The organism is Arthrobacter sp. BG3, assembly GCF_056680185.1.
The window spans coordinates 516,196-743,855 of record NZ_CM155270.1; the positions used below are offsets into that span (position 1 = coordinate 516,196).

General features: G+C 67.7%; 206 protein-coding genes, 3 tRNA genes, 3 rRNA genes and 1 pseudogene (2 of these 213 only partly in view). 58 read left to right on the plus strand and 155 right to left on the minus strand.

Features of this window, described 5'->3' with window-relative positions; genetic code table 11:
- The 3 genes from AC1MFL_RS02340 to AC1MFL_RS02350 form a co-directional block, all read right to left on the minus strand.
- A protein-coding gene (locus AC1MFL_RS02340) for a hypothetical protein (RefSeq protein ID WP_479813158.1) crosses the window boundary here: on the minus strand, positions 1-774 show its 5' portion. 708 nt of this gene lie to the left of the window's left edge; only the first 774 of its 1,482 coding nucleotides appear in the window; it begins with the start codon at positions 772-774; its stop codon lies off the left edge, out of view.
- Position 775: 1 nt separating this feature from the next.
- Positions 776-1,300 (minus strand): RNA polymerase sigma factor, encoded by a 525-nt coding sequence (locus AC1MFL_RS02345; RefSeq protein ID WP_479813160.1) that lies wholly within the window; start codon positions 1,298-1,300, stop codon positions 776-778.
- Between the two features lie 69 nt (positions 1,301-1,369).
- Positions 1,370-1,858, minus strand: coding sequence for an 8-oxo-dGTP diphosphatase (locus tag AC1MFL_RS02350; RefSeq protein WP_479813161.1), 489 nt, complete (start codon positions 1,856-1,858; stop codon positions 1,370-1,372).
- 117 nt (positions 1,859-1,975) lie between these two features.
- Between AC1MFL_RS02350 and AC1MFL_RS02355 the strand changes: the two genes are divergently transcribed.
- Positions 1,976-2,350, plus strand: coding sequence for an N-acetyltransferase (locus AC1MFL_RS02355; RefSeq protein ID WP_479813163.1), 375 nt, complete (start codon positions 1,976-1,978; stop codon positions 2,348-2,350).
- A 150-nt stretch (positions 2,351-2,500) separates the two neighbouring features.
- Here AC1MFL_RS02355 and xerD read toward each other — a convergent pair whose 3' ends face one another.
- The 9 genes from xerD to AC1MFL_RS02400 form a co-directional block, all read right to left on the minus strand.
- Positions 2,501-3,550 carry a site-specific tyrosine recombinase XerD gene (gene xerD, locus AC1MFL_RS02360; protein ID WP_479813165.1) on the minus strand — a complete coding sequence of 350 codons (1,050 nt, stop codon included), beginning with the start codon at positions 3,548-3,550 and terminating at the stop codon, positions 2,501-2,503.
- Complete coding sequence (locus AC1MFL_RS02365; RefSeq protein WP_479813167.1) at positions 3,550-4,212, minus strand: NUDIX domain-containing protein; 663 nt, start codon at positions 4,210-4,212, stop codon at positions 3,550-3,552. The genes xerD and AC1MFL_RS02365 overlap by 1 nt, the downstream gene beginning before the upstream one ends.
- Before the next feature lie 27 nt (positions 4,213-4,239).
- Positions 4,240-6,051 carry a CTP synthase gene (locus tag AC1MFL_RS02370; RefSeq protein ID WP_479813169.1) on the minus strand — a complete coding sequence of 604 codons (1,812 nt, stop codon included), beginning with the start codon at positions 6,049-6,051 and terminating at the stop codon, positions 4,240-4,242.
- A gap of 78 nt (positions 6,052-6,129) precedes the next feature.
- Positions 6,130-7,869 (minus strand): DNA repair protein RecN, encoded by a 1,740-nt coding sequence (gene recN / locus AC1MFL_RS02375; RefSeq protein ID WP_479813171.1) that lies wholly within the window; start codon positions 7,867-7,869, stop codon positions 6,130-6,132.
- 3 nt (positions 7,870-7,872) lie between these two features.
- Positions 7,873-8,913, minus strand: coding sequence for an NAD kinase (locus tag AC1MFL_RS02380; RefSeq protein WP_479813173.1), 1,041 nt, complete (start codon positions 8,911-8,913; stop codon positions 7,873-7,875).
- A gap of 22 nt (positions 8,914-8,935) precedes the next feature.
- Positions 8,936-9,748, minus strand: a complete 813-nt coding sequence (locus AC1MFL_RS02385) for a TlyA family RNA methyltransferase (RefSeq protein WP_479813175.1) — start codon at positions 9,746-9,748, stop codon at positions 8,936-8,938.
- Positions 9,735-10,055: a hypothetical protein gene (locus tag AC1MFL_RS02390; RefSeq protein WP_479813177.1), complete on the minus strand. Its 321-nt coding sequence runs from the start codon at positions 10,053-10,055 to the stop codon at positions 9,735-9,737. Before AC1MFL_RS02390 ends, AC1MFL_RS02385 begins: the two co-directional genes overlap by 14 nt.
- Positions 10,056-10,065: 10 nt before the next feature.
- Positions 10,066-11,055 (minus strand): HAD-IIA family hydrolase, encoded by a 990-nt coding sequence (locus tag AC1MFL_RS02395; RefSeq protein WP_479813178.1) that lies wholly within the window; start codon positions 11,053-11,055, stop codon positions 10,066-10,068.
- Between the two features lie 6 nt (positions 11,056-11,061).
- Positions 11,062-12,003 carry a hypothetical protein gene (locus AC1MFL_RS02400; protein ID WP_479813180.1) on the minus strand — a complete coding sequence of 314 codons (942 nt, stop codon included), beginning with the start codon at positions 12,001-12,003 and terminating at the stop codon, positions 11,062-11,064.
- Here AC1MFL_RS02400 and AC1MFL_RS02405 point away from each other — a divergent pair.
- Complete coding sequence (locus AC1MFL_RS02405; protein ID WP_479813182.1) at positions 11,992-13,215, plus strand: hypothetical protein; 1,224 nt, start codon at positions 11,992-11,994, stop codon at positions 13,213-13,215. The two genes, AC1MFL_RS02400 and AC1MFL_RS02405, sit on opposite strands and share 12 nt — an antisense overlap.
- A 46-nt stretch (positions 13,216-13,261) precedes the next feature.
- Here AC1MFL_RS02405 and AC1MFL_RS02410 read toward each other — a convergent pair whose 3' ends face one another.
- A complete protein-coding gene (locus AC1MFL_RS02410) occupies positions 13,262-13,678 on the minus strand; it encodes a hypothetical protein (RefSeq protein ID WP_479813184.1) in 417 nt (138 codons plus the stop codon).
- 205 nt (positions 13,679-13,883) lie between these two features.
- On the minus strand, positions 13,884-15,443 hold the full coding sequence (locus AC1MFL_RS02415; RefSeq protein WP_479813186.1) for a hypothetical protein: 1,560 nt from the start codon (positions 15,441-15,443) through the stop codon (positions 13,884-13,886).
- Between the two features lie 495 nt (positions 15,444-15,938).
- Here AC1MFL_RS02415 and AC1MFL_RS02420 point away from each other — a divergent pair.
- A protein-coding gene (locus tag AC1MFL_RS02420; RefSeq protein ID WP_479813188.1) for an IS3 family transposase occupies positions 15,939-17,323 on the plus strand; the annotation gives its coding sequence in 2 pieces (ribosomal slippage) (positions 15,939-16,257 and positions 16,257-17,323; 1,386 coding nt in all).
- A gap of 132 nt (positions 17,324-17,455) precedes the next feature.
- Here AC1MFL_RS02420 and rrf read toward each other — a convergent pair.
- From rrf to AC1MFL_RS02460, 8 genes are all read right to left on the minus strand, one after another.
- Positions 17,456-17,572: ribosomal RNA gene (rrf, locus tag AC1MFL_RS02425) — 5S ribosomal RNA — on the minus strand.
- A 207-nt stretch (positions 17,573-17,779) separates the two neighbouring features.
- Positions 17,780-20,914, minus strand: a 23S ribosomal RNA gene (locus tag AC1MFL_RS02430).
- A 500-nt stretch (positions 20,915-21,414) separates the two neighbouring features.
- Positions 21,415-22,938, minus strand: a 16S ribosomal RNA gene (locus AC1MFL_RS02435).
- Together the 16S, 23S and 5S rRNA genes form the textbook arrangement of a ribosomal RNA operon.
- Positions 22,939-23,464: 526 nt before the next feature.
- Positions 23,465-24,778 (minus strand): tyrosine--tRNA ligase, encoded by a 1,314-nt coding sequence (gene tyrS, locus AC1MFL_RS02440; RefSeq protein ID WP_479813190.1) that lies wholly within the window; start codon positions 24,776-24,778, stop codon positions 23,465-23,467.
- 181 nt (positions 24,779-24,959) lie between these two features.
- Positions 24,960-27,188 (minus strand): HelD family protein, encoded by a 2,229-nt coding sequence (locus AC1MFL_RS02445; protein ID WP_479813192.1) that lies wholly within the window; start codon positions 27,186-27,188, stop codon positions 24,960-24,962.
- 200 nt (positions 27,189-27,388) lie between these two features.
- Positions 27,389-27,961 (minus strand): adenine phosphoribosyltransferase, encoded by a 573-nt coding sequence (locus AC1MFL_RS02450; RefSeq protein ID WP_479813193.1) that lies wholly within the window; start codon positions 27,959-27,961, stop codon positions 27,389-27,391.
- Positions 27,958-28,575 carry a hypothetical protein gene (locus tag AC1MFL_RS02455; RefSeq protein WP_479813195.1) on the minus strand — a complete coding sequence of 206 codons (618 nt, stop codon included), beginning with the start codon at positions 28,573-28,575 and terminating at the stop codon, positions 27,958-27,960. The genes AC1MFL_RS02450 and AC1MFL_RS02455 overlap by 4 nt, the downstream gene beginning before the upstream one ends.
- A 90-nt stretch (positions 28,576-28,665) precedes the next feature.
- Positions 28,666-29,334, minus strand: coding sequence for a DNA-3-methyladenine glycosylase (locus AC1MFL_RS02460; RefSeq protein ID WP_479813197.1), 669 nt, complete (start codon positions 29,332-29,334; stop codon positions 28,666-28,668).
- Positions 29,335-29,425: 91 nt separating this feature from the next.
- Between AC1MFL_RS02460 and AC1MFL_RS02465 the strand changes: the two genes are divergently transcribed.
- Entirely contained in the window at positions 29,426-31,000 is a 1,575-nt protein-coding gene (locus AC1MFL_RS02465) for an AlkA N-terminal domain-containing protein (RefSeq protein WP_479813199.1), read from the plus strand.
- Positions 30,997-31,518, plus strand: a complete 522-nt coding sequence (locus AC1MFL_RS02470; RefSeq protein ID WP_479813201.1) for a methylated-DNA--[protein]-cysteine S-methyltransferase — start codon at positions 30,997-30,999, stop codon at positions 31,516-31,518. Before AC1MFL_RS02465 ends, AC1MFL_RS02470 begins: the two co-directional genes overlap by 4 nt.
- A 57-nt stretch (positions 31,519-31,575) precedes the next feature.
- Here the strand turns inward: AC1MFL_RS02470 and AC1MFL_RS02475 are convergent, their stop codons facing one another.
- From AC1MFL_RS02475 to argC, 10 genes are all read right to left on the minus strand, one after another.
- Entirely contained in the window at positions 31,576-32,316 is a 741-nt protein-coding gene (locus AC1MFL_RS02475) for a maleylpyruvate isomerase family mycothiol-dependent enzyme (protein ID WP_479813203.1), read from the minus strand.
- Positions 32,317-32,353: 37 nt separating this feature from the next.
- Positions 32,354-32,884 (minus strand): pyridoxine/pyridoxamine 5'-phosphate oxidase, encoded by a 531-nt coding sequence (locus tag AC1MFL_RS02480; RefSeq protein ID WP_479813205.1) that lies wholly within the window; start codon positions 32,882-32,884, stop codon positions 32,354-32,356.
- Positions 32,885-32,964: 80 nt separating this feature from the next.
- Positions 32,965-34,410 (minus strand): argininosuccinate lyase, encoded by a 1,446-nt coding sequence (argH, locus tag AC1MFL_RS02485; protein ID WP_479813207.1) that lies wholly within the window; start codon positions 34,408-34,410, stop codon positions 32,965-32,967.
- A 5-nt stretch (positions 34,411-34,415) separates the two neighbouring features.
- Positions 34,416-35,621 (minus strand): argininosuccinate synthase, encoded by a 1,206-nt coding sequence (locus AC1MFL_RS02490; protein WP_479813209.1) that lies wholly within the window; start codon positions 35,619-35,621, stop codon positions 34,416-34,418.
- 135 nt (positions 35,622-35,756) lie between these two features.
- Complete coding sequence (locus AC1MFL_RS02495) at positions 35,757-36,290, minus strand: arginine repressor (RefSeq protein WP_226762153.1); 534 nt, start codon at positions 36,288-36,290, stop codon at positions 35,757-35,759.
- A complete protein-coding gene (argF, locus tag AC1MFL_RS02500) occupies positions 36,290-37,303 on the minus strand; it encodes an ornithine carbamoyltransferase (protein ID WP_479813210.1) in 1,014 nt (337 codons plus the stop codon). The genes AC1MFL_RS02495 and argF overlap by 1 nt, the downstream gene beginning before the upstream one ends.
- A 20-nt stretch (positions 37,304-37,323) precedes the next feature.
- Positions 37,324-38,610: an acetylornithine transaminase gene (locus tag AC1MFL_RS02505; protein ID WP_479813212.1), complete on the minus strand. Its 1,287-nt coding sequence runs from the start codon at positions 38,608-38,610 to the stop codon at positions 37,324-37,326.
- Positions 38,607-39,563 (minus strand): acetylglutamate kinase, encoded by a 957-nt coding sequence (argB, locus tag AC1MFL_RS02510; protein WP_226762151.1) that lies wholly within the window; start codon positions 39,561-39,563, stop codon positions 38,607-38,609. Before argB ends, AC1MFL_RS02505 begins: the two co-directional genes overlap by 4 nt.
- Before the next feature lie 24 nt (positions 39,564-39,587).
- The gene (gene argJ / locus AC1MFL_RS02515) at positions 39,588-40,754 is read right to left on the minus strand and encodes a bifunctional glutamate N-acetyltransferase/amino-acid acetyltransferase ArgJ (protein ID WP_479813214.1); all 1,167 of its coding nucleotides are present in this window, start codon (positions 40,752-40,754) and stop codon (positions 39,588-39,590) included.
- Positions 40,751-41,782, minus strand: coding sequence for an N-acetyl-gamma-glutamyl-phosphate reductase (gene argC / locus AC1MFL_RS02520; protein WP_479813216.1), 1,032 nt, complete (start codon positions 41,780-41,782; stop codon positions 40,751-40,753). Before argC ends, argJ begins: the two co-directional genes overlap by 4 nt.
- A gap of 157 nt (positions 41,783-41,939) precedes the next feature.
- On the opposite strand from argC, the gene AC1MFL_RS02525 reads away from it, so the two are divergent.
- The 4 genes from AC1MFL_RS02525 to AC1MFL_RS02540 all read left to right on the plus strand — a co-directional run bounded on the left by AC1MFL_RS02525 (position 41,940) and on the right by AC1MFL_RS02540 (position 49,779).
- Positions 41,940-43,031, plus strand: a complete 1,092-nt coding sequence (locus tag AC1MFL_RS02525) for a fatty acid desaturase family protein (protein ID WP_479813218.1) — start codon at positions 41,940-41,942, stop codon at positions 43,029-43,031.
- Positions 43,032-43,270: 239 nt separating this feature from the next.
- Positions 43,271-44,236: a quinone oxidoreductase family protein gene (locus AC1MFL_RS02530; RefSeq protein ID WP_479813220.1), complete on the plus strand. Its 966-nt coding sequence runs from the start codon at positions 43,271-43,273 to the stop codon at positions 44,234-44,236.
- Positions 44,237-44,483: 247 nt separating this feature from the next.
- The gene (locus AC1MFL_RS02535) at positions 44,484-48,335 is read left to right on the plus strand and encodes a Pls/PosA family non-ribosomal peptide synthetase (protein WP_479815271.1); all 3,852 of its coding nucleotides are present in this window, start codon (positions 44,484-44,486) and stop codon (positions 48,333-48,335) included.
- A 49-nt stretch (positions 48,336-48,384) separates the two neighbouring features.
- The gene (locus AC1MFL_RS02540; protein WP_479813222.1) at positions 48,385-49,779 is read left to right on the plus strand and encodes a M1 family metallopeptidase; all 1,395 of its coding nucleotides are present in this window, start codon (positions 48,385-48,387) and stop codon (positions 49,777-49,779) included.
- Positions 49,780-49,820: 41 nt separating this feature from the next.
- Here the strand turns inward: AC1MFL_RS02540 and AC1MFL_RS02545 are convergent, their stop codons facing one another.
- The 4 genes from AC1MFL_RS02545 to pheS all read right to left on the minus strand — a co-directional run bounded on the left by AC1MFL_RS02545 (position 49,821) and on the right by pheS (position 55,936).
- Positions 49,821-51,452, minus strand: coding sequence for an HNH endonuclease signature motif containing protein (locus AC1MFL_RS02545; RefSeq protein ID WP_479813224.1), 1,632 nt, complete (start codon positions 51,450-51,452; stop codon positions 49,821-49,823).
- A gap of 169 nt (positions 51,453-51,621) precedes the next feature.
- A complete protein-coding gene (locus AC1MFL_RS02550; RefSeq protein ID WP_479813226.1) occupies positions 51,622-52,125 on the minus strand; it encodes a 4'-phosphopantetheinyl transferase family protein in 504 nt (167 codons plus the stop codon).
- Between the two features lie 203 nt (positions 52,126-52,328).
- A complete protein-coding gene (gene pheT / locus AC1MFL_RS02555; RefSeq protein WP_479813228.1) occupies positions 52,329-54,872 on the minus strand; it encodes a phenylalanine--tRNA ligase subunit beta in 2,544 nt (847 codons plus the stop codon).
- A gap of 2 nt (positions 54,873-54,874) precedes the next feature.
- Positions 54,875-55,936 carry a phenylalanine--tRNA ligase subunit alpha gene (gene pheS, locus AC1MFL_RS02560; protein WP_301230220.1) on the minus strand — a complete coding sequence of 354 codons (1,062 nt, stop codon included), beginning with the start codon at positions 55,934-55,936 and terminating at the stop codon, positions 54,875-54,877.
- 236 nt (positions 55,937-56,172) lie between these two features.
- On the opposite strand from pheS, the gene AC1MFL_RS02565 reads away from it, so the two are divergent.
- Positions 56,173-56,697 carry a hypothetical protein gene (locus AC1MFL_RS02565; protein WP_479813230.1) on the plus strand — a complete coding sequence of 175 codons (525 nt, stop codon included), beginning with the start codon at positions 56,173-56,175 and terminating at the stop codon, positions 56,695-56,697.
- 1 nt (position 56,698) lies between these two features.
- Positions 56,699-57,337: an SIMPL domain-containing protein gene (locus tag AC1MFL_RS02570; protein WP_479813232.1), complete on the plus strand. Its 639-nt coding sequence runs from the start codon at positions 56,699-56,701 to the stop codon at positions 57,335-57,337.
- Between the two features lie 33 nt (positions 57,338-57,370).
- On the opposite strand, the gene pcp is transcribed toward AC1MFL_RS02570, so the two are convergent.
- Entirely contained in the window at positions 57,371-58,012 is a 642-nt protein-coding gene (gene pcp / locus AC1MFL_RS02575; RefSeq protein ID WP_479813233.1) for a pyroglutamyl-peptidase I, read from the minus strand.
- 99 nt (positions 58,013-58,111) lie between these two features.
- On the opposite strand from pcp, the gene AC1MFL_RS02580 reads away from it, so the two are divergent.
- Entirely contained in the window at positions 58,112-59,296 is a 1,185-nt protein-coding gene (locus tag AC1MFL_RS02580; RefSeq protein WP_479813235.1) for an Rv2578c family radical SAM protein, read from the plus strand.
- A 15-nt stretch (positions 59,297-59,311) separates the two neighbouring features.
- On the opposite strand, the gene AC1MFL_RS02585 is transcribed toward AC1MFL_RS02580, so the two are convergent.
- The 4 genes from AC1MFL_RS02585 to AC1MFL_RS02600 all read right to left on the minus strand — a co-directional run bounded on the left by AC1MFL_RS02585 (position 59,312) and on the right by AC1MFL_RS02600 (position 62,698).
- Positions 59,312-60,685, minus strand: a complete 1,374-nt coding sequence (locus tag AC1MFL_RS02585; RefSeq protein ID WP_479813237.1) for an NAD(P)(+) transhydrogenase (Re/Si-specific) subunit beta — start codon at positions 60,683-60,685, stop codon at positions 59,312-59,314.
- A complete protein-coding gene (locus AC1MFL_RS02590) occupies positions 60,682-60,999 on the minus strand; it encodes an NAD(P) transhydrogenase subunit alpha part 2 (RefSeq protein ID WP_479815273.1) in 318 nt (105 codons plus the stop codon). Before AC1MFL_RS02590 ends, AC1MFL_RS02585 begins: the two co-directional genes overlap by 4 nt.
- A complete protein-coding gene (locus AC1MFL_RS02595) occupies positions 60,999-62,156 on the minus strand; it encodes a Re/Si-specific NAD(P)(+) transhydrogenase subunit alpha (RefSeq protein ID WP_479813238.1) in 1,158 nt (385 codons plus the stop codon). The genes AC1MFL_RS02590 and AC1MFL_RS02595 overlap by 1 nt, the downstream gene beginning before the upstream one ends.
- Positions 62,157-62,242: 86 nt before the next feature.
- A complete protein-coding gene (locus AC1MFL_RS02600) occupies positions 62,243-62,698 on the minus strand; it encodes a (deoxy)nucleoside triphosphate pyrophosphohydrolase (RefSeq protein ID WP_479813240.1) in 456 nt (151 codons plus the stop codon).
- 385 nt (positions 62,699-63,083) lie between these two features.
- On the opposite strand from AC1MFL_RS02600, the gene AC1MFL_RS02605 reads away from it, so the two are divergent.
- Positions 63,084-64,292 (plus strand): MFS transporter, encoded by a 1,209-nt coding sequence (locus AC1MFL_RS02605; RefSeq protein ID WP_479813242.1) that lies wholly within the window; start codon positions 63,084-63,086, stop codon positions 64,290-64,292.
- A gap of 79 nt (positions 64,293-64,371) precedes the next feature.
- On the opposite strand, the gene AC1MFL_RS02610 is transcribed toward AC1MFL_RS02605, so the two are convergent.
- Positions 64,372-65,292: a cation diffusion facilitator family transporter gene (locus AC1MFL_RS02610; RefSeq protein WP_479813244.1), complete on the minus strand. Its 921-nt coding sequence runs from the start codon at positions 65,290-65,292 to the stop codon at positions 64,372-64,374.
- A 315-nt stretch (positions 65,293-65,607) separates the two neighbouring features.
- Between AC1MFL_RS02610 and AC1MFL_RS02615 the strand changes: the two genes are divergently transcribed.
- Positions 65,608-65,874, plus strand: a complete 267-nt coding sequence (locus AC1MFL_RS02615) for a GlsB/YeaQ/YmgE family stress response membrane protein (protein WP_479813245.1) — start codon at positions 65,608-65,610, stop codon at positions 65,872-65,874.
- 175 nt (positions 65,875-66,049) lie between these two features.
- Here AC1MFL_RS02615 and AC1MFL_RS02620 read toward each other — a convergent pair whose 3' ends face one another.
- From AC1MFL_RS02620 to infC, 4 genes are all read right to left on the minus strand, one after another.
- Complete coding sequence (locus AC1MFL_RS02620) at positions 66,050-66,961, minus strand: TrmH family RNA methyltransferase (RefSeq protein ID WP_479813246.1); 912 nt, start codon at positions 66,959-66,961, stop codon at positions 66,050-66,052.
- Positions 66,962-67,026: 65 nt separating this feature from the next.
- Positions 67,027-67,506 carry a 50S ribosomal protein L20 gene (gene rplT, locus AC1MFL_RS02625; protein WP_479813247.1) on the minus strand — a complete coding sequence of 160 codons (480 nt, stop codon included), beginning with the start codon at positions 67,504-67,506 and terminating at the stop codon, positions 67,027-67,029.
- Positions 67,507-67,624: 118 nt separating this feature from the next.
- Positions 67,625-67,819, minus strand: a complete 195-nt coding sequence (gene rpmI, locus AC1MFL_RS02630) for a 50S ribosomal protein L35 (protein WP_009358635.1) — start codon at positions 67,817-67,819, stop codon at positions 67,625-67,627.
- 115 nt (positions 67,820-67,934) lie between these two features.
- Positions 67,935-69,032: a translation initiation factor IF-3 gene (gene infC, locus AC1MFL_RS02635; RefSeq protein WP_479815275.1), complete on the minus strand. Its 1,098-nt coding sequence runs from the start codon at positions 69,030-69,032 to the stop codon at positions 67,935-67,937.
- A gap of 450 nt (positions 69,033-69,482) precedes the next feature.
- Here infC and AC1MFL_RS02640 point away from each other — a divergent pair, with 450 nt between their 5' ends.
- Positions 69,483-69,869: a DUF1844 domain-containing protein gene (locus AC1MFL_RS02640; RefSeq protein WP_479813249.1), complete on the plus strand. Its 387-nt coding sequence runs from the start codon at positions 69,483-69,485 to the stop codon at positions 69,867-69,869.
- 101 nt (positions 69,870-69,970) lie between these two features.
- Here AC1MFL_RS02640 and AC1MFL_RS02645 read toward each other — a convergent pair whose 3' ends face one another.
- The 8 genes from AC1MFL_RS02645 to AC1MFL_RS02680 all read right to left on the minus strand — a co-directional run bounded on the left by AC1MFL_RS02645 (position 69,971) and on the right by AC1MFL_RS02680 (position 76,337).
- The gene (locus tag AC1MFL_RS02645) at positions 69,971-71,290 is read right to left on the minus strand and encodes an MFS transporter (RefSeq protein ID WP_479813251.1); all 1,320 of its coding nucleotides are present in this window, start codon (positions 71,288-71,290) and stop codon (positions 69,971-69,973) included.
- 61 nt (positions 71,291-71,351) lie between these two features.
- Complete coding sequence (locus AC1MFL_RS02650; protein WP_479813252.1) at positions 71,352-72,251, minus strand: SseB family protein; 900 nt, start codon at positions 72,249-72,251, stop codon at positions 71,352-71,354.
- A 12-nt stretch (positions 72,252-72,263) separates the two neighbouring features.
- Positions 72,264-73,010 carry a bifunctional 1-(5-phosphoribosyl)-5-((5-phosphoribosylamino)methylideneamino)imidazole-4-carboxamide isomerase/phosphoribosylanthranilate isomerase PriA gene (gene priA / locus AC1MFL_RS02655; RefSeq protein ID WP_479813254.1) on the minus strand — a complete coding sequence of 249 codons (747 nt, stop codon included), beginning with the start codon at positions 73,008-73,010 and terminating at the stop codon, positions 72,264-72,266.
- A 53-nt stretch (positions 73,011-73,063) separates the two neighbouring features.
- Positions 73,064-73,225 (minus strand): hypothetical protein, encoded by a 162-nt coding sequence (locus AC1MFL_RS02660; protein ID WP_226761165.1) that lies wholly within the window; start codon positions 73,223-73,225, stop codon positions 73,064-73,066.
- On the minus strand, positions 73,226-74,026 hold the full coding sequence (hisH, locus tag AC1MFL_RS02665) for an imidazole glycerol phosphate synthase subunit HisH (RefSeq protein ID WP_479813256.1): 801 nt from the start codon (positions 74,024-74,026) through the stop codon (positions 73,226-73,228).
- Positions 74,023-74,649 carry an imidazoleglycerol-phosphate dehydratase HisB gene (hisB, locus tag AC1MFL_RS02670; RefSeq protein ID WP_479813258.1) on the minus strand — a complete coding sequence of 209 codons (627 nt, stop codon included), beginning with the start codon at positions 74,647-74,649 and terminating at the stop codon, positions 74,023-74,025. The genes hisH and hisB overlap by 4 nt, the downstream gene beginning before the upstream one ends.
- A gap of 66 nt (positions 74,650-74,715) precedes the next feature.
- Complete coding sequence (locus AC1MFL_RS02675; protein WP_479813260.1) at positions 74,716-75,834, minus strand: histidinol-phosphate transaminase; 1,119 nt, start codon at positions 75,832-75,834, stop codon at positions 74,716-74,718.
- Between the two features lie 56 nt (positions 75,835-75,890).
- A complete protein-coding gene (locus AC1MFL_RS02680) occupies positions 75,891-76,337 on the minus strand; it encodes a LysM peptidoglycan-binding domain-containing protein (RefSeq protein ID WP_479813262.1) in 447 nt (148 codons plus the stop codon).
- 341 nt (positions 76,338-76,678) lie between these two features.
- Here AC1MFL_RS02680 and lexA point away from each other — a divergent pair, with 341 nt between their 5' ends.
- From lexA to AC1MFL_RS02695, 3 genes and pseudogenes are all read left to right on the plus strand, one after another.
- Positions 76,679-77,428, plus strand: a complete 750-nt coding sequence (gene lexA, locus AC1MFL_RS02685; RefSeq protein WP_479813264.1) for a transcriptional repressor LexA — start codon at positions 76,679-76,681, stop codon at positions 77,426-77,428.
- Positions 77,429-77,701: 273 nt separating this feature from the next.
- A pseudogene (locus AC1MFL_RS02690) lies at positions 77,702-78,214 on the plus strand (IS110 family transposase); the annotation flags it as partial.
- Positions 78,215-78,395: 181 nt separating this feature from the next.
- Positions 78,396-78,923, plus strand: coding sequence for a transposase (locus tag AC1MFL_RS02695; protein WP_479813266.1), 528 nt, complete (start codon positions 78,396-78,398; stop codon positions 78,921-78,923).
- A 505-nt stretch (positions 78,924-79,428) separates the two neighbouring features.
- Here AC1MFL_RS02695 and AC1MFL_RS02700 read toward each other — a convergent pair.
- On the minus strand, positions 79,429-81,555 hold the full coding sequence (locus AC1MFL_RS02700; RefSeq protein ID WP_479813268.1) for an ATP-dependent DNA helicase: 2,127 nt from the start codon (positions 81,553-81,555) through the stop codon (positions 79,429-79,431).
- Positions 81,548-83,116, minus strand: coding sequence for a GTPase HflX (gene hflX, locus AC1MFL_RS02705; RefSeq protein WP_479813270.1), 1,569 nt, complete (start codon positions 83,114-83,116; stop codon positions 81,548-81,550). The genes AC1MFL_RS02700 and hflX overlap by 8 nt, the downstream gene beginning before the upstream one ends.
- 456 nt (positions 83,117-83,572) lie before the next feature.
- On the opposite strand from hflX, the gene AC1MFL_RS02710 reads away from it, so the two are divergent.
- On the plus strand, positions 83,573-84,187 hold the full coding sequence (locus tag AC1MFL_RS02710) for a class I SAM-dependent methyltransferase (RefSeq protein ID WP_479813272.1): 615 nt from the start codon (positions 83,573-83,575) through the stop codon (positions 84,185-84,187).
- Here AC1MFL_RS02710 and dapF read toward each other — a convergent pair.
- From dapF to AC1MFL_RS02740, 6 genes are all read right to left on the minus strand, one after another.
- Positions 84,168-85,124, minus strand: coding sequence for a diaminopimelate epimerase (dapF, locus tag AC1MFL_RS02715; protein ID WP_479813273.1), 957 nt, complete (start codon positions 85,122-85,124; stop codon positions 84,168-84,170). The genes AC1MFL_RS02710 and dapF overlap by 20 nt on opposite strands.
- Before the next feature lie 31 nt (positions 85,125-85,155).
- Entirely contained in the window at positions 85,156-86,094 is a 939-nt protein-coding gene (gene miaA, locus AC1MFL_RS02720) for a tRNA (adenosine(37)-N6)-dimethylallyltransferase MiaA (RefSeq protein ID WP_479815277.1), read from the minus strand.
- A gap of 63 nt (positions 86,095-86,157) precedes the next feature.
- Positions 86,158-87,732, minus strand: coding sequence for a tRNA (N6-isopentenyl adenosine(37)-C2)-methylthiotransferase MiaB (miaB, locus tag AC1MFL_RS02725; RefSeq protein ID WP_479813274.1), 1,575 nt, complete (start codon positions 87,730-87,732; stop codon positions 86,158-86,160).
- A gap of 38 nt (positions 87,733-87,770) precedes the next feature.
- Positions 87,771-88,418: a regulatory protein RecX gene (locus AC1MFL_RS02730; RefSeq protein WP_479813276.1), complete on the minus strand. Its 648-nt coding sequence runs from the start codon at positions 88,416-88,418 to the stop codon at positions 87,771-87,773.
- The gene (gene recA / locus AC1MFL_RS02735; protein WP_069951200.1) at positions 88,405-89,457 is read right to left on the minus strand and encodes a recombinase RecA; all 1,053 of its coding nucleotides are present in this window, start codon (positions 89,455-89,457) and stop codon (positions 88,405-88,407) included. Before recA ends, AC1MFL_RS02730 begins: the two co-directional genes overlap by 14 nt.
- A 290-nt stretch (positions 89,458-89,747) precedes the next feature.
- Positions 89,748-89,966, minus strand: coding sequence for a DUF3046 domain-containing protein (locus AC1MFL_RS02740; RefSeq protein ID WP_136323389.1), 219 nt, complete (start codon positions 89,964-89,966; stop codon positions 89,748-89,750).
- A 44-nt stretch (positions 89,967-90,010) separates the two neighbouring features.
- On the opposite strand from AC1MFL_RS02740, the gene AC1MFL_RS02745 reads away from it, so the two are divergent.
- Positions 90,011-90,535, plus strand: a complete 525-nt coding sequence (locus tag AC1MFL_RS02745) for a MarR family winged helix-turn-helix transcriptional regulator (protein ID WP_479813277.1) — start codon at positions 90,011-90,013, stop codon at positions 90,533-90,535.
- Positions 90,536-90,574: 39 nt separating this feature from the next.
- Here AC1MFL_RS02745 and AC1MFL_RS02750 read toward each other — a convergent pair.
- From AC1MFL_RS02750 to AC1MFL_RS02790, 9 genes are all read right to left on the minus strand, one after another.
- Positions 90,575-91,457 (minus strand): IS5 family transposase gene (locus tag AC1MFL_RS02750; RefSeq protein ID WP_479809945.1). Its coding sequence is split into 2 segments (ribosomal slippage): positions 90,575-91,094 and positions 91,093-91,457, totalling 885 coding nucleotides; the frame shifts between segments, so codons are not numbered across the junction.
- A 182-nt stretch (positions 91,458-91,639) separates the two neighbouring features.
- Positions 91,640-92,092 (minus strand): helix-turn-helix domain-containing protein, encoded by a 453-nt coding sequence (locus tag AC1MFL_RS02755; protein ID WP_479813278.1) that lies wholly within the window; start codon positions 92,090-92,092, stop codon positions 91,640-91,642.
- A gap of 140 nt (positions 92,093-92,232) precedes the next feature.
- Positions 92,233-92,745 (minus strand): CinA family protein, encoded by a 513-nt coding sequence (locus AC1MFL_RS02760; RefSeq protein ID WP_479813280.1) that lies wholly within the window; start codon positions 92,743-92,745, stop codon positions 92,233-92,235.
- Entirely contained in the window at positions 92,742-93,383 is a 642-nt protein-coding gene (pgsA, locus tag AC1MFL_RS02765; RefSeq protein ID WP_301230264.1) for a CDP-diacylglycerol--glycerol-3-phosphate 3-phosphatidyltransferase, read from the minus strand. Before pgsA ends, AC1MFL_RS02760 begins: the two co-directional genes overlap by 4 nt.
- 9 nt (positions 93,384-93,392) lie before the next feature.
- Positions 93,393-96,374 carry an FtsK/SpoIIIE family DNA translocase gene (locus AC1MFL_RS02770; protein ID WP_479813281.1) on the minus strand — a complete coding sequence of 994 codons (2,982 nt, stop codon included), beginning with the start codon at positions 96,372-96,374 and terminating at the stop codon, positions 93,393-93,395.
- A gap of 172 nt (positions 96,375-96,546) precedes the next feature.
- Positions 96,547-98,238, minus strand: a complete 1,692-nt coding sequence (locus tag AC1MFL_RS02775; protein ID WP_024366762.1) for a ribonuclease J — start codon at positions 98,236-98,238, stop codon at positions 96,547-96,549.
- 60 nt (positions 98,239-98,298) lie between these two features.
- On the minus strand, positions 98,299-99,207 hold the full coding sequence (gene dapA, locus AC1MFL_RS02780) for a 4-hydroxy-tetrahydrodipicolinate synthase (RefSeq protein ID WP_479813282.1): 909 nt from the start codon (positions 99,205-99,207) through the stop codon (positions 98,299-98,301).
- A 141-nt stretch (positions 99,208-99,348) separates the two neighbouring features.
- Entirely contained in the window at positions 99,349-100,089 is a 741-nt protein-coding gene (locus tag AC1MFL_RS02785; RefSeq protein ID WP_479813284.1) for a carbon-nitrogen hydrolase family protein, read from the minus strand.
- 20 nt (positions 100,090-100,109) lie between these two features.
- A complete protein-coding gene (locus AC1MFL_RS02790; protein ID WP_479813285.1) occupies positions 100,110-100,451 on the minus strand; it encodes a hypothetical protein in 342 nt (113 codons plus the stop codon).
- Between the two features lie 116 nt (positions 100,452-100,567).
- Between AC1MFL_RS02790 and AC1MFL_RS02795 the strand changes: the two genes are divergently transcribed.
- Positions 100,568-101,803 carry a heparan-alpha-glucosaminide N-acetyltransferase domain-containing protein gene (locus tag AC1MFL_RS02795; protein WP_479813286.1) on the plus strand — a complete coding sequence of 412 codons (1,236 nt, stop codon included), beginning with the start codon at positions 100,568-100,570 and terminating at the stop codon, positions 101,801-101,803.
- A gap of 67 nt (positions 101,804-101,870) precedes the next feature.
- Here AC1MFL_RS02795 and AC1MFL_RS02800 read toward each other — a convergent pair whose 3' ends face one another.
- The 7 genes from AC1MFL_RS02800 to AC1MFL_RS02830 form a co-directional block, all read right to left on the minus strand.
- Complete coding sequence (locus tag AC1MFL_RS02800) at positions 101,871-102,353, minus strand: hypothetical protein (RefSeq protein ID WP_479813287.1); 483 nt, start codon at positions 102,351-102,353, stop codon at positions 101,871-101,873.
- Between the two features lie 5 nt (positions 102,354-102,358).
- Complete coding sequence (dapB, locus tag AC1MFL_RS02805) at positions 102,359-103,117, minus strand: 4-hydroxy-tetrahydrodipicolinate reductase (RefSeq protein WP_479813288.1); 759 nt, start codon at positions 103,115-103,117, stop codon at positions 102,359-102,361.
- Positions 103,118-103,213: 96 nt separating this feature from the next.
- The gene (locus AC1MFL_RS02810) at positions 103,214-103,732 is read right to left on the minus strand and encodes a molybdenum cofactor biosynthesis protein MoaE (protein WP_479813290.1); all 519 of its coding nucleotides are present in this window, start codon (positions 103,730-103,732) and stop codon (positions 103,214-103,216) included.
- A complete protein-coding gene (locus AC1MFL_RS02815) occupies positions 103,722-104,234 on the minus strand; it encodes a MogA/MoaB family molybdenum cofactor biosynthesis protein (protein WP_226761118.1) in 513 nt (170 codons plus the stop codon). Before AC1MFL_RS02815 ends, AC1MFL_RS02810 begins: the two co-directional genes overlap by 11 nt.
- Entirely contained in the window at positions 104,231-104,734 is a 504-nt protein-coding gene (gene moaC / locus AC1MFL_RS02820) for a cyclic pyranopterin monophosphate synthase MoaC (RefSeq protein ID WP_479813291.1), read from the minus strand. Before moaC ends, AC1MFL_RS02815 begins: the two co-directional genes overlap by 4 nt.
- Entirely contained in the window at positions 104,722-105,951 is a 1,230-nt protein-coding gene (locus AC1MFL_RS02825; RefSeq protein ID WP_479813293.1) for a molybdopterin molybdotransferase MoeA, read from the minus strand. Before AC1MFL_RS02825 ends, moaC begins: the two co-directional genes overlap by 13 nt.
- 79 nt (positions 105,952-106,030) lie before the next feature.
- Complete coding sequence (locus tag AC1MFL_RS02830; RefSeq protein ID WP_479815279.1) at positions 106,031-107,623, minus strand: molybdopterin-dependent oxidoreductase; 1,593 nt, start codon at positions 107,621-107,623, stop codon at positions 106,031-106,033.
- Between the two features lie 235 nt (positions 107,624-107,858).
- Here AC1MFL_RS02830 and moaA point away from each other — a divergent pair, with 235 nt between their 5' ends.
- Complete coding sequence (moaA, locus tag AC1MFL_RS02835; RefSeq protein ID WP_479813295.1) at positions 107,859-108,995, plus strand: GTP 3',8-cyclase MoaA; 1,137 nt, start codon at positions 107,859-107,861, stop codon at positions 108,993-108,995.
- A gap of 7 nt (positions 108,996-109,002) precedes the next feature.
- Positions 109,003-109,269: a MoaD/ThiS family protein gene (locus AC1MFL_RS02840; RefSeq protein ID WP_226761114.1), complete on the plus strand. Its 267-nt coding sequence runs from the start codon at positions 109,003-109,005 to the stop codon at positions 109,267-109,269.
- On the opposite strand, the gene AC1MFL_RS02845 is transcribed toward AC1MFL_RS02840, so the two are convergent.
- Positions 109,266-110,375 (minus strand): helix-turn-helix transcriptional regulator, encoded by a 1,110-nt coding sequence (locus AC1MFL_RS02845; RefSeq protein WP_479813297.1) that lies wholly within the window; start codon positions 110,373-110,375, stop codon positions 109,266-109,268. The two genes, AC1MFL_RS02840 and AC1MFL_RS02845, sit on opposite strands and share 4 nt — an antisense overlap.
- 175 nt (positions 110,376-110,550) lie before the next feature.
- On the opposite strand from AC1MFL_RS02845, the gene AC1MFL_RS02850 reads away from it, so the two are divergent.
- A complete protein-coding gene (locus tag AC1MFL_RS02850) occupies positions 110,551-110,832 on the plus strand; it encodes a hypothetical protein (protein ID WP_479813299.1) in 282 nt (93 codons plus the stop codon).
- Positions 110,833-110,915: 83 nt separating this feature from the next.
- Here the strand turns inward: AC1MFL_RS02850 and AC1MFL_RS02855 are convergent, their stop codons facing one another.
- From AC1MFL_RS02855 to AC1MFL_RS02925, 15 genes are all read right to left on the minus strand, one after another.
- Positions 110,916-111,821 carry an alpha/beta hydrolase gene (locus AC1MFL_RS02855; protein WP_479813300.1) on the minus strand — a complete coding sequence of 302 codons (906 nt, stop codon included), beginning with the start codon at positions 111,819-111,821 and terminating at the stop codon, positions 110,916-110,918.
- Complete coding sequence (locus AC1MFL_RS02860; RefSeq protein WP_479813302.1) at positions 111,818-112,510, minus strand: TetR/AcrR family transcriptional regulator; 693 nt, start codon at positions 112,508-112,510, stop codon at positions 111,818-111,820. The genes AC1MFL_RS02855 and AC1MFL_RS02860 overlap by 4 nt, the downstream gene beginning before the upstream one ends.
- Positions 112,507-114,201 (minus strand): class I adenylate-forming enzyme family protein, encoded by a 1,695-nt coding sequence (locus tag AC1MFL_RS02865; RefSeq protein WP_479813304.1) that lies wholly within the window; start codon positions 114,199-114,201, stop codon positions 112,507-112,509. The genes AC1MFL_RS02860 and AC1MFL_RS02865 overlap by 4 nt, the downstream gene beginning before the upstream one ends.
- The gene (locus AC1MFL_RS02870; RefSeq protein ID WP_479813306.1) at positions 114,198-115,469 is read right to left on the minus strand and encodes a branched-chain amino acid ABC transporter permease; all 1,272 of its coding nucleotides are present in this window, start codon (positions 115,467-115,469) and stop codon (positions 114,198-114,200) included. Before AC1MFL_RS02870 ends, AC1MFL_RS02865 begins: the two co-directional genes overlap by 4 nt.
- Complete coding sequence (locus tag AC1MFL_RS02875) at positions 115,466-116,341, minus strand: branched-chain amino acid ABC transporter permease (RefSeq protein WP_479813308.1); 876 nt, start codon at positions 116,339-116,341, stop codon at positions 115,466-115,468. The genes AC1MFL_RS02870 and AC1MFL_RS02875 overlap by 4 nt, the downstream gene beginning before the upstream one ends.
- Entirely contained in the window at positions 116,338-117,093 is a 756-nt protein-coding gene (locus AC1MFL_RS02880) for an ABC transporter ATP-binding protein (protein ID WP_479813310.1), read from the minus strand. The genes AC1MFL_RS02875 and AC1MFL_RS02880 overlap by 4 nt, the downstream gene beginning before the upstream one ends.
- On the minus strand, positions 117,090-117,854 hold the full coding sequence (locus AC1MFL_RS02885; RefSeq protein WP_479813312.1) for an ABC transporter ATP-binding protein: 765 nt from the start codon (positions 117,852-117,854) through the stop codon (positions 117,090-117,092). The genes AC1MFL_RS02880 and AC1MFL_RS02885 overlap by 4 nt, the downstream gene beginning before the upstream one ends.
- 161 nt (positions 117,855-118,015) lie before the next feature.
- Complete coding sequence (locus AC1MFL_RS02890) at positions 118,016-119,212, minus strand: substrate-binding domain-containing protein (protein WP_479813314.1); 1,197 nt, start codon at positions 119,210-119,212, stop codon at positions 118,016-118,018.
- A gap of 263 nt (positions 119,213-119,475) precedes the next feature.
- Positions 119,476-119,961: a DUF1579 domain-containing protein gene (locus tag AC1MFL_RS02895; protein ID WP_479813316.1), complete on the minus strand. Its 486-nt coding sequence runs from the start codon at positions 119,959-119,961 to the stop codon at positions 119,476-119,478.
- 180 nt (positions 119,962-120,141) lie between these two features.
- Entirely contained in the window at positions 120,142-121,485 is a 1,344-nt protein-coding gene (locus AC1MFL_RS02900; protein ID WP_479813318.1) for a M16 family metallopeptidase, read from the minus strand.
- A 109-nt stretch (positions 121,486-121,594) separates the two neighbouring features.
- Complete coding sequence (locus AC1MFL_RS02905; RefSeq protein ID WP_479813320.1) at positions 121,595-123,853, minus strand: polyribonucleotide nucleotidyltransferase; 2,259 nt, start codon at positions 123,851-123,853, stop codon at positions 121,595-121,597.
- A gap of 248 nt (positions 123,854-124,101) precedes the next feature.
- Positions 124,102-124,371: a 30S ribosomal protein S15 gene (gene rpsO, locus AC1MFL_RS02910; protein WP_226760651.1), complete on the minus strand. Its 270-nt coding sequence runs from the start codon at positions 124,369-124,371 to the stop codon at positions 124,102-124,104.
- A gap of 159 nt (positions 124,372-124,530) precedes the next feature.
- Positions 124,531-125,784 carry a kynureninase gene (locus AC1MFL_RS02915; RefSeq protein ID WP_479815281.1) on the minus strand — a complete coding sequence of 418 codons (1,254 nt, stop codon included), beginning with the start codon at positions 125,782-125,784 and terminating at the stop codon, positions 124,531-124,533.
- Between the two features lie 62 nt (positions 125,785-125,846).
- A complete protein-coding gene (gene kynA / locus AC1MFL_RS02920) occupies positions 125,847-126,701 on the minus strand; it encodes a tryptophan 2,3-dioxygenase (protein ID WP_479813322.1) in 855 nt (284 codons plus the stop codon).
- Positions 126,702-126,736: 35 nt separating this feature from the next.
- Positions 126,737-127,771, minus strand: coding sequence for a bifunctional riboflavin kinase/FAD synthetase (locus tag AC1MFL_RS02925; RefSeq protein WP_479813324.1), 1,035 nt, complete (start codon positions 127,769-127,771; stop codon positions 126,737-126,739).
- A gap of 234 nt (positions 127,772-128,005) precedes the next feature.
- Between AC1MFL_RS02925 and AC1MFL_RS02930 the strand changes: the two genes are divergently transcribed.
- Positions 128,006-128,815: a DUF937 domain-containing protein gene (locus AC1MFL_RS02930; protein WP_479813326.1), complete on the plus strand. Its 810-nt coding sequence runs from the start codon at positions 128,006-128,008 to the stop codon at positions 128,813-128,815.
- A 149-nt stretch (positions 128,816-128,964) separates the two neighbouring features.
- Here AC1MFL_RS02930 and AC1MFL_RS02935 read toward each other — a convergent pair whose 3' ends face one another.
- Positions 128,965-129,360 carry a hypothetical protein gene (locus AC1MFL_RS02935; RefSeq protein WP_479813328.1) on the minus strand — a complete coding sequence of 132 codons (396 nt, stop codon included), beginning with the start codon at positions 129,358-129,360 and terminating at the stop codon, positions 128,965-128,967.
- Between the two features lie 403 nt (positions 129,361-129,763).
- Positions 129,764-131,263: an HNH endonuclease signature motif containing protein gene (locus tag AC1MFL_RS02940; RefSeq protein ID WP_479813330.1), complete on the minus strand. Its 1,500-nt coding sequence runs from the start codon at positions 131,261-131,263 to the stop codon at positions 129,764-129,766.
- A gap of 304 nt (positions 131,264-131,567) precedes the next feature.
- Here AC1MFL_RS02940 and AC1MFL_RS02945 point away from each other — a divergent pair, with 304 nt between their 5' ends.
- Entirely contained in the window at positions 131,568-132,173 is a 606-nt protein-coding gene (locus AC1MFL_RS02945) for an NUDIX domain-containing protein (RefSeq protein ID WP_479813332.1), read from the plus strand.
- 5 nt (positions 132,174-132,178) lie between these two features.
- Here the strand turns inward: AC1MFL_RS02945 and AC1MFL_RS02950 are convergent, their stop codons facing one another.
- Genes AC1MFL_RS02950 through truB form a run of 3 tightly spaced genes read right to left on the minus strand, consistent with a single transcriptional unit; the run spans position 132,179 to position 133,969 of the window.
- Positions 132,179-132,643 (minus strand): hypothetical protein, encoded by a 465-nt coding sequence (locus AC1MFL_RS02950; protein WP_479813334.1) that lies wholly within the window; start codon positions 132,641-132,643, stop codon positions 132,179-132,181.
- A 19-nt stretch (positions 132,644-132,662) separates the two neighbouring features.
- A complete protein-coding gene (locus tag AC1MFL_RS02955) occupies positions 132,663-133,016 on the minus strand; it encodes a hypothetical protein (protein WP_479813335.1) in 354 nt (117 codons plus the stop codon).
- Positions 133,016-133,969 (minus strand): tRNA pseudouridine(55) synthase TruB, encoded by a 954-nt coding sequence (gene truB / locus AC1MFL_RS02960; RefSeq protein ID WP_479813337.1) that lies wholly within the window; start codon positions 133,967-133,969, stop codon positions 133,016-133,018. The genes AC1MFL_RS02955 and truB overlap by 1 nt, the downstream gene beginning before the upstream one ends.
- 93 nt (positions 133,970-134,062) lie before the next feature.
- Here truB and AC1MFL_RS02965 point away from each other — a divergent pair, with 93 nt between their 5' ends.
- A complete protein-coding gene (locus tag AC1MFL_RS02965) occupies positions 134,063-135,226 on the plus strand; it encodes a pyridoxal phosphate-dependent aminotransferase (protein ID WP_479813339.1) in 1,164 nt (387 codons plus the stop codon).
- Between the two features lie 134 nt (positions 135,227-135,360).
- Positions 135,361-135,570, plus strand: coding sequence for a hypothetical protein (locus AC1MFL_RS02970; protein ID WP_226762315.1), 210 nt, complete (start codon positions 135,361-135,363; stop codon positions 135,568-135,570).
- Between the two features lie 37 nt (positions 135,571-135,607).
- Here the strand turns inward: AC1MFL_RS02970 and AC1MFL_RS02975 are convergent, their stop codons facing one another.
- From AC1MFL_RS02975 to AC1MFL_RS02985, 3 genes are all read right to left on the minus strand, one after another.
- Positions 135,608-135,955, minus strand: a complete 348-nt coding sequence (locus AC1MFL_RS02975; protein ID WP_479813341.1) for a CU044_2847 family protein — start codon at positions 135,953-135,955, stop codon at positions 135,608-135,610.
- 27 nt (positions 135,956-135,982) lie between these two features.
- Complete coding sequence (trxA, locus tag AC1MFL_RS02980) at positions 135,983-136,420, minus strand: thioredoxin (protein ID WP_479813343.1); 438 nt, start codon at positions 136,418-136,420, stop codon at positions 135,983-135,985.
- 105 nt (positions 136,421-136,525) lie between these two features.
- A complete protein-coding gene (locus AC1MFL_RS02985; RefSeq protein WP_479813345.1) occupies positions 136,526-137,011 on the minus strand; it encodes a nucleoside deaminase in 486 nt (161 codons plus the stop codon).
- 188 nt (positions 137,012-137,199) lie between these two features.
- On the opposite strand from AC1MFL_RS02985, the gene AC1MFL_RS02990 reads away from it, so the two are divergent.
- Positions 137,200-138,351: a ScyD/ScyE family protein gene (locus AC1MFL_RS02990; RefSeq protein WP_479813347.1), complete on the plus strand. Its 1,152-nt coding sequence runs from the start codon at positions 137,200-137,202 to the stop codon at positions 138,349-138,351.
- A 95-nt stretch (positions 138,352-138,446) separates the two neighbouring features.
- Here the strand turns inward: AC1MFL_RS02990 and rbfA are convergent, their stop codons facing one another.
- From rbfA to AC1MFL_RS03015, 5 genes are all read right to left on the minus strand, one after another.
- Positions 138,447-138,956, minus strand: a complete 510-nt coding sequence (gene rbfA / locus AC1MFL_RS02995; protein ID WP_479813349.1) for a 30S ribosome-binding factor RbfA — start codon at positions 138,954-138,956, stop codon at positions 138,447-138,449.
- Positions 138,957-139,249: 293 nt separating this feature from the next.
- Positions 139,250-142,165 carry a translation initiation factor IF-2 gene (infB, locus tag AC1MFL_RS03000; protein WP_479813351.1) on the minus strand — a complete coding sequence of 972 codons (2,916 nt, stop codon included), beginning with the start codon at positions 142,163-142,165 and terminating at the stop codon, positions 139,250-139,252.
- A 152-nt stretch (positions 142,166-142,317) separates the two neighbouring features.
- Positions 142,318-142,659, minus strand: a complete 342-nt coding sequence (locus AC1MFL_RS03005) for a YlxR family protein (protein ID WP_479813353.1) — start codon at positions 142,657-142,659, stop codon at positions 142,318-142,320.
- Between the two features lie 301 nt (positions 142,660-142,960).
- Positions 142,961-143,941 carry a transcription termination factor NusA gene (gene nusA, locus AC1MFL_RS03010; RefSeq protein ID WP_479813355.1) on the minus strand — a complete coding sequence of 327 codons (981 nt, stop codon included), beginning with the start codon at positions 143,939-143,941 and terminating at the stop codon, positions 142,961-142,963.
- Positions 143,941-144,558 (minus strand): ribosome maturation factor RimP, encoded by a 618-nt coding sequence (locus tag AC1MFL_RS03015; protein WP_479813357.1) that lies wholly within the window; start codon positions 144,556-144,558, stop codon positions 143,941-143,943. Before AC1MFL_RS03015 ends, nusA begins: the two co-directional genes overlap by 1 nt.
- 106 nt (positions 144,559-144,664) lie before the next feature.
- On the opposite strand from AC1MFL_RS03015, the gene AC1MFL_RS03020 reads away from it, so the two are divergent.
- From AC1MFL_RS03020 to fdhF, 5 genes are all read left to right on the plus strand, one after another.
- On the plus strand, positions 144,665-145,798 hold the full coding sequence (locus AC1MFL_RS03020; protein WP_479813359.1) for a ferritin-like domain-containing protein: 1,134 nt from the start codon (positions 144,665-144,667) through the stop codon (positions 145,796-145,798).
- A 298-nt stretch (positions 145,799-146,096) separates the two neighbouring features.
- On the plus strand, positions 146,097-146,828 hold the full coding sequence (locus tag AC1MFL_RS03025; protein WP_479813361.1) for a VIT1/CCC1 transporter family protein: 732 nt from the start codon (positions 146,097-146,099) through the stop codon (positions 146,826-146,828).
- A 23-nt stretch (positions 146,829-146,851) separates the two neighbouring features.
- Positions 146,852-147,904 carry an aminoglycoside phosphotransferase family protein gene (locus AC1MFL_RS03030; protein ID WP_479813363.1) on the plus strand — a complete coding sequence of 351 codons (1,053 nt, stop codon included), beginning with the start codon at positions 146,852-146,854 and terminating at the stop codon, positions 147,902-147,904.
- 116 nt (positions 147,905-148,020) lie between these two features.
- Positions 148,021-149,721, plus strand: coding sequence for an NAD(P)H-dependent oxidoreductase subunit E (locus tag AC1MFL_RS03035; RefSeq protein ID WP_479813365.1), 1,701 nt, complete (start codon positions 148,021-148,023; stop codon positions 149,719-149,721).
- Entirely contained in the window at positions 149,709-152,384 is a 2,676-nt protein-coding gene (gene fdhF / locus AC1MFL_RS03040) for a formate dehydrogenase subunit alpha (protein ID WP_479813367.1), read from the plus strand. The genes AC1MFL_RS03035 and fdhF overlap by 13 nt, the downstream gene beginning before the upstream one ends.
- 34 nt (positions 152,385-152,418) lie before the next feature.
- Here fdhF and AC1MFL_RS03045 read toward each other — a convergent pair whose 3' ends face one another.
- From AC1MFL_RS03045 to AC1MFL_RS03080, 8 genes are all read right to left on the minus strand, one after another.
- The gene (locus AC1MFL_RS03045) at positions 152,419-153,867 is read right to left on the minus strand and encodes a pyridoxal phosphate-dependent decarboxylase family protein (RefSeq protein WP_479813369.1); all 1,449 of its coding nucleotides are present in this window, start codon (positions 153,865-153,867) and stop codon (positions 152,419-152,421) included.
- 78 nt (positions 153,868-153,945) lie between these two features.
- Complete coding sequence (locus AC1MFL_RS03050; protein WP_479813371.1) at positions 153,946-154,740, minus strand: sulfite exporter TauE/SafE family protein; 795 nt, start codon at positions 154,738-154,740, stop codon at positions 153,946-153,948.
- An 18-nt stretch (positions 154,741-154,758) separates the two neighbouring features.
- Positions 154,759-156,570 carry a proline--tRNA ligase gene (locus AC1MFL_RS03055; RefSeq protein ID WP_479813373.1) on the minus strand — a complete coding sequence of 604 codons (1,812 nt, stop codon included), beginning with the start codon at positions 156,568-156,570 and terminating at the stop codon, positions 154,759-154,761.
- A gap of 378 nt (positions 156,571-156,948) precedes the next feature.
- Positions 156,949-157,836 (minus strand): GNAT family N-acetyltransferase, encoded by an 888-nt coding sequence (locus AC1MFL_RS03060; RefSeq protein WP_479815283.1) that lies wholly within the window; start codon positions 157,834-157,836, stop codon positions 156,949-156,951.
- A complete protein-coding gene (gene ispG, locus AC1MFL_RS03065) occupies positions 157,799-158,965 on the minus strand; it encodes a flavodoxin-dependent (E)-4-hydroxy-3-methylbut-2-enyl-diphosphate synthase (protein WP_301229025.1) in 1,167 nt (388 codons plus the stop codon). The genes AC1MFL_RS03060 and ispG overlap by 38 nt, the downstream gene beginning before the upstream one ends.
- A 39-nt stretch (positions 158,966-159,004) precedes the next feature.
- Positions 159,005-159,298 (minus strand): YciI family protein, encoded by a 294-nt coding sequence (locus tag AC1MFL_RS03070; protein WP_479813375.1) that lies wholly within the window; start codon positions 159,296-159,298, stop codon positions 159,005-159,007.
- 58 nt (positions 159,299-159,356) lie between these two features.
- The gene (locus AC1MFL_RS03075; RefSeq protein WP_479813377.1) at positions 159,357-159,863 is read right to left on the minus strand and encodes a hypothetical protein; all 507 of its coding nucleotides are present in this window, start codon (positions 159,861-159,863) and stop codon (positions 159,357-159,359) included.
- The gene (locus AC1MFL_RS03080) at positions 159,860-160,642 is read right to left on the minus strand and encodes a MarR family transcriptional regulator (RefSeq protein WP_479813379.1); all 783 of its coding nucleotides are present in this window, start codon (positions 160,640-160,642) and stop codon (positions 159,860-159,862) included. Before AC1MFL_RS03080 ends, AC1MFL_RS03075 begins: the two co-directional genes overlap by 4 nt.
- A gap of 476 nt (positions 160,643-161,118) precedes the next feature.
- Here AC1MFL_RS03080 and AC1MFL_RS03085 point away from each other — a divergent pair, with 476 nt between their 5' ends.
- The gene (locus AC1MFL_RS03085; RefSeq protein ID WP_479813381.1) at positions 161,119-161,628 is read left to right on the plus strand and encodes a hypothetical protein; all 510 of its coding nucleotides are present in this window, start codon (positions 161,119-161,121) and stop codon (positions 161,626-161,628) included.
- On the opposite strand, the gene AC1MFL_RS03090 is transcribed toward AC1MFL_RS03085, so the two are convergent.
- Both AC1MFL_RS03090 and dxr read right to left on the minus strand, forming a co-directional pair.
- Positions 161,612-162,943 carry a M50 family metallopeptidase gene (locus AC1MFL_RS03090; protein WP_479813383.1) on the minus strand — a complete coding sequence of 444 codons (1,332 nt, stop codon included), beginning with the start codon at positions 162,941-162,943 and terminating at the stop codon, positions 161,612-161,614. The genes AC1MFL_RS03085 and AC1MFL_RS03090 overlap by 17 nt on opposite strands.
- Before the next feature lie 18 nt (positions 162,944-162,961).
- Entirely contained in the window at positions 162,962-164,146 is a 1,185-nt protein-coding gene (gene dxr, locus AC1MFL_RS03095) for a 1-deoxy-D-xylulose-5-phosphate reductoisomerase (protein ID WP_479813385.1), read from the minus strand.
- A gap of 123 nt (positions 164,147-164,269) precedes the next feature.
- On the opposite strand from dxr, the gene AC1MFL_RS03100 reads away from it, so the two are divergent.
- The 4 genes from AC1MFL_RS03100 (at position 164,270) to AC1MFL_RS03115 (ending at position 169,791) form a co-directional block, all read left to right on the plus strand.
- Positions 164,270-165,118: a protein NO VEIN domain-containing protein gene (locus AC1MFL_RS03100; protein WP_479813387.1), complete on the plus strand. Its 849-nt coding sequence runs from the start codon at positions 164,270-164,272 to the stop codon at positions 165,116-165,118.
- A gap of 75 nt (positions 165,119-165,193) precedes the next feature.
- On the plus strand, positions 165,194-166,897 hold the full coding sequence (locus tag AC1MFL_RS03105; protein ID WP_479813389.1) for an SNIPE associated domain-containing protein: 1,704 nt from the start codon (positions 165,194-165,196) through the stop codon (positions 166,895-166,897).
- Between the two features lie 185 nt (positions 166,898-167,082).
- Entirely contained in the window at positions 167,083-168,192 is a 1,110-nt protein-coding gene (locus AC1MFL_RS03110) for a DUF2510 domain-containing protein (protein WP_479813391.1), read from the plus strand.
- 81 nt (positions 168,193-168,273) lie between these two features.
- Entirely contained in the window at positions 168,274-169,791 is a 1,518-nt protein-coding gene (locus AC1MFL_RS03115; protein ID WP_479813393.1) for a lipase maturation factor family protein, read from the plus strand.
- A gap of 120 nt (positions 169,792-169,911) precedes the next feature.
- Here the strand turns inward: AC1MFL_RS03115 and AC1MFL_RS03120 are convergent, their stop codons facing one another.
- From AC1MFL_RS03120 to AC1MFL_RS03130, 3 genes are read right to left on the minus strand one after another with little or no spacing between them, the layout of a single operon-like run.
- A complete protein-coding gene (locus tag AC1MFL_RS03120) occupies positions 169,912-171,444 on the minus strand; it encodes a tripartite tricarboxylate transporter permease (RefSeq protein ID WP_479813395.1) in 1,533 nt (510 codons plus the stop codon).
- Positions 171,437-171,958: a tripartite tricarboxylate transporter TctB family protein gene (locus AC1MFL_RS03125; protein ID WP_479813397.1), complete on the minus strand. Its 522-nt coding sequence runs from the start codon at positions 171,956-171,958 to the stop codon at positions 171,437-171,439. Before AC1MFL_RS03125 ends, AC1MFL_RS03120 begins: the two co-directional genes overlap by 8 nt.
- A 2-nt stretch (positions 171,959-171,960) precedes the next feature.
- Positions 171,961-172,992, minus strand: coding sequence for a Bug family tripartite tricarboxylate transporter substrate binding protein (locus AC1MFL_RS03130; protein ID WP_479813399.1), 1,032 nt, complete (start codon positions 172,990-172,992; stop codon positions 171,961-171,963).
- A gap of 172 nt (positions 172,993-173,164) precedes the next feature.
- Between AC1MFL_RS03130 and AC1MFL_RS03135 the strand changes: the two genes are divergently transcribed.
- Together AC1MFL_RS03135 and AC1MFL_RS03140 are read left to right on the plus strand one after the other, a co-directional pair.
- Positions 173,165-174,745 (plus strand): ATP-binding protein, encoded by a 1,581-nt coding sequence (locus AC1MFL_RS03135; RefSeq protein WP_479813401.1) that lies wholly within the window; start codon positions 173,165-173,167, stop codon positions 174,743-174,745.
- Positions 174,742-175,488, plus strand: a complete 747-nt coding sequence (locus tag AC1MFL_RS03140) for a response regulator (protein WP_479813403.1) — start codon at positions 174,742-174,744, stop codon at positions 175,486-175,488. The genes AC1MFL_RS03135 and AC1MFL_RS03140 overlap by 4 nt, the downstream gene beginning before the upstream one ends.
- A gap of 528 nt (positions 175,489-176,016) precedes the next feature.
- Here AC1MFL_RS03140 and AC1MFL_RS03145 read toward each other — a convergent pair.
- From AC1MFL_RS03145 to AC1MFL_RS03175, 7 genes are all read right to left on the minus strand, one after another.
- Entirely contained in the window at positions 176,017-176,850 is an 834-nt protein-coding gene (locus AC1MFL_RS03145; protein WP_479813405.1) for an HpcH/HpaI aldolase/citrate lyase family protein, read from the minus strand.
- Positions 176,847-177,434 (minus strand): MaoC family dehydratase, encoded by a 588-nt coding sequence (locus AC1MFL_RS03150; RefSeq protein ID WP_479813407.1) that lies wholly within the window; start codon positions 177,432-177,434, stop codon positions 176,847-176,849. The genes AC1MFL_RS03145 and AC1MFL_RS03150 overlap by 4 nt, the downstream gene beginning before the upstream one ends.
- Positions 177,431-178,192, minus strand: a complete 762-nt coding sequence (locus tag AC1MFL_RS03155) for a CoA transferase subunit B (protein ID WP_479813409.1) — start codon at positions 178,190-178,192, stop codon at positions 177,431-177,433. Before AC1MFL_RS03155 ends, AC1MFL_RS03150 begins: the two co-directional genes overlap by 4 nt.
- A 3-nt stretch (positions 178,193-178,195) precedes the next feature.
- Positions 178,196-179,020: a CoA transferase subunit A gene (locus AC1MFL_RS03160; protein WP_479813411.1), complete on the minus strand. Its 825-nt coding sequence runs from the start codon at positions 179,018-179,020 to the stop codon at positions 178,196-178,198.
- Between the two features lie 39 nt (positions 179,021-179,059).
- Positions 179,060-180,223 (minus strand): acyl-CoA dehydrogenase family protein, encoded by a 1,164-nt coding sequence (locus AC1MFL_RS03165; protein WP_479813413.1) that lies wholly within the window; start codon positions 180,221-180,223, stop codon positions 179,060-179,062.
- Positions 180,224-180,348: 125 nt separating this feature from the next.
- On the minus strand, positions 180,349-182,556 hold the full coding sequence (locus tag AC1MFL_RS03170) for an acetyl/propionyl/methylcrotonyl-CoA carboxylase subunit alpha (protein ID WP_479813415.1): 2,208 nt from the start codon (positions 182,554-182,556) through the stop codon (positions 180,349-180,351).
- 7 nt (positions 182,557-182,563) lie between these two features.
- A complete protein-coding gene (locus tag AC1MFL_RS03175) occupies positions 182,564-184,171 on the minus strand; it encodes a carboxyl transferase domain-containing protein (protein ID WP_479813417.1) in 1,608 nt (535 codons plus the stop codon).
- Between the two features lie 230 nt (positions 184,172-184,401).
- Here AC1MFL_RS03175 and AC1MFL_RS03180 point away from each other — a divergent pair, with 230 nt between their 5' ends.
- A complete protein-coding gene (locus AC1MFL_RS03180; RefSeq protein WP_479815285.1) occupies positions 184,402-185,070 on the plus strand; it encodes an SACE_7040 family transcriptional regulator in 669 nt (222 codons plus the stop codon).
- Positions 185,071-185,400: 330 nt separating this feature from the next.
- Here AC1MFL_RS03180 and AC1MFL_RS03185 read toward each other — a convergent pair whose 3' ends face one another.
- From AC1MFL_RS03185 to pdhA, 3 genes are read right to left on the minus strand one after another with little or no spacing between them, the layout of a single operon-like run.
- Complete coding sequence (locus tag AC1MFL_RS03185; protein ID WP_479813419.1) at positions 185,401-186,933, minus strand: dihydrolipoamide acetyltransferase family protein; 1,533 nt, start codon at positions 186,931-186,933, stop codon at positions 185,401-185,403.
- The gene (locus tag AC1MFL_RS03190) at positions 186,930-187,940 is read right to left on the minus strand and encodes an alpha-ketoacid dehydrogenase subunit beta (RefSeq protein ID WP_479813420.1); all 1,011 of its coding nucleotides are present in this window, start codon (positions 187,938-187,940) and stop codon (positions 186,930-186,932) included. The genes AC1MFL_RS03185 and AC1MFL_RS03190 overlap by 4 nt, the downstream gene beginning before the upstream one ends.
- Complete coding sequence (pdhA, locus tag AC1MFL_RS03195) at positions 187,940-189,118, minus strand: pyruvate dehydrogenase (acetyl-transferring) E1 component subunit alpha (protein ID WP_479813422.1); 1,179 nt, start codon at positions 189,116-189,118, stop codon at positions 187,940-187,942. Before pdhA ends, AC1MFL_RS03190 begins: the two co-directional genes overlap by 1 nt.
- A gap of 195 nt (positions 189,119-189,313) precedes the next feature.
- Between pdhA and AC1MFL_RS03200 the strand changes: the two genes are divergently transcribed.
- Entirely contained in the window at positions 189,314-189,787 is a 474-nt protein-coding gene (locus tag AC1MFL_RS03200) for an Lrp/AsnC family transcriptional regulator (protein ID WP_479813424.1), read from the plus strand.
- Between the two features lie 116 nt (positions 189,788-189,903).
- Here AC1MFL_RS03200 and AC1MFL_RS03205 read toward each other — a convergent pair whose 3' ends face one another.
- Both AC1MFL_RS03205 and AC1MFL_RS03210 read right to left on the minus strand, forming a co-directional pair.
- Positions 189,904-191,520 carry a solute symporter family protein gene (locus tag AC1MFL_RS03205; RefSeq protein ID WP_479813426.1) on the minus strand — a complete coding sequence of 539 codons (1,617 nt, stop codon included), beginning with the start codon at positions 191,518-191,520 and terminating at the stop codon, positions 189,904-189,906.
- The gene (locus AC1MFL_RS03210) at positions 191,517-191,897 is read right to left on the minus strand and encodes a DUF485 domain-containing protein (protein ID WP_479813428.1); all 381 of its coding nucleotides are present in this window, start codon (positions 191,895-191,897) and stop codon (positions 191,517-191,519) included. Before AC1MFL_RS03210 ends, AC1MFL_RS03205 begins: the two co-directional genes overlap by 4 nt.
- 229 nt (positions 191,898-192,126) lie before the next feature.
- On the opposite strand from AC1MFL_RS03210, the gene AC1MFL_RS03215 reads away from it, so the two are divergent.
- From AC1MFL_RS03215 to AC1MFL_RS03230, 4 genes are read left to right on the plus strand one after another with little or no spacing between them, the layout of a single operon-like run.
- Positions 192,127-193,344 carry a sensor histidine kinase gene (locus AC1MFL_RS03215; RefSeq protein WP_479813430.1) on the plus strand — a complete coding sequence of 406 codons (1,218 nt, stop codon included), beginning with the start codon at positions 192,127-192,129 and terminating at the stop codon, positions 193,342-193,344.
- Between the two features lie 35 nt (positions 193,345-193,379).
- Positions 193,380-194,099 carry a LytR/AlgR family response regulator transcription factor gene (locus AC1MFL_RS03220; protein ID WP_479813432.1) on the plus strand — a complete coding sequence of 240 codons (720 nt, stop codon included), beginning with the start codon at positions 193,380-193,382 and terminating at the stop codon, positions 194,097-194,099.
- Positions 194,096-194,473 carry a DUF485 domain-containing protein gene (locus tag AC1MFL_RS03225; RefSeq protein ID WP_226761271.1) on the plus strand — a complete coding sequence of 126 codons (378 nt, stop codon included), beginning with the start codon at positions 194,096-194,098 and terminating at the stop codon, positions 194,471-194,473. Before AC1MFL_RS03220 ends, AC1MFL_RS03225 begins: the two co-directional genes overlap by 4 nt.
- Before the next feature lie 7 nt (positions 194,474-194,480).
- Entirely contained in the window at positions 194,481-195,947 is a 1,467-nt protein-coding gene (locus AC1MFL_RS03230; RefSeq protein WP_479813434.1) for a sodium/solute symporter, read from the plus strand.
- 5 nt (positions 195,948-195,952) lie between these two features.
- Here the strand turns inward: AC1MFL_RS03230 and AC1MFL_RS03235 are convergent, their stop codons facing one another.
- The 6 genes from AC1MFL_RS03235 to rpsB form a co-directional block, all read right to left on the minus strand.
- Entirely contained in the window at positions 195,953-196,531 is a 579-nt protein-coding gene (locus AC1MFL_RS03235; RefSeq protein WP_479813436.1) for a DivIVA domain-containing protein, read from the minus strand.
- 81 nt (positions 196,532-196,612) lie between these two features.
- Entirely contained in the window at positions 196,613-197,533 is a 921-nt protein-coding gene (locus AC1MFL_RS03240) for a phosphatidate cytidylyltransferase (protein ID WP_479813438.1), read from the minus strand.
- Positions 197,533-198,090 (minus strand): ribosome recycling factor, encoded by a 558-nt coding sequence (gene frr, locus AC1MFL_RS03245; RefSeq protein WP_479813439.1) that lies wholly within the window; start codon positions 198,088-198,090, stop codon positions 197,533-197,535. The genes AC1MFL_RS03240 and frr overlap by 1 nt, the downstream gene beginning before the upstream one ends.
- A 122-nt stretch (positions 198,091-198,212) precedes the next feature.
- On the minus strand, positions 198,213-198,950 hold the full coding sequence (pyrH, locus tag AC1MFL_RS03250; protein ID WP_226761267.1) for a UMP kinase: 738 nt from the start codon (positions 198,948-198,950) through the stop codon (positions 198,213-198,215).
- Positions 198,951-199,158: 208 nt separating this feature from the next.
- Entirely contained in the window at positions 199,159-199,995 is an 837-nt protein-coding gene (gene tsf, locus AC1MFL_RS03255) for a translation elongation factor Ts (protein ID WP_226761266.1), read from the minus strand.
- A 158-nt stretch (positions 199,996-200,153) separates the two neighbouring features.
- A complete protein-coding gene (gene rpsB, locus AC1MFL_RS03260; RefSeq protein WP_301229084.1) occupies positions 200,154-201,074 on the minus strand; it encodes a 30S ribosomal protein S2 in 921 nt (306 codons plus the stop codon).
- Between the two features lie 531 nt (positions 201,075-201,605).
- On the opposite strand from rpsB, the gene AC1MFL_RS03265 reads away from it, so the two are divergent.
- Positions 201,606-202,202 carry a M23 family metallopeptidase gene (locus AC1MFL_RS03265; protein WP_479813440.1) on the plus strand — a complete coding sequence of 199 codons (597 nt, stop codon included), beginning with the start codon at positions 201,606-201,608 and terminating at the stop codon, positions 202,200-202,202.
- A gap of 98 nt (positions 202,203-202,300) precedes the next feature.
- Here the strand turns inward: AC1MFL_RS03265 and AC1MFL_RS03270 are convergent, their stop codons facing one another.
- From AC1MFL_RS03270 to AC1MFL_RS03295, 6 genes are all read right to left on the minus strand, one after another.
- Positions 202,301-203,491, minus strand: a complete 1,191-nt coding sequence (locus AC1MFL_RS03270) for an acyl-CoA dehydrogenase family protein (RefSeq protein WP_479813441.1) — start codon at positions 203,489-203,491, stop codon at positions 202,301-202,303.
- Between the two features lie 276 nt (positions 203,492-203,767).
- Positions 203,768-203,841 (minus strand) — tRNA-Ile (locus tag AC1MFL_RS03275).
- Between the two features lie 82 nt (positions 203,842-203,923).
- A complete protein-coding gene (locus AC1MFL_RS03280) occupies positions 203,924-205,120 on the minus strand; it encodes a glycosyltransferase (protein ID WP_479813442.1) in 1,197 nt (398 codons plus the stop codon).
- 94 nt (positions 205,121-205,214) lie between these two features.
- The gene (locus AC1MFL_RS03285; RefSeq protein WP_479813443.1) at positions 205,215-206,120 is read right to left on the minus strand and encodes a DMT family transporter; all 906 of its coding nucleotides are present in this window, start codon (positions 206,118-206,120) and stop codon (positions 205,215-205,217) included.
- Positions 206,120-206,755, minus strand: coding sequence for a CDP-alcohol phosphatidyltransferase family protein (locus AC1MFL_RS03290; RefSeq protein WP_479813444.1), 636 nt, complete (start codon positions 206,753-206,755; stop codon positions 206,120-206,122). The genes AC1MFL_RS03285 and AC1MFL_RS03290 overlap by 1 nt, the downstream gene beginning before the upstream one ends.
- 55 nt (positions 206,756-206,810) lie before the next feature.
- Positions 206,811-207,713 carry a phage holin family protein gene (locus AC1MFL_RS03295; RefSeq protein WP_479813445.1) on the minus strand — a complete coding sequence of 301 codons (903 nt, stop codon included), beginning with the start codon at positions 207,711-207,713 and terminating at the stop codon, positions 206,811-206,813.
- A 183-nt stretch (positions 207,714-207,896) separates the two neighbouring features.
- Between AC1MFL_RS03295 and AC1MFL_RS03300 the strand changes: the two genes are divergently transcribed.
- Both AC1MFL_RS03300 and AC1MFL_RS03305 read left to right on the plus strand, forming a co-directional pair.
- On the plus strand, positions 207,897-209,120 hold the full coding sequence (locus tag AC1MFL_RS03300; RefSeq protein WP_479813446.1) for a multidrug effflux MFS transporter: 1,224 nt from the start codon (positions 207,897-207,899) through the stop codon (positions 209,118-209,120).
- A gap of 171 nt (positions 209,121-209,291) precedes the next feature.
- A complete protein-coding gene (locus tag AC1MFL_RS03305) occupies positions 209,292-209,699 on the plus strand; it encodes a hypothetical protein (RefSeq protein ID WP_479813447.1) in 408 nt (135 codons plus the stop codon).
- Between the two features lie 91 nt (positions 209,700-209,790).
- Here the strand turns inward: AC1MFL_RS03305 and AC1MFL_RS03310 are convergent.
- The 6 genes from AC1MFL_RS03310 to AC1MFL_RS03335 form a co-directional block, all read right to left on the minus strand.
- Positions 209,791-209,863 (minus strand) — tRNA-Asn (locus AC1MFL_RS03310).
- Positions 209,864-209,998: 135 nt separating this feature from the next.
- A tRNA-Asn gene (locus AC1MFL_RS03315) sits at positions 209,999-210,071 on the minus strand.
- Between the two features lie 63 nt (positions 210,072-210,134).
- Positions 210,135-212,102 (minus strand): DNA primase, encoded by a 1,968-nt coding sequence (gene dnaG / locus AC1MFL_RS03320; protein ID WP_479813448.1) that lies wholly within the window; start codon positions 212,100-212,102, stop codon positions 210,135-210,137.
- 73 nt (positions 212,103-212,175) lie between these two features.
- Complete coding sequence (locus AC1MFL_RS03325) at positions 212,176-213,465, minus strand: deoxyguanosinetriphosphate triphosphohydrolase (RefSeq protein WP_479813449.1); 1,290 nt, start codon at positions 213,463-213,465, stop codon at positions 212,176-212,178.
- Positions 213,458-214,636, minus strand: coding sequence for a tRNA dihydrouridine synthase DusB (gene dusB, locus AC1MFL_RS03330; protein ID WP_479813450.1), 1,179 nt, complete (start codon positions 214,634-214,636; stop codon positions 213,458-213,460). The genes AC1MFL_RS03325 and dusB overlap by 8 nt, the downstream gene beginning before the upstream one ends.
- Positions 214,637-214,700: 64 nt before the next feature.
- Entirely contained in the window at positions 214,701-216,173 is a 1,473-nt protein-coding gene (locus AC1MFL_RS03335) for a YibE/F family protein (RefSeq protein ID WP_479813451.1), read from the minus strand.
- Positions 216,174-216,594: 421 nt separating this feature from the next.
- Here AC1MFL_RS03335 and AC1MFL_RS03340 point away from each other — a divergent pair, with 421 nt between their 5' ends.
- The 5 genes from AC1MFL_RS03340 to AC1MFL_RS03360 all read left to right on the plus strand — a co-directional run bounded on the left by AC1MFL_RS03340 (position 216,595) and on the right by AC1MFL_RS03360 (position 221,055).
- The gene (locus AC1MFL_RS03340) at positions 216,595-217,353 is read left to right on the plus strand and encodes an alpha/beta hydrolase (protein ID WP_479813452.1); all 759 of its coding nucleotides are present in this window, start codon (positions 216,595-216,597) and stop codon (positions 217,351-217,353) included.
- The gene (locus AC1MFL_RS03345; RefSeq protein ID WP_479813453.1) at positions 217,353-218,198 is read left to right on the plus strand and encodes a DUF1295 domain-containing protein; all 846 of its coding nucleotides are present in this window, start codon (positions 217,353-217,355) and stop codon (positions 218,196-218,198) included. Before AC1MFL_RS03340 ends, AC1MFL_RS03345 begins: the two co-directional genes overlap by 1 nt.
- A gap of 1 nt (position 218,199) precedes the next feature.
- Complete coding sequence (locus tag AC1MFL_RS03350) at positions 218,200-219,030, plus strand: lysophospholipid acyltransferase family protein (protein ID WP_479813454.1); 831 nt, start codon at positions 218,200-218,202, stop codon at positions 219,028-219,030.
- Positions 219,031-219,103: 73 nt separating this feature from the next.
- The gene (locus AC1MFL_RS03355; RefSeq protein WP_479813455.1) at positions 219,104-220,552 is read left to right on the plus strand and encodes a short-chain fatty acid transporter; all 1,449 of its coding nucleotides are present in this window, start codon (positions 219,104-219,106) and stop codon (positions 220,550-220,552) included.
- A gap of 116 nt (positions 220,553-220,668) precedes the next feature.
- Positions 220,669-221,055, plus strand: a complete 387-nt coding sequence (locus AC1MFL_RS03360) for a hypothetical protein (protein ID WP_479813456.1) — start codon at positions 220,669-220,671, stop codon at positions 221,053-221,055.
- Positions 221,056-221,268: 213 nt separating this feature from the next.
- Here AC1MFL_RS03360 and AC1MFL_RS03365 read toward each other — a convergent pair whose 3' ends face one another.
- From AC1MFL_RS03365 to AC1MFL_RS03375, 3 genes are all read right to left on the minus strand, one after another.
- Positions 221,269-222,270, minus strand: coding sequence for a GNAT family N-acetyltransferase (locus AC1MFL_RS03365; RefSeq protein ID WP_479813457.1), 1,002 nt, complete (start codon positions 222,268-222,270; stop codon positions 221,269-221,271).
- Positions 222,271-222,272: 2 nt separating this feature from the next.
- A complete protein-coding gene (locus AC1MFL_RS03370; RefSeq protein WP_479813458.1) occupies positions 222,273-223,658 on the minus strand; it encodes a glycine--tRNA ligase in 1,386 nt (461 codons plus the stop codon).
- 263 nt (positions 223,659-223,921) lie between these two features.
- Positions 223,922-224,890: a DMT family transporter gene (locus tag AC1MFL_RS03375; RefSeq protein WP_479813459.1), complete on the minus strand. Its 969-nt coding sequence runs from the start codon at positions 224,888-224,890 to the stop codon at positions 223,922-223,924.
- A 33-nt stretch (positions 224,891-224,923) separates the two neighbouring features.
- Here AC1MFL_RS03375 and AC1MFL_RS03380 point away from each other — a divergent pair, with 33 nt between their 5' ends.
- Positions 224,924-225,160: an RNA-binding S4 domain-containing protein gene (locus AC1MFL_RS03380; protein ID WP_226758441.1), complete on the plus strand. Its 237-nt coding sequence runs from the start codon at positions 224,924-224,926 to the stop codon at positions 225,158-225,160.
- Between the two features lie 37 nt (positions 225,161-225,197).
- On the opposite strand, the gene AC1MFL_RS03385 is transcribed toward AC1MFL_RS03380, so the two are convergent.
- Positions 225,198-225,845, minus strand: a complete 648-nt coding sequence (locus tag AC1MFL_RS03385; RefSeq protein WP_479813460.1) for an alpha/beta hydrolase — start codon at positions 225,843-225,845, stop codon at positions 225,198-225,200.
- Positions 225,846-225,915: 70 nt separating this feature from the next.
- Between AC1MFL_RS03385 and AC1MFL_RS03390 the strand changes: the two genes are divergently transcribed.
- Positions 225,916-226,791, plus strand: coding sequence for an SGNH/GDSL hydrolase family protein (locus AC1MFL_RS03390; protein WP_479813461.1), 876 nt, complete (start codon positions 225,916-225,918; stop codon positions 226,789-226,791).
- 132 nt (positions 226,792-226,923) lie between these two features.
- Positions 226,924-227,466 (plus strand): hypothetical protein, encoded by a 543-nt coding sequence (locus AC1MFL_RS03395; protein WP_479813462.1) that lies wholly within the window; start codon positions 226,924-226,926, stop codon positions 227,464-227,466.
- Between the two features lie 116 nt (positions 227,467-227,582).
- On the opposite strand, the gene AC1MFL_RS03400 is transcribed toward AC1MFL_RS03395, so the two are convergent.
- Positions 227,583-227,660, minus strand: the 3' end of a protein-coding gene (locus AC1MFL_RS03400) for a CoA-acylating methylmalonate-semialdehyde dehydrogenase (RefSeq protein ID WP_479813463.1). 1,407 nt of this gene lie beyond the right edge of the window; 78 of the gene's 1,485 nt are visible here — the last part of the coding sequence; the start codon falls outside the window, past its right edge — the gene reads right to left on this strand; its stop codon occupies positions 227,583-227,585.

Consider the following 227,660-nt stretch of genomic DNA (forward strand, 5'->3'; position numbering starts at 1 on the left):
GGCCGGCACGCCGTCCGGGGTACGGATCGAGGACAGCAGTTGGCTGGCGGTTCCCGACGCCGGCATGTCGCTCGAATCGATCGTCAAGGCGCCGAATACGGCCGCACCTTCGAGTACGCGGAACTTGAACCGGGTCGGCCCGGACGGTGCGCCCGCGGCGGCCTGGGGGATGTCCAGGGTCACTGCGTCGAGGGTCTGGTACGGCACTGCCGGCACTGAAGTTCCGGATGCCTGCGGGATGGCTCGCAGCCTGGCGAGCTGTTTTCCGGTCGCGTCCGTGACGGTGATGTCGCTGGTCCACTTCGCCGCCCCGGCGGCTGCTGCCGGGGTCTCGGTAACTGTCCAGTCCGCCGGGTGTTCGAAGGTCGCTTGGCCGGTCGAGTCGGTGAAAGCGGTCCAGGCCACCGGGGGCGCGGGCGTGGCACTCGGCGTGGCGCTCGGAGTCGGGGCCGGCGTCGCAGAGGCACTGGCGGGGGCCGTGGTTTCCGTTGCCGCCACGCTGCTCGCCGGTTCCGGCGCCGTCGTGAGCGAACCAAGGTTGGTGGCAACCAGGACGCCTGCAGCCACGGCCGCCACAGCGATCGTCAGGGCCCCGGCGAGCCGGGCACGGCGGCGGCGGCGGACTTCGTCCAGGGACGCCACATCGGCCAGGCCGGTGTCAGTGAAGGCCACAGGCTCGGAGAACATCCGGCGCAGGGCCGCTTCGCCATCGGGCACGGACGGATCGAGGTGCGCAGGGTCCGTAGCGGAAATTCTGTCTTTGATCGGATCCATTTCAGGCACCCATCTTCTGTGTGGTCGCTTCAGCCGTGATCGATTCGGCGCCGGACGGCAGGTGCTTTCGGAAAGCAGCCCGTGCCCGGTGCAGGCGGACCTTGGCGGCGGATTCGCTGCATTGCAGGACGCCGGCGATTTCAACGGTGCTCAAGTCGTCCCAGTACGCGAGCTGGAGAATGTCGCGGTCCTTGTCGCGCAATTGCGCCATGGCATCCTGGACGGCGACGTTCCCGGAGTCTTCGCCGCCCCTGACAACGGCGGCGGCCCTCAGCTTTTCCTGCAGCGCCTGCTGGCGGTCCCGGCTCCGGTACGCGTTGCCAACCAGGTTGCGCGCCACTGTCAGCAGCCATGCCAGGTCCGACCGGGGCTCGTCCCCCCACTTCTGCCACACCACCCGGAAGACGTCCGCGGCAAGCTCCTCCGCGATATCGGCCGATTCCACCCGCCGTCGGACAAAGCGGTAGACCCGCGGATAGCTGTCTTTGTGAATGGCGATAAACGCCAGTTCGCGCTCGGAAAGCACGATCTCCCCCTGGAAAGTAGTGTCCTGAACTGCAGGCTAACTGATTTGTTTCCGGCTGGCCCGTCCGGGTTACATTTCCCCGGAGAGTTTTTCCACAGATGCCACAGTCTCGTTGTCCTCGTTCAGGACAACCACGACGTCGAGCACCTCGCCGGCCAAAGCGGACGGCAGCCAGTGCTCCGCGTCCTGCCACATCAGGTGCAGCGGCAGCGCCCCGGTATGGAACCATTCGGGCGTTATCTCCGCGCTCTCCGCCGGCTCGCCCTCCCAGCGTCGGGTGGTGAAGAGCCTGCAGTACATGTTCCACTCGGGGCGGCTGGGGAAGAGGAACTCGACGACGCCGGCATGGGCCAGGTCCTCCTGCCGGACGATGACTCCGGATTCTTCCCAGACTTCACGGACGACGGCTTCGGCGTCGCTCTCCCCCACTTCGACGTGGCCGCCAAGGCCCACGATCTTGCCCGTGCCGAACCCGGTCCGCTTCAGCCCCAGCAGCACTTCGGTGCCGTTTTCCGCGTCGCGGAGCAGGAAGCAAAGAGTGACTGGAGTGGGCTTCATGTGCTCCAGCCTATAGCTGCCGCAGGGTTCCGAAATGATCCGGTGACGTTGGCCGTGGTGCACATACTCGGGCGCGCAGAAAGTTCGCCAGCCCGAGGATTCTGGCAGGATGTAGTGATGTCGTTTACGCTGCGCGAACCCGCGCTCCCCGACGCGCCGCGGATCGCTGAACTGCACGTGGCCACTTGGCGGGAAGCGTATTCCCAGCTGCTCCCTGAGGACTTCTTCAGCGACGAACACGTCCAGAGCCGTCACCAGATGTGGAATCACGTTCTCGGGAATCCGCGGGAGGAATGGAGCATAAGAATCGCGGAGAGCGGTGGACAGGCGTTGCTTGATGCCACAGCGGGTGATGGACCCGCCATGCTTTGGGTCGCGAAGGACAATCCCCGGGCGGTGGCGTTCTATCTTCGCAACGGGTTCGAATTCGACGGCGCGGAGCAGACCGACCCCGGTGCCGAAAAGATTGTCGACGCCCGCATGGTGAGGTAGGGGCCTCCGACAATAACTGGCTGGTTGCCGCGCGAACCTGAACCTGGAACGACCGACAGCCGGAGGAGATCCTGCTCCAACAGAGTGCTGCCCGGGCGCTGATCCTCCCACACCCGGGCCAGCGGGACGAAAGCAAGCCGGGTGCTGACTTTAGCCCAGGGCCCGGGGATGCGCAGCGGCGTAGATCTCGCGCAGGGTGTCCGCCGTGACCAGGGTGTAGACCTGTGTGGTGGTAACCGAGGCATGGCCCAGCAGCTCCTGGACCACCCGGACGTCGGCCCCGCCCTCGAGCAGGTGCGTGGCGAAGGAGTGCCGCAGGGTGTGCGGCGAGACGTCCTTGGTGATGTTGGCCTTCTCGGCGGCGGACTTGAGGATGGTCCAGGCGCTCTGCCGGCTGATCCGCCCCCCGCGGGCGTTCAGGAACAGCGCAGGGGTCCCCTTGCCCTTGGCGGACAGCAGCGGGCGGCCCCGGACGAGGTAGGCGTCGAGGGCACGGGCACCGAAGGAACCGAGCGGGACCAGCCGCTCTTTGGAACCCTTGCCGAACAGCCGGACGATGGCCGGGCCGGTGTCCCCGGCCTCGCCGCTGTGCAGGGAAATGTCATCGACGTCGAGACCCACCGCTTCGCTGATCCGGGCGCCGGTGGAATAGAGGAACTCCAGCAGGGCCCGGTCGCGCAGCCCGGTGGCGGTGTCGGTTCGGACCGCTTCCAGGATCCTGGTGACTTCGTCGACGCTGATGGCTTTGGGCAGCCGCTTGCCGGGCATGGGCGGGTGGACGTCGCTGGCCGGGTCAGTCGGAGTGACGCCCTCAAGTGCCCAGAACTTGTGCAGGCCGCGCACCGCCACCACTGTCCGGGCCGCGGACCGGATGCCCAGGGCCGAGCCGCCGTCGGACCCGTCGGAGAGCGCCTGCACGAAGCCGGTGACGTCGTGCCGGGTGATCTCGTCGGGGCGTTGGCGGCCTGCGTGGGCCAGGTGCCGGGCGTAGCGGACCAGGTCCCGCCGGTAGGCGGATAGCGTGTTGGCCGCAAGCCCCCGTTCCACCCCCATGTGCTGCAGGTAGTCCGTCATGGCGCGGTCGATCGCTGTCAGCGCCCTGGCCGGGGCGGCCGACTGCCCGGACGCGGGCGGGCCGGCGGGTGCGGGGGCCGGGAGTTGCGCAGGTGCCGGGGACTCGGCGGTCAGCGGTTCCACCATCACCGCTGGCTGGGATGCGCGGGCCACGGCGCGTCACCGGGGCGGAGGCCCTTGAAGTTGTCGGCCCGGGCGGCCGCAGCGGCGAGGATTCCGACGACGGCGGACGGGTTGTGCAGGCGCCCCTCCAGTACGGCCAGCACGGCTGCATCCAAAGGGATCCAGTGCAGTTCGATTTCGGCCTCTTCGTCGGTGCGGACGTGGAGTTCGTGGCCGGGGACATCGCTCAGGTCCCTTGCGAGGTAAATGCGGATGGCTTCGCTGGAGGACCCGGGGGAATTGAAGAAGTCGGCCAGGACATTCCACTGGCCGGCAATGAGGTCGGCTTCCTCGGCGAGTTCACGTGCCGCTCCGGCCACGAAATCCTCCCCCTCAACATCGAGGAGCCCGGCCGGGATCTCCCAGAGGTCCATGCCGACGGGGTGCCGGTACTGCTTGATCAGGAGCACCTCGCCGTCATCGTTCATCGGGAGAACCGCCACCGCGCCCGGGTGTTCGATGTAGTCGCGGACGAGCGGATCGCCGTCGTCGTTTAGCTGGAAACTGTCACTGACAACGTCCCAGATCCGGCCTTCGTAGACCGTCCGGGACGACAAAAGACGGCGCGGGCTCGGTTCATCCGAAACCAGCCGTGCAGCTTGGGGGGTCTCAGGGTTACCGGGCATCGCGCCGTCCTTTGATTCAGTTGGTGGTTACTTCGACACTACCGGGGAAGACTTGGCGGCGGACGGAGTGCCCGCGGCTGTGTCTGCCTTTGCCTTGTCTGCAGTGGCTTTTGCGGCAGCGTTTGCGGCTTTGCTGCCGTTGCCCTTCTGGTGCTCCAGTGCGGCCTTCACCAGTCCGGAGAACAGTGCGTGCGGCCTGGTCGGGCGTGAGCTGAGCTCAGGGTGCGCCTGCGTGGCGACGTAGTACGGGTGGACTTCGCGGGGAAGCTCCACATACTCCACGAGCTTGCCGTCGGGCGACGTTCCGGAGAACACCAGTCCGTGGGCGGCGATCTGCTCGCGGTATTTGTTGTTGACCTCGTAGCGGTGGCGGTGCCGTTCGCTGACCTTGGTGGTGCCGTAGGTCTCGGCGACCACGGACCCTTCGTCCAGCTTGGCCTCGTACAGGCCCAGGCGCATGGTGCCGCCGAGGTCGCCCTTGCCGTCGACGATGTCCAGCTGCTCTTCCATCGTGGCAATGACCGGGTACTTGGAATCCGGCTCGAACTCCGACGAGGAAGCACCCTCGAGGCCGACCACGTTGCGGGCGTACTCGATCACCATGCACTGCAGGCCCAGGCAGAGGCCCAGGACCGGGAGCTTGGTTTCGCGGGCATACTTCAGCGCGCCGAGCTTGCCTTCGAGTCCGCGGATGCCGAAGCCGCCAGGGACACAGATCGCGTCGACGCCGTCGAGGGACTTGACCGCGCCCTCGTGGGTTTCGCATTCGTCCGAGGGGACCCAGCGGATCTTGACCTTGGTGTCGTTGGCGAAACCGCCGGCACGCAGCGCCTCGGTCACGGACAGGTAGGCGTCCGGCAGGTCGATGTACTTGCCGACCAGCGCGATTTCAACCTCGTGCTTGGGGTTGTGGACCGCGTCGAGGAGCCTGTCCCAGCTGGTCCAGTCGACGTCCTTGAACGGAAGGTCGAGGGCGCGGACGATGTAGGAGTCCAGGCCCTGGGAGTGCAGGGTCTTCGGGATGTCATAGATGCTCGGCGCATCCGGGCAGCCGATGACGGCGTCGATGTCGACGTCGCACATGCGGCCGATCTTGTCGCGCATGGGCTGCGGGACTTCGCGGTCCGAGCGGATCACGATCGCTTCGGGCTGGATGCCGATGGAACGCAGCGCGGCAACGGAGTGCTGCGTCGGTTTGGTCTTCAGTTCCTGCGACGGGCCGATGTACGGCACGAGTGAGACGTGCAGGAAGAACACGTTTCCGCGGCCGATGTCCTGGCGGACCTGGCGGGCGGATTCGAGGAACGGCTGCGACTCGATGTCGCCCACGGTGCCGCCGATTTCGGTGATGATCACGTCGGGGGCGTTTTTGCCCTCGGCGGGAAGCCGCATGCGGCGCTTGATCTCATCGGTGATGTGCGGGATGACCTGGACGGTGTCGCCGAGGTATTCGCCGCGGCGTTCCTTGGCGATGACCGTGGAGTAGACCTGGCCGGTCGTGACGTTGGCCGAGCCTTCGAGGTTCTCATCGAGGAAGCGCTCGTAGTGGCCGATGTCGAGGTCCGTTTCGGCGCCGTCGTCAGTGACGAAGACTTCGCCGTGCTGGAAGGGGTTCATCGTGCCCGGATCCACGTTCAGATAGGGATCGAGCTTTTGCATTGTTACAGACAAGCCGCGTGCCCGCAGGAGGTGACCGAGGCTCGAAGCCGTCAGTCCCTTACCGAGCGAGGACGCCACACCACCGGTGACGAAGATGTGTTTGGTCGTCTTGGACGAGCCCGGAAACCGGGAATTTACACGGGAATTTGATCGCTGCACCACGGAGTTCGAGCCTATCATCAATTCAGCCTTTCAAGGGTCTGTTCGGGGCAAAGCGCTGTGATTGTCGTCCCTGTCCCGGGCCGTCTTGGGACAGACTCAGGCCTGCTGCGGCAGGAGCCGGGCGTCGTCGAGCAGCTCCTGGGCGTGGGCCTGCGCGGATTCGGAATCCTCCTGGCCGGCGAGCATCCGGGCCAGTTCCCGGACGCGTTCGGCCTCGTCGAGGAGCCGGACGTCACTGGAGGTGAAGCCGGTTGCCGTGGCGCCGTCGCTGCCGCGCACGGAGGTCTTGGTGACCCGGATGTGCTGGTCGGCGAAGGCTGCCACTTGCGGCAGGTGGGTCACCACCAGCACCTGGACGTGCCGGGCCAGCATCGCCAGCCGCCGGCCGATCTCGACGGCGGCACGGCCGCCCACGCCGGCGTCGACCTCGTCAAAGACGAACGTCGGGACCGGGTCGACGGCGGCCAGCACCACTTCGATGGCAAGCATCACGCGGGACAGTTCACCGCCGGAGGCACCCTTGCCCAGCGGGCGGGCCGGGGCGCCGGAGTGCGGCTGGAGCAGGAAGGAGATCTCGTCCGCGCCGAACGGGCCCGGCTGCCCGCCGGACTCGACGGTGATGACCAGGGTGGCATCCGCCATCGCCAGGGCCTTGAGTTCCGCGCTGACGCGGGCGGAGAGTTCCTTGGCGGCCTTCTTCCGCAACTTGCTGATCCCCGCGGCCTGTTTGACCAGTTCGTCCCCGGCGCGGCCCACCTCGGCCTCCAGTGCCTCGATCCGGGTGGAGTCGTCCTGCAGTTCCAGGAACCGGGTCCGGGCCTGCTCAGCCCAGGCCAGGACCTCGTCGATGCTTGGGGCGTACTTGCGCACCAGCGTCGCCAGGGCGCCCCGGCGGTTCTCGATCTCGGCGAGCCGTTCCGGGCCTTCGGAGTCGAGGGCGGCCTGGTAGCTGGCGAGTTCGGTGGCGATGTCGTTGAGCAGGAAGCCCACCTCGGCGAGCCTGGCGGCCGCGGACCCGAGTTCCTCGTCGTGTTCGGCGACGTGCTCCAGGGTACGTTTGGCGGCATCGACCAAGGTGGTGGCATCGGCCTCCTCGCCGAAGTCCTCGGCGGTGAGTGCCTGGTGGGCCGTGGTGGCCGCGATCCTGAGTTCCTCGACGTTGGCGAGCTTGACGGCTTCGGCTTTGAGCGATTCGTCCTCCCCCGGCTGCGGGTCGACGGCGTCGATTTCGGCCAGGGCAGCTTCCAGGGATTCGGCCTCGCGGAGCCGTTCACGGGCGGCGCTGCGGAGCTCATCCAGCTGGCCCTGGCTGGACTTCCAGTGCGCGTGCAGCTGCTGGTAGGTGCCGAGCGTCGCCGCGAGGCTCTGCCCCGCGAATTTGTCGAGGGCCTCCCGTTGCGCGACCGGGCTTTTGAGCCGGATCTGGCCGGACTGGCCGTGGACCACGACGAGGGTTTCGCCGATTTCCGCGAGCACGCCCACGGGGGCGGTGCGCCCGCCGAGGTAGGCACGGCTTCGGCCGTCCGCGCCCACGCTGCGGGCGAGCAGCAGCTCGGCGCCGCCGTCGAACTCCTCAACCTCGGCCCCTGCCTCACGGGCGCGCGCCACGGCCGGGTGACCGGCGTCGAGCCTCACGGTGGCCTCGGCGGAGGCGCTCTTCGCGCCGCTGCGCACGGCCCCCGCGTCGGACCGTGCGCCGAGCAGGAGCCCGACGGCGGTCACCACCATGGTCTTGCCGGCTCCGGTTTCACCGGTCACCACGCTCAGGCCCGGGCCGAGGGGCAGCGTGGCGTCGGTGATGACACCCAGGTCGCGGATTCTCAGTTCTTCAAGCATGGTTCACTTCGCAGTCGATGGATCAGGGGTCTCGCCCGGCCCTGCATACGGCGGCCGGGCCTGCGGCGGAGCGGGAAGCGGGGACATCGGGCGGGGCGTGCGGATCACCGGCACCGGGCCGGTATGGACCGCGGCGGACTGCGGCATGGGTCCGCGCCAGCCCTGGATGGGAAGTTCGAACTTGCGCACCAGGCGGCCGGAGAAGGGCGTCTGGTGGGTGCGGGCGAGCCGCACGGGCGTGGCGGAGCGGGTCACTTCCACGCGCGCTCCGGGCGGGAGGTCGACCGAGCGGCGGCCGTCGCACCAGAGCACGCCCTGCGCGTCGGTACGGTTCAGGATTTCGACCGCGAGCCGGGAGCGGGGCGAGACGACCAGGGGCTTGGCGAAGAGCGCGTGGGCGCTGATCGGCACGATCAGGAGGGCCTCGACCTCGGGCCACACCACCGGTCCGCCGGCGGAGAACGCGTAGGCGGTGGAGCCGGTGGGGGTGGCGAGGACGACGCCGTCGCAGCCGAAGGACGTCAGGGGCCGTTCGTCGACTTCGGTGACCACTTCGAGCATCCGTTCCCGGTTGCCCTTTTCGATCGCGGCCTCGTTGAGGGCCCAGGTGTGCCAGATTTTCTGCCCGCGCACCCAGACCTGGACGTCGATGGTCATCCGCTCTTCCACGGTGTATTCGCGGCTCGCGATCCATTCGACGGTCTGGGCGAGGTCGGCCCGCTCGCTCTCGGCCAGGAATCCGACGTGGCCGAGGTTGACACCGAGCAGCGGCACATCGACCTCGCGCACCAGTTCCGCGGCGCGGAGGATCGTGCCGTCGCCGCCGAGCACCATCACGAGCTCGACGTCGGGCAGCATCACGTGGTCATGGAGGACCTCGACAGGCTGGTCGAGTCGTCCAAAGAAGCGGACCATGTCCCCGAGCTCGGATTTCAGCATGACCGGAACGATGCCGGAGTCGTGGAGCTGGGCGCATGCCTCCCAGGCAGCCTTGAGGGACTCCTCACGGCCGGTGTGGGCAAGGATGAGGACACGCCTGCTCATCGGGTTCCGCCTTCTAGTGCTTCTAGTACTTGGGCCAGATTGTTCCGAGTAACGCAGCAACGGCTGCGTCCCGCTCTTCGATCTTAGGCAGGTCTGTTCCAATCCCGCGCTTTATCCACAGGAAGTACTCCACGTTTCCGTCCTGGCCGGGCAGCGGGCTGCTGGCGAGGCCTTTGAGTTCCAGCCCGGAATCCATGGCTTCTGCCGCGACTTTGCCCACGGCGAGACGGCGTTCCCACTCCGAGGTCACGACGCCGGTGCGGCCCAGCCGGTCCTTGCCGATCTCGAACTGCGGCTTGACCATCAGGACCAGGTCCCCTCCGGGTTCCGTGCACGCCGCGAGGGAGGCCAGGACGAGGGTAAGGGAGATGAAGGACAGGTCCGCCACCGTCAGCGCCACCGGGACGCCGATCTCAGCCGGCGTCATGTAGCGGACGTTGAGGCCTTCGTGGACGGACACACGGGGGTCATTGCGGATCACGGGGACCAGCTGGTCATGACCGACATCAACGGCCACGACGTGGTCCGCCCCGCGGCGCAGGAGCACCTCGGTGAATCCGCCGGTGGAGGCACCGGCGTCGAGACACCGCTTGCCTTCGACCTCGACGGCGGGAAAGGCGTCGAGCGCGCCGGCCAGTTTGTGTCCGGCGCGGCTGACGTAGTTGTCCTCATCGGCGGCGGCGACGTCCAGGACCATGTCGTCCTGGACCTGGAGCGAGGCCTTTGCCAGCACTTCCCCGTTGGAGCTGACCTTGCCTTCGGCGACGAGGCGGGCGGCATGGGTTCGGGACCTCGCGAGCCCCCGGCTGACGAGGGCCTGGTCAAGCCTGCTCATGCGTGGTGTCCCCTGTTTCAGTGGTGGTTCCGGGTGTCTTTTGTCCTCCGGCGGGTCCTGCGACGCCCTCGTTCAGGGAGGCCAGCAGGTCGTCGTGCAGCCCGGCGTAGACCTCCCCGTGCAGCGCCACCGGCAGTTCAGGCAAATCACCGAGTCGGTCCAGGAGCGCCACCACCGCGGGGTCCACGGCCGCGTTCCCGGGAGCGCTCCCGGTGGCCTCGTCCGGCTCTGCCGGACGCGCAGGCCAGATGACCTGCGCGTCTTCCCCGGTGGTGTCCGTCCCGGGGGTGTCGTTGGGCTCGGTCATGGTGCCCAGTCTAGTGATCCAGCCATTCGAGGACCGGCGCCAGGGCGGTGGCGGTCTCCGGATTGGCTGTCCACCAGGCCGCACATGCGGCCCGCCAGGCGTCAAGGTCGCCGGGGTCGCCGGTGACCCGGACCGTCTGCCCGTGCACGACGGCGGAGGCCTCGCCGCAGCGGTGCTGCCCGGCGTCGAGCTCGATTGCCGGGTAGGGCCGGAAGAGGTCAGTGAGGTCGTTGATCAGGTAGTCGGGGCGTTCCCGGGTGCGGGCGGCGAGGATCGACTCCCGGCTGTCGACGCCGGTCAGGACGGCGACTGTGGCGAAGCCGGCGTTGTTGCCGCCGAGGATGTCTGTGTCCAGGCGGTCGCCGACGACAAGGGGCCGGTCCGCAGCCAGCCGCTTCGCGGCAGCATGGAACAAGGGAGCTTCCGGTTTGCCCGCGACGAGGGGCTGCTGCCCGGTGGCGGCAGCCACCGCCGCTACCAGCGTCCCGTTGCCGGGCGCCATGCCCCGGGCCTGGGGAATGGACATGTCCGTGTTGGTGGCCACCCACAGGGCCCCGCCGGCAACGACGTACGCGGCCTCCGCGAGATCCTTCCACCCGGTGTCCGGGTGGAACCCCTGCACGACGGCGACAGGCTGCTCGGCTTCGCTGCGGACCGGCACCAGCCCCGCGAGTTCAATCTCCTGGGCCAGCGACGCCCCGCCGGTGATGAGAACGCGGGATCCCGCAGGCAGCAGCGAAGCCAGCAGCTCCCCCGCGGCCTGCGAGGAGCTGACGACCTGGTGGTCCTCCGCCGGGGCACCCAGATCGCGCAGGTGCTGCGCCACCTCCGCGGGCGTCCGGGAAGCATTGTTGGTGACGTAGCCGAGGCCGACGCCGATCCCGGCGAGCCGGCGCAGGGATTCCACGGCGCCCGGTATGGCGTGGGGGCCCGCGTAGACCACGCCGTCGAGATCGGCGAGCAGGGCGTCGAAGGTCGAGATCAGTTCCGGTGCAGCCATTCCCGATCAGCCCTCGGCGCGTTCCGGCTCGCGGGAGTCGTCGTGGGACTCGTCGTGGGAACCCTCATGGGACCCGTCGTGTCCGGTTTCGCCGGTGTCTTCACCGGTCAGTACCTCGGAGCGGTCCAGGGCGTCCTTTTCCACGGAGTCGTCATCGGACTCGGCGTCGTCGGATTCCCAGAAGTCCGACTCGGCGTCGTCGGATCCTTCATCAAGGGTGTTCGCTGCCGCTTCGGCCGTTTCCGGCAGACCTGCAACGGCCGCTGCGCTGGCACCCCGCGGCGTCTGCTCCTGGTCAGCCGGCGCGGACCGTTGGGCGGCCTGCTCGGCGAGGAGGCGGCGCTGCTGCGCTTCCTCCCGGGCTTCCTCTTCCTCGTCCCAGCCGAGGTCGATGATGTCCGGGTCTTCCGAGACATCGAGGCCGAGTGCATTCTCTGCCACGGCTGCCTGGCGCTGCCACTTTTCCGCTTCGGCCGAGCGGCCCACCGCGGTCAAAGCATCGGCGTAGGCGCGGAACAGGCGCGGGCTGTAGGAGAAGGCCCGGTTGATGTCCAGCTGGGCGATTTCCAGTTCGGAGACGGCGGCGTCGAGCTGGCCCAGGTCGGCCCTCGCACCGGCGGCCACGATGGCCAGTTCCGCCTTGCCGGGAGCGTCGAGGTCCTTGGCTTCTTCGGAGCGTGCCATTTCCAGGGCGCGGTCGGGCCGGCCGAGACCACGTTCGCAGTCAGCCATAACAGGCAGGTGCATGTTGGAGCCGCTGATGCGCCGGTACGTACGGAACTCGCGCAGGGCTTCGCCGTAGTGGCCGGCGGCGTAGGCCGTGAGGCCCACGGCTTCACGGACGGCGGCGAGGCGGCCGCCGCGGCGGCTGGCTGCGAGGGCGTGCTGGAAGGCCAGCTCCGGTTCGTCGTCGATCAGGCGTCCGGCCATCACGAGGTGGCGGGCCACCCACTCGGCGCTGTTTTCCTCCAGGGTCTTGATCTGGTGCTGCGTGGCGCGGTCCAGTTCCTTGCCTGTGACGTCATCGTCGATCTGCGGCGAACGTTCACGGTCGGGACGGTTGGCGCTGCGCAGATCCCGGGCGTTGGGAACGCGGACCGGGCGGTCTTCTGCACGGTCGCGGCCGAACTGGCGGGGACCGGAGTCGCCGCGGTCAAAGCTGCGGGCAGGACGGTCATCACGGCTGCCGAACGGCTTACGGTCACGGTCTCCGCCACCACCGAAACTGGGACGCTGTCCCCCGCCTTCGCGCGGAGCACGATCACCATACGGCTTACGCTCGGCACCGCCACCGCTGTACGGCTTACGGTCACGGTCTCCGCCACCACCGAAACTGGGACGCTGTCCCCCGCCTTCGCGCGGAGCACGATCACCATACGGCTTACGCTCGGCACCGCCACCGCTGTACGGCTTACGGTCACGGTCACCGCCACCACCGAAACTGGGACGCTGTCCCCCGCCTTCGCGCGGAGCACGATCACCATACGGCTTACGCTCGGCACCGCCACCGCTGTACGGCTTACGGTCACGGTCACCGCCACCACCGAAACTGGGACGCTGACCCCCGCCTTCGCGCGGAGCACGATCACCATACGGCTTACGCTCGGCACCGCCACCGCTGTACGGCTTACGGTCACGGTCTCCGCCACCACCGAAACTGGGACGCTGTCCCCCGCCTTCGCGCGGAGCACGATCACCATACGGCTTACGCTCGGCACCGCCACCGCTGTACGGCTTACGGTCACGGTCTCCGCCACCACCGAAACTGGGACGCTGTCCCCCGCCTTCGCGCGGAGCACGATCACCATACGGCTTACGCTCGGCACCGCCACCGCTGTACGGCTTACGGTCGCCTTCGCGTGCCGGGCGGTCCCCGAAGGGCTTGCGGTCACGATCGCCGGCGGGAGGACGGGCGCCCTCGGCACCACGGTCATCGCGAGCACGGTACCCGCGGGGCTCGCCGCCGGAGTTGTTGGTGCCGCGGAAACCGCCGCCGCCCGAATTCCGTCCGCCGCCAAAGTTGCCGCGGTCTTTGCCGTCGCGATTACCGTCGTTGTGCTCAGCCATGCTGGATTCCTCCTATTGCGAGCCCCCGACTGGCACGCTGGCAGCCGTACTACTCTAGTTGCTTCTTGCCTGACGAGGACGAATCCGTGGTGAGCGGATTGCCTCGAGGCCAGCCTCTATTGTAGTCGAGTCCGGCGGCCTAGATTCTGGCGGTCTCCGCCAACTTCCTCAGCACCGCTTGCCCTTCCGCCGGTTCCCAGGTGGAGATCTCCTGGGGCTGGGAAACGACGAACCTCCAGACCTGGGTTCCCCGGGCCACGGCCAGGACGTGCTCCGTTGTCTGGCTGAGCCGGTTCGTGGCGTAGCGGGCTTCACCCCACAGGCCCGTGACTTCCGTGGGGGACATCATGGCCTCCCACGGGTCGGCAGCCGCACGGCTAGCCGCGTCCGGGTAAGTGACAACTTCCAGGATTACCGCGTGGGTCGTCGTGCCGGCCTCGTCGAGGGGGTAAACGCAGTTTTCGTGCCTGACACCGGCGGGACTCACTGTCCCGGCAACTTCACCGGTCTGGATGTTCCCCGCCGCGTCCCCGAGGGCCGACTTGATCTGCTCCACATTCAGGAGGGAACACGCCCCCACTTCACTGGTGGGAATCAGCGACGATCCGTCACGGGCGGTGGCGGGCGAAGAACTGGTGGGACTCGCCGCGGCCGTGGATCCAGCCGACGTCGACGCCCCCGTACTGGCGGACGGGGAGGACCCGCTGCACGCCGACAGTCCAACCGCGAGGATCAATCCGAGGCCCGCAAGCCCCGTCGTCTTAGTTGAAAACATCATCTCCGACTCCCATGATGATTCGGTCTCCGGGAACAGCCCCCTGCTGGAACCTCACGACGTCTGCCTCGTTGAGGGAAATGCAGCCCCAGGTGGGGACCCTGTTGGCGTGAAGGAAGATCGCAAAGCCGGCATTCATTTGGATTGTTGAGTCCGGCGGCCGGTTGTAGTTGATCACAACTCCCTGGCGATAATCATGGGACGGCCGTGTTGCGTAGTACCACATGTTTTCGTCCGGGAAAATGTCGGCACTGGATTCGAAGTACTTGTTGTAGTTGGAGTTCAACCGGCCACCCCACCGTGAGAACTGGTTGACCTGGAGGTAGGAGAGTGCGGTTCCCGGGTTTCCGAGGCCAAATGCTTCCGTCACCGAGAACGATCCGGTCGGCGAAAACTTGTTGATGGTGGGACCGGAGGCGACGCCGGGCCGCGCAAATCCGCTCTCCCCGGCATAGCCGGCCACGGACCACTCTTCCTGGTAGGCCCCGTTGGCGCGGACGCACGTGGTGAAGGTTACCGGTGTTGCAGGATAGCCCTCGGCAATTGCGAAGGAGACCCTCGCCGGCCCAGCGCCCAGGTATCGCACGGCGTTTCGGTTCAAAGATTCGCAGTAGCCCGCAGACCGGAGGTGGTAATTGACACCCAAGCCGGCTGTCCAGGTGAACCGGCCGTACTGAAACTCCTGTGAACACGGGCTGGCGCCGGAACAGGATTCGGCGGCGACCGGATAGCCCAGTGAGCCTGCCTCCCAGGACCTGGCACCGTAGCTGGAGAGGATGGCACCCCACATTGGCTGCGCGCCGCCAAAGGGCGACCAGTACATGACGCCGCCTTCGAAACGCTGGACGCAGCCGTCATTCCTCAGGCCGCAGGTCTCGTCACTGACGGCGTAGCCCAGGCGTCCGGATTCCCAATTCAAGGTGGCCCAGCGGGCAGCAATGGCCGCCCAGGTTGCGTGAGCTCCGCTCGCAGCGGACCAGTGAACGGCCCCGCCTTCGAAACGCTGGACACATCCCCCGTTTTTCAGGCCACAAATTTCGTCGCTGGTGGGGTAGCCGAGACGGCCAGACTCCCAGTTCAGTTCGGCCCACTTTGCGGCGATGGCCGCCCAGGTTGCGTAGGCTCCGGTCGCAGCGGACCAGTGAACGGCCCCGCCTTCGAAACGCTGGACACAACCGGCGTTCTTCAGTGTGCATACCTGTTCGCTGATGGGATAGCCGAGACGCCCGGACTCCCAGTTCAGGGCCGCCCACTTTGCGGCAATGGCCGCAGTTGTTGCGTGGGCTCCTGTCGCAGCAGACCAGTGAATGGCGCCGTGTTCGTAACGTTGGACACATCCGCTGTCCCGCAACTCACAAAAGACGGTGGAGGCAACGGCACCCAGCCAGCCCGTCTCGCCGCCCAGGGACAACCAGCGGGCCTGGATGGCCGAATCGCCGGCACCGACCGCGGCTACCCCCGAGGGCAGGTCCTCGGCGGTGGCGGTGCTTGTCGGCCCCGGCTCAGACGAGGGCGTCGGCGTGCCCGACGGTGTCGTTCCAGGCACGGCCATGGTGGGCGCCGGCGTTGCCGGCGGCGCGGAGGTCGCAGGTCCGGAGGTGGCTGACGGGTCGGGCGAAACCGTAGGCTCCGCTCCAGGTGACGGCTGCAGGCTGGCGGTTATGGCGGGACTAATGGCAGGTAGATCTTCGGCGTGAGCCGGAACCGTCGACGTCGCCGCAGCGGCCGCCAGGATTGCCACCAAGGCAATCACTTTTGGAAATTTCACTAAACCACTCCCCCAAATCGAATAGTGGACGCTTTTGTTCCACCCGGGCCGCGGTTTGCAAGCCCCACCAAATACTAACGGGGGCCGGTACGTCGCAGGCGAGGGCGCACCGGTGACAAAGTAGCAGTAATCACATATTGCGGGTGCCCTACGTGTCAGGCTGGAACGGTACCAAGGGCTCATAGCAAGTCCGCTTAATCGCGTGGGGCGAGAACGAGGAATCCAGTAATCATGTCCAGTCCAGTTTTGAGTGCCGTAGGCCAAGATGGTCCTATGAACAGTCCCGGACCGCGTTCTGGTGGACCGACCCAGCGACGGTCGTTCACCCCAGTGCAGAAGCTTGAATATTTGGCCTCGTACGAGGCGGCATGCCAAGGCAACGAAGGGGGTGCGTTCCTGCGCCGCGAGGGCCTGTATTCCTCGCAGATGACTGAATGGCGCCGGCTCCGTGATGCAGGCGTTTTGGCGGGCAAGAAGCCCGGGGAGACAATCGGGAAGCTGTCGGCGGAGCAGGCTGAGATCGCGCGGTTGCGCCGCCAGCTGGGGGTGAGTGAGAGCCGGTTGAAACGATCCGAGGCAGCCCTGGGAATCATGGAAAAACTCTCGGCGTTCTTAGAGAACGCCATTCAGGAATCACCGGACGAGCCGAAGTCCAAGAAGAACTGATGGCCGCCTACCACGGCCTGCGCCAACAACAGGTCCCCACCCGGCGGGCGGCCTCCCTGACCGGCGTCTCACGCACCACGGTTTACCGCAAGATCTCACCGCCCCGGGAGGCGGCGGCGGTGACGCCACCGAACAAGCTCAGCCCTGCCGAGCGGGCTGCGGTGTTGGCGGTGTTGAACGCCCCCGAGTTCGTGGACCTGGCCCCGATGCAGGTCTATGCGAAGCTCCTGGATGCGGGCGTCTATCTGGGTTCATTGTCAACGTTCTACCGGGTGTTGGAGGAGAACAAACAGGTCAAGGAACGCCGCCGCCTGGCCAAGCACCCTCCCCGGGCCGTTCCCGAACTCGTGGCCACCGCCCCGGGCCAGGTGCTGACGTGGGACATTACGAAGCTGGCCGGGCCCGTGAAGGGCAGATACTACGACTGCTACATGATGGTCGACATCCACTCCCGCTTCATTGTCGGCGCGCACGTGCACGCCAGCGAATCTGCGGTTCTAGCGGTGGAGATGATGAAGGAAATCTTCGGTATCCACGGCATCCCGCAAGTGGTGCATGCGGAAAGGGGGACCTCGATGACGTCCAAGACTGTGGCCGCGCTGCTCTCGGACTTGGAGGTCACCCGGTCACATTCCCGGCCCCGGGTGAGCAACGATAATCCGTACTCAGAAAGCCTCTTCAAGACCATGAAATACGGGCCCATGTTTCCCGAACGCTTCGCTTCACTTGGCGATGCCAGGGCCTTTATCAGCGAGTTTGTGGACTGGTACAACCATCACCACCAGCATTCCGGGATCGGCTTCCACACGCCCGCGAACGTCCATTACAGGCTCGCCGCCGGCATCGCCAAGGAACGCTCCGCAATCCTCGCCGCAGCGAGGGCGAGACACCCCAACCGCTTCACCAAAACCACCGACCCCAAAATCCTGGCCCTGCCCGGGCCCGCATGGATCAATCAGCCCAAGGAAAACACTGAACAGTCAGCCGCCTAACTCCCGTTGGTACCGTTCAGCTTGAAAAATTCCGGTGCCGCGCCACCTGGTCCGGTGCCTCATATTCCGTTTTGGTTGTTAAATGCGGGAGAGCCCCAACCTGTGGTTGGGGCTCTCGACCGTTTAATGATGTTCCGGCGGTGACCTACTCTCCCACACCCTCCCGGGTGCAGTACCATCGGCGCTGTGGGTCTTAGCTTCCGGGTTCGGAATGGGACCGGGCGTTTCCCCCACGCTATGACCGCCGTAACCCTTGCTCCGACACCCCCGCGGGGGGGTGTGGAAATCTGGTGTTACAACTGTGGTGTTGTTATGTTGTTGTGGTTTTGTTCCCTGGAACAAACACGCTGATGGCGGGTTTGTTGTTTGGGAACCACATAGTGGACGCAAGCAGTCTTGTTTCTTTTTACCACCCGCTGGTGCGAGCCCCTTTTGAATGGGTTCGCGGGGTGGTGTGTGGTGTAAGTTATCGGCCTATTAGTACCGGTCAGCTTCACGAGTCGTTAGTCCTCGCTTCCACATCCGGCCTATCAACCCAGTGGTCTGGCTGGGGGCCTCTCACACACAAGGTGTATGGAAATCTCATCTCGAAGCGAGCTTCCCGCTTAGATGCTTTCAGCGGTTATCCCATCCGAACGTAGCTAATCAGCGGTGCACTTGGCAGTACAACTGACACACCAGAGGTTCGTCCGTCCCGGTCCTCTCGTACTAAGGACAGCCCTTCTCAAATTTCCTGCGCGCGCAGCGGATAGGGACCGAACTGTCTCACGACGTTCTAAACCCAGCTCGCGTACCGCTTTAATGGGCGAACAGCCCAACCCTTGGGACCTACTCCAGCCCCAGGATGCGACGAGCCGACATCGAGGTGCCAAACCATGCCGTCGATATGGACTCTTGGGCAAGATCAGCCTGTTATCCCCGAGGTACCTTTTATCCGTTGAGCGACGGCCATTCCACAATGTACCGCCGGATCACTAGTCCCGACTTTCGTCCCTGCTCGAGATGTCTCTCTCACAGTCAAGCTCCCTTGTGCACTTACACTCGACACCTGATTGCCAACCAGGCTGAGGGAACCTTTGGGCGCCTCCGTTACTTTTTAGGAGGCAACCGCCCCAGTTAAACTACCCATCAGGCACTGTCCCTGACCCGGATTACGGGCCGAAGTTAGATGTCCAAAGTGACCAGAGTGGTATTTCAACGATGACTCCACCCGAACTGGCGTCCGGGCTTCAACGTCTCCCACCTATCCTACACAAGCCACTCCGAACACCAATACCAAACTATAGTAAAGGTCTCGGGGTCTTTCCGTCCTGCTGCGCGTAACGAGCATCTTTACTCGTACTGCAATTTCGCCGAGTTTATGGTTGAGACAGCGGGGAAGTCGTTACTCCATTCGTGCAGGTCGGAACTTACCCGACAAGGAATTTCGCTACCTTAGGATGGTTATAGTTACCACCGCCGTTTACTGGGGCTTGAATTCTCAGCTTCGCCTTGCGGCTAACCGGTCCTCTTAACCTTCCAGCACCGGGCAGGAGTCAGTCCGTATACATCGTCTTGCGACTTCGCACGGACCTGTGTTTTTAGTAAACAGTCGCTTCCCCCTGGTCTCTGCGGCCCCTGCACGCTCCGGACAGCAAGTGTCCATCACGATGGGGGCCCCCCTTCTCCCGAAGTTACGGGGGCATTTTGCCGAGTTCCTTAACCATAATTCTCTCGATCGCCTTAGTATTCTCTACCTGATCACCTGTGTCGGTTTGGGGTACGGGCGGCTAAAACCTCGCGTCGATGCTTTTCTAGGCAGCATAGGATCACCGAATCCCCCCTTACGGGAGTCCCATCGGATCTCAGGCATCATGAACGGCGGATTTGCCTACCGTTCGCCCTACATCCTTAGACCGGGACAACCATCGCCCGGCTCGGCTACCTTCCTGCGTCACACCTGTTAATACGCTTGCCTCCCAGGATCAGGTCCCGCGCTCCACCAAAACCCTCACACCACAAGGGCGCTCAGGCAGGCTTCGGGCAGTTAGTATCCCCTGTTCAGCATGGACGGTTTTTCGCCGGTACGGGAATATCAACCCGTTGTCCATCGACTACGCCTGTCGGCCTCGCCTTAGGTCCCGACTTACCCAGGGCAGATTAGCTTGACCCTGGAACCCTTGATCATTCGGCGGACGGGTTTCTCACCCGTCTTTCGCTACTCATGCCTGCATTCTCACTCGTGTAGGCTCCACCGCTGGTTTACACCGCGACTTCACTGCCCACACGACGCTCCCCTACCACTCCAGACGCCTGAACCAACCCACAAGGGGCGGCTTAGCAAATATCTGAAGTCCACAACTTCGGCGGTGTACTTGAGCCCCGCTACATTGTCGGCGCGGAATCACTTGACCAGTGAGCTATTACGCACTCTTTTAAGGATGGCTGCTTCTAAGCCAACCTCCTGGTTGTCTTCGCAACTCCACATCCTTTCCCACTTAGCACACGCTTAGGGGCCTTAGTTGGTGGTCTGGGCTGTTTCCCTCTCGACTATGAAGCTTATCCCCCACAGTCTCACTGCTGCGCTCTCACTTACCGGCATTCGGAGTTTGGCTGACGTCAGTAACCTTGTAGGGCCCATTAGCCATCCAGTAGCTCTACCTCCGGTAAGAAACACGCAACGCTGCACCTAAATGCATTTCGGGGAGAACCAGCTATCACGAAGTTTGATTGGCCTTTCACCCCTACCCACAGCTCATCCCCTCCATTTTCAACTGAAGTGGGTTCGGTCCTCCACGACGTCTTACCGTCGCTTCAACCTGGCCATGGGTAGATCACTTCGCTTCGGGTCTAGATCACGCCACTGCAACGCCCTATTCAGACTCGCTTTCGCTACGGCTTCCCCACACGGGTTAACCTCGCGACGTAACACTAACTCGCAGGCTCATTCTTCAAAAGGCACGCCGTCACCAGAATCAGACTGGCTCCGACGGATTGTAAGCACACGGTTTCAGGTACTGTTTCACTCCCCTCCCGGGGTACTTTTCACCTTTCCCTCACGGTACTGGTCCGCTATCGGTCATTAGGGAGTATTTAGGCTTATCAGGTGGTCCTGACAGATTCACACGGGATTTCTCGGGCCCCGTGCTACTTGGGATACTCCCCGGGCGGTACACAACATTTCGGTTACGGGGCTCACACCCTCTCTGGCCGGCCTTTCAAGACCGTTCACCTATGCCTGTACTACACACCCCACTGTCCCGGCAGAGACAGAATGGGAAGTCCCACAACCCCGACCATGCAACGCCCGCCGGCTATCACACATGGAACGGTTTAGCCTGATCCGCGTTCGCTCGCCACTACTGACGGAATCACTATTGTTTTCTCTTCCTGCGGGTACTGAGATGTTTCACTTCCCCGCGTTCCCTCCACGCACCCTATGTGTTCAGATGCGGGTCACCAGGTAACTCGCGCCCCTGGCGGGGTTTCCCCATTCGGACACCCTGGGATCACAGTCCGGTTATCGACTCCCCCAGGCTTATCGCAGATTCCTACGTCCTTCTTCGGCTCCTAATGCCAAGGCATCCACCGTGTGCTCTTAAAAACTTGACCACAAAAGATCAAAAACGCTAATTTTCGAGAGAACCACGGAAACCACCACCACCGCCCCGAAGGACAACAGCGACAGATCCAGGTTCATATTCTTGGAAATTGCTTCTTATAAAAGATGCTCGCGTCCACTATGTAGTTCTCAAACAACAACCCCAAACCACACACCCCACACACTCTTCGTGCGTGCTCGATGCAGCCAGGAAACCAGAAACAAACAAAACCCGGACCCCGCGGCCTACGCCGCGAACCCCGGCCCTGTTGCCTCAGGACCCAACAGTGTGCCAAACACTAAACCGCCCGTACCCTCCCCGCCACCGTTCCAGGACCACCCCCGAAAGGAGAGTCCGTACTGGGTGCCAGGGAAAAACCGGCGGCCGCTATTCGTTGATATTCCACCCGTGAGCACCCGCCGCAGAACTATCGTCTGCGCAACGGGCGTACTCCTGACAACCCCTCCACACCCGCATACACGGGGCAAGGTGACTGTAGGTGCTCCTTAGAAAGGAGGTGATCCAGCCGCACCTTCCGGTACGGCTACCTTGTTACGACTTAGTCCCAATCGCCAGTCCCACCTTCGACAGCTCCCTCCCACAAGGGGTTAGGCCACCGGCTTCGGGTGTTACCAACTTTCGTGACTTGACGGGCGGTGTGTACAAGGCCCGGGAACGTATTCACCGCAGCGTTGCTGATCTGCGATTACTAGCGACTCCGACTTCATGGGGTCGAGTTGCAGACCCCAATCCGAACTGAGACCGGCTTTTTGGGATTAGCTCCACCTCACAGTATCGCAACCCTTTGTACCGGCCATTGTAGCATGCGTGAAGCCCAAGACATAAGGGGCATGATGATTTGACGTCGTCCCCACCTTCCTCCGAGTTGACCCCGGCAGTCTCCTATGAGTCCCCGCCATAACGCGCTGGCAACATAGAACGAGGGTTGCGCTCGTTGCGGGACTTAACCCAACATCTCACGACACGAGCTGACGACAACCATGCACCACCTGTAAACCGACCGCAAGCGGGGCACCTGTTTCCAGGCGTTTCCGGTTCATGTCAAGCCTTGGTAAGGTTCTTCGCGTTGCATCGAATTAATCCGCATGCTCCGCCGCTTGTGCGGGCCCCCGTCAATTCCTTTGAGTTTTAGCCTTGCGGCCGTACTCCCCAGGCGGGGCACTTAATGCGTTAGCTACGGCGCGGAAAACGTGGAATGTCCCCCACACCTAGTGCCCAACGTTTACGGCATGGACTACCAGGGTATCTAATCCTGTTCGCTCCCCATGCTTTCGCTCCTCAGCGTCAGTTAATGCCCAGAGACCTGCCTTCGCCATCGGTGTTCCTCCTGATATCTGCGCATTTCACCGCTACACCAGGAATTCCAGTCTCCCCTACATCACTCTAGTCTGCCCGTACCCACCGCAGATCCGGAGTTGAGCCCCGGACTTTCACGGCAGACGCGACAAACCGCCTACGAGCTCTTTACGCCCAATAATTCCGGATAACGCTTGCGCCCTACGTATTACCGCGGCTGCTGGCACGTAGTTAGCCGGCGCTTCTTCTGCAGGTACCGTCACTTTCGCTTCTTCCCTACTGAAAGAGGTTTACAACCCGAAGGCCGTCATCCCTCACGCGGCGTCGCTGCATCAGGCTTTCGCCCATTGTGCAATATTCCCCACTGCTGCCTCCCGTAGGAGTCTGGGCCGTGTCTCAGTCCCAGTGTGGCCGGTCACCCTCTCAGGCCGGCTACCCGTCGTCGCCTTGGTGAGCCATTACCTCACCAACAAGCTGATAGGCCGCGAGTCCATCCAAAACCACAATAAAGCTTTCCACCCCCCACCATGCGATGAGGAGTCATATCCGGTATTAGACCCAGTTTCCCAGGCTTATCCCAGAGTTAAGGGCAGGTTACTCACGTGTTACTCACCCGTTCGCCACTAATCCACCAGCAAGCTGGCATCATCGTTCGACTTGCATGTGTTAAGCACGCCGCCAGCGTTCATCCTGAGCCAGGATCAAACTCTCCGTTGAAGTAAAACAGACACACCATGCGCCCCCGGGAAAACGGGATGCACACAATGCACAAAATTTGAAACCAGCTGTAAAAACCAGACCACACCACGGGGTGGCGGATCCAGTCAATTCAACCAATTCAATACAATAAATTGGTATCAACAAACTTGGCACACTATTGAGTTCTCAAACAACAGACACATTCAAAGTACTAACGGACAGAATTCAATATAATTGAATTCTTTCGTTCCGGCTTTTCTTCGCTGCGATATTTCAAGCTTATTTCATTCATATCAACTTTGCAAATCCAGATTTTCATCCAAATTTCATTTGATGGAATAAATAGACCCAGCTAAATGTGAAGCAAATTCTTCATTTCTGCACCCCGTGCTCCGGGGAGCCGAAAGTACTGGAAGAATTGCTTCTCATATTTTTGTTGGGGTTGTCCGCCACTCATCGGTGGCGACTGAGAAAACAATACACGCTCCTTCCCGACCGTGCAACCGGGTCGGGAAGGAGCATGCGGATGGGGCGGGGCACCGTGCTAGGCCGCGGAGACTTCCACCGTTGCCAGATTCTTCTTGCCCCGGCGCACCAGCAGGTAGCGTCCGTGCAGGAGCTGGTCCGCTGCAATAACAGCATCCGGGTCCGACACCTTGGTGTTGTTGACATAGGCGCCACCCTCCCCCACGGTGCGGCGGGCGGCGGATTTGCTGTCCGACAGGCCGGTCGCCACCAGGAGGTCGATAATGCCCAGGCCGGCGGCGTCGACGGCGGCGGACGGGAGTTCGGACGTGGCAGCCCTGAGCGTGGCCTCGTCAAGAGCCGCAAGATCACCGTTGCCGAACAGCGCTGCGGAGGCGGCGATGACTTTCTCCGTGGCGCCCACACCATGGACCAGGGAGGTCACTTCGTAGGCCAGCTTGCGCTGTCCTTCGCGGGCGAAGGGCCGATCGGCAACCGCGGTCTCGAGTGTCTCGATCTCGGCACGGCTCAGGAATGTGAACACCTTCAGGCGTGCCGCAACGTCACTGTCCGCCGTATTGAGCCAGAACTGGTAGAAGGCGTACGGGCTGCACATCTCGGGATCGAGCCAGATGGCGTTGCCCTCGCTCTTGCCGAATTTCGTGCCGTCAGAGTTGGTGATGAGGGGCGTACCCAGCGCGTGGACGTGTTTGCCCTCGACCTTGCGGATGAGGTCGGTGCCGCTGGTGAGGTTGCCCCACTGGTCCGAACCGCCGGTCTGCAGGACACAGCCGTAATCGCGGAACAGCTGGAGGTAGTCCATACCCTGCAGGATCTGGTAGCTGAATTCCGTGTAGCTGATCCCCTCATCGGAATTCAGCCGGTTGGCTACAATGTCTTTCTTGATCATGGTCCCGACCCGGAAGTGTTTGCCGATCCCCCGCAGGAAGTCGATGGCGCTCAACGGAGCGGTCCAGTCCAGGTTGTTGACCATCCGGGCCGCGTTCTCGCCTTCGAAGCTGAGGAAACGCTGGACCTGCTCCTGCAGTTTCCCGACCCATTCGGCGACAGTCTCGGGGGTGTTCAGGACGCGTTCGGCGGTCTGCCGCGGATCGCCGATCAGGCCAGTGGAGCCTCCGACGAGGCCGAGGGGCCGGTGGCCGGCCAGCTGGATCCGGCGCATCAGCAGCAGCTGGACCAGATTTCCCAGATGCAGGCTCGGGGCCGTGGGGTCGAAGCCGCAGTAGTAGGTTGCGGGATCGCCGGCGAGCAGTTTCTCGAGCTCCGCCTCATCTGTTGAGACGTGCACGAGGCCACGCCATTTCAGCTCCTGCCAGACGTTGGCGAAGCTGGGGTCATTCTGCTGGGAACGGAGATCATTTAGCTGGGACACGGAATCTAAGTTAGCAGGATCAGCGCACACCCAGCTCGTGTGACCGTCCGGCGGGCCGGCCGTCGGCGGGTCAGGACCGTCCGGCCGTCAGGCCAAGTGGGTCAGTGACGTCCGGCCGTCAGGCCAAGGGATCAGGGCCGTCCGGCCCGCCGTCAGGCGAACCGGCGCCTGACAGCCGGACTCAGTCCTCGATGCCGGCCGGTACTCCGGCGGCCGCGATGAGGCGCAGCCGCTGGGTGGGACGGGTCATGGCCACATACAGGTCCCCGACGCGGCCGTGCTCATGGTTGAGCATCGCGGACGGCTCCAGCACCACGACGCCGTCGAACTCCAGGCCCTTGGCCTCGCGGGGGCTGATCACCACGATGTCCTGTACGTAGCTGCCGGCGTCCGTGCCGACGCGGCGGCCGTAGACGGCACGCAGGGCGGCGGTCGCCTCCGGGAGGAGTCCGCCGTCGGCGATGACGGCCAGCAGGCCGCCCTCCAGCGCAGCGAGCTCCTCGGGCAGGACCTCCACGAGCTTGTTGATGATCTGGCCCGGCTCGACCCGGTCGATCACGGGCGCCCAGCGGCCTTCCCGGACAGCCTTCGGGGCGGAGACCACCAGTCCGGCCGCGTTGGCCATCCGGGCGGCGGCTTCCGCGATCTGCGAGGGCGTGCGGTAGTTGACGGTGAGCTCTTCAAGCTGCCAGCGGTCGCCGAACATCGGTGCCAGGGCGCCCTGCCAGGAATTGGCGCCGGCCACGGAGCTGGTCTGGGCAATGTCGCCCACGATGGTGAAGGACTTCAGCGGGCAGCGGCGGACCAGCAGGCGCCACTGCATCGGCGACAGCTCCTGGGCCTCGTCCACCACAATGTGCCCGAACGCCCAGCTCCGGTCCGTCGTGGCGCGCTCGGCGGCTGTGAGCCGGGCCTCGCGTTCCTGGTTCTGGTCCACGAGTTCTTCGGCGGAGATCAGGACGTCGACGCCGGCGGTTTCCATGTTGACCAGCGTCTGCTTGGCATTGGCCAGGTCGCGGGCGCGGTCATGCTCCTGCTGGGCCAGTCCCCTGCCTGCGGCTGCGTCGAGTTCGCCGAGGAGTTCGGCGGCCTCGTCCAGCAGCGGCACATCCGCCTCGGTCCACGGGGCGTCCGCGGGCCGGAGCAGCAGTTTGCGCTCGGCCGGGGTGAGCTTCGGGGTGCAGGCCTCCAGGATCGCCGGCCTGCTGAAGAGTTCACCGATGAGCTTCTCCGGTGTCATCGGCATCCAGCACAGGTTCAGGGCGATGCGGACGTCGCGGGCGGAGCGGACGTCCTCGGCCAGGTAGGAGCGGTCGGCGTTGTTACCGATGCTGCCGGCCTCGACAAGTTCCGTCATCTGCTCGGTCAGTTCGCGCAGCAGGATCTTCACGAACGAAACGCGGGCCTCATTGTGCGGCTTGCCGGTGGAACGGGCCCGGTCCCGGGCGCGGCGGACCTGCCGGGGAGTCAGGAGAAGCTTGCGGCCGTCGACCTCGAGGATGCGGTTTTCCGCAGGGATGCGCTGCCGGTTGGACACGGCGTTCGCCACGACCTCGGCCATCTCGAGCCGGCCCTTGATGGCAGCGACCTCGGATTCGGGCTCGGCGACAGCGTGGATGCCGGGCATCAGGCGGCCGACGCTGGCCATCACGACGCCGGTTTCGCCCAGCGATGGCAGCACGCGCTCGATGTACTTCATGAACGACGACGACGGCCCCACCAGCAGGACGCCGGCCGTTTTCAGCCGGTCACGGTGGGTGTAGAGCAGGTAGGCGGCGCGGTGCAGCGCGACGGCGGTCTTGCCGGTACCGGGTCCGCCCTGGACTACGAGGGCACCGGAGATTGAGGAGCGGATGATCCGGTCCTGTTCGGACTGGATGGTCCCGACGATGTCGGACATCCGGCCGGTCCGCTTGGAGTTCAAGGCCGCCAGCAGGGCGCCCTCGCCCTGGAGGGACTCGCTGTCGGCGAGCAGGTCGGCGTCGAGGACGTCATCCTCGATCGCCTTGACCTCGCGGCCCTGCAGGATCAGGTGCCGGCGGCGGCGCACACCCTGCCGGTCGAATGCGGTGGCCTGGTAGAAGTGGCCGGCTTCGGGGGCGCGCCAGTCCAGCATGAGGCGCTGCAGGTCCTCAGTGGTCAGGCCGATGCGGCCGATGTATTGCGCCTCCCCCGAGTCGAGGTCGAGGCGGCCGAACACGAGCCGGTCGTCGACGGCGTCGAGCTGCGCCAGGCGGTCCTCGTAGAGCGCGGCGAAGGCGTCCCGCTCCGAGACGTTCTGCATGGTGCCCACCGCACCGGCGCGCCGTACCTGCGCCAGCTGGGCGCGCTTTTCCGCCCGCAGCTCATCCAGCCGGGCGTAAAGTCCGGCCACATAGTCGCGTTCATGGGCCAAATCAGCGTCGTGCATCGAACGTTCCCCTATCGAAAAAGACAGACCAACCATTCTACAACCATTTCGGTCTCCCCATCGGCACTGTCAGTTTTTGCAGGCATTCTACCGAGGCGCGCGGAGCCGTCCAGCCTTACCTGCGGCCAGTCGCCGGGCGGCCGCACCCCAGTCGCCGGGCGGCCGCACGCCAGTCGCCCGGCGGCCGCAGTGCGGAGGGGCTACAGGCGCAGCAGGGAACTGACCCGGTGGCCGGCCAGGGCCGAGCGGCCACCGAGTTCGCCGAGTTCCAGGACCACGCCGACACCGGCCACCTCGACGCCGCAGCGTTGGAACAGGCGCACGGCGGCGCCGAGCGTGCCACCGGTGGCGAGGACGTCGTCGAGGATCAGGACCCGGCTGCCCGGCGCGAGGTCCGTGGTGTGCAGTTCCAAGGTGGCGTTGCCGTATTCGAGGGCGTAGTCCTCGGAGACCACTTCACGCGGCAATTTCCCGGCCTTGCGCACGGTGATGACGCCGGTGTCGGTGGCGTACGCCGCGGCGGCCGCCAGCAGGAAGCCCCGGGCCTCGACCCCGGCGACGGCGTCGAACTGGCCCCTGAACGGCTCGACCAGGGCGTTCACGACGGCCTTCAGTGCCGTGCCGTCGGCGAAGACCGGGGTCAGGTCCTTGAAGACGATGCCTGGTTTGGGGTAATCGGGGATGGTGGCGCACAGGCTGCTGATCAGCCCGTCCACCGGCGCGGTGGTGTCATTCCCGGTCGTGGTTCTCTGGTGGGGCTCTCGTTGATTCACCCGTCAACCTTACTGGCTGGACCCGCGTCGGTGTCCGGCACAGCCGGGGTCCGCAGGAGGCCGTGCGCGAATCCGTATCTGACGACTTCGAGCGCCTTGCCGAGGGCATGCTCCGCGTCGAACCTTTGGGCCGCCGCTGCACTCATGCGGCCGTAGTCCCTGGCCCATTCCGAACGGTGGAACCGGTCGGCGTCGCCGTGCAGGAGCCGCCCGTAGAGAACGTCCTCGAAAATGTCTCGCCCGTCCTCCGGGGTTGGTGGCGGCATCCCGTGCTGCCGGCCCTGGACCATCTCGGCGGTAAACAGGCCAACAATCTGTTCGGCTCCCTCGGCGAGCCGGCGGTCGGCTGCGTGGTTGCAGAGGCGCAGGGCCCGCACCACGAGCTTGAGGGATACGTGTTCATCCCGGACGATGAACTTGCGCAGCAGGGCCGCACGGAAGAGCTCCACCCACCGCCGGCGCTCCCCCTCGACGGAGTCCGGCTCGACGGAGTCCGGCGGCCCGTCATCGGCGGTGAACAGCTCGACCATCCGGAAGTAGTCGGCGGCGAGCTTCTCAAAGATCTCGAGCCGTTCGAGCTCGCTGCTTGGTTTCCCGCGTTTGCCCTCACCCATTGCCCTCACCCATCAGTGTTCACCCTCCCCCGTACTTCCGCCTCGCCGTTGCCGGCCCCTGGGGATCCGCCAGCACCCGTCGGCGCCCCGCTAGGCCGGGCGCGCCTTCGCCGCCTTGTAACGGGAGACGGTCGGGTCCCCGCGCAGCCAAAACCGCCAGGGGTAGTCATGGGTGCCCCCGGCGCCGGAGACCCCTACGCGGGGGCCCGAGCCGATGTCCCCGGCCGGTCCGGCCGGAAGTTCCAGCCGGAACGGGGCCGCGAGGGCGTCCCGGCCGCTGTCCGCCGTCGTGATGCCGAGTGCTGTGGCGAGCCGGGCCGGGCCGCTCGCCAGGTCTTTCGGGGATTTCGACGTCGGCCGGCGGCGGAGAGCCACCTCCTCCCCGGCCACGATCTCACCGGCCCGCAGCAGCACCGCCGAGGCGGTGCCTTCGGGGCCGCATACGAGGTTGGCGCAGTGGTGCAGGCCGTAGGTGAAATAGACGTACAGATGGCCGGCCGGGCCGAACATCGGGGCGTTGCGCGCGGTGGCGCCGCGGAAGGTGTGCGAGCCGGGGTCCGGGTGCAGCGAGTCGTGCGGGCCCAGGTAGGCTTCCACCTCGGTGATCCGCACGGACACGGTCCCGTCGCGCCCCTCATGCGTCAGCACCGCCCCGAGCAGCAGCGGCGCCACCTGCCGGGCGTCGGCGGACAGCAGCTCCCGCAGCCCGTCGGCAGATAGTCCGCGGCCGGGCACCGTGGCAGGAGGCATCAAACCCATGCTCCGACTTTAACAAACGCACCGCCGTCCCCTCCACGGCCGTGTCCGATTTCCGCTAGCAGCGGTCCCGCGAAGCTGGCAGGATGAACTCATGGACTTCTGGCAGCGCTACCGGGCAATCGATGCCCGGGACACCCGGTTCGACGGGCAGTTCTACACCGCTGTCCGAACCACGGGCATTTATTGCCGGCCCTCCTGCCCGGCCCGGACCCCCAAAGCGGGGAATGTGACTTTCTATGAGACGTCCGCCGCCGCGCACGAGGCGGGCTACCGGGCCTGCAAACGCTGCCTGCCGGAGGCCGTCCCGGGCACGCCGGCCTGGAACCTGCGCTCCGACGTCGCGGGACGGGCCATGCGGCTGATCAACGACGGTGTGATCAACCGTGACGGTGTGGAGGGGCTCGCGGCCCGGCTGGGCTACTCCTCGCGCCAGCTCAACCGGATCCTGAGCCACGAGCTCGGTGCGGGGCCGCTGTCCCTGGCCAGGGCCACCCGGGCCCAGACCGCCCGCACTCTGCTCGTCTCCACCACGATGAAGCTGGCCGACATTGCCTTCGCCGCCGGCTTCAGCAGCGTGCGCCAGTTCAACGAGACGATCGGCGAGGTCTTCGCCATGACCCCGTCGGCGCTGCGGGCCACCGCCCGGCACCCGCGGTCGCCGGCTGCGGCCGCGGTGTCGTCAACGGCGCTGACCCTCAACCTTCCGTACCGGGAGCCGTTCGATCCGGGCGTCTTTGCTTTCCTCGCTGTCCGTGCCGTCCCTGGCATCGAGGAGGGAACCGCCAGTTCCTATGCCCGGACGCTGCGGCTCGCCCACGGGGATGCCCGTTTCCGGGTGAACTACGACACCGGCGCCCCCGGCCGTCCCCTGGTGCTGACGATCGGCGCCGTCGACCTGCGGGATCTGCCCTCCCTGCTGAGCCGGGTCCGCCGGCTGCTGGACCTCGACGCCGACCCGGTCGCCATCGACGGCGCGCTGGGGTCCGATCCGCGGCTGGCCGCCAGCGTCTCGGCCGCTGCCGGCATCAGGATGCCAGGGGCGGTGGACCCGCAGGAGCTGCTGATCCGGGCGATGATCGGCCAGCAGATCACCGTCGCCGCGGCCCGGACGGCCCTGACCGCACTGTCCGCGGCCGGGAGCGGAAGCCAGGTTCCGGGGGACGGGCTGGACCGGCTGTTCCCCACCGCGGCGCAGATCGCGGAGACCGGCTTCACGCTGCTCCGCGGCCCGCAGCGGCGCATCGACTCCGTCCGTGGTGCCGCCGCCGCGATGGCCTCCGGAGACCTCGATTTAGGCTACGGCGATGACCTGCCCGGGCTGGAGGCCAAACTGCTTCCCCTCGCAGGGGTCGGCCCGTGGACAGTCGGATACGTCGCGATGCGCGTCATCGGCGCCCCCGATATCTTTCTGGCCAACGACGCGGCCGTGCGGAACGGGATCCGCGCCCTCGCGCCGGCATCCGGCGGCACCGCGGTGACCCCCGAATCGAGCCTGAGCCCTGACTTCCGTGAACTCAGCCCCTGGCGCTCCTACGCCACGATGCACCTTTGGCGCGCGGCAGCGTCCGCCCGGCCCGCGGGGCGGTCCGCATCCCGTGCGCCGCAGACACCGCTGCAGACCCCGACACAGGCACCAGCGCAGACTCCGAAGAAAGCGAAACAATGAACGCCCAGTTGCTGACCCTGTCCACCCCGGACGGTCCTTTCACCATCATTGCCCGTGACGGCGCCGTGCTGTCATCCGGCTGGACCGCCGATCCCGGCGAGCTGACCGGTCAGATCCACGCGGACCTGCTGCCGGGCGCACTGGAGACCGTCACGGGGCTGGGTGCGATCTCCGACGCCGTGGAGGAGTTCTACTCCGGAAATCCGGGACCGGCCATGGCGGTGCCGGTGCTGCAGAAATCCGGGCCGTTCCGGGGCCATGCCTGGGAGATGCTCCGGACAGTCCCGCCGGGACACCCCGTGACCTACACCGAGTACGCGGAGCTCGCCGGGAATGTGAAGGCCGTGCGCGCCGCGGCCAGCGCCTGTGCCTTCAACGCGGCCGCGCTGTTCGTGCCCTGCCACCGGGTGATCCGCACCGACGGCAGCCTGGGCGGCTTCCGCTGGGGCCTGGCCATCAAGGAAAGCCTGCTGGACCGGGAAAACGCGCAGGCGCTCCAACAATCCGCGCCGAGGTGACATTCCGCGCCCATGTTGCGGCAGATCGTGGGCGCGAAGTCGCACCTCGCGGGGCTGTCAGCGGGTCGCCGGCACCCCGGCCGGCCACGGCAGCAGCGCGGGGAGGTCGACGCCGTCGGCCGCCGCGGTGGCGCGGAGGCTGCCGAGCGTGGGCGTGCGTCCCGCCAGCCAGGCCGCGATGTCGGTCAGCATCCCGTTGATGGCTGTCGACCGGCCGCCGGGGGTACCGATGGCCACGGGCGGCAGGCCGAGCGGCTGGAGGACAAACCGCTGGCCCTCCGGTACCCGCGCGGTCAGGAAGTCGAAGAGGTGCTCGCAGAACGGCCGGCTCCAGGTTTCCGGGCCGCGGCCGGTCCCGAGGTCGGTGGCGTGGATGACGAGCTCGCGCCACAGGGCCAGGCCGCCGTCGACGACGACTCCCCCGCGGTAGCTGATGGGCGCCTGCCAGCCGGCATCGTCCAGCGCTTCGAACGCGCGCAGGGCCCGGTCCAGGGCGGCATCGACGTCGGCCCGGTGTTCCGCCGGGGTGTGCCCGGCGGCCATCTCGATGGCGCGGGTCCGGCCTTCGTAGCCGCCGTCGTAGAGCTCGATGCTTTCCCCGCGGGCGGCGAATTCGAGCTGGCGGGCCATCGCGTTGGCGATGCCGCTGATGTGGGCCAGGACGTGGCCGCGGGTCCAGCCCGGCAGGTCCGAGGGCGCCTTGATGTCCGCGTCGGAGAAGGTGGCGGTGATTCCGGCCACGGCGTTGGCGGCCTTGCGGAGTTCTGCCAGGAGTTGTTCCGGGGTGATGGTGGTCATGGCGATCATCCTAACCGGGCAGCCTGAATATTCCGGATCAGTTCAAGGACGCCTGGCCGTAGCGGTGGCGGATGTGCCGCCGGTCGTGCCGGGCCTGCCAGAACTCGATCTCGCGCGGCCGCAGGGCATACAGCTGCCAGTCCGGGTTGTCGCTGCCGTCCGCACCGGGGCGGGCGTGCCAGTCGGACGCGGACGCCGCCGCGGACAGCTCAACGACACCGCCGGCGACGCGGACCTGCCGGCCCTGCTGCTGCCAGTAGAAGTTCAGTGCGGCCTGCGGGTTCGCCGAGAGTTCCCGGCCCTTCCGTGAGGCGCGGGACGTCGCGAAGTGCCAGCCGTCCTCGTCGATGTCCTTCAGGATCAGCATCCGGGACGAGGGCCGCCCGAGCTCGTCGGCCGTGGCCAGGCTGCAGGCGTTGGGCGCCGGGACACCGGCAGCCAGCGCCGCGTCGAGCCACTGCCGGAACAGTTCCGCCGGGTCAGCGGGCGCACCGGCCGGGTCGAAGTCCGGAAGCAGTTCGGGAAAGTCCGGCAGGGCGCGGAGGTACTCGCGGAGGGATTCGCTCATCCGCCTACCTTAACGAAGAAAGTCCCTGCAGGCACGGCCACCGTGGCCGTGCCTGCCGGGACTTTCGCCGCCCGCCCCTGTTATCCCGCGTACCCGCGGACGCCGGCAAGCTCGGCTTCGAGGGCCAGCAACTGGCGCTCGACGGCGGCCGGTGCGGTGCCGCCCTGGGAGTTCCGGCTGTTGAGCGAGCCCTGGGTGCTGAGGACCGTGCGGACCTCCGGCGTCAGGTGCTCCGAGATCGCGGCGTATTCCTGGTCGGTGAGGTCCCAGAGTTCGACACCGCGGCTTTCGGCCTGTTTGACAGCGGAACCGGAGAGCTCATGCGCCTCACGGAACGGAACCCCCTGGCGGACCAGCCATTCGGCGATGTCCGTGGCAAGCGCGAAGCCCTGCGGCGCCAGCGATTCCATCCGTTCGGTGTTGAACGTCAATGTCGCGATCATGCCGGAAACGGCCGGGAGCAGGACCTCGAGCGTGTCGGCGGCGTCGAAGACCGGTTCCTTGTCCTCCTGCAGGTCGCGGTTGTACGCGAGCGGCAGGCCCTTCAGCGTGGCCAGCAGCCCGGTCAGGTTGCCGATCAGCCGGCCGGCCTTTCCGCGTGCGAGTTCCGCGACGTCCGGGTTCTTCTTCTGCGGCATGATCGAGGATCCGGTGGAGTAGGAATCGTGCAGGGTCACGAAGGAGAACTCCTTGGTGGCCCAGAGGATGACTTCCTCCGACACGCGGGAAAGGTCCACGCCGATCATGGCCGTGATCCACGCGAACTCGGCGAAGACGTCGCGGGAGGCGGTGCCGTCGATCGAGTTGTGCGTGGCCGAGAAGAATCCGAGTTCCGCGGCCACGGCTTCCGGGTCCAGGCCCAGCGAGGAGCCGGCGAGGGCGCCGGAGCCGTAGGGCGAGACGCCGGCGCGCTTGTCCCAGTCCTGGAAGCGCTGCACATCGCGCAGCAGCGCCCAGGCGTGGGCCAGCAGGTGGTGGCTGAGCAGCACCGGCTGGGCGTGCTGGAGGTGCGTGCGGCCCGGCATGGCCACGCCCTGGTGCGCTTTGGCCTGCTCCACGAGGGCATCGATCGTGGCAAGCACGCCGCGGGCGATGATCCTGGCGTGGTCGCGCAGGAACATCCGCCCCAGCGTGGCCACCTGGTCGTTGCGGGACCGGCCGGCCCGGAGCTTGCCGCCGAGCTGGGTGCCGGCGCGCTCGATGAGTCCGCGTTCCAGTGAACCGTGCACGTCCTCGTCGGACTCTGCGGGCAGGTAGGCCCCGGAGGCGACGTCCGCATCCAGCCGGTCCAGGGCGTCGAGCATGCCCGCCAGTTCGGCGTCGTCGAGCAGGCCGGCCTTGTGCAGCACGCGGGCGTGCGCCTTGGATCCGGCGATGTCGTAACGGGCGAGCCGCCAGTCAAAATGCGTGGACTTGCTCAGGGCAGCGAGGGCGTCTGCGGGGCCGCCGGCAAAGCGGCCGCCCCAGAGGGCGCCCGTGTTGGTCCCCGAGCGCGCCCCCGACTCGGTGGTTTCGGACTCAGCCACCGGGGCTACTTTCCGTTGACGCGGATGTCGCGGCCGGAGGCGACCTTGGCGGACATGCCCCACAGTTCGATGAAGCCGCGCGCCATCGACTGGTCGAAGGTGTCACCTGTGTCGTAGGTGGCAAGGTCGAAGTCGTAGAGCGAGGTGTCCGAGCGGCGTCCGTTGACGATCGCCTGGCCGCCGTGCAGCACCATGCGGATGTCGCCGGTGACGTAGCGCTGGGTGTCCTCGATGAAAGCGTCGAGGGAGCGCTTGAGCGGCGAGAACCACTGGCCGTCGTAGACCAGCTCGGACCAGCGCTGGCCGACCGTGGCTTTGAAACGGGCCTGCTCGCGCTCGATCGTGATGTCCTCGAGGTGCTTGTGCGCGGTGATGAGGGCCATCGCACCCGGTGCCTCGTAGATTTCGCGGGACTTGATGCCGACGAGGCGGTCCTCGACGACGTCGATCCGGCCGACGCCCTGGGCGCCGGCGCGGCGGTTGAGTTCCTTGATGGCCTGCAGCGGGGTGACCTTGACGCCGTCGATCGCTACCGGGACGCCGGCCTCGAAGGAGATGGTGACCTCGTCCGGCGCCGGCGGGAATTCCGGGGTGGCCGTGTAGTCGTAGATGTCCTTGGTGGGGGCGTTCCAGATGTCCTCGAGGTAGCCGGTTTCGACGGCGCGGCCCCAGACGTTCTGGTCGATGGAGTACGGGTTCTTTTTGGTGGTCTCGATCGGCAGCCCCTTTTCCTCGGCGAAGGCGATGGCCTTGTCGCGGGTCAGGGCGAGGTCGCGGACCGGTGCGATGCACTTCAGGTCCGGGCCGAGGGTCTGGATGCCGACTTCGAAGCGGACCTGGTCGTTGCCCTTGCCCGTGCAGCCGTGGGCCACGGTGGTGGCGCCGAATTCACGGGCCGCCTTGACCAGGTGCTTGACGATCACCGGGCGCGAAATCGCGGAGACCAGCGGGTAGTGGCCCTGGTAGAGGGCGTTGGCCTTCAGCGTGGGCATGCAGTACTCGTTGGCGAATTCGTCGCTCGCGTCGGCCACATAGGCCTCGACGGCGCCGCAGCCGAGGGCGCGCTGGCGGATCGTCTCCAGCGACTCGCCGCCCTGTCCGACGTCAACCGCCACAGCGATGACCTCGGCGCCGGTCGCTTCACCGATCCAGCCGATGGCTACGGAAGTATCCAGGCCACCGGAGTAGGCCAGCACAATACGCTCAGTCACTTCAAATGCTCCTTAGTTGTTTGGGAAAAAGGCTGTTTGGGAAAGTTGTCAGGAAAAATTCGGGTCAAGCTTGTCCACTGAAAGCCTGTCACATCCCGGTGGCGGGCCCAATCTTCAATATGGTCCTGCGGGCGCTCAGCCGGTGCCGGCTTCCTCGGCCAGCTGCAGGAACCGGGCGGCCATCTCCGCCCCGCCGAGCGGATCGCGGGTGACCAGCAGCACGGTGTCGTCCCCGGCGATGGTGCCCAGGATCGACGGCATGACCGAGTGGTCGATGGCCAGGGCCAGGAAGTTGGCCGCGCCGGGAGGCGTCCGCAGCACCACAATGTTCGCCGACGCTTCGGCGGTGACCAGCAGTTCCCCGCAGAGCCGGGCCAGCCGCGCGTCGAGGATCTCCTGGGTGACGCCGCTCTTGGCCGCCCGCTCCCCGCCCTCGCCCGGCACCGCGTACACGAGCACGCCTTCCTTGCCGCGGACCCGGACGGCGCCGAGCTCGACGAGGTCCCGGGACAGCGTGGCCTGGGTCACCTGGACGCCGTCGTCCGCGAGCAGCGCGGCGAGTTCGGCCTGCGAGCGGACCGATTCACCGGTCAGGATCGCGGTGATCCGCGCCTGCCGGGCCGTTTTGGTGGCTGGGCTGGCCCCCGGGGAGGCCGGCTGCACGGACATTATCCGAGTCCCTCTAACGGCGCCAGCCCCTCAACCGGCGCCAGCCCCTCGACAATAGCCAGTCCGGAGCGGTGCATCAGCCAGGCCATCAGGGCCTTCTGGGCGTGCAGCCGGTTTTCGGCCTCGTCCCAGACGACGGACTGCGGGCCGTCGATCACTGCGCCGGCGATCTCGTAGCCGCGGTAGGCGGGCAGGCAGTGCAGCACGACCGCGTCCGGCGCCGCGAGCTTCATTGCGGCTTCGTCCACGGCGTAGCCGCGGAAGAGCTGCAGCCGGGCTTCCTTTTCGTCTTCCTGGCCCATGGACACCCAGGTGTCGGTGGCGACGACGTCGGCGCCGAGCAGCGCCTCGGCAGCGTCCACTGTGACGAGTACCGAGCCGCCGGTCTCCGCCGCACGGTCCTCGGCCGCTGCGATGATCTCCGGGGAGGGCAGGTAGCCGTCGGGGCCGGCGACGCGGACATGCATGCCCGCGGTGACGCCGGCGAGCAGGTAGGAGTTGGCCATGTTGTTGGCGGAGTCGCCAAGGTAGCTCATCGTGAGGCCCTTGAGGTCGCCCTTGTGTTCCTTGATGGTGAGCAGGTCGGCGAGGAGCTGGCAGGGGTGGTAGTCATCGCACAGGGCGTTGATGACCGGCACGCGGGAGTTTGCGGCCATGGCGACGAGCCCGGAGTGGGCCCCGGTGCGCCAGACGATGGTGGATACCATGCGCTCCAGGACCTTGGCGGTGTCCTCGACGGATTCCTTGTGGCCGATCTGCGCCTCGCCGGGGTTGATGATGAGCGCGTTGCCGCCCATGTCGGCCACGCCGGTGGCGAAGGAGACCCTGGTCCGGGTGGAGGTCTTGTCGAAGATCACGGCGACGGTCTTGCGGCCGCTGCCTTCCGCGGCGAAGGGCTGCACGCTGTAGGGGGCAGCCTTCATCCGGAGGGCGAGGTCCAGGACCTCGGCCTGCTCGGCTGGGGTGAGGTCGGTGTCCTTGAGGAAGTGGCGGACCCGGCTGTTGGAAGTCACGGTCGAAGTTTCAGTCGCTGTCACTGGGCGTCCTTTGCGGTCTGGAGGAGGGCGGGCAGTGCCGCGAGGAAGCGGTCGGCCTGTTCGGTGGTGAGGATCAGCGGCGGCGCGAGGCGGATCGTGTGCGGGCCGGGGCTGTTGACGATGAAGCCCGCCTCGAGGCCGGCGGTCACAACGGCCGGGGCGACGTCGGCGTTGAGGTCGAAGCCAATCAGCAGCCCTTCGCCGCGGACCCCGGTGACGCCGTCGACGGCCGCCAGGCCCACCCGCAGGTGCTCCCCCACCGTCCGGGCGTGGTCCAGGATCTGCTGGTTTTCGAGGACGTGCAGGGTGGCCAGGGCCGCGGCGGTGGCGACCGGGTTGCCGCCGAACGTCGTGCCGTGCTGTCCGGCGGTGAGCAGCGATGACGTCTCCGGGCCAAAGGTGACGAGGGCGCCGATCGGGAAGCCGCCGCCGAGGCCTTTGGCGAGGGTGACGGCGTCGGGCACGATCCCGGCGTCCCCGCTCGCCAGCCACTTGCCGGTACGGCCGATCCCGGTCTGGACCTCGTCGAGGATCAGCAGGGCCCCGGCGGCGCTGGTGGCCTCCCGGGCGGCTTTCAGGTAGCCGGCGGGCAGCGGCCGGACGCCGGCCTCGCCCTGGATCGGTTCCAGGAACACCGCGGCGACCGTCTCGTCCACTGCGGCGCGGAGCGCGTCAATGTCGCCGAAGGGGATGTGTTCGACGCCGCCGGGCAGCGGCGCGAACGGCGCCCGGTAGGCTTCCTTCGCGGTGAGCGCCAGGGCGCCCATGGTGCGGCCGTGGAAGGCGCCTTCAAGCGCGATGATCCGGGTCCGCGGCTTGTCTGTGCTGTCCGGGCTGGCGCCCGTGTTCCGGCGGGCCAGCTTGAAGGCGGCCTCCACGGCTTCGGTGCCGGAGTTGGCGAAGAACACCTTGGAACCTGCCGGGGCCCTGGTGATGTCCAGCAGTTTCTCGGCCAGCGCGATCTGGGTGGGGCTGGTGAAGAAGTTGGAGACGTGCCCCAGGGTGGCGAGCTGGCTGGAGATCACCGAGGTGACGAAGGGGTGCGCGTGGCCGAGGGCGTTGACCGCGATCCCGCCGAGCAGGTCCAGGTATTCCTTGCCGTCGGCGTCCCAGACCAGGCAGCCGGAGCCGCGGACCAGGACCCGCTGCGGGGTGCCGAAGACGCCCAGCAGCGAGGAGGAGTAGCGGGCCAGCCACTGAGCGCCGGTGGCGTGGGAATGGACGAGCTCCCCCACCGGGGAGTGCTCGAGATCCGTGGAAGATGCTGCTTCGGTCTGGTTCATTTGCTTTCCTCGTCCGGGACGACCTGCGTGCCGATGCCCGCCGTCGTGAAGGTTTCCAGCAGCATCGAGTGCGGCAGCCTGCCGTCCACGATGTGTGCTCGTTCGACGCCGCCTTCGACGGCTTTGAGGCAGGCTTCCATCTTCGGGATCATGCCTGACTCCAGCCGCGGCAGCAGCTCGCGCAGTTCCGACGCGGTGAGTGAGGAAATCAGCGAGGAACGGTCCGGCCAGTTGGCGAAGAGCCCCTCGACGTCGGTGAGGATCACCAGCTTGGAGGCGCCGAGCGCTTCGGCCAGGGCCGCGGCGGCGGTGTCGGCGTTGACGTTGAGCACCTGGCCGGTCGTCTGCGCCTGTTTGGTTGCTGCGTCAAGGCTTCCGTCGTCGAAGATCTCCGGCGCCACCGTGGAGATCACCGGGATCCGGCCGGCCGCGACGATGTCCAGGATCCCCTCGGGGTTCACGCCGATCACTTCACCGACCAGGCCCAGGTCCACCTCTTCGCCGTCCACAACGGTGCCGGTGCGGACCGCGCGGAGCAGTCCGCCGTCCTCCCCGGACATCCCGACGGCGTACGGGCCGTGCGAGTTGATCAGGCCCACGAGTTCGCGGCCGACCTGGCCGGTGAGGACCATGCGGACCACGTCCATGGCCTCGGGCGTGGTGACCCGCAGGCCGCCCTTGAACTCCGATTCGATGCCGAGCCGGCTGAGCATGGCGTTGATCTGCGGGCCGCCGCCGTGCACGACCACGGGATGGATCCCGACGTGGTGCAGGAAGACGACGTCCTCGGCGAAGGCCCGGCGGAGCTCGTCGTTGACCATGGCGTTGCCGCCGTACTTGATCACCATGGTGGTGCCGGCGAAGCGCTGGATCCAGGGCAGGGCCTCGATCAGCGTTTCGGCTTTGCTCTGGGCATCCTTCATCGAGGTGGTCTCGCGGGTCTGGGTGTTCATGCTGGTCGTCCCTCCGGGAACTGCCTAGCTGGAGTAGGCGCTGTTTTCGTGGACGTATTCGTGGGTGAGGTCGTTCGTCCAGATCGTCGCCTCGGCCTCGCCGGCCTGGAGGTCGATCTCGACCAGGACCTCGCGGGGTTCCAGGTCCACGAGGCCGCGGTCATCGCCGATGCTGCCGTTGCGGCAGATCTGGACGCCGTTCATGGACACATTGAGCTGGTCGGGCTCGAAGGCCGCGTCCGTGGTGCCCACAGCGGAGAGCACACGGCCCCAGTTGGGGTCCTTGCCGAAAATCGCGGCCTTGAAAAGGTTGGAGCGGGCCACGGCCCTGCTGACCACTTCCGCGTCCTTTTCGCTTGCGGCGTTGAAAGTGCGGATCGCGATGTCGTGGCTGGCGCCTTCGGCGTCGCCGATCAGCTTGCGGGCCAGTTCCGCACAGACCTGGGTCAGCCCCGTGCCGAAATCGACGGCGGACGGTACGGCGCCGGAGGCCGCGGAGGCCAGCAGCACCACAGTGTCGTTCGTGGACATGCAGCCGTCGGAGTCCGCCCGGTCAAAGGTGACCCGGGTGGCATCGCGGAGCACGACGTCGAGCATCTCCGGCTGGACGTCCGCGTCCGTGGTGAGGACCACCAGCATGGTGGCGAGCCCAGGGGCGAGCATGCCGGCGCCCTTGGCCATGCCGCCGATGGTGAATTCCTTGCCGTCGGCGTCGGCGCCGATGAAGACCGCCTGCTTCGGCACGGAGTCTGTCGTCATGATCGCGGTGGCGGCGTCGGGTCCGCCGTCCTCGCTGAGCGCAGCGGTGGCGGCGCCGATCCCGGCGAGGATCTTGTCCATCGGGAGCTGCTCGCCGATCAGGCCGGTGGAGCAGACGAAGACGTCGGTGGCGGAGGCGCCCAGCGCCTCGGCCGTCTTCTCGGCGGTGGTGTGCGTGTTCTGGAAACCCTGCGGCCCGGTGCAGGCGTTGGCTCCGCCGGAGTTCAGGATGACGGCGTCCACCCGGCCGTCCTTGATCACCTCGCGGGACCAGTGCACGGGGGCTGCGGCCATCCGGTTGGAGGTGAACACGGCTGCGGCGGCCTTGGAGGGGCCGTCGTTGACCACGAGGGCCAGGTCCGGCTTGCCGGAGGCCTTCAGGCCGGCTGTGACGCCGGCGGCGCGGAATCCCTTGGGGACGGTGATGCTCATGGTGCGACTCCCTGCAGTTCGAGGCCGGCGGTTTCCGCCAGGCCGAGGGCAATGTTCATTGACTGCACGGCCCCGCCGGCAGTCCCCTTGGTCAGGTTGTCGATGGCGCAGGTGACGATCAAGCGGCCGGTGTGCGCGTCGAGCGCCAGTTGCATGACGGCGTGGTTGGAACCCTGCACGGACTTGGTGGAGGGCCAGCGGCCTTCGGGCAGCAGGTGCACGAACGGCTCGTCGTCGTAGGCCTCGGCCCAGGCGCGGCGGAGTTCCTCCTCGGTGACGCCGGGCCGGACCTTGGCCGTGGCGGTGGTGAGGATGCCCCGGCTCATGGGGGCCAGGGTGGGCGTGAAGGACACGGTGACCGGAGCGTTGAGGGCCTTCGAGAGTCCCTGTTCGATCTCCGGGGTGTGCCGGTGCCCGCCGCCCACGCCGTACGGGCTCATCGAGCCCATGACCTCGGCCCCGATCAGGTTGACCTTGGCGGCTTTGCCGGCCCCGGAGGTGCCGGAGGCGGCGACGATGACGACGTCGTCCGCCTGCAGCAGGTGGTTGCTGAAGCCCGGAGTGAGGGCCAGCAGGGCCGACGTCGGGTAGCAGCCGGGGACGGCGATCCGCTTGGCGCCGCGGAGCACCTCGCGCTGACCGGGAAGCTCCGGGAGCCCGTAGGGCCAGGTTCCGGCGTGCGGCGAACCGTAGAACTTCTCCCAGGCGGCCGCATCCTCCAGGCGGTGGTCGGCGCCGGCGTCGATCACGACGGTGCCGGCCGGCAGCTGGGCCGCGATCTCCGCCGACGCACCATGCGGAAGGGCCAGGAACACGACATCGTGTCCGGACAGGTTCTCCACCGTGGTGTCTTCGAGGATGCGGCTGGCCAGACCGTGGAGATGGGGCTGCAATTCCCCTAGTCTGGAACCGGCGTTGCTGTGCGCTGTGATGGCGCCGATGGTGACGTCGGGGTGGCCGGCGAGGAGCCGCAGCACCTCGCCGCCGGCATAACCGCTTGCGCCGGAAACGGCAACAGAAATAGTCATAACAAGCACTATACAGCAAGAGTATGCATAGATGCCGATATTTATGCATACGATTCTGCGCGTCCCGGAGCGTATGCTTGGTATAGGGTGACCCCCAACCGTGCAGTCCGAGTGTCGGGCGCCGCGTTGCCCGCAACAGTTTCGAGGCACGCGCTACATGACCCCCACCACCGCCACGCCGACGCGACCCAAATCGCGTATCAGTCAGCCGAACGCCGTCGTCCTGAGCTATTCGGAACTCCTGAAGACCGTCAAGGCCGCGGGCCTGCTGGAACGCCGCGTCGGATTCTACGTCACGGTGTTCTCCGTCCTGGTCCTCCTGATGACCGCCACCTGGGTCGGCTTCGCGCTGATCGGTGACAGCTGGTTCCAGCTCCTCATCGCCGCAGCCCTGGGCATCCTCTGCACCCAGCTGAGCTTCCTGGCCCACGAGGCCGGGCACCGGCAGATCTTCGCGTCCCGCCGGGCCAACGACTGGGCCGCACGGCTGCTGGCCACCTCGGTAGCCGGGATGAGCTACTCCTGGTGGGAGCAGAAGCACGGCGCGCACCACAACCACCCCAACGTGATTTCGAAGGACCCCGATATCGCCACCGGCGCGATCGCGTTCTTCCCGGAAGCCGCGGCCACCCGGCAGGGCCGGTTTTCGTTCCTCACCCGCAAGCAGGGCTGGCTCTTCTTCCCGCTGCTGTTCCTCGTGGGCCTGGGCCTGCAGATCGACTCGGTCAAGTTCGTCTTCCAGCGCGCCAAGGTCACGCACCGCTGGGTTGAAATCCCGATCCTCGTGGTCCGCCTCAGCCTGCTTCCGGTGCTCGCGTTCACCTTCCTGCCGTGGGGCATGGCGCTGGCGTTCATCGCGGTGCAGCTCGCCGTCTTCGGCTTTTACATGGGGGCCTCCTTCGCCCCGAACCACAAGGGCATGCCGGTCCTGCCGGCCGACAGCCGCGTGGACTTCTTCAGCCGCCAGGTGCTGACCTCCCGGAACATCTCCGGCGGCCGCTTCATGGACATCCTGCTGGGCGGCCTCAACCGCCAGGCCGAGCATCATCTCTTTCCCGACATGGCCCGCCCGCAGCTCGACAAGGCAGCCGTGATCGTCCGCGAGTTCTGCGCCAAGCACCAGGTTCCCTACACGGAAACCACGCTGCTGCAGTCCTACGGCATCATCGTGCGCTACCTCAATGAGGTCGGCCTCTCCGCCGGGCGCCACTTCGAATGCCCGATGGCCACCGTCACCCGCCGCTACTAGGCGGCGCCGGCCTCGCCGCGGACCTGGATTCCGTCCGCAGCAGGCCCTGGTTTCCATTTTGACCCGAAGTTCTTGACCCGAAGTGACGGCCGGTATCCGGCCGTCACTTCGTCGTTGGCGCCGGGGGTATCTAGGATGGGTGCAGGATCAAGGCCTGGAACTCCCGGCAGCTCAACGTCAGCCCGGAAAGTTCAGCCCCGGAATTCAGAGCGGAATTTTCAGACCAGGCAAGGAGACACATGATGCATGCAATCGTCGCCCGCGAGGCCGGAGGCCCCGGAGTCCTCACGCTGGCCGAAGTGGAACGTCCGGTTCCGGGTCCCGGCCAGCTGCTGGTCAAGGTCGCCGCCGTCGGAGTGAACTTCATCGACACCTACAAGCGCAGCGGCACGTACAAGGTCCATTACCCCTTCACCCCCGGATCCGAGGCCTCGGGCACCGTCGAGGAACTCGGCGACGGCGTCACCGGGTTCTCCCCGGGCGACCGCGTGGCCACGGCCGAAGGCATCAACTGCTACGCCGGCTTTGCCCTCATCGACGGGGACAAGGCGCTGCCGGTCCCCCATGGCGTGGACGACTTCACCGCCGCCGCCCTGCCGCTGCAGGGCATCACCGCGCACTACCTGATCAATTCCTCCTTCAAGGTCGAACCCGGCCACACTGTCCTGCTCCACGCCGGGGCCGGCGGCGTTGGCCTGCTGCTGATCCAGCTGCTGAAGGCCCGCGGCGCACGGGTGATCACCACCGTCTCGACGGACGACAAGGAACGGCTGGCCCGCGAGGCCGGCGCCGACCATGTGCTGCGCTACGACGGTTTCGCCGCCAAGGTCCGGGAACTGACCGAGGGGACCGGCGCTGACGTGGTGTATGACGGCGTCGGCAAGGACACCTTCGACGGATCCCTCGACGCCCTGCGCATCCGCGGCACCCTGGTGCTTTTCGGTGCCGCCTCCGGGCCTGTGCCGCCCGTCGACCCGCAGCGCCTCAACACCGGCGGCTCGCTGTACCTGACCCGGCCGACGATCGCCCACTTCCTGCGCGACGCGCAGGAACGGCGCTGGCGCTCGGACGAGTTGTTCGCCGCCGTCGCCGACGGAAGCCTCAAGGTCCGAATTGGCGCCCGCTACGACCTGGCCGAAGCCGCCCAGGCCCACGATGACCTGGAACAGCGCCGCACCACCGGCAAGGTCATCCTGGTTCCGTAGGTCCTGATCCGCAGGCGTCCGGCAACACATTAGGGAAACAGCGTGCGAACCTCGGGGCCGGGGCGGAGTATTAACACAAAGCGAATCCGGACACCTTCCATTCACCTCAACCGGAGACGATCCCCCTGTGACTGAGCAACAGCAGCAACCCGAACGCAGTGGCCTCCCGCAGGCGCTCGCCACCGTCAGCCCGTTCTTCCAGGCGCAGCTTCCAGGGTCGCAGGCCACACCGCCGGAGCGGACGCTGGTGGACATTCTGCAGGACACGGCCGCGCGCTTTCCGGACGCCTCGGCCCTCGACGACGGCCACCACTCGCTCAGTTATGCCCAGCTGCTGACGGCGGTCCGGGCGAAGGCGAGGGAGCTGCACCGGGCCGGACTGGGTGCCGGGGACAAAATCGGCATCCGGATTCCCTCCGGCACCAACCAGCTCTACGTCGCGATACTGGCTGTGCTCCTTATCGGGGCGGCGTATGTCCCGGTGGATGCGGACGACCCGGAAGAGCGCGCCAAGCTGGTCTTCGGCGAAGCCCAAGTCTCCGGCATCCTGCGCGGCGCCGGGGAGATTGTGACGGACGGACGGCGGCCCCGCCCCTTCCCGGCCCCGAGGCTGCCCGGCCCGGACGACGACGCCTGGGTCATCTTCACGTCCGGCTCCACCGGAACCCCCAAGGGCGTCGCCGTGCAGCACCGCTCCTCGGCGGCCTTTGTCGACGCCGAGGCCCGGCTCTTCCTCCAGGACGATCCGGTCGGCCCGCAGGACCGCGTCCTTGCCGGGCTGTCGGTAGCCTTCGATGCCTCCTGCGAGGAAATGTGGCTTGCCTGGCGGCACGGCGCCTGCCTGGTCCCGGCGCCGCGGGCCCTGGTCCGGACCGGCATGGACCTCGGCCCGTGGCTGATCAGCCACGGGATCACGGTCGTTTCCACGGTTCCCACCCTCGCCGCGCTCTGGCCGGTGGAGTCCCTGGAAAGCGTCCGCCTGCTGATTTTCGGCGGGGAGGCGTGCCCGCCGGACCTCGCCGAGCGGCTCGCCGTCGAGGGCCGTGAGGTCTGGAACACCTACGGCCCCACCGAGGCCACCGTCGTCGCCTGCGCGGCGCCGCTGGGCGGTCCCGGGCCGATCCGGATCGGCCTGCCCCTGGACGGCTGGGACCTCGCCGTCGTGGACGCCAATGCCCTGCCCGTCGGGGAGGGCGAGGTGGGTGAACTGATCATCGGCGGCGTCGGCCTGGCCCGGTATCTGGACCCGGCCAAGGACGCCGAGAAATTCGCCCCCATGCCGTCGCTCGGCTGGACGCGCGCCTACCGCTCCGGCGACCTGGTCCGTTACGAGGCCGAGGGGCTGATCTTCCAGGGCCGCGCCGACGAACAGGTCAAGCTCGGCGGGCGCCGGATCGAGCTGGGCGAGATCGACGCCGCCCTCCAGTCGCTGCCGGATGTGGCCGGCGCGGCCGCCACGGTACAGACAACGGCGGCCGGCAACCAGATCCTCGTCGGTTATCTGTCCCCGGCCGGCGGCAAGGAGATCGATCTGGCGGCCGCCCGGGAGCTCCTCGGCGAGAGCCTGCCGGCACCGCTGATCCCGCTGCTGACCCTGGTCGATTCACTTCCCACCAAGACCAGCGGCAAGGTCGACCGGCACGCGCTGCCGTGGCCGCTGGCGGGGGCCGGAGCCGCCGACACGGCGGCCGCCCCGCTGAACCTCCCGGACGACGCAAGCTGGATCGTCGAGCAGTGGGCTGCGGTGCTCGGCAGTACCGTGTCCAGCCTCGACGCCGATTTCTTCGCCTACGGGGGCGGCTCCCTCGCCGCCGCGCAGCTCGTCTCCGCCCTGCGCGTGCGCTACCCCACCATCACGGTGGCCGACATTTACGCCACGCCCCGGATCGGGGCGCTCATCGATGCTGCCCGCCAGTCGCTGCCCGAAGGCGGTGCAGGGCCGGCTCCGGAACGCACGGTCCGGCGCACCTTGCGCCGGTCGCAGGTCTTCCAGACGCTGATGGGCGTTCCGCTGCACATCCTCGTCGGCATGCGCTGGCTGACGTACCTGATGGCGGCGAACAACCTGCTCTCCTCCTTCGCCGGCTTCACGGCGGCTCCCACCGTGTCCTGGTGGTGGGTCGGTGCGTCCTGGCTCGTCTTCGTCAGTCCAGCGGGCCGGATGCTGGTCTCCATCGCCGCGGCCCGGATCCTGCTCCGCAAGGTGGTGCCGGGCACGTACCCCCGGTCCGGCCGGGTGCACCTGCGCCTGTGGCTGGCCGAGCAGATCCAGGACCTGGCCGGCGCCGTCAGTCTGGCGAGTGCACCCTGGGTGCCGTACTACGCCCGGGCCCTGGGTGCCAAGATCGGCAACGACGTCCAGCTCCACTCGCTGCCGCCGGTCACCGGGCTGCTCTCGCTCGGCAGCGGCTGCAATGTCGAGCCCGAGGTCGATCTGTCCGGCTGGTGGATCGACGGCGACATCGTCCACATCGGTGCCATCCACATCGGGCCCGGCGCCACGGTCGGTGCCCGCAGCACCCTCATGCCCGGCGCGACGATCGGCGCCGGGGCCCAGGTGGAACCGGGGTCGGCGGTGCTGGGCAAGGTGAAGTCCGGGCAGCTCGTCGCCGGGTCCCCGGCCGAGCGGCGGGGCAAGGCCAAACACTCCTGGCCGGACACTCCCCCGGAGCATCCGCTGATCGGCCGGCTTTGGTTTGCCGGCTTCGCCACGGCATCGGCCGTCCTGGCCCTGATCCCCTATGTCTCCGCCGCCGCGGCTGCCCTCGTGGTCTTTGGCTTCATCCGGGGCAGCGAATCGCTGGGCGCCGCGCTGCCGCAGCTCCTGCTGTCCCTGCCGCCGGCGGCCCTGGTCTGGTTCCTCTCCAACCTCGTGCTGATCCTCCTGGCCACCCGGCTCCTCGGGGTGGGCCTGGCCGAAGGCTACTACCGGGTGCGCAGCAGGATCGGCTGGCAGGTCTGGGCCACCGAACGGGTCCTGGACCTGGCCCGCGACCTTCTCTTCCCGATTTACGCCAGCCTGTTCACGCCGGTCTGGCTGCGCCTGCTCGGGGCGAAGATCGGGAAGAATGTGGAGGCCTCGACGGTCCTGCTCATCCCCAAGATGACCACCGTGGGCGAGGGCGCCTTCCTGGCCGACGACACGATGGTGGCCTCCTATGAGCTCGACGGCGGCTGGCTGCGGATCGCCCCCGCCAAAATCGGCAAACGCTCGTTCCTGGGCAACTCCGGCATGACCGCGGCCGGCCGGAATGTCCCCAAGAACTCCCTCGTCGCGGTGCTTTCGGCGACACCGGCGAAGGCGAAGTCCGGGACGTCATGGCTGGGCAGCCCGCCGGTCCGGCTGCGGCGCACCGCCATCGCCTCCGATGACACCAGGACCTACGAGCCGCCGCTGCGGCTCCGGATCGCCCGGGCGCTGTGGGAGCTGTGCCGCTTTGTCCCCGTCGTGGTGACAGTCGGGATCGCCGCCGGGGTCTTCCTGGCTTTCGACTGGCTCGCCTCTGTCTTCAATTACGGCATCGCCGCGCTCCTGGGCGGCGTGGTGATCCTGCTCGCCGGTTCCGTGGCAGCGGGCAGCGCCGTGGTGGCGAAATGGCTGCTGGTGGGGCGGATCAGGCCCGGCGAGCATCCGCTGTGGAGCTCCTTCATCTGGCGCAACGAGGTCGTGGACACCTTCATCGAAATGGTCAGTGCCCCCTGGTTCGCCCGCGCGGCCGCCGGGACCCCGGCACTGGTCTGGTGGCTGCGGGCCCTAGGCGCAAAAATCGGGGCAGGCACCTGGTGCGAAAGCTACTGGCTGCCCGAGGCGGATCTCGTGACCCTGGGCCGGAACTCCACAGTCAACCGCGGCTGCGTTGTGCAGACCCATCTCTTCCACGACCGCGTCATGAGCATTGACACTGTTACGCTCGATGACGGGGCAACGATGGGACCGCACGGAGTCATCCTCCCGCAGGCCCGGATCGGCAAGGGCGGCACGGTGGGCCCGGCATCCCTCGTGATGCGGGGTGAAACGGTGCCCGCCGCGACCTACTGGATGGGCAATCCGGTAAGCCCCTGGGGCGGCCCGGCCGTCCCTGCCCCCAAGCCGAAGTAGCCCCGCACAGCACCGCCCGTACCGCACCTGCAATCCCGAAGGCCCGTTGATGAGTCCCAGCCCCCAAAGTTCCACAGCCGCGTCCGGCACCGGAGGCGGCCTGCCCCTGGATACGGCTGGCTCCCCGGACCCGTACCTGCCCGGTCACGGCACCGATGCCTACCGGGTCACCCGCTATGAACTGGAGCTGGATTACAAGCTCAGCAGCAACCGCCTGAACGGGCGCGCCGTGGTGCACGCCATAACCCAACGCCCGACGTCGGCGATCGTGCTGGACCTGACCGGGCTCCGGGCCACCAAGATCCAGCTCAGCGGGCGCAGGGTGCGGAAATTCAGCCAGCGCGCCGACCAGCTCGTCGTCGTCCCCGACGCCGCCCTGCTGCCGGACGAGGAATTCACCCTGGACCTCCGCTATGAGGGCAGCCCCTCCCCCCGCCGCGGGCTGTGGGGCGAAGTGGGCTGGGAGGAACTCACCGACGGGGTGCTCGTGGCAGGCCAGCCGAACGGCGCACCGTCCTGGTTCCCCTGCAACGACCACCCGAGCGACAAGGCGAGCTACCGGATCTCGGTGACCACCGACGCCAACTACCGTGCGGTGTGCAACGGGATCCTGATCGCGCACGCCAGCCGGTCCAGCCGCGAGACGTGGGTTTACGAGCAGTCAGAGCCGATGGCCACATACCTCGCCACGGTCCAGATCGGCCGCTACGAGCTCCTGGCGCTCAATCCGGTCCGGCCGGCCGCGCAGGTGCCCCAGTATGCGGCCGTCCCGGCAGCGCTGGCGGACACGGCCCGCAAGGGGCTCGCCCGGCAGCCGGACATGATGCGAACCTTCATCGATTGCTTTGGCCCGTACCCTTTCGCCGAGTACACCGTCGTCGTGGCGGGGGACGAACTGGAAATCCCGCTGGAGGCGCAAAGCCTGTCGATTTTCGGCCCGAACCATCTGGAAGAGGATTGGGAGTCCCAGCGGCTCATCGCCCACGAGTTGTCCCACCAGTGGTTCGGGAACTCGCTGACGGCCGCCACCTGGAAAGACATCTGGCTGCACGAGGGGTTCGCCTGCTATGCCGAATGGATCTGGTCCGAAGAAGCCGGCGTCATGACGGTGGCCCGCCGGGCCGCCAACGCCTGGCGGAAGCTCAACGCCGGCAAGCAGGACCTGCTCGTGGGCGACCCCGGGCCGGAGCTGATGTTCGATGACCGGGTCTACAAGCGCGGCGCCCTGGCGCTGCACGCACTCCGCCTGCGCTGCGGCGATCTGGCATTCTTCTCGCTGCTGCATGACTGGGCCGGCCAGAACCGCCATGGCTCCGTCTCAACGCCGCAGTTCATCATCGCCGCCGACCATGCGACCGGCCTCGACTCGGAGGCCCTGCTGCACCCATGGCTGTACCAAGAGGCGCTGCCGCCGCTGCTGCCGGCCGGGGACTCCGGGAGCTAGAGCATTCGTGGCGTGCGCTGAAACGGCGCGCAAAGTGCCGCTCAGGCACTTTGGGGCAGGAAGTATTCGGGGTAGGCGTCCTCGAGCGGCTCTGGCCAGTGAAGGTCCTCTGGGTATACCGGATCTTCCGGCTCTGCGGCGGGGAATCCGTGTGCGGCCGTGAAGAGGTGCCAGTCCGGGAAGGGGTCTTCGGGCAGTGCCTGGTCCGCGTCCGTGTCCAGGTCCGGGAACGTGAACGTGTCCGTGTTCGCGTCGGTGGGTGTGGTCAGGAGGCCGGGTGGCCAGTGAGGTGGCCAGTGGGGTGGTTCCCAGTCCTGTTCTTCGCTGGGGTAGTACCGTCCCGAGGGTGAGGTCCAGCCCGGCGGTTTGTCTTTGCTGGCCCCGGAGGGTGTCCACGCCGAGCCGTGTTTGAGTCTGTGGTGTCTAGGGCAGGGCTGTCCGAGGTTGGAGATCCCGGTGGTCCCTCCGTCGGCCCAGGCCAGGAGATGGTCCGCATCGTTGTCCAGCGAGGCGTTGTTGCAGCCCGGGAACGGGCACTTCCCGTCGCGCAGGCGCAGCCACCGGCGCTGGGCCTTGGTGAGGCGGTAGCGGGTCCGGCCGATTTCCAGCGGGGCACCGTCCCGCGGGTCGGTCAGGACCCGGTAGAACGACCCTGCACCCTCGGCGATGAGGCGCCGGGCCATCGAGGGCGGGATCGGCCCGTACCCGTCCAGGACCGCCGGTTCCCCGGTCACGCCCAGCAGGGACAGGACCGGGACGGTGATGAGGACCTGCGCCCGCGGCACCGGAACATCCCCGCACCCGGCCCTCGTGTCCCCGCCCAGCCCGGTGCCGGCGAGAAGCAGGGTCGCGGCGATGTCGGCGCGCAGCTGGGCCAGGTTGCGGGCCTCGTCCGGGCCCTGCAGGGCCCGGGCGGCCGCGGTGGTCCGGTCCCAGATCCCCGCAGCGGTATCCGCCGGCAAGTACGCGGAGAACCACGCCATGCCGTCCCGGTCCGCGCGGAACTCCACCCGCCGGTCCGCGGCACCCTTGGTATGGCGTTTCTCGATGCTGACGGGGTGGTGGCGTTCCCGCCAGGCACGTGTTTTGGCCCGGAACCGTCCCGGGACAAGCTCCCCGGCCGGACACCCACGGGCCGGGTTCGGTGCGTGCGCGTCCAGGAAGTGCGCTTCCAGCCCGGCCGCCCCGGCCCGGTCCAGGTTGGTGGTTTCATCGACCATGATCCGGGCGTGCTGCCAGGAAATCGTCCCGGCCTGCAGCGCCGCCAGGGTCAGCGGCAGCGACGTGGTCAGCGCCTGGCAGTCGCCCAGGAACGCGTCCGCGGTCCGTTCGCTGACGGTCAGGACACCGGCGACCTCCGCGGTCAGGGCCATCTCCTGGACGGAGTCCAGCAACGACGGGGGCGTCAGGAGCCGGGTGGCCTGCACGTATTCCGCGGCCAGCCGCACCTTCAACGCCGCCGTCCCCGCCTCCAGCCGGGCCACCCCCGCCAACGCATCCAGGCAATCATCGGCCAGATCCCGCAACGGATCGATGCCCCGGAACGGATCCGTGTCCCGCAGCTTCGCGCCGTCCGCGCCCGCCCCGATGAACGCAGCAAGCGCAGCAACCGACGCCGCGACGGCCTCAAAAGCCGCCCTGCACTCCGCACTCCATACTGTCCGGCTATCCACACTTTCAGAATAGAGGGAGCCTCCGACAAGAAATCGACACCAGCTCTGCGTGCCAGCCCGACACCGGAACAGATGACCAGCCGGAGCTTGGCCAGCCCCCAGAAGACGGGTGTCCGGGTCGGTGGGCAAAGCGCTTTATCAGCGTCGGCCTCCGGAGTGGTCGCGGCTGCTAGATCGTTTCCACGAGGGCCAGTGCGGCGGCAAAGCCCGCGGGCAGGCCCAGTGCGGCCGTGTCCAGATCGACGAGGATGGTGCCCGGGGTCTCCACGAAGGCCTCAACCGAGGCGGGGTCTACCCGCAGTCCGATGCCGCGGGCCTTCAGCAGGGCTTCCTTGCGCGACCAGGCGGCTGTCCGCCACAGGGGGGCCTGGTCCGGAGCCAGCCCGGCGAGCACCTGCCGTTCAACAGGGGTGAGGACGACGTCGTCGAACCCGGGGAACACGACACCGGAACTGTGCTCCAGATCGATGCCGACCGTTGCCCCGGGACCCGAAGAAACGGTTCCCAGGCCGGGGCCGGCAGCCAGCAGGGCCCAACCGCGGCTGCGGGAAAGGCTCAGGCTCAGGCCGGCGGGGGCCCCGTCCAGCCGGTAGCCGGGCCGCCCGTGGTCAAGCTCCGGTCCGGTCCCGCAGTCCGGGCACGAATAGTCGGCGGTCAAATCACCGGGACGCACGCCAAGGATCTCCGCAGCGAATCCGCGCAGCGCGGTCCGGCCGGCCAGGAAGTCCCGCCGGGTGAGCGGATCCGTGATGCCCGCGGCACGCGCGCGCTCCGGAGGATCGAGGAAGGACCCGCCGTCCGGTCCGATGTCGGCAAGACAAACGGACCGGACGGTGACTCCGGAAACGGCGTGGGTCCCTCTGTGCCCCCTGGGCTTTAGCGTTGGACTGCTCCGGATCGCTCGTGGGCAACGGCCACTGCGCTCTCGCGGGCCGCTGATGCCTCGTCGGCGGTCAGGGTGCGGTCATCGGCACGGAAGCGCAGGCTGAAGGCCAAGGACTTCTTGCCCTCCTCGATGCCCTTGCCCGCGTACACGTCGAAGAGTGCAACGTCCTCAAGCAACGCTCCGGCGCCCTCGCGCAGGGCGGCAAGCACGTCTTCGGCCGGGACCTCCTGCGGGACCACAAGGGCCACGTCCTGGCTGGCCACCGGGTAGGTGGAGATGTGCCGGGCGACGATGACGTCCGCCGCGGCCTTGAAGAGGGCATCCGCGTTGAACTCCAGTGCCACGGACCGGGCCGGCATATCGTGGGCGGCCAGGAGCTTCGGGTGCAGCTCGCCGGCATAGCCCAGGACTTCGCCGGTGCGGAGCGCCAGCTGCGCGGTCCGCCCGGGGTGGAAGGCCTGGTGCCGGCCCTGGCTGACCACAATTTCGACGCCCAGCACGTCACCGGCGATCCTGGCGATGTCCAGGGCGTCCGCCCAGTCCCACGCCCGGGGGGTGTGGCCTGCGGCGGCCGGAGAATCGTGCCCCGTCAGCACGGCGGCGAGGTACAGCGGCTGGTCCGGGACGCCGTCGTACAGGCCATCCAGCACCTCATCGCTGGGCCTGATGCCGAGCGGCGGGATCGAGGCGGTGCCGAGGGTGTCTCCCGGCAGGAACACCAGCCCGGCCTCGAACAGGGCCAGGTCGCGGAAGCCGCGCGAGTGGTTGCGCTTGGCGACGTCGATCAGGCCCGGCAGGATCGAGGTGCGCAGGTAACCCTGCTCCTCGCTGATCGGGTTGGCGAGTTTGAGGGCCTTGCGCGGCGACCCTTCCGTGGAGACGCCGAACGTGTCGTTGGCGGCCTTCGAGACGAACGGGTACGCGAGGACCTCGGTGAGGCCGGAAGCCGCGAGAGCCTGGACCAGGCGCCGGCGCTGCTGCTGGACGCGGGTGAGCCCGCGGCCCGGCGGCGCTACCGGCAGGGACGCCGGGATCTTGTCGTAGCCGACGAGCCGCGCGATCTCCTCGGTGAGGTCTTCCTTGGTTTCCAGGTCGTTGCGCCAGCTCGGGGCGGTCACCGTCCAGCCGCTCCCGGTGGGTGCGACGATGGCGCCGAGGTCCTCGAGCGAGGTGATGATCTGTTCCTCGGTGAAGTCGATGCCGATCCGTTCCGCGGCGAAGGCCGCGGGCAGCTCGACGGTCACGGCGTCCGGTGCGGAGCCGACGTCGGTCCCCGCCTCATCGGCGGTGCCCCCGGCGAGTTCGACCAGCAGGTCAACGACCCGCTGGGCGGCGATCCCGGCAACCTGCCAGTCGACGCCGCGTTCAAAGCGCTTGGAGGCCTCGGACGGCAGCTTGTGCCGGCGGCGGGAGCGTCCGATGGACACTTCGTCGAAGTGCGCCGCCTCTACGAGGACGCTTGTCGTGGTGTCGGACACCTCTGTGGCGGCGCCGCCCATCACGCCGGCGATGCCGATGGCACCGGAACCGTCGGTGATGAGGAGGTCCTCGACGTCGAGGACGCGTTCCTTCTCGTCGAGGGTCCTGAGTTTCTCGCCGGCGAGGGCGCGGCGGACCACGATGTCGCCGGACAGCTTGTCCAGGTCGTAGCAGTGGGTGGGCTGGCCGAGTTCGAGCATCACGTAATTGGAGATGTCCACCGGCAGCGAGATCGAGCGGATCCCGGCGAGCCGGAGCCGTGAGGTCATCCACGGCGGCGTCGGCTTCGTGGCGTCGACCCCGCGGACGGTCCGGGCCACGAAGCGGTCGCAGCCCGGCTTGCCGTAGATCGGCGCGTCGTCGTTGAGCTTCACGCCGTAGCCGCCGGCCAGGGCCGCGGGTGCCTGCACCCTGGACGCCGGGTCGGTGAAGGAGGTGCCGGTCGCGTGCGCGTATTCGCGGGCCACCCCGCGGAGGGAGAACGCATAGCCGCGGTCCGGAGTGACGTTGATTTCGGCGGCCTCGTCATAGAGATCCAGGAGCTCCATGGCGTCGGCGCCGATTTCCGGGTCCAGTCCGATCCGGGACAGTACCAGGATGCCGTCGTGGTCCTCGCCGATGCCGAGCTCCCGCACGGAGGCGATCATCCCGGCGGACAGGTGGCCGTAAGTTTTCCGCGCGGAAATGTGGAAGTCGCCGGGCAGCACGGCACCGGGAAGGGTGACCACCACCTTGTCGCCTTCCACGAAGTTGTGGGCGCCGCAGATGATGCCCTGGACACCGGAGGGGTCGATGCCCTCGCCGGTGAGGCTCTGCTGCTGGCCCTCGGGGACGACCCGGACCTGGCACCAGTTGATGGTCTTGCCGTTGGTCTGGGGTTCCTTGACGATGCTCAGGACCTGTCCCACCACGATGGGGCCCCGGAGGGCGTCCGTCGGCCGGTGGACTGCTTCTTCTTCAAAACCGACCTTGACCAGGTCGGCCATAACGTCTTCGGCCGTGGCTCCGGCCGGTACCTGCGCGAATTCTCGCAGCCAGGAAAGTGGGATACGCACGGTTAGATCTCCATCCCGAAGTGCTCGCTGAAACGTACATCGCCTTCGATCATGTCGCGCATGTCGCCGACTTCGTTGCGGAACATGAGCGTGCGCTCGATGCCCATGCCGAAAGCAAATCCTGAATAGATGTCCGGGTCGATGCCGGCCGCGCGGAGCACGTTGGGGTTGACCATGCCGCAGCCGCCCCATTCGATCCAGCTGGGGCCGCCTTTGGCGCCCGGGTGCCAGATGTCCAGCTCGGCGGACGGTTCGGTGAAGGGGAAGTAGTTGGGGCGCAGCCGGATCTGGGCCTCGTCGCCGAACATCTGGCGCGCGAAGTGCTCCAGGGTGCCGCGAAGGTCCGCCATGCTGAGCTTCTTGTCGATGGCCAGGCCCTCGAACTGGTGGAACACCGGCGTGTGCGTGGCATCGAGCTCATCGGTGCGGAACACCTTGCCGGGGCACAGCACGTAGATGGGCACTTCGCGTTCCAGCATGGAGCGGACCTGCACCGGGGAGGTGTGGGTGCGCATCAGCAGATGGGCCTCCGGCGGCTCCACGAAGAAGGTGTCCTGCATTTCGCGGGCGGGGTGGTCGGGCTTGAAGTTCAGCGCGTCGAAGTTGAACCACTCGGACTCGACCTCGGGGCCTTCGGCGATCTCCCAGCCCATGCCGACAAAGATGTCCGCGACCCGTTCCTGCAGGGTGGACAGCGGGTGGCGTGCACCGGCACGACGGCGGCGCGGGGCCGCCGTGACGTCAACGGTCTCCTCGACCAGGATGCGGGCGTCGTTCTCGGCTTCGAGCTCCGCCGTACGGTCCGCGAGCGCCTTGTTGACACGTCCGCGGGAGGATCCCATAAGCTTTCCGGCGGCGGCCTTCTGGTCCTTCGGCAGCCCGCCAATTTCACGGTTGGCGAGACTCAACGCGGACTTCTCGCCGGTGTGCGCGAGGCGCGCGGCCTTGAGTTCATCGAGCGTGGAGGCGGCGGCAATGGCGGCAACGGCCTGGTCTACAGCGGCGGTGATGGCGGCTTCATCCAGGGGATTCGGGACGCCGGCGCCCGGCAAAGTTTCAGTCATCTACTGTTCTTAGCTACGAGTCGGTTTATGCCAACAGGCACCGGACCTTCAGGTGCGGGGACCGGTGCGTTGGCAAAGGGCAGGGCTCGCCAAAAAACGCTCCGGCGGGCACTCCCCTTCAGTCTAGTTGAAGGCCCTCCGGTGCCAGAACGTGACGGCGCTGCGGCGGCCCCGCGTGGCGGGGCCCCCAGCCCGGTTCCGTTTTCCGCAGCCCGAGGCCCGGCTAGCATGGCGGTATGACGCCGGGACAACGGCTGCGGCAGCTGGCCAATGTACTGAACGCAACAACTCCTCTGGGCTTGTTGCTGGCCGGCTGTGCGCGCACGCACATCCTTCGGGGACCCCGGGGGCTGCTGCTTGCCACCGGGTACAGCTGGCGGCTGCCCTTTGCCGGCGCGTTCACGGTCGGCAATGTGGTGCTGTTCCGCGCCGGACCCGAGGAAGTCCTGGCCAACCCCGCGCTGCTGGGGCACGAGGAGCGGCACAGCAGCCAGTACGCCTGGTGCCTGGGCCTGCCCTTCCTGCCGTTGTATTTCCTCGCGGCAGGCTGGTCCCTGGTCCGTACCGGCAACATCGGCTCCGGCAATGTCTTCGAACGGCACGCCGGGCTGCAGGCCGGCGGCTACCCGGAGCGGGATACCGGCTCCAAGCAACAGATTTCAACAGCGGATCTACCCGGCAGGTCCACCCGGCAGACTTCAACAGCAGATCCAGCCACGAGCAGGACGGGCCCGGCGGCCCCCGAGCGGAACGAGGCATGACATGACCGACAGCCCCAGGACAATCTCAGTTAGTGGATCCGGCAGCGCGGAAGGCGCACCGGACCTGCTGACCCTCTCGATCGGCGTGGAGTGCCGCCGGGAGGACGTCGGCGCGGCCTACGGCGAGGCGGGCCGTGTCTCCGCAGCCATCACGGCGGTGCTCCGCGGATACGGCGTGGCGGACCCGGACATCACGACCTCCGGGCTGAACGTCCGTGCCGAGGTGAACTGGCAGGAGGGCCGGGGCCAGGTCGTCTCAGGCTACCTGGCGTCGAGCATGCTGAGCGTCCGGCTCAGGGAGCTCGGAAAATCCTCGGAGGTCATCGCCGCCGCGGTCGCGGCCGGCGGCAACGACGTCCGGCTCAACGGGCTGGAACTCGGCTTCGCTGATCCCGCCGCCGTCACCGCGCGCGCCCGCGAAGCCGCCTGGCAGGACGCCCTCACCGCGGCCGGGCACTTCGCCTCGCTCGCCGGCGGCTCCCTGGGCAAGGTGGTCTCGCTCGCCCAGCTGTCCGGCCAGCCGGCACCGATCCCGGTGGCCAGGATTCAGCGCGCCGTCGCAGTGGAGTCGCTCACGGTGGAAGCCGGCGAATCGAGTGTCAGCGCCGCAGTCAACGTCGTCTGGGAACTGCTCGGCTGAGCCGGAGTTGTGCCGGCTGGCGTGTCGTGCCCGCTAGTGTGTGGCCCCGGCGGAGATCCTGAGATCCGCCGTCGTCGCCAGGGTGCTGCGAACGACGACGGCGAGCGCTTCCGTCAGCTGTTCCAGCGGCAGGGATGGATCGGTGCTGCCCGGGGGAAGCTGGTTTGGCTCGTAGGGGACGTGGACAAAGCCGCCCCGGGCGCCGGGTCGCAGCCGCAGGGCGTGCATCAGCCCGTAGAAGATGTGGTTGCAGACGTAGGTGCCGGCGGTCTGGGATACCTCGGCGGGGATCTCCGCAGCCAGGAGGGCCGCGAGCGCTGCCTTCACCGGAAGGGTGCTGAAGTAGGCCGCCGGGCCGCCCGTGACCACGGGCTGGTCCACGGGTGCGTTGCCGGCGTTGTCCGGGATCCGCGCGTCGTCGCAGTTGATCGCGATCCGTTCCAGCGAGATCCGGGACCTGCCGCCGGCCTGGCCCGCGCAGACCACCACCTCCGGGTGGTAACGCTCCAGCGCCGCTTCCAGCAGGCGGACCGCCTCACCAAAGACACAGGGCAGCTCCACGGCCTCCGCCTCTAGTCCCTCGGACCGGAGCAGGCCCGCGGCCGCACGCGCGGCGGCCCACGAAGGGTTGGTGCTTTCGCCGCCGAAAGGCTCGAACCCTGTCAGGAGAATCATCGCCCCAGCCTAGCAAGGCGGCCGGACGGCAGGCCGGGACCGTGTCAGGATGCGGCCCTGGTCCTTGACTTAAAGTCGAACATACATTCGAATAGAGCAATGAGATGGGACGCACAAGCACTCAAACCGGCGCCCGGAGACAACGCCCGGATAGCTGCCGCGGCTGGCGGCACAGGCCCCGGAACAGGGAGCGGAGGCGCCGGGAAACCTGCCGCCCCGTCCACAGACCCGTTGCTGCCCCTGATCGGGCTGGTGCGGTCCGTGACCACCCCCGAGTTTGCCGGGGTCACTTTCCATGAGGTCACCGCCAAATCGGTGCTCAACAAAGTGGCCGCCGGTTCGCGGATGCCGTTCGAGTGGACCATCAACCCCTACCGCGGCTGCAGCCACGCCTGCGTCTACTGTTTCGCCCGGAAGAGCCATACCTATCTCGACTTCGACGCCGGGCTGGACTTCGACAGCCAGGTGGTGGTGAAAATCAACGCCGCGGAGGTCCTGCGCCGGGAACTGGCCAAACCCTCCTGGGGACGCCAGCACGTTGCCCTGGGCACCAACACGGATCCCTACCAGCGGGCCGAGGGCCGCTACCAGCTGATGCCGGGCATCATCGGGGCGCTGGCAGATTCCGGCACTCCCCTGTCGATCCTGACCAAGGGCACCCTGCTGGCCCGGGACATCCCGCTCCTGAAGCACGCCGCAGCACAGGTTCCCGTCGGCGTCGGCATCTCGCTGGCGATGACTGACGAACACCTCTCCGAGGCGGTGGAGCCGGGCACACCCGGTCCCCGGGCACGCCTGAAGCTCATTACCCGGCTCCGGGAGGCCGGGCTGCCCTGCGGCGTGATGGCCATGCCCATCCTGCCGTGGCTTTCCGACAGCGACGAAGCCCTGGATTCCCTGTTCGGTTCCCTTGCCGCGGCAGGAGCCACCGGCGTGACCGCAGGAGCCCTCTACCTCAAGCCCGGAACCCGGGAATGGTTCATGCAGTGGATTGCCAAGGAACACCCGCAGCTCGCCGGCAAGTACCGGCGGCTCTACGGCACCGGCTCCTACGCGTCCAAGGAATACCGCGACTGGTTGTCCGGGCGCATCCGGCACTTCAAGGCCCGGCACGGATTCTCCGGCTCCCAGGGATTCAGCCACCGCGACCTGAACGACGATCCCGGAAGCGGTGATCCACGGGACGAGGAAGCGCAGTACCCGGCCGGCAGCATCCCCGAGGCTGCGGCCGGGTCCAACGGCCCGCGACCGCCGGCGGAGGCAGCACAACCCACCCTGTTCTAAGGGGCCTTGAGGGCCCTAAAGGGCCTTGACGGCTCCCAGGACGCGGGTGAGTGACTCCTTGGCGTCGCCAAACAGGAGGGTGGTCTTGGGATCGAACAGCAGCTCGTTCTCGATCCCGGCGAATCCCGGCCGCATGGAGCGCTTAAGGAACACCACCTGACCGGCCAGGGCCACTTCCAGGATTGGCATTCCGTAGATCGGCGCACCGGGCGTGGACTTGGCGGCAGGATTGACCACGTCGTTGGCGCCCACGATGAGGGCTATGTCCGTGTTCGGGAACTCCGGGTTGGCTTCCTCGAGCTCCTTCAGCGACTCATACGGTACGTTCGCTTCCGCGAGCAGCACGTTCATGTGGCCAGGCATCCGCCCGGCCACCGGGTGGATGGCGAAGACCACCTCGACGCCGCGGGCCGCCAGCGCAATGGAGAGCTCGGCGATCGTGTGCTGTCCCTGGGCCACGGCCAGCCCGTATCCGGGGACGATCACCACCCGCTGCGCGTAGCCCAGCTGGACTGCGACGTCCTCGGGCGAGGAGGAACGCACCGGCCGGTCGCTCTGCACTGTTGACCCCGCCGTCGAGCCTCCCCGGAAGGCCCCGAACATGATGCCCGTCACGCCGCGGCCCATGGCAGAGGCCATCACCTTGGTCAGGATGGTGCCGCTGGCGCCAACCAGCGTGCCGGCAACCAGCAGGAGCACGTTGCCCAGCACAATGCCGGAGGCGGCGACCGCGAGGCCGGTGAAGGCGTTGAGCAACGAGATCACGATCGGCACGTCGGCCCCGCCGACGGGAAGCACCAGCAGCAGGCCTGCCACCAGGCCCAGGGCCAGCAGTGCCACAGCCCAGCCCGCTGAACCGGTCACGACGACGAGGCCGCCGGCGGCGACCGCACCCAGCACCACGACGCCCATCACCACGGGCATCCCGGGGAACAGCAGGGGGCGGGTGCTGATCAGCTCCTGGAGCTTGCCCACCGTCACGGCCGAGCCGGCAAAGGACACAGCTCCGACGAGCATCGTAAAGACCACGGCGAGCCGCACCCAGGGGTCCTCGCTGTGGCCGAGTTCCAGCACGGCGACCAGTGCGGCGGCCCCGCCCCCGACCCCGTTGAACAGGGCGACCAGTTGCGGCATTTGGGTCATCTGCACCCGACGGGCCACCGGGACAGCCACCGCGGAGCCGACGGCGATCGCGGCGAGGATCAGCGGGATGTTCTCCAACTTCGCGGAAAGGAACACCGTGACCACCGCCACGAGGGCGCCCGCCGCCCCGATGGCATTGCCGCGCCGGGCGGTCCGGGGAGAGCTCAGCCCCTTCAGCGCCAGGATGAAGCAGACTGCAGCCACGAGGTAGAACAGGGAGGTCCATCCGGGGCCGAGGACGCTCATGGGCGGTCCTCCCCCTCGCCCGGACCGGGCCGGGCGGGCTTCCGGCTGCCGAACATCTCCAGCATCCGGTCTGTGACGACGAATCCGCCGACCAGGTTGGCGGTCGCCAGCACCACCGCGATCAGCGCGACCGTAAGCAGCCAGGGGTCGTCCGCCTGGCCGGCCACGATGATGGCCCCCACCAGGATGATGCCGTGGATGGCGTTGGCACCGGACATTAGCGGGGTGTGCAGCTTGCTCGTCACCTTGGAGACGACTTCGAATCCTACGAAGACGGCGAGAACCACCACCGTCAACAGGGTGATCGGGTCCATCATGTCCGGGCCTCCATGGCTTCGGCGGTGGCGGCGTGCACAACGCAGCCGCCGTGGGTCAGGCAGGCACCGGCGACAACCTCGTCGTCGAAATCCGGGACCACCTTGCCGTCGGCGGTCATCAGTGCCAGTAGGTTCGCGACGTTCTTGGCGAATAGCCGGGAGGCATCGGAGGGCATCGCCGAGGCGGCGTCCTGCAGGCCCACCAGGGTGACGGAGCCCCCGTCCACCGGGATTTGGAGGTCCCGGCCCGCGATGACACCTTCAACGTTTCCCCCGGATTCAGCCGCGAGGTCGACGACAACCGACCCGGCCCGCATCCCGGCCACCATCTCCGCGGTCACCAGCAAGGGAGCCGCGCGGCCGGGAATGGCCGCGGTGGTGATGAGGACATCCGCTGCCGCAACGTGCGGGGCCAGCAGGGCGCGCTGGCGTTTGGCCCGGTCCTCGCCAAGCTCACGGGCGTAGCCGCCGCTGCCCTCAGCGGACGTGTCCGCAGTTCGAGCGTCAAGGTCCAGATGGACGAAGGTGCCACCCATCGAGGCGACCTCGTCGGCGGAGGCCGCCCGGATATCGTTGGCGGAGACCCTGGCCCCCAGCCGCTTCGCGGTGCCGATCGCCTGCAGGCCGGCGACGCCGGCACCCAGGATGAGCACCCGAGCCGGCGGGATCGTACCGGCGGCCGTCATGTAGAGCGGGAAGAACCTCGGGTAGCGAAGGGCCGCTTCCAGAACGGCGCGGTAGCCGGAGACCAGCGATTGCGAACTGAGCGCGTCCATGGACTGGGCCCGGGAGATGCGCGGCACCAGCTCCAGGGCGAAGGAGGTCACGCCCGCGGCGGCCAGGGCGGCCACAGTTGGCAATTCCGAGGCGGGTGAGGCGAACCCGATGGTGACGGTGCCGGGCCGGAGTCCCGCGGCGGTCTCCGGCTCGAGCGGCCGGACGTGCAGCAGGACATCCAGTGATTGGGCGGCCAGCTCCGGAACGATCGACGCTCCCGCCGCGGCGTAGGCGGCGTCCGCATACCCGGCCGCGGTGCCGGCATGGCGTTCCACCGCCACTTCCAGGCCGAGGGCCTTCAGTTGCTGCACCGTCTCCGGCGTGGCGGCAACCCGCCGTTCCCCTGCACGCTGCTCCCGCCTGACACCAACCTGCACGGGCTACTCCTCTCGGTTCGCTTCAGCGTAGTCACATGCTTCATGCTTTGGCGAGAGGTAGGGCCGCGGGGGCTCCAAGCCCAGTCTCAGTGCGCCGCCACGGCGGTGGAATCCGCCACCTGAAGCCTGTCCAGCAGCGCCTCGACAATAGGGCGGTCAGCGGGGATCCACGGCAGGCCCAGCACCTCGCCGCGGTTCCGGATGTTAATCCAGCGCAGCTCATCGTGGTCCTGCAGGGGTCGGGGAACGCCGTCGAGCAGTTCAGCGAACCACACGCGCATCGCGGCGCGTTCGTTCAGCGGCCAGCCGTGGGCTGATCCGCCGGCCAGTTCGGCGCCCAGCCGGACCGTTACACCAAGCTCTTCGAGCAGCTCCCGGTGCAGGGCCTGCTCGGCCGTCTCGCCGGACTCGACCTTGCCGCCGGGGAACTCCCACATGCCGGCGAACTGCGGGGGCGCCGTCCGCCGCGCCACAAGGAGCCGGCCGGGTTCGGCCAGGGAGTCCAGTACGGCGCCGCCTGCAACGCTTATGAGTCCAGTCACCCCCCAAGTCTAGACAGGGTCCACGGTAGATCCCGGTGACGTTCCGGCCCTGCCGGTAATTTACCTCGCGTAATGCGGCGGCCCTGGCAAGCTCCGACGCCACGCCAGGGCCGCCTACCCCGGCTTCAACGGCATCATTGCACCGCCGCGGTATTTCCATGCTTATCCCGATTCAAAGAAAGCCGGTAAGGGTCCAACGGCCCGTCTGCCGCTCCGGCCGGAATTAGCGGGGCGCCGGCGTGGGGGAGAATGGAAGTGGCCGCCTTCGGCGAGGACCCGGAATACCGTGCGTGCCCGCCCCGTTAGATAAATCAGACTACAAATCCGATTTTAACTTGCCGCATTCTCCTGGCTCCAGCCGGGAACGTCACCGAAAAGCAGACGAATGACAACCACCACACAAGCCCCGGCGACGCCCAAGAGCGGTTCCCGCCATCTTGCCCTTGCCATCGTTTCCCTTGCCATGGGCGGATTCGGCATCGGCACCACGGAGTTCACCATGATGGGCCTGCTCAAGGAGGTGGAGGCCGGGCTCAACATCAGCACCCCGGAGGCCGGCCACCTGATCTCGGCCTATGCGCTCGGCGTCGTGGTCGGGGCCCCGCTGCTGGCCGCCGTCGGTGCCAAGATGCCGCGGAAGTACCTCGCCCTGGGGCTCATGCTGTTCTTCAGCATCGCGAACCTGTCGTCCTTCATCGCCCCGGACTACGGCACCATGCTCGTGTCGCGCTTCGCCGCCGGACTGCCCCACGGGGCCTTCTTCGGCGTTGCCGCCGTGATCGCGGCGTCACTGGTCGCGCCGACCAAGCGCGGCTGGGCCATTTCGATGGTCATGGCCGGCCTGACCGTCTCCAATGTCATCGGCGTCCCCTTCGGCACCTGGCTGGGCCAGACGTACGGCTGGCGGCTGCTGTTCCTGCTGGTGGGCGTGATCGGCATTCTCACCCTGGTGATGCTCTGGAAGTTCCTGCCGTACCAGAAGCCGCACGCCGATGCGAGCTTCCGCCGCGAACTGGGCGCCCTCAAACGGATGCAGGTCTGGCTGGCGATCCTCATCGGCATCGTGGGCTTCGGCGGCTTCTTCGCCACCTATACCTACATCGCGCACACCATGACCTCCGTGGCCGGCATTCCCGCGGCGTGGCTCCCCCTGGTTGTCGCGCTGTACGGGCTGGGCATGGTGGCGGGCAACATCGTCGGCGGCCGCATCGCGGACAAGTCCGTGATGGGAACCATCTACTGGGTGCTGCCCGGCATCGCCGTGGCGCTCGTGCTCTACGCCGTCGCCGTGCACTGGCCGTGGTCCGCCTACGTGATGGTCTTCGTCGTCGGCGGCGCAGGTTCATTGCTGGTTCCGGCGCTGCAGACCCGTTTGCTGGATGCTTCCCCGGATGCCCCCTCGCTGGCGTCCTCGCTCAACCATGCGGCCCTGAACGTCGCGAACGCTTTGGGGGCCTTTCTCGGGGGTCTCGTGATCGCCTGGGGCTGGGGTTACGTCGCACCCGCCCTCGTCGGGGCGGTGCTGGCCATCCTGGGCCTCGGCGTCGCCCTGATCAGCGGGCTGGTGGAACGCAGGAGGCCCCTGGTCCGGTAGCCAGCAATGCGGCTACCGGACCAGCGGCCTCCTCAGACCTTCGCCGGCCGGACCCTGAGCCGGTCCGGCCCGGGTCCGCTTACGGCGTGCTGACGCGCTGTACGTCCGGTTCAAGGTAGATGACCCGCGCAATCGGAACAGCCTCGCGGATCCGCGTCTCGGCGCCGTCGATCGCCTTGGCGATTTCCTGGCCCGTATCGGACCGGCCGATGCTGATCTTGGCGGCGACCAGGAGCTCCTCCGGACCGAGGTGCAGGGTCTTGAGGTGGATGATCGCGGTGCCGTCGGACTCGATGGCCGCCCGGATCTTGGCGACATCGTCCTTCGTGGCGGATTCGCCGAGCAGCAGGGACTTCGTCTCGATGGCCAGGACGGCGGCAATGGCCACCAGCAGGAAGCCGATCATCGCGGTACCCAGGGCATCCCAGATGCCGTTCCCGGTGAGGAGCGTCAGGCTCACGCCGAAGAGCGCGAAGACCAGGCCCAGGAGGGCGCCGAAGTCCTCAAGGAGGATCACGGGCAGCTCCGGCTGCTTGGCGCTGCGGATGAACCTGACCCAGCTTTGCTGGCCGCGGATCAGGTTGGATTCGATGATCGCGGTCCGGAAGGAGAACGACTCGGCCATGATGGCGCCAAGGAGCACGGCCAGCGGAACCCACCAGAATGCGCCCTCGATGGCGTGCGGGTGCTGGAGCTTTCCCCACGCCTCGTACAGGGCGAAGAGGCCGCCCACGCTGAACAGGACGATGGAGACGATGAACGCGTAGATGTAGCGCTCGCGCCCGTAGCCGAAGGGATGCTCCGGGCTCGCCGCCCGGTGGGCGCGCTTGCCGCCCACCAGCAGCAGGAGCTGGTTGCCGGAATCCGCGAGCGAGTGGATCGCTTCGGCCAGCATTGATGAGGAAAACGTCAGGAAATACGCGACGAATTTCAGGACGGCGATGGTCAAGTTGGCAGCCAACGCCGCAACAATCGCCTTGGTACCGCCATTTGCAGCCAAGAGAGCTTCTCCTTAGGGGTTCGACCGGGTGGTGGACTCCGGCCGGTGCCCGCGCCCACAAGGAATACCGTACCCGTTGTGGGCCGGCCCAAGCACCGCACCCACCCCTGTCCTGTCAAGGGCGGGGCCCCATACCGTCACCGACACGGCGGCCGGGCCGGCACGCAACTCTGCAGGTCACGGCGCAGGTAACGGCGCGTAACTGCGCACGTAACGATTGGGGGTGCTCCTGCTGACAAGCAATCCGGCCTATGTTAGCTTGAAGCCATAATCGGGATTCACCATTTGAATGCCGACGAATATGTAGGAGGAGTAATGGGCTTTCTTGGCTGGATCATTCTCGGACTCATAGTAGGTGCAATCGTAAAGGCCCTTATGCCTGGCAGGGTCGGCGGCGGCTGGGTCACCAGCCTCGTCCTCGGCGTAGTCGGGGCAGTGGTTGGCGGCTGGATCGGCGACCTGCTGTTCGGCGGCGGCAAGATGGAATTCTGGAATCTCGGTTCCTGGCTCCTAGCCATCGTCGGCGGCCTGGTGGTAGCCCTTGCATACGGCGCCATCACAGGACGCAACAAGACCACGTAACGACGCCGTCCACCGGCCCTGCACCCGCGGGTGCAGGGAGCCGTGGCAGCAACGACGGCGGGGGCCCACCTTTCGGTGGACCCCCGCCGTATTTTCTTGCCCCGGTGCCGGGACCCGCTGCAGGCCGCCTGCGCAGCTAGCGGGCCGGTGCGAAGCTAGCTGGGTGGGTGCGAAGCTAGCGGGGCGGGTTTCCGCGATCCTGCTGTGAACGGGCGCTGGCGTACAGGCAGACCGTCGCCGCGGTCCCGAGGTTGAGGCTCTCGGCGGCACCGTAGACCGGCACGGCCACCCGGTGGTCGGCCAGGGCCAGTTCTTCCTCGGACAGGCCCTGGGCCTCGTTGCCAAAGAGCCACGCGGTCGGATTCTCGAGCGCGTACTCGGAGTCCCCGGCCGGCGCGCCCAGCCGGCGGGCCGCGTTCTGGTCCTGCAGCCGGTCCAGGTTCAGCTGGCCTTGCCCGTCCGCCGCGAGGACCCCGATGCCGCGTTCCTTGCAGCGGGCCACCAGCTCCCCGATATCGGCGCCAAGCACCACCGGCAGGTGGAAGAGGGACCCCGCCGTCGAGCGCACGGCCTTGGGGTTGTAGATGTCGACGCTGGATGCGGTCAGGATGACGGCGTCCGCACCGGCCGCGTCCGCTGCCCGCAGCACCGTGCCAGCGTTGCCTGGATCACGGACCTCACACAGCACGGCAACCAGCCGCGGGCCGGCGTCGAGCACCTGCTCCAGGCTGACATCCAGGAACCCGCAGACCGCAAGAATGCCCTGCGGGGTCACGGTGTCCGCCATGGCGGCCAGCACTTCGTCGGTGGCGAGGAAGGCGGTGGTGCCCTCCGCAAGTGCTTCCAGGTCAGGGTGCCGGTCCAGGCACGCCTCGCTCGCATAGACCTCATAGACGATGCCCGGCTCCCCCGCGGCAATCCGTTTCTGGTGCAGGGCCAGGGCCTCCCGGACGGCCTGCGGGCCCTCCGCCAGGAACTCGCTGCGCTTTAAACGGGCCGGGCGCCCGGCAAGTTGTGCCACCTTCCTTACCCGATCAGCTCGGGGGTTGGAAAGTGGAAGATCTTGCGGGCGCCCGGTTTCATTCATACAAGAACCTTAGTAGCTTTTGCAGCCGGTTCTTGAACAACGCAGTCCGTGGACTACTTCAGGTACTACTCTGCAGCCTCAGCAGCGGCGGCCTTCTTGGCAGCCGGCTTCTTCACGGCGGCCTTCTTGACAGCCGGCTTCGTCTCGGCCGGTGCAGCCTCAACCTGTACGGCCGGAGCGGACGTGTCGGCGGGCAGGGCATCCTTGGCGATCTGGACCAGCGCGGCGAAGGCGTTGGCGTCAGAAACGGCCAGCTCGGCCAGCATCCGGCGGTCAACCTCGACCTCAGCGGCCTTGAGGCCCTGGATCAGACGGTTGTAAGTCAGGCCGTTGGCGCGGGATGCAGCGTTGATGCGCTGGATCCACAGGCGGCGGAAATCGCCCTTTTTCTTCTTGCGGTCGCCGTAGCTGTACACAAACGAGTGCAGCAGCTGCTCTTTGGCCTTGCGGTACAGACGTGAACGCTGTCCACGGTAGCCCTTTGCGCGTTCAAGGATAACCCGGCGCTTCTTGTGGGCGTTGACCGCCCTCTTCACACGTGCCACGTGCGTACTCCTTAGAATTACTGATCCCAAGCATCTACTGCCGGAACAACCGGCTGGCCTGAGAAGCCTTTTTGGTAGTTGACTGCTGCCAGGTGGCAACAATCAGAGAACTTGGAACTTAGATGCCGAGCATCTTCCGGATGACCTTGGCGTCGCCCTTGAAGACGATCTTGTCGCCGGCGAGGCGGCGGGTCAGCCTGGAGGACTTGTGCTCGAGGTAGTGGCGGCGGTTAGCCTGCTGGCGGCGCAGCTTGCCGCTGCCGGTCAGCTTGAAGCGCTTCTTAGCACCACTGTGGGTCTTCATCTTCGGCATGGGAACCGATCTCCTTACGTATCCGCAGACAGTGTCTGCAGTCTTTCGTGCAGCCGCCCCTGCGGGCGGCGTGCTGGTTTCTTGCTGCCGGACATTGCTGTCCGGCAGCCCTGAGCTAGTTGGTCTTCTTGGTGCCCGGCTTGGCAGCGGCCTTCGGAGCAGCCGGCCGTGCGGCAGGCTTCGGCGCCGCGGGACGCGGGACCGGCTTCGGGGCAGCAACCGGCTTCGGCGCTGCCGCCGGAGCGGCCGTCTTGGCCTCAGGAACCTTGGCGGCTTCCGGAGCCTTGGCGGCGGCCTTGGGCGCCGCGGGCGCCTTGGCTGCTGCCGGCCTCGCAGCGGCCTTCGCAGCTTCAGCCTTCGGGGCCTCACGCTTCGGGGCGGCCTTGGGAGCCTTGGGGGCCTCCTGCTTCGGCGCTTCCTGGACGGGAGCCTTCGCTGCCGGTGCTTCCGCGATCTTGGCGGCCGGGGCCTCCGCAACCACAGTCTCTTCGACTGCAGCGGTCTCGGCCGGGGTCTCGACAGCCGCAGCTGCCTCGGCCGCGGGGGCTTCCGTTGCGGTTACCTCAGCCTCGGGCGCCTCAGTCCGGACCTGGTAGCCCTCCGGCAACAGATCGGCAAGCGACTGCGTCAGGGGCGCCTCGGGACCGGAGGTGTCAACACGACCGCCGCCCGTAGCCCTGGCTTCATTCTCGGCCTTGGATTCCGCACGCTGCGATGCGCGGCGGGCCTCAGCCTTGGCTTCTGCCTTGTTCTTCAGGGGACCGACCACCATGACCATGTTGCGGCCATCGATGCGCGGGCTGGATTCCACCACGCCAACTTCGGAGACGTCGTCGGCGAAGCGCTGGAGCAGGCGGATGCCCATCTCGGGGCGCTGCTGCTCACGGCCGCGGAACTGGATCATGGCCTTGACCTTGTCACCGGCGCCGAGGAAGCGGAGCGCGTGGCCGCGCTTCGTCTCGTAGTCGTGGGTGTCGATCTTCAGGCGGAAGCGGATTTCCTTCAGGACCGTGTTGGTCTGGTTCTTCCGGGCCTCACGTGCCTTGACGGCGGCTTCGTACTTGTACTTGCCGAAGTCCATCAGCTTGCACACCGGAGGCTTGGCCTGCGGTGCAACTTCAACGAGATCAAGATCGGACTCGGCAGCCAAACGCAGGGCATCCTCAATACGGACAACGCCTACTTGCTCGCCTGCAGGGCCGACCAGCCGCACCTCGGGGACGCGGATACGCTCATTGATTCTTGGCTCGCTAATGTTAAAGCTCCTGTGTTCGTGAGGGGTATTCAACCGGCAAAAAGAGAAGGCCTCCAATTGCCGGAGCAATCGAAGGCCTCGAAGATCGGTACTGCCTGCCTCAGGTGAGGCGGCATACATCCCGCCGGGCTGATGCCCGGGAAGAATGCCCGACCAGGTACCCGGCAACCTTGCTTCTTGCGAAGCTTCCCGAAGGAGAGCGGCTGACGCGGGTGGGAGAGAACTCCGCTTGCAAACTGAAGTCGATTCTACAGAAGAAATCCCGTCCGGCGCACCTGCATGACGGGCATGTTGGTTGCGGACGGGCACCGGGAGCCAACTCCCCGCAGTACAACTGCGGAGACATAACTTCCAGGACAATAACTGTGAAATAACGACTATCAGTCGGTCTGTGACAAGCTTACCAGCATGAGCACTTCAGATAGCAATTCACATGTTTACGAGCCAGCCGACGCCCAGGGCGACGTCTCACAGCAGATCCGCGACATCTCCGAGGTGCCCGCGATCGAGGTCATCACCACCGCCGCCGTGCACCTCATGAGTGCCGCCGCCGTGAAGCTTGGCCTCGCCGCCGAAGAGAACGCCGAAGAGCTCAAGGACCTCGACGAGGCCCGCAAGCTGATCACCGCCCTCGCCGGCCTGGTCACCGCCGCAGCGCCCGAGATCGGTTCCCAGCATGCCGGACCGTTGCGCGACGGACTGCGGTCCCTGCAGCTTGCCTTCCGCGAGGAATCCATCATCCCGGACGCCCCGGGCAAGGGCCCGGGCGAGAAGTACACCGGCCCGGTCAACTAAGCACCACCAGCTATCCAGCCACAACGCAGGCGGCGGGCGGACCCTTTCGGTCCGGCCGCCGCCTGCGTTAACGCTCTTGCCGCCCCAGACAGCACCGCCGCTCAGGCCGCGAGCCGGCGCCGGCGCCGGTGCTGCAGCACGAGTCCCAGAAGGCACAGCAGCACGCCGCCAACCCCTACGGCGACGAAGCCCGACGAGGGGCCGATGCCATCGATGAAGACTCCGGCGAGCGGTGCGCCGAGGGCGACGCCGCCGGTGAGGGCCGAGCCGTACCAGCCCATAGCCTCACCGCGGCGGCGCTCCTCGACAAGTTCGGCCACCCGTTCCGAGGCTGCCGACAGCACCGGTGCGCACAACAGGCCGGGCAGGAGCGAGAGCAGGCTGAGCGTCCAGGTGTCCTGCGCGAAGGCCATTGGGATCGTCAGGGCCGACATGCCGAGCAGCAGCAGGACCGGCGAGATTGGCCGGTGCATGGCGCCGTAGATCAGTCCGCCGACCACCGAGGCCGCGCACCAGAAGAGGAACACCAGCCCGATCTCGGCCTGGTGGCCGCCGGTTTCGAGCGCGGCGACGATTCCGACGTCGGTGCCGCTGAGCACCATGCCCGCGCCGGCTGCGACGGCGAAGACGGCGGCCACGGCGGCGGTGAACCAGGCGAAATTGTGAATGACCTTGTGCCGCAACCCGGCACGTTCCTGCCGCCGTTCCCCGGCAGCGGCGAGCGGGGCGAACTCGGCGGCAGCTTCGTTCAAGTGGGCCGGGGCAGCAGCGACGACGGCAACCTCGGCAGCTTCCTGCTGGCTTGAGACGAACACAACGTCGGATTCGGCGTCGGACTCGGCGCTGCGGGTGGGCGGGTTGAACCACATCAGGGCGAGCCCGGACACGGAGGTGGCAATGCCGACGATGGTCAGCCCCAGGACCGAGAATCCGGCGGTGGCAACAATTGCGCCGGCGGCGGGGCCGATCATAAAGACCAGTTCGGTGGAGATGGCGTCGAGGGCAAAGGCGGTGCGGCGCTGCTCCCCCGTGGCGAGGACGCCGAGGGACTGGCGCACAACGCTGAAGATCGGCAGCGTCAGCAGGCCGCCGACAAAGACGAGCGGCAGCAGCGCCTCGTAGGACACGTGCGGTACGACCGACCAGATGACAGTCTCTGAAATGACTGACGGTATGAGGGCACGGCGGAGGCCCACGGTGTCGACGCGCCGGCCGCGCCAGGGCGCCCCGACGGCAATGCCAATGGTCATCACGGCCGCAGCGGCCCCGGCGGCCGCGTAGCCCTGGCCGAGGGCCAGGACGATGTGCAGGGTCAGCAGGACCCCGGCCGCGGAGTGCGGTATGCGGGCAACCATGCCCACCAGCAGGAGCCGCCTGATCGGCCGCACGGCCAGCAGCTCCCGGTAAAGCGCGAAGTTCACGGACTACATCCTTTTTGATACTGCCACCGGCAGCACCAGGATCTCCCCCGCTGGCCGTCAGCTACGGTGCTGCGCGCTGCAGTTTGACCTCGATCGAGTCAACGCGCTCAGCAAATACTTCATTCCGTGCCCAGGCATCGTTGAGACCGGACACCAAGGACTGGACGCCGGCGGCGTCGAGTCCGTCTTCAAGATAGAGCAGCACCCGCAGTTCCGGGCCGGAGCCTCCGCCCGGGAGATGCCGTCCATCGGCCGCCATCGAGGCGACGCCACCGCCTGGATGAATTTCAACACGCCGGACGGCGGGAAAGCCAGCCGCGGCCTCACCGAGGCTCCGGGCGAGCTCGGGATCAGCGTACGACGGCGTCCAGTCCCGCTGCTGCGCGAGGGCCCAAACCGCGGGCCGGCGCACGACGAAGGTGACCGGGGATCCCGGGTCGAGCACAAGCAGTTCCGCGCCCTCAGCGACCGCGGAGAGTGCCGCGCGGGCAGCGTAGACGGCCACCGGGCGGGCCTCCGGGTGCCAGGCCGCGAGCGACGCGGCGGAGGTGAAGACGGGCATCGCCGTCCGGCCGTCCGGGGCCTTCAGCGTCACGAGGGCCATATCGGCCTGTTTGTCGGCGTGCAGCCCGCCGGCGCCTTCGCCTTCTTCGGCGAGCGTGGCCAGGATCGGCACAAAGACCCGCGCCGTGGCCAGCGAGGCCACCACCGCGGCCTCGTCGCCGTCGCCGGCTGCGAGGGCCGCCAGCGCGGCGAGGTATCCGGCGTCGGCCGCGCCGTCGTCGTCCTCGAAATTGTGGATCCTGGCGTCGTCCCCGCTGAGGCTGCGGCCGGCCCAGGGCCGGCCGGCCGAGTCGGCCGCCCCGCCCGCGCCGGCGAGGGCCGCCGCGATGTGGCCGGGCAGGTGGCGTGCGGGGGAAGTGCTGTCAGCGGCGCCGTGACCGGCTGGCTGGTGCTCCATGCTGCGGGCCTGCTAGCGGCGGCCGGCGGCGTCGAGTGCCTGGGGCAGCGTGAAGTTGCCGTTGTACAGGGCCTTGCCCACGATGGCTCCTTCGACGCCGAGCGGCACGAGGGAGCGCAGCACCAGGAGGTCCTCCAGGCTGGAGATCCCGCCGGAGGCGACCACGGGCTTGCCGGTCTTTTCCACCATCTGGCGCAGCAGTTCCACGTTGGGTCCCTGGAGCGTGCCGTCCTTGGTGACGTCGGTGACGACGTAGCGGGCGCAGCCGGCCTCTTCGAGGCGTCCGAGGACGTCCCACAGGTCACCGCCCTCCTTGGTCCAGCCGCGGCCGGCGAGCGTCGTGCCGCGGACGTCGAGCCCGACGGCGATTTTGTCGCCGAAGCGCTCGATCACCCGGGCGGTCCACTCGGGGTTCTCCAGTGCCGCGGTGCCCAGGTTGACGCGGGCGACGCCGAGGGCAAGGGCGTTCTCCAGCGACTCGTCGTCGCGCAGGCCGCCGGAGAGCTCCACCTTGATGTCAAGGCGGCCGACCACCTCGCGGAGCAGTTCAGCGTTGGACCCCCGGCCGAAGGCTGCATCGAGGTCGACGAGGTGAACCCATTCCGCGCCCTGCTGCTGCCAGTTAAGTGCGGCTTCCAAGGGTGTGCCGTAGCTCGTTTCGCTGCCGGCTTCGCCCTGGACGAGACGGACGGCCTGGCCGTTGACGACGTCGACGGCGGGAAGCAGTTCCAGCACGGGCAGCGGGGTTTCGGTGGTCATGGTGGATCCTCAGCTCTTCAGGGACGGGAGGGGGTTGGGGGCGCCGTGGCGGGTCAGGCGGCAGGCAGCGTCAGGAGGTAAGCGGCGAGCAGCGCCATCCCGGCCAGGACATAGAACACGATCTGGACCCAGCGGGGGCTTTTCTGCTGGCGGAATGACAGCCCTCCGCCGACCAGCAGGCCGGCGAGCCCCATCAGCACTACGGACCACACCATCTAGGCGGTCCCGGCTTCCGGGGTGAGGGCTTCCGGGGTCCGGGCTTCCGGGATTCGGGTTTCCAGAGTTTGCGCTTCCGGGGTCTGGGAGCCACCGCGCAGGCATTCCACCCAGTTGCGCAGCAGGCGGGCCCCGGCGTCGCCGGACTTCTCGGGGTGGAACTGCGTGGCGCACAACGGACCGTTTTCGACGGCCGCGATGAAGGGGGCGCCGTGCTCGGACCAGGTGACGAGTGGCGCCGTCATCCGCGGCTGGATCACGTCGAAGTCCCAGTGCTGGACACCGTAGGAGTGGACGAAGTAGAAGCGCTCGTCCTCGACCCCGGCGAAGAGCCGGGAACCCTCCGGTACGGTAACGGTGTTCCAGCCCATGTGCGGTACGACGTCGGCGGGGAGGAGTTCGACCTTGCCGGGCCACTCCCCCATGCCTTCGGCTTCGGTTCCATGCTCGACGCCGGCCTCGAACAGGACCTGGAGGCCCACACAGATGGCGAGAACGGGACGGCCGCCGGCGACGCGGCGGCCGATCATGCGGATGGCGTCGACGGCTTTGAGTTCGCGCATCACCGTTTCAAAGGCCCCGACGCCGGGGACCACGAGGCCGTCGGCGTTGAGCACGTCCTCCGGCTTGGAGCTGAGGATCACCTCGGCGCCGGCACGTTCGAGGGCGCGGACAGCGGACCGGACGTTGCCGGAACCGTAGTCGAGGACCGTGACGGTCGGTTTGCCGTCGGGAGACGCCGGCTTCCTGCCGGCGTCGGGGTTGATAATCGCGCCGTCCTTGAGCAGCTTGCCGGTCACAGGGCACCCTTGGTGGAGGGGATGCCCTTGACCCGGGGGTCCGGTTCGACGGCGGCGCGCAGGGCGCGCGCGAACGCCTTGAACTGGGCCTCGACGATGTGGTGCGGATCCCTGCCGGCGGTGACGTTCATGTGCAGGCAGATTCCGGCGTGCAGGGTGATCGCTTCGAAAACGTGGCGGGTCAGGGAACCGGTGAAGTGTCCGCCGATCAGGTGGTACTCCTGGCCTGCAGGCTCTCCGCCGTGCACAAGGTAGGGGCGGCCGGAGACGTCGACGACGGCGTGCGCGAGGGCCTCGTCGAGGGGAACCGTGGCCTCGCCGAAGCGGCGGATCCCGGCCTTGTCCCCGAGCGCGGTGCGCAGGACCTCGCCGAAGGTGATGGCAACGTCCTCGACCGTGTGGTGCACGTCAATGTGAGTGTCGCCGGTGGCCTTGACCGTCATATCGATCAGGGAGTGCTTGCTCAGTGCCGTCAGCATGTGGTCGTAGAACGGGACCGAGGTGCTGATGTCCGAGACGCCGGTGCCGTCCAGGTTGATTTCGACCAGCACCGATGACTCGCTGGTGGTCCGTTCCATGCGTGCGGTCCGGCCCTCGGCAGCGGCTGATCCGGTGTTGCTCATGTGGGTGTCCTTTTGGATGACGACGGTGCCCGGCGAACAGGGCAGGGTGGATGGCCTGGGTTAAGTCTAGGCGGGCTGCACTGCGCGGCCGGCCAGGATCCGTTCGAGGGCTTCGAGGAAGGCTGTGGTTTCCGTCTCAGTCCCGGCCGTCACGCGAAGGTGCCCCGGGATGCCAACGTCCCGGATGAGCACGCCGGCATCGAGCAGGCCCTGCCAGATTTCCTGCGGGTTGTCGAGGCCGCCGAAGAAGACATAGTTGGAGTCGGAGGCGGCCGGCTTCAGTCCCATCCGCTGCAGTTCAGACACGATCCTGTCCCGCTGGATCTTGATGTCCTCGACGTCGGCCATCAGCGCCACCCGGTGGTGCAGGGCCGCCAGGGCGGTCGCCTGGGTGATGGCCGAGAGGTGGTACGGGAGCCGGACCAGGCGCAGGGCGTCCGTCACCTCCGGCGCTGCCGCCATGTAGCCGATGCGTGCTCCGGCCAGGGCGAAGGCCTTGCTCATGGTCCGCGAGACGATCAGCCGTTCCCGGCCGGGCAGCAGGGTAAGGGCGCTGGGCGTGCCGTCATGGGCGAACTCGTGGTAGGCCTCGTCGACGATCACGATGGTCTGGCTGGCTTCACCGGCCGCATAGACGGCTTCCACGACGTCCAGGCCAAGCCCGGTTCCGGTGGGGTTGTTCGGGGAGCAGAGGAAGACGATGTTCGGCTGGAGTTCGCGGACCTGGCGGGCGGCGGACTCGGCGCTCAGGCCGTAGTCATCGGTGCGGACGCCGGCAAGGTACCCGGTGTCCGTGCCGGCAGCAAGCAGCGGGTACATGGAGTATGTGGGAGGGAAGCCCAGAGCGGTCCGGCCGGGGCCGCCGAAGGCCTGGAGGATCTGCTGGAGAACCTCGTTGGAGCCGTTCGCGGCCCAGATGTTCTCTGCACCCAGCCCGTGCGCAAGGTATTCCGCCAGGGCCCCGCGCAGCTCGGTGAATTCCCGGTCCGGATAGCGGTTCAGGCCGGCCGCGGCGATCGTGACGGCCTCGGTGATGGCGGCGCGCACGTCGGCGGGGACACCATGGGTGTTCTCGTTGACGTTGAGCAGGATGGGGACGTCCAGCTGCGGGGCGCCGTATGGCGTCAGGCCGCGCAGATTCGTCCGGAGGGGAAGTCGGTTCAGGCGCTCTAACTGGTCAGTCACTTCACTAGTTTAAGTGAGATCGCTGCGGGCCCTGAAACTGTGACGGTTGGACTGCCCTACTTGGACGGGATGAAGAGTGCCTGGCCGGGCACGACCCGGGCGGCCTCAAGGTTGTTCAGCTCGATGATGTCGGCGACGACGTCGCGGGGATCCCGCTCCGGCGCCACGGTCGCGGCGATGGCCCAGAGGGATTCACCGGGCTGCACCGTGACGCTGACGGCGGGGGTCGGAGTCAGTCCGGCGGCGGACTCGGCAGCCTTGGCGGGTGCATTGAAGAAGCCGCTGAACGAGAGGATGAGTGCGGCCAGCAGGATCAGCGGCACACCGATGAAGACGAAGCGTCCCCGCCGGGTAAGCCGGAGCGGCGCAGCCTTGGCCGGCCGTGCCTGAGTTCCGCTCCCTGCCGGGATGTGCCCGCTGACGGCGGCACCGCCGTCGGGCCGGCCGTAGTTGCCGAATGCGTCGCGGCCGAAAGTGTCGTGAAACGCGCTTGATGCTGACATGAACTGAGCCCTCCTGGACCATACTGTGCCGCCCGGCGTACTCCACATACGCGCCGCCAACCGGCCTAACCTTCGAACAAAGAACCGAACGCCGTGCTGTGCCCGAGCAGTGTCAGACTAGAACACATATTCGAACCTTGCCTGTTCAGTTTTAGCACTTATTGACGAACATTGTCGAGACTCGCTAGAACAAATGTTTGAAAATGCTGTGCGGCTGGCCTACGTTTGAGTAAAAGAACAACCGCTTCTGCAGTTGATCAGCAGGGTCTGACATTTCAGGCCGGAAGTTCCCGGCAGCTGCAGCCACGGCGGCCGGGCGGAACGGAAAGGCGTTGGCGAACATGGCAGCACAAGCCACTGGCGGCAGGGCCACGCAGCGGAGCCCGCAGGCAGCCCGGCCACCCAAGAGCCTCACGGTCCGGCAGAAGAAGATTCTGGAGACGATCCAGCGCTCCGTGACGGACAACGGCTACCCGCCGTCCATGCGCGAGATCGGCGACACGGTCGGACTGGCCAGCCTGTCCAGCGTCACCCACCAGCTCTCACAGCTCGAAAAACTCGGCTATCTGCGGCGTGACCCCAAGCGCCCGCGCGCCATGGAGGTGCTGATGCCGTTGACCCTCGATGAGGGAACCACCAAGATTTCCGGGGTGGAGAAGTCCAGCGGCCTGCGCACAATCGGCGGGCTGTCCGTGTCGGACCTGGCCAGCGCCACCGATACGGCCATGGTTCCGCTCGTGGGCCGCATCGCCGCCGGCGGCCCGATCCTCGCCGACCAGGTCGTCGATGACGTTATGCCCCTGCCCCGCCAGCTGGTGGGCCACGGTGAGCTCTTTATGCTCCGGGTTGCGGGCGATTCGATGATCGACGCCGCCATTTGTGACGGTGACTGGGTGGTGGTCCGCCGGCAGGGCGACGCCCTCAACGGCGACATTGTCGCCGCGCTGCTGGATGACGAGGCAACAGTCAAGACGTTCCGCCAGCGCGACGGCCACACGTGGCTGCTGCCGCAGAACACCCAGTACGAGCCCATCCTCGGCGACCACGCCGTCATCATGGGCAAGGTCGTCTCGGTGCTGCGCTCCCTGTAGAGGGCAACGGGCGGCAGCCCCGAGAACCTGCGCGCAAGGGCCCCGCCGGCATTGGACGGGGCCCTTTCCGCGTTGCTGCCCGGGTGCCGGGACGGCACAGCCCCTGGTGCGGGTTTCCGGCCGCTGCGGGATTACCGGCTGCGCAGCTGATATGAGTTGAGTTAGTCCTTCCCAAACACCTCCGGAGATGTCAGGACGGGATGTATCAGATTCCCTTGGGGCCCGGACGCAATGATCCGCGGGGCCCTCCCGATACCTTCGGAGGTGTTTGTTATGTCTGTTCAGGCCTTTGCGGCCACTGATTTCCCTGTGGTTGTCGCTGTGGATGTCGGCAAGACGGTGGTTGCGTTGTCGGTCACCGATGCGGGCCGGCACCGCTTGTTGGGTCCGGTGGATTTTGAGATGACCGGCCCGGGTCTGGAGGGGGTCCTCGGGCTGATCAGAAGCAGACTGGCGGGCGCGGATGGTCCGGTGAAGGTCGGGATAGAGGCTGCCGGGCACTATCACCGGCCGCTGCTGGGACCGTCCGTGTGGCCTGCGGGCTGGCAGGTGCTGGAGCTGAATCCGGCGCATGTCGCTGAACAGCGCAGGGTCCAGGGACGCAGGCGAATCAAGACCGATGCCTTGGATCTGGAGGCGATCACGGAGCTGGTGCTGGCCGGCCGCGGCATCGAGGTCGCTGACCGTGAGGCCGTGATCGGTGAGCTTGGCGCGTGGGCCGCGCACCGGACCCGCCGGGTCCAGGCGCGGACCGCGACGAAGAACCAACTGCTGGGCCAGCTGGACCGCGCCTTCCCCGGCCTGACGCTGGCTCTGCCCGACGTCCTCGGCACCAGGGTCGGCAGGCTCGTGGCCGCTGAATTCGCCGACCCGAAGCGGCTCGCCGCGCTGGGGGCGGGCCGCTTCGTCCGGTTCGCGGCCGTCCGCGGCCTTCAGGTCCGCCAGCCGCTGGCCGAACGGTTGGTCGATGCCGCCCGCGACGCGCTTGACCACAGTGGACGCGGCGGTGGCGCGGAAAATCCTGGCCGCGGATCTGGCGCTGGTCACGGAGCTCACGGCGCAGATCGATGCCTCCGAAGCGGAGCTTGCCCGTCTGCTGCCGCTGAGCCCGTTCGCAACGCTCACCACTACCCCGGGGTGGGGTGTGGTCCGCGCCGCAAACTACGGCGCTGCCGTGGGCGACCCGCAGCGCTGGCCCGGGCCCTCACAGATCTACCGGGCCTCAGGGCTCTCACCCACCCAGTACGAGTCCGCTGGCAAGCGACGTGACGGATCCATCAGCAGGGAAGGCAGCGTGGCGCTGCGACGGGCCTTGATCGATCTCGGCATGGGCCTGTGGTTGACTGACCCGCCCAGCCGGGCCTACGCCGCCGGGCTCAAGGCACGGGGGAAGAAAGGCGGTGTCATCGCCTGCGCGATGGCGCACCGCGCCACCAGGATCGCGTATGCCATGGTCCGGGACGAGGTCGTCTACGACCCCGCCCGCTGGGAGTAAGCATCCGGGCCCGGGGCTTTGCCGGATAGCTGCCGATCCCGCCGTCGGCGCAAGGGAGCGGTCAACATGGAGCGCCCGCAGCGCAGCGAGGACGAACGACGTTGACAGCGACAAGCCGGCGGCACACCATTCGGCCAGCCGGAAAGCCGCCAGTTCCGGGATTCAAGGAGGTGCACCAACCCAAAACCACTTCACAACTCCGGCCGGCGGTGAGACGCTGGAACCGACGAAGGGCCGGACCAGACGCCGCCGCAGCTATGGCGGACGCTCACGCGTTACGCCGCGCCTAGCTTGGCGCCCGGCCCTTCGCCCCGGCCGCAGCCCGAACGACGCCAGATGACCCGGAGAATTGCCCGAGGTCGGATAAGTCAGCGTGGGCGCGTCTGGAACCATGCCGGTCCAGCCAACAAACCGTCAGCCACCACACCCAATTACGAGCGCCCCCGGCCCTCCCGGGCGCACACCGGTCGTGCCCGGACACGGCCTTGACACGACCTATAGCCAGCTAGGGGGCGGGCTGCCCGGATTCCTTCGAGAGCCGCGCCAGGGCCGCCAGGGCGACCGCGGGGTCGGTGGTGGGCCAGAACGGCGGCAGGGCGGCGCGGAGGAATCCCCCATAGCGCTCGGTGGACAGCCGCGAGTCCAGCACCGCAACCACCCCCCGGTCCGTCGTGGTGCGGATCAGGCGGCCGGCACCCTGGGCCAGCCGGATGGCGGCGTGGGTCGCGGAAACACTCATGAAGCCGTTACCGCCGGCCTGGGCCACTGCCCGGGACCGGGCCGTCATGAGGGGATCGTCGGGCCGCGGGAACGGGATCCGGTCGATCACAACGAGGCGGCACGAGATCCCGGGCACGTCCACACCCTGCCACAGGGACATGGTGCCGAACAGGCAGGTGTCGGGTTCGTCGGCGAACTGTTTCACGAGCGCGGTCATGGTCGAATCCCCCTGGCAGAGGATGCTCATGTCCAGCCGGGGCCGCATGGCCTCGGCGGCGTCCTCGGCGGCGCGCCGGGAGGAGAACAGGCAGAGGGCGCCGCCGCCGGAGGCCCGGATCAGCTTCTCCAGCTCGTCGAGGGCTTCCGGGGACGTGCCGCGGCCGGGCTTGGGCAGGTGCTTGGCGACATACAGGATGCCCTGCTTGGGGTACTCGAAGGGGGAGCCGACGTCGACCCCGGTCCAGCTGGGGGCGCCGGGCCCGACCAGGCCAAGGCCGCCGGCGGCCGGTTCGAAAGCCGAGCCGATTGCCAGCGTCGCCGAGGTCAGGATGACGGTGTGGTCCGCGAACAGGCCCTCGCGGAGCCGTCCGGCGACGCTGAGCGGGGCGATGTTGATCAGCGCCGGGGCGGACTCGTCGGGCTGGGAGTAGCCCTGCTGGGGGTCGAAGGTGCTGTTGCGGGAGAACCAGACCACTTCGCGGTTTTCCCGGGCGGCAAGCAGCCGTTCGCAGAGTTCCAGGATCACCATCAGGCGGGAGCGCGCGAGCTGCCGGCCGCCGTCGACCATGTTGGCGCTGTCGCCCTTGGAGTCGGAGAGTGCCGCGCGGCAGGCGTCGCGCAGCTGGTCGACGCAGTCCAGCTGTTCGCTGTTCAGTCCGTTGGGCATGAGTCCGGTGGGGACCCCTTCAATGGCAAGTTCGAGGTTGGACGCGGCGTTGTTCAGGGCGTCCACGGTGATGCCGGTGTTTTTCCGGGCCCCGGACGCGGCCGCATGGATCATCGCGACGGAGAGCTGGCCGGACACGGCGCCGGTCACGCGGTCCTGCAGCTCGTGGGCTTCATCGACCACCACGACGTCGTATTCCGGCAGCACGGCAAGGCCCTCGAAGGCGCTCACGGCCAGCATGGCGTGGTTGGTGACGACGACGTCGGCGTCCGCGGCGTTCTGCCGGGCCAGTTCGCTGAAGCATTCGGCCGCCAGCGGGCATTTCTGCGCGCCGAGGCATTCCATGGAAGTGACGGAGACCTGCCGCCAAGCACGGTCCGTCACCCCGGGCAGGAGTTCGTCCCGGTCCCCCGTCACGGTGTCCTCGGCCCATTCGCGCAGCCGGACCACTTCCTTGCCGAGCTGGGACGACGGGCCGCCCATCGCCGCGGCGAAATGCGGCACGGAGGTGTCCTCCCCGAGCGAGAAGAGCTGCCCCTCCGAGGGTTCTTCCGAGGGGAAGCCGCCGTCGAGCTTGTGGCGGCAGACGTAGTTGGAGCGGCCCTTGACGAGGGCAATCCTGACGGGCCGTTCCAGCGCCGGGGTGATGGTCTTCAGCAGCCGGGGCAGGTCCCGGCCGACGATCTGGGTCTGCAGGGCCAGGGTGGCGGTGGAGACCAGGGTGGGCTTGTCGCTGACGAGCGAATGGGCGATCAGCGGGATCAGGTATGCCAGGGATTTGCCCGTTCCCGTTCCGGCCTGGACCAGCAGGTGGTCGCCGCTGTCAATCGCGTGCGCCACCTGCCGGGCCATTTCGTGCTGGCCGTCGCGGCTCTGGCCGCCCATGCCGGAAACGGCCCGGTCGAGGAGCTCGATGACGAACTCCTCGCCGGTCCGGCCGCCCTTAACCGGGGGGTGTTTCCCGGCGGCCGGGTCGTCCCTGGCTGGGCTGTCCGCCTCCGCCCCGGTCACCGCTGCCTCAGTCATTGCTGATGAACGAATCCAGTTCAGCGGCGAATCCCTCGCGCACCATCACGACGGCGCGGGTGCCCGCTTCCTCGTGGTCGAGGCTGAGGATCTCGGCGTCGGTCTCGTGCAGCTTGCTGAGCAGGTCACCCCGGTTGTACGGGATCATCAGTTCCAGCTTCACGCTGGGCCGCGGGATGCCCTCGCTGATGGCCTTGAGCAGTTCCGGGATGCCTTCCCCGGTGCGGGCCGACACCACCACGTGGCGCGGTTCGCGCTGCTTGAGCCGTTCGATCACGAAGGGGTCAGCGGCGTCGGCCTTGTTCAGGACGATGATTTCCGGAACCTTGCGTGCGTCGACTTCGCTGAAGACCTTGCGGACGGCGGCGATCTGGCCTTCCGGGTCGGGGTGGGAGACATCCACGACGTGCAGGATCAGGTCCGCGTCGGCAACCTCCTCCAGGGTGGAGCGGAATGCCTCCACGAGCTGGGTGGGCAGCGAACGGACAAAGCCCACGGTGTCGGCGAGGGTGTAGCCCAGTCCGTCCGAGGTTTCGGCCTTGCGGACGGTCGGGTCCAGGGTGGCGAACAGGGCGTTCTCCACCAGGACGCCGGCGTCGGTCAGCCGGTTCAGCAGCGAGGACTTGCCAGCGTTGGTGTACCCGGCGATCGCCACGGACGGCACGGCATTACGACGGCGGTTGGCCCGCTTGGTCTCCCGGGCCGGCTTCATTGCGGCGATTTCGCGGCGCAGCTTGGCCATCCGGGTGCGGATGCGGCGGCGGTCCAGTTCGATCTTGGTTTCACCGGGACCACGCGACCCCATGCCGGCACCGGCACCGCCCACCTGGCCACCGGCCTGGCGGGACATCGAGTCGCCCCAGCCGCGCAGGCGCGGGAGGAGGTACTCGAGCTGGGCCAGCTCCACCTGGGCCTTGCCCTCGCGGCTCTTGGCGTGCTGGGCGAAGATGTCCAGGATCAGGGCCGTACGGTCGATGACCTTGACCTTGACGATGTCCTCCAGGCTGCGGCGCTGGGACGGGGCCAGCTCGGCGTCGACGACGACGGTGTCCGCGCCGGTGGACATCACGATGTCCTTAAGCTCCTGGGCCTTGCCGGAGCCCAGGAAGGTTCCGGGGTCGGGCTTGGCGCGGCGCTGCACGATCCCGTCGAGGACCTCCGAGCCGGCGGTTTCGGCGAGGGCGGCGAGTTCGCGGAGCGAGTTCTCGGCGTCGGCGAGGGTGCCTTCGGTCCAGAGGCCGGCCAGCACAACGCGCTCGAGGCGCAGCTGCCGGTATTCGACTTCGGTGACGTCTTCGAGCTCGGTGGACAGCCCGGCAGTACGCCGCAGGGCGTGCCGTTCCGCGAGGTCCTGCTGGTCGCCGTCATAGTTGCTGTGTTCCTCATCCAGCCGGGAAATCGCCTGAGCCTTGCCGAGCACCGACGAGGGTGCACCGGCAGCCGGGGCTGCTTTCCGGGCAGGGGTGTCCTTGGAGAGGATCCGGTCGATGACAGCCTGGATTTCCGCAGGACTCATGTCCTGGGCTGCTGAATCGGGTCCGGTGTTGGGCTGACTGGTCATGGTCTCCTTTAGAGGTTCGGCAGTTTCAGAATAGTGCCGATCGGTGCTGTGTGGGGCGGTATTCGCGCTGGGCTGACGACTATTGGTCAAACCGGGTCTCCTGGGGTGCCTTCGGCAGCGGCGCCGGGGCAGGGTGGGCTCCGCGAGGGAGCGGTGCAAATGGGGGGAACAGGCGTGGCCTTGAGGAGGAGTGGCTGCCGCTCGGCCGCGCCCCGGGGGGCACTGCCCAACTCCAAGTGGATCGGGCGCCAACAGGTGGTCCCTGGCGGGATCATCGAGGGGGTTGGCGCACTGAGCGGAAGGTAACTACCTGCGTCGCTACGGGGACGGGATTTAACCCGTGCCGGCTACTTGAAGTTCAAGAACATGTATTTAACACTAGCAGACGGTAAGGCCAGCTCCGGCCCGTGGCCGCGGTTTCGCCTACGGGCCGGGGGCCAACTAATCTGGGCAGTTATGGAGTCCGCACATTATTTCAGCGCCCAGCCTGCCGGGCCGTTCACCCGCAAGCCACTGACCGTGGAGCTTGCCGGTGAGACCCGGCAGCTGCAGACGTCCTCGGGCATCTTCAGCCCGGACGGCATCGACAAGGGCACGGCCGTGCTGCTCGCCGAGGCGCCCGCCCCGGCCCCGCAGGGGACGCTGCTGGACATCGGCTGCGGCTGGGGTCCGATCGCCCTGACAATGGCCCTGCGGGCACCGCACGCGCAGGTCTACGCGGTGGACGTCAACGAGCGGTGCGTGGCCCTGACCAACGAAAACGCGGCCGCCCTGGGGCTGGGCAATGTCGCGGCCAGCACGCCCGACGCCGTCGACCCCGGGCTCCGCTTCGACACGATCTGGTCCAACCCGCCCATCAGGATCGGCAAGGACGAGCTGCATGCCCTGCTGCTCCTGTGGCTGCCGCGGCTGGCCCCGGGCGGCTCGGCGTGGCTGGTGGTGCAGAAGAACCTGGGCTCGGATTCCCTTCAGCGCTGGCTGGCAGCGGAGCTCGACAGCAGCTTCACGGTCACGCGCGAGAGCACCTCGAAGTCGTTCCGCATCCTTCGGGTCAGGAAAGCGTCCCGCTAGCGACGATCACGGCGGGGCCGCTGAGTTCGACATGCTCGTGGCCCTCTGCCCCAAGGAAGAACTTGACCCCGACGACGCCGCCCGGGACGTGGACGTTCCAGACGTCCGGGGCTCCCTGGCCGGCCCAGTGCCGGATCGCGACGGCAGCGGCGCAGGCGCCGGTGCCGCAGGACTGCGTTTCCCCGACTCCGCGCTCATGAACGCGCATCGTGATGGTGCCGACGCCGTCATGGACCAACGGCTCGGACGGGACGACGAACTCCACGTTGGTGCCGTGGGCCGGGGTGGGATCCACGTGGGGTGCGGTAAACAGCTGCGTGGCCTCCAGCTCGGCCAGTTCCGCCAGCGCCACGACCGTGTGCGGATTGCCCATGCTCACCGAGAGGGCGGGCCGTGCGACCTCCAGCCCCGCCGCGCTGACCAGGGAATCCATGGCCCGAGCGGTGGCCTCGCCCGGAAAGATGAACTCCCAGGGGCCCATGTCGACGGCATAGCCGGCGGCGGTGCGGACGATTGTCTTCGCGCCGGCCCGGGTGCCAATGGTCAGGGATTCGCCGGCGGGCAGTTCGACCAGGCCTTCGGTGATCAGGAAGTGCACAAAGACGCGGACGCCGTTGCCGCACATCTCGGACAGTGAGCCGTCGCCGTTGCGGTAGTCCATGAACCATTCGGCGTCCGGGTTCCGGGTGAGCAGCTCCTGGCCTTCGGCGAGCAGCCGGGACGGGACGGCGCGGATCAGTCCGTCGCCGCCTATTCCGCGGTGCCGGTCACAGAGTGCCGCGACCTGCTCCGGGGTCACTGCCAGGGTGCCGTTGGGGTCGGCAAGGAGCACGAAGTCGTTGCCGGTGCCGTGGCCTTTGGAAAACTTGAGTCCGCTGAGGGCTGCGGTGTCGCCGGTGGGATTGCGGTCAGCGGCCTCGGCCAGGGTTACGTCCATGCTCCAAGGTTACCGTTCCGGTGCGGCGGGCCTACGCCGTGTCGGGGCCCGGAGCGCCGGGGCTGCAGAGCGCGGCGGCCTTGGGCACGAGTTCCGGATCCCGCCAGTCGAGCCAGTGGATGCGGGGGTCGGCGCGGAACCAGGTGAGCTGGCGGCGGGCAAATTGCCGGGTCGCAACGATGGTTTCCTCCGCAGCCTGCGCCACGTCGGATTCGCCGTCGAGGACCTTGAGGAACTGGGCGTAGCCGAGGGCGCGCGGGGCGGTCCGCCCCCGGCGGAGTCCGGCGGCGTCGAGCTCCCGGACCTCCTCGAGCAGCCCGCTGTCCACCATGGTGTGCACCCGGCGGGCGAGCCGCTCCCGGAGCTGCTCGCGGTCCACCTCGAGCCCGATCTGGACTGCGGGCTGGGCGTACTCGCGGGTGGGCATGAAGGAGCTGAAGGGCCTGCCGGTGAGTTCGAACACCTCGAGGGCGCGGATAATCCGGCGGGCGTCCCCGAGCCGGCCGGCGGAGACCGGGTCCACGGTTTCCAGCCGCTCCCGCAGCGGCGCCGCTCCGGCGGTTTCCAGTTCCGCCTCCAACCGGCGCCGGATGGCTGGGTCCGTGCCGGGGAATTCCAATACGTCCAGGGCGGCGCGGACGTAGAGGCCGGAGCCGCCGGCCAGGATGGCGCGCTTCCCGCGGGCGTGGATGTCTGCGATTATCGCCCGGGCCTGCTGCTGGAAGTCCGAGACGCTCGCCTCCTCGGTCACGTCCAGGATGTCAAGGAGGTGGTGCGGCACTCCCCTGCGGTCGGCCTCGGTGATCTTGGCCGTGCCGATGTCCATGCCGCGGTAGAACTGCATGGAGTCGGCGTTGATGACCTCGCCGCCGAGCTCCAGCGCCAGCGAGACGGCGAGATCGGACTTCCCGGAGCCGGTTGGCCCGACGACGGCGACCACCGGGGGCGCCGGCGGGACCGGTGCCGGGATGGCCGGTGCAGCCCCTTCCGCCAGGGCAGCCCCTTCCGGCGTGGCCTGCGGGTCCGCCACGGGCTAGCGGCCGCGGACGGGAAGGGTGGGCATGCCCAGGGACACTCCCGTGGTGCCGGGTGCGGATCCCGGAACGGGTGCGCCGCAGGAGTCCGCCTGCGACCTGTCCCAGGCGTCGCCCGCCCGGGAGCGGCGAAGACTGTAGTCGTCCGCCGAGGCCGGATCGGCGACGAGGTGGAAGGCGGCCGCTTCGGTGATGGTTACGGTGACGAGGTCGCCGGGGCGGGGCGTCTGGGCGCCGGCCGGAACCGAGAAGTGGACCAGTCGCTGGTCGCGGGAGCGGCCGGAGAGGCGGTGGGTTTCCTCGGACTTGCGCCCGGACTGGGCCGTCACCATGACCTCCACACGCCGGCCGAGCTGGCGGGCGTTCTCCTCCGCGGCGATCCGGTCCTGCAGGGCGGTGAGGCGTTCGAAGCGTTCCTGCACCACGGCCTTGGGGAGCTGGTCCGGGAGTTCAGCGGCGGGCGTGCCGGGCCGCTTGGAGTACTGGAAGGTGAAGGCGGTGGCGAAGCGGGACTTCTCCACGACGTCGAGCGTGGCCTGGAAGTCCTCCTCGGTTTCGCCGGGGAATCCGACGATGATGTCGGTGGAGATCGCGGCGTGCGGGATTTTCCCGCGGACCTTGTCCAGGATGCCCAGGAACTTGGTGGAGCGGTAGGACCGCTTCATGTCCTTGAGGACCTTGTCCGAGCCGGACTGCAGGGGCATGTGCAGCTGCGGCATCACGTTGGGGGTCTCGGCCATGGCGTCGATGACGTCGTCGGTGAAGGCTGCGGGGTGCGGGCTCGTGAAGCGGACGCGTTCCAGGCCGGGGATGTCGCCGCAGGCGCGCAGGAGTTTGGAGAACGCCTGCCGGTCGCCGAATTCAACGCCGTAGGAGTTCACGTTCTGGCCCAGCAGGGTTACTTCGATCGCGCCGTCGTCGACGAGGGCCTGGATCTCGGCCAGGATGTCGCCGGGGCGGCGGTCTTTTTCCTTGCCGCGCAGGGCCGGGACGATGCAGAAGGTGCAGGTGTTGTTGCAGCCGACGGAGATCGACACCCAGCCGGCATAGACCGAGTCCCGCTTGGTGGGCAGGGTGGAGGGGAAGACGTCGAGGGACTCGAGGATTTCGAGTTGCGCCTCGTTGTTGTGGCGGGCGCGTTCGAGCAGGGCCGGCAGGGCGCCCACGTTGTGGGTGCCGAAGACGGCGTCCACCCAGGGTGCCTTCTTCAGGATGGTGTCGCGGTCCTTCTGCGCCAGGCAGCCCCCGACGGCGATCTGCATTCCCGGGTTGGCGGCCTTGACCGGGGCCAGCATGCCGAGGTTGCCGTAGAGCTTGTTGTCGGCGTTCTCCCGCACCGCGCAGGTGTTGAAAACCACGACGTCGGCCAGTTCCCCGGCGGCGGGGACGTAGCCGGCGGCTTCGAGCATCCCGGACATGCGCTCTGAATCGTGCACGTTCATCTGGCAGCCGAACGTCCGCACCTGGTAGGTGCGCGGCTGCGGCGCGGCGGCCGGTGACCCGGCGCCGGGTGTCGACAAGCTGTCCGTGGAAGGGGTGGTGCCGGCTGCTGGGGAGGGAATGGTCAAACTCACCTGTTAAGGGTACCGGGTCGCACGGTACAGCGGGTTCCTCAGAATTCCGGTTCGTCCCCGGCGCCGGCACCGCTCACGGCGGCGTCGAGGACTTCGCCGACGATCCTGAAGGCCTGTGCGGGCTGGTACCCCTTGCGGGCCAGCATGGAGGCCAGCTGTCGTGTGGTTTTGTCCCGCTCGGCACGGTCACCGAAGCCGGTAGCGCCGCGGAGTTTGCGCCGCACGAGCTCGCGGGCTGTGGTTTCCTCGTCTTCGTCGCTGAGCTGTTCCAGCGCGGAGGCCGCCGTTTCGGCGTCGATGCCCTTCTCGGCGAGCTCGCGCCGGAGGGCGCCCTTGGCGAGTTTGCGGCTCTGGGAACGGGACCGCACCCACATCTCGGCGAAGTCAGCGTCGTCAACGAGTTTCACTTCTTCGAAGCGGTCCAGCACGGCTTCCGCGACGTCATCCGGGACGTTGCGCTCGGCCAGTTTGCGGGCGAGCTGCAGACGGCTCTTGGGCGAGTTCGTCAGCTGCCGCAGGACTATGGCGCGCGCGACAGCCGCCGGGTCGGCATCGCGGTCCGGGCCCGCGGAAGGATCCGCGCGGCCGGCACCGTCCCCGGGCCGTTCTGCGTCGGCAAAGCCGGGGGCAGAATTCCGCGATGGGAGTCCTGCCCCTTGGCGCCGTCGGCCGTTAGAACCCGTCAACGGCCTTCAGCTTCGGTTCTGCTGCGGTCTCGGCGGGGGCCTTGACGCCGACGCCGAGCTTTTCCTTGATGAGCCGCTCCAGCTCGGCAGCCAGTTCGGGGTTGTCGCGCAGGAAGCGGCGGGAGTTCTCCATGCCCTGGCCGAGCTGGTCACCGTCATAGGTGAACCAGGACCCGGACTTCTTGATGATGCCGTGCTCGACACCCATGTCAATGATGCCGCCCTCGCGGGAGATGCCCTGGCCGTAAATGATGTCGAACTCGGCGATCTTGAAGGGCGGGGCCATCTTGTTCTTGACGATTTTGGCCTTGGTGCGGTTGCCGACGGAGTCCGCGCCCTCCTTGAGGGTCTGGATCCGGCGGACGTCGATGCGGATCGAGGCGTAGAACTTCAGGGCCTTGCCGCCGGTGGTGGTTTCCGGGGAGCCGAAGAAGACGCCGATCTTCTCGCGCAGCTGGTTGATGAAAATGGCCGTGGTCTTGGTCTGGCTCAGGCGGCCGGTGATTTTACGGAGGGCCTGGCTCATCAGGCGCGCCTGCAGGCCGACGTGGCTGTCGCCCATGTCGCCTTCGATTTCCGCGCGGGGAACGAGTGCGGCCACGGAGTCAATGACAATGACGTCCAGGGAGCCGGAACCGATCAGCATGTCCATGATTTCCAGGGCCTGCTCGCCGGTGTCCGGCTGGGAGACCAGGAGGGCGTCGGTGTCGACGCCGAGCCTGGCGGCGTATTCCGGATCGAGGGCGTGCTCGGCGTCAATGAAGGCAGCGATGCCGCCCAGTCGCTGGGCACTGGCGACGGCGTGCAGCGCCACCGTGGTCTTACCGGAGGATTCCGGTCCATAGATTTCCACGACGCGGCCGCGGGGCAGGCCGCCAATTCCCAGGGCAATGTCCAGCGCGATGGAGCCGGTCGGAATAACCTCGATGGGTGCGCGGACTTCGTCACCCAGGCGCATGACCGAGCCTTTGCCGAACTGCTTGTCAATCTGGGCAAGCGCTGCGTCGAGCGCTTTCTGGCGATCCGGGGCTGCGGCCATGGTTCACACCTCTAATACTTTCTCGCTGTGGCGGGGCCGTTCCGGCCCTGTGTTTAGTGTTCTTGATCAGGTTGGTGATCAGTTCATTACTGAAGCTACTGGCACCCACCGACAGAGTTGCCTGCCGGCCCCGCATATGTGGAAAACACTCTGAAAAAAGCATAGTCCTACCCGAACAGATATTCGAACAATCGCTGCGGCGTGTCAGCCGGGCCGCCGGGTGGCGGCGGAGCCGGGGCGTGAATCGGTGCGGAGCCTTTGGGGCCGCGGGCCGACTGGCTGCGCGCCGGTCAGCGGGGTTTGACGTCGCGGCCCAGCCGCCGCTCGGGCGGCACATCCTGGACCTCGCACAGCGCGAGCCACACCTGCCGGGGCGGTACCCCGGCACTCAGGGCCTGGTCGGCGGTCCGGCCGCCGACCCCCGCGAGGACCAGGGAGCTGCTGAGGACCCGGGAGTAGCCCGCCCCGAATTCGTCGTCCATGAGGCGCCAAAAGTCACTGATTCGCACCCCTAGAGTCTCTCACGGTGCGGGAGGACTCTAGAATGGTTGCCATGAGCAACCCCGCCGAAGGCCGCGGCAGCACCGGCCCTGGCGTCCCCGGCGGCGCGGACGATTCCACCGAAGCGGCACTGACCGCCGTCGAGCACCAGTTGAGCCTGCTCTGGCGGCGCACCCGTTCCATCTCCCACCACCTGTCCCGGCAGGTTCACCCGGACATGGAACCGGCGGCCTACGGCCTGCTCACGGTGATCCGCAAGCAGGGTGCCATCCGGCTGACCGAGCTGGCCTCCAGCATCGGCGTCGGGAAGCCCTCCGTGAGCCGGCAGATCGCTTTCCTGGAACGGCTCGGCCTGGTCGCCAAGGAATCTGATCCGCTCGACGGGCGCGCGCAGATAATTCGCCTGACGCCCATGGGCGAGGAGCGGATGCATGAGGTGCAGGACGCGCGGCGCGAGGTGTTCCGCGAACGGCTTGGCGAGTGGCCGCCGGAGGACCTGCAGACCCTGTCCCGCTACATCGCCAAGCTCAACGCCACCTACGAGCGGGACGGGTTCCCCCGGGAGGAACCCCGCTAGCGGGCCCGTTCCTCCCCTCCCGCACTAGGGCGTGTCTCCTTATTGGCGTAGCCAGATCAGGACTGCGTGGAGGGCGACTCCGGAGCGGTAGGTGATGGCGAGCTTGTCGTATCGGGTGGCGATGCTGCGCCATTGCTTGAAAATGTTGAAGGACTGCTCGACGACGGACCGGCCTTTGTAGGCCTCGCTGTCGAAGTCCACCGGCCGACCGCCACGGGTGCCTTTGCGTTTTCGGTTCGCGATCTGGTCTCTGGGTTCGGGAATGACGGCCTTGATCTTCCGGGCCCGAAGGAGCGAACGGTTGGCCCTGGAGGAGTAGGCCTTGTCACCCATCACCACGTCAGGGCGGGTCCGCGGCCGGCCCGTTCCGGCGCGCGGGACATTGATGGCGTCGATGACGTGCGGGAACATCCGTGAGTCAGAGCCCTGGCCCGGCCCGATGATGAACGCCAGGGGCCTGCCTTTCCCGTCGCAGGCGTGGTGGATCTTGGTGCTCAGCCCGCCCCGGGAACGCCCCACGGCGTGGTCGTCAGGCTCTGCCCAGAGTTTCTTGTAATTCGGTTCGTCCCCCTGTGTTGCGGGGAAGGTTGGTTCCGTGTTGGTGGGCGCGGTTGATCGTGGAGTCCACCGACACGGTCCAGTCGATCTCCCCGGCGGCGTCGGCCTCGCTCAGCAGCATGGAGTGGATCCGGTCCCAGATCCCGTCTGCGGCGAAACGGCGGTGGCGCTTCCACACCGTCTGCCACGGACCAAACTGCTCCGGCAGGTCCCGCCAAGCGATCCCGCACCGATACCGGTATGCAATGCCCTCCACGACCTGGCGGTGGTTCCGGAACGGGCGCCCTCGCTGGCCATCGGAACTGGGCAGCAACGGCTCAACTCGGGCCCACTGATCATCGGTAAAAACTTGGAAACGAGACACGTCCCCAAGTTTTCCAGCCAGCGGTCAGCCTATTTGGGAGACACGCCCTAGGCCTGTTCCTCCCCCGCCCGGGCCGGGGGCGCACAGGCCGGGCGCGGGCAAACCCGGGCAGGCAGAGAGAGTACACGCAAAAGACCCCGGCACACCGGCCGGGGTCTTTTGTCGAGTGGTGGGTATGGGGGCTAGCGCGCCCCGGAAAGAATGCCCTTGGCCAACTCGTCGTTGAGGTCCGAGTTGAGCTCACGGTCCAGGTCACGGCCGTAGCGCTGTGCAAATTCCTGCGGGACGGTGTCCGGAACGGCAACACCCTCCGCGACGGCGACACGGTCGCTGACCTCGCGGAGCATGATGGAGAGCGGAACATCGAGGGCCGAGCAGATCGAGGAGAGCAGCTCCGAGGAGGCTTCCTTCTGGCCGCGTTCCACTTCACTCAGGTAGCCCAGGGACACGCGGGCACTGTGCGAGACTTCGCGGAGGGTACGGCCTTGGCGTTGGCGGACATCGCGGAGTACATCACCGATTTCGTGACGAAGTACAACCATCTTGCGCTCCTTCTGTTCGCTCTTAGCCTGATCGGCGAGGCCCACATCCTTCCAGCGGACAACGCCGTTAATGGATACGGGCTGCTTTACCATCTGTATCGCCTTGCTCCCTCTTTATGTCGAGCCCGCCGGTCAAAGCGGACACTGATGATGCTTTCATCCTAGGCGCCTCCCTTATTCGGAAGCGACACAATGTAACAACTATTAGGAATCAAGTTTTGTTCCCGGAAACTTTACGCCCGGTAGCTTGGGGATGCCAGAGCTTCCAACAGGCGTTCCAGGGCCGCGGCGCAGGCCAGGCCGCGGATCTCCGGGCGGTTGCCCTCGAAGCTGTACCCGAACGACGTCGAGCCTTCCGCGGTGGCGATGCCGATGTAGACGGAACCGACATCCTTGCCGCCATGCGGCTCGGGGCCGGCGACGCCGGTCGTGGAGACGCCGATGTCGGCACCGCAGATCCTGCGGGCACCGTCCGCCATGGCTTCGGCAACCCGGCCGTCGACGGCGCCGACGCTGTCCAGCAGTTCCCGGGGCACTCCCAGCACCTCTGTCTTGACGGTGTTCTGGTACGACACCACGCCGCCCTGGAGCATTCCCGACGCGCCGGGCGTGTCCGCGAGCACGGCGGCGAGCATGCCGGCGGTAAGGGATTCGGCGGTGGCAACGGTCAGGCCGCGGCCGATCGCCCCGGTGACGGCCTCTTCGGCCAGGTGATGCAGGTTGATCGGGTGGTGGGGATTGGTCATGGCTTGCCCTCCTGGATCTTCTGTTGCTGTGCCCTGATGCCGCTGGCGCGCAGCTTGAGGGCCTCGATGACATATTCGCCGCCGGTCCAGACCGTGATCGCGAGGGCCACCATCATGACCGCAAAGGCCACGATCCCCAGCCACGGTGCGATCGAGGCCAGCGGGAGGATGTACAGGAAGATGGCAACGGTCTGGATCACGGTCTTGAGTTTGCCGCCGCGCGAGGCCGGGATAACGCCGTAGCGGATGACGAAGAAGCGCAGGGCCGTGACGCCCCATTCCCGGACCAGGATCAGGATGGTGACCCACCAGGGCAGCTCCCCCAGCAGCGAGAGCATCACGAGGGCCGAGCCGATCAGGAGCTTGTCCGCGATCGGGTCGGCGATCTTGCCGAAGTCGGTGATGAGGCCGCGGCTGCGGGCGATGTCGCCGTCGAGCTTGTCGGTGTAGATGGCGACGGCGAAGGTTGCCGCGGCAACCCAGCGCCAGACGCCGTTCTGCGCGACCAGCCCGGGCGCGTCAAGCAGGAGGAACCAGACGAAGAACGGCACCATCACAATCCGCAGCATCGTCAGGATGTTGGGCAGGTTCCAGATTCCGGGGGCGGATCCGGCCTTGTTTGCTTCGGCGCTAGTCACCTTCCTAGGCTACCGTCCGGTGAGCGACCAGGCGTCCTCGGAGCCCCCGTCGTCCTCATCCGGGCCGGAGCCCCCGCCGCCCCCGCCGGCGCCGCCGGCGCCGTCTGCGCCGTCGTAGTACTGGGTGTTCTGGCCGCGCCGGTCCAGATCCGCGGCGACGAGGTCCTCCGCGTAGCCGCCCTGGGCGACGTTCGCGTTGGCGTTCTCGCTCAGCGCCGCGGTCTGGGAATCGGCGATGGCGGGCACCTCCATGCCCTTCATGGCCGCGAGAACCGTCGCCAGGTCATCGGGCTTGACCAGGACATCGCGGGCCTTGGAGCCCTCGGAGGGGCCCACCACGCCGCGGGATTCGAGCAGGTCCATCAGCCGGCCGGCCTTCGCGAAGCCGACACGGAGCTTGCGCTGCAGCATCGAGGTGGACCCGAACTGGGTCGTGACCACGAGCTCGGTGGCCTGCAGCAGGACCTCGAGATCGTCCCCGATGTCGTCGTCGATCTGCTTCTTCGGCGCCTCGGGGGCGACGTCGTCGCGGTATACGGCCTTGAGCTGGCCCTTGACATGCTCGACCACCTTGTGGATTTCCGATTCGGTGACCCAGGCGCCCTGGACACGCATGGCCTTTGATGCGCCCATGGGCAGGAACAGCGCATCGCCCTGGCCGATCAGCTTCTCGGCGCCCGGCTGGTCCAGGACCACGCGGGAGTCGGTCACCGAGGAGGTCGCGAACGCCATCCGCGACGGCACGTTGGCTTTGATCAGGCCGGTGACGACGTCGACGGAAGGCCGCTGGGTGGCGAGCACGAGGTGGATGCCGGCGGCACGGGCCAGCTGGGTGATGCGGACGATCGAGTCCTCGACGTCGCGCGGGGCGACCATCATCAGGTCGGCGAGTTCGTCGACGATCACCAGCAGGTACGGGTACGGCCGGATGACCCGTTTGGACCCCTCGGGCGGGTGGACTTTGCCCGCGCGGACGGCCTTGTTGAAGTCGTCGATGTGCTTGAAACCGTAGTTGGCGAGGTCGTCGTAGCGGGCGTCCATCTCGCGGACCACCCACTGCAGGGCCTCGGCTGCCTTCTTGGGGTTGGTGATGATCGGGGTGATGAGGTGCGGGACGCCCTCGTAGGCAGTGAGTTCCACCCGTTTGGGGTCCACCATGACCATGCGGACCTCGTCGGGGGTGGCGCGCATCAGGATGGACGTGATCATGGCGTTCACGAACGCCGACTTGCCGGCACCGGTGGCGCCCGCCACGAGAAGGTGGGGCATCTTGGCGAGGTTCGCGACGACGTAGCCGCCCTCGACGTCCTTGCCGACGCCGATCACCATGGGGTGCTCGGTCCGCCGGGCGTTCTGGCTGCGGAGCACGTCCCCGAGGGACACGGTCTCGCGGTCCGTGTTGGGGATCTCAATGCCGATCGCGGACCGGCCCGGGATGGGGCTCAGGATGCGGACGTCCGAGCTGGCGACAGCATAGGAGATGTTCTTGGACAGCGCGGTGACCCGTTCCACCTTGGTGCCCGGGGAGAGCTCGATCTCGTAGCGGGTCACGGTGGGGCCGCGGCTGAACCCGGTGACCTGGGCCTCGACGTTGAACTGGTTCAGGGTTTCGGTCAGCGAGGCGACAATCGCGTCGTTGGCTTCGGTGCGTTCCTTGGGGATGGAGCCCGGGGTCAGGACGTCCGACGGCGGCAGCGTGTACGTCACGTCGCCGGCCAGCGAGAGCTGTTCGGTGCGCTGCGGAATCGGGGTGGGCAGGGGTGCCGGCACGACCGGTTTGGAGGGGACCTTCGCGGCGGCTGCCACGGCAGCGGCTCCGGGCGCGGCCGGGTTCAGTGAGCCCGCGGCGATCATGCCCGGGGTCAGAAGCGGGATCGCCTCGGTGGCGTTCTCCCCCGCCGCTCCGGCGGCGCTGCCTGCCGCGGTGCCCAGGCCCTGGGCTGCCTTGATCTTCTCGACGGCGATCTCGGCCTGGGTGGGACGGCGCACCCCGGGTGCGACGGACTTGGAGCCGGTTTTGGCGCCACCGGCGGACCGGGCGGCTTCGGCTTCCTCGTCGGCGATGAGGGCCCGTTCGAAAGCCTCGTCGCCGACGTAGCCTTCGAGTCCGGCCTCCTCGTCGTGGTCCCTGCCGAACAGGCGGCGGCGTTTCTTCTTCGCCGGGGCCGGGGTGTCGTTTTCGTAGAGGTAGCTGCGGTCGTGGCCAGTGCCGTCGGTGTCCTCGTCCTGCAGGTCGATGCCCATGAGGTGCTCGTAGGCGCCGCGCAGCCGGCCGGGGATGGCGCCGAACGGCGTGGCGGTGACGATCAGCAGCGAGGTGAAGGCGAGCAGGCTGTAAACGGCGACCGGGACGGCGGGGTGGATGGCGGCCAGCGGGGCCGCCGCGAGGTAGCCGAGCATGCCGCCGGCGTGGCGCAGTCCGTCGAACCCCTGCGCGACGGTGGGTTCCCCGCCGATGATGTGGGCCAGACCGGAGCCGGCGAAGGTCATGATCAGGAAGCCGATCCCGATCCGGTTGTTGCCGCGGCCGTCGGCGGGCTGGCGGAACAGCCGGAAGGCGCAGACAAACAGCATCAGCGGCAGCAGCAGCGACATCCAGCCGAAGGTGCCGTTGATGATGGCGTAGACCGTGTCCGGGAACCAGCCCTGGAAGCCCCACCAGGCGAAGGTGGCGACAAAGACCCCGAGTGCGAGGTTGAACAGGGCTGCGCCGTCGCGGCGGTCCCCGGGGGCGAGGTCGCTGACGTCGTAGCCGATCCGGCGGATTCCCGCCCCGACGACGTGGGCAACGCCCAGCCAGGCACCGGCCACAACCCGGACCGGCCAGGGCTGTTTGGGCTCGACGGCGGCCAGCTGCCGGGTGCGCGCGGCCGCCGTTGTTCCGGAGGGCTTGCTGGTTTTGGACGCAGCCGGGCCGGAGCCCCGGGCCGAAGGGCTGCCTGATTTACCGCTGGGGTTTCCTCTAGGCGCGGAGGAAGTACGTGTCGCCATACCCGCTACGGTACCTGACGCCGGGCCGAAAACCGCGGATTTCCGGGCCTCCGCGGGGATCATGTTGCCGGCCGCGCACGCAAAAACGGCCCTCCCGGTCCGCCGCAAGCTGGAGCCTGCGGCAGGCCGGGACGGCCGTTGAGCTGCGGGGCGCCGGGGCCGCCGCCGGGGCTTACGCCTCCAGGACCACCGGGATGATCAGGGGCTTGCGGCGAAGCTTGCGGTTGACCCAGGTGCCGACCACCCGGCGGACAACCTGCTGCAGCTGGTGCGTGGTGTGGTCCGAGCGGTTGAGCACGGCTTCTTCCAGGGCGGCGTTGATCTTCGGGATGATCTCGTCGAACACGGAGTCGTCCTCCGCCACGCCGCGGGCGTGGATCTCGGGGCCGGAGACAACCTTGCCGGTGGCGCGGTGGATCACGGTGATGATGGAGATGAAGCCCTCATCGCCGAGCGTCTGGCGGTCCTTCAGGTCCGCTTCCGTGACTTCGCCAACGCTGGAGCCGTCGACGTAGACGAAACCGACCTCGACCTGGCCGACGATGTCCGCCTGGTGGTCGCGGAGGTCGATGACAGTGCCGTTGTCCGCGAGGAGGATGCTTTCCTCGGGGACACCGGAGTCCAGGGCGATCTTGCCGTTGGCGATCAGGTGGCGGGTTTCGCCGTGCACCGGCATCGCGTTGAGCGGCTCCAGGATGTTGTAGCAGTACAGCAGCTCGCCGGCGGCGGCGTGGCCGGAGACGTGCACCTTGGCGTTGCCCTTGTGGATGACGTCGGCGCCGAGCTTGAGCAGGCCGTTGATGATGCGGAACACGGCGTTCTCGTTGCCCGGGATCAGGCTGGAGGCGAGGATGACGGTGTCGCCCTGGCCGACGACGACGCGGTGGTCACCGTTGGCCATGCGGGACAGGGCCGCCATCGGCTCGCCCTGGGAACCGGTGGACATCAGCACCACGCGGTTGTCCGGCAGGTTGTCGATGTTCTTGATGTCGACCAAGATGCCCGGGGGCACGTCGAGGTAGCCGAGCTTCTCGGCGATCGCCATGTTCCGGACCATCGAGCGGCCGACGAAGGCCACCTTGCGGTTGTGGTTGGCGGCGGCGTCCAGGACCTGCTGGACGCGGTGCACGTGCGAGGAGAAGGACGCGACGATCAGGCGCTTGGAGGCCTGGCCGAAGAGCCGGTCCAGGGTGGGGCCGATTTCCTTCTCGGCGGTGGTGAAGCCCGGCACGTCGGCGTTGGTGGAGTCCGACATGAACAGGTCCACGCCTTCCTCGCCCAGCTTGGCGAAGTGGCGGAGGTCGGTGATCCGGCCGTCCAGCGGCAGCTGGTCCATCTTGAAGTCGCCGGTGTGCAGCACAGTGCCGCCGGAGGTGCGCAGGAACACGGCCAGGGCGTCCGGGATCGAGTGGTTGACGGCGACGAATTCGCATTCGAACGGGCCGAACTTCTGCACCTGTCCCTCGGTGACGGTCTGGGTAACCGGCTTGATCCGGTGTTCCAGCAGCTTCGCCTCGATGAGGGCCAGCGTCAGCCGGGAGCCCACCAGGGGGATGTCGGCGCGCAGGCGCAGCAGGTACGGGATGGCGCCGATGTGGTCCTCGTGGCCGTGGGTCAGGACGACGGCGACGATGTCCTGGAGGCGGTCCTTGATGTAGGAGAAATCGGGCAGGATCAGGTCAACGCCGGGCTGGGTTTCCTCCGGGAAGAGGACGCCGCAGTCGACGATGAGCAGCTTGCCGTCGATTTCGAAGACGGTCATGTTGCGGCCGATCTCCCCCAGGCCACCGAGCGGAACGATCCGCAGGGTGTCCTTGAGCAGTTTTGGCGGCGTGACAAGGCCGGGAAGGGCGGTTTGGGTCATAATGCACTACTTTCCAGGCGGCTACCGGCCTGGTCTTTACTCGTCAGTGGGAACACCTGATCAGGAAAAGACCATTCCGGCTTCCGCCAAGTCCTCGCGGATGGTTTCGATCTCAGCTTCGTCCGGCTCCACGAGGGGCAAACGGACAACCGAGTTGGGCAGTACTCCCTGCCACTTAAGAACTTGCTTCGCAGCAACAGCACCCTGAATATGGGTCATCACTGCACGGACCAGAGGGTCCAGTTCGAAATGTATGGTGCGGGCGGCGGCGAAGTCGCCCGCAAGTGCGGCGTCGATCATGGCGCGGAACTGCCGCGTCGCGACGTGCGCGGAGACGCTGACGAGCCCGACGGCACCGGCTGACATCCACGGCAGGGTCAGCCCGTCGTCGCCGGAGTAGACGTCAAGGTCGGTGTTTGCAAGGACACGGGTGACGGCGGCAAAATCGGCCTTGGCATCCTTGAGCGCCACAATGTTCCGGTGGTCCGCGAGTCGGATCATGGTTTCGGGCAGGATCGGCACGCAGGAGCGGCCGGGGATGTCGTAGACCATAACGGGCAGATCGGCGGCGTCGGCGACGGCTTCAATGTGGGCCTGGATGCCGGCCTGGCTGGGCTTGTTGTAGTACGGGGTGACAATCAGCTGGCCGTGCGCTCCGGCTTTCGCGGCGCGCTTGGCCATTTCGATCGAGTGCGAGGTGTGGTTCGTCCCGGTTCCGGCGATGACCTTGGCCCGGTCCCCCACGGCCTCCACAATGACCCGGAAAAGCTTTTCCTTCTCGTCGTCTTCCAGGGTGGAGGTCTCCCCCGTGGTGCCGGAAATAACGAGGGCATCGTTGCCGTCGTCGACGAGCTTGTTGGCCAGTTCGGCGTTCTGCTGGTAGTCGACTTCACCGTCGGAAGTGAAAGGCGTGACCATGGCGGTCACGAGGGTTCCGAACGTGTAAGAGCGAGTATCAGAGTCAGCCATATGAAAAACGTTACCCTGTCCCCGGCGTGATGTGACAATGGGGGCGACGTGATGAAGATCAAACCCGGCCTGCGGGCCTCACGCGGAGGCCGGCCGGGGGGATGCGGGAGCCCGGTGACGGAGCGCGGCGCGCTCCCGGACCTAGTGGTCCAGGACGGTATGCTGCAGGGTCGCGGTCAGCACTTCGGTCCCCGTTCCGGCGGCCTGCCGGATCACGCCTCCGTCCGGCCCCCAGAAACCGCTCCCGCCGGCCGAGGCGCCGAGCCCGGTGGCGCCGCCGAGGTTGGCCAGCAGGCTGAACACCCGGTTGTCCCTGGCCCGCGCGCCGAGGTTCCGGGCCAGCCGGTTGTCCTCGCCGGCGGTATAAAGGGCCGAGACAGCGTAGATGTCCGCGCCGGCCGCCGCCGCCGCATGGGCATGGGCCGGGCTGCCGGCGTCCCGGCAGATGGCCAGGGCGACTTTCCAGCCGTCGAGGTCCAGGACGGCCGTCCGGTCTCCGGCGCTGAAGGATTGTTGCTCCGGGCCGAGGAGCCAGACCTTGAAACCGGTTTCCAGCTGGCCACCGGGGTGCAGGGCGAGCGAGGCGAGTCTGGGCGTGCCGTCCGCCTCCTTGAACGGGGCGCCGACCACCGCGGTAATCCCGGTCCGCCGGCAGATTTCGCGCAGGCCGTCCAGCCGGGCGTCCCCGGCGGTCACCCACCGGTCCGGATCCGCCAGTCCGTCCAGCCGGTATCCGGTGAGGGAAAGCTCCGGAAAGACCACCAGCCGGGCACCGTGGTCGTCGGCGTCCTCGATCAGCCGGATATGTTCCGGGACATTGGCGGCAAGGCCGCCGTCGAGGGCCGTGTACTGGATGGCGGCAAGCGTCAGCGCTGTAGTCACCCTGCCATCCTAGGCACCGCTCACGCGGCCGGGGCAGTCCTGCCGGAAGGTGTGGCGCAGTAGCGGCCCACGGCATCCTCCCGGAGCCCCTCGGCCCACGCCGCGAGCCGCTGCGCCGCCCGGACATAGTGGAACAGTTCACCGGGCGTGAGCGCTTCAAGGTCGGTTTCGGCGAGCCGGCGGGCCAGCTCGCCGCCGGGCGGCTGGGCCGAGAGGACGGCGCCCTCCTGCTGCCACTGCACGTCCTCCGCGGGCTCGCCGGCAACGAGTTGGCGGAACAGGAAGTCCACGACGCCGGGACTCATAGCCTTCAAGACGCCGGGCGTTGCATCCGGCTGAACGGGTTCTGATGGATTGTTCATAACGACATGGTATTCGAACATATATTCGAATACAAGACCTGTGCGGCTCCTGTGAACAGCTCCGGATCCGCCCCGTTGCCCGGGATCGCCCGTGCCGGTCATGAGACGATCAAAAGATGACGCCGCGCGGAACAGCCTCCACTTCCCGGCCCGCCGTACGCCAGGCGGCCGGGACGCGGCTCTCAGGAGTCGATGCCGCCCGCGGGCTGGCCCTTCTGGGCATGATGGCCACCCATGTGTTCCCCACCTTCGAGTCCGACGCCCAACTCACACCCACATGGGTGGGGCTGGTGTTTTCCGGGCGCGCCTCGGCACTGTTCGCCGTGCTCGCCGGAATCGGGCTGGCGCTTTCAACCGGCAAACAGCAGCCGCTCCAGGGGCCGCAGCTGTGGGCGGCCCGCCGGGGAATCGCCCTCCGCGCCCTCGTGGTGGGCGCCGTCGGGCTCTCCATCGGTGGGCTGGAAGTGAACATCGCCATCATCCTGGTCCACTACGCTGTCCTGTTCCTTTGCGTGCTGCCGTTCCTCGGGTTGGACGTCAAACGCCTGCTGGTACTTGCCCTGGGCTGGGTGCTGGCGGCCCCGGCGTTCGCCTTCCTGCTGCGGCCGTGGTTCCTCACCGCCGTGCCGACCCTGCAGCTGGGGCACAACCCCCAGTGGGGGGACCTCTCCACGCCCGCGGTGCTGCTCGGCGATCTCCTTCTGACCGGCTACTACCCTGTCCTGCAGTGGATTGCCTACCTGCTGATCGGCCTCGCGATCGGCCGGCTGGCCCTCACGTCGGCGGCCGTCCCGGCGCTGCTGCTGGCGGCGGGAACGGCGGTCGCGGTGCTGGCCAAGTGGCTGGGCGTGGTGATGATGGAGGACTGGGGCGGCCGGGCGGCGCTGCAGGCGTCCCTGCTCGATCCCTCGTATCCGCTGGAGAGCCTCCTGCAGGTCAACCTGGCCGGAGTGGACCAGACCGGCTCAGCCTGGTGGCTCGCCTCCAGCGCCCCGCATTCAGGCACCACCCTGGATCTGCTGCACACCTCGGGGGTGGCGGCCGCCGTCGTCGGGGGCTGCCTGCTGCTGGGCCGGCTGGTCCAGCGCGGCGGCTGGGACTTCCTGCTCCCGCTGCGGGGCGCGGGTGCCATGACCCTGAGCCTCTACACGGCCCACTTGTGCGTGATGGCCGCACTGTACGGCCGGCCGCTGCCGTCCGGGTGGACGCTGGAGGGCGTCTACTGGGCGCAGGCCGCAGCGATCCTGGCCCTTGGCGCCATGTTCGCGGCCCTGGTGTGGCGCGGGCCGCTGGAGTGGGTGGCGCATGCCGCGAACCAGCTCGGCCGGTACCAGCCGGCCCGCATCCGCTGACCGCGGCTCCGGCTTGCTGGCCCCGGCCCGCATCCGCGGGCCGCGCCTCCGGCTTGCTGAGCGCGGCTCAGGCCTGGCGGGATCCCGTCCGGTAGAGCCGGACGGCGTCGCGCATCGAGGCGCGGGCCCGCTTGCGGTCACCCGCGGCGTCGTAGGCGCAGCTGAGCCGGAACCAGGAACGCCAGTCCTCCGGCGCGGCTTCCGTCTCGACACGGTATTTCTCGAATTCACGGTCGGCGGCCTCGCGGATGATGCGCCCGGCAGGCGTGCGCGGCAGATTGTCCTCCGGCAGGCCGCCCTCGGCTTCCAGGATTTTTGCCAGCCGCTCGGTCCGGGCGCCGAAGAGCAGCTCGCGGACGAGGGCCCAGGCGCCGATCAGCGGCAGCAGCAGATACGCCACGCCGAGGGCTTTGGCCACCGGGTTGGCGTCCGTCATCAGCAGGACCGCGCGCTGGAAGGACACCACGAGGTAGAACACCAGCAGCAGGGTGACCGCGCCGACCCAGATCTTGGTGCGGTTGGCTTTGAAAGCGGTCAGGACGTTGGCCACGGCGTTCAGAGCCCCAGGTCCAGGTAGCCGTCCAGGCCCACGGTGAGGCCCGGGTGGGACGCAACGTGGCGCACCCCCAGCAGCACGCCGGGCATAAACGAGGCCCGGTCGAAGGAGTCGTGCCGGAGGGTCAGCTGCTCCCCCGGGCCGCCCAGCAGGACTTCCTGGTGCGCCACAAGGCCGCGGAGCCGGACGCTGTGGACGCGGACGCCGTCGACGTCGCAGCCGCGCGCGCCGGGGCGCCCGCTCGTGGTGGCGTCGGGGCTGGCGGGGAGCCCGGCGGCTTCGCGCTCGGCGGAGATCAGCTGCGCCGTGCGCACGGCGGTTCCGGACGGGGCGTCCACCTTCTCCGGGTGGTGCAGTTCGACGATTTCGACCGACTCGAAGTAGCGCGAGGCCTTGGCGGCGAACGCGGAGGCCAGGACGGATCCAAGCGCGAAGTTCGGGGCGATCAGTACGCCGACGCCGGACTGGCCGGCGAGGAGCTCCTCGAGCCGGTCCAACCTCCCGGCATCCCAGCCGGTGGTGCCCACCACGGCGTGCATGCCGTGTTCGACGGCGAACCGGACGTTCGCTTCGGTGCTCCCGGGGACCGTCAGGTCCACCACGATCCGGGCACCGGCGTCGACGAGGGTGTCCAGGGGATCGTTCCGGCCCAGCGCGGCGACAAGCTTCAAGTCCGCGGCGGCTTCGACAGCCTTCACCGCCTCGGCGCCCATGCGCCCGTTCGCGCCCAGCACGGCGACTGCGAGTTGTTCGGTCATGCCATCAACCCTACCGCCGGGGCAGGTGCCCGCCTGAACCGGCGGCCCTGCATGACAGGCCCGCCGCGCGGCGCCCGCCGCTGCCTCGAAGCGGGACTACGCCCCCGCGCCGACCCACTCGACCGTGCCGTCGGTGAAGAACTGTTCCTTCCAGATCGGAACCTGCGCCTTGATCCGGTCCACGAGTTCCGAGCAGACTGCGAAGGCCTGGCCCCGGTGCGCGGCGGAGACGGCGCAGACCAGCGCGGGGTCGCCGATCTCCAGCATCCCGATCCGGTGCGCCACCCAGATCCGCACCGGCTGGGCCGGCAGGGTGTCGGCGTCGACGGTTGTCCCGCCGGCGTCTCCCGCCGCCTGTCCGGCGGATTCCCCCGAGGCTGCCTGTTCGGCGACGAGCTGCGCGACGACGTCGGCCATCACTTGGTGGGCCGTCGGGTGCGCGCTGTAGCTGAGCCGCCGGACGGGTTTGCCGCCGTCGTGGTTGCGGACCACACCGCTGAAGCTGACCACGGCGCCCGCGGTGTCCGATTCGACGGCGGCGATGGCCTGGTCCACGGAGATGGGTTCGGCGCTGAGCACCGCGGACACGACGTCAAAGGTTGATTCAGTGGCCATGGCTGCCTTCCAGCTGGTCGCACAGGTGTCCGAGGATGGGGTCCAGCACGCTGAGGCCGTCCATGACACCCTTCGGGGATCCGGGGAGATTGACGATGAAGGTCTGGCCGGCGGCGCCGGCGTGGCCCCGGCTGAGCATCGCGGTGGGGGTCTTGGCCATCCCGGCGGAGCGGATGCCCTCCATGATGCCCGGGATTTCGCGGTCCAGCAGGGGCAGCGTCTGCTCCGGGGTGGCGTCCGTGGGGCTGAGGCCGGTGCCGCCGCTGGTGATGATGACGGCGGGCGCCTGGGTCAGGAGCGCGCGCAGGGCGGCGCCTACGGCCTCGCCGTCCGGGACCACGAGAGCCGGGTAGGCCTCGAAGCCGTGTTCGGTGAGCCAGTCGATGATGACCGGGCCGGTCAGGTCCTCGTAGATGCCGGCCGCGGCGCGGGTGGAGGCGATCACGACGCCGGCCTTCCGGCCGGTGGCTTCACCGTGCCGGTGTGGTTCGGGCATGCTCATAGTCTCCAGTCCCCGCTCTTGCCGCCGCTTTTGGCCAGCACCTTGATATCGGTCAGCACCGCGTGTTTGTCCACGGCCTTGATCATGTCGTACACGCTGAGCGCGGCCACGGAGGCGGCAGTCAGCGCTTCCATTTCGACGCCGGTGACCCCGAGGGTCTTGACCGTGGCGAAAACGGTGACGGAGTCTGCGTCGAGTTCGAAGTCGACGGTGACCTTGGCGATCGGCAGCGGGTGGCACAGCGGGATCAGGTCCGGGGTCTTCTTGGCTGCCATGATGCCGGCGACCCGGGCGACGGCGAGGGCATCACCCTTGGGCAGGTCGCCCGCACCGAGCAGGGCGAGGACCTCGGGCGTGCTGCGGACGGTGGCGGTGGCTGTGGCCTCGCGGGTGCTCGCCGCCTTGTTGGACACGTCGACCATCTGGGCTGTGCCGTCCTGGCGGAGGTGGGTCAGGCCTGGGTTCCCCGTTGCGGGGTCTGCTTCGTTCACAGCATCCATACTTCCACCTCGGCGCCCTCGGCGAGCGCCGCAGTTCCTTCCGGCACCTGGATCAGGGCGTTGGAGTGCGCCAGGGCACTGACGAGGTGCGAGCCGGCGCCGCCTTCGAGCCGGACGGTGCCGTCGGGGAGGACGGTGCCGCGCCGGACCTGGTGCTTGCCTGCCGGGGATGTCAGCGCCTCGGCCAGCCGTGCCCTGACCGCGGGGCGCGGTGCGGGAGAACCGAAGAGGTCCCCGAGCGCGGGCCGGAGGAACATTTCGAAGGAGACAAGGCAGCTCACCGGGTTCCCGGGGAATCCGAGGACGGGGACGCCGTCGAAGGTTCCGATGCCCTGCGGTCCGCCGGGCTGCATGGCGACGCCGAAGAAGTCGACGTCGTGGCCCTCCATCGCCTGCCGGACCACCTCGTACGCGCCTTTGCTGACCCCGCCGGTGGTGACGATCAGGTCCACGTCCGCCGCGTGCCGGCGCAGCAGTGCGGCGAGTTCCTCCGGGCGGTCCGTGGAGATCCCGGTCCGGGTGACGCGGAGTCCGGCCTGGCGCATGGAGGATTCGAGCAAGGTGGCGTTGGAGTCGTAGATTTTGCCGGGCCCCAGGGGGCTGCCGGGCTCCACGACTTCGTCGCCGGTGGTGACCAGCAGGACACGCAGCGCCCGGTAGACGGGTACGTCGGTGAATCCCAGAGCCGCCAGCAGTCCCAGCTGGCCGGGTCCAAGGAAGGTCCCGGCGGCGAGGGCCAGCTCGCCGGTCCGGATGTCACTGCCCGCGTCGCGGACGAAGTTCCGCGCCGGGACGGCGGGCAGCCGGACCGTGGCCGGCACACCCGGCGCGGGGAATACAGCGGGGATGGCCTGTTCGATCGGCACCACCGCGTCGGCGCCGGGAGGCATCATGGCGCCGGTCATGATCGGGGCTGCTGTTCCGGGGGCGAGTTCGGCCGGGGCGGCCCCGGCCGGGACCGGCGCGACGACGCGCAGTTCGCTGCCGCCGGGCAGCTCGGGCACGTCGGCGCTGCGGATGGCGAAGCCGTCCATTTGCGAATTCGCGAAGGGCGGCAGGTCCAGCGGTGCCACGACGTCCGCCGCGAGTCCGCGGCCCAGCGCTGCGAGGAGCGGGAGCCGTTCCATCCGGTCCGGGGTGCGGAGCGGGGCCAGGAGCCGGCGGACCGATTCGCGGTGCTCTTCCACTCTCACGTGCCGTGTCTGGGTGCGGTGCATGCGTTGGTGACCCCTCGTCTTGGGCCTTTGGCTTAGCTCGCCGGCCCGGCTCCCGGGCCTGGCGTGCGCGCCGGGCCCGTTAGGACTTCACGTCAACTCTAACCGTGTGAAAGCCGGTGGCCCCACTGGGCGCCACCGGCGCGCGGTCCTCGACCTGCGCGACGCCGTTGAGGTCCGTGGCACGGACCTGGACCTCGTACTGGCCGGGGGTCAGCGGTACGGCCAGCTTCCACTGGTACCAGGTGTCTTTTGAGATCCCGGGGGCGAGCTCCGCTGGCTGCCACGCCCCGCGGTTGATCCTGAGCTCCACCCGCCCGATCCCGGTGTGCTGGGCCCAGGCGACCCCGCCGAAGGCCACGGTTCCGGCGCTGACGGAGCGGCCGTCCCGGGGCACGTCGATGCGGGAGGAGGTCTTGACCGGACCGCGCTCGCTCCAGCCGCGGGTCGTCCAGTAGCCGACGTCATCGGCAAAACGCGTCACCTTGAGTTCGGTAACCCACTTGGTCGCCGAAACGTAGCCGTAGAGGCCTGGGACAATGAGCCGGACCGGGAAGCCGTGCTCCAGCGGCAAGGGTTCTCCGTTCATGCCGCTGGCCAGGAGCGCGTCCCGGTTGTCGCCCAGAACCTCCAACGGGGTGCCGGCGGTCCAGCCGTCCGCGCTGCGGGAAAGGACCATGTCCGCGCCGTCCTTCGGGCCCGCGAGGGCGAGCAATTCCCGGACCGGCCAACCGAGCCAGCGGGCGTTGCCGATCAGGTCCCCGCCGACCTCGTTGGAGACGCAGGCGATGGTGATGTGGCGTTCGATCAGGGGTTTGGCCAGCAGTGCGGCGAAGTCCAGTGAGACCTCCTTCTCCACGAGCCCGGTGACTTTCAGGGTCCACTGGTCCGGGTCCACCACCGGGACGCGCAGGGCGGTGTCGATCCGGTAGAAATCCTTGTTGGGGGTCACCAGCGGGCCCACACCGTCCAGCCGGACCTCGGCGCCGGCCGGGATCGGCGGTGCCGGTGACGCCGGGGCGGGGAGCGCCAGCTTGCTGCGCAGTTCACTGACTGCGGCGGCGGCTCCCCGGAACGTCGTGGCCAGCAGGCCGGCCACCACGGCGACGGCTGCCGTTCCGCCGAGCGTCTGGAAGAAGCGGCGGCGGGAGGGAGGCTGCGCCGTGGGGCCGGGTCCGGGTCCGGCAGGCTGTGCCGTGGGGCCGGGTCCGGCAGGCTGCAGCCCGGCGTCGGTGCGCCACTCCCCCAGCCGGCGGACCAGCCACCGCAGCAGGACCATGCCGACCGCGGCGGCGAGCAGCGGGACCGGGACCGCGTTCGCCGTCAGTTCGGTCCGCCCCAGCACGGCCACCATCCCCACCACGCCGAAAACGGCAATGATGGCGACCCCGGCGAAGCGGCGCCGCAGCTCCACAATTCCGGACAGGGCTGCCAGGGCGGCGATGAGGAGCCCCATGCCACCGAGCAAGGCAACCTTGTCCGCGGTGCCGAAGAGCGCAATGGCCCACTCCTTGACGCCCGGCGGGACCGCATCGATCACGGCGCCGCCGACAGCCGTCACCGGAGAGAGCGAGGGGCTCACGAGTCCTGCCGCGAGCTCCCCGAGGGCAACCCCCGTTCCGACGGCGACGATGCCGGCCACCGCGGCCCGGCCGGTCGCCTGCCGGTCCGTCATTCCCGGCCCGGGGGTCTGCGGGCCGGGGGTGGGGAGTGCGCCCGGCTGCCCGTGCTGCGTGGTGTTCACTTCTACAGCATAGGTTTCGTGCCGGCCCGGCGGCAGGCCAAAGAGCGTCGGGACCCCGGCAGGATCCCGCCGGCAACCAGTCGCAGTATCCCGCCGGCAACCAGTCGCAGGAATCCCCGGGCCCGCCAGCTGTGATGCCGGCGCCGAGGTGGCGTAGCCTGACCTTATGAGTGTTCAGCTTGGTATGCCCCAGCCCCGCGCGGATGACGGCCCCGGCGCGGGCACCGCCGGCGCGCAGCTGCCCGGACGTCCCGCCGGAATGCCCGCCGGACTCGTCGACCGCTACGGCCGCCGCGCCACGGACATGCGGCTGTCCCTGACCGACAAATGCAATCTGCGCTGCACCTACTGCATGCCGGCCGAGGGCCTGGAGTGGCTCTCAAAACAGGCTGTTATGTCGGCGGCGGAAATTGTCCGGATCGTGCGGATCGGCGTCGACATGCTCGGTGTGCGCGAGCTGCGGCTCACCGGCGGCGAACCGCTGGTCCGGGCCGACCTGCTGGACATCATTTCCGCGCTCCGCCAGGCCCACCCTGACCTCCCGATCTCCATGACCACAAACGCCGTCGGGCTGGACAAGAAAGCCGCCGGGCTCAAGGCTGCCGGGCTGTCCCGGATCAACGTCTCACTGGACTCGCTCCATGAGGAAACGTTCACCCAGCTGACCCGCCGCCCCTTCCTGAACAAGGTCCTGGCCGGTGTGGACGCCGCTTGGGCCGCCGGACTGGGGCCTGTAAAACTCAACGCGGTGCTGATGCGCGGCATCAACGACGTCGAGTCCCCGGCGCTGCTGGCCTGGGCGCTGGACCGCGGCTACGAGCTGCGCTTCATCGAACAGATGCCGCTCGACGCCGACCACGGCTGGACCCGCCGGAACATGATCACCGCCGCGGAAATCCGCGAACTGCTCTCCGTCGACTATGTCCTCAGCGCTGATCCGCGGGACCGCGACGGCGCCCCGGCCGAACGCTTCGAGGTCCGGGCCCGGGTGCCCGGCACCGCCGAGGCAACCGGCCCGGTGCTGGGAACCGTGGGGATCATCGCATCCGTGACCGAGCCGTTCTGCTCCGACTGCCGCCGCACCCGCATTACCGCCGAGGGCAAGATTATGAGCTGCCTGTTCTCCCGTGAGGAAGTTGACCTGCTGGGGCTGCTCCGCGAGGGCGCCAGCGACGAACAGCTCGCCGAGCGCTGGCAGGACGCCATGTGGATCAAGCCCAAGGCGCACGGCATGGACCACGTCGGACTGGACGCTCCGGACTTCGTCCAGCCGGACCGCAGCATGAGCGCCATCGGAGGCTGAACCACCTGTGAATGTACGTTACTTCGCTGCCGCGCGCGCTGCCGCCGGCGTCGACGAGGAGCGCTTTGACCTCCCCGCGGACGCCACTGTCGCCTCGCTGCTGGCGGCGATCCTCGCCGTCGAGCGTCCGGAACCGCCGGCCGGGACCCCGCCGCTGGCGCGGCTGCTGTCCCGCAGCAGCTTCCTGCTCAACGAGGTGGCGGTGCGGAACCGCACGGCGGCACTGAAGCCGGACGACGTCGTCGACGTGCTGCCGCCGTTCGCCGGCGGCTAGCCGAGCCTGTTCCAGGTGCCAAGTGCCCGGCCCAGCAGCGCACTCCGGCTCCGGACGCCGCAGGCAGCGAAGACAGCCTTGAACTGGTCCTGCACGGTGTAGGGGCGGATCCGCAGGGCAGCGGCCAGCTCCGCCGTGCTGAGTCCCGCGGCAGTGAGTTCCAGCAACCGGTGCTGCTGCGGGGTGAGGGCGAAGCAGCGGGCGAACACCTCGAGCCGGTCCGCCGCCGGGCATTCCTGGATGGTCACGGCCAGCGGTGGCGTTGACCCCGTCCGGCCGTCTTCCATCCGGGTGGAGCGCAGAAGCGCCCAGGCGCCGAGGCCGATGGGGACCCGCGACATCGCAGCGTGGGCGCCCACCCCCGCTTCGCTGGCCAGCAGCTGGGCGGCAACATTAAGGACCTCCGCCGGAACGCCCTCGTACGGCCGGGGCCCACGCTGCAGCAGCCCCAGCCAGTCACCGGCCGAAGCCGTCTGCCCCACCACGGCCAGAGTCTCGTCCAGGGTCAGCACCGCCTGGGGCGGCAAGGGCTTCCGGGCGGCCGGCCAGGCGGATTCGCCGGCTTCCGCGTCCCGCCGGCACTGTGCCGCACGGCTCCGCCGGAGGCCGGCCGCCACGAGCGGCGCGGCCGTGGCGAGGTAGTCGGTCTCCGGCTCCGAAAAGGTGCCTTCATCCCCGGCACGCCAGAGATCCAGCCAGCCCCAGCAGCCATGTTTGTCAGCGAAGACCGCCGAGAGCACATCCGTCACGCCGTAGCGGTTCAGCAGCCCGTTCCAGAGGGGACTGCGCGCCGGATTGCCGCCCGTGGCCATCAGCAGCGTGGCCGCGGGCCGGGGCAGCCCGATGAGGGCGGTCCAACGGCAGACGGGCGTCAGGTACTTGAGCCGGATCAGCTCCGGCAGCTCTTCCGGGCAGGGGATCCTGGCCATCGGCGCAACGCCGGTGGCCGATTCAGGATCCGACAGCGGCCAGGCAAAAGCGCTGAACGGCACCATCCGGCCCAGTTCCGCAAGCACTCCGCGGCGCAGCTCCTTGTCGTCCAGCACGTCCCGGCAGAGCTGCCCGATGCGTTCCAGACTCCGGCTCAGCGCCCAGCTGGTGGTCATGAATTCAGTATGCCCCCGGGTTTGCCGGCTGGGCCCCGCCGGATGCGCCTGCGCAATCCGGCTTCGGGGTCCGGCCGCCCGCCACCAGATTTCTGGGATACCGCACGGGGCCAGGCCCCGCCTAGCGTGGAACATGCCACCAAACAGGGGGCAGGAAACGGAAGGAATGAGTGCGATGTACACCTTGCAGATCGAGCACGCGATCAAGGATTTTGGCATGTGGAAAACGGCGTTCGACCGTGATCCGGTCAACCGCGCGGCGTCGGGGGTCACCGCACACCGGATCAGCCGCCCGGTGGAGGACCCGCGCTATGTGGTGGTCGAACTCGATTTCGAGCGGCGGGCCCAGGCGGAGGCACTTCTGGCGAACCTTCGGGCAAACGTGTGGGCCTCCGCCACGGCGGCACCCGCCCTCCAGGGCGCCCCGAAAACCCGGCTCCTGGAGTCCGCCGTGTGATACCGCGTGATACCGCGGCAGGGGCAACGGCCGGCTGCCGGACAACCGGCGGGCGGAGCCGGAGCTGCAAGCATGCGCCCCCCTCAGGCGACGGCCAGCGCCTCCCGCACGGCGTCCGCGACGGCGGCGGCGCCCGCGGCGCCCATGACGATCGTGTAGTGGTTGACGTCCGGGACCTCGCGCACGGTCAGGGCCGGCAGCTTCCCCGCCCAGGCATCCAGATAGCCGGGCGCGTAGAGGCCGCCGGGTTCATCGAGCAGGCCGCGCGGTGCCCGCAACACGAGCGTGTCCACCGCGAGATCGTCCAGGGCCTTCAGGAGCGAGGCGCCGCGGTGAAGCTCGGACGTGTCGTCCGCCATCGCCTGGTACCGTGTGGCCGGCCGGAGCGCAGGCTCCTCGCCGGTGAGGTCGTAATCCACGTACTCCTCCACGGCCGGGCTCCAGTCCGAGCTGAAGGCCGGATGCTGCCTCCAGAAACTGCGGTAGACCTCCCGGCTGGCGAAGGTGGCGTTGAGCCGTTCGGCCGCGGGACCGAGGACGGCGGTGACGATTTGCTCGTCGCTGAGTCCCGCCGGCACCTGCAGCGGCAGCCCGCCGTCGACCAGCACGAGGGAGCGCACCCGCTCCGGGAAAAGGTTTGCGAGAACCACGGAGGCGAAGGCGCCCATCGAATGGCCCACAACGACCGCGGGCCCGGTGCTGAGCGCGGCCAGCACGGCCGCGAGGTCCTCGGCGTGGGAGGGCATGCCGTAGGGCGCGGGCAGCGCGTTGCTACGGCCCCGGCCCCGCAGGTCCGGGGCAATGATCCTGACCTCCGGCAGGGCCGCAGCCAGCACGGGCCAGGCCATGTGGGACGCGGTGACGCCGTGCACGGCGAGGATCGTCGGGGCGGCCGGATCCTCAGGACCCCAGAGGGCGGTGTGCAGCGTGCCGCCGCGGACCTCCACTTCGGTGGTCCGGTAACTTGGATTGCTGGCTGCCTGGTTCATCGGGCTGTCCCTTCCTGGGTCTGAACGGAATTGAAGGCAGGGCCGGGGCCGGTGCCGGTGGCGGTGGCGCCCGGTGACGGGGCGAGCGCACGTTCGATGAACTGCATCATTTCCTCGAAGACTTCCTCCGGGACGTCCGGACGGGCACCCTGGGCGGGTTCGGCGCCTTCCTCGTCCCACAGCACCCAGCGCATGCCAATCAGCTCGCCGATGCCCATCAGGGCCCAGGCCGCCACGGTGGGGTCCATGTCCCGGACTTCGCCGCTGAGCTGCGCGGCCTTGAGACCTTCGATGTAGCCGTTGACGATCCGGGTGTAGTGCAGCCGCAGCGCCCCGGGCGAGACGAACTCGGCCTGCCGGATGATCCGGTACAGCGCGGGATGTTCCGCGGTGAACTTGAAGAAGGCCCGGAATCCGGCGCGTTCGGCCGCGAGCCGGGTCCCGGCCGACCGTGCCGCGTCCGTCATGGCATGCCGGACCCGCCGGTTCAGATCCTCGACGACCTCGTCGAAGATGGCCTGTTTGCCCTCGAAGTAGAGGTAGAAGGTGCCGAGCCCGACGCCGGCCTCCTCAGTGATCTTCACGATCGAGGCCTCGTGGTAGCCCACCGAGGCGAACAGCGTCTCGGCGGCCTGCAGCAGCTTGGCCCGGGTGCGGGTGCCCCTCGCGGTGCGCGGTGCGGCGCTCACCGCCGGCTCCCGCTTGCGGGCAGGGTTCCCGGCACGTGTGCCGGGAGGGCGGCGGCGGCGTTTTCGGGGCGCCCGTCCCGCGTCGGCCCGTCCGGCTGCCGGCCGTCCAGCTGCTGCCGGAGCCGGGCGCGCAGGACCTTGTTCAGCGCCGTACGGGGCAGCGCGGCAACGGTCTCGATCCGCGAGGGAACCTTGAAATGCGCCAGTTGGGCGGCGCAGTGCTCGAGGAGTTCCTGCTCATCCGTGGCCACGCCGGGGCGGATCACGACGAAGGCGACCCCGGTTTCGCCCCAGCGCTCATCTTCCACCCCGACGACGGCGGCCTGCGCCACCGCCGGATGGGCCAGCAGCACTGCCTCGACCTCGGCCGGGGCCACGTTCTCGCCGCCGGAAATGTAGATGTCCTTGAGCCGGTCCACCACCTTGATGTAGCCTTCGGCGTCGCGCTCCACGAGGTCGCCCGTCCGCAGCCATCCCCCGACGAGGACGGCGGCCGTGGCGGCGGGGTCGCGGAAGTACCCGGCGAAGACCCCCGGGCCGCCCACCAGCAGTTCCCCGGAGGCGGCGCCGTCCAGGATTTCCCCGGTCACCGGGTCGGACACCGCGACGGCGACATGCGGGTACGGTTTGCCGGAGTATCCCACCATCCGGACGGCATCCTCGTTGGCCAGGCACAGCACATTGGGTGATGCCTCGGTCAGCCCGTAGCCCTGGCTCAACGCCACTCCCCTGCGGTGCCAGATCCGCAGCAGCGGCGCCGGCATGGGCGCCCCGCCGACCACGGCGTGCCGGAGGCTGCCGAGCTCCGCGGAGGCGAAGTCGGGGTGTTCGGCGAGCATCAGGTACTGGGTCGGGACGCCCATCAGCATGCTCACGCCCCGCTCCGCGATCAGCTGCAGGACCCGGCCGGGTTCGAAGCCGCGTTCCAGCACGACGGTGGCGCCGGTCCACCAGGCCAGCAGGGGCTGGATGTTCCAGCCGCCGACGTGGAACTGCGGCAGCACCGCCAGTATGACGTCGGTGCTGCCCAGATCCATCGTCCGGGACAGCGAAAGGTTGGTCCAGAAGCAGTTGGCGTGGGTCAGTACGGCGGCCTTGCTGGCCCCTTCGGTGCCTGAGGTGAAGATCATCAGGAGCGGGTCGTCGTCGCGCACCTCCCTGGCTGCTTCCTGCAGGTGGGCTTCGCTCCGGCGGGCTACCGTGCCCGGCACTGCTGCCGCCAGCCTGCGGGACGGCGGGGGCACCGACTTTTCTACGCCGCCGGGGCCCAGCGCGGCGGTCCGTGGCCGGTGTGCGAGCCGGCCGCACGCCGCGGCGGCGAGGGAGTCCAGTTCGTCCTCGACAAGCAGGAGCTGGGGGTCGGCGAGCTCGAGCTGCGCGGCGAGTTCCTGGGCCGAGAGCCGCCAGGACAGCGGCGCCAGGACCAGCCCGGCTTTGGCGCAGGCGAAGAAGGCCACCACGTGGTCCGAGCTGTTGCCGGTCAGGGTCGCGATCCGTTCCCCGGCGGCGTAGCCGGCGGTCTTGAGGGCGGCGGCGAGGCCCGCTGCCCGTCGTTCCAGCTCGCCGTAGCTCAGCGTGCAGCCGCGGTCATCGACCGCTATCCGCTGCGGGGTGGCGAGGGAGCGGTCGGCAGTCCAGCGGCCCAGGGTGTGCAGTCCGTCCGCCTGACCGGGACCGTTGGTGTTGCTCATGCTGATTCCTCCAGGACGTCGCGGGCCGCTGCCGTGCCGTGACCGGCGGCGGCCCGGCCGCCGGTGCTGTCATTTCCGCCGCCGTCACGGGCCCCGGTGCCCCCGCGCCGGTTGCGGCGCTGGGCCAGCCGCTGCGCGGTGCCCGTCAGTCCGCCGGGCAGGAAGAGCACCACGAGGATGAACAGGGTGCCCAGGATGAACAGGGGTTCAGACAACGGTACCCGCAGGATGTCCGGCAGCGCTGCGATGGCGTCGGAGTTGGCCAGGGTGGTGAGGCGCTGGTCCAGGATGGTGTAAAAGACGCCGCCGATCACAGCGCCCCAGCGCGAACCGACGCCGCCCAGGACCACCATAACGAGCAGGGTGATGGTCAGGTCCGCGGACATGGCGCGCGGCACGGCGCCGCTCTGCAGCAGCAGGAACACCATGCCGATGATGCTGACCAGGATGGCCGCGACCACGAAGATCAGCAGCTTCACGAGGTACGGCTGCAGGCCCAGGACACGGACGCGGAGTTCATTCTCGCGGACCGCGGCGGCGACGTGGCCGGCGCGGGAGGACTGCACCCAGGTGACAATGATGAACACGGCCACGAGCACCGCCAGGGCCAGCCAGTAGAGGTTGCGGGTATTGACCACCCCGACGAGGAAGTCGGGCAGGTTGTCGGTGCGCAGCGTGAGGCCTTCGTCTCCGCCGGTCCGGCCGTCCGGGTTGCGGCCCACGATCACGGAACCGGCCTGCGCGAACGCGAGCGTGACCATGGCGAAGGGGATGCCGCTGACCCGGAGGCTGATGCTGCCCACCACATGGGCCAGCACGATCACGATCAGCAGGGTCAGTCCCATCGCGGGCAGCAGCGGGATGTCCAGGTTCTGCAGGATGATGGCCAGCCCGTAGACGCCGGCGCCGAAGTAGAGGGCGTGGCCGAAAGAGAGCAGCCCGGCGACGCCGAGCAGCAGGTGGTAGGTCAGCGCTGCGGCGGCCATCAGCATGCACATTGCGAGCAGTTGCAGGGATCCCGGCGTGTACGTCGGGCCGGGCAGCACGCCGGGCAGGGACAGGTTGAGCAGCGGCAGCAGCACCAGGAGCACGATTCCGGCGAGCCCGGCGGCGCTGCCGGCGATCCTCCGGCGGGTCAGGCGCGGCCGGCCGGGCCCGTTGGCGGCGGTTGTCCGGCGGGTCTCCCGGGCGGCCGCACCGGCGCCCTGGCTGCCCGTGCTGTCGGTGGCCGCCCTGTTGGTGCCGGCGGCGTCGGTATCGGTGGTCATGAGGTTCTCCCGAGCAGGCCGGAGGGACGGAACAGCAGCACGAGCGCCAGGGCCAAGACCACGACGAAGTCGCCGGTGCCGCCGAGGTAGAAATTGGCGAACTGCTGCAGGATGGCGACGGCGACCGCGGCGATGGCCGCACCGGTCAGCGAACCCAGTCCGCCGATCACAGTGACGATGAAGGCAAAGATCAAAAGCGAGCCGCCCAGCATCGGCGAGACGTAGCCGAAGTAGTGCGAGGCCAGGACACCGCCCAGGCCGGCGGCGGCGCCGCCGATCGTGAAGACCAGGGTAAAGGCCTTGCGCACGTCGATGCCGAGGGCCGTCACCATGGAGCGGTTCTCGACGCCGGCGCGGATGATCATGCCGTAGCGGGTGTTCTTCAGGAAGAACACCAGGGCGAGCAGCACCAGGACGGCGGCGATGATGCAGACAAACCGGTCGTTGGGGACGCGGGCGCCCAGGATCTCGGTGGTCTCCTTGAACCAGGGTGGTCCCTGGATGAACACCGGGTCGGTGCCCCAGATGCCGTCGAAGAGGGCGACCGCGGCGAGCGAGAGGCCCACCGTGATGAGGACCTGCTCGATGTGCCGCTGGTACAGCCGGCGGATCAGCACGAACTCGGTGAAGGCGGCAAACGCGGCACCGGCGGCGGCTCCGACCAGCAGGGAGAGCAGGAACGTCCCCCAGTTGTCCGAGCCGGTCCGGCGGGCGATTTCCCAGCCGGTGAAGGCACCCAGGGTCAGGAAGGCACCGTGCGCGAAGTTGAGCACGCCCATCAGCCCGTAAATCAGGGACAGTCCGGCGGCCACGAGAAAGTACAGGGCACCCAGGCCCAGGCCGGTGAAGAGCAGGAGGACGACGGTACTCACAGGGCGGCGCCTTTCGCAGCTGTCTTCCCGGCTGGCGGCTCAGTGGAGACGCCCAGCAGCCGCCGGGTCAGGTCGGCGTCGTCGAGGAACTCCAGGGCGTTGCCGGTGTGGACGACCCGGCCGCCGGAGACAACGACGGCTCCCCCGGCGAGCTGGCGGACCACATGCAGGTTTTGCTCGACCAGGAGGATGGGGACGGTTTTCGCGGCTTCGGCGAGGGTCTCGGCCACCTCGGCGACGATTTTAGGGGCAAGGCCCTTGGTGGGTTCGTCGACGAGGAGGATCTTGTTGGTGTTCAGAAGGGCGCGCGCCAGCGAGACCATCTGCTGCTGGCCGCCGGAGAGGGTGCCGGCCATCTGGGCCGACCGGGCCAGCAGGTCCGGGAAGAGCTCCTCGACAAGCTGACGACGGGGTGCGGCGTCGCGTTCGGCGAGCCGGAGGTTTTCCGCCACCGTGAGCTTGGAGAACACCTCGCGGTCCTCGGGAACGTAGCCCACGCCGCTGCGGATGATTTTGAACGTCGGTTCCTTCTCGATCCGCTCGCCGTCGAGCTCCACGGCCCCGGTGCGCTCGATCAGGCCGATGATGGCCTTGATGGTGCTGGTCTTCCCGACGCCGTTGCGGCCCAGCAGCGCCGTGATGCCGGTGGCCGGGACGGCGAAGCTGACGTCCTCCACGACCTGCTGCCCGGCGATGTGGGCGTTGAGTCCCTGCACGGTCAGGATGGGGCGGCTTTGGGCTGCGGCGCTCATACGGGTTCTCCCAGGTAGGCACTCTGCACGGTGGGGTCCGCCATCACGGCCTCCGGGCTGTCCAGCGCCAGCAGGCTGCCGTGGTGCATCACAGCGACCCGGTCCACGAGCCCCAGGACCACATCCATGTGGTGCTCCACCATCATCACGGTGCAGCCGCGGTCCCGGTGCAGCCCACGGATGATCGCGGTGAGGGACGGCACGTCCCCCGACGCCACCCCGGCCATTGGTTCGTCCAGGAGCACGACGGCGGGATCGGTCGCCAGCAGCACGGCGATCTCCACCTTGCGTTTCTCGCCGTGGGAGAGGTCCCCCGCCGCCGTCGAGAGCTGGCCGGTGAGGCCGACCTCCCCGATGGTGCCGCGGGCAATCCGGGTGGCTTCGTCGGAGGCCGAGGGGAAGCGAAGGATGTTGAAGCTGCCGCCGATTTCGGCCTGGGCGGCGAGCCGGACGTTTTCCAGCACGCTGAGGCGGGGAAACAGGTTGGAGGTCTGGAAGGTCCGCCCAAGCCCTGCCTTTGCCCTGCGGTGGATCGGCGCGGCCGTGATCTCGCTGCCGTTCAGCGTGATGGTGCCCGCGCTGGGCCGGATCACGCCGGAAATCAGGTTGAACAAGGTGGTCTTGCCGGCACCGTTCGGGCCGATGACGCCGACCATTTCGCCCGCGCCGACGTCGAAGCTGACATCCTGGAGGATGCGGGCACCGCCGATCTGCAGGCCAAGGCCGTCCACCGCAAGGGCGGGCAGGGCTGGGGATTTCATTCGGATCCTTCGTGGCTTGGGGCGTCAGTGTCGGTTACCGCGGGGGCCTGTTTCCCGCGGGGGCCCGTTCACGCGGGGATTTGCTGCCGCGGGTGTTTGTTCCCGCCGGGGTGCGGCGCCGTGGGTGTCTGTTCCCGCTGGGGGTACGGCGCCGCGCCTGGCTACTTCTTTTCCGGCGGGGCGACCGTGTCGCCCCCAACCACCTTGATGAGCTCGGGGGCCCAAGTGCTGCCCGTCTGGACGAGCTTGACCTGGTACATGTCCTGGACCAGGGCGTGGTCCGAGGCGCGGACGGTTTCTTTGCCCTTGGGGCCGTCGAAGCTGAAGCCCTCGAGTGCCTTGACCATGGCATCGGCGTCGGTGCCGCCGTCCTTGACGGCCTGGGCGATCATCTGGCCGGCGACGAAGCCGTCGGGGGTGAAGAGGTCGGCCTTCTGGCCGGCCTTCTCGACGGCGGCGATCATCTTCTTCTCCACGTCAGTGCCGGAAGCGCCCGGGAAGTAGTGGTTCAGGAAGCTGATCTTGGCAGTGGCCTCGCCGTAGGCGCCGAAGGTGGCGGCGTCGCCGAGGCCGGTGACGATCGGGGCGGCGTCGAAGGCGCCCTGCTGGCTCAGGGTCTGCCACATGGTGCCGGAAGTTGCCCCGGCCCAGGCCACGAAGACCATGTCCGGCTTCGCATCAATGAGCTGGCGGGCGAAGGGGGTCAGCTCCTGTCCGTCCGGAACCAGGACCGCCTCCACGGTGGCGCCCTTGGCACCGAGGACGGCCTTGACGGCTGCGACATTGCCCTGGCCGAACGCGTTGTCCTGGGCGAAGACGACGACCTTCTTGCCCTTGGTGTCGATGAAGGACCCGGCGGTGGCCACGTCCTGCAGGCTCTGGCGGCCCGAGCGGAAGGTGTACTTGTTGATGCCCTGGATGGCGTCGGTGGCGGCCGGCCCGGAGATGTAGAGGACCTTGTTCTGGGCGGCCTGTTCCGCCAGCTTGAGCGCGATGCCGGAGCTGACCGTGCCGCCGATAATCTTGTAGCCCTTGCCGATCAGGTCCTTGGCGGCCGTAACGGCCTTGTCCGGGTCGCCACCGTCGTCGGCGTAGGTCAGGTTGATCTTGGCGCCGTTGACGGCGCCGGTCCCGCCGGTGGCGTAATCGATGCCGGCCTGCAGGCCTTCGTAGTAGGTGGCGCCGTAGGCGGCCAGCGGTCCGGTCTTGGAGTAGATGATGCCGACATTGACCGGATCGGCGGCCTTGGTGCCGCCGGACGCGGCCGGTGCTGCGCTGCCGGCAGTGGGCGCACAGGCGCTGAGGGCGAGCCCGGTGGCCATAACGGCGGCCAGCAGGAACTTCTTTGTATCCTTCACGGGATGCCTTTCATTGAGAATCCACGGAATCTGGCACGAGATGACTGAGATTTTGCGCTGAACCTGAAAGGTGATTCAGATTACGGCAAATCTATGATGCAGCTCACTGCCTGTCAACGGATTCCAAGCGGCGCTTTACAACGTTATGGCAACGGTTTGGGCGCGACGGCGGCATGGCTGGGGCGCGGCAGCACTGCGGGCGCGGCAGCGCAGCCGTTCAGCGGCGAAGGCAGCACGACGGTGCCGCGGTGACGGCGGAAGACTCAGGCGGGGACGGCGGCATCCTTGGACACACGCCGGCAGACCGAGACCATAAAGGGGGTAAATTCGCTCGCGGAACCCAGCCGGAGGCCGGCACTGTGCGTCAGCACGCCGTCGTCCACCCGGAAGGTATGCCGGGACGTGCCGCGCCCGCTGCGCCGTTCCATGGTGAGGGTGCCCTCCTGCCAGCTGGCCCGCGCGGGCGCCTCCGGGGGCAGCCCCATGCTGTTGACGTGGTACCAGAGGGTGTCCGGGTGGTCCGCGTCCATGGTGAAGACACCGTGGCCCTCGGAGCGGGTGCCGTCGGCTTCCGTGTGCCGGTAGCTGTGGGTGACGGCCAGCCCGGCGGCTGCGCGGGCGAAGGTCAGTTCGATGGCGGCAATACGCGCCGGGCCCCAGGGCGTGGCCTGCCACTGCGTGGTCCCGGTCCAGTGCCCCAGGAACGCCTCAAGCGCCTCGTGTGCACTGCCTGGCAGCGGCCGGTCCATATTTTCCTTCCAGGGGTTCCTTCCAGCGGTCCTCCCAAGTTACCCGTCCCCATCATCACGCGGCGACGCCTGCCGTGTCTAGGATCGGGCCAGCCGCCCCGGACCGGTGCAGCCCCAGTTCAGCGGCGTCCGGGACCGGCTCAGCAGCCTGCGGAGGCGGCCCGGCCGCCCCGGCGGACCTCAGAGGCCGAAGGTCTCGGTTTCCTCGAAGGGGCCCACCACCGTGACAGTCCGCGGGGCAGCTGCGAGTTCGCGGGCGAGCTCCTGCACTTCCGCCGCGGTGACGGCCTTGATCTGGCGCAGGGTCTCGTCGATGTCCTGGTACTCGCCGGAGACAAGTTCGGCCCGGCCCAGCCGGGACATCCGGGAGCCGGTGTCCTCCAGGGCCAGCACGATGCCGCCGCAGAGCTGCCCGACGGCCTTGCGCAGTTCCTCCTCGGAGATGCCGCCCCCGGCCAGCTTGTCCAGTTCGGCGCCGAGCAGCTCAAGGACCTGCCGGACTTTCGACGGCGTGCAGCCGGCATACATGCCGAAGTAGCCGGCGTCGGCGTAGGAGGAGGCGAAGGAGTAGGTCGAGTACACCAGCCCGCGCTTTTCGCGGACTTCCTGGAACAGCCGGGAGGACATGCCCCCGCCGAGCACCGCGTTGAGCACGCTCATCACGAAGCGGCGGTCGTCGGTGGCGACGATCGTGGGGCAGCCCATAATGATGTTGGCCTGCTCCACCGGCCGCTTGACCACGTGGAGTCCGGCGGTGCCGGTGATGTCGGCGCGGTCGGTGGAGCGCCGCTGCACCGGGGCCGCGTCCGCCTTCAGGCTCCAGCCGGCGGAGTGCAGGGCATCCACCACCAGTTCGCAGACGACGTCGTGGTCCAGTCCCCCGGCGGCGGTGATGACGAGCTCGTCCGGGCGGTAGTAACGGCGGTAGTGGTCCCAGACCGAGTCGCGTGCGACGGCGCGGATGGCGTCCGGGGTGCCGCCGATCGGGCGGCCGAGCGGGTGGGTGCCCAGCACGGCGGCGACGAAGTGTTCGTGGGCGACGTCGGTGGGGTCGTCGCTGTCCATCGCTATTTCTTCAAGGATGACGTCGCGTTCCTGCTCCATCTCCTGCGGGTCCAGCACGGCGCCGGTGATCATGTCCGCGATGACGTCGATCGCCATCGGCAGGTCGGTGTCCAGGACGCGGGCGAAGTAGCAGGTGCTTTCCTTGGCCGTGGCGGCGTTGGATTCCCCGCCCACCTCGTCGAAGGCCGAGGCGATCTCGAGCGCGGTGCGCCGCTTGGTGCCCTTGAACAGCAGGTGCTCCAGGAAGTGGGTAGAGCCGTGCTGGCCGGGCGCCTCGTCGCGGGAGCCGACGCCGACCCAAAAACCAATGGTGGCCGAGCGCTGCCCCGGCATCGCCTCGGTCAGTACCCGGACGCCGCCGGGCAGGACCGAACGGCGCACCTCGGAACCGCCATCGGCGCCGTGGATCAGGGAGTCAGCGTGCTGGTTCTGCTCAAGCGGCAGGGGGACGACAGTCATCAAGGCCTTTCAGTAAAAACGTGCCAAATCTGCCTGCAATCCTACCTGCCTTTAACGGCAGCAGGGCCGGAGGATGAATCCACCGGCCCTGCTGCTGTGTTTGGAAAGACTACTCTGCGGACTCCAGGGAGACCTCAGCGTTGTCCGGGTTCTCTGAGTTCCCAGTCCCTGCCTCGTCAGCCACAACGGGAGACAGGGAGAGCTTGCCGCGGTCATCGATCTTGGTGATTTCCACCTGGATCTTCTGGCCGACGGAGACGACGTCATCGACGTTGTCCACGCGCTTGCCACCGGCGATCTTGCGCAGCTCGGAGATGTGCAGCAGACCGTCCTTGCCCGGAGTCAGGGAAACGAAGGCGCCGAAGGTGGTGGTCTTGACGACCGTGCCCAGGTAGCGCTCGCCGATTTCCGGGATCTGCGGGTTGGCGATGGCGTTGATCGCGGACCGTGCTGCGTCGGCAGACGGACCGTTCGTGGCGCCGATGTAGACCGTGCCGTCATCCTCGATCGAGATGTCGGCTCCGGTGTCTTCCTGGATCTGGTTGATCATCTTGCCCTTCGGGCCGATGACCTCGCCGATCTTGTCTACCGGGATCTTGACCGCGATGACGCGCGGCGCGAACTCGGAGAGCTCGTCCGGGGTGTCGATCGCGGAGTTCAGGACGTCCAGGATGTGCAGGCGGGCTTCGCGGGCCTGCTTCAGGGCGGCTGCCAGGACGGAGGCCGGGATGCCGTCGAGCTTCGTGTCCAGCTGGATGGCCGTGACGAACTCAGCGGTACCGGCGACCTTGAAGTCCATGTCACCGAAAGCATCTTCGGCGCCGAGGATATCGGTCAGGGCGGCGTAGCGGGTCTGGCCGTCAACCTGGTCGGAGACCAGGCCCATGGCGATGCCGGCAACAGCAGCCTTCAGCGGCACACCTGCGTTGAGCAGGGACAGCGTGGAGGCGCAGACGGAACCCATCGACGTCGAACCGTTGGAGCTGAGAGCCTCAGACACCTGGCGGATGGCGTAGGGGAATTCCTCGCGGGACGGCAGCACGGGCATGATGGCGCGCTCAGCGAGGGCACCGTGGCCGATTTCGCGGCGCTTCGGGGAACCGACGCGGCCGGTCTCGCCGGTGGAGTACGGCGGGAAGTTGTAGTTGTGCATGTAGCGCTTGCGCGTCACGGGAGACAGCGAGTCGATCTGCTGTTCCATCTTGAGCATGTTCAGCGTGGTGACACCCATGATCTGGGTCTCGCCGCGTTCGAAGATGGCCGAACCGTGGACGCGGGGCAGAACCTCAACCTCGGCGGTGAGCTGGCGGATATCCGTCAGGCCGCGGCCGTCGATGCGGATCTGTTCCGTGAGGATGCGCTGGCGCACAACGTGCTTGGTGACGGAGCGGAAGGCTGCGGACAGCTCCTTCTCGCGGCCTTCGAACTGGCCGGCCAGGGAAGAGGTGACCTCGTCCTTGAGCTCATCCGATGCGGTGTCGCGTTCCTGCTTGTCGGCGATCTGGAAGACAGCGGCCAGCTTCTCGGCGGCAGCGGATTCCACAGCGGCGTAGACGTCGTCCTGGTAGTCCAGGAAGACCGGGAACTCGACGGTCGGCTTGGCGGCGCGTGCCGCCAGGTCCGACTGGGCGTCGCAGAGGGCCTTGATGAACGGCTTGGCGGCCTCGAGGCCTTCCGAAACGACCTCTTCGGTCGGGGCGGTGGCGCCCTGCTCCTTGATGAGGTTCCAGGAGTTGTCCGTGGCTTCGGCTTCAACCATCATGATGGCGACGTCATCGTCCTTGACACGGCCGGCAACGACCATGTTGAAGACGGCGTTCTCGAGCTGGGAGTGCTTCGGGAACGCAACCCACTGCGAGCCGTGCTCGTCGGCGATGAGGGCAACGCGGACGCCGCCGATCGGGCCGGAGAAGGGCAGGCCGGAGAGCTGGGTGGACATCGAGGAAGCGTTGATCGCCACGACGTCGTAGAGCTCGTCCGGGTTGATGGACAGCACAGTTACGACGATCTGGACTTCGTTGCGCAGGCCCTTGACGAAGGTCGGACGCAGCGGGCGGTCCATCAGGCGGCAGGCCAGGATGGCTTCCGTGGACGGGCGGCCTTCGCGGCGGAAGAACGAACCCGGGATGCGGCCGGCGGCGTACATGCGCTCTTCGACGTCGACAGTCAGCGGGAAGAAGTCGAAACCTTCACGCGGGTGCTTGCCGGCGGTGGTGGCGGACAGCAGCGCGGTCTCTTCGTCGAGGTAGACCATCGCTGCGCCGGCTGCCTGCTTGGCAAGGCGGCCGGTTTCAAAGCGGATTACACGCTTGCCGAAACGGCCATTGTCAATGACTGCTTCTGAGAACTGGATTTCGGGACCCTCCATAGAGAGTCACCTCCGTTTCATGGTTCACGGAGTCCAGCCGCATCAACCCAGCCCAGCATCTGTCTGCTGGACTGCACTGCACCCGGTCATCGATCGAGACCCACGGGCCTGGGCTTCATCCCTTGAAGCCGTTCCCGGAGATCACTACCGAAGACCGCGAATGCGTGATGCGGTTGATCCTCCTGTTGAGTTTTGTTTGAAGAAGGGCGGCCCTTTCCGTCGCGGAAGGGGCCGCCCCTTAAAGCTGACTAGCGGCGCAGGCCGAGACGCTCGATGAGCGCACGGTAGCGGGTGATGTCAGTGTTCTTGAGGTAGGTCAGCATGCGCTTGCGACGACCGACCATGGCCAGCAGACCGCGCTGGGTGTGGTAATCGTGCTTGTGCACCTTCATGTGCTCAGTGAGATCCTTGATCCGCTGAGTCAGGACTGCAACCTGGACCTCCGGCGAACCGGTGTCACCCTCGGACGTTGCGAAATCCTTGATGATGGACTGCTTTACAGCGGCTTCAAGTGCCACGATAACTCCTAGAGATGTGCCGTGAGGCCCGAGTCAGTAACTCACTGCCGGGGGTGCCGCGCCGGTATTCCGCCTCCGAAGAGGGAGTTTCCCGTACGCAACAAGAACCAGCCGCCACGGACTGCAGCCGGATCCAACGTTTAGTTTACCGGCACGCCGCTAATCTTGTCGAAACGGCTGGTCCCGGGGCTGTCTGGAAGGGTCCCCCGCCAGCCGTTCGCGGATGGCGGCCATGCCGCGGTAGAGCTCGGTGAAGGAAGTGCTCAGCGGTGAGAGCCCGATCCGGATGCCCTGCGGCGCCCGGAAATCCGGAATGACGTCCTGCTCCCAGAGCGCCGCGGTCATCTCCCGGAAGGCCGGGTGGTCCACCGTGATGTGGCTGCCGCGGAGCTCCGGGTCCCGCGGCGTCGAAAGTTCCACACCCGCCGGGGCGAGCCAGGCATCGTGGAGTTCGACGGCGAACCCGGTCAGCATCCGGGACTTCTCCCGGACGGCGGCCATGCCCACTTCCTCGAGCAGGTCCAGGGTGCCGCGCATGGCGAGCATCCCGAAGATCGCCGGGGTGCCGCTGAGGAAGCCGCGGATTCCGGCGGCGGCCTCATAGCCCGGCCCCATTTCGAAGGCGTCCTTGCGTCCCATCCAGCCCCAGATCGGCTGCTGAAGTCCCGGCAGGTGCCGGATGTTGACGTACGCGAAGGCGGGCGAGCCCGGTCCCCCGTTGAGGTACTTGTAGGTGCAGCCGGCGGCGAAGTCGACGCCGGCGGCATCCAGTGCGATCTCCACCGAACCGGCGGAATGGCACAGGTCCCACACCACCAGCGCGCCGGCGTCGTGCACGGCAGCGGTGATGCCCGGCAGGTCCGCGAGGAACCCGGAGCGGTAGGCGATCTGGCTCAGGACCACGACGGCGGTGGCCGGGCCGGTGGCGGCGCGCACCTGCCCTACGGTCACGCCGGAGGAGGGATCGGCGTCGATCCAGCGCAGCGTCAGTCCTTCTTCGCGGGCGATGCCCTCGACGAGGTAGCGGTCGGTAGGGAAATTGTCCGTGTCCAGCACGATTTCGGTGCGTGCCGGGTCGGTGACCGCGGCCAGCGCAGCCCGGATGAGCTTGTACAGAACCACCGTGGTGGAGTCGGCGATGATGGTCTGCCCCGGACCGGCGCCGAGCACGGCGCGGCCGAGCTGGTCACCGATGGACTGCGGGAGTTCCAGCCATTCCTCGTCCCAGCCACGGATCAGCCGGCCGCCCCAGCTGTCCTGGATGAAGCTGCTGATGTCGGTGACCGTGCGCTTGAGCGGGCGGCCCAGGGAGTTGCCGTCCAGGTAGGACAGGTCCGTGTCTGTTCCGATGAAGTGGCCGCGGTAGGCGGCCAGCGGGTCGGCAGCGTCCAGGTCGCGGGCTCGCTGCAGCAGGGCTGTGTCGTTGCCGGCGGTGGCCTGTGCCGCGGGGCCCGCCGTTTCCGGCTGACGGGCGCTCACTGGCCGATCTCCGTCCGGACGGCGAACAGCTCCGGGAAGAATGTCAGTTCCAGCGCCTTCTGCAGGAAGGCCGCGCCGCTGGAGCCGCCGGTGCCGGACTTCATGCCAATGGTGCGCTGCACCGTGCGCAGGTGCCGGAAGCGCCAAAGCTGGAAGTTGTCCTCAAGGTCCACGAGTTCCTCGCAGGCCTCGTAGGCGCCCCAGTTGTCCGCCGCGTTCTCGTAGATGTACTTGAAGACCGGGACGAGGTCGGCGCAGAACTCATGCGCCCGGGTGACGTCCCGCTCGAGCAGCGAGGCGGGAACGTCGAACCCCTGCCGTTTGAGGTAGGCCAGGAAGTCGTCGTAGATGCTCGGGGATTCGAGAATCTCCAGCAGCATCGCGTGCGCCTCGGGATCGGATTCGAACACTGGCAGCATCTTGCGGTTTTTGTTGCCCAGCAGGAATTCGACCGCGCGGTACTGGCTGGACTGGAATCCGGAGGAGTTGCCCAGGAAACCGCGGAACTGCGAGTACTCGGTGGGCGTGAGGGTGGCCAGCACGGACCACTGCTCGGTCAGGGTTTTCTGGATGTGCTTGACCCGGGCGATCGCCTTCAACGCGGAGCCGAGGTCATCGGAGCGCAGCCACGCGGCGGCGCTGCGGAGCTCGTGCAGGACCAGTTTGAGCCACAGTTCGGTGGTCTGGTGCTGGATGATGAACAGCATCTCGTCGTGGTGCTCGGGGGCGCTGACCGGCTGCTGGGCGCTCAGGAGCGTCGGCAGCTGCAGGTAGGACGCGTAGCTCATCTTTGAGCTGAAGTCCCGGACAATATCCTTGTCCAGCTCCCGGGTATTTTTCTCAATCATCACGTCTCTATGCCTTCCTTGCCCAACGGCGCGGCGGGTCAGTGCGCGTACAGAATGTTGTGGGCCTGGACCACGTCCAGGCGCATCTGGTCCACCAACGCTTCAGGGCCACGGTACGCCACCATCCCCCGCAGCCGGGCGACGAATTCCACCACTACTGTCTGGCCGTACAGATCGAAGTCCTCGACGGCCTCGTCCGGCCGGTCGATCACGTGTGCCTCCACCTGCCGGCTGACGCCGTCGAACGTGGGGTTGGAGCCGACGGAAATGGCGGCGGGCCAGCGTGTGCCTGCCTGGTCCACGAGCCAGCCGGCGTAGATGCCGTCCGCCGGGATGTAGCCGCTGGCGTCGGAGGCGAGGTTGGCGGTGGGGAAGCCGAGGTCGCGGCCACGAGCGGCGCCGTGGACCACCTCACCACGCATCCGGTGCGACCGCCCCAGGACGGCTGCCGCGGTGGCGACGTCGCCCTCCCGCAGTGCCTCGCGCACCCAGGTGGAGGAGCAGCGGCGGTCCCTGCCGTCGTCGCCCTCGTGCATGCCGCCGTGGCCTTCATCGTGAACGCCACCGTGTTCTTCGCCGTGCAGCGGAAAGCCTTCCGAGCCGAACTCGCTGATGACCAGCACCTCGAAGCCGAGCTTCCTGCCGAGTTCCTGCATGGTCTCCAGGTCTCCGGAGTTGTTCCGGCCGAACCTGGCATCGTGGCCGATCACGACGTGGCTCGCCTTCAGGCTGCCGACCAGGACGTTGGCGACGAATTCTTCGGGGGTGAGGCTGGCCAGCTCCAGGGAGTACTTCATCACGAGCACGGCGTCGAGGCCCAGCTCACCGAGCGCCACCAGCTTGTCTTCCAAGCCCATGATCAGTTCAGGGGCGGATTCGGGGCGGTGGACCTGCGCCGGATGCGGGTCGAAGGTGATGGCGACGGCCCGGGCGTGGTTCAGGCGGGCGACGCGGATGAGCTGCGAGAGCACCTGCTGATGGCCGCGGTGCACACCGTCGAAATTGCCGAAGGTAACGACGGAAGGACCGAAGTCCGCCGGGACTTCGGACGGATCGTTCCAGATGTGGACCATCAACCTCGCCTTTTGCTTCCTGCCATGTGCTCCTCCGGAGACACCTGCCGGCTCCGGAACTCTCCTAGATTACCCGCAAACTCCGCGGGCTTCCGACGGCACTGCCCTGTCCCGGCCGGCGTCCTTTCCCGTTCCGGGGGCCCGGACTACGATGCAAGGGCAACAGTCCTGCGGCGTCTGCGCGGGCGCCGTTTCCAGCGAGGCCTGCACTAAGTGCGGCTGAAGGAGTACCCCATGACCGAGCTCCAAGACATCCTGAGCCAGATCCCGGTAGACCAGATTGCCGGAATGCTCGGCACCGACCGGCAGACGGCGCAGGCTGCAGTGGAGGCCGCCGTGCCGACGCTGCTGGCCGGCATGCACAACAACGCACAGGCCGCCGACGGCGCCGCATCGCTGGAGTCAGCGCTCAGCCAGCACCGGGACGGGCTGTTGGAGGGCGGGGTCGATGCCTCGCAGGTGGACACCGCGGACGGTGAGAAGATCGTGAGCCACGTCTTCGGCGGGCAGCAGGACCAGGTGGCCAGGCAACTGGCCGGGACCCCACAACTCGGTGGCGTGGGTGGGGACCTGGTCAGGAAGCTGCTGCCGATCCTGGCCCCGATCGTCATGTCCTACCTTGCCAGCAAGGTCCTCGGGGGACGCGGACAGTCCTCCGGGGCCGGCAGCGCAGGCGGGGCGGGCGGGTCCGGACAGGCCGGCGGCATTGACCTTGGCGGAATTCTGGGCGGGATCCTTGGCGGTGTTGCCGGCGGCGCGGGCGCCGGCTCAGGCAGTGGCGGGATGGGCGGGCTAGGCGATCTGCTGGGCGGACTGTTCGGCGGTGGCCAGCCGTCGTCGCAGGCCGCTGTTCCGGACACCAGGCAGGACCCGGCACTGGAACCACACACCCACCCGCAGGGCCAGCCCGCCGGCGATGCGCCGCGCCCCGGGGAGCTGATCGACGTCGACCTCCCGGCGGGCCAGCCGGAAGAACAGAACAATGAAGACGGCGGCACCGGCGGACTGGGCGGAATCCTGGGCGGTCTGTTCGGCAAAAAGTAGGCACAGTTCATGGGGTGTCGGGGCTGGCAGCCACACCGGCCGGCGGCAGCACCGCGGGGCTCCCCCAGGGGGCACCGGCCATCAAGGCGGGGACGAACACGGTGGTCGACGCCTTCAGCGGCAAGATCAGCGACGCACAACGCCGCTGCTCAACCACCCGGCTGCCGTCCTGCTGCACGGTGGTTCCGCCAGTGCAGCAGGACGGCGGCCAGGATCAGTGGAACGTGGATGCCGGGGAGGTTCTTCGCAAACCACCGCGGCAGGTAGATATCGGTGACGGAGCCTGTCTCGTCACCCAGGTCCGTGGCCACGGCGGTGAGCGGGCAGTGAAAGCCGTTGGCGGCAAAGACCAGGGTTTCAGCGGTCACGACGCCGGCGGCCAGGCCCACCCGCCGGTCGGTGCGGCCGCGGGCACCGGCATACAGGACGTAGACCATGCAGGCCTCAATCGTGAACCAGGCGAAGGTGTGGAATGCCTTCACGGCGCGCAGCAGGGAAGCGCGTTCAGCCTTCCGCAGCTCTCGAGGAGCCTTGAGCCCAGCCATGCCTCCAGCGTAGCCGCGGTCCGTCGTGTTCAGAGGCTTTCGGCCCGTGCGGACGTGGGGGCAGCTGCGCGAGCCAGGCGTTCAGCTCCAGGGGACGGCGGAACAGGATCGTAGCCGGCATCCCGGGGTCCGCCTGGAGGCTGCGCATCACCGCCCGCTTCCGTGTGAACGAGCGTAAATGCCACCGGATGATCGAGCCATGGACGAAGAGCCGGGTCACGGTTTCCCGGTTGCCGTTGCAGGCGGGTTCCCGCGTCAGGGCCGCCGCAGGGCCCGCCGTACCAACCGGGCCAGCGAGAGCCAGCGCGGATAGTCCAGGCCCCGCACCCCCGCACAGGACCGCTGATCCGGAGGACTGATGGATCCCGGCGCCGCAGCCTCGCTCAAGGCGGCAGTGTCGGGCTCATTCGAGCCGGAAGTAGCGGTTTCGTCGCGGCACCTGGCGCGGATCGAGGTGTGGTGGCGGTATGAACCAGGGAACGCCGCCCCTGAGCTGGACGGTCCACTGCTCCTTGTGGATCAGGCCGTGGTGATGGGAGCAGAGCAAGGCACCATTGCCGGTTCCGGTGCTCCCGCCACGGGACCAGTAGTTGATGTGGTGGGCCTCGCACCAGGACGCCGGAATGGTGCACTGGGGAAAGGCGCAGCCCCGGTCCCGCGCCGTGATGGCTTTGCGGATATGCGGCGGGAAAACCCGCGAGGCGCGGCCGATGTCGAGGATACGGCCCTGGCTTCCCAGCAGGATGGGGATGATGTCGGCGTCGCACGCGATCTTGCGCACGGTCGAGGCCGTGACGGGGCCGGTAAACATCAAAGCCCCCGCGTTGGACTCCGGACCGGGTGTCTCCGCCTCAGCGCCGCCGAGCCGTTCCAGCAGGTTGCGATAGTCAATCGTGACCATCACCTGCGGGCGCAGCCCTCCCGCGGCCGGGAGGTCTCCGGCAGCGAGGGCCGATTTGCACGCTCCGACGAGGCCGTCGAGGAGCCGCTGCGGCCGGGTGCGCTGGTCCAGCCGCGCCGCCGCAGCGGTGTCCTCCGCATCACCGCCGACGGCGGCATCGGACCCGGTAATGCCGGCACCCTCCGCCTCGTCGTCGGGAGGTGTTGCGGCTCCGGTCCGCGGGTTTGTGGCAACGTTCATAACGGTGATCAAGTGTTCGAACTGGTCTGTCGTGGCGAAGATTTCCACATGATGCAGTCCACGGCGTGCCTGCCGTATGAAAGCCCCCTGGCGCTGGCGCAATTCCTGCTCGCCGGGTTCCTCGCCGTCCTGGTCCAGGGCATCCGTCCAGCGCCTGGCGATCCTGGTCAGGAAGTCCTGGTCGTTCTCGACCGCAGTCAGTGTGAGGGCCTGCTCCATCCGGACTGCTGCCTCGGGTGGACACACGTGCCGGACCCGGTCCAGGGAAAGGCTGATGATGGTCGCTGCCCGCGATGCGACGTCGCCGGAGGCGACGGCGGCCGCGAGTATTTCTTTCGCGGCCGGCAGTGGCTGGCCCGACATGCCTGTGGACGGCAGAATGTCTGCGGCCAGGGCCAGCCGGCGCCGGGCTTCCGCGGCGCTGATCCTTAGCCGCGCCCGCAGGAACTCCGTGGTGTTCCGGTACCCGTCATCCATCCATCCCGGCGAAGGTTCCACGGCTCCCGGTTCCGTCCCGGTGGAAGCCGACGGGAGACCTGCGGGCGCGCTCGCCTCAACGTTCCAGCCGGTCAACCAGCCGGCAGGGGCCCTGGAGCCAAACTTCGCGGCTGTAGCCTTCGCTCCGGCTGCCGCCTCGCTTCGGGTCCGTTCGACCGCCGCCGCGGCCACCAGCTGCAGGTAGTCGGCCAGGCGGGACAGCTCCTCCACACGGCCGGCGAAATCCGAGGCTTCGGTCACTCCGTACAGCGCGGAATCAGCCATTGCCGTCCCGTTTGAAGAGCGCAGCAGTGCCAGAGCCCCATCCAGGGCACATCCCGCGTCATCCGTCTCGTGTGGAGCGGGCGCCGGCCGGGGGAATCCAGAGACAACTCCGGTGCCAGGCCGGGTGGCCTGTACCGGGATGAAATCTCCGATGGCTTCCATGACTCCACACTAGTGAGGGGCTGTGACACTTTTCGGTTCGTTATTTTGGAGCCGATGCGGAGGCGCCCTTACGGGTGGCTCACCGCAGGTCCGGGGGTCACATTTCGGCAGGTACCAGCACGGTCCGTGGGAAACTGAGGGCATGGACAGCACTGTTGCCCCGGCATCCGGCCCGGCTGGCCCCCAAACCCCGCGGCCCGGCGATGCACACTCCACCGAGCTCCCGTTCGAACTGCGACGCCCTCTCGGGCCGCGCGATCCAGGGGATGCCTGGGTTGAGGGCGACCGCGGACGGTTCTGGGGGCGCTTTGGCTCGGCCGGGCTGCTGGTTCACGACCCGGCCAAGGGCGTCCTGCTCCAGCACCGCGCCCTGTGGAGCGACAAGGGAGGCACCTGGGGCCTGCCGGGCGGGGCCCTCCACCAGGGTGAAGAAGCGGTCCACGGGGCTATGCGCGAGGCCAAGGAAGAAGCTGCCGTCCCGCCGGAGAACATCCGGGTGCTGTTCACCTCGGTGTTCGACGTCGGCTACTGGACGTACACCACCGTCGTCGTCGAGGTTTTAGAGGCGTTCGAGCCGGAGATCAGCGACCCGGAAAGCCTGGAACTGCAGTGGGTGCCGGTCGAACTCGTCGGCGACAAGGAGCTGCATCCGGGTTTCGGAGCGGCGTGGCCGGTCCTCCGGCGCAGGCTGCTGGGGCTCGACGCCGGCACGGACAGCGGCGCCGAAACTCCCGGCACTCCCAGGTAGGACGCTTAGGCCTGCGGCGCGGGACGGCGGCGGTACAGCCAGATGAGGCCCAGGATCGGCAACAGCAGCGGGATGAACGCGTACCCGCGGCCAAACAGGGACCACACGGTCTCATGCGGGAAGTTGACCGAGTCGAACACGCTGAGCGCACCGACCACCAGCACGCCGACCAGTTCCACGAGCACCGCCACAACGGACACCTTGAACCAGGTGCGGCCGGGCTTCGCGAGGGACACTGTCGCCACCAGGTAGACGAGGGCGGCAAACGCCGAGAGCAGGTAGGCCAAGGGTGCTTCGGAGAACTTGGTCAGGATCTGGTATCCCGCCCGGGCTGTCGCCGAAATGGCAAAGACCGCGTAGACCGCGATCAGCAGCCGCCCGGGGCCGGTGTTGCGGGTGTCTTTCGCCGCCGGGGCCGGTTCTGTGCCTGGCGTAGTTCCAGTGCCCTCGTGCGAAGGTTTCGCTGTCACGTTCTTTGCCTCTTCCACGTCAGTACCAAATCTGATTCATTCGGGCCGCCATCACCAGTGCGGTGACGCCGACGGCGGCCAGCACGAAGTTGCTCCAGCGGGTGCGTTCCAGGATCGCCCAGTACACCGCGCCGACCGGCAGCAGCAGGGCGGTCAACAGGTAGCCCCAGAACTCCCACGGCTCCCCGGCGATGTGTTCCCCGCCCGCGACCCGGATGATCGAACCGACCAGGTACACCAGGAGGGACAGTTCGACGGCGGCGACCGAGAGGATGGTCGTGTCGTTCGGGGCCTTCTTGAGGATGCCGGCGGTCAGGCAGATAAGGCTCGAGACCAGGCCGACCACCAGGATGATGTAGAAGTACGCGTCCACTACTGCCCGGCCTGCTGTTCGGCCGTCGGCTGCTTGGGCGGGTGCTTCTCGTTGTCGGGTGCGAAGACCAGCACCGGTTTGGCGTAGCTTCCCTTGTCAGCGAGCAGGGCCACAAGGGTCCCGTCGGGGGCGAAGGCCGCGGCCGGCTGCTCCGGCGTGGCCGCGCCGGGAGTCCCGGCGGCCGCACCTGCGGCGATTCTGCGGCCGAATGAAATCTCGGTGGTTTCCTCGTCGCTGAGTTCACGGTTGGGCATGAGGGCCCGGGCGGCCTGGGACATTTCCAGCACGTCCAGCTCTTCGGCCAGCTCTTCAAGGGTGTGGGCCTGGTCCAGCGTGTAGGGGCCCACCTGGGTGCGGCGGAGCGCCGTCAGGTGGCCGCCGACGCCGAGCGCATTGCCGAGGTCACGGGCCAGGGCCCGGATGTAGGTGCCGGAGGAGCATTCCACCGTGACTTCGACGTCGAGCGCCTCGCCGTCGCGCACCGGACGGATCCCGTGGACCTCAAAGCGGTGGATGGTGACCGGTCGGGCGGCCAGCGTGACCTCTTCGCCGGACCGGACCCGAGCGTAGGCGCGTTCCCCGTTGACCTTGATGGCGCTGACGCTGCTGGGGACCTGTTCGATCTCACCGGTCAGGGCTTCGACGCCGGACCGGACCGCTGCTTCGGTAACCGCGGCGGCGCTGTGCGTGGCGGTGACCTCGCCTTCGGCGTCGTCGGTGACCGTCGATTCACCCAGGCGGATGGTGGCCGTGTAGGTCTTGGAGGTGCCCACGATGTACGTCAGCAGCCGGGTGGCCTTGTTGATGCCGACCACCAGGACGCCCGTGGCCATGGGGTCCAGCGTCCCGGCATGGCCGACCTTTCGGGTACCGGCGAGCCGCCGCATCCGTCCAACCACATCGTGGCTGGTCCAGCCTTGCGGCTTGTCCACTATTACCAGTCCAGAAAGCACGCTCCCCAGTATATCTGCGGGAGGGCAGCCCCCGACGCCGCGAGCCGCGCCGGCGCCCCGGCACCCGGAGCTGCGCCGGTTAGGATGGCAGACATGCCCGAGCTTGCCGCCCACGTCAACGATGTCCCCATCAACCAGATCCGCGAAATCACCGAAGCCGCCTGGGGAACTCCCGGCGCGATCGTGCTGAGCATCGGCGAACCGGGTTTCCCCGTCCCCCGCCATATCCTCGAGGCCGGGATGGCCTGCCTGGACCGCGACGAAACGAACTACACCCCCAACGCGGGCATCCCGGCCCTGCGTGAGGCCTTCGCGGCCAGGTTCCGGGAACACAACGCGACGCCGGTGGCAGCGGACCGCGTTTACGTGGTCGACGGCGCCCAGCAGGGCCTGCACTTCGCAATGAGCCTGCTGCTCTCCCCCGGCGACGAAATCCTGATCCCCAATCCCGGCTACCCCACCTTCGCGATGACGTCCAGCCTGCTGCATGCGGTCCCCGTGCGCTACCCGCTGTATCCGGAGCATGACTTCCAGCCCCGGATCCAGGACATCGAGGAGCTCATCACACCGCGGACCAAGGTGCTGATCCTCAATTCGCCGTCCAATCCGCTGGGCGCCGTGCTGGGCGAGGAGCTCACCCGCAGCCTCGTGGAGCTCGCCCGGCGCCACGATCTCTGGGTCATCTCCGACGAGTGCTACGAGGCGTTCACCTACGATGTTCCCCATGTGAGTCCGGCCCGCTTTGACAGCGATGTCCCGGGCGAAGCCCGCGTGTTCACCTCGCTCACGCTCTCCAAGACCTATGGCCTGACCGGGCTGCGGATCGGGGCGCTGATCTGCCCGCCGGGCCTGGAGCAGAGGATGAACAACGTGATGGAGGCGATTGTCTCTTGCGTCGCCTCGCCCTCGCAGTACGCGGCACTGGCTGCGCTGACGGGCCCGCAGGACTACGTCAGCCACGCCCACGCGCACTACCGGGCCAACCGGGATGCCGCCTCGGCGGTCCTGTCATCCAGGGGCATCCCGTACCTCACGGCGCAGGGGGCCTTCTACCTTTGGGCCGATGTGTCCCACGTCAGTGGCGGGGACGTCCGCTCCTGGGTCCGGCGCTTCCTGGCCGATTCGGGAGTGGCCTTTGCCCCGGGAACCGCGTTCGGTTCGATCGGCGAGGGCTGGATCCGGATCGCCCTCTGCAGCAGCCAGGCTGATCTGGTGGAAGGCCTCGGCCGGCTTCCGGCCCGGACAGCTGACAGCTGAGCTTTCCGGGTCCCTGTCCCCTACCGCCCCGGCACCGCAACACCTAACCTAAGCGCATCGCGGGCATTCCGCGTGCGGCCCCGGGGCGTGGCGTTCCGGGACTGGTGGTGAGGGGTTCGGTCAGGGAGGCAGCCATGTGGTGGCAGGACTTGTTGTGGGGCATCTGGAACGGGCTCACGGCGTGGATTGTGCTGATCGTCCACGTCTTCGGACAGTGGAGTGAGTTTCCGTTCTACAACTCGGCACGCGCCGGCAACTGGTACGACTTTGGTTTCCTGCTGGGCGTGGGATCGCCCTTCCTTGGTGGCCTGGGGGCCAGGGGCGCACGGAGCAGGCGCCGCTGACGGCAGCCGGCAGCCGGCAGCCGGCAGCCGGCCCGCCTCAGAGCATGATCTCCTCCTCCGGTGCCTTTTGTGGCGCGGGCGCGTGGGCGAAGGACAGCTTGACGACAAAGTGGGCCTCGGAGCAGTTCTGCGCGATGATGGCCCCGGCGTCCCCGGCCAGCTTCACGCCGAACTGAAGTTCCAGGTGCTCCGCGCCTATTTCCTTCAGGACTTCCGCCGCGGCGTTGGCCGCTGGACGGATGGCTGCGAGGGCATCCTCCAGCCGCCGCCCGGCGTCCGTAATCCCCTGCTCATTCCGTGCGGGGCGTTCGACGCCGAAGCTGCTGTCCGCGACCTCAACCAGCACCGTTCCGGAACCCACTTCGTAGCGCAGTATCTCGGTCATTGCTTCCTCATCTCGCCAGGGGGTCGGTTAGGGCTTCCCGGCCGCCAGTGCGCCGTCGAGCCATTGGCGCAGGGCCGCGGCCGGCGGGGCGCCCGCCTGCCGGGCCACCACGTTGCCGTCCCGGATCAGCAGCATGGTCGGAATGGCCTGGATGTCGAAGCGCCGTGAGAGGGCCGGTGACTTGTCGACGTCGACCTTGACGAGTTTGACCCGGCCGGCGCGCTCCTGGGCCAGCTTGTCCAGCACGGGACTGACCATGCGGCAGGGACCACACCAGGCTGCCCAGAAGTCGATCAGGGCCGGGGTGGAGGACTGTTCGGCGATTTCGGCGAAGTCCGCATCCCCGGCGTCGACAATCCAGGGCAGGTCCTTGCGGCAGTTGCCGCAGCGCGGGTGGCCGGAGGCCGCCGCCGGAATCCGGTTGGTCTTCCCGCAGTGGGGGCAGATGATCAGGCTGGAGCGCACGGTCCGCCGTCTTCCCGAGTGCCCGCAGTCATGGTTCCATGGGACGCCCCGGGGCGGAGCAGGCCTAGAGTCCAAAGACCCCCTGCGCGCGCTTGGACGCTGGTCTCAGTATTCAACGCGGTCCGGGTTGTTTCGCCAGGCCTGGAAGGGGACGTCCGACGCCGGGACAGTGGTTTGGCGCACCGGCATCAGCTCCGGCCGGGTCCCGTCGAAGTATTCATAGAACAGTGCGTCGTCGAAGCCGGCGGCTGCGGCCGCGTGACGGTCCGCGGCGAAGTAGACCCGGTCCATGCGGGCCCACAGGGCGGCCGCGAGGCACAGCGGACATGGTTCGCAACTGGCGTAGAGCACGGCGCCGCTGAGGTCGAAATTGGCGGACGCGGCCGCGGCCGTGCGGATAGCGACCACTTCGGCGTGGGCTGTGGGGTCGTTGTCCCGCGTGACATGGTTCACCCCCTCGTGGGTCCGCCCGTCGGGAGTCACGACGAGCGCCCCGAACGGTCCGCCGCCCGCGGCCACATTCGCGGCGGCAAGCCGTATGGCCTGGTCCAGGAAGCGGTTGATTTCGGGAATTGAGGGTGCGGTGGCCATGGTCCGATCATAGCCAGCACGGCCGCCGGCCGGGGAGGTTCGGTGCTCGCCGCACGGGCATCGACTTTGCAGCTGCGAAGGCCTAATATCCGCCATAGGGGCCGCCGCGCATTTTCCTTACCGCCCCTGCAACGGTCTCAATGGTCTCAACGGGGTGGATATCTCATCACTCGCCACGGGAGCCGACCATGAGAAAGAGTTTGTCATTGCTAGCCACGGCCGCCACCGCAGCCGTGTTCCTCTCGGCCGGGACGGCTGCGGGCGCGGCCCCGGCAGGCCCCCCGGGCGCGGACGCCGGAGACAAGGCTCCCGTGGTGCTTACCGGCAGGCTGGTCGGGCCGCTGCATGTCAGCGCGGGCCGCCACGGCTCGGTCACGGTGAGTGAGTCCTTCGCCGGCCGGCTGACCCGGGTCGATTCCGCCGGGAACCAGGTTGTCCTCTACGAGACCCCGAACTGGAGCGTTGCGGGCAACGCCCAGCGGGGTGGGACAACGTACTTGCTGGAGAGCCAGGGCGCCGGACCCGACCCGGCAGAACTCGCCGGCCACATCCGCATCATCGACGACGAGGGGCACCAGCGGACGCTTGGCGACTTCGCCGCCCTGGAAAGGGAAGACAACCCTGATGGCAAGACCCGGTACGGCTACCGCGACCTGCCGGACGGTTGCGAAGCCCAGCTGCCAGCAAATATGCCCGCCAGCTACACGGGTGAAGTTGATTCGCACCCGTACGGCATCGCTGTCACGGAGCACACCTTCTACGTCGCCGATGCCGGGGCCAACAGTGTGGTGTCCGTTGATGCACGAAGCGGCAAGACCGAGACCGTCGCTGTGCTGCCGCCGCGGCCCTACAAGATCACCCCGGAAGCTGCCGCGTCCAATGGCCTGCCGGCCTGCGTGGTCGGAACGACCTACGACTTCGAGGCTGTCCCGACCGACGTCGCCGTCGGGGCTGACGGCTGGCTGTACGTCACCTCGCTCCCGGGCGGCCCGGAGGACCCTGCGCTCGGCCCCCGCGGGGCAGTCTTCAAGGTGGACCCTGACGACGGCGAGGTGAAGCTCGTGGCGGATGACATCATGTCACCCACAGGGCTGGCCCTGGACGACCATGGCGACCTTTATGTTGCCTCGCTGTTCGGCGAAGGCGTCCTCAGGATCGATCCGGATTCGGGTGAACAGACGGTGGTGCTCGCCGCCAGTTTCGCCGCCGACGTGGACCTCCGCGGGGACACCCTCTACGCCACGGTCAACGCCCTGCCCGGTGCGGACGGTCCGCCGGACGGCCAGGTCATGTCCGTGGAGCTCAAGGACGGGCGGCACGACTCCGCCACGCACAGCTGACCGTAAGGCCCCGGCGGCAGACGGAAATGGCCGGTCCCGTGGCGGGGCCGGCCATGTCCTTGCAGTCGGGTGTTGCCGGACTACGTGTTGCTGGGTTACTTGTTGCTGTCCTCGTCGACGTCATCTTCGGTGCTGAGGTCAAGGTCCTCTTCGTCGAAGTCGTCCTCGTCGAGCTCCACGTCCTGCGGGGTGTCACTCTTGTAGGGGTCGGCGTCGCCTGCGTGCTTGGCGCTGGCAGCGAGTGCGGCCACTTCGGCGTCGCGCTTCTTCGCGGCCCGGAGCAGTTCCTCCAGGTTGGAGGCGTTGACCGGAATCTGGTCGGCCACGAACTCCAGCGTGGGGGTCAGCCGGACGGTGATGTTCCGCCCGACTTCCTGACGCAGCACGCCCTTGGCCTTCTCAAGACCCTTGGCGGCCTCCGCCTGGACCAGCTGGTCACCGAAAACCGTGTAGTAGATCGTGGCATGCTGAAGATCATTGGTCACACGCGCATCGGTAACGGTGACGCCCTCAAGCCGGGGATCCTTGACCCTCCGGCCCAGGGCCTCGGCAACAACAACTTTAATCCGCTGCGCCAACTTGGCAGCCCGTGCGGGATCAGCCATTTCCACTCCTAAAAATTTGGATGTACGACGGCGCGTTAACGGCTGGCGTACACCTGTTGGGTTTTCATTCCACGCGCCTAAGGCGAGTCTACGACGGACTCCCGTTGGATTCTTCCGGCGGCCCTTTGGAGCCGCGGAGGGGGCCCGGGAGTGGCATCGGGCCTGCCGGAGCTGGGTGGCCGACGTCGTAAGACGTTGGCCACCCAGCGTAGGGGCGGGGCCCCCTCTACGGCGGAAAAGTGGGGGCCGCCGGAAAAATCCAACGGCCCCGCACCTTGTAACGCTAAACCGACTTAGACGCGCGGCTTTTCGCGCATCTCGAAGGTCTCGATGGTGTCGCCTTCGTTGATGTCGTTGAACGAGCCAAGACCAATACCACACTCGAAGTCCGTGCGGACCTCGGTGGCGTCGTCCTTGAAGCGCTTGAGCGTCTCAACGGTGAGGTTGTCACCAATGACCTTGCCGTCGCGGCTGACACGGGCCTTCGCGTTGCGTCGGATAACACCCGAGCGAACGATCGAGCCTGCAATGTTGCCGAACTTGGAGGAACGGAACACTTCGCGGACCTCGGCGGTGCCAAGCTGGACCTCTTCGTACTCCGGCTTGAGCATGCCCTTGAGGGCTGCCTCAATGTCATCAATTGCTGCGTAGATGACGGAGTAGAAGCGCATGTCCACGCCTTCGCGGTCTGCCAGTTCGGCAACACGCTCGGCGGGCTTGACGTTGAAGCCGATGATGACGGCGCTGTCGACCGTAGCCAGGTTGACGTCGTTCTGCGTGATCGCACCGACACCGCGGTGGATAACGCGGAGCTGGACACCTTCGCCGACGTCGATCTTGAGCAGCGCGTCTTCGAGGGCTTCCACGGCACCGGACACGTCACCCTTGAGGATGAGGTTGAGGGTGTCGATCTTGCCATCGGCGACGGCCTGGTCGAAGTCTTCCAGGCTGATGCGCTTGCGGCGCTTGGCCAGGGCGGCGTTACGGTCCGCAGCTTCACGCTTCTCGGCGATCTGGCGGGCAGTGCGCTCGTCGGCGGTCACGAAGAACGTGTCGCCGGCGCGCGGGACGTTGGACAGACCCAGTACCTGCACGGGACGGGACGGGCCAGCCTCGGTCAGGGCGCTGCCGTCGTCGTCGAACATCGCACGGACGCGGCCGTGGGCCGTGCCTGCCACGATGGTGTCGCCGACGTGCAGGGTGCCGGACTGAACCAGGACGGTGGCAACAGCACCGCGGCCCTTGTCCAGGTTGGCCTCGATCGCAATACCGCGGGCGTCCTTGTTCGGGTTGGCGCGCATGTCCAGGGCTGCGTCTGCGGTGAGCAGAACGGCCTCGAGCAGCTCGTCGATGTTCAGGTTCTGGCGGGCAGAAACCTCCACGAACATGGTGTCGCCACCGTACTCTTCCGGAACCAGTCCGTACTCGGTCAGCTGGCCGCGGACCTTTTCCGGGTTGGCGCCTTCCTTGTCGATCTTATTCACGGCCACGACGATCGGCACGTTGGCCGCCTGGGCGTGGTTGAGGGCTTCAACGGTCTGCGGCATAACGCCGTCGTCCGCTGCGACCACGAGGATGGCGATGTCGGTGACCTTCGCACCACGGGCACGCATGGCGGTGAACGCCTCGTGGCCCGGAGTATCGATGAAGGTGATCTTGCGATCGGTACCTTCGTGGGCGTGGGTGACCTGGTAAGCACCGATGTGCTGCGTGATGCCGCCGTGCTCGCCCGCCATAACGTCGGACTTGCGGATGGCATCAAGCAGGCGGGTCTTACCGTGGTCAACGTGACCCATGACGGTGACAACCGGAGGACGTGCCTCGAGTTCCTCGTCGCCTTCGGCTTCCAGCTCGGCATCGAAGTCGATGTCGAAACCGGAGAGCAGCTCGCGCTCCTCATCCTCCGGAGACACGACCTGGAGCTTGTAGCCAAGCTCCTCGCCCAGCAGGGCGAAGGTCTCTTCATCCAGCGACTGCGTGGCGGTAGCCATTTCGCCGAGGTGGAAGAGAACGGTCACCAGTGCGGCGGGGTTCGCCTCGATCTTGTCGGCAAAGTCCGTGATGGACGAGCCACGGCGAAGCCGGACTACGGTGTTGCCGTCGCCGCGGGGCACACTTACGCCACCCAGCGACGGAGCACTCATCTGCTCGAGTTCCTGGCGCTTGGCACGCTTCGACTTGCGCTGCTTGCCACGGCCTGCGCCGCCCTTACCGAAGGCACCCTGGGTGCCACCGCGACCGCGGCCACCCTTGCCGAAGCCACCGCCGGCCGGAGCGCCGCCACCGGTGCCGGGGGCACCGGTACCTGGAGCGCCGCCCGGACGGCCGGGACCGCGGGCTCCGCCGCCGGGACGGCCTGCACCAGCGGGTGCGGGACGTTCGGTACGGTTAGGCATCATGCCGGGAGTCGGACGGTTTCCGCCGGCCCCTGCCGGACGGCCAGCGCCTGCTGCGCCGGCCGGACGCGGAGCACCCGGGCGTGCACCCGGAGCGCCGCCGGTGCGGGGAGCACCCGGACGGGGACCACCAGCGCCTGCTGCGGGACGCGGGCCGCCGGGGCGTTCGCCCTCGGTGCGGCTTCCGCCCGGACGCGGCATGCCCTGGGAAGGAGCGAACGGGTTGTTGCCCGGACGTGAGGGACGATCATTGTCGCCGCCGCGGCCCCGGGGCATGCCCTGGGACGTAGCGAACGGGTTGTTACCGGGACGGGGACCGCCCGGGCGGGGTGCCGAGCCACCCTGGCGTGCCGGAGCGGCCGGCGCTTCTGCCTTGGGTGCCGGGCGTGCGCCGGGCTTGGCGCCCGTGGAGGGCGCGGCCGGAGCCTGGGCGGCGGGAGCTGCCGGTGCAGCCGGAGCCTGGGCGGCGGGAGCTGCCGGAGCGGCACTGGGTGCCGGTGCAGCTGCTGCCGGAGCCGGAGCTTCGACCTTGGTAACAGCAGCCGCCGGCGCTGTGGGGGCAGCCGGAGCCGGCGCGGGCGCCGGACGGTTTGCCGAAGGGCTGGCGGGTGCCTTGGGGGCTGACGCGGGCGCTTCGGCCTTCGAAGCTGCTGCTGCGTCGGGGAACGCGTTGCGGAGTTTCCTCACAACGGGGGCCTCAATGGTGGAAGAGGCAGAGCGAACGAATTCGCCCAGTTCCTGCAGTTTGGTTACTGCATCTTTGGAAGTAATACCGAGCTCTTTAGCAAGCTCATGTACGCGGACCTTGGCCACATTTCTCCTGTCTCGGTCCGCACCGAGCCAGGCACGAACCGTCTACTTCTTACTGCGGACCTCCGCCGCGAGTGCAGCTGAAAGGTCCATTGCAGAGCGCAACAAATATGTCATCGTTGCGCACTCATCGCTGGGAACTCATCGGGTTTCCATCAGTTTTCTGACCCGCTTTCAGGTTGGACGGTTTTTGCTGCGGCCACCGGGGTGTCCACGGCTTGCGTGCCTGCCATGATCCGACGTTCGACGTCGGCTGTTACGGTAGCGCCGTTGAGGGCGCGTCCGAACGCCCGACGTTTGACCGCCAGTGCCAGGCACTTTTCGCTGGGGTGCAGCCATGCACCCCGGCCAGCCATCCGGCGTCGTTCATCCAGCACGACGGCGGTTGAACCGCTGCCGTCGGCGACGAGCCGGAGAAGCTGCGACCGCGGGCCTTTTTTCCGGCATCCGATGCAGGTACGCTGCGGCTGATTCTCGAGGTGTTGCACGTGTGCCACTTACGAGTATCTTCCTGCCAGTACATATCTGCCGTCCCCGGGTTTCCGGAGCCCGTCTGGCCAAGGGGTTGTGATCAACACCTTCGCCGGACTCAAACCCGGACGCGCTGGGGACACGCGGATACCGGCCGTTAGGCGCGGTCATGTCTATTCTAGCCCCTCAAGCGCCCGGGCCCCGAACTTGCGGGGACACGGACGCTGACGGGCGGCCCCGAAACCGGCGCCGTTTGGGTTGGGGTCCCTCTTGCTCAGAGCCTGAAGCCGAGCGCCTCTGGAGCTGAGAGCCCCCGGCGTCGGGAGCCTATTTGTCGCGGCTGACCGCGGCGTCCGAGACAATGTCGATCCGCCAGCCGGTGAGCTTGGCCGCGAGGCGGGCATTCTGGCCTTCCTTGCCGATCGCGAGGGAGAGCTGGTAGTCCGGCACCACAACGCGGGCCGAGCGGGTTGCCTCGTCCGTGATGGTGACCGAATTCACCCGTGACGGGGACAGTGCGCTGGCGATGAACGTTGCCGGATCGTCGCTGTAATCAACAATGTCGATCTTTTCGTCGTTCAGTTCGTTCATGACCGCACGGACGCGCGAACCCATTTCACCGATGCAGGCACCCTTGGCGTTGATGCCGGGGATGTTGGCCTTGACGGCCATCTTGGTGCGGTGCCCGGCTTCGCGGGCCAGGGCGACGATTTCCACGGAACGGTCCGCGATTTCCGGAACTTCCATTTCGAAGAGCTTCCGCACGAGACCCGGGTGCGACCGGGACAGCGTGATGGAGGGACCTTTGGTGCCGCGGTGCACGTCGATCACGAAGGCGCGGAGCCGGTTGCCGTGGGTGTACTTCTCCCCCGGCACCTGTTCGGGCGGCGGCAGCAGTGCCTCGACCGTGCCCAGGTTGACCTGGATCATGTGCGGGTTGTTGCCCTGCTGGATGGTTCCGGCAACGAGCTCGCCCTCGCGGCCCTTGAACTCGCCGAGGACGTTGTCGTCCTCAACATCGCGCAGTCGCTGCAGGATGATTTGGCGTGCCGTGCTGGCCGCGATCCGGCCAAAGCCCGCGGGGGTGTCTTCGAATTCGCCGATGGGGGCGCCGTCGTCGTCGATCTCGGTGGCCCAGATGGTCACGTGGCCGCTCTTGCGGTCCAGTTCAGCGCGGGCCTTCTCGAAGGCTCCCGGCGTCTTGTGGTAGGCCACCAGCAGGGCCTGCTCGATCGTCGGAATCAGGAGATCCAGCGGGATTTCACGCTCACGCTCCAGGAGTCTCAGTGCGCTCATGTCAATATCCATTAGGCCTCCTCAGAAGGTCCATTGTGTGCGTTCTCCAGGCCGGCCTCTTCGAGGTGGCTGAACTCTATCTCGACTTTTCCACTACGGATCTTGTCGAAAGGAAGCTTGATGGGCTCGCCCTGCTTGGGCTTCATGCCCTTCTTGACGGTGATCTCCGGGATCAGGGTGACACCGTCGTCGTCGACGGACTGGACCCGGCCGGTGACGTTCTCGCCCTGCAGGACGTTGACCTTGACCATCCGGCCGCGGGCGCGGTGCCAGTGCCGCTCTTCGGTGAGGGGACGGCCCACGCCGGGCGAGGAAACCTCAAGCTCGTAAGGGCGTGCGTCGGTGCTGGGATCGTTGTCCAGGATGTCGGAGAGGGTCTTGGAGATCTCCGAGATGACGTCGAGGCCGACGCCGCCCATCTCCTCCTGCGGCAGGTCCACCACCACGTGGACCACCCGGTTGGCTCCCGCGACGTGAATGGAAACGTCCTCCAGGTACAGCCGGTTTGCCAGGACTTCGGGCTCCAGGAGGGCATGCAGCCGCTCGGCCTCAAAGTTGTGAGCGGGTGCGGCGTCAGCCCTACCCGTCCCGGTCCGGTCTGTCGAAGTCGTGGCTTCTGCGTTGGTCATGATGCCGGCCGCCTCCCGCTAGATGATGTTGTGTGTACTAGCCTAGCGATTTTCCGGGCTCCGTGGTGCACTTCAGTTCCCGGCCGGCATGACAACATGGTCTGTTGTGAAAGACGACAGAAGGGAAAAGCGGCGGCGGGAACTCCTTCCCCGCATCTCGCTCCTGGCCTGCCTCGGCCTTGTAGTCGTCAGCCTCGGCGTGGCCCTGACTCCCCAAACCCCCGAGGAGCCCGCCGAACCGCCGTTTTCCGAACAGGCGAGGTCCGCTGCGCTGGATGAGACCATGCGACTGAGGGCTGCCGGCGAGCAGCTCAGCGAGTCCCCCTCCGCTGACGGGCAGCCTGCGGTGGGGCGCACTGTGAGTTTGCTGACAAGCCAGGCGCGGGCGCTCCTGGTCCCCGGCCAAAAGGAACCTGGCGCTTCCCCGCCGACGGCCACCGCCACCACCTCGACTGCCCCTGCGGCTGCCGCCTCCGCGGCTGCGGCGTCCGGGCCCGCGGCTGCGGCGTCCGGGCCTGCAGCCCCGGCCGTCCCCGCGTCCGCGGCCGCACTCGCAACGGAGCTGGCGGCCAGCGCCTCGCAGCGGCTCGCCGATGCTGCCCTGGCCGACGGCGGGATGGCCCGGCTGCTTGCCGCCGTCGGCACCGCCCAGCTGCTTCAGGCCTCCGCCCTCGCCGCTGCAGCAGGGGCTCCAGCTCCCGCCGTGCCCGACCCGACCGCACCCCAGCCGTCCGGGGCGTGCCCGAGTGCGTCTGCATCGCCGTCGCCCTCCCCCGAGGGTGCTTCAGCCGGCAATGTCCTTGCCCCTGCCTCCCTTCCCGCAGCCCTGGCGGCGACCGTGGAGACCGAACTGGAAACCGTATACGGCTACCAGGTGGCGCTGACCCGGCTGGGCAGCGAAGCGGCGGCGCCGGCGTCGGAGCAGCTCGCGCGGCATGAGGCCCTGGCCACCAGCGCCGGAGCGCTGAGCAGGATGAACTGCGCCCCGATTCCGCCCCGGGAAGCCGGATACACAATGGCGCCTGGCTTCCTGGCCTCACCCTCGGCCGGCCTCGGCGGGCTGGAGGCTTCGGCACTGCCTGTTTACGGCGACTTGGTGGCGCTGAGCGACGGTGAGACCCGTCAGTGGGCGATCTCCGGCTTGGTCGGCGCCGCACGCCGGACCGCACTGTGGGGCGGCGACGCCGGGGCGCTGCCGGGCCTGACGGCAGACCCGGACTCGTTCCCCGGGCTTCCCTAGCCCCAGCGTCCCTGCGTCCCCTCTGGCGACCTGTGCTCCTACCGGCCTCCCCCCTCCCCCCTTCCCTCCTTCCCCCCGGGGCGACTTTGGGATCGCAAAGCCTCGGATTCCGCTCTCAACCGGGACCGAGCACCCCAAAGTGCCCCCGCTGCGCCGCTCCCGCGATGCTCCGGCCCAGGAACCAGGGGCCCGCGGGAGGGGAAGCCGCGCCTTACTTAGGCTCGTAATGAGGGGAAGCCGCGGCTTACTTAGGCTCGTAATACTGGTGGGGCGGCGGCGGCGGTGATTTGCTGTAGGCATGGACAGTCAAACAGCCCCCACGCAGCACGCGGATGAGCCCCACCACAACGACATCGCGCACCGCCTCAATTGGCTCCGCGCGGGCGTGCTGGGCGCCAACGACGGCATCGTCTCCGTCGCCGCGATTGTTGTCGGCGTCGCCGGCGTCACGACAGACTCCGGCCCCATCCTCATCGCCGGTGCCGCGGGCGTCGTGGGTGGCGCCATCTCGATGGCCCTGGGCGAATACGTCTCCGTGAGCAGCCAGAAGGACAGCCAGCAGGCCCTGATCGAAAAGGAACGCCGGGAACTGGCAGAACAGCCCGAGGAGGAACTTGAGGAACTCGCTGCCATCTACCAGGGCAAGGGCCTGAGCTCCGACACTGCGCGCACGGTGGCCCTGGAACTCACCGCCCATGACGCCCTCGCCGCCCATTTGTCCGCGGAACTGCACATTGACGAGACAGACATTGTCAGCCCGTGGCACGCCGCCTTTGCGTCCGCCACCGCGTTCCTGGTCGGCGCAATCCTCCCCATGCTGGCCATCCTGCTCCCGCCGGAAAACATTCGTGTTCCGCTGACCTTTGTGGCGGTACTCGTGGCCCTGGCCCTAACCGGTGCCATCGGTGCCTGGATCGGTGGCGGTTCGAAGTGGAAGGCGGCCGTGCGGGTGGTGATCGGCGGCGCTGCTGCGCTAATTGCAACGTTCCTGATCGGCAGCTGGCTCGGTGCCAGCGGGATAACTGCCTGACAACTGCAACTACGCTGGATCCGGTGAACCATCCCTTGGACGTCCCGATCCCGCCCGAGCTCAGCCGCCGCTTTGGGGGCAGCAAGGCCGGGCGCCACTGGCTGGCATCGATCCCCGGGCTGATCGAGCTCTGCATGGACCAGTGGCAACTCGAGCTTGACCTCGCTCCCGGCGTACTGCCGTGGAGCGGACACGGATCCATCGTGGTCCCGGTGCACCGGCGCCCCAACGCGGAAACTGCCGTCCTAAAAATCGCCTATCCGCACGACGAAGCCCCGATGGAAGCTCACGCCCTGTCCCTCTGGAACGGGCACGGGGCGGTGCGGCTGCTGGCCAAAAACGAAGGCGCCGGTGCGCTGCTGCTGGAGCGCCTGGACGCGGCCCGGTCCCTCCAGGACGAGCCGATGGACGAAGCAGTTCGGGCGTGGGGCGGGGTGGTCCGCCGGCTGGGCGTGGTCCCTGACGGACGGCCGGAATGGCGGGAGTTTGGCCATGTGGCGGCCCTGGCCGAACAGTGGAGCGATGAGCTGCCGGAGAGCTGGGAACAGCTGGGCCGTCCCTTCCCGCGCTGGCTGTTGGAAGCCGCCCTGGAGGTCTGCCAGACACGCGGGGCCGTGGGCCGCCGATCCGGTCGGGACGTGCTGGTTCACACCGACCTGCACTACCTGAACGTTCTGGCACGGTTCCGGGGCGACGAACCGGACGGGGGTGGTGAACCTGCCGGTGGCAGCCGCGGTGACGGAGCTGATAGCTGGGCCGCGATCGATCCGCAGCCCATGATCGGTGAAGCGGAATTCGCGGTGGCACCCTTGCTGTGGAACCGGATCCGGGAGCTGGACCGCTCCGATTCCGGGAAAGCCCTCCTCGCACGGTGTCTGGACTTCAGCGCCGCCGCCGGCCTCGACGCCGAGGTTTCCCGGCAATGGGCCCTGGTCCGCGCGGTAGCGAACGCCCTTGACCTGACAATGTCCCGCCGTGGTGGCGCCGTTGCCCGCTACCTGTGGGTGGCCAGCACGCTGGCGGGCGGCTCCCTGCCGGACATCCCCGGGCCACACGCGCTGCCCGAGCCCGGCTAGGTACGGCCCGGCGGACCGCGGCTTGGAGCTGGCCGGCCTCCAGTGCCCGGCCCGCCGCTGTGTTCCGGGACTTTCGGCTCTTGCCCGTCCCCGGGCTCCGGCCGAGGGTGGGACGCATGCAGGAACCCTCTGAGGGGCGTTCAAACGCCGTGTCCGAAGGGCCCGAGGGCCGGATCAGCGAAGATCCGTTTCTCCGGTATGCGGCCCGCTTCCACCGGCCGATCGCGGACGTCAGGGACCTGCTCCGGTCACCGGACGCCGCACCGACGGCCATTGCCCGGGCGCTCGGCTTGCCCGCGGCGGCGGTCCGGGGGCCGGCGTCGTTCTTCAGCGATTTCTCCGCGCAGCATGGAGCCCGGCACGTCCGGGTCTGCACCGCCGCCGCGTGCTTCGCAGCGACAGCCGGAGCCCATGTGGCCCAGGTGGAAGCGGCACTCGGGGTGGAGGCGGACGGACGGAGCGCGGACGGCTCCGTCTCGCTCCAGGCGGTGCGCTGCCTGGGCTATTGCTTCGCCGGTCCCGCGGCCCTCGACGGCGAACAGGCCCGCGCCGGGGCCGATCTGGCGGCACAATTGCGGGGGGAATCGGCGCGAAAGGCCCCGCCCATTCCGGTTCACATCGACAGTCCGGTCCCGGTGCTGACAGCCGGGCTGGTGGGAACTGCGCAGCCGTGGTCGGCGTGGCCCGGCGTTCTCGCCGCCGGAGCGCCCCAGGAGGTCCTCGGCCAGGTGGAGTCAGCGCGTTTACGGGGACGTGGCGGAGCCGGGTTCAGCGCTGCTGCCAAGTGGCGGGCCGCCCTCGAGCACCCCGGCCCCCGGGTGGTCGTGGCCAACGGCGACGAGGGTGATCCCGGTTCGTATGCGGACAGGCTTTTGATGGAACAGGACCCGCACCGGGTGCTCGAGGGGCTTGCCTTGGCCTGTTTCGCTGTCGGGGCGGCCACCGGAATCGTGTTCGTCCGCTCGGAGTACCCTGTCGCCGCCGCCCGGCTGCGGGAGGCCCTGCTTGAAGCACACGCCGCCGGATTCCTCGGCCCCGGGGCAGGGGGCAAGAGTTTCAGCCTCGAGCTCCAGGTGGTGGAAGGTGCAGGATCCTATGTCTCCGGCGAGGAGACGGCACTGCTGAACGGGATTGAAGGGCTGCGCGGCGTGGTGCGGCCCCGTCCGCCGTATCCCACCAAAAGCGGACTGCGCGGCCGGCCCACAGTGGTCAACAACGTGGAAACGCTCAGCGCGCTCCCGTGGATCGTCCAGCACGGTGGGCGCGCATACGCCGCGCTGGGGACCGCGGACGAGGCCGGCACAGTGCTCGTCTGCCTGTCCGAGCGCTTTCGCCGGCCCGGAGCCTACGAGGTGCAGATCGGCACACCGCTGCGAAGGATCGTGGAGGAACTCGGCGGCGGCCTTCGAGACGGCGCAACCCTGAGATCCCTCCAGATCGGCGGACCGCTGGGCGGTTTTGTCGGCCCCGACGACCTCGACACCCCGTTGAGCGAGGCCGGACTCTCCAGACATGGCGCAGCGCTCGGCCATGCGGGAATCGTTGCCTTCGATGACCGGCTTTCGGGCCTGGAGGTGCTGCGTAACCTGTGGGACTTTGCGGCGGCGGAAAGCTGCGGACAGTGTTCGCCCTGCCGGGTGGGGTCCTGGCGTGGCCGTGCCCTGCTGGAGCCTCCTGATGATCCGGCTGTCCGCCGCGAACGGGGCGAGGTGCTCCGCACGATGGCGGCGGGCAGCCTCTGCGCCTTCGGCCGCCGGGTGCCCGCCGCGGTGCAGAGCCTCGCCCGTGTCTACCGCCTGGACGGATGGCAACCGTGAGAGTCCTTGTCGACGGCCGCGAGGTCGAGGTCGATGCCGGTGCTACGCTCCTAGACGCGGTGCGGACGGCCGGCCTGGCCCTCCCGACACTCTGCCACGATGACCGGCTTACGACGGTCGCTTCGTGCCGGACTTGCCTCGTCGACGTTGCCGGCAGGGGTCCGGCTGCCGCCTGCAGCACGCCGGCTGAGGAAGGAATGCGCATCGCCGTCGCGGGATCCCGGGAAATGCGGCGGGAGGCCCTGCAGTCCATCGTCGCTGGGCTGCCGCCCCGGGCGCTGGATGTGCCGGCCGACCGCAGCGAACTTGTCCGGCAATGCGCCGACTATGGAGTGGCCACCCCGGCCTCCTCCGTCACGCCTTCGGAGCGCGGAGTCGACCACTCCCACCCGTACGTCAAGCTTGACCGGGATCTCTGCATCGCCTGCGGTCGCTGCGTCCGCGCCTGCGCGGAGATCCAGGGCACGTTTGCCCTGACGCTGGTGGGCCGCGGGGCCGCCACTGTGGTGGCGCCGGGAACTGGCGGTCCCTGGGCGGAGTCCGATTGTGTTTCGTGCGGGGCGTGCGTCGACACCTGCCCCACAGGTGCATTGTCCGAGCCTGGGCTGCTCAACTTGCTGCCGATCGAGCGGCAAACCCGCACCACGTGCGGGTATTGCGGGGTCGGCTGCAGTCTGGAAGTCTCGACCCGTGACAATGTGATCATGACCGTCCGGCCAGCCGCAGACGGCACGGTGAACCGCGGCCACGCGTGTGTCAAAGGTCGGTTCGCGCATACGTTCCTCGGCTCCGCGGACCGTCTGACAACGCCGCTGATCCGCAAGGACGGGATGCTGACGGCCACGTCATGGGATGAAGCCACCGCCTACGTGGCCGCCCGACTGGCGGACATCCGGGGCGAAGACCCGGATGGATTCGCCCTCATTTCCTCGGCCCGGGCCACCAACGAGGAGAACTATCTGGCCCAGAAGTTCGCCCGGGCTGTCATGGGCACCAACAACGTGGACAACTGTGCGCGGCTTTGCCACGCCCCCTCCGCTGCGGGCCTGGCCGCCACGTTCGGGCTGGGCGGGGGCACGAATCCGTTCGATGATCTCGACCGGTGCGACGCGATCCTCCTCGTCGGCGCCAATCCGACGTCGGCCCACCCTGTCGTCGGCTCGCGGATCTTCCAGCGGGTCCTGGCGGGCGCCCGCCTGGTGGTGGTGGATCCGCGGCGCACTTCACTGGCCCGGCACGCCGATGTCCACCTTCGGCCGCGGCCGGGAACCAACGTGGCCGTATTTAACGGCCTCGCGCACGTCCTGGTCCGGGAGGGACTGGTGGACCATGATTTCCTCGACAGCCACACCAGCGGCTACGACCAACTGCACGGGCTGCTCGGCGACTACCCGCCGGACCGCGTCGCCGAAATTTCCGGCGTCCCCGCGGAGGATCTCGTCCGCGCTGCCCTGATGTATGGGCAGTCGCGGGCTCCGGCGATCTTCTATGGACTCGGGGTGACCGAACATCTGCATGGGACGGACGGGGTCCGGACCCTTTCCAACCTGGCTCTCCTGCGCGGAGCCGTTGGGCCCGGATCCGGCGGAGGGGTGAACCCGCTGCGCGGACAAAACAACGTTCAGGGCGCCTCGGATATGGGAGCCCTGCCCGATTTGCTGCCGGGCTACCAGAGGGTCATCGATCCGGCAGCGCGGTCCCGGTTCGCAGAGGCCTGGCAGTCCGAAATTCCCAGCCGTCCGGGACTGCGGATCCCGCAGATGTTTGCAGCAGCCCGCAGCGGGGCGTTGCAGGCGCTGTGGGTGATCGGGGAGGACGTGCTCACCACCGACCCGGACAGCACTGCGGTGCGCTCCGCACTGGCAGCCTGCCCGCTCGTGATCTGCAACGATCTGTTCCTCTCCCCGACGGCTGCCGCCGCCGACGTCGTCTTTCCGGTGGCCGCATGGCTGGAGAAGGACGGCACCTTCGTCAACTTCGACCGGCGTTTCCAGCGGGTCCGCGAGGCCGTGGCGCCCCCAAACGGCGCCCACAGTGACTTTGCTGTGCTCCGCGACGTCGCGGCACGCATGGGAGCGGACCTGGGATGCCCGACACCGGCCGAAGCCATGGCGGAATGCGCCTCTGTCTCACCGCTTTTCGGTGGAATATCGCATCAGCGCCTGGATCGGGACGGTCCGCTGCATTGGCCATGCGGGTCTGCCGATTCCTTAGGAACGCCACGGCTCTACGAGGACCGCTTTGCCACACCCGACGGCCTGGCGCGGCTGGCAGCACGGCCCTACCTGCCTCCGGGCGAGCAATGCGACGAGGACTTCCCGTTCCTGCTGATCACCGGCCGCCGGGGAGAGCACTACAACTCCGGCAGCATGACCCGACGCACCGACAACCTGCGCCTGCTGACCGAAGAGACGGTCGACGTCGAACCGGGCGACGCGGCGGGGCTGGGCCTCCATGACGGCGACTACGTCCAGCTCGGCAGCCGGCACGGAACGGCGCTCCTGCGGGCGAGGATCACCGACGATGTGGGACCCGGCATGGTGTTTGCCGGATTCCACTTCCCCGGTGCCACGGTCAACCGGCTCACTTCCTCCATGGCGGATGAAGTCACGGGCTGCCCTGAGTACAAAGTGACGGCAGTGCGGATTGCCCGGCCCGGGTGAGCCGGTAAGAAGCAGGGACCAGCACCGTTTGCTGTCAGCCGCGGACCGCGGCCACGGCGTCCCGGACGGCGGCGACGGCGACCGCCACATCGGCGTCGTCGGTGCTCCAGTTGCTGACGGAGATCCGCAGGATGTCGCGGTCCTGCCAGCGCGAACCGGACATCCAGACCCGGCCGTCAGCGATGATCCGTGCCGTCACCGCTCGGGTAGTGGCGTCGTCGCCGAAGGCCAGGGAGACCTGGGTGTAGTCGACGTCGTTGAGCACCTCGACGCCGTCCAGCGCGGACAGTTTCTGCGCCAGTTCCCGGGCCCGGTGCACCAGCCCGCGCACCTGGGCGGCGACCCCGTCCCGGCCCAGCGATTTCAGCGCAGCCCACACCGGCACCCCGCGTGCCCGGCGGGACAGTTCGGGAACCTTTTCAAAGGGGTCTGCCGCGCCGTCAGCGTCGTGGATCAGGTAGCTCGTCTGCACTCCCATGGCGGAGCGCAGCGCCTGGGCGTCACGGACCACCGCGATGCCGCAGTCGTAGGGGACGTTGAGCGTCTTGTGCGCATCGGTACCCCAGGAATCGGCGCCCTGCAGCCCGGCGGTCAGGGCGGAGAGCTCGGGGACGGCGGCGGCCCACAGTCCGAAGGCGCCATCCACATGGACCCAGGCTCCGTGCGCTTTGGCGACGGCGATTGCCTCCAGGAAGGGATCGAACGCACCGGAATGGAGGTTCCCCGCCTGCAGGCAGACCAGCAGCGGGGACGGACCGGACCCTCCGGGACCGCCAGACGCACCTCCCGACGCACCTCCCGACGTAGCGGCCAGAGCCCGGTCCAGGGCGCAGTCCAGCTCCGCCGGGTCGATGCGGCCCTGCCGGTCCGCCGGGATAACCGTGGGCCTGCCCAGGCCCAGGTACCGCAGGCCGAGGTCGATCGTGTCGTGGCGTTCCCGGCCCACGAAGCAGTGGATCTTCGGCGCGCCGGCAAGGCCGTCGGCGTCGAGGTCCCAGCCGGCGTTGGACAGCAGGCGCCACCGTGCGGCGGCCAGCCCGGTGAAGTTCGCCATCGTCGCACCGGTGGCGAAGCCGACGTCGGACTCCGGGGGAAGCCCCAGCAGCTCCAGCAGCCACGCGCCGGCGGCCTCCTCGATGGCCGCCGTCGCCGGAGTGGCGAAGCGCAGTCCGGCGTTCTGGTCCCAGGCGCTGACCAGCCAGTCCGCGGCCAGCGCGGCCGGCAGGGTCCCCCCGATGACCCAGCCGAAGAACCGTCCGGAGGGCATGGCCATCAGCCCGGGTTCGGCCTTGGTGGCCAGGTAGTCAATGACCTCCGCCGCCGGCATGCCGGTCCGGGGCAGCGGGCCGCCGAAGTCGGCGGCGAGGTCCGCGGCGGTCGCCCGCGGGCCCACGTGCCGCGTTTCCTGGCTCTCAAGCCACTGGCGTGCGTGCCGGGCCGCGGCCGCCAGGGCATCGCTGTAGCGTTCTTCACGTGCTGACATAGCTGCATGCTACGCCCGCGGCTTCCGTCCGGGGAGTCCCCCAGGCGGATGCGCCGGGTGACCCAAAGCCAGCGGCTGCTACGCGAAGCTGTCCTGCCAGATGTCCGAGCCCAGCTTGACGATCAGCGCCCCGACGACGGCGAGAAAAACGATGCGGATGAACTTGTTTCCCTGCTTGACGGCCGTGCGGGCGCCGAGGTATCCGCCGGCCATGTTCGCCAGGCCCAGGACCAGTCCGAGCCCCCACAGCACGGCACCGTGCGGCACGAAGAACAACAAGGCGCCCGCGTTGGTGGCCACGTTCACGATTTTCGCCTTGGCGCTCGCTTCGAGGAAGGCGTAACCCATCGCCGAGACGAGCGCGATGATGAGGAACGACCCGGTGCCGGGGCCGATCAGGCCGTCATAGAAGCCGATCACCCCGCCGATCAGGCACGCCACCAGATAGTGCCGGTGCCCCTCGTGGCGCAGCTTGGTCAGCTCACCGACGCTGGGCCGGAAGGCGGTAAACAGCGCGACGGCGACCAGCGCGGCCACGATGATCGGTTTGAACACGCTCGCCGGAAGGTTCGCCGCGAGCACCGCACCGCCGTAGCTGCCCGCCATCGCAATCACCGCCATCGGCAGGGCGGTGCGCAGATCGGGGCGCACGCGGCGGTAGTACGTGACGGCACTGGCCGTCGTGCCGAAGATGGACCCCATCTTGTTGGTGGCCAGCGCCTGCACCGGGCTGATGCCCGGCACCAGCAGCATAGCCGGCAGCTGGATCAGCCCGCCGCCGCCGACGACGGCGTCGACCCAGCCAGCGGCCAGACCCGCCACGACGATCAGGATCACGGTGCCGAGCTGGATCGACTCGAGTCCGGAGACCACTACCAGGACTGCGCGGCGTCAGCTGTTGCGGACGGCGTCGACACAAAAGTCGACAGCCTTCTCAACGGCGATGTTTTCGGCGTTGCCGCTGCGGCGGTCCTTGATCTCCACGACCCCGTCCACCAGCCCGCGCCCGACGGCGAGGATGGTCGGCACGCCGACGAGTTCGGCGTCGCCGAACTTGACGCCCGGGGATACCTTCGGGCGGTCGTCGTAGATCACGTCAAGGCCGGCGGCCTCCAGCTCAAGGGACAGCTTCTCCGCGGCGGCGAAGATCTCCTCGCCGCGGCCGACGGCCACCACGTGGACATCGGCCGGGGCGACGGCGCGCGGCCAGATGAGGCCCTTGTCGTCGTGGTTGGACTCGGCCAGGGCCGCGACGGCGCGGGTGACGCCGACGCCGTAGGAGCCCATCGTGACGACGACTTGCTTGCCGTTCTGGTCCAGGACCAACAGGCCCAGGGCCTCGGCGTACTTGCGTCCCAGCTGGAAGATGTGGCCCATTTCAATGCCACGGGCGGTTTCCAGCGGGCCGGAGCCGTCGGGGGCCTCGTCGCCGGCGCGCACCTCGGTGCATTCGATGACACCGTCCCAGCCGAAGTCGCGGCCGGCGACCAGGCCGAAGACGTGCTTGCCGGCCTCGTTGGCGCCGGTGACCCAGGCGGATCCGCTGACGACGCGCGGATCCACGAGGTAGAGGAGCTTGGCGGCGCCCTCGGTGCCCAGCAGCGGGGCGTCCAGGGACAGGCCGGGGCCGAGGTAGCCCTTGACGATGAGGGGCTGCTTCTTGAGGTCTTCCTCGTTGGCGGCCTCGAGGATGATTTCGCCGGCGATCGGCAGGAAGGATCCGATGTTCGCTTCCACGCGCTTGAGGTCGACGCCGCGGTCCCCCGGAACGCCGATAACAACGATCTGGCGTTCGCCGGTTGGCAGGGTGACGGCGAGGACGACGTTCTTGAGGGTGTCAGCGGCAGTCCAGGCGCCGCCGTCGGCGTCGGCACGGGGCACCAGGAGGTTGGCGGCGTCCACGAGCGTATCGATGGTGGGGGTGTCCGGGGTGTCCCGTACCTCGGCGGCGGGGGCGTTGCTGAAGTCGATGTCCGCGGGGACCACCGTGGTGACGGCCTCGACGTTGGCCGCGTAGCCGCCGGCGGAACGGACGAAGGTGTCCTCGCCGATCTCGGTGGGATGCAGGAATTCCTCGCTCTTGGAGCCGCCCATGGCGCCGGCCGTGGCAGCGACCGGAATGACCTCGAGGCCGAGGCGCTCGAAGATCTTCAGGTAGGCGCCGCGGTGCGCCGCATAGCTGGCGTCCAGGCCGGCGTCGTCGACGTCGAAGGAGTAGGAGTCCTTCATGATGAATTCGCGCCCGCGCAGCAGGCCTGCCCGGGGGCGTGCCTCGTCGCGGTACTTGTTCTGGATCTGGTAGATGCTCAGCGGCAGGTCCTTGTACGAGGAGTACAGGTCCTTGACCAGCAGGGTGAACATTTCCTCGTGCGTGGGCGCCAGCAGGTAGTCGTTGCCCTTGCGGTCCTTGAGCCGGAAGATGCCCTCGCCGTATTCGGTCCAGCGGTTGGTGACCTCGTAGGGCTCCTTGGGCAGCAGGGCCGGGAAGTGCACTTCCTGGGCGCCGATGGCAGCCATCTCTTCGCGGATGACCGTCTCCACCTTCCGGAGCACGCTCAGTCCCAGCGGAAGCCAGGTGTAGATGCCCGGGGCGGCCCGGCGGATGTATCCGGCGCGGACGAGGAGCCGGTGGCTGGCCACTTCGGCGTCGGCGGGATCTTCACGCAGGGTGCGCAGGAACAGCTTGGAGAGTCGAAGGACCACTGGTTATCTATCCGTTTCTGGGAAAGTGCGGGCAAAACTATAAAACCGGAGAAACCGGCACACGCGTCTAGGTACTAATCTACCGTCAGCCCGGACACGGAAGAGCCACGCCATAACTGACGGAAGCCCCTGGCCGTTTCCGGCTGGTCATCCTGTCATGGCGTGGCTCTGCGGCCCCAGCACCGCCAAAATATTGGCTGTGAGTTCCGTTGTGTTGCCCTCAAGGGCGTCTGCATCCCCGGCAACTGACCCGGGGAAACACGTGCCCATGCGACACGGCTAGCTCGAACCTATGTGACCCAGGGCACTAAAACAAGAGTCCGCATCCAGATATTTTCCGTTATGGCTGTTAATTCCTGGGGCAGAAGGGAACTGGTGTTAAAAAAGAACAGTGGCGAAAGTCCCTACCTGGCGGAAGCCCACCCGCTCGTAGGTGGCGCGCGCCCGGGTGTTGAAGTTGTTCACGTAGAGGCTCGTGACCGGGGCGAGGGTCTGGGCGAGATCGACGACGGCGGCCATGTAGCCGGCGCTGAGGCCCTTCCCGCGGTACTCCGGGTTCATCCAGACCCCCTGGACCTGCGTCACCTCGGGGGTGACCGCGCCGAGCTCGGCCTTGAAGACCACCTCGCCCCCGGGGCCCAGGTGGACCATGGAGTGCCCTTCGCGGATCAGGCCCTTGACGCGGCGGCTGTAGTACTCCCGGCCGCCGAGGAACGGCGAATAGCCGACTTCCTCTTCGAACATCGCCGCGCACGCGGGCAGGATCCGGTCGAAGTCCGCAAGTTGGCCGAAGCCAAGCTGCTCGTTCGGGGGCACTGCGGGCGGCCCGGCAATTGTCATCAGCGGCTGGTCTGCGCGGATCTCATGGGCCGTCTGGCCGAACTGTTCGAGCCCGGCGTACAGGGCCAGGACCGTGTCGGCCGGGCCGAAGATCGAGGCGTACCGGCGCCCGGAGCGGTGCGCGGACGCAGCGACCGTGCCGGCAAGCCCCGGGTCCAGCTGCACCGGCACCAGGTTGGCGCCGGCCCAGCAGGCTCCCAGGAGCGTGCCGCCGTCGAACACGCCGAGGATGCTGGCGCCGCCGGTGGTGGGCGCCGCCGAACCGGACGTTGCCAGGTGGGACAGGATGAAGACATTGGCGACGGCGTCCTGCCGCGCCAGATCAACCAGCTGGGCGGTGTCCGAACCCCCCAGGGTCCGGACAGCGACGCCGGGAGCGGCGCCGTCCTTACGAGACGCTAACCACGGGGCTACCCTTGACAGCATCTTCGCCATCGGCCTCCCCCATCTCTTCGGCGATACGCATGGCTTCTTCGATCAGTGTCTCAACAATCTGGTTCTCGGGGACAGTCTTGATGACTTCGCCCCGCACGAAGATCTGGCCCTTGCCGTTGCCCGAGGCGACTCCGAGGTCCGCTTCGCGGGCTTCGCCCGGTCCGTTGACGACGCAGCCCATGACGGCCACGCGCAGCGGGATCTCCATGCCTTCCAGACCGGCCGTGACCTGCTCGGCCAGCGTGTACACGTCCACCTGGGCGCGTCCGCAGGACGGGCAGGAGACGATCTCGAGCTTGCGCGGGCGCAGGTTGAGCGACTGCAGGATCTGGTTTCCGACCTTGATTTCCTCCACCGGCGGGGCGGAAAGGGAAACGCGGATGGTGTCGCCGATGCCGCGGGAAAGCAGGGCGCCGAAGGCCGTGGCCGACTTGATGGTGCCCTGGAACGCCGGGCCGGCCTCGGTGACACCGAGGTGCAGGGGCCAGTCGCCCTGCTCCGCGAGCATCTCGTAGGCGGCCACCATGATGACCGGGTCATTGTGCTTGACCGAGATTTTGAAGTCGTGGAAGCCGTGTTCCTCGAACAGCGAGGCTTCCCACACGGCGGATTCCACGAGGGCCTCCGGGGTGGCCTTGCCGTATTTCTTCAGGATTCCGGGCTCCAGCGATCCGGCGTTGATGCCGATCCGGATCGAGGTGCCGTGGTCCTTCGCCGCGCGGGCGATTTCCTTGACCTGGTCATCGAACTTGCGGATGTTGCCGGGGTTCACCCGGACCGCGGCGCAGCCGGCCTCGATCGCGGCGAAAACGTACTTCGGCTGGAAGTGGATGTCCGCGATCACGGGGATCTGGGACTTCCGGGCGATGATCGGCAGCGCCTCGGCGTCGTCCGCGGACGGGCATGCGACGCGCACAATGTCACAGCCGGAAGCCGTGAGCTCGGCGATCTGCTGGAGGGTGGCGTTGATGTCCGTGGTGGGGGTCGTGGTCATCGACTGCACGCTGATCGGGAAATCGGAGCCGACGCCGACCGAGCCGACCTTGATCTGGCGGGTCTTCCGGCGGGGCGCGAGGACGGGGGGCGGTGCTGACGGCATTCCCAGGCTGACCGAGGTCACATGGACTCCTTGTTTCTAAGTGGGTCTGGCGGGGGACGGTTAGGCCGCGTGGCCGGCCAGGAGGCCGGTCAGGGGGGCCCAGGCCGTCGTGCGGGTGCCGGAGATGGCACCGGCCGCGGCGAAGGGGTCCTGCTTGAGGACCTCGTTCAGTGCCTGCTCGTCGGAGGCCTTGAAGATGAGCAGGGCACCGGCGCCGTCACCGTAGGGGCCGCTGGCGAGCAGCGTTCCCTCCTGGGCAAGTTCTGCGGTCCATTCGCGGTGCGCTGGGCGGCTGGCGTTGCGGGCATCGGAGGATTCGGCGTCGTATACGTACTCAACAGCAAAAACAGTCATAGAGATACACTATCGCCCCGTTGACCAGCTACCCATCCGGGCGCCGTGGCGGGTGGCTTCAGCCGAGGACGAGAACCTTGGCGAGGGCGGCGACGCCGGCCGCCCACAGCAGCGAGGTCAGGGTGCCGATGATGAAACGCTCCGCGGCGACCGGTGTCTCCTTCAGTTCCGCAAAGCGGCCAAGGCCCTTGATCGCGACCACGTAGGCGATGGCGACGGGTTGGCCGGCGAGGATCGCGAGGCAGACCGCCAGCCGCTCGAGCACCCCGATGATCGCGCCGCCGCGCAGGATCCGGACGCTGCTGACCGGGGTGGCCGGGGCGCCCGCGGGGGTGTTGGCGGCGGGGCTGACAGGGGTGGTGGCGGCCGTCCCTGATCCCGGGGCCGGGTCAGCCGCGGCCCCGGGATCAACGGTGACATCCGCCGCTGGGTCAATGGCCGGGTCGGCGGCGACGGCGTCCTGCCGGTCGTCGATGGTCCGGGCCAGCCGGAAGACCAGGGCCGTTACGGGCCAGCCGACGAAGCCGGCAGTGAGCAGTGTCAGGGTGATCCAGAGTGCGTTCACCGGTCTCCTTCCGTGCTGTCCGGAATGCGGGTATCCGGGTGCTGGGGCCGGCCCGTATCCTGGGCGCGGTCTTCTGACTGCCCGCCGGCGTCGTGATTGCCGGCGTCGTGATTGCCGGTGATCGTCCTGTGGGCGAAGTCCAGCAGCATTTCCGCCGCCGGCCTCGCGGCCCATTCTTCCTGCCAGCCGGAGCGCAGCAGCGCACGGCTCACCGACTGTTCGGTGATTCCCAGTTTTTGGGCGGCGACTTTTTGCGTGCCGTGCGTGCCGGAGTGCCCGTGCTGCACCGAGCGCAGCACGTCCACGACCTTCCACTGGGATTCCGTCCGGTCCTGGACCAGCCGTCCGATCAGCCGCAGCACCGCCTCGGCGTTGGCGCAGGCCCGGGCGCCGGCGGATCCCGCGGGAGAGGGCGCGGCCTCCCCCCGGCGCAGGCCTCCGGAGACGATGGCGATGGGCACATGGGCGGACCCTGCCTTGGCCCTGTCGACAGCCGCGCGGGCCGCCACGAACGCCGGCCCGGATCCTTCCCGCGGACTGGCAGGCAGCGGCAGGTCCACCGCCCCGACTCCGATGCCTACGTACCAGCGGCCGCTGCGCAGGGCATGCAGGGCAATCTCCACGACTTCGTCCGGGCGCTCCACAACGCCCTGGACTTCATCGCCCACTGAACGCTCGAAGCGCCCGGCGGTCGACAGCCCTGCCAGCTCCGCCAGGAGTCCGGGAACACGGTCGACGTCGGCGCTGCTGCCGCGCTGGTCGATGGTCATCACGTACATAGCCCCACCCTAAAGGGCTGATCTTTGAGAATCAATCATTTTCAACTGATTACTGAAAATTAGCCGAAATAGGCTGATAAGAGACAAACAGCCCGATCCGGTTAATCGACCCGGCGGGGCCGCACCAGGCCGGACCGGCGGGCTCGCTGGCCGGGCTGCCGGCTGGCTGGCAGGGCATCTGGCTGGCTGGGCGGCTGGGCCGATGGGCGCACATAGCTGGCAGGGCATCTGGCGCCGCCCGGGGGCACTTTGACACGAAACGCCGGACACCGCTGTCCATTTCGACGCCGAACCGCGCCATAGTGCCCCCTGGCCGCTGGGTGAAGCCGGCTGCAGGCAATGCGGGCCCGAGACGCCCGAGACGCCAGCCCAGACAGCCAGCTCATCCCTGCGTCGATCCGGGAATCGCGGTTGACAGGACCACCGCGTCGGTCCAGTCTGGGGCACATCAGCCAGGACGCCGGGGAGGTGACAGGGTGATAACACCAGCGGAAGCAGCGTTCATCACCTTCGGCCTCGGTTCCCAGGCCGTGCTCGCCGCATTCTTCGCCGCCCGGCGCTGGCGTCCCCGGCTCGCGGATCGCTCCGGCTGGCTGGCCTACGCCGTCGCAGGGCTGGGGCTCCCCCTCGGCCTCTGGCTCCTCGCCGGAGATCAGTCCTGGCGGCTTTTTGTGGGTCCGCTCCTGCTCGGCACCTGGGCGCTCTTTGGCAGCTATCTCGATCTCTGGCGCCGGGTGGAATGGCGTTCACCGCCCAAACCTGGACTGTTGATCCCCTACGTCATCCTGTACTTCTGGGCACAGATGTTCCTGTGGTGGCCGCTCGGGGACCTCCAGCGATCCGCGTGGGCCGTCTTCCTCGTCCTGTTTTCGGTCAATACCGTCCTGAACCTAACGGGACATTTCCGCAGGCCAAAAGGCCGCCGGGGCAGCCAGGTCAGAAGGCCGCCGGGCCGCGGGGCCGGCCGGGTCAGCCGAAGAGGTTGACCGGCTTGACGATGTCCGCGTAGATCAGCAGGGCGCCCATACCCATCAGCAGCACTGCCACCACGTAGGTGACGGGGAGCAGTTTGGCGATGTCGAACGCGCCGGGGTCCGGGCGGCCGAAGAGCTTGGCGATCCGGCGTCGGGCGCCTTCGTAGAGCGCGCCGGCCACGTGGCCGCCGTCGAGCGGAAGCAAAGGGATGAGGTTGAAGACGGCCAGGGCGAAGTTGAGTCCGGCCAGCAGCCCCACCAGGGTGGCCACCCGGGACTGCATCGGAACCTGCTCCATCGCGGCGACCTCGCCGGCCACCCGCCCCACACCGACCACGCTGATGGGTCCGTTGGGGTCGCGGGGCTCTTCGCTGAAGGCCGCCTTCGCGACCCCGGCCACGCGCGCCGGGAGGTTCACGACGACTCCGGCGATCTGCTTGATGTTCTCACCGGCCATCGGCAGAACCGTCGACGCCGGCTGCTGCACGAGCGCAGTCTGCGCGCCGATGCCCAGGAAGCCGACGTCCTGGTACTGGAGGGTTCCGTCGGCGCTCTTGGCCTGCCGGCCGTCGTCGCCGACCACGGGACGTGAGGAGAGGACCGGTGTGACGGTGGTGGTGACCGGGGCGCCGTCGCGCTCCACCGTGATGCTGACCTGCCGGCCCGCGGACGCGCGGATCCAGGCGGTGAGTTCGTCCCAGCTGGTCACGGCTTTGCCGTCGAAGGAGGTGATGACGTCGTTGGGCAGCAGGCCCGCGGCGGCGGCCGGGGTGGGCTTGCAGTCGGCCGAGTCCGGGTTCACCGTTTCGCCGGCCTTGACCTGGCATTTGGAGACGTCGGCGATGGTGGTGGTCTGGGCTGCAATGCCGAAGCCCATCAGCAGCACGGCCGTCAGCCCGAGCCCGATGAGCATGTTCATGGCAGGGCCGCCGAGCATGATGATGATCTTCTTCCAGACCGGCAGCTTGTAGAAGACGCGGTTGCCGTCCCCGGGGCCGACTTCCTCATGGGCCAGGGAGCGGGCGTCCGAGGCGAGGGACTGGAACATGCCGGTGCTGGAGGGACGCACTGTGCCGTCCTCCTTGTTCGGCGGGTACATGCCGATCATGGAGACGAAGCCGCCCAGCGGGATGGCCTTGAAACCGTATTCTGTCTCGCCCTTCTTGCGGGACCAGACGGTGGGTCCGAAACCGATCATGTACTTGGTGACGCGGACCTTGAAGAGCTTGGCCGGCAGCAGGTGGCCCACTTCATGGAGGGCAATGGACACGGCGATGCCGATCGCCACAAAGACGACACCGAGGATAAAGAGGAGGACGGGGCTCATGCTTCGATCTGCTGCTTTCTAGACGCTTTTGACGGCTAAACGTTCGTGGGTGCGGGCGCGTGCCCATCGTTCAGCATCCAGCACGGACTCCACTGTCAGCCCTGAGGATCCTGTGTGTTCGCTGAGGACTGCTTCGATGGTATCGACGATGTCGGTGAACCGGATCCGGCCGGCATGGAACGCCATCACGGCCTCCTCGTTTGCGGCATTGAACACAGCCGGGAAGGTGCTCCCCCGTTTGGCGGCATCCTTCGCCAGCCCGACGGCGGGGAACGCCGCGGTGTCCAGCGGCTCGAACGTCCAGCTGGTGGCTTTGCTCCAGTCGCACGGCTGGGATGCCTTCGCGACCCGGTCCGGCCAGCCGAGGCCCAGGGCGATGGGCAGGCGCATGTCCGGCGGCGAAGCCTGGGCGATCGTGGAGCCGTCGATGAACTGGACCATCGAGTGGACCACGGACTGCGGGTGGACCACCACGTCGATCTTCTCCAGCGGGATGTCGAAGAGCAGGTGCGCCTCGATCACTTCCAGGCCTTTGTTGACCAGGCTGGCGGAGTTGGTGGTGACCATAAGGCCCATGTCCCAAGTGGGGTGTGCCAGGGCGTCCTGCGGGGACACCTGGTGCAGCTCGTCCCGGGTTTTGCCGCGGAAGGGGCCGCCGGACGCCGTGAGGATCAGCCGGTCCACCTCGGCAGCGGTGCCGGAGCGCAGGCACTGGGCGATGGCGGAGTGTTCGGAATCGACCGGGACGATCTGGCCTTCCCGGGCCGCTGCCTTGACCAGGGCGCCACCAACGATCAGGGATTCCTTGTTGGCCAGGGCCAGGGTGGCGCCGGACTTGAGCGCGGCCAGGGTGGGTGCGAGCCCGATGGAGCCGGTGATGCCGTTGAGGACCACATCGGCCTCGATCTCAGCGATCCGGGTGGAGGCGTCGGGTCCGGTGATGATCTCGGGACGGTAGCCGGTGACGCCGGCCGCGCTGGCGGCGTCGTCGATCAGTGCCTGAAGGGCTTTCGCGTCGCCGGCCGCGGCGCCGATGGCCCGGGCCCGGGTGTGGACGGCCTGCCGGGCGAGGAGTTCGGGGTTGCCGCCGCCGGCGCTGAGTGCCACGACTTCGAAGAGGTGCGGGGCGCCGTCGACGACGTCAATCGCCTGTGTGCCGATGGAACCGGTGGACCCGAGGAGGACGATCTTGCGCGGCTGCATGCTTCAAGTATCCCGCACCCTGTTCGGTGCTCGGGTTCCCCGCACGCGGGACGGTGGCGAACAGACGGCGGAAACGTGTTGTAGCCTGGGCCGAAAGCGGACAACTCAAGACTGGGGGCGGCCTTGGCCGAAAAACAAACGGCATGGTCGAATGCCGAAGTCGCGGCCACCGTGCGGAGCTATTTGGAGATGCTTCGACTCGAGGTCTCGGGGACGCCGTACGTCAAAAGCGCGTTCAGGAAGGCGCTCCTGCCGCTGCTCTCCAACCGGTCCGAGTCCGCCATTGAGTTCAAGCACCAGAACATCTCGGCTGTGTTGATGAAACTGGGACTCCGTCCCGTCCGGGGCTATCAGCCCGCCAAGAACTATCAGCAGTCCTTGGTCCCGGAAGTGCAAGCCCAGCTCTCCTCCAGCCCGTCCCTCGTTGAACTGATCCTGGCCGAGGCGCTGCAGGCTCCGGGGCAGGACAGCGAAGGCCCCCTGGATTTCACCAGCGCCGCCACGCCGACGATTATTTTCCCCGAGCATTCAGGACCCTCGCAGGGCAGGATCGGCAGCCCGGACTACGCAGCGATTGAAGCGAGGAACCGTGCCCTCGGACTGGCCGGCGAACTCGCCGTGGCGGACCTGGAATACCGGCGCCTTGTAAGGGCGGGTAAGAGCAACCTCGCGGGGCGGATCGATCACGTCAGCCAGACCGAAGGTGACGGGCGCGGCTTCGATATCTTGTCCTTCGAGGTGAGCGGCCAGGAGAAACTGATCGAGGTTAAGACCACAAGGTCGCGGGCGGAAACGCCGTTCTTCGTCAGCCGCAATGAACTCAAGGTGTCCAAAGACCGCGCGGAGGTTTACCACCTGGTCCGCGTGTTCAACTTTGGACGCACGCCGGGGTGGTTCCCCCTCAGCGGCAGCCTGGACACCAGCTGTGTCCTGGAACCGAACGATTTCATGGCACTGCCGCGGCCCGCCTAATTCAGTGCTCCGGGGCTGCATGCCGGCTGATGTCTCCCGCGGGAAAGTGTCGGTCCGTTGTTATATGTTCGGTGAATGCCGCACTCAATCCTGAACAAGGGTGGAAATTCGACTCTGCCGACACGCAACGGCGAAAGACTTTCGGTCGATCTCCAATGGCAGTCTTCCCTTTCGCATTCTGAGGTAGACCTCTTCTTGATCATGGTCGATTCACACGGAAAAGTTCCGTCCAACGAGGCGCTCGTTTTCTACAATCAGCCGCAATATCTCGACGGCGCAGTTGAATACATGGGCCGGAAATCCGCGGGAACCGGCGTCCAGGAACACTCAGCGACGATTTCGCTTTCCCAAATCCCTGAAGTTGTCCACCGAATCGCAATAGCCGCCAGCTTGGATGCTTCAGATCAAGTCCTTGGCCAACTGGGAGACCTGCGCCTGCTCATCAAATCACCGTCCGGAGTGTCTTTCGAAATCCCCGCGTCGGACCTGTCCAGCGAAAATGTGGCTGTGATGGGCGAGATCTACCGCAGAAACGGTGATTGGAAGGTCCGCAGCGTATCGCAGGGCTGGACTGGCGGTCTCGAATCATTCCTCGCTGAGCATGGTGTGTCCCTGGGCGGGGAGACTCCGGCCGACCCGGCGCCGGGACTCTTGCCCCCGGCCCCCGACCAGCAGCACATCAATGATCTCCACGATCTGGAGCACCGCATCCGGGAAAAAGAAGCAGTGCTAAGGGAACTCGAATCCATGATTGTCGAGACGCGGGAGATCAAACTCCTTCAAGATCTCGGCATCTACGAGTTCGCGCACCCGCTGGACGACGCAATCCAATACAAGGACCGCCTCGACCTGTTGCGCTCGAAGGTCAAAGAAACGGCGAAGGAGCGGGGCGTAACAGGAGCCGCCAACTGGGCAGTGAATGGCAGCCTGCAAGATGGAGCCCGGATGGTCCGTGAACAATGCCGACTCATGCTCCGCGCATATAACGCCGAATCCGACAACTGTATCCGTACCGTCCGCAGCCACAACCTTGAGCCGACCATCTCAAGGCTGATGCGGGCCAAAGACTCGATTCAGAAACTTGGTCGAAGTATGGCCATTCAGATCACGGAGGAATATCACGAACTCCGTCTCGCTGAAATCCGGCTCACCGCTGACTACCACCTGAAGGTCGCTGAAGAGCGCGAAACCCAGAGGGCCGTCCGAGACGAGCTTCGCGAGCAGGAAAAGGTTGAACGTGAGCTCCAGAAAGCCCGTGAAAAATTCGAGAAGGAACGCGATCAATACGAAGCCGCTCTGCAGATAGCGATCAACAGCGGGGACGCCTTTGCCATCGCTACGATGCAGGAGCGGCTCGAACAAGCCGAACTCAACCTTCGCGACATCGAAAACCGGGAAGCCAACGCCAGGGCCGGCTACGTCTATGTAATATCGAATCTCGGGGCCTTCGGCGACCGGATCGTGAAAATCGGCATGACGCGTCGCCTTGAGCCGACGGAGCGAATCCGTGAACTCAGCGGCGCGGGCGTTCCATTCCTGTACGACGTTCACGTCCTCTTCTTCAGTGACGACGCCGCTGGTTTGGAGGGGCAGCTGCACCGGGAATTCGAAGAACGGCGCGTGAACCGGGTCAACCTACGCAGGGAGTTTTTCTACGCCACCCCTCACGAGGTGCGTGAAGCGGTGCGAAGAATTGTTGGGGCAACAACACTCGAATTCAGGGAAGAAGCCGAGGCGTCCGAGTTCCGGCGCAGTATGTCAATGTCCAAGGGGGAATAGTGGGTTTCAAGAAAAGCTCGTCGTTCAAGGTGATGCCCGGGGTGCGTGTTCGGGTATCCACCGGCGGAGTAAGCACGTATGTGGGTGGACGGAAGGTTGCAGCGAGAAAGGCCCCGGCCTCGTCAAGGCCCGCGCCGGTCAGAACGCCGACATCGGCCGCGGCAATGGCGACGGCGCGACCAGGGATGTTTGCACCAAAGGAGGAAAAGTTCCTTTTCACCTTTGTCTCCCAGCCGGAAGCGCTGAACCTCGATGAGGCCGTTCTGGCCCACCCGCAATACGCAAAGCTGGCAAATGTTCTGCTCGGTCTGCGGCACCTCATCCACGGACGGACGGACACGGCGGTCGGGTACCTGCGCGCTGCACTCTCCCTTAATGGGGGATTGGAAACGCACGCGTTCACGCAAAAGTACCTCGCAGGCTACCGGCTGACGCTCGGTATCGCCGGCGGCGTTGCCGTCGAATTGCCTCTCTCGCACGACGCGGCGACACTCGCGCTTGCCGAAGCGCTGCAGATCCAGGGCCAGACCCAAGAGGCGGTCTACTACGTCGAGGCCCTGGACCCGAGCTATCCCGCGCTGTTGAGCCTTGCAGACCTCTACATCGAGCTGGAGGACTGGAACGAAGTTCTCCGCCTCACAAACGGCGTCGCCATTGATTCGGAAATCACCGCGATGCTGGCAATCTTCCGGGCCAAGTCACATCTGGCGCTCGGTGAACTCGTCGCTGCAAAGGAATGCATCAAGTCGCTGACGGCGGGCAAGAAGTATGGGACAGCCTTGCGGTTTCAGTCTTTGGCTCTCCGTTCCGAGATCAGCCTCGCCGAGGGCGCGTTCGCGCGCGCAACAGCGGACCTTGAGAAAATCCTGGCGGAAGACGCCAGCGTCCCCGGCCTCCGGGAGGCCCTGACCCGGATCCAGCACCGGCAACAGGAACTTGAACAGGAGAAGTCCGACGCCGCCCAGGAGAAAGTACGGGCCGCGGAAATAAAGCGCGGGCAAGCCGAGCGCGCCAAGGAAGAGAAGCGCGCCGAGGCGGAAAGAGTCCGGGCAGAAAAAGCAGCGGAACGGCAACGGCTGCTGGCCCACCGGACGGCCCCGAAGCCGGCCCTGCAGGCGGCTGTCATAGATCTTTCCTTCGACGAAGACGCGCTGCCTTCCGCCAGCGAACCAGCATCAGCTCAGTCCAGAGCCGGGGCACTGCTGCCAGGTTTTTACCCGGACCCGGAGGAAGTGGCTCCTTTCCGGTACTGGGACGGGTCAGCGTGGACATCAAGAATCAGAATGAAGGCGTAAGCGCGTCCCACCAGTTCTAAGCATTACCCAGGCGCGCCGCCGCGCATTGACGCCCCGGACCGCAGGCGTAACGTGGGGATCGTGGAGTGGACGGCCTGGTTTGACGCGCCGGAGTATGAGTTCGCCCGGCAGGTGCTGCAGCGCGGCGTCGCCACGGTCTACTTCGTGGCGTTCCTGTCCTCGCTGAACCAGTTCCCGGCTCTCCTCGGCGAGCGCGGGCTGTTGCCGGTGCCGGATTTCCTGGCACGCTCCAGCCGCCTGCGCAGGCCCACCCTGTTCAGCTGGCGCTACTCTGACCGGCTGCTGCGGGCCGTCTGCTGGGGCGGGTTGGGGGTTGCCGCCACGCTCGTCCTGGGTCTGCCGCAGCTGGGCCCGCCGTGGGTCCCCCTGCTGGCGTTCCTGGCACTCTGGCTGCTGTACATGTCGATCGTCAACGTGGGGCAGACGTTCTACGGCTTCGGCTGGGAGATGCTGCTGCTGGAGGCGGGCTTCATTGTGGCCTTCCTCGGCTCCGACCAGACTCCCCCGCCGCGGACCATCCTGATCCTGCTGGCGTGGCTGGTGTTCCGCCTGGAGTTCGGCGCCGGCATGATCAAGATCCGCGGCGGCCGGGAGTGGCGTGACCTCACAGCCCTGTACTACCACCACGAGACCCAGCCGATGCCCGGGCCGCTCAGCCGGCAGGCGCACCTGCTGCCGAAGCGGTGGCACCGGATGGAGGTGCTGGGCAACCATTTCGCGCAGCTGGTGGTGCCGTTCTTCCTCTTCGCCCCGCAGCCGCTGGCCAGCGTGGCTGCGGGAATCATCATCTTCACGCAGCTGTGGCTGGTGGCGAGCGGGAACTTCGCCTGGCTCAACTGGATGGCGATCCTGCTCGCCTTCGCCGCAGTGAGCGACCCGGTGGCGCATGCGCTCATCCCGGCGATCCCGCTCGACTGGAACGCCGCGGCCGCCGGCACCGCCACGGCTCCCGCGGCGGCCGCGGGTGCCGCAGGAGCAGCGGCTGGTGCGGCAACCGGCAGCCAAGCGCCGCTCGCCTGGCTGGTGGTGATCCTGCTTGCCACGGTGCTCCTGGTGGTGCTCAGCTACCGCCCGATCGAGAACCTGTTCTCCCACTACCAGCTGATGAACGCGGCCTTCAACCGCTGGCAGCTGGGGAACAGCTACGGCGCGTTTGGCACGGTCACCAAGCAGCGGATCGAAATCGTGGTGGAAGGCACCCTCGCTGCGGATCCCGACGATGCTGCGGACTGGCGGGAGTACGGCTTCCGCGGCAAGCCCGGTGACGTCCGCCGGATCCCGCGCCAGTGGGCGCCCTACCACCTGCGCCTGGACTGGCTGATGTGGTTCCTGCCGCTGCGCACCGTGCATGAGCAGTGGTTCTACGCCTTCCTGGCCAAACTGCTGGAGGCCGACCGGCCCACCCTGCGGCTGCTGCGGCATGATCCGTTCGACGGCGCCCGGCCCCGCTGGGTGCGGGCCAGCAGCTACCTGTACCGCTTCGCCACCCGGGAGGAATTCCGTGCCACCGGCCAGCGCTGGATCCGGATGCTGCTGGACGAGTCCATTCCGCCCCTGTCGCTGCCGCCCGGGGGCTGAGGCTGCAGGCCCGGCGGCGTCACACCTGGCCCCGGAACCCGCGGGGCCCCGCCGGCACCCCTCTGACGCGAATGGCCGGAAGGGAGTTTCCCTTCCGGCCATTCGCGTCCGGCATCCGGCCTAGACGGACAACTCCTCTTTCACTGGCGCGGCCTCCAGCGCGCTCTGGCGGCGGCGAAGCCACCAGGAGCCTGCGAAGATCAGTGCCATTGAGGCGTACACAACCACCGCGAACGGCGAGGAGAACAGTGCCGTGGGATCGTTCTGCGAGAGCTGCAGCGAGCGCCGCAGCTGCACTTCGAACATCGGCCCAAGGATCATCGCCACAACCATCGGCGCCACGGGATAGCCGTAGCGGCGCATGAAGTAGCCCAGGATTCCGACCACCAGCAGGATGCCGACGTCGGCCGCGGCAAAGTTCACCGAGAAGGCGCCCAGCGCCGCGAAGACGAGGATGCCTGAGTACAGGTACGGCCGCGGGATCTGCAGGATCTTCACCCACAGGCCGACCAGGGGCAGATTGAGCACCAGCAGCATCAGGTTGCCCACGTACAGCGAGGCGATCAGGGTCCACACCAGCGCACCCTGGTTCTCGAAGAGCAGGGGCCCGGGCTGGATCTGGTAGCGCTGGAACGCGGTGAGCATCATGGCCGCAGTCGCCGTCGTCGGAATTCCGAGCGTCAGCAGCGGGACCAGGACACCGGCCGCCGCGGCGTTGTTCGCCGCCTCCGGACCGGCCACGCCCTCGATCGCGCCCTTGCCGAACTGTGCTTTGTTCGGGCCCTTGGCCAGTTTCCGCTCCGCGGCGTAGGACAGGAACGTGGACACGTCCGCGCCGCCCGCCGGCACCGTGCCGATGGGGAATCCGATGAATGTGCCCCGCAGCCACGGCTTCCAGGACCGTTTCCAGTCCTCCTTGGACAGCCAGGCATTCTTGCCCTTGCTGACCGGGATGACTTCGACCGGACCGTGCCGCAGCTTCGACGCCACGTACAGGGCCTCACCGAGGGCGAAGAGACCCACGGCCACGAGCACCATGTCGATGCCGTCCACCAGCGTGGGGTTGTCGAAGGTGAAACGCTGTTGCGCGGTGCTGTCGTCGATGCCGATCATGCCGATGAACAGCCCGAGGGCCAGCGAGGCGAGGCCGCGCAGCACGGAGGCGCCCAGCAGTGCCCCGACGGTGAGGAACGCCACCACCATGAGGGCGACGTAGTCCACGGGTCCCAATCCCACGGCCAGTTCCGCGACGACGGGTGCCAGGAACGTCAGCAGCACCGTCGCGATGGTGCCGGCGACGAACGAGCCGATTGCCGCCGTCGCGAGTGCGGCCGCGCCCCGACCCGCTTTGGCCATCTTGTTGCCCTCGAGCGCGGTGACGATCGAGGACGACTCGCCCGGCGTATTGAGCAGGATGGAGGTGGTGGAACCGCCGTACATGCCGCCGTAATAGATGCCGGCAAACACGATCAGGGCGGCCGCGGGATCCAGCGAATAGGTGATCGGCATCAGCAGCGCGACGGTCATCGCCGGACCGATGCCGGGCAGCACACCGACGGCGGTGCCGACAAAAACCCCGCCCAGGGCGTACAGCAGATAGACCGGCTGCAGCGCCGTCGAGAAGCCTTCGAGGAGCATCGTGAAGCTATCCATGGAAGAACGGCACCCCCTCAAGCAGGGGACCCGGCGGCAGGGACACGCCCAGCAGTCCGCCGAAGACGTACTGCAGCACGAGCGCCAGGAGCACGGAAATGATGACCGCCTTCCAGAGCGGCCTGGCCTCGAGGGTCCACGCGGCTCCGCTGAAAAGCACAGCCGCGGCAACGGGCCAGCCGGCCGGTTCGATCAGGAAGATGTGCAGCACCACGAAGCCGACGAGTTTCGCCAGCGCAATCCAGTCGGTCTTGGCCGTGACGTCGAGGTCTTCGCTTTCCTCGGCATGGCCCACCTTGCCACGGAAGACCTGGGCGACGATGCCGGTGCCTACGAGGACCAGCATGCTGCACACGATGTAGGGGAAGGCCCGCGGGCCGATGCCGGTCTCCGACGGCGGGATCGGGATGGACCCCGCCGCCAGGAGGCCTGCCGCGCCCACGCTCACGAACACCAGGGCGAAGAGGATCTCCCCCGTGGGCCGCTTGGCGGGCGTGCTTACTTGGACGGACATTGTTACTTGACCAGGCCGATCTCGGTCAGCGTGGTCTTGACCTTGGCGATGTCCTCGGTGAGGAAGGTCTTGAAACCGTCGCCGGAGAGGAAGGCGTCATCCCAGTTGTTCTTGGCCAGGGTGGCCTTCCAGGCCTCGGAGTCGTGCAGCTTGGTGACGACGTCGGTCAGCTTCGCCTTCTGCGCGTCGTCGATGGAACCCGGCGCCACGACGCCGCGCCAGTTGGTGAGCACGACGTCGATGCCCTGGTCCTTGAGCGGCTTGACGCCGGGCAGCGCGGGGGCCTCGGACTTGCCGGAGACGGCGAGCGCCCGGACCTTGCCGGCTTTGACCTGTTCGGCGTACTCGCCCACACCGGAGATGCCGGCCTGGACCTTGTTGCCGAGCAGGGCAGCGATCGATTCGCCGCCGCCGGAGTAGCCGATGTAGTTCAGTTTGTCGGATTCGACGCCCTGGGATTTCAGGATCTGGCCGGCCAGGATGTGGTCCGCACCGCCTGCTGAACCGCCGGTGATCGCGACGCCCTTGCCGTTGGCCTTGATGTCATCCACGAGGTCCTGGACGGACTGGTATTTGGACGACGCCGGGACCACCAGGACCAGCGGCTCTTCGGTCAGGCGCGCAATGGGGGTGGTGTCCTCCAGCCGGGTCTTGGCGGCGTTGGTTTCCACGGCGCCCACCATGACGTAACCCATCACCATGAGCGTGTTGGCGTCCTTTTCGGTGGCCAGCTTGGCCAGGCCGTTGGTGCCGCCGCCGCCGCCGATGTTGCTGACCTGGGCCGAGGTGACGAACTTGTTGGCCTGCAGGTCCTGCTGCATCGCACGGCCGGTCTGGTCCCAGCCGCCTCCCGGGTTGGCCGGAACAATGATGCTCAGCTTCTTGATCGGATCAGCAGCTGCGCTCTGGCCCGCCGCTGCGCCGCTTGCGCCGCCCGCACACGCCGACATGGCGAGAACGACGCCGGCCGCCCCGGCTGCGAGGGCAGCCCTGCGGGTGTAGCTGGGTCGCGTGAAGTTGGAGGGGGAAGTCATGGTTGCTCCTTGTATGGATGTGACGCACGTCATCGGAATCACTTCCCAGAGACTAGGAGCGGCCGGACGCGGGGACCAGAATTTGGCCGTAGAGGTAGTAGTGGTCATATTGGTCACGGCCCCGGGCCCTGGTTTGGGCCGCGGGCGGCAGGCGGGATGGGAAACTTGTGACATGGTTCACAGGATTCCCTTACGCTTCCAGCTGGTCGCGCTGCAGCTCGGCATCGTGCTGGCTGTGCTGACGGCGGTGGGGGCCGTGACCATCCGGATGCAGGAGCAGCAGCTCAGGGAGGCCTACAAGGGAAGGCTGATCGGAGTGGCCGAGAGCGTGGCCCGGCTGCCGTCGGTGGTCAATGCCTTCGGGACACCGCAACCGGCCCAGACCATCCAGCCCATCGCCGAAGTCATCCGGCAGGCCTCGAATGTCACCTACGTCGTGGTGACGGACCGCCACGGGGTCCGCCAGTCCCACCCGAACCCGGCGGAAATCGGCCGGCCCGTCTCCACCGATCCCTCGGTGCCGCTTTCCGGTGAAATTTACGTCGGCACCCAGACCGGGACCCTGGGCGAATCCTGGCGGGTCAAGGTTCCCATCTTCGACGGCGCGGGCACCGTGATCGGCTCGGCCTCCGTGGGCGTGCTGGAAAGCACCCTGGCCCAGGACCTCTACGAGGACTTGCCGCAGCTGTTCGGCTGGCTCCTCGGGGCGGCAGTGCTGGGATCACTGGGGGCGATGTACATCTCGAAGCTCATCTGGCGGCGGATCTACAAGCTGGAACCGGAGGATATCGCGGCCCTGCTCGAGACCCGCGACGCGATGCTGCACGGCCTCGGCGAGGGGCTCGTCGCCGTCGACGCCGAGGGGAAGGTGGCACTCGTCAACGACGAAGCCCGCCGGCTGCTGGGAGTGGACGAGGGGATCACCGGAAAGCCTGCCAACGAATGCCTGGAACCCGGGATCCGACGCATGCTCGCCGCCGGTACCGCCACGGAGGAGCTGGTGCTGTCCGGGGAACGGATCCTGCTGGGCAAGGTCAACGCCGCCACGGTGGACGGCCGGGAGGTGGGCAAGGTCCTCATCCTTCGCGACCGTACCGAGCTCCACACGATCCTCCGCGACCGGGACGGCGCCTTGGACGTGACGCAGGCACTGCGGGCCCAGGCCCACGAATTCGCGAATAAGCTGCACGTGATTTCAGGTCTCCTGGAGCTGGGTGAGCAGGGCAAAGCCGTGGAGTACCTGGGCCGAAGCCACACCGACGCCGCCTTCGTGAACCGCCCGCTGGCCGCTGGAATCACCGACCACGACGTCCGGGCGCTGCTGATTGCCAAGTCAACGGTCTGCGCCGAGCGCGGCGTGGAGATCCTGGTGAGCCCGGACTCAGCGTGCACCCCGGATGGCACCGGAGACGTCATCACCGTCCTCGGGAACCTGATCGACAACGCGGTGGACGCCGTCGGCTATGACAGCACCGTCGCCGTGCGGCTGGATGAGGCTCCCGACGGCGAACGCACCATCACGGTCGAGGACGACGGGCCTGGTGTCCCTGAGCAGGAACGGGCCGCGGTGTTCGAACCCGGCGTCACCACGAAGCAGGCCAAGGGGATCAACAGCCGGGGCTTCGGGCTGGCGCTGGTCCAGCGCGTGGCCCGCCGCCGGGGCGGCGGGGCGTCAGTCTCACCCTCCGCGCTGGGCGGCGCCTGCTTCACCGTAGTTCTGAAGACAAAAGAGGCGGAACTTCAAAAACTATGAACCCCATACGCACCCTCATCATCGACGATGACGTGGCAGTGGCCGGGATCCACCACGGGTTCCTGCTGGCCCGCGGCGGCTTCGACGTCGTCAGCCTGGCCCACACCGGGCAGCAGGGCCTGGATCTGGCGGCGGAGCTGCGGCCGGAACTGGTCCTGCTGGACATCCACCTTCCGGACATGTCCGGACTGGACGTGCTCCGGAAGCTCCGCGGCCGCCAGCAGACCCTGGACGTCCTGGTCATCACGGCGTCGAGGGAGCTGGACACGGTCCGCGGCGCGATGGCGGGCGGAGTGCTGCATTACCTGGTCAAGCCATTTACGTCCCAGGCCCTGAACGAACGGCTGGACGAGTACCTGTTGCTTCGCCGCGAACTCGCCGCGGGCGGGGCCGCCGGAGCGCTGGACCAGGACAGTATTGACCGTCTCGTGGCGCCGTCCCGCCGGGCCGCAGTTGCCGATCCCGCGGCTGGGTCTCTGGCGGGGCCACCGGCAGGGCCACCGGCAGGGCCACCGGCCAGGCTGCCGAAAGGGCTGTCCCGGCCCACGCTGGATGCCGTCATCGAAGCGCTCAAGTCAAGCCCTGAAGACGTCTCGGCGGCCGGAATGGCGCTTCAACTCGGACTCTCGCGGGTCAGCGCACGGCGCTACCTCGAGTATCTGGTCATCCACGGCTTCGCCCGGCTCACGCCCCGCTACGGTGCCGCAGGCCGGCCGGAGAACCGTTATCTGTGGAAGCGTTGAGCATGTCCATTCTCCAAGGGGCGCACGGAGCATGCCCATTCGTCGCGGGCGAGCGCCGGGCAGGGTCGCGCACCTTGAGGCACCCATCTGACGCAAACGGCCGCTACCGAGCACCCATCTGACGCGAATGGCCGCTATGGGACGCGCCAAAGCGGCCATTCGTGACGAACCGACGCAGCTCATCCCCGCAGGACGTCCCCATCCGAGGTCAGGGAGCACCCATCTGACGCAAACGGCCGCTACCGAGCACCCGTCTGACGCAAACGGTCGCTACCGAGCACCCATCTGACGCAAACGGCCGCTATGGTGCCCTCCAAAGCGGCCATTCGTGACGAACCGACGCAGCTCATCCCCGCAGGACGTCCCCATCCGAGGTCAGGGAGCACCCATCTGACGCAGACGGCCGCTACCGAGCACCCATCTGACGCGAATGGCCGCTACCGAGCACCCATCTGACGCAGACGGCCGCTATGGAACCCTCCAAAGCGGCCATCCGTGACCAACCGACGTGTTCCAGACCTGCAGAGGTTAGTGCCCCGCGCGGCGCAGCGTGGATTCGGCGTGCTTGAGGATGGGCCCGTCGATCATCTTGCCCTGGTACTGGAAGACGCCGGATCCTGCCGCAGCGGCAGCCGCCAGGAGCTCCCGGGCCGCGGCGACGTCCGAATCGGCAGGCGCATACGCCCCCCGGACCACGGCCACCTGGTTCGGGTGGATGCAGGCCTTGGAGCCAAATCCTGAGGCGACGGCGTCGCGCGACTCAGCGGCCAGCCCGTCCAGGTCCGGGATGTTGACGTAGACCGAGTCGATCGCCTCCTTGCCGAAGGCTCCGGCGGCGAGCAGCACCGTGGAGCGCGCGTGCAGCGCCACCGCGCGGTAGGTGCCGTCGTCGGTCCTGCTGGAGGTGCCCCCGAGGGAGGCCAGCAGATCCTCAGCGCCCCACATCAGCCCGACCACGTTGGGTTCGGCCGCGATCTCGGCGGCGTTCACGATGCCCAACGCCGTTTCGCAAAGCGCAATCACACTGTAGTCCCCAAGGTCCCGGAGCTGGGCGGCGCTTTCAGCCTTGGCCAGCATGATGTGCCGGTACGGGGTGTGCTTGAGGCAATGCAGGTCCTTTTCGTGCTCCTCCGTGCCGGCCGGGTTGATCCGGACGATCGTGCGGCTCGGGTCGAGTTCGGGGACGTCGCCGGTGGCGCCGAGCTGGGCGAGGATCGCACCGCGGGCGCGTTGCTTGTCCGCCGGCGCGACGGCGTCCTCAAGGTCCACGATCACGGCGTCGGAGCGCTCGGCCGCCTTCTGGTAGCGCTCGGGGCGGTCGGCAGGGCAAAACAGCAGGGCAGGGCCCATCAGGAAACTCATGTCTCTATTCTGTCCTTTTGCGCTCGTTCGTGCCGGACAGTGTTTGACCGCTGCGCAGGCTGCGAGGCGGCGTGTGCTTCCCGTGTCCACATCAGGCAGCTGCGGGTGGCGAGGGCGACCACCTCGCCGTGCTGGTTCCGGCCGGTGTGTTTCATGGTCACAATCCCCTGCCCGGGCCGGGAGGAGGACAGCCGTTTCCCGGTCACGACAGTCTCCGTGTACAAGGTGTCGCCGTGGTACATCGGGTGCGGGAAGGACACATCCGTGAGCCCCAGCTGCGCGATGATGGTGCCCTGGGTCAGCTGGGGAACGGACTGCCCCACCACGGTGGCCAGGGTGAACATGGAGTTCACCAGGCGCTGGCCGAACGGCTGCTCAGCACTCCAGGCGGCATCAAGGTGCAGCGCCTGGGTGTTCATGGTCATGGTGGTGAAGAGGACGTTGTCAGACTCGGTGACGGTCCGGCCGGGCCGGTGCGCGTACACCACGTCCTCCTCGAGTTCGTCGAAGTACATTCCGCGCTGTTCGATGACGCGGGGTCCGCCGACAGGGGGTTCGGTCAGATGCTGGGGGTTCGCCGTCATACTGTCAGTTCCTGGTCTTCCTCGAAGAGTTCGGCGCCGGTGGCCGCGGCCACGTCCTCCACCGTTACGTTGGGGGCGAGCTCCCGCAGGACCAGCCGGGAGGTGCCGTCGTCGGTCACGACGTCGATGACCGCGAGGTCGGTGATGATGCGGTCCACGCACGCTTTGCCGGTCAGTGGCAGCGTGCACCGTTCCACGATCTTGGGCCGGCCGTTCCGGTCCACATGCTCCATCATCACGATCACCTTTTTCGCGCCGAACACCAGGTCCATGGCGCCGCCCATGCCCTTGACCATTTTGCCCGGAATCATCCAGTTGGCCAGGTCACCGTTCTGGGCCACTTCCATCGCACCCAGCACGGCAACATCCACATGCCCGCCGCGGATCATGCCAAAAGAGGTGGCGGAGTCGAAGAACGCGGCGCCCTTGTTGACCGTCACGGTCTCCTTGCCGGCGTTGATCAGGTCCGGATCGACGTTGTCCTCCCCCGGGTACGGTCCGACGCCGAGGATGCCGTTCTCGGAATGCAGGACCACCTCGACGCCGGCCGGGATGTAGTTAGGGATCAGGGTGGGCATCCCGATGCCGAGGTTGACGTACTGGCCGTTGCGCAGTTCCTGCGCCACCCGGGCGGCCAGTTCGTTCCGCGTCCAGCCCTTGCTCTCCACCCCGGCAGGGTGCTCGACGGCGGCCGGCCGGTATTCGTGGCGGACCGCCTCGGGGCGGGGCGGGGCACCCTGCAGCCTGTTGGATTCCATGGCCTAGGCTCCTGACTGGTCTGTTGCTATGGCGGGGGCTGCTGCGGCGGGGGCTGCAGTGCCGGCTACGGGCGCGGCAGCCAGTGCCACCGTCCGCTTCTCGATCCGTTTCTCGATGCCGGGCGCGAGCACCACACGCTGGACGAAGATGCCGGGAATGTGGACGTGTTCGGGGTCCAGTTCCCCCGGCTCCACGAGTTCCTCGACCTCGGCGATGGTGATCTTCCCGGCCATGGCGCAGAGCGGGTTGAAGTTCATCGCGGTGGCGTGGAAGACGAGGTTGCCGTGGCGGTCGCCCTTCCAGGCGTGCACCAGTCCGAAGTCGGGGGTCAGCGACTCCTCAAGGACGTAGTCGGCGCCGTTGAAGCTGCGCACCTCCTTCGCCGCGGAGGCGAGCGCGACGTTGCCGCCGGCGTCGTACTTCTGCGGCAGGCCGCCGTCGGACACCTGGGTGCCGACGCCGGCCGGGGTGTAGAAGGCGGGGATGCCGGCCCCGCCGGCGCGAAGCTTCTCGGCCAGCGTGCCTTGCGGGGTGAGAACCACCTCGAGCTCACCGGCGAGGTACTGCCGCGCGAATTCCTTGTTCTCCCCCACGTAGGAGCTGATGGTGCGCCGGATCCGGCCGTCCCGGAGCAGGATCCCGAGCCCCCAGTCGTCGACGCCGCAGTTGTTGCTCACGGTCTCCAGGTTTGTGGCGCCGCTCTGGTGCAGGGCATCGATCAGGGCCACCGGAATGCCGCAGAGCCCGAACCCGCCGACGGCGACGGAGGCGCCGTCGCGGATGTCCGCGACGGCTTCGGCGGCGCTGGCAACAACTTTGTTAATCATCGTTGATCCTTCTCTCGGCGGTTGCGGCCAGCGGGCCGGTCAGAGCCCCAGTTCGCGGGCGATCAGCATCAGCTGCACCTCCGTGGTGCCCTCGCCGACTTCAAGGATCTTGGAGTCGCGGTAGTGGCGTGCCACGGTGAATTCGTTGATGAAGCCATAGCCGCCGAACACCTGGGTGGCGTCCCGCGCGTTGTCCATGGCTGCCTCGCCTGCGACCATCTTAGCGATGGCCGCCTGCGTCTTGAACGGCTTGCCGGCGAGCATCCTGGCGGCCGCGTCGTAGTAGGCCAGGCGGGCGGTGTGGGCGCGTGCTTCCATCCGGGCGATCTTGAACGCGATGGCCTGGTACTTGCCGATGTTCTGCCCGAAGGCGCTGCGTTCCTTGGCGTATTTCACCGACTGGTCCACGCAGCCCTGGGCGGCGCCGACGGCCAGTGCCGCGATCGCGATCCGGCCCTCATCGAGGATGGAGAGGAAGTTGGCGTAGCCGCGCCCCTCGGTGCCGAGCAGGTTTTCCTCGGGGACGTGGACGTTGTTCAGCGTCAGCGGGTGGGTGTCCGAGGCGTTCCAGCCGACCTTGTTGTAGGCCTTTTCGGCTTTGAAGCCGGGGGTGTCGGTGGGCACCAGGATGGTGGAGATCTCCTTCTTGATGCTGCCGTCCGGGCGTTCCTGCTGGCCGGTCACCGCCGTGACGGTGACCAGCCGGGTGATGTCGGTGCCGGAGTTGGTGATGAATTCCTTGTTGCCGTTGATGACCCACTCCCCGCCGCCGCGCTTGGCGGTGGTCTTGGTGCCGCCGGCGTCGGAGCCTGCTTCCGGCTCGGTCAGGCCGAAGCCGGCGAGCGCCTTGCCGGAAGCCAGCAGCGGCAGCCACTGCTCCTTCTGGGCGGCGGTGCCGAATCGGTGGATCGGCATGGCGCCGAGGGAGACCCCGGCTTCCAGGGTGATCGCGACGGACTGGTCCACGCGGCCGAGCTGTTCCAGCGCCAGGGCCAGGGCGAAGTAGTCGCCGCCCATGCCGCCGAATTCCTCCGGGAAGGGCAGGCCGAAGAGGCCCATGTCAGCCATCTGCGAGACGATCTCGTAGGGGAAGCTGTGCTCCTCGTCGTGCTTGGCGGAGACCGGGGCCACCACCTGGTCGGCGAATTCGCGGACGGTGTCGCTGAGGTCCTGGTAATCCTCGCTGAGTTCAAAATCTGGCATGGGGACTCCTTTGTCGGTACTGCTGTCTGGGCTGTCGGTACTGCTGTCTGGGCTTTTGTCGGACTGCTGTCGGTACTGCTGTGTCTAAGAACTGGTTGTGGCCTGTTGTGCTGAAGCCGGGGTGGCTAGTCGGCCGCGCCCATGGCGATGACGGCTTCTTCGATGGTGTCCTCGGCTTTCGAGGGCGCGGGCGGGTGGATGGTTGCGACGACCTGTTCGGCCTTGACGAGGTCCCCGGACGCGATGCTGATGTGCACCGTCCCGTCCAGCGGCGCCACGAGCTGGTGCTCCATCTTCATGGCCTCCACGGAGAGCAGCACCTGCCCGGCTGTCACTGTGTCCCCGTTGCTGACGGAAACGGACACCACGGTGCCGGGCATGGGCGAGCGCACGGCCGGGTCCGCGGCGCCCTCCTCGCGTTCAATCGCCGCGAGCATTCGGGCCAGCTTCGCTTCACGGTCGAGGGGCTCGAGCCGGCAGGACCAGCCGCCGTTGCCGACGTGGACGTACTGCGGGTTCCCCTCCGGCGGGTAGTCCTCCCAGACGGCGCCCTGCGCGAACCGCTGTTCCTGGCCGTCGATCTCCAGGAACACGTCGTCACTGGACAGCCCCAGAACCGTCACCCGGTGCACCGGGCCGTTGTTGACCCGGACGGTGGCGTGGCCAAGGTCCAGATTGCTGAGCCAGGTGACGGCCACGGTGGCCAGTTCCCCGCCCGGAACACCGAAACTCATGGTCCAGGCCGCCGGTGCGCCCAGGCGCCAGCCGGTTGTGGTGTCCCAGGGTGATCCGACCGCCGACGGGCCTTCCGCCAGGACCCAGAACGGCATGGCCGCGGCGATGAGCTCGGCATCCCCGGCACGGCGGAAGGAGAAGTCCGGCATTTTCCGCTCGATCAGGCCGGTGTCGAGCCGGCCGGCGCGGACGTCGGCCTCGTTGATCAGCAGGCGCAGGTATTCGACGTTGGTGTCAATCCCCAGCGCCGTGTAACGGGACAGGGCGGTGTCGAGCTTGTCGAGGGCGGCGGTGCGGTCCTGGCCCCAGGCGATGACCTTGGCGACCATGGGGTCGTAGTCGCTGGAGATTTCCAGGCCCTTCAGGAGCGATGAATCGATCCGGATGTCCGGATCGGCGGAGGCCGGGGTGAAGGCGTCCAGGTCGTCCAGCGCGGTGAAGATCTCGCCCCGCTCGTCCAGGAGCAGCACCTCACCGCCCGAGGGCAGGAAGTTCTTCTCCGGGATTTCCGCGTAGACCCGCGCTTCCACCGAGTGCCCGGTGAGCACGACGTCGTCCTGGCGGACGGTGAGTTCCTCGCCGGCGGCGATCCGTACCTGCCATTCGACGAGGTCGACGCCGGTGACCATCTCGGTGACGGGGTGTTCGACCTGCAGGCGGGTGTTCATCTCCATGAAGAAGAACTCGTCCGGGGCGTTGTCGGAGACGAGGAACTCCACGGTGCCGGCTCCGCTGTAGCTGACGCTGCGGGCGGCGTTGCAGGCGGCCTCGCCGAGACGGACCCGGATTGCCGCGCCGTTGCTCATCGACTCCAGCAGCGGGGAGGGTGCTTCCTCGATGACCTTCTGGTGGCGGCGCTGCAGGGAGCATTCGCGTTCGCCGAGGTGGATAACGTTGCCGTGGTTGTCCGCGAGGACCTGGACCTCGATGTGGCGCGGGGTCAGGACGAGGCGCTCCAGGAAGAGGGTGTCGTCGCCGAAGGCGCTGGCAGCGACGCGGCGGGCGGTGACCAGGGTCTCTGCCAGGTCCTCGGGGCGTTCGACAATGTGCATGCCTTTGCCGCCGCCGCCGGCGGAGGGCTTGATCAGCAGCGGGAAGCCGACGCCGGCCGCGGCCTGGATCAGCTGCGCGTCCGTCATGCCCGGCTCGGCGATGCCCGGAACGACCGGCACGCCGTAGCCGGTGACGTGGTTCTTGGAGCGGATCTTGTCGCCCATGACGTTGAGGGATTCGACGCCGGGGCCGATGAACGTGATATCGGCCTTTTCCAGGGCGCGGGCGAAGTCGACGTTCTCGCTCAGGAACCCGTAGCCCGGGTGCACTGCCTCGGCGCCGGTGTCGCGGCAGGCCTGGATGATGGCCTCGATCTTGAGGTAGCTCTCGGCCGCGGCGGCGGGGCCGATCCGCACGGCGAGGTCGGCCTCGCGCACGTGCCGGGCGCCGGCGTCGGCGTCGGAGTAGACGGCGACCGAGCGGATACCGAGCGCACGCAGGGTGCGGAACACGCGGCAGGCGATCTCGCCACGGTTGGCAACGAGGACGGTGCCGAAGAGGGGCTTGGTGCCCTGCGGCTGCTGGGGTGTGGAATCTTTAGTCACTGCTGGCTCACATCCGGAAAAGGCCGAAGGAGGTCTCCGGCAGCGGGGTGCGGGAGACGACGTCGAGCGCCAGTCCCAGGACGGTGCGGGTGTCCGCGGGGTCGATCACGCCGTCATCCCAGAGGCGGGCGGTGGAGTAGTAGGGGCTGCCCTGGTCCTCGTACTGGGCCTTGATCGGGGCCTTGAACGCTTCCTCGTCCGCGGCGGACCATTCCTCGCCGCGGGCCTCGTACTGGTCACGTTTGACCGTGGCGAGCACGCTGGAGGCCTGGTTGCCGCCCATCACGGAGATCCGGGACGCCGGCCACATCCACAGGAAGCGTGGCGAGTAGGCGCGGCCGCACATGGAATAGTTTCCGGCGCCGAAGGACCCGCCGATCACCACGGTCAGCTTGGGCACGCGGGCGGTGGCGACGGCGGTGACCATCTTGGCGCCGTTCTTGGCGATGCCGCCCTGCTCGTAGTCCTTGCCGACCATAAAGCCGGAGAGGTTCTGCAGGAAGATCAGCGGGATGCCTCGCTGGTCGCAGAGTTCGATGAAGTGGGCCCCTTTGAGCGAGGATTCGCTGAAGAGCACCCCGTTGTTGGCGACAATCCCGACCGGGTGGCCGTGCAGTTTCGCGAAGCCGGTGACGAGGGTGGTGCCGTAGTTCTTCTTGAATTCGTGGAAGCGGCTGCCGTCCACGAGCCGGGCGATGACCTCCCGGACGTCATACTGCGCGTTCACATCGGTGGGGACGGCGCCGTACAGTTCCTCGGGGTCCGCCAGGGGTTCGAGGACGGTGTCGATGTCCCAGGCGGGGGCGGCCGGGCGGGGCAGGGTGGAGACGATGTCCCGGACGATCTGGAGGGCATGCTCATCGTTCTCGGCCAGGTGGTCGGTGACCCCGGAGATCTTCGAGTGCACGTCGCCGCCGCCGAGTTCCTCGGCCGTGACGATCTCGCCGATCGCGGCCTTCACCAGCGGCGGTCCGCCCAGGAAGATGGTGCCCTGGTTGCGGACGATCACGGTCTCGTCGCTCATCGCCGGGACGTAGGCGCCGCCGGCGGTGCAGGAGCCCATCACCGAGGCGATCTGCGGGATCCGGGCCGCGGACATCTTGGCCTGGTTGAAGAAGATCCGGCCGAAGTGCTCCTTGTCCGGGAAGACCTCGTCCTGCTTGGGCAGGAACGCTCCGCCCGAGTCCACGAGGTAGATGCAGGGCAGCCGGTTCTCCAGCGCGATTTCCTGCGCCCGGAGGTGCTTCTTGACCGTCATCGGGTAGTAGGTGCCGCCCTTGACGGTGGCGTCGTTGGAGATGACCAGGACCTGGCGGCCGTGGACCAGGCCGATCCCGGCAATGACACCGGCGCCGGGCGAGTCGTCGTTGTACATGCCACTGGCCGCCAGCGGCGCGATCTCCAGGAACGGGCTGCCCTCATCCAGCAACTGGTCGATGCGCTCACGGGGCAGCAGCTTGCCGCGGGCCACATGGCGTTCCCGGGACTTTTCCGGCCCGCCCAAAGCCGCCGTGGCGAGCCGTTCCTTCAGCTCCCGCGCCAGCCCCAGCTGGGCCTCGCGGTTCGCGGCATAGCTGGCGCTCGTGGCGTCCACCTGGCTGGCGATTGTCTCCATTGACTGCTTCCGTTCCTGGCCTTCATGCTGGGGGCCTGTGATGCACCCGTTCCAGCCACTTCGGTTAGTACCGCATAACTGAGATTTAGGTTAGTCTCCATTAACTGTGATGTCCAACACGGGGCCACATAAGCAGCTGTTTATTTGAGATGAGGGATGTACCGGTGACCGAGTCCAGCCAGACAAGCCAGACTTCTACCCCGGTCCCCTCAAGCCCGCCTCTGGCGACTCTGGCCCCCGCGACCCAGCCTCCGGCAACCCAGCGCACTGCCCCGGCCCCGGCAACCCAGCCCCCGGCAACCCAGCGCAGCCAGGCCAAGGAGAACCGCCGCCAGGCCCTGCTGTCCGCGGCGGCCGCGCTGTTCGCCGTCGACGGGTTCAACCGTGTCTCCCTGGAGGACCTCGGCGCCGCCGCCGGGGTCAGCGGCCCGGCGGTCTACCGGCATTTCGCAGGCAAGCAGGCCGTCCTGGGGGCGCTGCTGCTCAGCGTCAGCCAGGAGCTGCTCGATGGCGGCCGGCAGGTCATTGCCGATTCCGACGGCGCCGCCGCGGCCCTGCGCAGGCTGGTCGAGTTTCATGTGGACTTCGCCCTCAGCAACCCCGACGTCATCCGGGTGCAGGACCAGGACTTCAGCAACCTCGCCGACGACGACCAGGCCGAGGTCCGCACGCTGCAGAGAAACTACGTGGAGCTCTGGGTCGAGGTGCTGGCCGGGCTGCATCCCAACACCGAGGCCGCTGAACTCCGGATGCGGGCGCACGCCACGTTTGGCCTGATCAACTCCACCCCGCACTCCGTGCGCAGCCACGGCCGGCGGATTGCGGTCAAGCGGGCCCGGCCGCTGCTGCAGAGCATGGCACTGGCGGCCCTGATGGCCCCCTCCGCCCCGCTCGGCTAGCTCCGCTACCCCGGCTACCCCTGGTACGCGCCGTATCAAGGGCTTCCACCGTGCCCTGGCCGCACTCCGGGGGTACTTTGGCGCGGACACGCCGAGAACTGAGGCTCCGCCGTCGAACGCGGCGCCCAAAGTGCCCCCGCCCGGCAGCGCCCCGGCCGAAAACTGCCCGGCCCAAAACTGCCCGGCCGAAAACTGCCCGGCCGAAAACTGCCCGGTCCAAAACTGCCCGTAAGGATGCAGTCCCGAAGGATGCAGTCCGGCCCAAAACAACCTGCACACAACACAGCTGCCGGCCGCCCGAAGGGGCAGCCGGCAGCTGTGGAGGGGTCGCTAGACCATGGCGAGTGCCATGCCCGGATCGGACAGGATGGCGCCGAGGTCCTGCAGGAAGCGTGAGCCCTGTTCGCCGTCGACCAGGCGGTGGTCGAAGGACAGGCTGAGCGTCATGACCTGGCGCAGCGCCACCTCGTCCTGGTACTCCCACGGCATCTTCCGCACCGCGCCCAGGGCAAGGATCGCGGCCTCGCCCGGATTGAGGATGGGAGTGCCCGAATCGATGCCGAAGACGCCGATGTTCGTGATGGAAATTGTGCCCCCGGACAGGTTCGCCGGGCTGGTCTTGCCGGCGCGGGCCGTGTCCGTCAGTTCGGTCAGCGCCGTGGAGAGCTCCAGCAGGGACATCCGGTCGGCGTCCTTGATGTTCGGCACGGTCAGTCCGCGCGGGGTGGCGGCCGCGATGCCCAGGTTCACGTAGTTGTACTGGACGATCTCCTGCGTGCCGTCATCCCAGCGGGTGTTGAGCGTGGGGTGGTTCTTCAGCGCGATCAGCACGGCCTTGGAGACGAGGGTCAGCGGCGTGAGCTTGTATCCGGCAAACGCCCGGCTGGCCTTGAGCTTCGCCAGCAGTTCCATGGTGGGGGTGACGTCAATGGTGAGGAATTCCGTGACGTGCGGTGCGGTGAAGGCACTGGAGACCATGGCGGCGGCGGTGAACTTCCGCACGCCCTTGATCGGCGTCCGGGTTTCGCGCTCGCCCTGTGCCGGGGCCGGAACCGGGGTGGACACGCCCGCCAGGTCCCGGGGGGCCACCGGCAGGTCTCCCCCGCCGACGAAGTTACGGATGTCGTCCCGGGTGATGAGCCCGAACTCCCCGGTGCCGGAGACCAGGGCGAGGTCGACGCCGAGATCCTTGGCCAGTTTGCGCACCGGCGGCGTGGACCGCGGGCGTTCCCCGGCAACGGACGTGGTGCCGCCGGGCTGGGCCTCGGCCGGCATGGCCGCCGGTGCAGGCGCGGCAGCTTCGGCCGGCGCGGCCATCGGAGCGCGCTCGGCCGCCGGGGCGGTAGCCGCCGGGGCAGTTGCCACCGGCGCGGCCATCGGAGCGCGCTCGGCCGCCGGGGCGGTAGCCGTCGGGGCTGAAGACACCGGAGCCGAGGACACCGGGGCCGAGGACACCGGGGCAGCAGTCGGGGCGGCGAAGCTCCGGGCGCGGCGGGCGGGCCGGCCGGAATTCTCCAGGACAGCGCCGTAGCCGACGAGGTTCGGTTCGCGTTTGGCGGGCGCTGCGCCCTCCGCACCGCCGGCGGGACCGCCGTCGGAACTGCTGTCGTCGCCCTCCACTTCGAAGGAGACAATCGGCTTGCCGACCTCGACGACGGTGCCGGGCTGTTCGTGCAGGGCCGCGACAACACCGGCGAACGGCGAGGGAAGTTCGACGACGGCCTTGGCCGTCTCCACCTCCGCGATGATCTGGTTGAGCGCGACGGTATCCCCGACAGCGACCTTCCACGCGACGATTTCCGATTCAGTTAGACCTTCGCCGAGGTCCGGCAGCCTGAATTCCTTGATCATGGTGGCGCTCATCCTTCCAGTCCGCTCAGGGAGTTGGGGCGGCCCAGGGCGCGGTCGACGCCGTCCAGGATCCGGTCGAGGCCCGGGAGGTGGTGCATCTCCAGCTTCGAGTACGGGTAGGGGACGTCGAAGCCGGTGACGCGGACGGGGGCTGCCTCGAGGTGGTAGAAGCAGCGTTCGGTGATGCTGGCGGCAATCTCGGCGCCGATGCCACCGGTCTGGGAGGCTTCATGGGTAATGACGAGCCGGCCGGTCTTGCGGACCGAGGCTTCCAGGGTCGCGAAGTCCAGCGGGGCGAGCGAGCGCAGGTCGATGACCTCGATCGAAATCCCCTCGTCGGCGGCGGCGAGCGCGGCGTCCTTCGCGGTCTTGACGAGCGGGCCGTACGCCAGGAGTGTGACGTCGTTGCCTTCGGTGACGACGCGGGCCTTCTCCATCGACAGGGCGGCGCTGAGGTCCAGGGACTCGTCCACCTCGCCCTTGTCGTGGTAGCGGCGCTTGGGCTCGAAGTAGAGCACCGGATCATCCGAGGCGATGGCCTGCTGGATCATCGTGTGGGCGTCCTGCGGGTTGGAGACGCTGATGACACGCAGGCCCGAGGTGTGGGTGAAGTAGGCCTCGGGAGACTCGGAATGGTGTTCCGGGGAGCCGATCCCGCCGCCGAAGGGCACCCGGATGGTGATGGGCATCTTGACCGCGCCCTGGGTCCGGTAGTGCATCTTGGCGACCTGGCTGACGATCTGGTCGAATGCGGGGTAGATGAAACCGTCGAACTGGATCTCCACCACGGGGCGGTACCCCCGGTAGGCGAGGCCGACGGCGGTGCCCATGATCCCGGACTCGGCCAGCGGGGTGTCCACAACGCGGTGCTTGCCGAAATCCTTCTGCAGGCCGTCGGTGACGCGGAAGACACCGCCGAGGGCGCCGATGTCCTCGCCCATGAGGATCACCTTGGGATCGTTCTCAAGGGACTTGCGCAGGCCCGAATTGATGGCTCGGGCGAAGGTCATCTTCGTCATCAGCGTGCACCTTCTTCAGAAGCGGCTTCTGCGGGATCGCCGAAGGAAGCCAGGTAACGGGAATAGTGGTCCTGCTGGCGCTCCAGCGGGGAATGGGGCGTGCTGTACACGTGCTTGAAGATGTCCATCGGCTGCGGCTCGGGCATGTTGATGGTGCCGGACCGCAGGGCCTTGGCGACGGCGTCGGCCTTGGCGGCGACGGCGGTTTCGAGTTCCGCGGTGAGCAGTCCCTTGCGCTCCAGCAGTGACTTCAGCCGGGCGATCGGGTCCTTGGCGGCCCAGTCCTCGAGTTCGTTCGCGTCCCGGTACCGGGTGGGATCATCCGCCGTCGTGTGCGGACCCATGCGGTAGGTGACGGCCTCGATGAAGGTGGGGCCGCCGCCGTGGCGCGCACGGTCGGTGGCGATGCGGGTTGCCGCCATAACGGCCAGGACGTCGTTGCCGTCCACCCGCATGCTGGGGACGCCGAAGCCCGCGGCGCGGTCCGCGATCTGGATGTGCGACTGCAGCCGCACGGGTTCGGAAATGGCCCAGTGGTTGTTCTGGCAGAAGAAGACCACCGGGGACTGGAAGCTGGCGGCGAACACGAGTGCCTCATTGACGTCGCCCTCGCTCGTGGCGCCGTCGCCGAAGTAGGCCACGGCGACCGAATCGGCGCCGTCGTTCTGGATTCCCATCGCGTAGCCGGTGGCGTGCAGCGTCTGGGCGCCGATGATGATCTGCTGGGTGGCGACGTTGACCGTGTAGGGGTCCCAGCCGGCCAGGGCGTTGCCGCGCCAGGCTTTGACGATGTCCTCCGGGTTCACCCCGCGGCAATAGGCGACGCCGTTGTCGCGGTAGCTGGGGAAGACGAAATCGTCGTCGCGCAGGGCCCGGGCCGAACCGATCTGGGAGGCCTCCTGCCCCAGCAGCGGCGGCCAGAGGGCGAGTTCACCCTGGCGCTGCAGGGCGGTGGCCTCGGCATCGATGCGCCGGATGACCACCATGTCTTCGTAGAGCGCGCCCAGCTGTTCGTCGCTGACGTCCTGGACCCAGGGGTCGAACTCGGGATGGCTTACGCGTTCACCCCCGGGGGTGATGAGTTGGACGAGATCCCCGCCCGACCGCCTGTTTGATCCTGCACTGTTTCCGGGGCCCCCGGCGGAAATGCCGCCCTTGCCCGCGTCGTCGGTAAACACTGTTGTCCGCACCTTCTGACGTCGTCTGACCGGTGCTCGCAGGACTCGTGATCCCGGTGCGCGCCGGCCGCCCGGGCGCCGTTGCCCCGGATAGTTGTGACCCTACTCACAATGCCCATTGGGTACAACCACCTGCTAAAAAGTTGAGCATTCTGCACTGTCCGGCTTCGCGGCACCGTGCTAATCTTGCGCATTATGCAACCCTTGGATGGCACGGACACCCGCCTGCTTTCAGCCATGGCGCGGGACCCCCGCCAGACCGTGGTTGCGCTGGCGCAGAGGCTGGGTTTGTCGCGGAATACCGTACAGGCGCGGATGGCCCAGCTGGAGAAAAAACACGTCTTCCTGTCCTTCGAGCGGCGCATCAACCCCGCCTCGCTGGGCTACCCGTTGATGGCCTTCATCTCGGTGCACGTCCAGCAGCAGAAGCTCGGCACACTGGCGGTGGAACTGGCCGCCATTCCGGAAATCCTCGAGGGCTACGGCCTGACCGGCTCGGCGGACCTGCTGCTCCGGGTGGTGGCTCTCGACGCCGAGGACCTGTTCCGGATCAACGGCAAGATCCTGGCCTGCGACGGCGTGGACCGGACGGACACCGCCCTGGCGATGAGTGAGATGATCCCGTTCCGGATCCAGCCGCTGCTGGAACGCGGCTCGGCCGAAGGTTAAGGCACACGGCGGACGGCCCGGGCTCCGGACGCCCAAGACAAAACGGCAGGAGCCCCGTGCGGTTGCACGGGGCTCCTGCCGTTTCTCAGCCGGCGGGGACCGCCAGCGGTCGGTGCTTAGTGGTCGGTGGCCTTTTCGGCGCCCACACCCGTCAGGGAACGGACTTCCATTTCGGCCTGCTTGGTGGTGTCTTCCAGCTTCTTGTCCAGAATCGAGCCAAGCCAGCCCAGCAGGAACGCGAGCGGGATGGAGACGATGCCGGGGTTGCTGAGCGGGAAGATCGCGAAGTTGGCGCCCGGGATCATGGACGTCTTGGCACCGGAAACCACCGGGGACAGCGCGATCAGGATGATCGCCGAGCCCAGCCCGCCGTACATGCTCCAGAGGGCGCCCTGGGTGGTGAACTTGCGCCAGTAGAGCGAGTACACGATGGTGGGCAGGTTGGCCGACGCAGCGACCGCGAAGGCGAGAGCCACGAGGAACGCCACGTTCTGTCCGTTGGCGAAGATGCCGCCGGCGATGGCCAGAATCCCGATCACGATGACGGTCTTTCGGGCCACCTTCACCTCGGTCTCGGGGTCAGCCTTGCCCTTGGCGATAACGCTGGCGTAGATGTCGTGCGCGAACGACGCCGCTGCCGTGATGGTGAGGCCTGCGACGACGGCCAGGATGGTGGCGAAAGCCACCGCCGAGATAAAGCCGAGCAGCAGCGGCCCGCCGAGGTGGAACGCCAGCAGCGGTGCGGCCGAGTTGACGCCGCCCGGGGCAGCCTTGATGGTGTCAGCGCCCACCAGTGCCGCGGCACCGTAGCCCAGAACCAGGGTGAACACGTAGAACAGTCCGATCAGGCCGATCGACCAGACGACGGACTTGCGGGCTTCCTTGGCGGTCGGAACCGTGTAGAAGCGCATCAGCACGTGCGGCAGTGCCGCGGTACCGAGCACCAGGGCCAGGCCCAGGGACATGAAGTCGAGCTTGGAGGTTTCGGTCTTGCCGTACTGCAGGCCCGGGTTGAGCATGTTCGGGTTGCCCGAGGTTTCCACCGCGCCGCCGAGCAGGTCGGAGAGGTTGAAGCCGTAGAGGGCGAGGACCCAGAAGGTCATGACCGCAGCGCCGGCAATCAGCAGCATGGCCTTGATGATCTGCACCCAGGTGGTGCCCTTCATGCCGCCGATCAGTACGTACATGATCATCAGGGCGCCGACGACGATAATCACCAGGGACTGTCCGCCCCAGTCGCTGATGCCCAGGAGCAGGGAGATCAGGCTGCCGGCTCCGGCCATCTGTGCCAGGAGGTAGAAGAAGCAGACCGCGAGGGTGGAGATGGCTGCCGCGATGCGCACGGGACGCTGCTTGAGCCGGAAAGAGAGCACATCGGCCATGGTGAACTTGCCGGTGTTGCGAAGCAGTTCGGCGACGAGCAGCAGGGCGACGAGCCAGGCGACAAGGAAGCCGATGGAGTACATGAAGCCGTCGTAGCCGTTGATGGCGATGGCGCCGGTGATCCCCAGGAACGAGGCCGCCGAGAGGTAGTCGCCGGCGATGGCCGTGCCGTTCTGCGGGCCGGTGAAGGACCGTCCGGCGGCGTAGTAGTCAGCAGCCGTCTTGTTGTTGCGGCTGGCCTTGATCACAATGACCATGGTGACCGCCACGAACAGCGCGAAGATGCCCATGTTCAGCAGGGTGGTTTCCTTGAGATCCGCAACATTCACTGCGGGAACCATAAACGTCATTTCTCTACCCCGCTGATTTGGTTGCCATGCTTGTCGAATTCGTGGCCTTCGATTTCGTGGCGGATTTCCGCTGCGATCGGGTCAAGCTTCCGGTTCGAGTAGCTGACGTACCAGCCGGTGATGGCGAACGTGGTCACGAACTGAAGCAGGCCCATGATCAGGCCGACGTTGATGTTGCCCCAGACCTTCGTGGACATGAACTCCACCGCGTAGTCGGCCAGCAGGACATAAGCGAAGTACCAGAGCAGGAATGCAATGGCCATCGGAAAGACAAAGCTGCGGTGACGTTTGCGCAGTTGCTGGAACCGCTCCGTCGACTGGACTTCCTTGAAGTCCACGGCCGCCGTGGCGTCCGTTTCTTGGGCTTCGTGACCCATCGTTCCTCCTCATTGAGACTTTCGAGTCCACACCGGCTGTCCTGGCCTGCTCCAAACAGCCCGCGGGCCAATGTGACTGCAATCACTCTCTCGCGTGATGCGGCCTACATGCCACGACCGCCGTGCCCTACGTCGCTCAGCGGTCGGGATGTTGCGCTCAACGGTGCCTCAAACGGGGTCCGGAGGGCTCCCGGCCGCGGCCCGGCGGGTGCCGCGATACGCTGGGCGCATGCCCGACTCTCCGCTCTTCACCGCCGCCGCCATAGCCGTGATCGCGATGGCGATCGCCGTCGTCGTCGCCGTCGGGCTCAAGGTGCTCCGCTCTTTCCGGGAGCTCGGCACCGACGCGGAGCGGGCCACGTACAAGACGCTCCACGCGGCCTCCCGCGCCGGCCAGCACCTGCGCACCGGCCTCAACCCGGCCGGTGCCGCCAAGGCCAGCCGGCAGCTGCGCAGCCTGCTGGGCTGCGATGCGCTCGCGATCACCGACACCACCGGCGTGCTCGCCTGGGACGGTGCCGGCGAGGAGCTCAAGCCGGTCCTGATGGAGCTGGCAGCAGGAGTGCTCGACGGCGGCCACACCGCCGTCATTCCGGCCGGCGAGGTGCAGGAACTCGCGCAGGGCAAGAGCGCCGTCGCGACCCGGCCGGAGGTGGAACGCGCCGCGGTGATCGCCCCGATTAGGACCGGCACCCGTGTGGTGGGCGTGGTGGCCGCCTTCGCCCCCGCCGCCGGCGCCGGGTTGGTCCGGGCCACGGGCGAGGTGGCCGACTGGGTTGCCACGCAGGTGGAACTGGCCGAACTCGACGCCTCGCGCACGCTGCTGATGGAGGCCGAGGTGCGCGCGCTCCGGGCGCAGATCAGCCCGCACTTCATCTACAACTCCCTGAACGCGATCGCCTCCTTCATCAACACGGACCCGGTCCGGGCCCGTGAGCTCGTGGTGGAGTTCGCCGACTTCACCCGCTACTCCTTCCGCCGCCACGGTGACTTCACCACCCTGGCCGAGGAGCTTCGCTGCATTGACCGCTACCTCCTCCTGGAAAGGGCCCGCTTCGGGGACCGCGTGCAGGTGAGCCTGCGGATCGCCCCCGAGGTGCTCAGTACCGTGATCCCGTTCCTGAGCCTGCAGCCGCTGGTGGAAAACGCGGTCCGGCACGGCCTGGAGGCCAAGGAGGGCCCCGGCCACATCTCCATCACGGCCAACGACTCCGGCGCGTTCGCCGAGGTGAAAATCGAGGACGACGGCGTGGGGATGGACCCGGAACAGCTGCGGGCTGTCCTCGCGGGGCATGCCGACGGCGACCACGTCGGACTGCGCAACGTCGATGCCCGGCTGCGGCAGGTCTATGGCGACGAGCACGGGCTCGTGATCGAGACGGCCCCCGGTGAGGGCACGCTGATCACGATGCGTGTCCCCAAGTCGCAGCCCCGTCACGATGCCTGATAGGGGCCACACGCCTCCGGCGCTAGTCTTGGACCATGATTAACGTCCTCGTCGCCGACGACGAGCTGCCCGCCGTTGAAGAACTGGCCTTCCTCCTTGGCCGGGATGACCGGATCGGCACCATCCACCGGGCCTCCTCCGGGGCCGAGGCCCTGCGCGCCCTTGAGGCGGAGGACGTCGACGCCGTCTTCCTCGACATCCACATGCCCGCGCTCTCCGGGCTGGACATCGCCCGCGTGATCGCGCGCAGCACCAAGCCCCCTGCGGTGGTTTTCGTCACCGCCGACGAGGACTGCGCGCTGGAGGCCTTCGAACTCGCCGCCGTGGACTACCTGCTGAAACCCGTCCGTGCCGAGCGCCTGGCGAAGTCCATCGGCCGGATCAGCGAACTGCTCAAGGACGGCGCGCCGCGGCCGGAGATGATCACCGTGGACCTGGGCGGGACCACGAAGATGATCCGCCGCGAGGACGTCACCTACGTCCAGGCCCAGGGCGACTACGCCAGGCTGCACACCGCCGATGCGAGCTACCTCATCCGGGTTCCGCTGGCCGATCTGGAACAGCAGTGGGCGGACGCCGGGTTCATCCGGATCCACCGCTCCTACCTGATTGCGCTGAACCATGTCAGCCACATGAAGCTGGCCGCCGCCCGGCCCAGCGTCACCGTGGCCGGGGCGGAACTGCCCATCAGCCGGCGGCACCTCCCGTCGGTCCGGGAAAAGCTTGAGGCGACCCGGATCCGGCCGCAGGCATGACCCGCGTCCGCGTCACCGCACCCCGCAGCATCACACCGGGCACCACGGCGCTGCCGTCGGCGCGGTCGGCTGCTGATTCGCGCGACGCCGCCGAGGAATCCGACGCCGGGCAGGTGTTTGTCCGCTCGCTGATCCGCACACAGCTGCGCCTGGGGGTTGTCGTGGCCGCAGGGTTCCTGCTGATCCTGGTGGCGTTCCCGCTCATGCTGGGGCTCGTGCCCGGCCTCGCGGAGTCGACCATTGTGGGGCTGCCCTTCGACTGGGTGCTGCTGGGCGTCGGGATCTATCCGGTGGTCGGGCTCAGCGCCTGGCTCTTCATCCGGACGGCGGCCCGGAACGAGGCCCGGTACCGGGACCTCGTCGGGGACAAGTGAGGCGCCCGTGAACCCGGTCGTCGGCATCGCCGCCTTTGCCGGAGTCTCGGTGGCCACCGCCGTCATCGGTTTTTACGGGCTTCGGATCTCGCGCACCACCGGGGATTTCTACGTGGCCTCGCGGACCGTCAGGCCGTGGTGGAACGCCTCGGCGATCGGCGGCGAGTACCTGTCGGCGGCGAGCTTCCTGGGCGTCGCCGGGCTCATCCTGCTCTCCGGAACGGACGCCCTGTGGTTTCCGGTGGGGTACACCGCCGGCTACCTGATGCTGCTGCTCTTTGTCGCGGCTCCGCTGCGCCGCTCCGGCGCCTACACCATTCCCGACTTCACCGAAGCGCGGCTCGACTCCCGCGTGGTGCGCAGCGTTACCAGCGTCGTCGTCGTCATGGTCGGCTGGCTGTACATCGTCCCGCAACTCCACGGCGCGGCGCTGGCCATCCGGATCACCACCGGGCTGCCGGCGTGGGTGGGGCAGGTGGCGGTGGTCGCCGTCGTCTGCGTCACCGTGGTGGCCGGCGGCATGCGGTCCATCACTTTTGTCCAGGCGTTCCAGTACTGGCTGAAGCTGACGGCGCTGGCATTGCCCATCCTGTTCATCGTCTTCACGCTGGCCGGCTCCGGGACTCCCGCCGTGGCGGCGGCGTCGGTGAACCCCACTGCGGTGGCCCCGGCCGGGCTGTACCAGAACATCTCGCTGCTGGTGGCCCTGCTCTTTGGCACGCTGGGGCTGCCGCATGTGTTGGTGCGTTTCTACACGAACCCGGACGGGCAGTCGGCCCGCCGGACCACCCTGATCGTGCTGGGCCTGCTCTCGGTTTTCTATCTGTTCCCGACGGCCTACGGGCTGATCGGCCGGATGTTCGCTCCGGCGCTGGCGCAGAGCGGGCAGGCCGATGCGCTGGTGCTGCTCCTCCCCGGACAGCTGATTGGCGGGGTCGCCGGAGACCTGCTGTCTGCCCTGGTGGTCGCGGGGGCGTTCGCCGCCTTCCTGTCCACCACCTCCGGGCTGGTGGTCTCGCTCGCCGGGGTGATCAGCCAGGACCTGTTCGGCGGCAGCGTCCGCGGCTTCCGCTGGGCGGCGGTGATCTCCGCCGTCGTTCCGCTGGGGATCGCGTCCATGACCGGTTCCCTCGCGCTGGCCGGCAGCGTGGGCATGGTGTTTGCATTTACCGCCTCAACCATCTGCCCGGTGCTGCTGCTGGGCATTTGGTGGCGCGGGCTGACCGACGCCGGGGCAATCGCCGGCATGGCGACCGGGGCGGTGCTGTGCGGCGGGGCGATAGTGGCCGGCGCCGTGCTGGGCGCCGACGGTCCGCCGTCGTGGCTGGCGCAGCCGGCGGCGTGGACCGTGCCGGCGGCGTTTGCCGTGACGGTCTTGGTTTCCCGGGCCACCAGGAACCGGGTGCCCAGGACCATCACCCGGCTCATGACGCGGCTGCACACTCCGGAACGGCCGCTGGTCACCGAGCGCTGACTCGCTCAGTCGATGGCGGCCATGAGTTCGACGACGCGGTCCAGGAAGGCGTCCACCTGGTTTTCCTCATAGCCGTCCTGGCCGAGGGCGGGACGGAAGACGGCGCGGCGGACATTGTCCACGCTCAGCGGCTTGTCCTGTTCGAGGTAGCCGATCAGCTCGTGGCAGAGGTCGTCGACGTCCGTGGTGTTGTAGCTGCGCGCCTTGGCCTTGGCCGGGCGCCGGAAGCGCTGGCCGTCGGGGCGGTGCAGCCGCCCGCGCAGCACCCCGGCGAGCCGGCCGATCTCGCGGAGCCACGCCTCTTCGCCGCTTTCCGCGACGAGTTCGTCACGTTCCCGACGGGCGAGGGCATCCTCCAGCCGGTCCAGCGCCGCGTCCACGCCGGCCGCGGCATAGCCGCCCTTGACCGGGTCAAAGGACACCGCCCTGACGTCCGCGCTTCCGACCGGACGGGCGGCGGCCTGGGGAGATTCGAACGACACCCGTGCGCGCTGCATGAACTCGTCGACTTGCTTGGCGTTGTAGCCGTACTGGGTCCGCTGCACGCGGTCAAAAGACGCAGGAATCTGCCGTTGAATGTCCACTGTAACTATTGTTTCCTTCAATGCCGTTCGGCTGGTTTGTCCGGCACCATTCTAGGGGCCGAGGGTGGGACAGGAGCCGCCTCAGACGCCGGCAAAGATCGAGTAGAGAATAAAGGCCACCGGGGAGGCAAAGACGATTGAGTCCAGCCGGTCCATGACCCCGCCGTGGCCGGGCAGGATGCTGCTCATGTCCTTGATCCCGAGTTCGCGCTTCACCATGGATTCAGAAAGGTCCCCGGCGGTGGCTGCTGCGACCATGCCAACGGCCAGCGCCACCCCGACCCACCAGGGTTTGTCCAGCACGAAGACGGCGGCGAGCACGCCGATCACGGTCGCACCGGCAATGGAGCCGGCGAAGCCTTCCCAGCTCTTTTTGGGGCTGATCTTCGGCGCCATCGGGTGCTTGCCGAGCGAGGCGCCGACGAGATATCCGAAGGTGTCGTTGGCGACCACCAGCAGCAGGAGGGTGGCGATCTCCCACGCTCCCGGGGGGACCACGCCGTCGGGCCACAGCCCGACCGGCGTCTGACCCACAGCGGTGTGCAGCGGCAGCACCGCGAAGCTGATGAAGAACGGAATCCAGGCCAGCGTGAAGACGCCGGCGAAAATGCTCCGCGCGGAACCGGCCGCACCCTCCAGGGACCGCCAGATCAGCACCGCGACACTGCTGAGCATGATGGCGAACAGGAGGCTTTCGAGACCGCCGAAGTAGGCGGCGGTGGGCATCGCAACGGTGCCGGTCATCACCGGAATGATGGGCAGCCTGGTCCCGGAGGTTTCCAGTGCCCGGAAGAATTCCCAGACGCCGAAGACCCCGAAAGCGGTGACGATCAGCACAAAGCCCAGCGGAAGGAGCAGCAGTCCGCCCAGGACGATAATGAGCATGCCCAGCCCCACCGCCGTGGCGGCGGGAAGGTTCCTGCCGGCCTTGGGCGTCGGGTTCCTCCGTTGTTTCCCCCGCAGCCGGACGTCTGCTGCGCGGTCCCCCTGTTCCTGCGCCATCAGACCTCGAGCAGCTCGGCTTCCTTGCGCTTGAGCAGCTCGTCGATCCCGTCGACGTGGGCCTTGGTCATGGCGTCCAGTTCCTTTTCGCCACGGCTGCCCTCGTCCTCGCCTGCTTCGCCGTCCTTGACCAGCTTGTCCAGGGTTTCCTTGGCTTTGCGGCGGATGTTGCGGATGGACACCTTGGCGTCCTCGCCCTTGGCCTTGACGATTTTGACGTACTCCTTGCGGCGCTCCTGTGTGAGGTCCGGGATGGTGATCCGGATGACGTTGCCGTCGTTGGAGGGGTTGGCTCCCACCTCGGAGTCGCTCAGGGCGCGTTCGATATCGCGCAGGGCGGTCTTGTCGAAGGGCGTGATAAGGATGGTGCGGGCGTCCGGAACGGCGAAGGAGGCCAGCTGCTGCAGCGGCGTCGGGGAACCGTAGTAGTCCACCAGGACCCTGTTGTAGAGGCCCGGGGTGGCGCGGCCGGTACGGATCGAGGCGAAGTCTTCCTTGGCTACTTCAACCGCCTTGTCCATCTTGTCCCCGGCTTCGAGCAAGGTTTCTTCGATCACGATCTCTCCTCAGAAATTGGTGCACCCGCCGCTGGCGGGGGTGCTGCACGGTCATGCTTGAGTTCCGCCTGGATACCCCGGTTTCGGGGTGCGGAACTGTCCTGAAAACATCCTAGCCGCTGCTAGGGGGTGACGACGGTGCCCAGGTCCTCCCCCAGGATGGCCCGGGTGACGTTGCCTTCGCCTTCCATGCCGAATACCACCATGGTGAGCTTGTTGTCCTTGCACATGGTCATGGCGGTCTGGTCCATCACGCGGATGTCGCGGCGGAGGGCCTCGTCGTAGCTGAGGTGGTGCAGCTTCTCGGCGGTGGGGTCCAGCTTCGGGTCGGCGGTGTAGACGCCGTCGACCCCGCTCTTGGCCATCAGGACAACGTCCGCGTGGACCTCCATGGCGCGCTGCGCGGCCACGGTGTCCGTGGAGAAGTACGGCAGTCCGGCGCCGGCGCCGAAGATGACGACGCGGCCCTTTTCCATGTGGCGGATGGCGCGGCGCGGAATGTACGCCTCGGCGACCTGGCCCATGGTGATGGCACTCTGGACACGGGTTTCGACGCCGGCCTGTTCCAGGAAGTCCTGGAGGGCCAGGCAGTTCATGACCGTGCCGAGCATGCCCATGTAGTCGGCGCGGGAACGGTCCATGCCGCTCTGCGACAGTTCGGCGCCGCGGAAGAAGTTTCCGCCGCCGACGACGATCGCAACTTCGACGTCGGGGACTGCTGCGGCGATCTGCTTGGCCACGCCGCGGACGGTATCCGGGTCGACGCCCAGCTTCCCGCCGCCGAAGACCTCGCCCGAGAGCTTCAACAGAACTCGGCGCCGGCTCTTTTTTGGCTGGGCTGAAGTGGTGACGGTTTCCATGGTGCCTTCCCGTTGGTGAACTCTGAGCTAGGTTATCGTGCCGGGGACCAAAGGCGTCATTCCGCCCGGACCCGGGTCTGCCCCGGGACGGGTGTCCCGGGGCAGACCCTGTGTGCATGCAAAAGGGGCGGCCACCGCAGTGACCACCCCCTCAGCGTGTCCGACTACAGTCCGACTACTGTCTGACCGGTGCCCGACTAATGCCTGACTAGGAACCGACGCGGAAACGCGCGAATGCGGTGCCCTTGACGCCGGCCTCGGAGAGGACCTGCGCGACAGACTTCTTGGCATCCTTGGCGAATGCCTGGTCAAGGAGAACCTCGCCCTTGTAGAAGCCCGTGACGCGGCCTTCCACAATCTTGGTCATTGCCGCTTCGGGCTTGCCTTCAGCCTTGGCGGTTTCCTCGGCGATGCGACGCTCGGACTCGACGAGGTCGGCCGGAACATCCTCGCGGGAGAGGTAGTTCGGGGACATCGCGGCGATGTGGACGGCGACGTCGTGGGCTGCGGTGGCAGCTGCTTCGCCTTCGCCGTCAACAGCGAACAGGACGCCGACCTGGGCCGGGAGATCCTTGGAGGTCTTGTGCAGGTAAGCGTCGACCGTGGCGGCTTCGAGGCGGGCGATGCGGCGGACAACAACCTTCTCGCCGAGCACTGCGCCCTCTTCGACGACGACCTCGGACAGCGGCTTGCCGTCCACCTCGGTGGCGAGCAGGGTCTCGAGATCGGCAGCGCCGGACTCGACTGCAACGGCCAGGACCTTGTCGGCGAGCTGGATGAACTTGTCAGCCTTCGCAACGAAGTCGGTCTCGCAGTTGACTTCAATCATCACGCCAACGCCGCCGGCGACCTTGGCAGCAACCAGGCCTTCCGCGGTGGAGCGGCCTTCGCGCTTGGTAGCGCCCTTGAGGCCCTTGATGCGGATGATTTCGATGGCCTTCTCGGCGTCACCGTTGGCTTCGTCAAGAGCCTTCTTGACATCCATCATGCCGGCGCCCGTGCGCTCGCGCAGAGCCTTGATATCAGCGGCAGTGTAGTTCGCCATGTGAACCCCTCTGTCTAGAAAATTTTATGTGGTGTACGGACTGACAGGACGGCAGCTCACCCGGTGAGCGGCCATCCTGTCAGTTTCCCTACGCTGCGTTGAACAGGTGGGGAGATCCGGATCTATGTGTCAGCTGAGAAAAGCAGACTTTGGTCTGGCTACTTTGCTTCGCCGGCGGCGTCGTCAGCAGCCGGGGTAGCCTCGGCAGCTGCCGGGGCTTCCTCTGCAGCGGCGGGCGCTTCTTCAGCAGCCGGAGCAGCTTCAGCGGCCGGAGCGGCTTCTGCGGCCGGAGCGGCAGCAGCCTCTTCGGTCTTGCTGCCTTCGAGGAGCTCGCGCTCCCACTCAGCCAGCGGCTCTTCCGGTGCTTCCGTGGTGCCGGTGGCGCGCTGGTTGCGGGCGATGAGGCCCTCAGCAACGGCGTCAGCAACAACGCGGGTCAGCAGGTTGACGGAGCGGATGGCGTCGTCGTTACCCGGGATCGGGAAGTCGACTTCGTCCGGATCGCAGTTGGTGTCCAGGATGGCCACAACCGGGATGTTCAGCTTCTTGGCTTCGTCGACAGCAAGGTGTTCCTTCTTGGTGTCAACGATCCACAGCGCGGAAGGCGCCTTGGTCAGGTTGCGGATACCACCGAGGTTGGTTTCCAGCTTGGTGAGTTCGCGGCGAAGGAGCAGCAGTTCCTTCTTCGTGTACGCGGAACCGGCGACGTCGTCGAAGTCAATCTCTTCGAGTTCCTTCATGCGCTGGATGCGCTTGGAGACCGTCTGGAAGTTGGTCAGCATACCGCCGAGCCAACGCTGGTTGACGTACGGCTGGCCAACGCGGGTGGCCTGCTCGGCGATGGATTCCTGCGCCTGCTTCTTGGTGCCGACGAAGAGAACGGTGCCGCCGTGTGCAACGGTGGCCTTCACGAACTCGTAGGCGCGGTCGATGTAGGACAGCGACTGCTGCAGGTCAATGATGTAGATCCCGTTGCGCTCCGTGAAGATGAATCGCTTCATCTTCGGGTTCCAACGGCGGGTCTGGTGTCCAAAGTGGACGCCGCTGTCAAGCAGCTGGCGCATAGTTACGACGGGCATGCCGGCGCTCCTTCCGGCAGGTCATTCATGAGACAGCCCATGGGCTGTCTTACCCTGCCAATAGTTGACGGTTATTAGCAACGCCCAGGCGGGCGGTGCTCCTGGCATCCACTGCGCTTCTTCTCCGGACCATGGGCCCGGACCGAAAGGGGCGCAGTCCTCCGCACCCTGAAGAGTTCAAGCTTCGAATGAGGAGGGCTGGATACGCGTAGTCAGCCGCTGCTCCCCCGCACCCCTGAATGAGGCGTGCCGGCTTAGACAAGTACTTTGATCAAGCGTGAGGGCACAGCAAACTGCTCCATCAAGTGTACTACAGGGCCGGTGCCGGATTGGACGGTTTCCAAGGGCTGCCCGTGGGGTCCGCCGCGGTATTCCGGGCATCCGTGCCGGCGTTTTGCTGCAGGTCGGTGCCGGTTTGTTGCCGGCGTGCGGCGGCTGGCAACGGCTAGGCCCTCGACTTCTATCCGCTTCTATCCACATAGACCGGATGGGTGCTTACTTACGATCCGGCGGGGGCGGCAGGCTGGGTCCATGAAGACTCCGGCGTCCATGTCCGCCCTTGTTGCCGCATTGCTCCTGGCGTTCACACCCGCGGCGGCGCCCACCGGCCCCGGCCTGGCAAGCGGCGCGGCCACCGGTCCCGAGGCGGGGGCAGCGTTCGGCGTGGCGACTGACACAGCCCCGGGACCCGGCGCGGCGACCGGTTCGTGGATCTGGCCGCTGGATCCCAGGCCTGCCGTGGCCCGCGCCTTTGATCCGCCGGCCAAGCCGTGGCAAAGCGGCCACCGCGGCGTCGACCTCCGGGCGGCGTACCACGGCGCCCCGGTCGTCTCGCCGGCGGCCGGCACCGTGAGCTTTGTCGGCGTGGTGGTGGACCGACCGGTCATCACTGTTGACCACGGCAACGGACTGCGGAGCAGCTTCGAGGCGGTGCGCAGCGACCTCGCCGAGGGGGCCGCCGTCGCGGCCGGGGATGTGCTGGGGTGGATCCAGCCCGGCCACTGCGGTCCGGTCCCCTGCGTCCACTGGGCTGTTCGCCGCGGAGAGGCATACCTCAATCCACTGGCCTTCGTGACGGACCTGCGGCCCTCCGTCCTGCTTCCGCCCCGGGATCCCGCACCTGGATAGGGGCGCGGAGGGCAAATCAGGATGAAGGGCCGCGGGCAGTGCTGCCGGCCGCCCGGCGCGGGGCGTCTTGGGGCCGCCGTGCGCCGTGGGGCCGTTTCCTAGACGATCGCGGAGATTCCCGTGATCGCCCGGCCGGTGACGAGGGTGTTGATCTCGTGGGTGCCCTCGTAGGAGTAGATGGCTTCGGCATCCGAGAAAATCTTAGCCATCTCGTAGTCCGTCACGATCCCGTTGCCGCCGAGGATGCTGCGGCCCAGCGCGACGCTCTCGCGCATACGGGCCGTGGTGAAGGCCTTGGCCAGGGCGGACTGCTCGTCCTTGGCCTGGCCCAAATCCTCCAGTTGCGAGAGCCGGACCATCATGCCCATCGAGCTGACCGCGTTGCCAAGAATCTGCACGAGCTGGTGCTGCACCAGCTGGAAGGAGGCGATCGGACGTCCGAACTGGTGGCGTTCCACGGCGTAGCGGCGGGCGACGTCGAAGGCGGCAAGCTGCTGGCCGACGGCCTGCCAGGCGACGGACAGTCGGGTCACCTTGAGGACCTTGTTCGTGTCGCGGAAGCTGTTGGCGTTTGCGAGCTTGAAGAAGTCCGGCACCACGACGTTTTCGAGGGTGATGTCGGCGTTCTGCACCGTGCGCAGGGAGATCTTGTTCTCGATCTTGGTGGCGCTGTAGCCCTCAGTCTTGGTGTCGACGAGGAAGCCCTTGACCTGGTTGTCGGCGAGGTCGCGGGCGAAGATGACAACCCAGTCGGAGAAGGTGGCGTTGCCGATCCAGCGCTTGGCGCCGTTGAGGATCCAGCTGTCCCCCTCGCGGCGTGCCGTCGTGCGGGTGCCGCCGGCGACGTCGGACCCGCCCAGGGGTTCGGTGAGGCCGAAGGCGCCGATCTTCTTGAGCGAGTAGATGTCCGGAAGCCAGGCTTCCTGCTGTTCCTCGGAGGCGAGTGCTTCGATGGAACCCGTGAAGAGTCCGTCATGGACGCCCAGGAAGGTGGCGATGGAGGTGTCGGCACGGGTTGCCTCGGCATGCATGATTCCCGCGAAGAGGTTGGAGTAGCCCTGCCTCTTGACCGGGCTGACCAGGTCGATCTCGGCGAGCTTCGGAATCAGATCCATCGGGAACTCGGCGCGGTTCCAGCAGTCGACGGCGATCGGCTTAACCTCGCGGGCCAGGAACTCGCGGACCTCCACCAGCCGGTCCTGCTCCTTGGCGCTGAGCAGCTGCTCGAAGGCAAAGAAGTCGCCATCGGCGTACGGGAGATTGTTGATGTCGATGTCAGCTTTGGACATGGTGTTCCTTCACGTGTGATCAGCAGCGGCCACAATGACGCGGGCGTCGCGCGGCGGAATGTTACTCATCAGTAACTTATCGCAATTCGCGCGAACACCGCAAGTGATGAAGCTAACGCTGGAGGGCCGCACCGGAACCAGGCACGGGCTGGGCCGGGGAACAGGCGCCCGGTGAACAGGAGCTGGATGCGATAACGCAGAGGAGCCGCAGCCGGCGTCGAAACGTCGGCCGCGGCTCCTTCAGCTGCGGGTCCCGGACGGGGTCCGGCAGAAATGTAGGGCTACTCGGACTTGAACCGAGGACCTTAGGATTATGAGTCCCGCGCTCTAACCAGCTGAGCTATAGCCCCGTGGGCCCGGACACCGTTCCGGCCCTCGACGGGCCGGATGGTTTCCGGGCGAAAATCACTCTAACAATAGTAGTGGCCCGATTCAGACGACGAGGTCGTCGTAGCTCGCGCCGCGGTAGAGATCCTCGAAAGCCTGCAGGGTGCGTTCGATGCTGTGGTTCTCCACGATCCCCCGGCTCGCCTTGCCCATGGCCTCCAGCTCGTCCGCGGGGAGCGAGAGCACGCGGACCATCTTGGCTGCAAGGTCGTCGCTGTCATTGGGCGTGAACAAGTAGCCGTTCTCCCCGTCGCGCACCAGGTGCGGCAGGGCCATGGCGTCCGCGAGAAGCACCGGTGTGGAGGCCGACATCGCTTCGAGCGTCACGAGGGACTGCAGTTCGGCCGTGCCGGGCATGCAGAACAGGTCCGCTGCAATGTAGGCCTTGCGGAGGTCGGCGTCGCTGGCCAGTCCCAGGAACTTGACCCGGTCCTGCAAACCGAGGCGGGCCACCTGCGCCTCGAGGGCAGGGCGCACTTCGCCGCCGCCAACGACCTCCAGATGGATATCCAGCTCCTTGGGCGTCTTGGCGACAGCGTCGATCAGGACGTCGATGTGTTTTTCCTCGGCGAGCCGGCCGACGAACAGCACGGTGGGGCTGGAGTGGCGCTCCAGCTCTTCGCCGGGCTTGAGTTCGTAGGCCGCGGAGTCGATGCCGTTGGAAAGCGGCAGGACCTCGCGGAGGAAGGCATGCTGGTGCATTGCCGTCGCCGCCAGGGGCGTGGGGGTGGTGATGACGTCGGCCTGGCCCATGACCTTGCCCATGTCCTTCCAGGAAATGCGACCCACGATGTCCTTGAACCACTGCGGGAAGGGCAGGAAGGGGTTCAGGTTCTCAGGCATGAAGTGGTTGGTCGCCACGATCCGGATGCCACGCTTGACGGCCTCGTAGAGGACGTGCTCCCCGATCATGTAGTGGCTCTGGATGTGCACGACGTCGGGCTTGACGCGGTCGAACAGGAGGCTGATTTCCTTCTTGATCTCCCAGGGGAAGGTGATCCGGAAGTATTCGTGGGTGGGAACCGAGTGCGAGCGGATCCGGTGGACAGTGCCCTCGTCGCTGAACTCGGTGTAGCTCTTGCCCTTGTCCGGGCGGCAGGCCAGGACGTGAACATCGTGTCCGCGCGCCTTCATGCCCTTGGCCAGGCGGTAGCTGAACATGGCGGCGCCGTTGACGTGGGGCGGATAGGTGTCCGCAGCGATCAGGATGGTCAGCGGATGCTGGTTGTCGGGCATGGTCACGTGGAGAGCTCCTGGTGGTCACGGTGCGGGCAGCTGGGACGGTGATGGCCGTCGGTGCAGGCGTGCCGGGCCTACTGCTGAGGTCTGGATTGCCCTAGGACACCCGGCCTGCGGCCTTCCGAGCGTCTTTCTTGCGCTTGGTGACTTCGGGATGGTGCCTGGACAAAGCGATCACTCCCACGATAGCAAGCGATCCGGCTGCGCCCATCGCAATCGCCGTCACGGCGTGGACATCGGGGCGCAGCTCACCGAGGATGGTGATGCCGATCGCAATGCCGACCATCGGGTCGATGACCGTCAGCCCGGCGATCACAAGGTCCGGTGGGCCCCCGGAGTAGGCGTTCTGGACGAACCACGAGCCGAGGCCTCCGGCGGCGATGATGGCGACCACCGAATACCACGGGACATTCAGCACCCCCAGGCCGTTCGGGTCCAGCAGGTGCTTGCCGATGATCCGGGTCAGGACGGCGACAAAGCCGAACAGGATGCCCGCGCCGAGGATGTAGATGAAGGCGCTCATCCGGTGCTTGAACATCAGGGCGAGTGTTCCGAACAGCCCGACCGCCAAAGCCAGCAGCAGCACGATGGTCAGCTCATCGGAGGAGCTGACCTTGTGGGTCTCCTGGGTCACGGTGACCGCCAGCACCACAAACAGCGCCGAACCCGTGACGCAGGCGGAAATCGCCACCACCGTGGCCCGGTTCATGGTCAGCCCCTGGTCCTTGGTGTTGACGATGGTGGTGATGACGAGGGCGATCGCCCCGATCGGCTGGACCACTGTGAGCGGCGCCATGACCAGGGCGACGGCGTTCATCGCCATGCCCACACACAGCAGCAGGAGGCCAAAGACCCAGCGGGGGCTGCGGATCAGGCGGAGCATCCCGTGGCTGCTGAGCGCGAGGCCCCCGGTGTCGGCCTTGACCGCGCTGCCCTGGCGCTGGGCGCCGAAAGCGAGGCAGAACGCGCCCAGCACAGCAAGCATGACGGCGAACCACACCATCAGCGCGTGCCGTCTTCGGCATCGAGTTTGGCGGCCTTAAGCATCTTGCCTTTGCGGATGATGGCCCAGAAGTAGTTGTAGCCGGCGATCCAGTGTCCTACCAGCCCGAGACCGAGGAAGATCCAGGCGGCCACTAAGTAAATCTCCGCGCCGGGCACCGGAAGCTTTGAGAGTACGAGCAGCGGGGTGCCGGCCAGGAGGAGTGCGGTCCGGATCTTGCCGACAGTGCTTACTGGCAGGTCGGGGTGGCCGTGGAAGTAGTAGAGCGACAGGGCGAGAAGGATGGCATCCGGGACGAGCAATGCCGCGAGGTACCACCACTCCACGACGCCGGCGATCACGAGCGTCACGGCGACTGCGATCAGCGCGAGCCGGTCCGCAATGGGATCCATGACCCGCCCAAGGTTGGACATCTGGTCGAAGCGGCGGGCGAAGTAGCCGTCCACCCAGTCGGTGCTGCCCATAATGGCCAGCACGAGGGCGGCGTAACCGTATTCCTGCTGCCCGAGGACGAGCCAGATGAAGAGCGGGACGCCGAGGAACCGCACCACCGTCACCACGTTGGGGATGGTGAAGACCCTGTCGTGGTGGGTCTGGGCCTGACCAGGCCGGGAACCAGCGCCAATGAACTTCATCCAGTCCCCCTTTCCGTGGCCAGCAACGTTTGGGCGTCGCAGTTCAGCGGGCTGCCTAGCCCTGGAGCAGTTTGCGCAGCAGGAACACGAGGGCTGCAGCTGAGGCGGTCAGGGCGACGAGCGGTTTCCACCGCTGGCCCAGTTGGCCCGCCGCGCCTGCGCCGGCGCTGTCCGCAGCGGCGCCCGGGGACTTTGCGGGCCGTTTCGATGTGCGCTCTGCGGCCGCGGACCGGAAACCGGCGACCTTTCCGCTGAGCTGTTCCTTGCCGGCGTGCAGCTTGAGCTGGGCCGCTGCCAGCAGGGCCTGCGCCTGGGTCTTGACGCCGAGTTCCTCGTTGAGTTCATCGCGAACCCCGGTGAGGTGGGCGCGGCGCTGGTCCAGCCGGCGTCGAAGTTCCGCCTCGCTGGGCGGCGGACCGAAGTCGGGCTCGGCGGCCATTTTGGCTTCCTTTTCGGCTTTGGCCTTGGCTGCGGCCTCTGCTTTGGCGGCCTTGGCGGCCTTGTACTGCTCGGAGTCAGGGTCCAGCACGGCAGGATCGAAAGCCGAGCCCTCCTTGGCGATGCCGAGGTCGTACTTGAGGCCGCGGATGGTGTCTTCCGGAACCAGCGGCATGGCCTTCTTGAACTTGCCGACGCCCACCAGCCCGACGATCGCAGCGATCAGCAGGAACACCCCGCAGACCAGCAGGGCCGCGAGCCAGGCGGGCATGATCGTGGCGAGGCCCATGATGGCTGCAACGATGAGACCGATGACCAGGAAGGAAACGAAGACAAGTGCGACGGCGAGAAAGGCTGCGGCAACGCCGACCTGAATGCCCTTGCGCTTGATCTCGACCTTGGCGAGGGCAATCTCGTCGTTGAGCTGCCGCGGGGCGAGTTTGGAGATCAGTTTCAAGGTTCTGGGCAGCGCGGAAATGCGCAGCCCTCCGCCTGTGCCGCCGCTGTGACGTCCGCTCATCGGTCCCGCCTAACTGGTTACGTCTGTGATCCGCGTGCGCGGGATTGCCGGTCTGCGCAGCTTCACGCACACCCCGGTGTCAAAACTACCATTCAGGCTCCGTGCCGGGGCGCGGCGGCGGGCTGTGGCGCGCCCCCTGCCGCACACCCGGAAGCCTTGTAGTGAGCCCTAGGATTGGGCACTGTGACTACACCCACCAATCCCGGCGATTCCCTGACCCGTCGCCGCAGGCTCCTCTACATTCTGATGTTGGGCGCGCTGACCGCCCTGGGACCGTTCACCGTGGACCTGTACCTTCCGGCCTTCCCGGCGCTGGAAGAAAGCCTGGGCGTCTCGGAGGCGGCCGTTCAGCTGACGCTGACCGGCACCACGATCGGCTTTGCCTTGGGCCAGCTGGTGGTGGGCCCGCTCAGTGACAAGTTCGGCCGGCGGCTGCCGCTGATCCTGGCAACGGCGGTGCACATCATGGCCTCCCTGGGCGCGGCCCTGTCGACCGACATCTCGACACTGGGCTTCTTCCGTGTGCTGATGGGAATCGGCGCGGCGGGAGGCGGTGTGGTGGCCATGGCCATGGTGCGGGACCTGTTCAGCGGCTTCGCCATGGTGCGGATGTTCTCCCGGATGGCCCTGGTGAACGGCCTGGCGCCGATCCTCGCCCCGGTCATCGGTTCGCAGCTGCTGCTGTTCATGGCGTGGCCGGGGATCTTCTTTTTCCTGGCCGGCTACGGGATGTGTGTCCTCATCGCCGCAGTGTTCGTGGTGCGCGAGACGCTCCCCCGCGAACTTCGTGGGAAAACCGGCATGACTGCCCGCCAGCGCTATGGTGTCCTGTTCGCGGACCGGATCTTCGTTGGCCTGCTGCTGGTAGGCGGGATGAACTTCGGCGGGCTGTTCACCTACCTTTCCGCGTCGCCGTTCCTGTTCCAGAATGTCTACGGCTTCAGCCCGCAGCAGTACGGACTCCTCTTCGGCGTGAATTCCCTGGGCATTGTCGCCGGGGTGCAGACCAGCTCGCGGCTCATCCGGAGGGTCCCGCCGCAGTGGATCCTGGCCTGCTCCACGGCGTGGATGTTCCTCATGGCCGTGCTGATCGTGATTTTCGACCAGCTGGGCTTCGGGCTGTGGGGCGTGATGGTCCCGCTGTGGTTCTACATCCTCGGCGCCGGCTTCACGTTCCCCTGCGTCCAGGTGCTGGCTCTGGCCAAGCACGGCGCACAGGCCGGCACCGCCGCCTCGCTGCTCGGTGCCGCCACGTTCCTGATGGCCGGCCTCATCTCCCCGGTCGTGGGCTGGTTGGGAGTCACGTCCGCCACCCCGATGGGCGCAGTCCAGGCCGCGTGTATTTTCCTGGCTGCCGCCGCCCTCTGGCTGGTCGTCAGGCCGCGGACGGTCCCGGCAATCCAGTAGCCCGATTCCCCCCGGAGGACATGTCCAGTCTTCGGGGCCAGGAGTGGGCATATGGGCACCATGTCCACCCGCCAACCCGAACGCGGGGCATGTCCCCCTCACCCGGGGCGCGGGCGCGCAACTGGCCTCCGGCCCTGTTCCCGTCCGACACCGGGCGATAAAGTTAGAGATGTGCCCGACTGGCAGGACCACCCCCTCAGACCGGCCACATGGCAGCGGTATGACACCGGAATCCTGCCACTGTGGTGGGATCGCCTGTGCAGCCAGACCAGCCAGCAGTCGGCGGCGCTATTCGCGGCCGGGCTGTTCACCGAGGACCGCCGGCGCCCGATCGCGCAGTGGTACAACCCGGCCTACGACTCGGCGCTCCTGGTCGCCCCGGAGACCTCGCCCGAGTGGCCCGTGCAGCGCTTCGGCATCTTCTACGCCCCGCCCGGCGGCGGATTCACCCAGGTCCACTCCGCCCCGCACGAGTGGCACCCCCGCGAACCCCGGAAGTCCCCCACCGAGAGTGAAGCCTTCCAGGCGGCGGTGGCGGAGGCCGAGCGGTTCCTGCAGGTGGAGATGTACTTCGTCTGACCAGGCTTCGTCTGGGCAGGGAAAGAGACGCCGTAAGAGGGCACAAAAAAGGTCCCGCAGCCGGTTTATCACCGCCTGCGGGACCTGTCCGCTCCTCCTGCTGGACTTGAACCAGCAACCCTTCGATTAACAGTCGAATGCTCTGCCAATTGAGCTAAGGAGGAATGAAGCAGGTATGACATTAGCAAAGGTTTTCCCGCTTAGGAAATCGGCCCGTCCCCTCCCCCGCGAAACACGTCCATACCCCCTCCGGGTATAAAAAAGTCCCCGTCCCGGTGACCCGGAACGGGGACTGCGCGCTCCTCCTGCTGGACTTGAACCAGCAACCCTTCGATTAACAGTCGAATGCTCTGCCAATTGAGCTAAGGAGGAATGAAGCGGATACAAGCCTAGCAAACACCCGGCCGGGAAGTGAAATTGAGCCCCGCGCGGCCGTCAGGCCTCGGAGCGCAGGGACCGTCTCTGCATTTCCAGCTGCATCAGCTCGCGGTTCAGCCGCTGGAACTCTTCGGGGTCCGCGGAAGCGTCCAGGCGCTGCAGCTGCCCCATCTTTTCGGCTTTGACCCGGGTGATCTGCAGCTCGAACAGCCGCGCGAGAATGTCCCGGCAGTAGCGCAGGACGCCGTCGGCGGTGCTGGCCGGCAGCGGCACCACGGCCAGCTCGGACACGAGCGGGCGCAGCGGCTCGGGAACCTCCTGCAGCAGCTGTTCCACCCAGCGCACCGGGTCGCCCGCGGACGCCAGCCCGGTGGCCCGGATGGCCTGGTGGATGGCCAGGTACGCCGGCGTCGACAGCCTCGCCTCGGAGAAACGCTGCCAGGTCTCACCTTCCAGCATCGCCGGCTGCTGCAGGGCAACCTCAAGCGCCTGCCGTTCCATCGCGGCCACGGGGTCGCGCGGGTCGGGCCGGTTGAACGCCGGCAGGCCGGCCGACGGCGGCAAAGGTGCAACCCCCGGGGCGGATCCCCCGCCGGTCACGGAAACGTACCCCGAGCCCTGGCCGCGGCCCGCGGTGCTGCCCTGCGCCTGGTAGTGGCCGTTGCCCGAGCCGCCCACCTGCGGCTGGGCCGCACGCTTGGCGGCCGCGCCCACGGCGCGGCTGACTTCCTCGACCGGCATGCCCAGCCAGCCGGACAGTTCCCGCGCGTAGGCGGGACGGATGCCTGCGTCGCGGATCTGGGCGACCACCGGCGCGGATTCCCGCAGGGCGGCGACCCTGCCCTCCACCGTGTCCAGGTTGTGCCGTTTCAGCGCGGCACGGATGGCGAATTCAAACAGCGGCCGCCGGGTGTTGATCAGGTCCCGCACGGCGGCGTCGCCCTTGGACTGGCGCAGCTCGCAGGGGTCGGCCCCGTTGGGCTCCACGGCAACATAGGTCTGCGCGACGAAGCGCTGGTCCTCCTCGAAGGCCCGCAGTGCCGCCTTCTGGCCGGCGGCGTCGCCGTCGAAGGTGAAGATGACTTCGCCGCCGCCGCCGCTGCCGTCGTCGGAGAGCAGGCGGCGGGCAATCTTGATGTGCTCGGTGCCGAACGCCGTCCCGCAGGTGGCGACCGCCGTCGTGATCCCGGCAAGGTGGCAGGCCATCACGTCGGTGTAGCCCTCGACGACGACGATCTGGCGGTCCTTGGCGATGTTGCGCTTGGCGAGGTCGATGCCGTACAGGACCTGTGACTTCTTGTACAGCGCGGTCTCGGGGGTGTTCAGGTACTTGGGGCCCTGGTCGTCCTCGTAGAGCTTGCGGGCACCAAAACCGATGGTGTCCCCCGCGATGTCGCGGATCGGCCAGATCAGCCGGCCGCGGAAGCGGTCGTAGATTCCCCGGCCGCCTTCGGAGAACATCCCCGTGAGCTTGAGTTCGGGATCGGTGAAGCCCCTCCCCCGAAGGTGCTTGAGCAGCGAGTCCCAGCCCTGCGGGGCGTAGCCGACGCCGAACTGGTCGGCTGCCGCGCGGTCGAAACCGCGCTCGTGCAGGAAGTTGCGCCCTTCGGTGGCTCCCGGGGTCAGCAGCTGGGCGCGGAAGTATTCGTCCGCGACCTTGTGGGCGTCGAGCAGGCGCTGCCGCCGGCCGACCTCCTCGCGGTTCGGGCCGGAGCCGCCGTCCTCGTACCGTAGCTCGAAGCCGATCCGGGCGGCCAGTTTTTCCACAGCCTCATGGAACGAGGTGTGGTCCAGCTTCTGCACGAAGGAGATGACGTCGCCGTCCTCGCCGCAGCCGAAGCAGTGGTACCGGCCCACCTGGGGGCGGACGGTGAATGAGGGCGACCGCTCGTCATGGAAGGGGCACAGGCCTTTGTAGGAGCCCAGGCCAGCGACCTTCAGCGTCACGTAGCCGTCGACGACTTCTTTGATGTCCGTGCGCTGGCGTACTTCGTCGATATCTTCGCGTTTGATCAGGCCGGCCACAGTGCCATCCTAGTACCGGCCCCCGACCGGAACAGCGCAAAGCAGGACAGTGCGGGCAACGTCACCAGAGACGTCACCACAGCGACGGCAGGCTGCCGACGTGCCGCTCGTAAGCGGCCAGCGCGGAGCCGTCGGTCAGCGACGCGACCTGGTCGATCACAACACGCAGCCGCCCGGCGTCGTCCGCCGCGTCGCGCCAGTCGGCGGCGAACATCGGCTCCAGGTGGCGGTCCCCGGTGGCACTCAGGGCCGTGACGAGGGCGTGCAGGACCTCTCGCTGGCGTTCGTAGATGGGCTGCCGGTGCTCGGTGGTCATCACGAAGGTGGTGGCCAGGCCCTTCATCACGGCGATTTCCATCACGGTCTCGTCCGGGACGATCAGCTCCGCGTTGTAGCGGGTCAGGTTCTCCGGACCGTAAACCTCCCGGGTGGACGCCAGCGCACTCTGGCAGAACCGGCCGATCAGCTGGCTGGTCATGTCCTTCAGCGCTGCCATCGATTTGCGGCTTCCGTCGGCCTCGCGGACCCACACGCTTGTGGCCTCGAGCCGGGCGAGGGCTGCATCAATCGCGGCGGGGTCGTTGTGCGGCAGGTACCACTGTTTGGCGTAGCCGACCACGCGGGCACGGTGGTCCGGGTTGTCCATCCAGCGCAGCTGGAAGTGCCCGGCGACAATCGCGTCCTCGACGTCGTGCACGGAGTAGGAGATGTCGTCGGCGAGGTCCATAACCTGCGCTTCGAGGCAGGAGCGGCGCTCCGGCGCTTCCTCGCGGATCCAGTCGAAGATGGGCAGGTCATCCTCGTAGGCGCCGAACTTGCTGGTCCGCTCGCCGTGGATGATGGGGGCGTTCTCGGCCGACCACGGGTACTTCGCGGCGGCGTCGAGGCTGGCGCGGGTGAGGTTGAGCCCGGCAGGGCGCCCGTCGGCGGCAAGGACCTTGGGCTCGAGCCGGGTCAGCAGGCGCAGGGTTTGGGCGTTGCCTTCGAAGCCGCCGATCGCGTGGGCAACCTCGTTGAGGGCCGATTCGCCGTTGTGGCCGAACGGCGGGTGGCCGAGGTCATGGCTGAGGCAGGCGGTGTCAACGACGTCGGGGTCGCAGCCCAGGGCACGGCCCAGTTCGCGGCCCACCTGGGCGACCTCGAGGCTGTGGGTGAGGCGGGTCCGGACGAAGTCGTCGGTGTCCGGCGCCACGACCTGGGTTTTGGCCCCGAGCCGGCGCAGGGCCGAGGAGTGCAGCACCCGGGCGCGGTCGCGTTCAAAGTCGGACCGGTACGTGGACTTGGGCGGCTCCTCAACCCAGCGGGCGGTGTCGCGGGCCACGTAGCCGTCCAGCACCGGGGCGGTGGTCCTGGTTTCAGCCACCGGACACGTCCAGTTCAGCGTGGCTGATCTCACGCGACTGCTCGGCGTCCATGTTGCGGTCCAGCAGCCAGTCCTTGGGCAGGGCGGGCTTCTTCGGAGAGCCCGCACGGCCGCGGGGGCCTTCGGCGTCGACCCCGGGGTACGGGGAATTCAGGTCCAGCTGGTCCAGGGTCCCGCGGAGCACCTCGAGGCTCGTCACCATCGCCAGTTTGGTCCGCAGTTCGCTTCCGACCACATAGCCCTTGAAGTACCAGGCCATGTGCTTGCGGATTTCACGCAGGGCCTTGCCCTCGTCGCCGAAGGTTTCGACCATCAGTTCGGCGTGGCGGTAAACGCTCTCGGCGACCATCCGCAGGTCCGGCTTGTGCCGGACCTCGCTGCCTTCGAAGGCCGCCATGAGGTCCCCGAACAGCCATGGGCGTCCCTGGCAGCCGCGGCCGACCACCACACCGTCCACTCCGGTCTCGCGGACCATGCGGATGGCGTCTTCGGCGGACCAGATGTCGCCGTTGCCGAGGACCGGGATGTCCGGCAGGGCTTCGCGCAGCCGGGCGATCGCGGACCAGTCGGCCTGGCCGGAGTAGAACTGTGCTGCGGTGCGGCCGTGGAGCGCGACGGCGGCGACCCCGGAATCGCGGGCGATCCGGCCGGCGTCGAGGTAGGTGAGGTGGTCCTCGTCAATGCCCTTGCGCATCTTGATGGTCAGCGGGACGTTGCCCTTGGAGGCTTCCTTGACCGCGGTCCGAACGATCGAGGTGAACAGGTCGATCTTCCAGGGCAGGGCGGATCCGCCGCCGCGCCGCGTCACCTTGGGCACGGGGCAGCCGAAGTTGAGGTCGATGTGGTCCGCGCGGTCTTCCTCCACGAGCATCCGGACGGCCTGGCCCACAGTGACCGGGTCCACGCCGTAGAGCTGGACGGACCGGACCTTTTCGTCGTCGTCATGCGAAATGATGCGCAGCGATTCCGGCGTCCGCTCCACAAGGGCGCGGGACGTGACCATCTCCGCGACGTACAGGCCACCACCGTATTCACGGCAGAGCCTGCGGAACGCGGAGTTGGTAATGCCCGCCATCGGAGCCAGGATCACGGGGGTGTCCACCGTGAGGGGCCCGAGCTTCAGGGGCGGGAGTTCCAGCTTGGGGGCGGGAGGGGTAGCTACAACAGTCACCTGTCCATTGTCTCAAAGCCGGGCAAATCGGCCCGATCCGCGCCTGCTATGTGGAAACCCGCGGTCAGTCCCGTGCGGCGGCGCGCCGCCCTCGGCGCCCGGCCGGCGCCTCTTCGAAGGCACTGGAAGGGTCGACGGCGTCGGGGTCCAGCCGCTCGGCGTCATCCGCGGCAAGGCCGACGGCGGGGCTGCCGGCCGCGGGAACGCTGACGGCGGGGCTGCCGGCCGCGGGAACGCTGACGGCGCCGCCCCCGGTGGCCAGGACCGGGGCGGTCCTGACGCCCGGCGCCTTCATTCCCGTTGCTTTGACCACAAGTACCGCGATCAGCGTGGTAACCGGGATCGCCAGTACCAGCCCGATGGAGCCTACGAGGGTGCGGATCACTTCCTCGGAGAGCTCGGCGCTGGTGAGGGCGTCACCGAGGGGCCGTTCATAGAGCATCACCAGGATCAGCACCGGCAGCGCGGCACCGGCGTAGGCGAACGCGATGGTGTACACGGTGGAGGCGATGTGGTCCCGGCCGATCCGCATCGCGGAGGTGAACAGCTGGCGCGCGGACGTTTCCGGGGCCAGCTCCCAGAGTTCCCACACTGCCGAGGACTGCGTGATGGTGACGTCGTTCAGGACGCCCAGCCCGGAGATAATCAGGCCGCACAGGATGATGCCGGAGATGGAGATGTTGTCCGAGATGTTTGCCAGGGCTGCGGAATCGTGGCTGCCGACGCCGGCGAGGTTGGCGGCGTCGGTGGCCCAGGCTGCCAGCAACGAGGTAATCGCGAGCCCGAACATGGTGCCGAGCAGCGCCGTCGAGGTCCGGGCGGAAAAACCGTGGGCGAAGTACAGTACGCCGATCATGATCACCGTTGACCCGACCATTGCCAGCAGCAGCGGGGGCTTTCCCTCCACCAGCCCCGGCAGCATAAAGGACACAAGCACCCCGTAGGCGCCGACGAGTCCGATCAGCGCGCGCAACCCGCGCCAGCGCGCCACGGCGATCACAACAACGGCATACAGCAAGGCCAGGAAGATGATCGGCAGGGTCCGGACGAAGTCCACGAAGACGTAGGCGGGGGCGCCCTGGCCGGCGGCGCCCTGGGCCTTGGAGAGGTTGAGGTAGCGGATGTTGTCGCCGGCCTTCACCCCGTGGGATTTGGCGACGTCGGGGTTGATGACCACCTTGACGGGGTTGCCGCCCTTGTCCGGGTCCGTGAAGGCAAAGGTGCACTCCGATCCCTGTTGCGGCGCGGCGTCCGCTCCGGCCTGTCCCTGCGGGAGGGCATCCATGCAGCTGCCGGTGACAACGCGCTGGATCTTCCCGGTGTCGAACGTGACTCCCGGCGCGGCCGCGTAGGGGCTCGCCAGCGTGATCCCTTCCTTGCTGCCCGAGGGCCACAGCATCGCCATCGCCACGAGGGTCAGCAGCGTCAGCGGGATCAGGATGGCGGCCAGGATGAGGTTGGCTTTCTTCCGCGCGGCGAGCGCCTGGGGTGTCGGCTCCCCGTGTCCTTGCGGGGTGTGTGAATGTCCGGCGCCCATCAGCAGTTCAACCTCATGCCGAAGACTTTACGGCGTTTCACGGCGCCGTCCTGACGCGGGGGCTGCCCGGCCCGCCGCTGGCCCCGCCGCTGGCCCGGGCGCTGGCCCGGGCGTCCGACGCCGGTGTCCGCCAGCCGGCGTGGCGCCCGGAGGTTTACCTGCACAGGCCTACTCCTCCGCTCATACCCCGTCAAGAGGTCGCAGCCGGCACGCGCCGCGCACACGCCCCGCGTGTCCCGGCGGAGAGCAACCGCCCGCGCCCAATCTTCCGGGGCCGCAGCTTCGAATGTTCCATGGGGACGTCCCCGCGGCGGGAAGTCCCGCCCGGCTGCAGATCAGTGACTTCGGCGGAACTGCCGCTTGAACTGCGGGCACAGCGCCCTATGGTTGGAATTGACGGACGAATTGTGGAGGATACGGCGTGGCCATACGGAAGATAGACGACCGCGAACCTGAGTCGGCGGGCCCGGGCGCGGCTGCCAAGGCCGTGCTGAGCATTGCCGGGGCCAGCGGCGAAACCCGGGGAGTCGCCCTGGTTCTGCACGGCGGGCGGTCCAACAGCTACGAATCCGTCCGCGGCCGGCACCTGAGTCCCGCGCGGATGCTGCCTTTCGCCCACGTCCTCCGCAGCGGAGGCGGATCCGAAGGGCTGGCTGTCTGGACGCTCCGGAACCGCTACCGGGGGTGGAACGGACAGGACATGTCCCCGGTTCAGGACGCCCGCTGGGCACTCTCGCACATCAGCCGCGAACATCCGGGAGTCCCCGTCTATCTCCTCGGCCACTCGATGGGCGGCCTGACCGCCCTCTGCGTCGCGGACCACCCGCAGGTGGAGGCCGTCGTTGCCCTTGCGCCCTGGCTGGATGCAAAAACCCCGGTGGAGCCCGTGGCGGGACGGCGGATCCTGATTGTCCATGGCACCGCGGACCGCTGGACCAGCCCCGCGAACTCGCTGGCCTTCGCCCGACGGGCTGACGGCGTCGCGGAGTCCGTGGAGTACGTCGCCCTCACGGGAGCCGGGCACTTCATGTTCCGCCGGGTGCGCCTGTGGAACTCACTGGCCACCCGATTCATCCTCGATGCCTTCGCCACCAGCGCGGGGCGCGAACTCCGGGGCAGTTCGGACTCCTTCCGCAGCCTCCTTCCTGCCTCCGGCGCCAGCCTCCCGGTGGTGCTCTGATGCCGTACTTCCCGATCGGCGCCTTCCTGGCCAGCCTCCCGTGGGTGGCGGTGGGCCTCGTCTTGCTGCTGGCCCTGACCTTTGCCATTGCCGTCCGCCAGAACCGCCATTCGGTCATCGACACCGTCTGGGGCCTCGGGTTCGTAGTCGTGGCCGCCATCTCCTGGCTGCTCTCCGACGGACACGGCGACGACGGCCGCCGGCTGCTGCTGCTGGCGCTCGTCGCGGTCTGGGGCACCCGGCTGGCCCTCCACATCGGCGTCCGTGCCCGCGGCGGCCACGAGGATCCACGGTACGTGGACATGCTCTCTTCCGCCCCCGGGTCCCGCAACATCTACGCACTGCGCAAGGTCTACCTCCCCCAGGGCGTGATCCTGTTCTTGGTCTCGCTCACCATCCAGGTGGGGATGTTCAGCACCGGAAGCCTCGGCTGGCTGGCCTGGTTGGGCGTGCTGCTCTGGATCGTCGGCTTCGTCTTCGAGACGGTCGGCGACTGGCAGCTGGGGCAGTTCAAGGCGGATCCTGCCAGGCGCGGCACCGTGCTCAACACCGGACTCTGGCGCTACACCCGGCACCCGAACTACTTCGGCGACGCGGCCGTCTGGACCGGGTTCTTCCTTGTCGCCGCTGATTCCTGGCCCGGGGTGCTGACCGTCCTCTCCCCCGCCCTGATGATCTGGCTGCTCGCCGGCAAGTCGGGCAAGCCGCTCACGGAAAAAGCGATGTCCGCCCGCCCCGGGTATAAGGAATATGTGGAATCCACCTCGGGTTTCCTGCCCCTGCCGCCCCGCCGGCCGAGTGGCAGCCGGCACCAGCCGGACGGACCACAGCCGGGCGGACGCTGACATGGCCTGGCGGCCCCAGCCCAGCGACCGCTTCTACCGCGTCATTGTCCGCACCGGGCTGGCGCTGCGCCGGCTGTTCCGGATCCGGGTCATTGTCACCGGGCAGGAGCACCTGCCGGCGCCGGAGCCCGGCAGCGCCGCCCCGCAGCGGTCATCCCGCGGCGTGGCCACGGGCCGCGGCGCCGTCGTCGCGATCACGCACTTCGGGTACCTCGACTTCGCTTTCGTCGAACTGCTGCTGTGGCGGCACAGCAGGGCCCAGATGCGTTTCCTGGTCACCCAGGGGGCGGCCGACCACTGGTTTGCCGGGCCCGCCGTCAGCGCCGCCGGGCATGTCGTGGTGGGGTACGGGGCCGGCTCCCACGCCTACGATGCCGCCGCGCGGAAACTCCGTGAGGGCGAGTACATCGCGATCCTGCCGGAGGCCGGCGTCAGCCGCAGCTTCCGGGTGCGCGAATGCAAAACCGGTGCGGTGCGGATGGCCGCCGAGGCCGGCGTGCCCATCATCCCCGTCTCCATCTGGGGCTCCCACCGGGTGATGACCCGCCGCCACGGGTTCTCCCCGGCCCGCGCCTGGCGCGCACCGGTCCGCATCCACGTCGGCGAACCGGTGATCGTCGGCCCGTCCCAGGACGTCCAGCGGGCCACCGAAGCGCTGCGCGCAACGCTCCAGGCCGGCATCGATGCCTGCATCGCCGACTTCCCCCTGCAGCCGGCCCCGGGTGCGTGGTGGATGCCGGCGGACCTCGGCGGCGGCGCACCCACCGAGGAGGAGAGGCAGCGCCTGGACGCTGCCGAAGGTCCGCGGCGCGCAGGCGCCCGGCGCCGATAAGCCCGGTTACCGCGATCGTCTTGACTAAGCTCCATCGGGTACAAAATCGCACTCAATGGAGAGGCACTCCCCTGTGGCAAACACAGTCCTGACGAAAAGTGGAATCGGCGAAGAACGCGGTCTCGCCCGCATAGCCCAACGGATGGCGGCGTGGACCGAAAAATGGTTCCCGGACGCCTACATCTTCGCCCTGGCCGGCGTCATCATCATCGCTGCGGCCGCCCTGGCCATCGGCGCCTCGCCCCAGTCGATCGCCGATTCCTTCGGCAACGGGTTCTGGGACCTGACCGCCTTCACCCTGCAGATGGCCATGGTGGTGCTGACCGGCTACGTTGTGGCGACCTCCCCGCCCGTGGCCAGGCTGATCAACCGGCTGGCCCTCATCCCGGCGACCGCACGCACGGCCGTGAGCTTCGTGGCGCTGATGTCCATGTCGGTGTCCTTCCTCAACTGGGGCCTCAGCCTCATCTTCGGCGGCCTGCTGGCCCGCGCCATCGCCCGCCGCAAGGACCTGACCGTCGACTACCGCGCGCTGGGCGCCGCCGCTTTCATGGGCCTCGGGGCCGTCTGGGCGCTCGGCCTGTCCTCCTCGGCAGCTCAGCTGCAGGCCACCGCGGCCTCGCTCCCGCCGGCTCTGCTGAAGATCACCGGCATCCTGGACTTCGGCACCACGATCTTCACCTGGCAGTCCCTGCTCACGCTTGCCATTCTGGTCGCGCTCACCACGGTCATTGCGCACTTCTCGGCCCCGACCGGCGGTGCGCTCCGCACCGCGGAGGATCTCGGCGTCGACCTTGACGATGAACCCAGCGAGCCGGCGCCGCGCTCCCGCCCGGGCGAATGGCTCGAGTACAGCATGATCCTGCCGGTCCTGGCCGGCGTCCTGACGCTCGGCTGGCTCGTCTCGCAGTTCCTGACCAAGCCCTTCCTGACCGTGGTGAGCAGCCTGAACGGCTACCTGCTGGTCTTCCTGATCCTGGGCCTGGTGCTGCACGGCACCCCGCGGAACTTCCTCCAGGCCGTCACCAAGGCCGTCCCGGCGACCGCCGGCATCCTGGTCCAGTTCCCGCTCTACGCCGCGATGGCTGCGATCCTGACCAAGGCCACCGGCCATGGCGGCATGACCATCTCGGCCCACTTGGCCGAATTCTTCTCGGCGATCGGCGGCGGTGGCGGGTTCGCCGTCGTGATCGCGCTGTACACGGCCCTGCTGGGCCTGCTGGTCCCCTCCGGCGGCGGAAAATGGCTGGTCGAGGCGCCCTACGTGATGCAGTCCGCCACGGATGTCCAGATGAACCTCGGCTGGACCGTGCAGATCTACAACATCGCCGAGGCCCTGCCGAACCTCGTGAACCCGTTCTTTATGCTGCCGCTGCTCGCGGTGCTGAAGCTGCGGGCCCGGGACCTGGTCGGCTTCACCTTCCTGCAGTTCGTCTTCCACCTCCCGGTGGTGCTGCTGCTCGTCTGGCTCCTCGGGATGACGTTCAACTTCGTGCCGCCGGTGATGCCGCCCGGCCGGTAACCGAGCGCGACGGCGCACGGCTGACCGTACGACTTCATCTCCCGCCCCTTGACAATGTGTAGCGGTTACTGGAAAAGGAAAGCACCGTCCCGACCCGCCTCCGAGGTGATTCTCCGATGTCCGCCACGTTGTCATCCAGAGCTCCTGCCGTCCTGCGGGACTACTACCGCATCCTCGAAGGAGGTTCCGGGGCATACCAGGACGGCGCCCAGCTGCGGGGGCTTCTCTCGCCCCACCTCGACTTCACCGGCCCTCTGGCCGGACACCGGCCTGACTCCACGGAAGGTTTCCTTCACGGGGTGGCCGGCTTCATTGCGACGGTCCAGAACATAGACGTTGCGCGCGACGTGCACGACGAAACCGGATCGGCAGTGCTGTACGAGGCCGCGATGCCGGGCGGGAAGATGACCTTCGCGGAGTTCTTCACCTTCACCGAGGGCCGCATCAGAACCCTTCAGCTGCACTACAACGGCCAGGAGTACATCGACAAGGGCGGTCGCTGAGTGCCACGCGACGGGCGGGCGCGGTGGCAAGAACTCCACCCCGCATACCAAAAGCTGGCCGCAAATCTCACTGAGCTGATCAGCCGGGTGCAACCCCAAGGGGATACTTCGGCTACGTCGGCCGGCGCCCGAGCAGTGGTCGCGACCTGACACGGCGCTAAACGCAGCTGACCCGCAGTAGTTTTCACTACTGCGGGTCAGCTGCGTCTGGGCCTAGGCCGGGTCGGAAACGACCAGAGTCTCGGCGCCCTGGAGTCGCGCCTTGCCGCTCTCCAGCAAGGGCTCGACGACGGCGCGCAGCGCCTCCATCGAGTCGTCCAGTTCCAGCACCACGGGGTGCTGGAACGCAATCAGCGCCAGCAGGTCCCGGACGGCGGCCCGGGCCTCGTCGGCCGGGAGTTTGGGCTCGTGGCCCAGGAACACGTCGGTGGGGTGGCCGGATTTGGCCGCGCCCTCCCCCGCCGCGTTGTCGGGGGCGAGCTCGGCGTAGCTGATCGCGAAGGCCTGGAGCTGGCCCTTTTTGCTGGCCGGCACCCCCGGGCCGAACGCGCTCGCCCTGGGCGCCCGCAGCACAATGGCGCCGTGGGCTCCGCTGAGCTCGTCCAGGAACAGGCGCTGGACCGTGCCGATGCTGAGCTCACCGGGGTTGTCCCAGCCGTGCACAGCCGTGTAGTACCGGCCCACCACATCGCTGAGCTCCACCGAGCCGGTCGCAAGGTCCTCGACCTGTTCGGCGGCGGCAGCCTCCGAACCGTCACCGAAGACCGGCAGCCGGAGGGCCCCCGGCTCGACGACGACGAGCCGGGAACGCTGGATCGGGGCCAGGCCCGCCGCCTCGGCGAAGGCCGCACCGGGGGTGCCCGGCTCCACCTTGGTCCGGAGCGGGGAGACGCCCGACGGCGACTGTGCGGCTTCGTGCCGCAGCATGGTCAGCAGCGTGGAGCCGACGCCGGCGCGGCGGTGGAGCCGGTCGACCTCGATGTAGGCCCAAAGGCGTTCGGGGTGCAGCGAGGCCTCGTGGACCACACCGGCCGCGACCGGGATGGCCACGCCGTCGACGACATCCTCGGCCACGATGCAGCGGCGCCATGGCGCGCTGCCCGAGGGTGCGAGGGTGCCACGGAACTGCCTGGCCTGCTCGGTTTCGGGGCCGCCCCAGATTTCCAGCAGGGCGAGGTCGTCGCCGTCGCGCCATTCACGGTAAGAGATCGCCACGATCAGGCGCCGATCAGCCGTGCGGCCAGGTAGCCCTCCACCTTGTCCAGGGAGACGCGCTCCTGGCTCATGGTGTCGCGTTCGCGGATCGTGACGGCCTGGTCGTCCAGGGTTTCGAAGTCCACGGTGATGCAGAACGGCGTGCCGATCTCATCCTGGCGGCGGTAACGGCGGCCGATCGCGCCGGCGTCGTCGAACTCGATGTTCCAGCTCTTGCGTAGCTGGGCGGCGAGGTCCTTGGCCTTCGGGGACAGGTCCTCGTTGCGGCTCAGCGGGAGCACGGCTGCCTTGACCGGGGCCAGGCGCGGATCCAGCTTGAGCACGGTGCGGATGTCGACGCCGCCCTTGGCGTTAGGCGCCTCGTCCTCGGTGTACGCGTCGATCATGAACGCCATGAAGGACCGGGTCAGGCCGGCCGCCGGCTCAATCACGTACGGGGTGTAACGCTCGTTGGTGGCCTGGTTGAAGTAGCTCAGGTCCTGGCCGGAGGCCTTGGAGTGCGTGGTCAGGTCGAAGTCGGTGCGGTTGGCGATGCCCTCAAGCTCGCCCCACTCGGAGCCGTGGAAGCCGAAGCGGTACTCGATGTCCGTGGTGCCCTTGGAGTAGTGGCTGAGCTTCTCCAGCGGGTGTTCGAAGAAACGCAGGTTGTCCTCCCGGATGCCGAGGCCGGTGTACCAGGACATGCGCTCCTTCATCCAGTACTGGTGCCACTGCTCGTCGGTGCCGGGTTCGACGAAGAATTCCATTTCCATCTGCTCGAACTCGCGGGTGCGGAAAATGAAGTTGCCCGGGGTGATCTCGTTGCGGAAGGACTTGCCGATCTGGCCGATGCCGAACGGGGGCTTCTTGCGGGAGGTGGTGAGGACATTGCTGAAGTTGACGAAGATGCCCTGGGCCGTTTCCGGTCGGAGGTACTGCAGGCCCTCCTCGCTGGCCACCGGGCCGAGGTACGTCTTGAGCAGGCCGGAGAACTCCTGGGGTTCGGTCCATTCGCCGCGGGTGCCGCAGTTGGCGCAGGCGATGTCCTTGAGGCCGTTCTCGGCGGGACGGCCCTTCTTCTCCTCGTACTCTTCCTCGAGGTGGTCGGCGCGGTAGCGCTTGTGGCAGGACAGGCACTCGACCAGCGGGTCGGAGAACACGTCGACGTGTCCGGAGGCTTCCCAGACCTGGCGGGGCAGGATCACGGAGGAGTCGAGGCCGACGACGTCTTCGCGGCCGCGGACCACGGACTGCCACCACTGGCGCTTGATGTTTTCCTTGAGCTCGGCGCCCAGGGGCCCGTAGTCCCAGGCGGAACGAGAGCCGCCATAGATTTCACCGGCCTGGAATACGAAACCCCGGCGCTTGGCGAGGGAAATGATCTGGTCGAGGACGGATTTTGCTGCCATGGGAACTCCACTTTCTACAGGGCCGCTGGGTGCGGTCCGCGGTCTGAGCCCCGGGACCCCGGCTGGTTGCCGGACGGGGCACTGCTGAAACGCAAGACTTAAACGCAGAAACAGCACGCGCACAACAATCAGCCGGGGCTCAATGTTGGCGGTGCAGGAAGCTGCGTCTCCTAGCCTACCGGGCCGCCGGCCCCCGGCGCCGCCCGCCGCAGGACGGGGCGGGTTCGGGACGCGTCGGGGACCGTGCGGGTTCGGCGTCCCCGTCAGCGCCGCAGGGCACCCTTGGGCCAGGGCAGGCTCGCGAGCACTATCGCGGCGAGGGTCAGCAGGGTTCCCAGCACGGTGGGCAGCGCCACCACAGTGCCGGGCGCCGGGAACACCAGGTCCAGTCCCAGGGAGCCCAGCAGCTGGCCCGCGATCATGCCGAGTCCAGTCACCAGCACACCCAGGCTGCGGACCAGTACGGCACCGACTCCGATGAACACACACCCGATGGGTCCGCCCAGGTAGTACCACCACTCCGCCGGCAGTGCGTTGCCCGGTCCCGCGACGGCGATCTTGACCAGCCAGGCGGCCCACAGCATGACACCGCCGGCGATGAAGTTCATCAGCGTCGCGGCGATGGGCGTGCCATAGTGCATCGCGGCGGTGCCGTTCATGGCCTGCTGGAAGCTCATCAGGAATCCGGCCAGCACGGGCAGGAGCAGCGGAACCAGCAGCTCCCCCGCCCCGGAACCGGCGCCGGAGAAGCGCGGCGAGACCGCCCAGGCCACCGCGGCGACGGTGAGGATGCTGCCGAGCACCCGGATGCCGGTGATGGATCTTTTGCCGGCCGGTCCGATCCCCATCCGGTCCACGAGCAGCCCGCTGAGGGTCTGCCCGGTCACGCTGGCGACGGTGAAGAGTGCGACGCCCAGCAGGCCAACGGTAAAGGACTGCGCGAAGACGAAGAACCCGCCGATGCAGCCGGCCAGAACGTAATAGCGCGGAAAGCGGCGCTCCCGGACCGCCGGCACGATGCGCGCCAGCCCGGCCCGGCCTTTCGGCAGCACGAGCGAGATCGCGATCATCACCACCAGACCGGTGGTGAAACTCACCACTGCTGCGGCGATTCCATCCTGGAGCGCGGCCCCCAGGGCGCCGTTGATCCTGCCCTGGACGGGCATGAACAGCCCCGCTGCCACGGCGAGCGGCAGCCCGGCGAGGAACGGAAGCCGGGGCGTGTGCGTCATTGCTGTCACCTTACGTCAGGCATCATTGCTTGTATGAGCAACCCGGAAATTGAAGAGATCACCATCCGCGACGACATGATCCGTCTCGGTCAGCTGTTGAAGCTGGCCAGTCTGGTCGAGGACGGTGTGGAGGCAGCGGAGCTGATCAAGAGCGGGCTCGTCAAGGTTAACGGTGAGATCGACGAGCGCCGGGGCCGCCAGCTCCACCACGGCGACACCGTCACTGTGAACGGCAGGACCGTTCGGATCAGCACTCCCGAAGGAGCCTAGTACCTCGCCGGGCGGACTGCCGCCCGGCGTCGTCATCCTACTTGCTCAGCACGCCATGGGTGAGGAACTCCGAGACGTGCCCGATTTCCTGCTGGTTGATGCCGTGCCACATCCCCGTGTAGAGCACCTTGGTGAGCTTCACGTGCTTGCGCACCCAGCCCATGGTGAACTCGACCTTGTCGGGGGAGATCACCGGATCCTGCTGGTCGCGGCCCCAGAACATCGGCACCGTCCCGGCCAGTTCGGCGTCGCGGAAGCTGGGATCCCCGGCGGCGTCGACGGCAAAACCTGATAAGCCGACGACGGCGGCGTAGTCCGCGGGCCGCCGCCGCAGCAGGGTGGTGGCCACTGCCATCCCCATCGAAAAGCCCAGCAGCGTGACGGACGGGTGGTTGGGCCGGACCGAGTCGAGCCAGTCCTCCACATACGAGGCGGCATCCTTGACGGCGTCGAGGGAGTAGTCGATCGACGCCGTCAGCGGGAACCAGGTGAACCCGGGGCCGGAAACCAGCGGTGCGCGCAGCGACGCCACCACAAACTCCTGCGGCAGCACGTCCGCCAGGCTCAGGAGATCCTCTTCGTTGGCGCCATAGCCGTGCAACAGGAGCAGCAGCGGCTTGCCGCCGCGCTCCTCCTCGGGCTTGGACCATAAAACAACGGGGGCGGGGAAGGCGGCGTGAGTCATGGCTCCATTCTTACAGTTACCCGGAAGTAACAACCTACGGTGGCGTAGCTTTGCACGAAGAGTGCACGATATGAAGGTGAGCGAAACAGAAGCCATGGAGAATGCGCCGGAGAACGCCGTCACCCACCCCTGGACCCGCTATGTGGCCATGGGGGACTCCTTCACGGAGGGCATCGGTGACCCCGAGCCTGCGAGTCCTGGCGGCCACCGTGGCTGGGCGGACCGGGTGGCCGAGGAGCTCAGCCGCGGCCACGAGGACTTTGCCTACGCCAACCTCGCCGTCCGGGGCCGCCTCCTGCAGCAGATCGTGGACCAGCAGCTGGCCCACTGCCTGTCCCTCCGGCCCGACCTCGTGACGCTGTCGGCCGGCGGAAACGACCTGATCCGCCCCGGCGGGGATCCGGATGCCCTGGCCGAAAAACTGGACTCGGTGGTGCAGATCCTCACTCTGGCCGGCGCCACGGTGGTCCTCTTCAACGGCCCCGACACCGGCTCGTCCGTGCTGGGCCGGGTGCGCAGCAAGGTGGCCATCTACAACGAGAACCTCCGCACCGTCGCGGCACGCCACGACGCCGTCATTGCGGACATGTGGTCCCTGCGGCAGCTGAACGATCCGCAGATGTGGGATGCGGACCGGCTGCACTTCTCGCCGCTGGGCCACCACACCATCGCGGCCATGGTCCTGGACTCCCTCAACGTCGAGCACACCCTGGAACCCCTCTCCCCCAAACCCCTGCCGCAGCGCAGCTGGCGCCAGGCGCGGTCCGGCGATCTGGTGTGGGCGCGCGAATACTTCGTGCCGTGGGTGGTCCGCCGGCTACGGAACCGGTCCTCCGGCGACGGCGTCACGGCCAAGCGTCCCCTCCCGGGGCCGGTCTTCGGCCCCGGGATGCCGCTGGGCTCGGGCGAGGGGCCGCCCGGCGCCGAAGAGCCCGTGCGCCCCTGAACGTCCTCACCGGGCCGCCCGGACCCAGGGCACGTGTCCCGGGGGTGCACGGTGGGGACGCCACGGAACAGGGCACGACGGGCGGGGTGCGGGCGTTAAGCTGGGAGGACACTTCCTGAGAGGCACGGTACCGTGAACAGTCTGTTCTTTTGGATCATCGTTTTGTCATTCCTGATCCCGATGGCGATGCGCTACTACAAGAAGTCGGTGCGCGGGCGGAACCAGAACCAAGGCGGCGTCCCGGACCAGTTCGGACAGTTCCCCGGCAACCCTCCCGGCGGCGGGGCCGGATACCCGGGCCAGCAGAACAAGCAGCCGCGCGACGGGTTCACCCAGCGGGACTATTACGGGGCATTCGGCGAGCTGGGGGCGCCCCAGCAGCCCGCGCCGCCGGCGAACCAGCCGTACCCGGGCCAGCCGTACCCGGGCCAGTCGTACCCCGGCCAGCAGCCCCCGGTCCCTTACGAAGACAGTCCGGGATACCCCGGCAACCGGCCCCAGGCTTTCCAGCCGCAGGCCGCACAGCAGCCCTCTGCCCCGGCGGTGCCCCCGCCGCCGTCGGCCCCGCAGGGCTTCCGTGCACGCAAGCTCGCGGAACTGGACCAGCGGTACAGCGACGGCGAGCTCACCATGGAGAATTACATGGCCCAGCGCGCGGAGATCATGAAGGGCTAACTCCCCCAAACCACCGCCACCACAAACAACGCGGGGTCACGTACCGCCCATAATCCGGTCACGGATGGGCTGTAAGTGACCCCGCGTTGTTTGTTGGGCGGGCGGGGTTGTGGGGGTCAGTCGACCTGGGGGAAGCCGAGGTCGATCACCGAGGTGGACGGATCCGGCCAGCGGGTGGTGACGACCTTGCCGCG

Bases quoted from the DNA above. Each gene is read 5' to 3' on its own strand.
- AC1MFL_RS02350 (WP_479813161.1), bottom strand. From the start codon at position 1,858: ATGAAGCCCACTCCAGTCACTCTTTGCTTCCTGCTCCGCGACGCGGAA.
- AC1MFL_RS02355 (WP_479813163.1), top strand. From the start codon at position 1,976: ATGTCGTTTACGCTGCGCGAACCCGCGCTCCCCGACGCGCCGCGGATC.
- xerD (WP_479813165.1), bottom strand. From the start codon at position 3,550: ATGGTGGAACCGCTGACCGCCGAGTCCCCGGCACCTGCGCAACTCCCG.
- AC1MFL_RS02365 (WP_479813167.1), bottom strand. From the start codon at position 4,212: ATGCCCGGTAACCCTGAGACCCCCCAAGCTGCACGGCTGGTTTCGGAT.
- AC1MFL_RS02370 (WP_479813169.1), bottom strand. From the start codon at position 6,051: ATGATAGGCTCGAACTCCGTGGTGCAGCGATCAAATTCCCGTGTAAAT.
- recN (WP_479813171.1), bottom strand. From the start codon at position 7,869: ATGCTTGAAGAACTGAGAATCCGCGACCTGGGTGTCATCACCGACGCC.
- AC1MFL_RS02380 (WP_479813173.1), bottom strand. From the start codon at position 8,913: ATGAGCAGGCGTGTCCTCATCCTTGCCCACACCGGCCGTGAGGAGTCC.
- AC1MFL_RS02385 (WP_479813175.1), bottom strand. From the start codon at position 9,748: ATGAGCAGGCTTGACCAGGCCCTCGTCAGCCGGGGGCTCGCGAGGTCC.
- AC1MFL_RS02390 (WP_479813177.1), bottom strand. From the start codon at position 10,055: ATGACCGAGCCCAACGACACCCCCGGGACGGACACCACCGGGGAAGAC.
- AC1MFL_RS02395 (WP_479813178.1), bottom strand. From the start codon at position 11,055: ATGGCTGCACCGGAACTGATCTCGACCTTCGACGCCCTGCTCGCCGAT.
- AC1MFL_RS02445 (WP_479813192.1), bottom strand. From the start codon at position 27,188: ATGCACGACGCTGATTTGGCCCATGAACGCGACTATGTGGCCGGACTT.
- AC1MFL_RS02455 (WP_479813195.1), bottom strand. From the start codon at position 28,575: ATGGGTGAGGGCAAACGCGGGAAACCAAGCAGCGAGCTCGAACGGCTC.
- AC1MFL_RS02460 (WP_479813197.1), bottom strand. From the start codon at position 29,334: ATGGGTTTGATGCCTCCTGCCACGGTGCCCGGCCGCGGACTATCTGCC.
- AC1MFL_RS02465 (WP_479813199.1), top strand. From the start codon at position 29,426: ATGGACTTCTGGCAGCGCTACCGGGCAATCGATGCCCGGGACACCCGG.
- AC1MFL_RS02470 (WP_479813201.1), top strand. From the start codon at position 30,997: ATGAACGCCCAGTTGCTGACCCTGTCCACCCCGGACGGTCCTTTCACC.
- AC1MFL_RS02475 (WP_479813203.1), bottom strand. From the start codon at position 32,316: ATGACCACCATCACCCCGGAACAACTCCTGGCAGAACTCCGCAAGGCC.
- AC1MFL_RS02480 (WP_479813205.1), bottom strand. From the start codon at position 32,884: ATGAGCGAATCCCTCCGCGAGTACCTCCGCGCCCTGCCGGACTTTCCC.
- AC1MFL_RS02495 (WP_226762153.1), bottom strand. From the start codon at position 36,290: ATGTCCGTGCAGCCGGCCTCCCCGGGGGCCAGCCCAGCCACCAAAACG.
- AC1MFL_RS02505 (WP_479813212.1), bottom strand. From the start codon at position 38,610: ATGAACCAGACCGAAGCAGCATCTTCCACGGATCTCGAGCACTCCCCG.
- argB (WP_226762151.1), bottom strand. From the start codon at position 39,563: ATGAACACCCAGACCCGCGAGACCACCTCGATGAAGGATGCCCAGAGC.
- argJ (WP_479813214.1), bottom strand. From the start codon at position 40,754: ATGAGCATCACCGTCCCCAAGGGATTCCGCGCCGCCGGCGTCACAGCC.
- argC (WP_479813216.1), bottom strand. From the start codon at position 41,782: ATGACTATTTCTGTTGCCGTTTCCGGCGCAAGCGGTTATGCCGGCGGC.
- AC1MFL_RS02525 (WP_479813218.1), top strand. From the start codon at position 41,940: ATGACCCCCACCACCGCCACGCCGACGCGACCCAAATCGCGTATCAGT.
- AC1MFL_RS02530 (WP_479813220.1), top strand. From the start codon at position 43,271: ATGATGCATGCAATCGTCGCCCGCGAGGCCGGAGGCCCCGGAGTCCTC.
- AC1MFL_RS02540 (WP_479813222.1), top strand. From the start codon at position 48,385: ATGAGTCCCAGCCCCCAAAGTTCCACAGCCGCGTCCGGCACCGGAGGC.
- pheS (WP_301230220.1), bottom strand. From the start codon at position 55,936: ATGACTGAAACTTTGCCGGGCGCCGGCGTCCCGAATCCCCTGGATGAA.
- AC1MFL_RS02565 (WP_479813230.1), top strand. From the start codon at position 56,173: ATGACGCCGGGACAACGGCTGCGGCAGCTGGCCAATGTACTGAACGCA.
- AC1MFL_RS02570 (WP_479813232.1), top strand. From the start codon at position 56,699: ATGACCGACAGCCCCAGGACAATCTCAGTTAGTGGATCCGGCAGCGCG.
- pcp (WP_479813233.1), bottom strand. From the start codon at position 58,012: ATGATTCTCCTGACAGGGTTCGAGCCTTTCGGCGGCGAAAGCACCAAC.
- AC1MFL_RS02580 (WP_479813235.1), top strand. From the start codon at position 58,112: ATGAGATGGGACGCACAAGCACTCAAACCGGCGCCCGGAGACAACGCC.
- AC1MFL_RS02585 (WP_479813237.1), bottom strand. From the start codon at position 60,685: ATGAGCGTCCTCGGCCCCGGATGGACCTCCCTGTTCTACCTCGTGGCT.
- AC1MFL_RS02590 (WP_479815273.1), bottom strand. From the start codon at position 60,999: ATGGACCCGATCACCCTGTTGACGGTGGTGGTTCTCGCCGTCTTCGTA.
- AC1MFL_RS02605 (WP_479813242.1), top strand. From the start codon at position 63,084: ATGACAACCACCACACAAGCCCCGGCGACGCCCAAGAGCGGTTCCCGC.
- AC1MFL_RS02615 (WP_479813245.1), top strand. From the start codon at position 65,608: ATGGGCTTTCTTGGCTGGATCATTCTCGGACTCATAGTAGGTGCAATC.
- AC1MFL_RS02620 (WP_479813246.1), bottom strand. From the start codon at position 66,961: ATGAATGAAACCGGGCGCCCGCAAGATCTTCCACTTTCCAACCCCCGA.
- rpmI (WP_009358635.1), bottom strand. From the start codon at position 67,819: ATGCCGAAGATGAAGACCCACAGTGGTGCTAAGAAGCGCTTCAAGCTG.
- AC1MFL_RS02640 (WP_479813249.1), top strand. From the start codon at position 69,483: ATGAGCACTTCAGATAGCAATTCACATGTTTACGAGCCAGCCGACGCC.
- AC1MFL_RS02650 (WP_479813252.1), bottom strand. From the start codon at position 72,251: ATGGAGCACCAGCCAGCCGGTCACGGCGCCGCTGACAGCACTTCCCCC.
- priA (WP_479813254.1), bottom strand. From the start codon at position 73,010: ATGACCACCGAAACCCCGCTGCCCGTGCTGGAACTGCTTCCCGCCGTC.
- AC1MFL_RS02660 (WP_226761165.1), bottom strand. From the start codon at position 73,225: ATGGTGTGGTCCGTAGTGCTGATGGGGCTCGCCGGCCTGCTGGTCGGC.
- hisB (WP_479813258.1), bottom strand. From the start codon at position 74,649: ATGAGCAACACCGGATCAGCCGCTGCCGAGGGCCGGACCGCACGCATG.
- AC1MFL_RS02680 (WP_479813262.1), bottom strand. From the start codon at position 76,337: ATGTCAGCATCAAGCGCGTTTCACGACACTTTCGGCCGCGACGCATTC.
- lexA (WP_479813264.1), top strand. From the start codon at position 76,679: ATGGCAGCACAAGCCACTGGCGGCAGGGCCACGCAGCGGAGCCCGCAG.
- AC1MFL_RS02695 (WP_479813266.1), top strand. From the start codon at position 78,396: ATGCCGCCCGCGACGCGCTTGACCACAGTGGACGCGGCGGTGGCGCGG.
- AC1MFL_RS02700 (WP_479813268.1), bottom strand. From the start codon at position 81,555: ATGACTGAGGCAGCGGTGACCGGGGCGGAGGCGGACAGCCCAGCCAGG.
- hflX (WP_479813270.1), bottom strand. From the start codon at position 83,116: ATGACCAGTCAGCCCAACACCGGACCCGATTCAGCAGCCCAGGACATG.
- AC1MFL_RS02710 (WP_479813272.1), top strand. From the start codon at position 83,573: ATGGAGTCCGCACATTATTTCAGCGCCCAGCCTGCCGGGCCGTTCACC.
- dapF (WP_479813273.1), bottom strand. From the start codon at position 85,124: ATGGACGTAACCCTGGCCGAGGCCGCTGACCGCAATCCCACCGGCGAC.
- recA (WP_069951200.1), bottom strand. From the start codon at position 89,457: ATGGCCGCAGCCCCGGATCGCCAGAAAGCGCTCGACGCAGCGCTTGCC.
- AC1MFL_RS02745 (WP_479813277.1), top strand. From the start codon at position 90,011: ATGAGCAACCCCGCCGAAGGCCGCGGCAGCACCGGCCCTGGCGTCCCC.
- AC1MFL_RS02755 (WP_479813278.1), bottom strand. From the start codon at position 92,092: ATGGTAAAGCAGCCCGTATCCATTAACGGCGTTGTCCGCTGGAAGGAT.
- AC1MFL_RS02760 (WP_479813280.1), bottom strand. From the start codon at position 92,745: ATGACCAATCCCCACCACCCGATCAACCTGCATCACCTGGCCGAAGAG.
- AC1MFL_RS02770 (WP_479813281.1), bottom strand. From the start codon at position 96,374: ATGGCGACACGTACTTCCTCCGCGCCTAGAGGAAACCCCAGCGGTAAA.
- AC1MFL_RS02775 (WP_024366762.1), bottom strand. From the start codon at position 98,238: ATGACCCAAACCGCCCTTCCCGGCCTTGTCACGCCGCCAAAACTGCTC.
- dapA (WP_479813282.1), bottom strand. From the start codon at position 99,207: ATGGCTGACTCTGATACTCGCTCTTACACGTTCGGAACCCTCGTGACC.
- AC1MFL_RS02790 (WP_479813285.1), bottom strand. From the start codon at position 100,451: ATGAACAATCCATCAGAACCCGTTCAGCCGGATGCAACGCCCGGCGTC.
- AC1MFL_RS02795 (WP_479813286.1), top strand. From the start codon at position 100,568: ATGACGCCGCGCGGAACAGCCTCCACTTCCCGGCCCGCCGTACGCCAG.
- dapB (WP_479813288.1), bottom strand. From the start codon at position 103,117: ATGACCGAACAACTCGCAGTCGCCGTGCTGGGCGCGAACGGGCGCATG.
- AC1MFL_RS02810 (WP_479813290.1), bottom strand. From the start codon at position 103,732: ATGGCCACTGAATCAACCTTTGACGTCGTGTCCGCGGTGCTCAGCGCC.
- AC1MFL_RS02815 (WP_226761118.1), bottom strand. From the start codon at position 104,234: ATGAGCATGCCCGAACCACACCGGCACGGTGAAGCCACCGGCCGGAAG.
- moaC (WP_479813291.1), bottom strand. From the start codon at position 104,734: ATGGATGCTGTGAACGAAGCAGACCCCGCAACGGGGAACCCAGGCCTG.
- AC1MFL_RS02825 (WP_479813293.1), bottom strand. From the start codon at position 105,951: ATGCACCGCACCCAGACACGGCACGTGAGAGTGGAAGAGCACCGCGAA.
- AC1MFL_RS02830 (WP_479815279.1), bottom strand. From the start codon at position 107,623: ATGACGGACCGGCAGGCGACCGGCCGGGCCGCGGTGGCCGGCATCGTC.
- moaA (WP_479813295.1), top strand. From the start codon at position 107,859: ATGAGTGTTCAGCTTGGTATGCCCCAGCCCCGCGCGGATGACGGCCCC.
- AC1MFL_RS02845 (WP_479813297.1), bottom strand. From the start codon at position 110,375: ATGACCACCAGCTGGGCGCTGAGCCGGAGTCTGGAACGCATCGGGCAG.
- AC1MFL_RS02850 (WP_479813299.1), top strand. From the start codon at position 110,551: ATGTACACCTTGCAGATCGAGCACGCGATCAAGGATTTTGGCATGTGG.
- AC1MFL_RS02855 (WP_479813300.1), bottom strand. From the start codon at position 111,821: ATGAACCAGGCAGCCAGCAATCCAAGTTACCGGACCACCGAAGTGGAG.
- AC1MFL_RS02865 (WP_479813304.1), bottom strand. From the start codon at position 114,201: ATGAGCAACACCAACGGTCCCGGTCAGGCGGACGGACTGCACACCCTG.
- AC1MFL_RS02870 (WP_479813306.1), bottom strand. From the start codon at position 115,469: ATGACCACCGATACCGACGCCGCCGGCACCAACAGGGCGGCCACCGAC.
- AC1MFL_RS02880 (WP_479813310.1), bottom strand. From the start codon at position 117,093: ATGAGCGCCGCAGCCCAAAGCCGCCCCATCCTGACCGTGCAGGGACTC.
- AC1MFL_RS02885 (WP_479813312.1), bottom strand. From the start codon at position 117,854: ATGAAATCCCCAGCCCTGCCCGCCCTTGCGGTGGACGGCCTTGGCCTG.
- AC1MFL_RS02895 (WP_479813316.1), bottom strand. From the start codon at position 119,961: ATGGACCGGCCGCTGCCAGGCAGTGCACACGAGGCGCTTGAGGCGTTC.
- AC1MFL_RS02900 (WP_479813318.1), bottom strand. From the start codon at position 121,485: ATGACTGTCGTCCCCCTGCCGCTTGAGCAGAACCAGCACGCTGACTCC.
- AC1MFL_RS02905 (WP_479813320.1), bottom strand. From the start codon at position 123,853: ATGGAGGGTCCCGAAATCCAGTTCTCAGAAGCAGTCATTGACAATGGC.
- AC1MFL_RS02925 (WP_479813324.1), bottom strand. From the start codon at position 127,771: ATGGTCCACATCTGGAACGATCCGTCCGAAGTCCCGGCGGACTTCGGT.
- AC1MFL_RS02930 (WP_479813326.1), top strand. From the start codon at position 128,006: ATGACCGAGCTCCAAGACATCCTGAGCCAGATCCCGGTAGACCAGATT.
- AC1MFL_RS02935 (WP_479813328.1), bottom strand. From the start codon at position 129,360: ATGGCTGGGCTCAAGGCTCCTCGAGAGCTGCGGAAGGCTGAACGCGCT.
- AC1MFL_RS02940 (WP_479813330.1), bottom strand. From the start codon at position 131,263: ATGGCTGATTCCGCGCTGTACGGAGTGACCGAAGCCTCGGATTTCGCC.
- AC1MFL_RS02945 (WP_479813332.1), top strand. From the start codon at position 131,568: ATGGACAGCACTGTTGCCCCGGCATCCGGCCCGGCTGGCCCCCAAACC.
- AC1MFL_RS02965 (WP_479813339.1), top strand. From the start codon at position 134,063: ATGCCCGAGCTTGCCGCCCACGTCAACGATGTCCCCATCAACCAGATC.
- AC1MFL_RS02970 (WP_226762315.1), top strand. From the start codon at position 135,361: ATGTGGTGGCAGGACTTGTTGTGGGGCATCTGGAACGGGCTCACGGCG.
- AC1MFL_RS02975 (WP_479813341.1), bottom strand. From the start codon at position 135,955: ATGACCGAGATACTGCGCTACGAAGTGGGTTCCGGAACGGTGCTGGTT.
- AC1MFL_RS02985 (WP_479813345.1), bottom strand. From the start codon at position 137,011: ATGGCCACCGCACCCTCAATTCCCGAAATCAACCGCTTCCTGGACCAG.
- AC1MFL_RS02990 (WP_479813347.1), top strand. From the start codon at position 137,200: ATGAGAAAGAGTTTGTCATTGCTAGCCACGGCCGCCACCGCAGCCGTG.
- rbfA (WP_479813349.1), bottom strand. From the start codon at position 138,956: ATGGCTGATCCCGCACGGGCTGCCAAGTTGGCGCAGCGGATTAAAGTT.
- nusA (WP_479813355.1), bottom strand. From the start codon at position 143,941: ATGGATATTGACATGAGCGCACTGAGACTCCTGGAGCGTGAGCGTGAA.
- AC1MFL_RS03015 (WP_479813357.1), bottom strand. From the start codon at position 144,558: ATGACCAACGCAGAAGCCACGACTTCGACAGACCGGACCGGGACGGGT.
- AC1MFL_RS03025 (WP_479813361.1), top strand. From the start codon at position 146,097: ATGGACAGTCAAACAGCCCCCACGCAGCACGCGGATGAGCCCCACCAC.
- AC1MFL_RS03035 (WP_479813365.1), top strand. From the start codon at position 148,021: ATGCAGGAACCCTCTGAGGGGCGTTCAAACGCCGTGTCCGAAGGGCCC.
- fdhF (WP_479813367.1), top strand. From the start codon at position 149,709: ATGGCAACCGTGAGAGTCCTTGTCGACGGCCGCGAGGTCGAGGTCGAT.
- AC1MFL_RS03045 (WP_479813369.1), bottom strand. From the start codon at position 153,867: ATGTCAGCACGTGAAGAACGCTACAGCGATGCCCTGGCGGCCGCGGCC.
- AC1MFL_RS03060 (WP_479815283.1), bottom strand. From the start codon at position 157,836: ATGCTGTCAAGGGTAGCCCCGTGGTTAGCGTCTCGTAAGGACGGCGCC.
- AC1MFL_RS03070 (WP_479813375.1), bottom strand. From the start codon at position 159,298: ATGACTGTTTTTGCTGTTGAGTACGTATACGACGCCGAATCCTCCGAT.
- AC1MFL_RS03080 (WP_479813379.1), bottom strand. From the start codon at position 160,642: ATGTACGTGATGACCATCGACCAGCGCGGCAGCAGCGCCGACGTCGAC.
- AC1MFL_RS03090 (WP_479813383.1), bottom strand. From the start codon at position 162,943: ATGAGCCCCGTCCTCCTCTTTATCCTCGGTGTCGTCTTTGTGGCGATC.
- dxr (WP_479813385.1), bottom strand. From the start codon at position 164,146: ATGCAGCCGCGCAAGATCGTCCTCCTCGGGTCCACCGGTTCCATCGGC.
- AC1MFL_RS03105 (WP_479813389.1), top strand. From the start codon at position 165,194: ATGCCGCACTCAATCCTGAACAAGGGTGGAAATTCGACTCTGCCGACA.
- AC1MFL_RS03110 (WP_479813391.1), top strand. From the start codon at position 167,083: ATGTTTGCACCAAAGGAGGAAAAGTTCCTTTTCACCTTTGTCTCCCAG.
- AC1MFL_RS03120 (WP_479813395.1), bottom strand. From the start codon at position 171,444: ATGGATAGCTTCACGATGCTCCTCGAAGGCTTCTCGACGGCGCTGCAG.
- AC1MFL_RS03125 (WP_479813397.1), bottom strand. From the start codon at position 171,958: ATGTCCGTCCAAGTAAGCACGCCCGCCAAGCGGCCCACGGGGGAGATC.
- AC1MFL_RS03130 (WP_479813399.1), bottom strand. From the start codon at position 172,992: ATGACTTCCCCCTCCAACTTCACGCGACCCAGCTACACCCGCAGGGCT.
- AC1MFL_RS03135 (WP_479813401.1), top strand. From the start codon at position 173,165: ATGGTTCACAGGATTCCCTTACGCTTCCAGCTGGTCGCGCTGCAGCTC.
- AC1MFL_RS03140 (WP_479813403.1), top strand. From the start codon at position 174,742: ATGAACCCCATACGCACCCTCATCATCGACGATGACGTGGCAGTGGCC.
- AC1MFL_RS03145 (WP_479813405.1), bottom strand. From the start codon at position 176,850: ATGAGTTTCCTGATGGGCCCTGCCCTGCTGTTTTGCCCTGCCGACCGC.
- AC1MFL_RS03150 (WP_479813407.1), bottom strand. From the start codon at position 177,434: ATGACGGCGAACCCCCAGCATCTGACCGAACCCCCTGTCGGCGGACCC.
- AC1MFL_RS03155 (WP_479813409.1), bottom strand. From the start codon at position 178,192: ATGGAATCCAACAGGCTGCAGGGTGCCCCGCCCCGCCCCGAGGCGGTC.
- AC1MFL_RS03160 (WP_479813411.1), bottom strand. From the start codon at position 179,020: ATGATTAACAAAGTTGTTGCCAGCGCCGCCGAAGCCGTCGCGGACATC.
- AC1MFL_RS03165 (WP_479813413.1), bottom strand. From the start codon at position 180,223: ATGCCAGATTTTGAACTCAGCGAGGATTACCAGGACCTCAGCGACACC.
- AC1MFL_RS03175 (WP_479813417.1), bottom strand. From the start codon at position 184,171: ATGGAGACAATCGCCAGCCAGGTGGACGCCACGAGCGCCAGCTATGCC.
- AC1MFL_RS03185 (WP_479813419.1), bottom strand. From the start codon at position 186,933: ATGAGCGCCACCATGATCAAGGAATTCAGGCTGCCGGACCTCGGCGAA.
- AC1MFL_RS03190 (WP_479813420.1), bottom strand. From the start codon at position 187,940: ATGACGAAGATGACCTTCGCCCGAGCCATCAATTCGGGCCTGCGCAAG.
- AC1MFL_RS03200 (WP_479813424.1), top strand. From the start codon at position 189,314: ATGCAACCCTTGGATGGCACGGACACCCGCCTGCTTTCAGCCATGGCG.
- AC1MFL_RS03205 (WP_479813426.1), bottom strand. From the start codon at position 191,520: ATGACGTTTATGGTTCCCGCAGTGAATGTTGCGGATCTCAAGGAAACC.
- AC1MFL_RS03210 (WP_479813428.1), bottom strand. From the start codon at position 191,897: ATGGGTCACGAAGCCCAAGAAACGGACGCCACGGCGGCCGTGGACTTC.
- AC1MFL_RS03215 (WP_479813430.1), top strand. From the start codon at position 192,127: ATGCCCGACTCTCCGCTCTTCACCGCCGCCGCCATAGCCGTGATCGCG.
- AC1MFL_RS03220 (WP_479813432.1), top strand. From the start codon at position 193,380: ATGATTAACGTCCTCGTCGCCGACGACGAGCTGCCCGCCGTTGAAGAA.
- AC1MFL_RS03225 (WP_226761271.1), top strand. From the start codon at position 194,096: ATGACCCGCGTCCGCGTCACCGCACCCCGCAGCATCACACCGGGCACC.
- AC1MFL_RS03240 (WP_479813438.1), bottom strand. From the start codon at position 197,533: ATGGCGCAGGAACAGGGGGACCGCGCAGCAGACGTCCGGCTGCGGGGG.
- pyrH (WP_226761267.1), bottom strand. From the start codon at position 198,950: ATGGAAACCGTCACCACTTCAGCCCAGCCAAAAAAGAGCCGGCGCCGA.
- tsf (WP_226761266.1), bottom strand. From the start codon at position 199,995: ATGGCGAACTACACTGCCGCTGATATCAAGGCTCTGCGCGAGCGCACG.
- rpsB (WP_301229084.1), bottom strand. From the start codon at position 201,074: ATGCCCGTCGTAACTATGCGCCAGCTGCTTGACAGCGGCGTCCACTTT.
- AC1MFL_RS03265 (WP_479813440.1), top strand. From the start codon at position 201,606: ATGAAGACTCCGGCGTCCATGTCCGCCCTTGTTGCCGCATTGCTCCTG.
- AC1MFL_RS03270 (WP_479813441.1), bottom strand. From the start codon at position 203,491: ATGTCCAAAGCTGACATCGACATCAACAATCTCCCGTACGCCGATGGC.
- AC1MFL_RS03285 (WP_479813443.1), bottom strand. From the start codon at position 206,120: ATGGTGTGGTTCGCCGTCATGCTTGCTGTGCTGGGCGCGTTCTGCCTC.
- AC1MFL_RS03290 (WP_479813444.1), bottom strand. From the start codon at position 206,755: ATGAAGTTCATTGGCGCTGGTTCCCGGCCTGGTCAGGCCCAGACCCAC.
- AC1MFL_RS03295 (WP_479813445.1), bottom strand. From the start codon at position 207,713: ATGAGCGGACGTCACAGCGGCGGCACAGGCGGAGGGCTGCGCATTTCC.
- AC1MFL_RS03335 (WP_479813451.1), bottom strand. From the start codon at position 216,173: ATGGGCGCCGGACATTCACACACCCCGCAAGGACACGGGGAGCCGACA.
- AC1MFL_RS03345 (WP_479813453.1), top strand. From the start codon at position 217,353: ATGCCGTACTTCCCGATCGGCGCCTTCCTGGCCAGCCTCCCGTGGGTG.
- AC1MFL_RS03350 (WP_479813454.1), top strand. From the start codon at position 218,200: ATGGCCTGGCGGCCCCAGCCCAGCGACCGCTTCTACCGCGTCATTGTC.
- AC1MFL_RS03360 (WP_479813456.1), top strand. From the start codon at position 220,669: ATGTCCGCCACGTTGTCATCCAGAGCTCCTGCCGTCCTGCGGGACTAC.
- AC1MFL_RS03370 (WP_479813458.1), bottom strand. From the start codon at position 223,658: ATGGCAGCAAAATCCGTCCTCGACCAGATCATTTCCCTCGCCAAGCGC.
- AC1MFL_RS03375 (WP_479813459.1), bottom strand. From the start codon at position 224,890: ATGACGCACACGCCCCGGCTTCCGTTCCTCGCCGGGCTGCCGCTCGCC.
- AC1MFL_RS03380 (WP_226758441.1), top strand. From the start codon at position 224,924: ATGAGCAACCCGGAAATTGAAGAGATCACCATCCGCGACGACATGATC.
- AC1MFL_RS03385 (WP_479813460.1), bottom strand. From the start codon at position 225,845: ATGACTCACGCCGCCTTCCCCGCCCCCGTTGTTTTATGGTCCAAGCCC.
- AC1MFL_RS03390 (WP_479813461.1), top strand. From the start codon at position 225,916: ATGAAGGTGAGCGAAACAGAAGCCATGGAGAATGCGCCGGAGAACGCC.